The organism is Caulobacter sp. FV2ye17ST, from assembly GCF_058680955.1.
The window spans coordinates 2,575,263-2,797,573 of the sequence record NZ_CM178727.1 but is presented as its reverse complement, the minus strand read 5'-3'; the positions used below and the strand labels follow the sequence as shown (position 1 = coordinate 2,797,573).

211 protein-coding genes, 7 tRNA genes and 1 pseudogene (2 of these 219 cut by a window edge) are annotated in these 222,311 nt (G+C 67.2%); 148 read left to right on the top strand and 71 right to left on the bottom strand.

Annotated elements, in window-relative coordinates:
* Positions 1 to 24 carry the start of a flavin monoamine oxidase family protein gene (locus ACW17V_RS13410; RefSeq protein WP_492105588.1) on the bottom strand. 1,581 nt of this gene lie to the left of the window's left edge, so the window shows 24 of its 1,605 coding nt (coding positions 1-24); it begins with the start codon at positions 22 to 24; its stop codon lies off the left edge, out of view.
* Between the two features lie 372 nt (positions 25 to 396).
* On the opposite strand from ACW17V_RS13410, the gene ACW17V_RS13405 reads away from it, so the two are divergent.
* Positions 397 to 897 carry a GNAT family N-acetyltransferase gene (locus ACW17V_RS13405; RefSeq protein WP_492108799.1) on the top strand — a complete coding sequence of 167 codons (501 nt, stop codon included), beginning with the start codon at positions 397 to 399 and terminating at the stop codon, positions 895 to 897.
* 70 nt (positions 898 to 967) lie between these two features.
* On the opposite strand, the gene ACW17V_RS13400 is transcribed toward ACW17V_RS13405, so the two are convergent.
* Together ACW17V_RS13400 and ACW17V_RS13395 are read right to left on the bottom strand one after the other, a co-directional pair.
* Positions 968 to 3,628, bottom strand: a complete 2,661-nt coding sequence (locus ACW17V_RS13400; protein WP_492105587.1) for a TonB-dependent receptor plug domain-containing protein — start codon at positions 3,626 to 3,628, stop codon at positions 968 to 970.
* 271 nt (positions 3,629 to 3,899) lie between these two features.
* Positions 3,900 to 4,244 carry a hypothetical protein gene (locus ACW17V_RS13395; protein ID WP_492105586.1) on the bottom strand — a complete coding sequence of 115 codons (345 nt, stop codon included), beginning with the start codon at positions 4,242 to 4,244 and terminating at the stop codon, positions 3,900 to 3,902.
* Between the two features lie 71 nt (positions 4,245 to 4,315).
* Here ACW17V_RS13395 and ACW17V_RS13390 point away from each other — a divergent pair, with 71 nt between their 5' ends.
* Complete coding sequence (locus ACW17V_RS13390) at positions 4,316 to 5,293, top strand: helix-turn-helix transcriptional regulator (protein WP_492105585.1); 978 nt, start codon at positions 4,316 to 4,318, stop codon at positions 5,291 to 5,293.
* Here ACW17V_RS13390 and ACW17V_RS13385 read toward each other — a convergent pair.
* A complete protein-coding gene (locus tag ACW17V_RS13385; protein WP_492105584.1) occupies positions 5,290 to 6,300 on the bottom strand; it encodes a DNA topoisomerase IB in 1,011 nt (336 codons plus the stop codon). The two genes, ACW17V_RS13390 and ACW17V_RS13385, sit on opposite strands and share 4 nt — an antisense overlap.
* A gap of 67 nt (positions 6,301 to 6,367) precedes the next feature.
* Between ACW17V_RS13385 and rlmJ the strand changes: the two genes are divergently transcribed.
* From rlmJ to phaH, 3 genes are all read left to right on the top strand, one after another.
* Positions 6,368 to 7,195, top strand: coding sequence for a 23S rRNA (adenine(2030)-N(6))-methyltransferase RlmJ (gene rlmJ / locus ACW17V_RS13380; protein ID WP_492105583.1), 828 nt, complete (start codon positions 6,368 to 6,370; stop codon positions 7,193 to 7,195).
* Positions 7,192 to 8,475 carry a chromate efflux transporter gene (chrA, locus tag ACW17V_RS13375; protein ID WP_492105582.1) on the top strand — a complete coding sequence of 428 codons (1,284 nt, stop codon included), beginning with the start codon at positions 7,192 to 7,194 and terminating at the stop codon, positions 8,473 to 8,475. The genes rlmJ and chrA overlap by 4 nt, the downstream gene beginning before the upstream one ends.
* 85 nt (positions 8,476 to 8,560) lie before the next feature.
* Positions 8,561 to 9,262 (top strand): phasin PhaH, encoded by a 702-nt coding sequence (gene phaH, locus ACW17V_RS13370; RefSeq protein ID WP_492105581.1) that lies wholly within the window; start codon positions 8,561 to 8,563, stop codon positions 9,260 to 9,262.
* A gap of 36 nt (positions 9,263 to 9,298) precedes the next feature.
* On the opposite strand, the gene ACW17V_RS13365 is transcribed toward phaH, so the two are convergent.
* Complete coding sequence (locus ACW17V_RS13365; protein ID WP_492105580.1) at positions 9,299 to 11,338, bottom strand: alpha/beta hydrolase family protein; 2,040 nt, start codon at positions 11,336 to 11,338, stop codon at positions 9,299 to 9,301.
* Positions 11,339 to 11,635: 297 nt separating this feature from the next.
* On the opposite strand from ACW17V_RS13365, the gene ACW17V_RS13360 reads away from it, so the two are divergent.
* Positions 11,636 to 14,596: a TonB-dependent receptor plug domain-containing protein gene (locus tag ACW17V_RS13360; protein ID WP_492105579.1), complete on the top strand. Its 2,961-nt coding sequence runs from the start codon at positions 11,636 to 11,638 to the stop codon at positions 14,594 to 14,596.
* A gap of 84 nt (positions 14,597 to 14,680) precedes the next feature.
* Complete coding sequence (locus tag ACW17V_RS13355) at positions 14,681 to 15,469, top strand: hypothetical protein (RefSeq protein ID WP_492105578.1); 789 nt, start codon at positions 14,681 to 14,683, stop codon at positions 15,467 to 15,469.
* Here ACW17V_RS13355 and ACW17V_RS13350 read toward each other — a convergent pair.
* Entirely contained in the window at positions 15,466 to 15,783 is a 318-nt protein-coding gene (locus tag ACW17V_RS13350) for a heavy metal-binding domain-containing protein (RefSeq protein ID WP_492105577.1), read from the bottom strand. The genes ACW17V_RS13355 and ACW17V_RS13350 overlap by 4 nt on opposite strands.
* 192 nt (positions 15,784 to 15,975) lie before the next feature.
* Here ACW17V_RS13350 and ACW17V_RS13345 point away from each other — a divergent pair, with 192 nt between their 5' ends.
* Positions 15,976 to 16,440: a DUF4112 domain-containing protein gene (locus ACW17V_RS13345; RefSeq protein WP_492108798.1), complete on the top strand. Its 465-nt coding sequence runs from the start codon at positions 15,976 to 15,978 to the stop codon at positions 16,438 to 16,440.
* A 43-nt stretch (positions 16,441 to 16,483) separates the two neighbouring features.
* Positions 16,484 to 16,921, top strand: coding sequence for a DUF4112 domain-containing protein (locus tag ACW17V_RS13340; protein WP_492105576.1), 438 nt, complete (start codon positions 16,484 to 16,486; stop codon positions 16,919 to 16,921).
* A 9-nt stretch (positions 16,922 to 16,930) separates the two neighbouring features.
* Here ACW17V_RS13340 and scpA read toward each other — a convergent pair whose 3' ends face one another.
* Both scpA and ACW17V_RS13330 read right to left on the bottom strand, forming a co-directional pair.
* Entirely contained in the window at positions 16,931 to 19,084 is a 2,154-nt protein-coding gene (gene scpA / locus ACW17V_RS13335; protein ID WP_492105575.1) for a methylmalonyl-CoA mutase, read from the bottom strand.
* Positions 19,085 to 19,087: 3 nt separating this feature from the next.
* Positions 19,088 to 20,479, bottom strand: a complete 1,392-nt coding sequence (locus ACW17V_RS13330; protein ID WP_492108797.1) for a methylmalonyl-CoA mutase subunit beta — start codon at positions 20,477 to 20,479, stop codon at positions 19,088 to 19,090.
* 232 nt (positions 20,480 to 20,711) lie between these two features.
* Here ACW17V_RS13330 and ACW17V_RS13325 point away from each other — a divergent pair, with 232 nt between their 5' ends.
* The 5 genes from ACW17V_RS13325 to ACW17V_RS13305 all read left to right on the top strand — a co-directional run bounded on the left by ACW17V_RS13325 (position 20,712) and on the right by ACW17V_RS13305 (position 27,599).
* On the top strand, positions 20,712 to 21,719 hold the full coding sequence (locus ACW17V_RS13325; RefSeq protein ID WP_492105574.1) for an NAD(P)H-dependent flavin oxidoreductase: 1,008 nt from the start codon (positions 20,712 to 20,714) through the stop codon (positions 21,717 to 21,719).
* A 106-nt stretch (positions 21,720 to 21,825) separates the two neighbouring features.
* Entirely contained in the window at positions 21,826 to 22,563 is a 738-nt protein-coding gene (locus ACW17V_RS13320; RefSeq protein ID WP_492105573.1) for a DUF2793 domain-containing protein, read from the top strand.
* Between the two features lie 340 nt (positions 22,564 to 22,903).
* Positions 22,904 to 23,479, top strand: a complete 576-nt coding sequence (locus ACW17V_RS13315; RefSeq protein ID WP_492105572.1) for a TMEM165/GDT1 family protein — start codon at positions 22,904 to 22,906, stop codon at positions 23,477 to 23,479.
* Between the two features lie 50 nt (positions 23,480 to 23,529).
* Positions 23,530 to 27,129: a hydantoinase B/oxoprolinase family protein gene (locus tag ACW17V_RS13310; protein WP_492105571.1), complete on the top strand. Its 3,600-nt coding sequence runs from the start codon at positions 23,530 to 23,532 to the stop codon at positions 27,127 to 27,129.
* Entirely contained in the window at positions 27,129 to 27,599 is a 471-nt protein-coding gene (locus ACW17V_RS13305) for a low molecular weight protein-tyrosine-phosphatase (RefSeq protein WP_492105570.1), read from the top strand. The genes ACW17V_RS13310 and ACW17V_RS13305 overlap by 1 nt, the downstream gene beginning before the upstream one ends.
* Before the next feature lie 9 nt (positions 27,600 to 27,608).
* Here ACW17V_RS13305 and modB read toward each other — a convergent pair whose 3' ends face one another.
* Together modB and modA are read right to left on the bottom strand one after the other, a co-directional pair.
* Complete coding sequence (gene modB, locus ACW17V_RS13300) at positions 27,609 to 28,271, bottom strand: molybdate ABC transporter permease subunit (RefSeq protein WP_492105569.1); 663 nt, start codon at positions 28,269 to 28,271, stop codon at positions 27,609 to 27,611.
* Positions 28,272 to 28,274: 3 nt separating this feature from the next.
* Positions 28,275 to 29,030 (bottom strand): molybdate ABC transporter substrate-binding protein, encoded by a 756-nt coding sequence (modA, locus tag ACW17V_RS13295; RefSeq protein WP_492105568.1) that lies wholly within the window; start codon positions 29,028 to 29,030, stop codon positions 28,275 to 28,277.
* Between the two features lie 101 nt (positions 29,031 to 29,131).
* Here modA and ACW17V_RS13290 point away from each other — a divergent pair, with 101 nt between their 5' ends.
* Complete coding sequence (locus ACW17V_RS13290) at positions 29,132 to 29,932, top strand: TOBE domain-containing protein (RefSeq protein ID WP_492105567.1); 801 nt, start codon at positions 29,132 to 29,134, stop codon at positions 29,930 to 29,932.
* A gap of 13 nt (positions 29,933 to 29,945) precedes the next feature.
* Here the strand turns inward: ACW17V_RS13290 and ACW17V_RS13285 are convergent, their stop codons facing one another.
* The 4 genes from ACW17V_RS13285 to ACW17V_RS13270 are packed head-to-tail and all read right to left on the bottom strand — an operon-like array spanning position 29,946 to position 35,931.
* Entirely contained in the window at positions 29,946 to 31,097 is a 1,152-nt protein-coding gene (locus ACW17V_RS13285) for a hybrid sensor histidine kinase/response regulator (RefSeq protein ID WP_492105566.1), read from the bottom strand.
* The gene (locus ACW17V_RS13280; protein WP_492105565.1) at positions 31,094 to 31,672 is read right to left on the bottom strand and encodes a chemotaxis protein CheB; all 579 of its coding nucleotides are present in this window, start codon (positions 31,670 to 31,672) and stop codon (positions 31,094 to 31,096) included. The genes ACW17V_RS13285 and ACW17V_RS13280 overlap by 4 nt, the downstream gene beginning before the upstream one ends.
* Positions 31,669 to 32,493 (bottom strand): CheR family methyltransferase, encoded by an 825-nt coding sequence (locus ACW17V_RS13275; RefSeq protein ID WP_492105564.1) that lies wholly within the window; start codon positions 32,491 to 32,493, stop codon positions 31,669 to 31,671. The genes ACW17V_RS13280 and ACW17V_RS13275 overlap by 4 nt, the downstream gene beginning before the upstream one ends.
* 9 nt (positions 32,494 to 32,502) lie before the next feature.
* Positions 32,503 to 35,931, bottom strand: coding sequence for a response regulator (locus ACW17V_RS13270; RefSeq protein ID WP_492105563.1), 3,429 nt, complete (start codon positions 35,929 to 35,931; stop codon positions 32,503 to 32,505).
* A 451-nt stretch (positions 35,932 to 36,382) separates the two neighbouring features.
* Here ACW17V_RS13270 and ACW17V_RS13265 point away from each other — a divergent pair, with 451 nt between their 5' ends.
* The 4 genes from ACW17V_RS13265 to ACW17V_RS13250 are packed head-to-tail and all read left to right on the top strand — an operon-like array spanning position 36,383 to position 42,504.
* Entirely contained in the window at positions 36,383 to 36,778 is a 396-nt protein-coding gene (locus ACW17V_RS13265; RefSeq protein ID WP_492105562.1) for a hypothetical protein, read from the top strand.
* Between the two features lie 45 nt (positions 36,779 to 36,823).
* A complete protein-coding gene (locus tag ACW17V_RS13260) occupies positions 36,824 to 38,092 on the top strand; it encodes a TolC family protein (RefSeq protein WP_492105561.1) in 1,269 nt (422 codons plus the stop codon).
* Entirely contained in the window at positions 38,089 to 39,351 is a 1,263-nt protein-coding gene (locus tag ACW17V_RS13255; protein ID WP_492105560.1) for an efflux RND transporter periplasmic adaptor subunit, read from the top strand. Before ACW17V_RS13260 ends, ACW17V_RS13255 begins: the two co-directional genes overlap by 4 nt.
* A 12-nt stretch (positions 39,352 to 39,363) precedes the next feature.
* Entirely contained in the window at positions 39,364 to 42,504 is a 3,141-nt protein-coding gene (locus ACW17V_RS13250; protein ID WP_492105559.1) for an efflux RND transporter permease subunit, read from the top strand.
* Positions 42,505 to 42,534: 30 nt separating this feature from the next.
* Here ACW17V_RS13250 and arsH read toward each other — a convergent pair whose 3' ends face one another.
* On the bottom strand, positions 42,535 to 43,281 hold the full coding sequence (gene arsH, locus ACW17V_RS13245) for an arsenical resistance protein ArsH (RefSeq protein WP_492105558.1): 747 nt from the start codon (positions 43,279 to 43,281) through the stop codon (positions 42,535 to 42,537).
* A 59-nt stretch (positions 43,282 to 43,340) separates the two neighbouring features.
* Here arsH and ACW17V_RS13240 point away from each other — a divergent pair, with 59 nt between their 5' ends.
* From ACW17V_RS13240 to ACW17V_RS13205, 8 genes are all read left to right on the top strand, one after another.
* Positions 43,341 to 43,712 (top strand): ArsR/SmtB family transcription factor, encoded by a 372-nt coding sequence (locus tag ACW17V_RS13240; protein ID WP_419251854.1) that lies wholly within the window; start codon positions 43,341 to 43,343, stop codon positions 43,710 to 43,712.
* Complete coding sequence (locus ACW17V_RS13235; RefSeq protein WP_492105557.1) at positions 43,709 to 44,245, top strand: arsenate reductase ArsC; 537 nt, start codon at positions 43,709 to 43,711, stop codon at positions 44,243 to 44,245. Before ACW17V_RS13240 ends, ACW17V_RS13235 begins: the two co-directional genes overlap by 4 nt.
* Positions 44,246 to 44,285: 40 nt before the next feature.
* On the top strand, positions 44,286 to 44,699 hold the full coding sequence (gene arsC / locus ACW17V_RS13230; RefSeq protein ID WP_492105556.1) for an arsenate reductase (glutaredoxin): 414 nt from the start codon (positions 44,286 to 44,288) through the stop codon (positions 44,697 to 44,699).
* Positions 44,696 to 45,985 (top strand): arsenic transporter, encoded by a 1,290-nt coding sequence (locus ACW17V_RS13225; RefSeq protein WP_492105555.1) that lies wholly within the window; start codon positions 44,696 to 44,698, stop codon positions 45,983 to 45,985. The genes arsC and ACW17V_RS13225 overlap by 4 nt, the downstream gene beginning before the upstream one ends.
* A gap of 85 nt (positions 45,986 to 46,070) precedes the next feature.
* A complete protein-coding gene (locus tag ACW17V_RS13220; RefSeq protein ID WP_492105554.1) occupies positions 46,071 to 46,652 on the top strand; it encodes an RNA polymerase sigma factor in 582 nt (193 codons plus the stop codon).
* The gene (locus ACW17V_RS13215; protein ID WP_492105553.1) at positions 46,616 to 47,566 is read left to right on the top strand and encodes a FecR family protein; all 951 of its coding nucleotides are present in this window, start codon (positions 46,616 to 46,618) and stop codon (positions 47,564 to 47,566) included. Before ACW17V_RS13220 ends, ACW17V_RS13215 begins: the two co-directional genes overlap by 37 nt.
* Positions 47,567 to 47,640: 74 nt before the next feature.
* Complete coding sequence (locus ACW17V_RS13210) at positions 47,641 to 50,442, top strand: TonB-dependent receptor (RefSeq protein ID WP_492105552.1); 2,802 nt, start codon at positions 47,641 to 47,643, stop codon at positions 50,440 to 50,442.
* Between the two features lie 72 nt (positions 50,443 to 50,514).
* Positions 50,515 to 51,981, top strand: coding sequence for a CehA/McbA family metallohydrolase (locus ACW17V_RS13205; RefSeq protein ID WP_492105551.1), 1,467 nt, complete (start codon positions 50,515 to 50,517; stop codon positions 51,979 to 51,981).
* Between the two features lie 146 nt (positions 51,982 to 52,127).
* On the opposite strand, the gene ACW17V_RS13200 is transcribed toward ACW17V_RS13205, so the two are convergent.
* Positions 52,128 to 52,202: transfer RNA gene (locus ACW17V_RS13200), tRNA-Thr, on the bottom strand.
* 245 nt (positions 52,203 to 52,447) lie between these two features.
* Between ACW17V_RS13200 and ACW17V_RS13195 the strand changes: the two genes are divergently transcribed.
* The 18 genes from ACW17V_RS13195 to ACW17V_RS13110 all read left to right on the top strand — a co-directional run bounded on the left by ACW17V_RS13195 (position 52,448) and on the right by ACW17V_RS13110 (position 65,372).
* Positions 52,448 to 52,741: a hypothetical protein gene (locus ACW17V_RS13195; protein WP_492105550.1), complete on the top strand. Its 294-nt coding sequence runs from the start codon at positions 52,448 to 52,450 to the stop codon at positions 52,739 to 52,741.
* Positions 52,742 to 52,841: 100 nt separating this feature from the next.
* The gene (murA, locus tag ACW17V_RS13190) at positions 52,842 to 54,131 is read left to right on the top strand and encodes a UDP-N-acetylglucosamine 1-carboxyvinyltransferase (RefSeq protein ID WP_492105549.1); all 1,290 of its coding nucleotides are present in this window, start codon (positions 52,842 to 52,844) and stop codon (positions 54,129 to 54,131) included.
* Positions 54,132 to 54,569: a DUF2948 family protein gene (locus ACW17V_RS13185; protein WP_492105548.1), complete on the top strand. Its 438-nt coding sequence runs from the start codon at positions 54,132 to 54,134 to the stop codon at positions 54,567 to 54,569.
* Positions 54,570 to 54,742: 173 nt separating this feature from the next.
* On the top strand, positions 54,743 to 54,934 hold the full coding sequence (locus ACW17V_RS13180; protein WP_419320930.1) for a hypothetical protein: 192 nt from the start codon (positions 54,743 to 54,745) through the stop codon (positions 54,932 to 54,934).
* A 317-nt stretch (positions 54,935 to 55,251) separates the two neighbouring features.
* Entirely contained in the window at positions 55,252 to 56,712 is a 1,461-nt protein-coding gene (locus tag ACW17V_RS13175; RefSeq protein ID WP_492105547.1) for an NCS1 family nucleobase:cation symporter-1, read from the top strand.
* 74 nt (positions 56,713 to 56,786) lie between these two features.
* Positions 56,787 to 56,930, top strand: coding sequence for a hypothetical protein (locus ACW17V_RS13170; RefSeq protein ID WP_492108796.1), 144 nt, complete (start codon positions 56,787 to 56,789; stop codon positions 56,928 to 56,930).
* Positions 56,931 to 57,934: 1,004 nt separating this feature from the next.
* Entirely contained in the window at positions 57,935 to 59,233 is a 1,299-nt protein-coding gene (hisD, locus tag ACW17V_RS13165) for a histidinol dehydrogenase (RefSeq protein WP_492108795.1), read from the top strand.
* 21 nt (positions 59,234 to 59,254) lie between these two features.
* Positions 59,255 to 59,731 (top strand): UPF0262 family protein, encoded by a 477-nt coding sequence (locus ACW17V_RS13160; protein ID WP_492105546.1) that lies wholly within the window; start codon positions 59,255 to 59,257, stop codon positions 59,729 to 59,731.
* A gap of 66 nt (positions 59,732 to 59,797) precedes the next feature.
* Positions 59,798 to 60,193 carry an arsenate reductase/protein-tyrosine-phosphatase family protein gene (locus tag ACW17V_RS13155; protein ID WP_492108794.1) on the top strand — a complete coding sequence of 132 codons (396 nt, stop codon included), beginning with the start codon at positions 59,798 to 59,800 and terminating at the stop codon, positions 60,191 to 60,193.
* 96 nt (positions 60,194 to 60,289) lie between these two features.
* A complete protein-coding gene (gene infA / locus ACW17V_RS13150) occupies positions 60,290 to 60,508 on the top strand; it encodes a translation initiation factor IF-1 (protein WP_035044427.1) in 219 nt (72 codons plus the stop codon).
* Between the two features lie 5 nt (positions 60,509 to 60,513).
* Positions 60,514 to 61,110 carry a Maf family protein gene (locus ACW17V_RS13145; protein ID WP_492105545.1) on the top strand — a complete coding sequence of 199 codons (597 nt, stop codon included), beginning with the start codon at positions 60,514 to 60,516 and terminating at the stop codon, positions 61,108 to 61,110.
* A 10-nt stretch (positions 61,111 to 61,120) separates the two neighbouring features.
* A complete protein-coding gene (locus ACW17V_RS13140) occupies positions 61,121 to 62,164 on the top strand; it encodes a ribonuclease E/G (protein ID WP_492105544.1) in 1,044 nt (347 codons plus the stop codon).
* A complete protein-coding gene (locus ACW17V_RS13135) occupies positions 62,161 to 62,340 on the top strand; it encodes a DNA gyrase inhibitor YacG (protein ID WP_492105543.1) in 180 nt (59 codons plus the stop codon). Before ACW17V_RS13140 ends, ACW17V_RS13135 begins: the two co-directional genes overlap by 4 nt.
* Positions 62,341 to 62,432: 92 nt before the next feature.
* Positions 62,433 to 62,508: transfer RNA gene (locus ACW17V_RS13130), tRNA-Phe, on the top strand.
* Between the two features lie 589 nt (positions 62,509 to 63,097).
* On the top strand, positions 63,098 to 63,991 hold the full coding sequence (locus tag ACW17V_RS13125; protein ID WP_492105542.1) for a MotA/TolQ/ExbB proton channel family protein: 894 nt from the start codon (positions 63,098 to 63,100) through the stop codon (positions 63,989 to 63,991).
* A gap of 5 nt (positions 63,992 to 63,996) precedes the next feature.
* The gene (locus tag ACW17V_RS13120) at positions 63,997 to 64,428 is read left to right on the top strand and encodes a biopolymer transporter ExbD (protein ID WP_492105541.1); all 432 of its coding nucleotides are present in this window, start codon (positions 63,997 to 63,999) and stop codon (positions 64,426 to 64,428) included.
* Positions 64,429 to 64,438: 10 nt separating this feature from the next.
* Positions 64,439 to 65,167 (top strand): energy transducer TonB, encoded by a 729-nt coding sequence (locus tag ACW17V_RS13115; RefSeq protein WP_492105540.1) that lies wholly within the window; start codon positions 64,439 to 64,441, stop codon positions 65,165 to 65,167.
* A 128-nt stretch (positions 65,168 to 65,295) separates the two neighbouring features.
* Positions 65,296 to 65,372: transfer RNA gene (locus ACW17V_RS13110), tRNA-His, on the top strand.
* Positions 65,373 to 65,445: 73 nt separating this feature from the next.
* Here the strand turns inward: ACW17V_RS13110 and ACW17V_RS13105 are convergent.
* Complete coding sequence (locus ACW17V_RS13105; protein WP_492105539.1) at positions 65,446 to 66,684, bottom strand: acetyl-CoA C-acetyltransferase; 1,239 nt, start codon at positions 66,682 to 66,684, stop codon at positions 65,446 to 65,448.
* 200 nt (positions 66,685 to 66,884) lie between these two features.
* Here ACW17V_RS13105 and ACW17V_RS13100 point away from each other — a divergent pair, with 200 nt between their 5' ends.
* Entirely contained in the window at positions 66,885 to 67,412 is a 528-nt protein-coding gene (locus ACW17V_RS13100; protein WP_492105538.1) for a hemerythrin domain-containing protein, read from the top strand.
* A 44-nt stretch (positions 67,413 to 67,456) separates the two neighbouring features.
* Here ACW17V_RS13100 and ACW17V_RS13095 read toward each other — a convergent pair whose 3' ends face one another.
* Positions 67,457 to 69,622 (bottom strand): amylo-alpha-1,6-glucosidase, encoded by a 2,166-nt coding sequence (locus tag ACW17V_RS13095; protein ID WP_492105537.1) that lies wholly within the window; start codon positions 69,620 to 69,622, stop codon positions 67,457 to 67,459.
* A 17-nt stretch (positions 69,623 to 69,639) separates the two neighbouring features.
* Complete coding sequence (locus ACW17V_RS13090; RefSeq protein ID WP_492105536.1) at positions 69,640 to 70,701, bottom strand: glycosyltransferase family 4 protein; 1,062 nt, start codon at positions 70,699 to 70,701, stop codon at positions 69,640 to 69,642.
* Positions 70,702 to 70,969: 268 nt separating this feature from the next.
* Between ACW17V_RS13090 and ACW17V_RS13085 the strand changes: the two genes are divergently transcribed.
* On the top strand, positions 70,970 to 72,976 hold the full coding sequence (locus ACW17V_RS13085; protein WP_492105535.1) for a TonB-dependent receptor: 2,007 nt from the start codon (positions 70,970 to 70,972) through the stop codon (positions 72,974 to 72,976).
* Positions 72,977 to 72,979: 3 nt separating this feature from the next.
* Here ACW17V_RS13085 and ACW17V_RS13080 read toward each other — a convergent pair whose 3' ends face one another.
* Both ACW17V_RS13080 and ACW17V_RS13075 read right to left on the bottom strand, forming a co-directional pair.
* Positions 72,980 to 74,314 carry an FAD/NAD(P)-binding protein gene (locus ACW17V_RS13080; protein WP_492105534.1) on the bottom strand — a complete coding sequence of 445 codons (1,335 nt, stop codon included), beginning with the start codon at positions 74,312 to 74,314 and terminating at the stop codon, positions 72,980 to 72,982.
* 151 nt (positions 74,315 to 74,465) lie between these two features.
* The gene (locus tag ACW17V_RS13075; protein WP_419320946.1) at positions 74,466 to 74,873 is read right to left on the bottom strand and encodes a helix-turn-helix domain-containing protein; all 408 of its coding nucleotides are present in this window, start codon (positions 74,871 to 74,873) and stop codon (positions 74,466 to 74,468) included.
* A 215-nt stretch (positions 74,874 to 75,088) separates the two neighbouring features.
* On the opposite strand from ACW17V_RS13075, the gene ACW17V_RS13070 reads away from it, so the two are divergent.
* Together ACW17V_RS13070 and ACW17V_RS13065 are read left to right on the top strand one after the other, a co-directional pair.
* Positions 75,089 to 76,123 (top strand): FAD-dependent oxidoreductase, encoded by a 1,035-nt coding sequence (locus tag ACW17V_RS13070; RefSeq protein WP_492105533.1) that lies wholly within the window; start codon positions 75,089 to 75,091, stop codon positions 76,121 to 76,123.
* Positions 76,124 to 76,140: 17 nt separating this feature from the next.
* Positions 76,141 to 77,304: an acyl-CoA dehydrogenase family protein gene (locus ACW17V_RS13065; protein ID WP_492105532.1), complete on the top strand. Its 1,164-nt coding sequence runs from the start codon at positions 76,141 to 76,143 to the stop codon at positions 77,302 to 77,304.
* Positions 77,305 to 77,378: 74 nt separating this feature from the next.
* Here ACW17V_RS13065 and ACW17V_RS13060 read toward each other — a convergent pair whose 3' ends face one another.
* On the bottom strand, positions 77,379 to 78,083 hold the full coding sequence (locus ACW17V_RS13060; RefSeq protein WP_492105531.1) for an energy transducer TonB family protein: 705 nt from the start codon (positions 78,081 to 78,083) through the stop codon (positions 77,379 to 77,381).
* Between the two features lie 205 nt (positions 78,084 to 78,288).
* Between ACW17V_RS13060 and ACW17V_RS13055 the strand changes: the two genes are divergently transcribed.
* Positions 78,289 to 79,146, top strand: a complete 858-nt coding sequence (locus tag ACW17V_RS13055) for a lytic transglycosylase domain-containing protein (protein WP_492105530.1) — start codon at positions 78,289 to 78,291, stop codon at positions 79,144 to 79,146.
* Here the strand turns inward: ACW17V_RS13055 and ACW17V_RS13050 are convergent.
* Complete coding sequence (locus tag ACW17V_RS13050) at positions 79,136 to 80,323, bottom strand: CaiB/BaiF CoA transferase family protein (RefSeq protein WP_492105529.1); 1,188 nt, start codon at positions 80,321 to 80,323, stop codon at positions 79,136 to 79,138. The two genes, ACW17V_RS13055 and ACW17V_RS13050, sit on opposite strands and share 11 nt — an antisense overlap.
* 93 nt (positions 80,324 to 80,416) lie before the next feature.
* Positions 80,417 to 82,216: an ATP-binding protein gene (locus ACW17V_RS13045; protein WP_492108793.1), complete on the bottom strand. Its 1,800-nt coding sequence runs from the start codon at positions 82,214 to 82,216 to the stop codon at positions 80,417 to 80,419.
* Between the two features lie 159 nt (positions 82,217 to 82,375).
* Between ACW17V_RS13045 and spbR the strand changes: the two genes are divergently transcribed.
* Both spbR and ACW17V_RS13035 read left to right on the top strand, forming a co-directional pair.
* Positions 82,376 to 83,509, top strand: coding sequence for a pole-localized protein SpbR (gene spbR / locus ACW17V_RS13040; RefSeq protein WP_492105528.1), 1,134 nt, complete (start codon positions 82,376 to 82,378; stop codon positions 83,507 to 83,509).
* A 77-nt stretch (positions 83,510 to 83,586) separates the two neighbouring features.
* Complete coding sequence (locus ACW17V_RS13035; RefSeq protein WP_492105527.1) at positions 83,587 to 84,351, top strand: NUDIX hydrolase; 765 nt, start codon at positions 83,587 to 83,589, stop codon at positions 84,349 to 84,351.
* A gap of 34 nt (positions 84,352 to 84,385) precedes the next feature.
* Here the strand turns inward: ACW17V_RS13035 and ACW17V_RS13030 are convergent, their stop codons facing one another.
* Genes ACW17V_RS13030 through ACW17V_RS13015 form a run of 4 tightly spaced genes read right to left on the bottom strand, consistent with a single transcriptional unit; the run spans position 84,386 to position 87,910 of the window.
* A complete protein-coding gene (locus tag ACW17V_RS13030) occupies positions 84,386 to 85,018 on the bottom strand; it encodes an ABC-type transport auxiliary lipoprotein family protein (protein ID WP_492105526.1) in 633 nt (210 codons plus the stop codon).
* Entirely contained in the window at positions 85,015 to 85,953 is a 939-nt protein-coding gene (locus tag ACW17V_RS13025) for an MlaD family protein (RefSeq protein WP_492105525.1), read from the bottom strand. The genes ACW17V_RS13030 and ACW17V_RS13025 overlap by 4 nt, the downstream gene beginning before the upstream one ends.
* The gene (locus ACW17V_RS13020) at positions 85,953 to 86,798 is read right to left on the bottom strand and encodes an ABC transporter ATP-binding protein (protein ID WP_492105524.1); all 846 of its coding nucleotides are present in this window, start codon (positions 86,796 to 86,798) and stop codon (positions 85,953 to 85,955) included. The genes ACW17V_RS13025 and ACW17V_RS13020 overlap by 1 nt, the downstream gene beginning before the upstream one ends.
* A complete protein-coding gene (locus ACW17V_RS13015; RefSeq protein ID WP_492105523.1) occupies positions 86,795 to 87,910 on the bottom strand; it encodes an ABC transporter permease in 1,116 nt (371 codons plus the stop codon). Before ACW17V_RS13015 ends, ACW17V_RS13020 begins: the two co-directional genes overlap by 4 nt.
* A gap of 223 nt (positions 87,911 to 88,133) precedes the next feature.
* Here ACW17V_RS13015 and ACW17V_RS13010 point away from each other — a divergent pair, with 223 nt between their 5' ends.
* Positions 88,134 to 89,672: a methyl-accepting chemotaxis protein gene (locus ACW17V_RS13010; RefSeq protein WP_492105522.1), complete on the top strand. Its 1,539-nt coding sequence runs from the start codon at positions 88,134 to 88,136 to the stop codon at positions 89,670 to 89,672.
* A gap of 34 nt (positions 89,673 to 89,706) precedes the next feature.
* Here ACW17V_RS13010 and ACW17V_RS13005 read toward each other — a convergent pair whose 3' ends face one another.
* Positions 89,707 to 90,765, bottom strand: a complete 1,059-nt coding sequence (locus ACW17V_RS13005) for a LacI family DNA-binding transcriptional regulator (RefSeq protein ID WP_492105521.1) — start codon at positions 90,763 to 90,765, stop codon at positions 89,707 to 89,709.
* Positions 90,766 to 90,968: 203 nt separating this feature from the next.
* Here ACW17V_RS13005 and ACW17V_RS13000 point away from each other — a divergent pair, with 203 nt between their 5' ends.
* The 3 genes from ACW17V_RS13000 (at position 90,969) to ACW17V_RS12990 (ending at position 94,101) form a co-directional block, all read left to right on the top strand.
* Positions 90,969 to 92,225 (top strand): MFS transporter, encoded by a 1,257-nt coding sequence (locus tag ACW17V_RS13000; RefSeq protein ID WP_492105520.1) that lies wholly within the window; start codon positions 90,969 to 90,971, stop codon positions 92,223 to 92,225.
* Positions 92,226 to 92,243: 18 nt separating this feature from the next.
* Entirely contained in the window at positions 92,244 to 93,050 is an 807-nt protein-coding gene (locus ACW17V_RS12995; RefSeq protein WP_492105519.1) for a TrmH family RNA methyltransferase, read from the top strand.
* 79 nt (positions 93,051 to 93,129) lie between these two features.
* Positions 93,130 to 94,101 (top strand): alpha/beta hydrolase, encoded by a 972-nt coding sequence (locus tag ACW17V_RS12990; RefSeq protein WP_492105518.1) that lies wholly within the window; start codon positions 93,130 to 93,132, stop codon positions 94,099 to 94,101.
* Here ACW17V_RS12990 and ACW17V_RS12985 read toward each other — a convergent pair.
* Positions 94,098 to 94,811: a helix-turn-helix transcriptional regulator gene (locus ACW17V_RS12985; RefSeq protein WP_492105517.1), complete on the bottom strand. Its 714-nt coding sequence runs from the start codon at positions 94,809 to 94,811 to the stop codon at positions 94,098 to 94,100. The genes ACW17V_RS12990 and ACW17V_RS12985 overlap by 4 nt on opposite strands.
* 92 nt (positions 94,812 to 94,903) lie before the next feature.
* Between ACW17V_RS12985 and ACW17V_RS12980 the strand changes: the two genes are divergently transcribed.
* The gene (locus ACW17V_RS12980) at positions 94,904 to 95,629 is read left to right on the top strand and encodes a glutathione S-transferase family protein (protein ID WP_492105516.1); all 726 of its coding nucleotides are present in this window, start codon (positions 94,904 to 94,906) and stop codon (positions 95,627 to 95,629) included.
* On the opposite strand, the gene ACW17V_RS12975 is transcribed toward ACW17V_RS12980, so the two are convergent.
* Genes ACW17V_RS12975 through ACW17V_RS12955 form a run of 5 tightly spaced genes read right to left on the bottom strand, consistent with a single transcriptional unit; the run spans position 95,626 to position 101,696 of the window.
* The gene (locus ACW17V_RS12975) at positions 95,626 to 96,567 is read right to left on the bottom strand and encodes a formylglycine-generating enzyme family protein (RefSeq protein ID WP_492105515.1); all 942 of its coding nucleotides are present in this window, start codon (positions 96,565 to 96,567) and stop codon (positions 95,626 to 95,628) included. The genes ACW17V_RS12980 and ACW17V_RS12975 overlap by 4 nt on opposite strands.
* 58 nt (positions 96,568 to 96,625) lie before the next feature.
* Positions 96,626 to 97,531: a polysaccharide deacetylase family protein gene (locus ACW17V_RS12970; RefSeq protein ID WP_492105514.1), complete on the bottom strand. Its 906-nt coding sequence runs from the start codon at positions 97,529 to 97,531 to the stop codon at positions 96,626 to 96,628.
* Positions 97,528 to 98,772, bottom strand: coding sequence for an SGNH/GDSL hydrolase family protein (locus ACW17V_RS12965; protein WP_492105513.1), 1,245 nt, complete (start codon positions 98,770 to 98,772; stop codon positions 97,528 to 97,530). Before ACW17V_RS12965 ends, ACW17V_RS12970 begins: the two co-directional genes overlap by 4 nt.
* Entirely contained in the window at positions 98,769 to 100,409 is a 1,641-nt protein-coding gene (locus ACW17V_RS12960) for a glycoside hydrolase family 43 protein (protein WP_492105512.1), read from the bottom strand. Before ACW17V_RS12960 ends, ACW17V_RS12965 begins: the two co-directional genes overlap by 4 nt.
* Before the next feature lie 3 nt (positions 100,410 to 100,412).
* Positions 100,413 to 101,696, bottom strand: coding sequence for an MFS transporter (locus ACW17V_RS12955; RefSeq protein ID WP_492105511.1), 1,284 nt, complete (start codon positions 101,694 to 101,696; stop codon positions 100,413 to 100,415).
* A gap of 220 nt (positions 101,697 to 101,916) precedes the next feature.
* Here ACW17V_RS12955 and ACW17V_RS12950 point away from each other — a divergent pair, with 220 nt between their 5' ends.
* The gene (locus ACW17V_RS12950) at positions 101,917 to 102,408 is read left to right on the top strand and encodes a pyridoxamine 5'-phosphate oxidase family protein (RefSeq protein ID WP_492105510.1); all 492 of its coding nucleotides are present in this window, start codon (positions 101,917 to 101,919) and stop codon (positions 102,406 to 102,408) included.
* Positions 102,409 to 102,445: 37 nt separating this feature from the next.
* On the opposite strand, the gene ACW17V_RS12945 is transcribed toward ACW17V_RS12950, so the two are convergent.
* From ACW17V_RS12945 to ACW17V_RS12935, 3 genes are all read right to left on the bottom strand, one after another.
* Entirely contained in the window at positions 102,446 to 103,309 is an 864-nt protein-coding gene (locus tag ACW17V_RS12945) for a dienelactone hydrolase family protein (RefSeq protein WP_492105509.1), read from the bottom strand.
* A gap of 430 nt (positions 103,310 to 103,739) precedes the next feature.
* Positions 103,740 to 103,814: transfer RNA gene (locus ACW17V_RS12940), tRNA-Val, on the bottom strand.
* A 70-nt stretch (positions 103,815 to 103,884) separates the two neighbouring features.
* On the bottom strand, positions 103,885 to 104,598 hold the full coding sequence (locus tag ACW17V_RS12935) for an HAD-IA family hydrolase (RefSeq protein ID WP_492105508.1): 714 nt from the start codon (positions 104,596 to 104,598) through the stop codon (positions 103,885 to 103,887).
* Positions 104,599 to 104,667: 69 nt separating this feature from the next.
* Here ACW17V_RS12935 and glmU point away from each other — a divergent pair, with 69 nt between their 5' ends.
* The 10 genes from glmU (at position 104,668) to ACW17V_RS12885 (ending at position 115,653) form a co-directional block, all read left to right on the top strand.
* Positions 104,668 to 106,035, top strand: a complete 1,368-nt coding sequence (gene glmU, locus ACW17V_RS12930) for a bifunctional UDP-N-acetylglucosamine diphosphorylase/glucosamine-1-phosphate N-acetyltransferase GlmU (RefSeq protein ID WP_492105507.1) — start codon at positions 104,668 to 104,670, stop codon at positions 106,033 to 106,035.
* Complete coding sequence (gene rpiA, locus ACW17V_RS12925) at positions 106,032 to 106,712, top strand: ribose-5-phosphate isomerase RpiA (RefSeq protein ID WP_492105506.1); 681 nt, start codon at positions 106,032 to 106,034, stop codon at positions 106,710 to 106,712. Before glmU ends, rpiA begins: the two co-directional genes overlap by 4 nt.
* A 47-nt stretch (positions 106,713 to 106,759) precedes the next feature.
* On the top strand, positions 106,760 to 108,148 hold the full coding sequence (gor, locus tag ACW17V_RS12920) for a glutathione-disulfide reductase (RefSeq protein ID WP_492105505.1): 1,389 nt from the start codon (positions 106,760 to 106,762) through the stop codon (positions 108,146 to 108,148).
* Positions 108,145 to 109,344 (top strand): O-antigen ligase family protein, encoded by a 1,200-nt coding sequence (locus ACW17V_RS12915; RefSeq protein WP_492105504.1) that lies wholly within the window; start codon positions 108,145 to 108,147, stop codon positions 109,342 to 109,344. The genes gor and ACW17V_RS12915 overlap by 4 nt, the downstream gene beginning before the upstream one ends.
* Before the next feature lie 128 nt (positions 109,345 to 109,472).
* Positions 109,473 to 110,852, top strand: a complete 1,380-nt coding sequence (locus ACW17V_RS12910; RefSeq protein ID WP_492105503.1) for a class II 3-deoxy-7-phosphoheptulonate synthase — start codon at positions 109,473 to 109,475, stop codon at positions 110,850 to 110,852.
* A 75-nt stretch (positions 110,853 to 110,927) separates the two neighbouring features.
* Positions 110,928 to 111,842, top strand: a complete 915-nt coding sequence (locus ACW17V_RS12905; protein ID WP_492105502.1) for an aspartyl protease family protein — start codon at positions 110,928 to 110,930, stop codon at positions 111,840 to 111,842.
* 92 nt (positions 111,843 to 111,934) lie between these two features.
* Complete coding sequence (locus ACW17V_RS12900) at positions 111,935 to 113,725, top strand: long-chain-acyl-CoA synthetase (RefSeq protein WP_492105501.1); 1,791 nt, start codon at positions 111,935 to 111,937, stop codon at positions 113,723 to 113,725.
* A gap of 64 nt (positions 113,726 to 113,789) precedes the next feature.
* Positions 113,790 to 114,413, top strand: a complete 624-nt coding sequence (locus ACW17V_RS12895; protein WP_492105500.1) for a hypothetical protein — start codon at positions 113,790 to 113,792, stop codon at positions 114,411 to 114,413.
* A 6-nt stretch (positions 114,414 to 114,419) separates the two neighbouring features.
* Positions 114,420 to 114,719, top strand: a complete 300-nt coding sequence (locus ACW17V_RS12890) for a winged helix-turn-helix domain-containing protein (RefSeq protein WP_492105499.1) — start codon at positions 114,420 to 114,422, stop codon at positions 114,717 to 114,719.
* 79 nt (positions 114,720 to 114,798) lie between these two features.
* A complete protein-coding gene (locus tag ACW17V_RS12885) occupies positions 114,799 to 115,653 on the top strand; it encodes an alpha/beta hydrolase (protein ID WP_492105498.1) in 855 nt (284 codons plus the stop codon).
* On the opposite strand, the gene ACW17V_RS12880 is transcribed toward ACW17V_RS12885, so the two are convergent.
* Together ACW17V_RS12880 and ACW17V_RS12875 are read right to left on the bottom strand one after the other, a co-directional pair.
* Positions 115,650 to 116,543: a M23 family metallopeptidase gene (locus tag ACW17V_RS12880; RefSeq protein ID WP_492105497.1), complete on the bottom strand. Its 894-nt coding sequence runs from the start codon at positions 116,541 to 116,543 to the stop codon at positions 115,650 to 115,652. The genes ACW17V_RS12885 and ACW17V_RS12880 overlap by 4 nt on opposite strands.
* A gap of 4 nt (positions 116,544 to 116,547) precedes the next feature.
* Positions 116,548 to 117,222 (bottom strand): hypothetical protein, encoded by a 675-nt coding sequence (locus ACW17V_RS12875; RefSeq protein WP_492105496.1) that lies wholly within the window; start codon positions 117,220 to 117,222, stop codon positions 116,548 to 116,550.
* Between the two features lie 185 nt (positions 117,223 to 117,407).
* Here ACW17V_RS12875 and panD point away from each other — a divergent pair, with 185 nt between their 5' ends.
* Entirely contained in the window at positions 117,408 to 117,764 is a 357-nt protein-coding gene (gene panD, locus ACW17V_RS12870; protein WP_419251790.1) for an aspartate 1-decarboxylase, read from the top strand.
* A 1-nt stretch (position 117,765) separates the two neighbouring features.
* On the top strand, positions 117,766 to 118,230 hold the full coding sequence (locus ACW17V_RS12865) for a hypothetical protein (RefSeq protein ID WP_492105495.1): 465 nt from the start codon (positions 117,766 to 117,768) through the stop codon (positions 118,228 to 118,230).
* Here ACW17V_RS12865 and ACW17V_RS12860 read toward each other — a convergent pair.
* Entirely contained in the window at positions 118,227 to 118,976 is a 750-nt protein-coding gene (locus ACW17V_RS12860; protein WP_492105494.1) for an SIMPL domain-containing protein, read from the bottom strand. The two genes, ACW17V_RS12865 and ACW17V_RS12860, sit on opposite strands and share 4 nt — an antisense overlap.
* Positions 118,977 to 119,120: 144 nt before the next feature.
* Between ACW17V_RS12860 and ACW17V_RS12855 the strand changes: the two genes are divergently transcribed.
* Both ACW17V_RS12855 and ACW17V_RS12850 read left to right on the top strand, forming a co-directional pair.
* Positions 119,121 to 119,196, top strand: a tRNA-Ile gene (locus ACW17V_RS12855).
* Positions 119,197 to 119,301: 105 nt separating this feature from the next.
* Positions 119,302 to 119,472, top strand: a complete 171-nt coding sequence (locus ACW17V_RS12850; RefSeq protein WP_492105493.1) for a hypothetical protein — start codon at positions 119,302 to 119,304, stop codon at positions 119,470 to 119,472.
* Between the two features lie 14 nt (positions 119,473 to 119,486).
* On the opposite strand, the gene ACW17V_RS12845 is transcribed toward ACW17V_RS12850, so the two are convergent.
* The 4 genes from ACW17V_RS12845 to ACW17V_RS12830 all read right to left on the bottom strand — a co-directional run bounded on the left by ACW17V_RS12845 (position 119,487) and on the right by ACW17V_RS12830 (position 122,650).
* Positions 119,487 to 119,846, bottom strand: coding sequence for a MazG-like family protein (locus tag ACW17V_RS12845; RefSeq protein ID WP_492105492.1), 360 nt, complete (start codon positions 119,844 to 119,846; stop codon positions 119,487 to 119,489).
* 2 nt (positions 119,847 to 119,848) lie between these two features.
* A complete protein-coding gene (locus ACW17V_RS12840; RefSeq protein ID WP_492105491.1) occupies positions 119,849 to 120,433 on the bottom strand; it encodes a TetR/AcrR family transcriptional regulator in 585 nt (194 codons plus the stop codon).
* An 88-nt stretch (positions 120,434 to 120,521) separates the two neighbouring features.
* Positions 120,522 to 121,544, bottom strand: coding sequence for a glutathione S-transferase N-terminal domain-containing protein (locus ACW17V_RS12835; RefSeq protein WP_492105490.1), 1,023 nt, complete (start codon positions 121,542 to 121,544; stop codon positions 120,522 to 120,524).
* An 11-nt stretch (positions 121,545 to 121,555) separates the two neighbouring features.
* Positions 121,556 to 122,650: an MBL fold metallo-hydrolase gene (locus ACW17V_RS12830; RefSeq protein ID WP_492105489.1), complete on the bottom strand. Its 1,095-nt coding sequence runs from the start codon at positions 122,648 to 122,650 to the stop codon at positions 121,556 to 121,558.
* Between the two features lie 107 nt (positions 122,651 to 122,757).
* Here ACW17V_RS12830 and ACW17V_RS12825 point away from each other — a divergent pair, with 107 nt between their 5' ends.
* Positions 122,758 to 123,663 (top strand): haloalkane dehalogenase, encoded by a 906-nt coding sequence (locus ACW17V_RS12825; RefSeq protein WP_492105488.1) that lies wholly within the window; start codon positions 122,758 to 122,760, stop codon positions 123,661 to 123,663.
* 12 nt (positions 123,664 to 123,675) lie between these two features.
* Positions 123,676 to 124,092: a DUF1330 domain-containing protein gene (locus ACW17V_RS12820; protein ID WP_492105487.1), complete on the top strand. Its 417-nt coding sequence runs from the start codon at positions 123,676 to 123,678 to the stop codon at positions 124,090 to 124,092.
* Positions 124,093 to 124,176: 84 nt separating this feature from the next.
* On the opposite strand, the gene ACW17V_RS12815 is transcribed toward ACW17V_RS12820, so the two are convergent.
* Together ACW17V_RS12815 and ACW17V_RS12810 are read right to left on the bottom strand one after the other, a co-directional pair.
* Positions 124,177 to 125,844 carry a sulfatase-like hydrolase/transferase gene (locus ACW17V_RS12815; RefSeq protein WP_492105486.1) on the bottom strand — a complete coding sequence of 556 codons (1,668 nt, stop codon included), beginning with the start codon at positions 125,842 to 125,844 and terminating at the stop codon, positions 124,177 to 124,179.
* 83 nt (positions 125,845 to 125,927) lie between these two features.
* Positions 125,928 to 126,584 carry a 2-hydroxychromene-2-carboxylate isomerase gene (locus ACW17V_RS12810; RefSeq protein ID WP_492105485.1) on the bottom strand — a complete coding sequence of 219 codons (657 nt, stop codon included), beginning with the start codon at positions 126,582 to 126,584 and terminating at the stop codon, positions 125,928 to 125,930.
* 138 nt (positions 126,585 to 126,722) lie between these two features.
* Here ACW17V_RS12810 and ACW17V_RS12805 point away from each other — a divergent pair, with 138 nt between their 5' ends.
* Together ACW17V_RS12805 and ACW17V_RS12800 are read left to right on the top strand one after the other, a co-directional pair.
* On the top strand, positions 126,723 to 127,106 hold the full coding sequence (locus ACW17V_RS12805) for a hypothetical protein (RefSeq protein WP_492105484.1): 384 nt from the start codon (positions 126,723 to 126,725) through the stop codon (positions 127,104 to 127,106).
* 12 nt (positions 127,107 to 127,118) lie between these two features.
* Positions 127,119 to 129,503, top strand: coding sequence for an arylsulfatase (locus ACW17V_RS12800; RefSeq protein WP_492105483.1), 2,385 nt, complete (start codon positions 127,119 to 127,121; stop codon positions 129,501 to 129,503).
* On the opposite strand, the gene ACW17V_RS12795 is transcribed toward ACW17V_RS12800, so the two are convergent.
* From ACW17V_RS12795 to ACW17V_RS12785, 3 genes are all read right to left on the bottom strand, one after another.
* Positions 129,500 to 130,615 carry a hypothetical protein gene (locus ACW17V_RS12795; RefSeq protein WP_492105482.1) on the bottom strand — a complete coding sequence of 372 codons (1,116 nt, stop codon included), beginning with the start codon at positions 130,613 to 130,615 and terminating at the stop codon, positions 129,500 to 129,502. The genes ACW17V_RS12800 and ACW17V_RS12795 overlap by 4 nt on opposite strands.
* Before the next feature lie 141 nt (positions 130,616 to 130,756).
* Complete coding sequence (locus ACW17V_RS12790) at positions 130,757 to 132,262, bottom strand: tryptophan halogenase family protein (RefSeq protein ID WP_492105481.1); 1,506 nt, start codon at positions 132,260 to 132,262, stop codon at positions 130,757 to 130,759.
* A gap of 203 nt (positions 132,263 to 132,465) precedes the next feature.
* Entirely contained in the window at positions 132,466 to 135,231 is a 2,766-nt protein-coding gene (locus ACW17V_RS12785) for a TonB-dependent receptor (protein WP_492105480.1), read from the bottom strand.
* Between the two features lie 311 nt (positions 135,232 to 135,542).
* Here ACW17V_RS12785 and ACW17V_RS12780 point away from each other — a divergent pair, with 311 nt between their 5' ends.
* Together ACW17V_RS12780 and ACW17V_RS12775 are read left to right on the top strand one after the other, a co-directional pair.
* Entirely contained in the window at positions 135,543 to 137,357 is a 1,815-nt protein-coding gene (locus ACW17V_RS12780; RefSeq protein ID WP_492105479.1) for an alpha-amylase family glycosyl hydrolase, read from the top strand.
* Complete coding sequence (locus ACW17V_RS12775; RefSeq protein ID WP_492105478.1) at positions 137,333 to 138,976, top strand: alpha-amylase family glycosyl hydrolase; 1,644 nt, start codon at positions 137,333 to 137,335, stop codon at positions 138,974 to 138,976. The genes ACW17V_RS12780 and ACW17V_RS12775 overlap by 25 nt, the downstream gene beginning before the upstream one ends.
* A 169-nt stretch (positions 138,977 to 139,145) precedes the next feature.
* On the opposite strand, the gene ACW17V_RS12770 is transcribed toward ACW17V_RS12775, so the two are convergent.
* Positions 139,146 to 140,159 (bottom strand): LacI family DNA-binding transcriptional regulator, encoded by a 1,014-nt coding sequence (locus tag ACW17V_RS12770; RefSeq protein ID WP_492105477.1) that lies wholly within the window; start codon positions 140,157 to 140,159, stop codon positions 139,146 to 139,148.
* 344 nt (positions 140,160 to 140,503) lie between these two features.
* Here ACW17V_RS12770 and ACW17V_RS12765 point away from each other — a divergent pair, with 344 nt between their 5' ends.
* From ACW17V_RS12765 to ACW17V_RS12750, 4 genes are all read left to right on the top strand, one after another.
* Complete coding sequence (locus ACW17V_RS12765; RefSeq protein WP_492105476.1) at positions 140,504 to 142,027, top strand: MFS transporter; 1,524 nt, start codon at positions 140,504 to 140,506, stop codon at positions 142,025 to 142,027.
* Positions 142,028 to 142,055: 28 nt separating this feature from the next.
* Entirely contained in the window at positions 142,056 to 144,407 is a 2,352-nt protein-coding gene (locus tag ACW17V_RS12760; protein ID WP_492105475.1) for a glucan 1,4-alpha-glucosidase, read from the top strand.
* A gap of 267 nt (positions 144,408 to 144,674) precedes the next feature.
* Positions 144,675 to 147,014, top strand: coding sequence for a methyl-accepting chemotaxis protein (locus tag ACW17V_RS12755; protein ID WP_492105474.1), 2,340 nt, complete (start codon positions 144,675 to 144,677; stop codon positions 147,012 to 147,014).
* Between the two features lie 72 nt (positions 147,015 to 147,086).
* Positions 147,087 to 147,233 (top strand): putative 2OG-Fe(II) oxygenase, encoded by a 147-nt coding sequence (locus ACW17V_RS12750; RefSeq protein ID WP_492105473.1) that lies wholly within the window; start codon positions 147,087 to 147,089, stop codon positions 147,231 to 147,233.
* Here the strand turns inward: ACW17V_RS12750 and ACW17V_RS12745 are convergent.
* The 3 genes from ACW17V_RS12745 to ACW17V_RS12735 all read right to left on the bottom strand — a co-directional run bounded on the left by ACW17V_RS12745 (position 147,224) and on the right by ACW17V_RS12735 (position 150,750).
* Positions 147,224 to 147,718 carry a MarR family winged helix-turn-helix transcriptional regulator gene (locus ACW17V_RS12745; protein ID WP_492105472.1) on the bottom strand — a complete coding sequence of 165 codons (495 nt, stop codon included), beginning with the start codon at positions 147,716 to 147,718 and terminating at the stop codon, positions 147,224 to 147,226. The genes ACW17V_RS12750 and ACW17V_RS12745 overlap by 10 nt on opposite strands.
* On the bottom strand, positions 147,715 to 149,034 hold the full coding sequence (locus tag ACW17V_RS12740) for a serine hydrolase domain-containing protein (RefSeq protein ID WP_492105471.1): 1,320 nt from the start codon (positions 149,032 to 149,034) through the stop codon (positions 147,715 to 147,717). The genes ACW17V_RS12745 and ACW17V_RS12740 overlap by 4 nt, the downstream gene beginning before the upstream one ends.
* Positions 149,035 to 149,364: 330 nt before the next feature.
* A complete protein-coding gene (locus ACW17V_RS12735; protein WP_492105470.1) occupies positions 149,365 to 150,750 on the bottom strand; it encodes an SPFH domain-containing protein in 1,386 nt (461 codons plus the stop codon).
* An 889-nt stretch (positions 150,751 to 151,639) separates the two neighbouring features.
* Between ACW17V_RS12735 and ACW17V_RS12730 the strand changes: the two genes are divergently transcribed.
* The 7 genes from ACW17V_RS12730 (at position 151,640) to ACW17V_RS12700 (ending at position 158,353) form a co-directional block, all read left to right on the top strand.
* Entirely contained in the window at positions 151,640 to 152,149 is a 510-nt protein-coding gene (locus tag ACW17V_RS12730) for a GAF domain-containing protein (RefSeq protein ID WP_492105469.1), read from the top strand.
* Between the two features lie 67 nt (positions 152,150 to 152,216).
* Positions 152,217 to 153,371, top strand: coding sequence for a GNAT family N-acetyltransferase (locus ACW17V_RS12725; protein ID WP_492105468.1), 1,155 nt, complete (start codon positions 152,217 to 152,219; stop codon positions 153,369 to 153,371).
* Positions 153,371 to 154,291, top strand: a complete 921-nt coding sequence (locus ACW17V_RS12720) for a glycosyltransferase family 2 protein (RefSeq protein ID WP_492105467.1) — start codon at positions 153,371 to 153,373, stop codon at positions 154,289 to 154,291. Before ACW17V_RS12725 ends, ACW17V_RS12720 begins: the two co-directional genes overlap by 1 nt.
* Positions 154,177 to 155,211: a hypothetical protein gene (locus ACW17V_RS12715; RefSeq protein ID WP_492105466.1), complete on the top strand. Its 1,035-nt coding sequence runs from the start codon at positions 154,177 to 154,179 to the stop codon at positions 155,209 to 155,211. The genes ACW17V_RS12720 and ACW17V_RS12715 overlap by 115 nt, the downstream gene beginning before the upstream one ends.
* Positions 155,212 to 155,249: 38 nt before the next feature.
* Positions 155,250 to 155,774 (top strand): flavin reductase family protein, encoded by a 525-nt coding sequence (locus ACW17V_RS12710; protein ID WP_492105465.1) that lies wholly within the window; start codon positions 155,250 to 155,252, stop codon positions 155,772 to 155,774.
* A gap of 76 nt (positions 155,775 to 155,850) precedes the next feature.
* A complete protein-coding gene (locus tag ACW17V_RS12705) occupies positions 155,851 to 157,347 on the top strand; it encodes a CoA-acylating methylmalonate-semialdehyde dehydrogenase (protein ID WP_492105464.1) in 1,497 nt (498 codons plus the stop codon).
* A gap of 16 nt (positions 157,348 to 157,363) precedes the next feature.
* Positions 157,364 to 158,353 carry a M15 family metallopeptidase gene (locus ACW17V_RS12700; RefSeq protein ID WP_492105463.1) on the top strand — a complete coding sequence of 330 codons (990 nt, stop codon included), beginning with the start codon at positions 157,364 to 157,366 and terminating at the stop codon, positions 158,351 to 158,353.
* On the opposite strand, the gene ACW17V_RS12695 is transcribed toward ACW17V_RS12700, so the two are convergent.
* From ACW17V_RS12695 to ACW17V_RS12685, 3 genes are all read right to left on the bottom strand, one after another.
* Complete coding sequence (locus ACW17V_RS12695; RefSeq protein ID WP_492105462.1) at positions 158,310 to 158,759, bottom strand: hypothetical protein; 450 nt, start codon at positions 158,757 to 158,759, stop codon at positions 158,310 to 158,312. The genes ACW17V_RS12700 and ACW17V_RS12695 overlap by 44 nt on opposite strands.
* A gap of 55 nt (positions 158,760 to 158,814) precedes the next feature.
* Positions 158,815 to 159,546 (bottom strand): endonuclease III domain-containing protein, encoded by a 732-nt coding sequence (locus ACW17V_RS12690; protein WP_492105461.1) that lies wholly within the window; start codon positions 159,544 to 159,546, stop codon positions 158,815 to 158,817.
* A gap of 66 nt (positions 159,547 to 159,612) precedes the next feature.
* Entirely contained in the window at positions 159,613 to 160,161 is a 549-nt protein-coding gene (locus ACW17V_RS12685) for an NUDIX hydrolase (RefSeq protein WP_492105460.1), read from the bottom strand.
* Between the two features lie 369 nt (positions 160,162 to 160,530).
* On the opposite strand from ACW17V_RS12685, the gene ACW17V_RS12680 reads away from it, so the two are divergent.
* Genes ACW17V_RS12680 through upp form a run of 3 tightly spaced genes read left to right on the top strand, consistent with a single transcriptional unit; the run spans position 160,531 to position 163,852 of the window.
* Positions 160,531 to 160,992, top strand: coding sequence for a (2Fe-2S)-binding protein (locus tag ACW17V_RS12680; RefSeq protein ID WP_492105459.1), 462 nt, complete (start codon positions 160,531 to 160,533; stop codon positions 160,990 to 160,992).
* 2 nt (positions 160,993 to 160,994) lie between these two features.
* Positions 160,995 to 163,172: a xanthine dehydrogenase family protein molybdopterin-binding subunit gene (locus ACW17V_RS12675; protein WP_492105458.1), complete on the top strand. Its 2,178-nt coding sequence runs from the start codon at positions 160,995 to 160,997 to the stop codon at positions 163,170 to 163,172.
* Positions 163,173 to 163,222: 50 nt separating this feature from the next.
* Positions 163,223 to 163,852, top strand: a complete 630-nt coding sequence (gene upp, locus ACW17V_RS12670; protein ID WP_492105457.1) for a uracil phosphoribosyltransferase — start codon at positions 163,223 to 163,225, stop codon at positions 163,850 to 163,852.
* 94 nt (positions 163,853 to 163,946) lie between these two features.
* On the opposite strand, the gene ACW17V_RS12665 is transcribed toward upp, so the two are convergent.
* The gene (locus ACW17V_RS12665) at positions 163,947 to 164,849 is read right to left on the bottom strand and encodes a 5'-methylthioadenosine/S-adenosylhomocysteine nucleosidase (RefSeq protein WP_492105456.1); all 903 of its coding nucleotides are present in this window, start codon (positions 164,847 to 164,849) and stop codon (positions 163,947 to 163,949) included.
* A gap of 240 nt (positions 164,850 to 165,089) precedes the next feature.
* On the opposite strand from ACW17V_RS12665, the gene ACW17V_RS12660 reads away from it, so the two are divergent.
* Positions 165,090 to 167,888: a PAS domain S-box protein gene (locus ACW17V_RS12660; RefSeq protein ID WP_492105455.1), complete on the top strand. Its 2,799-nt coding sequence runs from the start codon at positions 165,090 to 165,092 to the stop codon at positions 167,886 to 167,888.
* Between the two features lie 86 nt (positions 167,889 to 167,974).
* A complete protein-coding gene (locus tag ACW17V_RS12655) occupies positions 167,975 to 168,349 on the top strand; it encodes a response regulator (RefSeq protein WP_492105454.1) in 375 nt (124 codons plus the stop codon).
* Here the strand turns inward: ACW17V_RS12655 and ACW17V_RS12650 are convergent.
* Entirely contained in the window at positions 168,342 to 168,716 is a 375-nt protein-coding gene (locus ACW17V_RS12650) for a DUF423 domain-containing protein (RefSeq protein ID WP_492105453.1), read from the bottom strand. The two genes, ACW17V_RS12655 and ACW17V_RS12650, sit on opposite strands and share 8 nt — an antisense overlap.
* A gap of 110 nt (positions 168,717 to 168,826) precedes the next feature.
* Between ACW17V_RS12650 and ACW17V_RS12645 the strand changes: the two genes are divergently transcribed.
* From ACW17V_RS12645 to ACW17V_RS12635, 3 genes are read left to right on the top strand one after another with little or no spacing between them, the layout of a single operon-like run.
* Positions 168,827 to 169,933, top strand: a complete 1,107-nt coding sequence (locus ACW17V_RS12645; protein WP_492105452.1) for an Rv3169 family protein — start codon at positions 168,827 to 168,829, stop codon at positions 169,931 to 169,933.
* Positions 169,930 to 170,940, top strand: a complete 1,011-nt coding sequence (locus ACW17V_RS12640; RefSeq protein ID WP_492105451.1) for a phosphotransferase family protein — start codon at positions 169,930 to 169,932, stop codon at positions 170,938 to 170,940. The genes ACW17V_RS12645 and ACW17V_RS12640 overlap by 4 nt, the downstream gene beginning before the upstream one ends.
* Positions 170,937 to 171,368, top strand: coding sequence for a hypothetical protein (locus tag ACW17V_RS12635; protein WP_492105450.1), 432 nt, complete (start codon positions 170,937 to 170,939; stop codon positions 171,366 to 171,368). Before ACW17V_RS12640 ends, ACW17V_RS12635 begins: the two co-directional genes overlap by 4 nt.
* A 2-nt stretch (positions 171,369 to 171,370) precedes the next feature.
* Here the strand turns inward: ACW17V_RS12635 and ACW17V_RS12630 are convergent, their stop codons facing one another.
* The 3 genes from ACW17V_RS12630 to rlmB form a co-directional block, all read right to left on the bottom strand.
* Entirely contained in the window at positions 171,371 to 172,114 is a 744-nt protein-coding gene (locus ACW17V_RS12630) for a TerC family protein (RefSeq protein ID WP_492105449.1), read from the bottom strand.
* A 41-nt stretch (positions 172,115 to 172,155) separates the two neighbouring features.
* Complete coding sequence (gene stpX / locus ACW17V_RS12625) at positions 172,156 to 173,967, bottom strand: stalk-specific protein StpX (RefSeq protein ID WP_492105448.1); 1,812 nt, start codon at positions 173,965 to 173,967, stop codon at positions 172,156 to 172,158.
* Positions 173,968 to 174,145: 178 nt separating this feature from the next.
* Positions 174,146 to 174,970 carry a 23S rRNA (guanosine(2251)-2'-O)-methyltransferase RlmB gene (rlmB, locus tag ACW17V_RS12620; protein ID WP_492105447.1) on the bottom strand — a complete coding sequence of 275 codons (825 nt, stop codon included), beginning with the start codon at positions 174,968 to 174,970 and terminating at the stop codon, positions 174,146 to 174,148.
* Between the two features lie 169 nt (positions 174,971 to 175,139).
* Between rlmB and ACW17V_RS12615 the strand changes: the two genes are divergently transcribed.
* The 3 genes from ACW17V_RS12615 (at position 175,140) to tuf (ending at position 176,624) form a co-directional block, all read left to right on the top strand.
* A tRNA-Tyr gene (locus ACW17V_RS12615) sits at positions 175,140 to 175,225 on the top strand.
* 80 nt (positions 175,226 to 175,305) lie between these two features.
* Positions 175,306 to 175,379, top strand: a tRNA-Gly gene (locus ACW17V_RS12610).
* Between the two features lie 54 nt (positions 175,380 to 175,433).
* The gene (gene tuf, locus ACW17V_RS12605) at positions 175,434 to 176,624 is read left to right on the top strand and encodes an elongation factor Tu (protein ID WP_492052331.1); all 1,191 of its coding nucleotides are present in this window, start codon (positions 175,434 to 175,436) and stop codon (positions 176,622 to 176,624) included.
* A 185-nt stretch (positions 176,625 to 176,809) separates the two neighbouring features.
* On the opposite strand, the gene ACW17V_RS12600 is transcribed toward tuf, so the two are convergent.
* Positions 176,810 to 179,689, bottom strand: coding sequence for a TonB-dependent receptor domain-containing protein (locus ACW17V_RS12600; RefSeq protein ID WP_492105446.1), 2,880 nt, complete (start codon positions 179,687 to 179,689; stop codon positions 176,810 to 176,812).
* Between the two features lie 353 nt (positions 179,690 to 180,042).
* Here ACW17V_RS12600 and fdhD point away from each other — a divergent pair, with 353 nt between their 5' ends.
* From fdhD to ACW17V_RS12575, 5 genes are all read left to right on the top strand, one after another.
* On the top strand, positions 180,043 to 180,858 hold the full coding sequence (fdhD, locus tag ACW17V_RS12595; protein WP_492105445.1) for a formate dehydrogenase accessory sulfurtransferase FdhD: 816 nt from the start codon (positions 180,043 to 180,045) through the stop codon (positions 180,856 to 180,858).
* Positions 180,858 to 183,134, top strand: coding sequence for an FdhF/YdeP family oxidoreductase (locus ACW17V_RS12590; RefSeq protein ID WP_492105444.1), 2,277 nt, complete (start codon positions 180,858 to 180,860; stop codon positions 183,132 to 183,134). Before fdhD ends, ACW17V_RS12590 begins: the two co-directional genes overlap by 1 nt.
* Before the next feature lie 52 nt (positions 183,135 to 183,186).
* Positions 183,187 to 184,329, top strand: a complete 1,143-nt coding sequence (locus ACW17V_RS12585; protein ID WP_492105443.1) for a GNAT family N-acetyltransferase — start codon at positions 183,187 to 183,189, stop codon at positions 184,327 to 184,329.
* A gap of 10 nt (positions 184,330 to 184,339) precedes the next feature.
* Positions 184,340 to 185,254 (top strand): transcriptional regulator, encoded by a 915-nt coding sequence (locus ACW17V_RS12580; protein WP_492105442.1) that lies wholly within the window; start codon positions 184,340 to 184,342, stop codon positions 185,252 to 185,254.
* Positions 185,255 to 185,358: 104 nt separating this feature from the next.
* Positions 185,359 to 186,198, top strand: a complete 840-nt coding sequence (locus ACW17V_RS12575; RefSeq protein ID WP_492105441.1) for a GIN domain-containing protein — start codon at positions 185,359 to 185,361, stop codon at positions 186,196 to 186,198.
* Positions 186,199 to 186,291: 93 nt separating this feature from the next.
* Here the strand turns inward: ACW17V_RS12575 and ACW17V_RS12570 are convergent, their stop codons facing one another.
* Complete coding sequence (locus ACW17V_RS12570) at positions 186,292 to 187,050, bottom strand: hypothetical protein (RefSeq protein WP_492105440.1); 759 nt, start codon at positions 187,048 to 187,050, stop codon at positions 186,292 to 186,294.
* A gap of 383 nt (positions 187,051 to 187,433) precedes the next feature.
* Between ACW17V_RS12570 and ACW17V_RS12565 the strand changes: the two are divergent.
* The 28 genes and pseudogenes from ACW17V_RS12565 to rplQ all read left to right on the top strand — a co-directional run bounded on the left by ACW17V_RS12565 (position 187,434) and on the right by rplQ (position 202,098).
* Positions 187,434 to 187,635 (top strand): annotated as a pseudogene (locus ACW17V_RS12565) (hypothetical protein).
* 13 nt (positions 187,636 to 187,648) lie between these two features.
* Complete coding sequence (gene rpsJ, locus ACW17V_RS12560) at positions 187,649 to 187,957, top strand: 30S ribosomal protein S10 (RefSeq protein WP_004616952.1); 309 nt, start codon at positions 187,649 to 187,651, stop codon at positions 187,955 to 187,957.
* Positions 187,958 to 187,972: 15 nt separating this feature from the next.
* On the top strand, positions 187,973 to 188,743 hold the full coding sequence (gene rplC / locus ACW17V_RS12555) for a 50S ribosomal protein L3 (protein WP_492105439.1): 771 nt from the start codon (positions 187,973 to 187,975) through the stop codon (positions 188,741 to 188,743).
* On the top strand, positions 188,743 to 189,381 hold the full coding sequence (gene rplD / locus ACW17V_RS12550) for a 50S ribosomal protein L4 (protein WP_492105438.1): 639 nt from the start codon (positions 188,743 to 188,745) through the stop codon (positions 189,379 to 189,381). Before rplC ends, rplD begins: the two co-directional genes overlap by 1 nt.
* Positions 189,381 to 189,677 (top strand): 50S ribosomal protein L23, encoded by a 297-nt coding sequence (locus ACW17V_RS12545; RefSeq protein WP_419251732.1) that lies wholly within the window; start codon positions 189,381 to 189,383, stop codon positions 189,675 to 189,677. The genes rplD and ACW17V_RS12545 overlap by 1 nt, the downstream gene beginning before the upstream one ends.
* Before the next feature lie 4 nt (positions 189,678 to 189,681).
* Positions 189,682 to 190,521 (top strand): 50S ribosomal protein L2, encoded by an 840-nt coding sequence (rplB, locus tag ACW17V_RS12540; RefSeq protein WP_492057046.1) that lies wholly within the window; start codon positions 189,682 to 189,684, stop codon positions 190,519 to 190,521.
* A gap of 3 nt (positions 190,522 to 190,524) precedes the next feature.
* The gene (rpsS, locus tag ACW17V_RS12535; protein ID WP_419251730.1) at positions 190,525 to 190,803 is read left to right on the top strand and encodes a 30S ribosomal protein S19; all 279 of its coding nucleotides are present in this window, start codon (positions 190,525 to 190,527) and stop codon (positions 190,801 to 190,803) included.
* 3 nt (positions 190,804 to 190,806) lie between these two features.
* Entirely contained in the window at positions 190,807 to 191,187 is a 381-nt protein-coding gene (gene rplV, locus ACW17V_RS12530; protein WP_035049356.1) for a 50S ribosomal protein L22, read from the top strand.
* Complete coding sequence (gene rpsC, locus ACW17V_RS12525; protein ID WP_419251729.1) at positions 191,187 to 191,936, top strand: 30S ribosomal protein S3; 750 nt, start codon at positions 191,187 to 191,189, stop codon at positions 191,934 to 191,936. The genes rplV and rpsC overlap by 1 nt, the downstream gene beginning before the upstream one ends.
* A 12-nt stretch (positions 191,937 to 191,948) precedes the next feature.
* Complete coding sequence (gene rplP / locus ACW17V_RS12520; protein WP_035049360.1) at positions 191,949 to 192,389, top strand: 50S ribosomal protein L16; 441 nt, start codon at positions 191,949 to 191,951, stop codon at positions 192,387 to 192,389.
* On the top strand, positions 192,386 to 192,580 hold the full coding sequence (rpmC, locus tag ACW17V_RS12515) for a 50S ribosomal protein L29 (protein ID WP_035049361.1): 195 nt from the start codon (positions 192,386 to 192,388) through the stop codon (positions 192,578 to 192,580). Before rplP ends, rpmC begins: the two co-directional genes overlap by 4 nt.
* A 10-nt stretch (positions 192,581 to 192,590) precedes the next feature.
* A complete protein-coding gene (rpsQ, locus tag ACW17V_RS12510) occupies positions 192,591 to 192,830 on the top strand; it encodes a 30S ribosomal protein S17 (RefSeq protein WP_062145542.1) in 240 nt (79 codons plus the stop codon).
* 18 nt (positions 192,831 to 192,848) lie between these two features.
* Complete coding sequence (gene rplN, locus ACW17V_RS12505; RefSeq protein ID WP_035049365.1) at positions 192,849 to 193,217, top strand: 50S ribosomal protein L14; 369 nt, start codon at positions 192,849 to 192,851, stop codon at positions 193,215 to 193,217.
* Positions 193,217 to 193,531, top strand: coding sequence for a 50S ribosomal protein L24 (rplX, locus tag ACW17V_RS12500; RefSeq protein WP_492105437.1), 315 nt, complete (start codon positions 193,217 to 193,219; stop codon positions 193,529 to 193,531). Before rplN ends, rplX begins: the two co-directional genes overlap by 1 nt.
* Positions 193,524 to 194,081, top strand: coding sequence for a 50S ribosomal protein L5 (gene rplE, locus ACW17V_RS12495; protein WP_035049369.1), 558 nt, complete (start codon positions 193,524 to 193,526; stop codon positions 194,079 to 194,081). The genes rplX and rplE overlap by 8 nt, the downstream gene beginning before the upstream one ends.
* A gap of 21 nt (positions 194,082 to 194,102) precedes the next feature.
* Entirely contained in the window at positions 194,103 to 194,408 is a 306-nt protein-coding gene (rpsN, locus tag ACW17V_RS12490; RefSeq protein ID WP_419321089.1) for a 30S ribosomal protein S14, read from the top strand.
* Between the two features lie 10 nt (positions 194,409 to 194,418).
* Positions 194,419 to 194,817: a 30S ribosomal protein S8 gene (gene rpsH, locus ACW17V_RS12485; RefSeq protein ID WP_062145548.1), complete on the top strand. Its 399-nt coding sequence runs from the start codon at positions 194,419 to 194,421 to the stop codon at positions 194,815 to 194,817.
* 18 nt (positions 194,818 to 194,835) lie between these two features.
* Positions 194,836 to 195,369, top strand: coding sequence for a 50S ribosomal protein L6 (gene rplF, locus ACW17V_RS12480; RefSeq protein ID WP_492105436.1), 534 nt, complete (start codon positions 194,836 to 194,838; stop codon positions 195,367 to 195,369).
* A gap of 3 nt (positions 195,370 to 195,372) precedes the next feature.
* Positions 195,373 to 195,729: a 50S ribosomal protein L18 gene (gene rplR / locus ACW17V_RS12475; protein ID WP_035049377.1), complete on the top strand. Its 357-nt coding sequence runs from the start codon at positions 195,373 to 195,375 to the stop codon at positions 195,727 to 195,729.
* A gap of 10 nt (positions 195,730 to 195,739) precedes the next feature.
* Positions 195,740 to 196,345 carry a 30S ribosomal protein S5 gene (gene rpsE, locus ACW17V_RS12470; protein ID WP_492105435.1) on the top strand — a complete coding sequence of 202 codons (606 nt, stop codon included), beginning with the start codon at positions 195,740 to 195,742 and terminating at the stop codon, positions 196,343 to 196,345.
* Between the two features lie 3 nt (positions 196,346 to 196,348).
* Complete coding sequence (rpmD, locus tag ACW17V_RS12465; protein ID WP_419321093.1) at positions 196,349 to 196,534, top strand: 50S ribosomal protein L30; 186 nt, start codon at positions 196,349 to 196,351, stop codon at positions 196,532 to 196,534.
* Positions 196,535 to 196,705: 171 nt separating this feature from the next.
* Positions 196,706 to 197,200 carry a 50S ribosomal protein L15 gene (rplO, locus tag ACW17V_RS12460; protein WP_419321095.1) on the top strand — a complete coding sequence of 165 codons (495 nt, stop codon included), beginning with the start codon at positions 196,706 to 196,708 and terminating at the stop codon, positions 197,198 to 197,200.
* A 142-nt stretch (positions 197,201 to 197,342) separates the two neighbouring features.
* Entirely contained in the window at positions 197,343 to 198,698 is a 1,356-nt protein-coding gene (gene secY, locus ACW17V_RS12455; RefSeq protein WP_492105434.1) for a preprotein translocase subunit SecY, read from the top strand.
* Positions 198,699 to 198,818: 120 nt separating this feature from the next.
* A complete protein-coding gene (locus ACW17V_RS12450; RefSeq protein WP_492105433.1) occupies positions 198,819 to 199,388 on the top strand; it encodes an adenylate kinase in 570 nt (189 codons plus the stop codon).
* A gap of 173 nt (positions 199,389 to 199,561) precedes the next feature.
* Positions 199,562 to 199,930, top strand: a complete 369-nt coding sequence (rpsM, locus tag ACW17V_RS12445) for a 30S ribosomal protein S13 (RefSeq protein WP_035034191.1) — start codon at positions 199,562 to 199,564, stop codon at positions 199,928 to 199,930.
* 12 nt (positions 199,931 to 199,942) lie between these two features.
* The gene (gene rpsK / locus ACW17V_RS12440; RefSeq protein WP_035049391.1) at positions 199,943 to 200,332 is read left to right on the top strand and encodes a 30S ribosomal protein S11; all 390 of its coding nucleotides are present in this window, start codon (positions 199,943 to 199,945) and stop codon (positions 200,330 to 200,332) included.
* A gap of 76 nt (positions 200,333 to 200,408) precedes the next feature.
* Positions 200,409 to 201,425 carry a DNA-directed RNA polymerase subunit alpha gene (locus ACW17V_RS12435; RefSeq protein WP_062145568.1) on the top strand — a complete coding sequence of 339 codons (1,017 nt, stop codon included), beginning with the start codon at positions 200,409 to 200,411 and terminating at the stop codon, positions 201,423 to 201,425.
* Between the two features lie 259 nt (positions 201,426 to 201,684).
* Positions 201,685 to 202,098, top strand: coding sequence for a 50S ribosomal protein L17 (gene rplQ / locus ACW17V_RS12430; RefSeq protein WP_492105432.1), 414 nt, complete (start codon positions 201,685 to 201,687; stop codon positions 202,096 to 202,098).
* Positions 202,099 to 202,296: 198 nt separating this feature from the next.
* On the opposite strand, the gene ACW17V_RS12425 is transcribed toward rplQ, so the two are convergent.
* The 3 genes from ACW17V_RS12425 to ACW17V_RS12415 all read right to left on the bottom strand — a co-directional run bounded on the left by ACW17V_RS12425 (position 202,297) and on the right by ACW17V_RS12415 (position 205,204).
* The gene (locus ACW17V_RS12425; RefSeq protein WP_492105431.1) at positions 202,297 to 203,379 is read right to left on the bottom strand and encodes a mechanosensitive ion channel family protein; all 1,083 of its coding nucleotides are present in this window, start codon (positions 203,377 to 203,379) and stop codon (positions 202,297 to 202,299) included.
* A gap of 89 nt (positions 203,380 to 203,468) precedes the next feature.
* Positions 203,469 to 204,287 (bottom strand): DUF2705 family protein, encoded by an 819-nt coding sequence (locus ACW17V_RS12420; protein ID WP_492105430.1) that lies wholly within the window; start codon positions 204,285 to 204,287, stop codon positions 203,469 to 203,471.
* Positions 204,287 to 205,204, bottom strand: coding sequence for an ABC transporter ATP-binding protein (locus ACW17V_RS12415; protein ID WP_492105429.1), 918 nt, complete (start codon positions 205,202 to 205,204; stop codon positions 204,287 to 204,289). Before ACW17V_RS12415 ends, ACW17V_RS12420 begins: the two co-directional genes overlap by 1 nt.
* Positions 205,205 to 205,375: 171 nt before the next feature.
* Between ACW17V_RS12415 and ACW17V_RS12410 the strand changes: the two genes are divergently transcribed.
* The 7 genes from ACW17V_RS12410 to ACW17V_RS12380 all read left to right on the top strand — a co-directional run bounded on the left by ACW17V_RS12410 (position 205,376) and on the right by ACW17V_RS12380 (position 211,142).
* Positions 205,376 to 206,644 carry an alkaline phosphatase family protein gene (locus tag ACW17V_RS12410; protein WP_492105428.1) on the top strand — a complete coding sequence of 423 codons (1,269 nt, stop codon included), beginning with the start codon at positions 205,376 to 205,378 and terminating at the stop codon, positions 206,642 to 206,644.
* Positions 206,645 to 206,752: 108 nt separating this feature from the next.
* On the top strand, positions 206,753 to 207,211 hold the full coding sequence (locus ACW17V_RS12405) for a VOC family protein (RefSeq protein ID WP_492105427.1): 459 nt from the start codon (positions 206,753 to 206,755) through the stop codon (positions 207,209 to 207,211).
* Complete coding sequence (locus ACW17V_RS12400) at positions 207,208 to 207,558, top strand: MmcQ/YjbR family DNA-binding protein (protein ID WP_492105426.1); 351 nt, start codon at positions 207,208 to 207,210, stop codon at positions 207,556 to 207,558. The genes ACW17V_RS12405 and ACW17V_RS12400 overlap by 4 nt, the downstream gene beginning before the upstream one ends.
* Positions 207,555 to 207,878: an ArsR/SmtB family transcription factor gene (locus ACW17V_RS12395; protein WP_492105425.1), complete on the top strand. Its 324-nt coding sequence runs from the start codon at positions 207,555 to 207,557 to the stop codon at positions 207,876 to 207,878. Before ACW17V_RS12400 ends, ACW17V_RS12395 begins: the two co-directional genes overlap by 4 nt.
* A complete protein-coding gene (locus tag ACW17V_RS12390; RefSeq protein ID WP_492105424.1) occupies positions 207,875 to 208,381 on the top strand; it encodes an SRPBCC domain-containing protein in 507 nt (168 codons plus the stop codon). Before ACW17V_RS12395 ends, ACW17V_RS12390 begins: the two co-directional genes overlap by 4 nt.
* A complete protein-coding gene (locus tag ACW17V_RS12385) occupies positions 208,378 to 209,625 on the top strand; it encodes a TCR/Tet family MFS transporter (protein WP_492105423.1) in 1,248 nt (415 codons plus the stop codon). Before ACW17V_RS12390 ends, ACW17V_RS12385 begins: the two co-directional genes overlap by 4 nt.
* Before the next feature lie 47 nt (positions 209,626 to 209,672).
* Positions 209,673 to 211,142 carry a Do family serine endopeptidase gene (locus ACW17V_RS12380; protein ID WP_492105422.1) on the top strand — a complete coding sequence of 490 codons (1,470 nt, stop codon included), beginning with the start codon at positions 209,673 to 209,675 and terminating at the stop codon, positions 211,140 to 211,142.
* 23 nt (positions 211,143 to 211,165) lie between these two features.
* Here the strand turns inward: ACW17V_RS12380 and ACW17V_RS12375 are convergent, their stop codons facing one another.
* The gene (locus ACW17V_RS12375; RefSeq protein WP_492105421.1) at positions 211,166 to 211,585 is read right to left on the bottom strand and encodes a VOC family protein; all 420 of its coding nucleotides are present in this window, start codon (positions 211,583 to 211,585) and stop codon (positions 211,166 to 211,168) included.
* Between the two features lie 35 nt (positions 211,586 to 211,620).
* Between ACW17V_RS12375 and ACW17V_RS12370 the strand changes: the two genes are divergently transcribed.
* The 3 genes from ACW17V_RS12370 to ACW17V_RS12360 are packed head-to-tail and all read left to right on the top strand — an operon-like array spanning position 211,621 to position 214,240.
* On the top strand, positions 211,621 to 212,922 hold the full coding sequence (locus tag ACW17V_RS12370) for a replication-associated recombination protein A (protein ID WP_492105420.1): 1,302 nt from the start codon (positions 211,621 to 211,623) through the stop codon (positions 212,920 to 212,922).
* Complete coding sequence (locus ACW17V_RS12365; RefSeq protein ID WP_492105419.1) at positions 212,919 to 213,713, top strand: RluA family pseudouridine synthase; 795 nt, start codon at positions 212,919 to 212,921, stop codon at positions 213,711 to 213,713. Before ACW17V_RS12370 ends, ACW17V_RS12365 begins: the two co-directional genes overlap by 4 nt.
* A 29-nt stretch (positions 213,714 to 213,742) precedes the next feature.
* The gene (locus ACW17V_RS12360) at positions 213,743 to 214,240 is read left to right on the top strand and encodes a CC0125/CC1285 family lipoprotein (protein WP_492105418.1); all 498 of its coding nucleotides are present in this window, start codon (positions 213,743 to 213,745) and stop codon (positions 214,238 to 214,240) included.
* Here the strand turns inward: ACW17V_RS12360 and ACW17V_RS12355 are convergent, their stop codons facing one another.
* Positions 214,241 to 215,482, bottom strand: a complete 1,242-nt coding sequence (locus ACW17V_RS12355; RefSeq protein WP_492105417.1) for a hypothetical protein — start codon at positions 215,480 to 215,482, stop codon at positions 214,241 to 214,243.
* Positions 215,483 to 215,625: 143 nt separating this feature from the next.
* Here ACW17V_RS12355 and crcB point away from each other — a divergent pair, with 143 nt between their 5' ends.
* From crcB to ACW17V_RS12340, 3 genes are read left to right on the top strand one after another with little or no spacing between them, the layout of a single operon-like run.
* Positions 215,626 to 216,012, top strand: a complete 387-nt coding sequence (gene crcB, locus ACW17V_RS12350) for a fluoride efflux transporter CrcB (protein ID WP_492105416.1) — start codon at positions 215,626 to 215,628, stop codon at positions 216,010 to 216,012.
* A complete protein-coding gene (locus ACW17V_RS12345; protein ID WP_419321121.1) occupies positions 216,009 to 216,998 on the top strand; it encodes an RluA family pseudouridine synthase in 990 nt (329 codons plus the stop codon). Before crcB ends, ACW17V_RS12345 begins: the two co-directional genes overlap by 4 nt.
* Positions 216,995 to 218,488, top strand: coding sequence for a 2OG-Fe(II) oxygenase family protein (locus ACW17V_RS12340; RefSeq protein WP_492105415.1), 1,494 nt, complete (start codon positions 216,995 to 216,997; stop codon positions 218,486 to 218,488). The genes ACW17V_RS12345 and ACW17V_RS12340 overlap by 4 nt, the downstream gene beginning before the upstream one ends.
* Here ACW17V_RS12340 and ACW17V_RS12335 read toward each other — a convergent pair.
* Together ACW17V_RS12335 and ACW17V_RS12330 are read right to left on the bottom strand one after the other, a co-directional pair.
* The gene (locus ACW17V_RS12335; RefSeq protein ID WP_492105414.1) at positions 218,485 to 219,735 is read right to left on the bottom strand and encodes a DUF1501 domain-containing protein; all 1,251 of its coding nucleotides are present in this window, start codon (positions 219,733 to 219,735) and stop codon (positions 218,485 to 218,487) included. The genes ACW17V_RS12340 and ACW17V_RS12335 overlap by 4 nt on opposite strands.
* A complete protein-coding gene (locus ACW17V_RS12330) occupies positions 219,732 to 221,102 on the bottom strand; it encodes a DUF1800 domain-containing protein (RefSeq protein ID WP_492105413.1) in 1,371 nt (456 codons plus the stop codon). The genes ACW17V_RS12335 and ACW17V_RS12330 overlap by 4 nt, the downstream gene beginning before the upstream one ends.
* Positions 221,103 to 221,222: 120 nt before the next feature.
* On the opposite strand from ACW17V_RS12330, the gene ACW17V_RS12325 reads away from it, so the two are divergent.
* Positions 221,223 to 221,948: an ATP12 family chaperone protein gene (locus ACW17V_RS12325; protein ID WP_492105412.1), complete on the top strand. Its 726-nt coding sequence runs from the start codon at positions 221,223 to 221,225 to the stop codon at positions 221,946 to 221,948.
* Positions 221,949 to 222,074: 126 nt separating this feature from the next.
* Positions 222,075 to 222,311, top strand: partial view of an acyl-CoA carboxylase subunit beta gene (locus ACW17V_RS12320; protein ID WP_492105411.1) — the 5' portion only. It continues 1,296 nt past the right edge of the window; only the first 237 of its 1,533 coding nucleotides appear in the window; it begins with the start codon at positions 222,075 to 222,077; the stop codon falls past the right edge of the window.

The window sequence follows — 222,311 nt, the reverse complement described above, 5'->3', positions numbered from 1 at the left end:
CGCCGGGCCTGCAGTCGTATTCATGCCAATCCGCCACTAAAAACAGCCGACGCCGAAAACGCGTGCATCGCCGTGACGATACACATTTCGTTCCTTCGGTCGAACGCGCCCCCGCCGAAGTCCGGGGCATCTCGAAATTTCGAGGGAACCGGCGCAACCCGATTTAGGGCGCCGGCCGATCTGACATGTTAGATGCGTCCTGGATGCTCCGCCCTTGGGCACCTTGGGCGCCCCCTGTGCGAACCGTGGGCGGGTGGCGATGATCAAACGGAGGGCGCCGGAATCACTCTTCCTTCGCCCGAGGCGCGACGCATCAACGGACCAGGGTGGTGCGAGGAGAACGCCGTGAACACAACAGGATCCCAACTTCGCCTTCGACTGGCGCGCCCCGAGGACATGCCGGTTCTGTCGGCCCTGATGAACGCGGCGATCAGCGAGCTTCTGACGCCGTTCCTGCCGCCCGAAGGCGTGAAAGCCTCGTTCGAGATCATGGGGCTGGACAGCCAGCTGATCGCCGACGGCACCTATTTCGTGGTCGAGCACGGTGACCAGATCGCCGGCTGCGGCGGCTGGAGCCGGCGCGCCACGCTGTTTGGCGGCGATCATTCGGTCGGGCGGGACGCCGCGCTGCTGGATCCTGCGGTCGACGCCGCGCGGGTGCGGGCGATGTACACGCACCCCGACCATACCCGCAAAGGCGTGGGCCGCCGGGTGCTGGACGCCTGCGAGGCGGCTGCGGCGGCTGAGGGATTCGCCCGCGCCGAGATGGCGGCGACCATGGGCGGCGTGCCGCTCTATCGCGCCTGCGGCTATCAGGACATCGAGCCGTTCACGGCGATGACGTCGAGCGGTTACGCGGTGCCTCTGATCCGTATGGGCAAGGCGCTGGCGCGCTAGCGGGGAAGTCGGCCAAAACGAAAAGGGCCAGGCTTTCGCCTGGCCCTTCCGTCTTGTCTGGATCGCGATCCTAGAAGGTCGCGGTGGCCTTCATGTACCAGAAGCCGCCCTGCCAATCGACGACCGAGTCCGAGCGATAGATACGGCCGTTGGTGGCCGACTCGCCGGTCTTGTCGGGATCTGGATAGTTGGAGAACAGGTTCCGGGCGCCGATGGAGATCGAATAGGTCTCGGTCGCCTGGTAGCTGAGTTCGGTGTCGAAGAAGACTTCCGGATCCCACTTCTGGACGACCGGGTTGGCGACGCTGAACATGTTCTTGTAGGGGCCCCAGATCGTGGCGCGCCCCACGGCCTTGAACTTGCCGATCTCGTGCGAGGCCGACAGCACCGAACGCCAGCGGGGCTGGGCGTTCTCGAAGTCATGCACGCCTTCGGCGTCGAAGAAGGTGTATTTCACGGCCGCCGTGGCGGCGGGCGTGTTGACCTTGTCGATCTTGAACTTGTTGAGGTTGCCGCTGGCCGTGAAGCTGGTGGTCTGGCCGTTGTCCCAGTTGAGCTTGTAGGTCGCCACGATGTCGACGCCCGTGGTGGTGGAGTCGAAGGCGTTCTGGAAGAACTGCACCTGGCCGATGGTGTCGGCTCCAGGCACCTTGGCCGCGATCAGACCGGCGCGGATCGTGTCGTTCACCGCGATGGCCGAGGTCGCGTAGAATTGGTCCTCGATCTTGATGCTGTAGGCGTCGACCGTCAGGCTCAGGCCGTCGAACAGCGAGGCGGTGAAGCCGGCCGCGATATTGAACGACTTCTCGGGCTTCAGCTCCTTGGCGCCCATGAACTGGGCCACCGGGTTGGTGGCCGGGAACAGGCCCGAGGCGATGATCGCGCCATTTTCGACACGGGTCGAAACGTTGGTCGTGAACAACTGGCCGGGGGTCGGAGCGCGGAAGCCGGAGCCGACCGAGCCGCGAACGCCGAAGCTGTCGGTGATCTGATACTGGCTGGCGACCTTGCCGTTCCAGGTGCTGCCGAAGTCCGAGAACTTTTCGCCGCGCACGGCGACGTCGAAGAACCAGGCTTCGGTGATGTTGGCCGAACCTTCCAGGTAGCCGGCGTAGGAGTCGCGGGTCAGCTTGCCCGAATAGTCAGGGGGCGAGCCCGGCGCGCCGTTCGAGCCGACAGCCAGGGCGGCGTAAACCGGATCCTGACCAGCAAAGCCGTCAGCCGTTGTCGTCAGGTAGTTGGCGCAGTTCAGACCCGCTGTGGCGGGGAGGGCGGCGCCCTTGGCCGTCGCGGTGTGGGTCGTGGCGTTACAGAAGCCGAACGGGTCGGGCGTGGCCCAGGTGCCGGCCACATAGGAGGGCACGTCGCCCGCCTCGATCTCGTAGCCTTCCTTGCGGTACTCGGCGCCGAAGTTCAGGGTGACGGGCGTGTGCAGGCCGCCCACGGCCCAGTCATAGGCGAAGTCGGCGTTGGCGGCGCTTTCGGTCGAGATCAGCGAGCCGACATAGAACGACTTGGGCGATGCGGGACCCATCGACGGGTTCACGGTGTCCCACAGGGTATAGGACAGCTTGTCGTCGCCGTAGCGGCCGCTCAGGTCATACTGCAGGCCGTTGGCGAACTTGCCCTTGAGGCCGCCGGTCAGGCTGTAGTCGGTGATGTCGCCGCCGAACATCGGGGTGAAGCCGGCCGGGAAGATCGAGCTGAACTGGAAGGTCGAGCCGTCGGCGAGGCGGATCGGCGTGGCGTTGACGGCGTTGCTGACCGGCGGACGATAGTTGAAATACTCGACCGCGCTGCTCTTGGAGTAGTTGGCGAACGCATAGACCGTCATGCTGTCGCTGATGTCGTAGCCGGCGTTGATCACCCCGCGCAGGGCTTCGGCGTCAGGCTGACCCCACTTCTGCACATAGTCGTTGATCAGGGCGCCATAGGCCGGGTTGGTCGCCGCGTAGTTGGCGACGCAGAAGCCGGCCGACTGGTTGGGGATGCCGACGTTGCAGTATTGCTTGCCGCGGTGAACCTGGTTCTGGCTGGTATATTCGAAGGTGCCGTTGACGAAGCCGCTGTCGCCCAGGGGCAGGCCCAGGTTGCCGGTGACCAGCACGTCTTCGCCGTCGCCTAGGAAGAACTGGCCGTACTGGGCGGTCAGCGAACCGCCGCTGGGGCTGTCCTTCAGCTGGAAGTCGATGACGCCGGCGATGGCGTCCGAGCCGTACTGCGCGCCGGCGCCGTCACGGGTGACGACCACGTTCTTCAGGGCCGAGGCGGGGATGGTGGCCGCGTCAGGCGCCTGCGAGCCGGTGCCGCCGATGCTGACCAGCGCCGAACGGTGGCGGCGCTTGGAGTTGACCATGAACAGGGTCTTGTCGGTGGGCAGACCGCGCAGCGAGGCGGGGCGGATGAAGGTGGCGCCGTCCGAGATCGGCTCGCGAGCCAGGGTGTAGGACGGGACCAGCGTCTTCAGAATGTCGTTGGTGTCGGTGAAGGCCGCGGACTTCAGGTCGCTTTCGCTGAAGGAGTCGACGGGGACCGCGCTGTCCAGAACGGTGCGGGGCTTGCCGCGCGCCGTGACGATCAGGGTTTCAAGTTCGGAAGTGCTTTCCGGCGCCGGGTCGGCGGCTGGGTCGGCGGCATGCGCCGCGACAGAGTATCCAAAAGTAACTGACATCGCAGAAATACCTGCGAGTAGAGTCGTTTTAAAGTGACGATTCATAGAGAGCCCCCTCATTCAATTTATCAACGCAAGATTGATTCCTTCTCCATGGCGTTCATCTCCCGACCTTTTATTGTTTTTGGTACTGACGCGATTTTTCACTCGGACGTTGCCGACCTATTCAGCGTGGAGTGAAGGTGACGGCTTCTGCAATGGGGGCGGTGACAAGAAGTCGTCACAAGTCCGCACGGCGGTCTCGGCGCCCCTTTGCAGGGCGTCGAGACCGCATTTTTAGGCAGAACATTGCTCTTGGAATGCCCAGATCGGGGGCGGCGCCCTCAAAGGGTCAGGCGACGAGACGCTGATCGGCCGGTTCGCGGACCTCGGACTCGAACAGGTCATAGGCGTCTTCCCAGGCCGCCAGACGCGAGTCGCGGCGTTCTGCGTCGTCGATGATCCGGATGATCTGATCCTCGCGATCGTTCCAGACGAGGCCCAGATCAACGACCCGCTCGACGTCGCGGCCCAGCAGAAGGATGAGGTCGGCGCGGGCGGCGCGCTCATGGCTGATCCGCATCAGGGTGCGGCCGGCGCCCAGGTCGCGATGAATGTCCGCGAAGGCCAGAACGGCCGAGATCATCGGTGCGTTTACAGGGGCGATGGCCCAGGCAGGGCAGGCAAAGCGGGACATGGCGGTCTCCTTCGTTCGGACCGCTCCTGTTTGCGCGTGCGGTGCGCCAGATTCGGTCGTATGGAGAACGTATGAGGCACGAAAAAGCTGCACGGCTCCTGGACCTGGCTCGCATGCTGGCGGGATCCAGCGAGGGCATGACCCTGGATGAGATCGCGCGCGCGCTGGATGTTGGCCGGCGCACGGCTGAACGCATGCGCGATGCGGTCTGGGCGGCGTTCCCGCAGATGGAGATCGTCGACGATCCACCGACCCGGCGTTTCCGCATTCCCGCCGGCCTGGACGGCCTGTTCCAGACGCCGACCGCCGAAGAGCTTGCCGCGCTGCGGACGGCGGCTGATTCCTACAAGGCGTCGGGCGCCGAGGGACGGGCCGCCTCGCTGTTCGCCCTGGAGCGCAAGCTGCTATCGGCCCTGCGCGGCGCGGCGCGTCGCAAGGTGGCCCCCGATGTCGAGGCCCTGGTCCAGGCCGAGACCATCGCCATCCATGCCGGCCCCCGGCCCTATGAGGACGAGACCGCCCTGGCGGCCATCCGCACGGCGATCAAGGGGCTGAGCGCGCTGTCCTTCCGCTATGACGGCGGCAGCACGCCCGGCCGCATGCGCGAGGTCACGCCTCTGGGCATCCTGTTCGCCCGCAGCAACTATCTGGTGGCGCTGGAAGGCGACGACCCGCGCCCGCGCTCCTGGCGGCTGGACAAGATGAAGGAGCTGAAGGTGCTCGACCGGCCGGCTCCGCCGCCGGAAGACTTCTCGCTGCAGGCCTTCGCCGACGAGAGCTTCGGCATCTATCACGGGGCGGTCGAGGACGTGGTGCTGCGCATCAAAGCCGACCGCGCCGAGGACGCCCTGCGCTGGCGCTTTCATTCCACCCAGACCGTGAGGCCCGAACCGGACGGTTCGGTGACCGTGGCGTTCCGCGCCGCCGGCATGCTGGAACTGGCTTGGCACCTGTTCACCTGGGGCGACGGTGTCGAGATCCTCTCGCCGCCCGGCCTGCGCCAGCTGATGGTGACCGAACTGCGAAAGGCGCTCGCGGCCCACGCTTAGGGCCCGACCAGCCTCAGCAGGGCCAGCTCGCTGGCGCGGGGCGAAGCGCTTTTGCGGGACGGCAGCTGTCCCGCGTCGTAGGCCTCAAACACGCGGGGGTGGATATAGGCCGCGCGACAGACCGCCGGGGTGTTGCCCAGCAGACCCGCCACGGCCTTGACGCAGAGGTTCGCCGACCGTTTGGCCTGGGTCTGGCTCGTCGCGGGCGGGAGGGTGCGAAGGCCTTCCATGGCCGCCAGCGATCCAGCCCAGGTGCGGAAATCCTTGGCCGAGAAATCAGACCCGCAGGCGGCCCGGATATAGTCGTTCACGTCACTGGACTCGACGGCGCGACGCTCGCCGTTTTCATCGACATATTTGAACAGGCGCTGACCGGGCAGATCCTGACAGGCCCGAATGATCCGCGTCAGGCGACGATCCTGAAAGCCCGTCCTGTGGCTCTTGCCGCTCTTGCCGCGAAACTCGAACACTGCGCCGCCGCTGGCCAGACGCAGATGGCGCTTTTGCATCGTCGTCAGGCCAAAGCTCTTGTTGGTGCGGGCATATTCTTCATTGCCCACGCGGATCAGGGTCAGCTCCAGCAGCCGGACCACGGCGGCCAGCACCTTCTCACGCGGCAGGCCACGACGGGCCAGGTCGGTCTCGACGCGCTTGCGCAGGCGGGGCAGGGCGCGACCGAAGGCGGCCATGCGCTCGAACTTGCGCAAATCCCGGTCGGCGCGCCATTCGGGGTGATAGCGATACTGCTTGCGCCCCTTCTGGTCGCGCCCCACCGCCTGGATGTGGCCGCGCGGGCTGGGGCAGATCCAGACCTCGGTCCAGGCGGGCGGAATGACCAGGTCCCGGATACGCTCGAGGGTCGCATCGTCTTTCAGGGGCTTGCCGTCGACATCGACATAGCGAAAGCCCGACACCGTCGCGCGCCGGCCCAGGCCGTTATGGTGGTCGTCGCAATAGACGAGTCCGGAACTGGCGATCGGGGCCATCTGGTGGGTGTCGCGGGCCATGGTTTGCCTCCCTATCGCCGTGCAACGTGATAGAGGAAGCGCCGGTTCCGGGAGCGCCTCGCCAGACATGAACTATCGCCACGCCTATCACGCCGGAAACTTCGCCGACCTGCAGAAGCACGCGATCCTGCTGGCTGTGCTGGAGGCGCTGAAGACGCGGTCGCCCAGCCTGTCGGTGATCGACACCCATGCGGGCGCCGGCGGCTATGACCTGAGCGGCGAAATGGCGCGGCGGTCGGGCGAGGCCGACGCGGGGATCTTCCGTCTTCTACAGGAGACCGACGCGCCGGCGGTTTTCGCCCCACTGGTCGCGGCCGTGCGGGCCATGAACGGCGGCGGGGACGGGCCGCTCTATCCGGGCTCGCCGCTGCTGATCGCCGGGGCGCTGCGTCGCGAGGATCGCTACACCGCCTGCGAACTGCGCGACGACGATTTCGACCTGCTGCGCCGCTCGCTGGCGCCCTACGCCTTTGCCCAAGCGTCCAAGGCTGATGGTTACGAGACCGCCGCCGCCAAGGCCGGTCGGGGAGGGCGGGCCTTCATCCTGATCGATCCGCCGTTCGAGCGCCCGGACGACTATGCCCGCATTGTCGAGGTGACGCGCCAGGCGCTGCAGCGCGATCCTGCCGCCGTGCTGGCGATCTGGACGCCGCTGAAGGACCTGGAAACCTTCGACGCCTTTGTCCGCGGGCTGGAAACCGTCACGAACGACGCGCTGGTGGCCGAGGTCAGACTTCGCCCTTTGCTGGATCCGATGAAGATGAATGGCAGCGCCATGGTGCTGGTCGGCGCCCCGTCGGAGGTCGAGCCCGCCGTACGCGTGGCCACCGACTGGATCGTCCGCCATCTGGGTCAGGCCGGCGGCGCGGCCAGGGTCTGGCGGACGGCCGGGTGACCCAGGGCGCGCCCAGCTTTGGCGAGGCGCTGGGCGTCTGGCTGAAGATCGGCTGTCTGGGCTTTGGCGGCCCCGCCGGCCAGATCGCCCTGCTGCACAAGACCGTCGTCGAGGAAAAGGGCTGGGTCGATGAGGCGCGTTTCGCCCACGCCCTGAGCTTCTGCATGCTGCTGCCAGGACCCGAGGCCCAGCAACTGGTCGTCTGGCTGGGCTGGCGGCTGCATGGCGTGCGGGGCGGGGTGGCGGCGGGACTGCTGTTCGTCTTGCCCGGACTGGCCATCATGCTGGGTCTGTCGGGCCTGTATGTCGTGTACGGACGATCGGAGTGGGCCGGCCCTGTGTTGCTGGGCCTGAAGGCGGCCGTCGTGGCGCTGGTGGCCCAGGCCCTGCTGCGCATCGGTGGGCGAACGATCCGTGACCGCGCCGGGGCGGCGATCGCCATTTCCGCCTTCGCCCTGCTCAGCTTTACCGTTCTGCCGTTCCCGCTGCTGATCCTGGCGGCGGGCGCTATCGGGTGGGCGATGGGCGGCGGGGCGAGCGTCGAGGTCGCGTCGGAAGAGGGGGGCGAGCGCGGCGGAACGCTGCGGACCGTGATGATCTGGCTGGCCGTGTGGCTGACGCCGGTCGCGGCGGCCCTGGCCATTGCTCCAGACTCCGTGGTGGCGCGGATGGGGGGCATCTTCAGCGGCTTGGCGGTGGTCAGTTTCGGCGGCGCCTATGCGGCCCTGGCCTATCTGGGGCAGGCGGCCGCCGCCTTCGGCTGGCTGACCCCGGTGCAGATGCTGGACGGCCTGGGCCTGGCCGAGACGACCCCGGGGCCGCTGGTGCTGGTCTTCGTCTTTGTCGGCTTCGTCGGCGCCTATCAGGCGGCCGCGCCGGAATGGGCCTGGATCGCCGGTCTGGCGGGCGGCTTGATGGCGGCGTGGGCGACCTTCGCGCCGTCGTTCCTCTGGATCTTCGCCGGCGGGCCCTTCGTCGAACGCCTGCGCGGCCGCCCGCGTCCGGCGCGCGCCCTGGCGATGGTTTCGGCGGCGGCCGTCGGCGTGATTGGTCAACTGGCGGTCTGGTTTGCGACGCACCTGCTGTTTCGCACGGGCGGTGCGCTGGCCTGGGGGCCGCTGAAGGTCACGATCCCCGATCCCGCCAGCCTGGACATCGTCGCCCTGGGCATGACGATCCTGGCCCTGGGTCTGACCTTCGCCCTGCGCCTGCCGGTGCTGACGCTGGTGGCGGTGATGATGGCGACGGGGCTTGCATTGAAGGCGATCGGGCTGGGTTGACCTAGCGGCAACATTTTCGCACTTGCGAACGTGAGATCTGTGTTATGCTGCGTTGCACAAAATCGCGGTTGCCGGAGCGCGCGCCATGGTTTCCACACTGTCCTTCTTTCCCGAGTTCAAGACCCAGCGGGGCGACGCCGAAACGGCGCCTCACGTGATGATTGGCGCCGCATCGCCCCTGTGGCTGATGTTCGGCGGCGCGGCCGCTGCGGGCGCCACCTGGTGGTGGTGGGCGTCGCGCTGGCGCGAGGCCGTCAATATCGAGGCGCTCAGCGCCCTGGCGCCGGAACCGCTGGCGCCGCCCGCCGCCGAGTGGGTGGAGCCGATCGCCGAACCCGTCGCGGAACCCGCGCTGGACCTGGCCGCCGAGGCCGTGATCGCGCCGATCGAGCTGGCCGCGGAAGCGACTGTCGAGACGCTGGATATCGTCGAGTCTGCGGGTGAGGTGATGGCCGAAGCCCTCATCGAGGTCGCCGAGACCATCGTCCCCGAACCCGAGACCCTGGCCGCCGCGGCTGAGCCGGTTGCTGTCGTCGAGGCCGCGGTCGAGGCGCAGGTCGAAACCGCCAAGGCGCTCGCCGACGACCTGACCCGCGTGGTCGGGATCGGTCCCAAGCTGGCGGCGTCGCTGGGTGAGCTGGGCGTGACCCGCTTCAGCCAGATCGCCGCCTGGACCGCCGAAGACATCCAGTCGATCGACCAACTGCTCAATCTGAAGGGCCGGGCCGATCGAGACGCCTGGGTCGCCCAGGCCAAGCGGTTCGCCGGCGCCGCGACCGAGGCCTGAGGCCCCGGCCGCATCCCCTAGGGGCGCAACCGGGGGTCAGCGGCTGAGGCCGATGCCCCCGGGACCGCACTCGGTGTTGAGGTATTTTTCGATCTCGACCAGCTGGGTCTCGATCATGGCCGGTTCCATGGTGACGAAGCCGTGGCCCATGTCCTTGATCTCAAGATAGCGGTGCGGCTTGCCCGCCGCCTTCAGCGCATCAACGAACTTGCGGGACTGCTTGACGTCGACATTGGTGTCGCGGTCGCCGTGGTAGATGAACAGCGGGATCTGGGCGCTCTTGGCCTGTTCAAGAGCGTCCAGGCCCCGGACCGTCGGGTTCTGGAACTCCCGCAAAAAGCGGCTGTCGAACGTCGCCTGCTTGATGCTGCCCAGGTCTCCGGCCCCTGCGCCTGAAATGGCGCACTGATACAGGCCGTTGGGCCGGATGGCGGCGACCAGGGCCGAGTAGCCGCCATAGGAATAGCCGAACATGGCGATCCGGTCTGGCGCGGCGATCTTCTGGTCGATCAGCCATTTGGCGCCATCGTCCTTGTCGTCCTGCATCTTCTGGCCCCACTCGCCGTCACCGGCGCGCCAGAGCTTCTGACCCCAGCCCTCCGAGCCACGGAACTGCGGCTGCAGCACGGCATAGCCGCGGCTGGCGAAGTACTGCACCCAGCCGGCGGGGTCCCAGCTGAGGTCGTCACGCGCCCACGGGCCGCCATGCGGCTCGATCAGGGTGGGGTAGGGCCCCGGACCGAACTGGTCGGTCGGCGGCGTGGTCAGGAAGGCCGGGATCATCAGGCCGTCGCGGGCCGCATATTGCACCAGCCGCGTCGCGCCCAGCGAGGCGGTGTCCAGGTCGGGCCGAACCTTGCCGAGCAGTTGCAGCGATCCAGACGCGTCGAGCAGGTAGTACTCGCCTGGATTGCCGGGACCGGACTTCTCGACGATGAAATGCTTCAGGTCTTCCGACCAGTCGGTGATCATCGCGTCGGCGCCGTCGGTCACGGGCAGGCGCGTTGACGCGCCGGTGGCGGGGTCTATCCAGTTCATGGCGACGGTCTTCACGCCCAGCGCCGCTCTCAGGCTCTTGTTGAGCGCCGAGAAGGTCTCGTCCGTCCAGTAGACGCTGCGCGAGGGGCCCGCATAGCTGAAACCCAGCACGCGGCCATAATCGGCCGCCGCGGTGGAGGTGATCACGCCGTTCGCGTCGAACAGTTTATGCTCCAGCAGCGGTTCGACAATCTGGCGAGCCTTGATGTCGTAGACATACAGGCCCGCCTTGTCCCGACCCTTGCTGGACGCGATGTAGACGATGTTGGGATCTTCGGTGAAGCCGACGATCGAGACCGGTTCACGGTCCTTGGCGTACCAGCGGAAATGCTCGGACCATTCGCCACTGGACGGATCGCGGATCCACTGGGCGATATAGACGGCGCCGTTGTCGTAACCCAATTCCTGGCGCGTCCGGATCTCGCCCTTCAGGTCCAGCTCAAAGCCGCTGAACCGGTCGGAATTGCGCATCAGGCGCTCGGTCAGGCCGGAATAGATATCGACCTTGAGAATGTCGCCCCGGGTGTCGATCCGTCCATCCTCGACCACCACATGGCGCGGGTCGGCGGGCAGAAGGTCAATCACGCTGGCGTCGCCGAACTTGGCCCAATAGGCCTCGTATTCCGACTTGGCCCGCGTTTCGGGCAGCAGAGTCGTCCAGGACTTGCCTTCCAGGTCAGAGACGTATTGCCGGAACAGGTGACCCTTGTTGGCTCCCGCGGTGAAGGTCTGGACGGTCTGGACCAGCAGGCGGTCGTTCTTCAGAAAGCTGACGCTCAGGATGCGGACCTTGTTGGCCGAGATCACCGCCCGGGGCTTGTCCAGCGCGTCGGTGGCCCACACCGAGATCGTCGGGCTTTGGCCGGTCGGCGAGGTCAGGGCGATGATGTGCTTGCCGTCGCGCGAGATCTGCACGTCGCTGATGGCCGGCGGGGCGGCGAAGACCGTGGCCGGCAACGGCGCGGCGCGAAGCGCCGGCGACGTCAGTCCCAGCAATGCAACGGCGGTTGCGACGAGCGGGCGCAGATCAAGTCTCACGGGGGGGCTCCAGGGCGAAGGGCGAGTCGCGATCTGGGCGCTACTCGCGCCCAAGTTTGCATAATAGCGGTCATTGAAGACCGGCCAAGCCGTCAGATGGCGTTGCGGCGCGCCTGTCGAACAGGCAACTGCGTGCCGAATGTCACACCGTGTCGAAATTGCGTCGGCAATGCGACGTAGAAGTTGCAGTGGGCGCCCTGAAAAGTTCATTTTTATCCGTGGTGAAGTATTGCTCGCTTAAGGTGAGCTGTTGTCAGGACTCGCCACATTCTGCGAAATCACGGAGGCGTTTCTGTCATGTCCAATCATCGTAAGCATCTTCTAGCCTCCACGGTCATCGCCGGGCTGGCCGCCAGCGTCATGTCGCCGGCGATCGCTATGGCTCAAGCCGCCGCGCCGCTGACCACCACCGACGAAAAGCCCCCCGAGGCGACCGAGGTCGAAGCCCTGATCGTCACCGGTTCGCGCATCAAGCGCAGCGAGTTCAACAGCCCCGATCCGATCCAGGTGATCAGCGCCGAGCAGGGCAAGCTGAAGGGCATCTCGACCGCCGCCGGTCTGCTGCAGACCTCGACGATCGCCTCGGGCTCGCCGCAGGTCACCTCGGCCATTTCCAGCGCCTTCATCACCGACGGCGGCCCCGGCGCCGAGACCATCTCGCTGCGTGGCCTGGGCGCCAACCGCACTCTGGTGCTGATCAACGGTCGCCGCACCGGCCCAGCCGGCGTGCGCGGCGGCGTGTCCGCCGTCGACCTGAACGTCATTCCGGTGTCCGCCATTGACCGCGTCGACATCCTGAAGGACGGCGCCTCGTCGGTTTACGGCTCGGACGCCGTGGCCGGTGTGGTCAACATCATCACCAAGCGCGACACTGACGGCTTCGAAATCGACGCCTTCGTCAGCCAGCCCCAGGACAAGGGCGGCGAGCAGTCGCGCGGCAGCATCAGCTGGGGCAAGACCTTTGATCGCGGCTTCTTCAATATGTCGTACGACTATTCGAAGACGTCCGAGCAGAAGATTGGTGATCGCAGCTACACCAACTGCGGCCGTCAATACATCAAGGACGCCAGCGGCAAGCGCAAGGACACGATCGATCCGCGCACCGGCGCCGCCCAGTGCCGCGACCTGCTTTACGATCAAATCTGGCTGTACGATTTCAACTTCGGCGGCATCGACGGCAAGCTGCAGTATGACTACGACGGCACGCTGGGTGGGCTGATCCCGCAGGTTCCGGCAGGCCAGGCAGCCAACTATCCGGGCATGCCGGCTGGCTTCTACACCGTCGGCTACAGCGACGAACCGCAAGCCGCCGACAACGGCGTTCTGGACTATAACAGCCCGTTCAACCTGGCTTCGTCGCTGGTGCCGCGCACCGAGCGCTCGACCGTCTACGCTCACGGCGCTTTCGACATCAACGACAGCGTCGAAGCCTATGGCGAAGTGCTGTTGAACCGCCGCGCCACCAAGACCAACGGCTACCGCCAGTTCTGGAGCTATTTCTACACCGGCGACTATGACCCCTTCAGCGCCGGCTTCACCGGCGATTTCATCCTGTCGCCGACCCCGGTCACGAACTTCAACCGCGCTGGCCAGCGCGTCGACTATCAACGCTATGTCGGCGGCCTGCGCGGCGACTTCGGCAAGATCGACTTCCTGAAGGGCTGGGACTGGGATGTCTTCACCCAGTACAGCCACTCCAAGGGGACCTACTCCCAGGACGTGATCCTGAAGGACGCCGTCGACATCGGCGCGTTCCGCACCGGCTCATGCGCCGGCCAGGTCACGCCGATCAGCAAGAAGGCCTGCGTGGATGTCAGCTGGGTCACGCCTGACTTCCTGGCCGGCAATTACACCGCCGCCGAGCAGGCCTTCCTGTTCGATACCGAAGCCGGTCAGACCACCTACAAGCAGCTGGTCATCGAAGGTTCGACCTCGGGTACGCTGTTCAAGCTGCCGGCCGGTGACGTGGGCGCCGCGTTTGGCTTCCACTACCGCAAGGACTCGATCAACGACGTTCCGGGCCCGATCACCCTGGCCGGCAACGTGTGGGGCCTGTCCACCGCCGGCATCACCAAGGGCGACGACCTGGCGCGCGAATTCTTCGGCGAACTGAGCGTTCCGCTGCTGAAGGGCCTGCCCTTCGCCGAGAATGTCGAGCTGTCGCTGTCGGGCCGTCACACCAAGGTCAACAGCTATGGCGAGGACGACACCTACAAGGTCGGCCTGAACTGGCAGATCGTACCGTCCCTGCGCGTTCGCGCCACCAAGGGCACCTCGTTCCGCGCCCCGGCGCTGTTCGAGCTCTACAAGAACGCCGAGACCAGCTTCGCCAACCAGCGGACCATCGACCCCTGCATTCGCTGGGGCCAGAACCTGGCGCAGGGCAATATCCAGCAGAGCGTCGCCGACAATTGCGCGGCTGACGGTGTTCCCTCCACCCACACAGGCGCAGGGTCCACCGCCACAGTCACCGCCGCCGGCGGCAAGGGCACGCTCAAAGCCGAAACGTCCAAGGCGGTCACCTACGGCGTGATCTGGACCCCGTCGTTCGCCGACCTGAACGTGGCTGTCGACTACTTCGAAATTGAAGTGAACGACGAGATCAGGCAGTTGGGCGCCGCCCGGATCGTTGATGGCTGCTACAGCTCGCTGACCTTCGCGACCGAGCCGCTGTGCAACCTGTTCACCCGCACGCCGGGCTCGAACCTGATCAGCACCGTCACCAACAACTACCTGAACATCGCGGAGCAATCGAACCGCGGTATCGACCTGACGGCGCGCTTTGGCCAGGAACTGCCTTGGGACTCCAAGCTGACGATCGATCTGCAGTCGACCTGGCAGCTGGAGGACACCACGGCTCTGTTCGCCGGTACGACGATCGACGAAAACGGCTTCGTGGGTGATCCCGACTGGAGCGGCCAGCTGAACTTCCGCCTCACCAAGGGCGACTGGACGGGCTTCTGGGGCATCGACATGGTCGGCAAGGCGTCTGACGCCGAAGACTATGACGACCGGAACACGGCGGGGACGACGTTCTACAAGATCCACACCGAGTTCACCGCCTATCACAGCGTCTCGCTGCAGAAGAAGTTCGACGACTGGTCGATCCTGGGCGGTGTCGCCAACGTGTTCAACGAGACGCCCCCGGCCGTCTCGCTGGGCCAGGGCAACTATGACACTGTCGGCGCCTCGGTGCTGGCGTCGCAATATGACTACTATGGCCGCCGCCTGTTCATGAACATCACGGCGCGCTTCTAGTCCTAGCGGATTGGACTAACATGACGGCGGCGGGGCGACCCGCCGCCGTTTTTGTATTGATATCCGCGTTGGGAGCCTGCTCGCGTGAACGCCATCATCCGGGGCAAGCCCGATAATCTGGACGAGATCGGCCTGCGTTTCGACCGGGCCGCGCTGACCAGGCCGGTCTATCTGAACAGCGTGCCCAAGGCCGGCACCCACCTGATCCGCAACCTCCTGCGGATGTTCGTGGCCCCCGAGCAGCACTGGCGGCGCGAATACATCCAGCACGCCATCCTGCGGCAGTTCGGGCCAGAAGCCTTCTCGAGCGCCAAGCCGATGATCAGCTGGGGGCACATGCTGTTCTCCGACGAGTCGGCCATCGCCCTGCGCGACGTGCGCCACATCGTGCTGGTGCGCGATCCCTATGACTGGGTGCTGGCGCGGGCGCGCTTCTATCTGTCCGACGAATTCCAGGGGAACCTGAACCATATCAAGGGCGGCGCGGCCTCGCCCGAGGACGTGATCATGATGATGATCATGGGCGCCCACGGAAAGGTCCCGGACCTGAAGGACATCTTCGCCCTCAACGCCGTGGCGTGGATGGGGTCGAACGCCGTTCTGGTGCGCTATGAGGACATCGTCGAAAGCCTGAACGACCTCGGCTCAAAGCGTGCGGAGGCGTTCTTCGCGAAGTTGCTGGCCAATTGCGGCCTGGACCTGCCGGCCGACTGGCGCGACCGGGTCGAAGCCGGGGCCGACCGCCGCGAGAGCCGCACGGCCAGCGAGAACCTCAACGTGACGGCGGATTTGCCCAAGGTGCTGTCGGAGACCCACAAGCGGGTTGTCGATTTTCATGCGCCGGGTCTGAGGACGCTGCTCGGCTACGCCTAGAGAACGACCGCGGTCCCCGATACCGAGACCATCATCATCGAACCGTTCGGCCCCACGGTGTTGTAGTCGAGGTCGACGGCCAGGATGGCGTTGGCGCCCAGCTTCTCGGCTTCCTTGACCAGGTTCTTCAGGGCGTCCTCGCGGGCGCGAGCCAGCACCCGTTCGTAGGACTTGGAATGGCCGCCGATGAAGTCGCGGATAGCCGCCATCAGATCCAGCACGACGTTCGCGCCAAGGATCGACTGGGCGTAGATCGCGCCCTTGTAGTCCTGAACCGGCCGGCCTTCGATGAAGGGCGTGGTCGAGATCAGCATGGATAAACCCCTGTGCGACGCACGCGCCAACGTCCTTAACTTAGGCGTAAACGTCGCCGTTCGCGAGGGGCTCCCCCGGAAAGCGTCACTTTCTGCCGCCATTCTCCCGTGAGGCGGGAATCTGGCGTTCCGCCACTTCCTGCGCGCCGATGGTTAAGGCAGATTGACCCTGGTTTTCGCTTTCGGAGTTTTCTGGTGATCTTCGCCAAGTCGCATCTCGACCTGCACAACATCCGAAGCAACGTCGAGCGGGTGAAGAAGCTGTCTGACAATGTCGTCGGCATCGGCCCGCTGGGCGTGGGCCTGGACGGCCTGCTGACCTGGATCCCCGGCGCGGGCGAGCTCTACAGCCTGGGCGCCGGCGGCCTGATCATCATGGACGCCGTGCGGGCTCGGGCCGCGCCGATGATCGTCATCCAGATCGTCGCCATCATCCTGATCGACACCGTGGCCGGCTCGCTTCCAGTGGCGGGCAAGGTCGCCGACGTGCTGTTCACCGGCCACAAGTGGTCGGCCGACATGCTGACCAAGCATATGGACGACACCATCTATTTCGAAGGCACGCGCAAGGAGGTCCAGGGCACGGCGGAATATCGCGACCTGCTGTCCCGTATCCAGGCCGGCAAGGAAAAGCGCCGCGTCGTCTTCCTGGGCTGACGAACCTCGACAACCATAATGCGGGCAGGGCGTTGACCAGAACATGACCGTTGAAGCCGCTCCCTATTCCGACACCCGTCGCGCGCGCGCTCACCGCGCCTGGAAATCGGCCGAGACGATCAAGGGCCTGTCCGATCGCCTGATCGGCATCGGGCCGTTCGGTCTGGGCCTGGACGGCGTGCTGTCCTGGGTGCCCGTGGTGGGGCCGCTCTACAGCATGGGGGCAGGCGGCCTACTCCTGATCCATGGCATGTCGGGCGGGGCCTCGTTTCTGACCCTGGCGCGGATGGCGGCCTATATCGCCATGGACACCGCCACCGACGCGGTGCCGATCGCCGGCTCGGTGGTGGACATGATGTTCCCCGGCCACCTGATGGCCGCCAAGGCCCTGCAGAAGGACATCGAGGCGCGGCATGGCTTGCCGGACGATGTGGCGCTGAAGCGCGCTCCCAAGAAGCGCGCCAAGGCGGGCAAGCGCTGACCTGATCGTCTAGGCCGCCGCGCCCTGGGTGTAGCCCAACTGAACGTTGAGCTTCTCCAGCACCTCGATGGCCGCCTCGGCGATCACCGTGCCGGGCGGGAAGATGCTGGCGGCGCCGGCGTCGAGCAGGGCCTGGAAGTCTTGGGGCGGGATCACGCCGCCCACCACCACGACCATCTCCGAATGACCCAACCTGGCCAGTTCAGCCTTCAGTTCCGGCACCAGGGTCAGGTGACCCGCCGCCAGGGACGAGGCGCCCACCACATGCACGCCCGCCGCGATGGCGGCCTCAGCCGCTTCACCCGGGGTCTGGAACAGCGGGCCGATCTCGACCTTGAAGCCCAGGTCGGAGAAGGCGCTGGCGATCACCTTCTGGCCGCGGTCGTGGCCGTCCTGGCCCATCTTGGCGACCATGATGCGCGGCGGACCGCCGTCGGCCTCCCTGAACGCCGCGACCATGGCGCGGGCGCGGGCGGCCTTGGGATCGGCGCCGGCTTCCTTGCCATAGACGCCCTCGATGGTCTGGATCACGGCGCGGTGGCGGCCAAAGACGTTTTCCATCGCCAGGCTGATCTCCCCGACCGTGGCCTTGGCGCGGGCGGCGTCGACGGCCAGGGCCAGCAGGTTGCCAGTCCCGCGCGCGCCGTCTTCCAGCGCCTTCAGCGCCGCCGCCGTGGCGGCCGGATCGCGTTCGGCCTTCAGGCGGGCTAGTTTCTCCAGCTGCTGGGCGCGGACCGAGCTGTTGTCCACCTTCAGCATCGGGATCACGTCCTCAACCTCGGGCTTGTAGCGATTGACGCCCACCACGCTCTGGCGATTGGCGTCGATGCGGGCCTGGGTCTTGGCGGCGGCCTCCTCGATGCGCAGCTTGGGCAGGCCGCGCTCGATGGCCTTGGCCATGCCGCCGGCCGCCTCGACCTCTTCGATGTGGGCCAGAGCCTTCTGGGCCAGGTCATAGGTCAGGCGTTCGACATAGTAGCTGCCGCCCCACGGGTCGGCGACGCGGGTCGTGCCGCTTTCCATCTGCAGGAACAGCTGGGTGTTGCGGGCAATGCGGGCCGAGAAGTCGGTCGGCAGGGCCAGGGCCTCGTCGAGGGCGTTGGTGTGCAGGCTCTGGGTCTGGCCGTTCACGGCCGCCATGGCCTCGACGCAGGTGCGCGAGACGTTGTTGAACACGTCCTGCGCCGCCAGCGACCAGCCCGAGGTCTGGCTGTGGGTGCGCAGGGAGAGGCTGCGGTCGTCCTTCGGATCGAACTCGCGCTTCATCAGGCGGGCCCACAGCAGGCGGGCCGCGCGCATCTTCGCCACTTCCATGAAGTAGTTCATGCCGATGGCCCAGAAGAAGCTCAGGCGCGGGGCGAACACGTCGATGCTCATGCCGGCCGCGACGCCGGCCCGGGCATATTCGATGCCGTCAGCCAGGGTATAGGCCAGCTCCAGGTCGGCCGTCGCTCCGGCCTCCTGCATGTGGTAGCCGCTGATCGAGATCGAGTTGAACTTCGGCATGTTGGTCGAAGTGTATGAAAAGATGTCGGAAATGATCCGCATCGAAGGCGCGGGCGGATAGATGTAGGTGTTCCGCACCATGAACTCTTTGAGGATGTCGTTCTGGATCGTGCCCGACAGCTTGTCGGGGGAAACGCCCTGTTCCTCGGCGGCGACGATGTAGAGCGCCAGGATCGGCAGCACCGCGCCGTTCATGGTCATCGACACGCTCATCTTGTCCAGCGGGATGCCCGAGAAGAGGGTGCGCATGTCCAGGATCGAGTCGATGGCGACGCCCGCCATGCCGACATCGCCCTTCACCCGCTCGTGGTCGCTGTCATAGCCGCGGTGGGTGGCCAGGTCGAAGGCCACCGACAGGCCCATCTGACCAGCCGCCAGGTTGCGCCGGTAAAAGGCGTTGGAGTCCTCGGCCGTCGAGAAGCCGGCGTACTGCCGCACCGTCCACGGGTTGGTGACGTACATGGTCGGGTAGGGACCGCGCACGAATGGCGCGACGCCGGGATAGCCGCCCGTGAAGTCCAGGCCTTCGACATCGGCGGCGGTGAAGGCGGGGGCGACATCGACGCCCTCGGGCGTGTTCCAGACGGCGCCTTCCGGCGCGGCGCCGGTGGCGACCTCGGCGAAGTCGATCGTCGTGAAGTCAGGGAACTTGGTCATGGTTCAGGCTCCCTCGAAGGCGGCGGCGAAGCGGATGGGCGTCAGGGCGGGGCACGTCGAGTCCGGCCCTGGCAGCCTGGGATCTGGCCCCTCCACGGCGAAGACGGAGGGATCGACGGTCTCGACCTCGGCCGGCTTGTCCTCAGCGTTGGGGAACACGGTGACGCCCAGGATCTTGCGGCTCTTGTCGGCGAAGGCGGCCTGCTGACCGGCGCGGGTGGCGGCGACGGTGTCAGCGATAAGACCGGTCTCCAGCGCCTTGACGATCCCGCCGGCGCCCTCGATGGCCTGGAAGCTGGTCCAGGCGGCGCGGGCGATCTGGTCGGTCAGGCTGTCGAGATACCAGGACCCGCCTGCCGGATCGGCGACGCGGCCCAGATTGCTCTCCTCCATCAACACCAGCTGGGTGTTGCGAGCCTGACGGCGGGCGAAGGTGGTGGGCAGGCCGATGGCGTCGGTGAAGGCGCCCAGAACCACCACGTCGGCCCCGCCGACCGCGCCGGCGAACCCGGCCGAGGTCAGGCGGAGCAGGTTGGTCCAAGCGTCTTTCGTGGTCAGCATGCGGCCCGAGGACCGCGCCTCGATGGCGGCCGGAACGCTGACGCCGCAGGCCTGGGTCAGGCGCGCCCACAGGGCCCGGGCGGCGCGAACCTTGGCGACGCCGGTGAAATACTCGCCGTCCAGGCTGACGCCCAGCACGATGCGGCCGAAGGCGTCTTCCATCGACAGGCCCGAGCGCACCAGGGCCTTGGCGTAGGCCAGGGCGCTGGCGGTCATGAAGGCCAGCTCCTCGGTGTTGGAGCCGCCGGCCTCGTGCGCGGCGCGTCCCGTGGCCAGGAACAGGCTGGCCCTCGCATAGGTCGTCGCCAGACGCGCGCCGACCGTGGCGGCGTTGAAGATGTGACTCTCGATCGGGCCGGGGCTGGTTCCCGCTTCCGCGAAGGCGGTCAGCGGGTCCATGTGGAAGGCCATCGGCGCATTGGGCGCGGCCTTGGCCACGGCGCCCAGCCAGTCGGCGGCCTTTGGGCCCAGCCAGCCGGCGTCCAGCGCCACTGGAGCCAGGTCGATCAATACTTTGTCTAGCGCTTTGGCCATGTCGTCGGCGGAGCCGAGGGCAACGCCCTTCACGCCCGCAGGATCGACGGCCAGCAACACCGAGGCCGCGCCGTTTTGCAGGTCCACGAGGATATCCTGAGCCGCCCGCTCGGGATCAGCATGGGCCATCCGCATCCGCAGGTCCCAGGGCCGGTCGGCGTCGCGGGCGCGCAGGTCGCGGGCGACGAGCACGCCATCCTTTGCGGTGTAGAGCGGCTGGATGGTCAGGCCGTCGGGCGTGCGGACGGTCAGGGCTTCGTCAAAGCTCTGACCTTTCAGGGTCTTTTCGACCAGCGCCATCCAGCGGGCGCGAACCGTCGCGTCGTCCGGGGCGGCGAAATCATCGGCCAGAGGCGTCGTGGCCTGGGTCAAAGCGTCTCTCTCCTGCAGTGCAGCATTTTTATCTTTTCGACGGTGATGCGCCCCTGCCGCTAGGGCCGTCAAGTCTTGCGCCCGCCCCAAACAAGCGTTTAAGCTGAACGCTGTTTACATGCGCGGCGCCCAACGCCGCCTCCTAGGGGAGCCGATTTTCATGGCCTTGCCGCCCATCCTTCGCGATCGTCTTCGCCTGCCGGTCATTGCCTCGCCGCTGTTCATCATCAGCAATCCTGATCTCGTGATCGCTCAGTGCAAGGCCGGGATCGTCGGTTCTTTCCCCTCGCTGAACGCTCGCCCGATCTCGCAGCTGGACGAGTGGCTGCACCGCATCACCGAGGAGCTGGCCGCCTATGACCGCGCCCACCCCGAAGCGCCGTCGGCCCCGTTCGCGGTCAACCAGATCGTCCACCGCACCAACAACCGGCTCGAGGAGGACATCGAGCTGTGCGTGAAATACAAGGCGCCCGTGGTGATCACCTCGCTGGGGGCCCGCGAGGACCTCAACGCCGCGATCCATTCGTACGGCGGCATCACGATGCACGACGTCATCAACGACAAGCATGCCCACAAGGCCATCGAGAAGGGCGCTGACGGCCTGATCCCGGTCGCGGCCGGCGCGGGCGGCCACGCCGGCACCCTGTCGCCCTTCGCCCTGATCCAGGAAATCCGCCAGTGGTTCGACGGGCCGGTGGCGCTGTCGGGTTCGATCGCCTGCGGCCGCTCGATCCTGGCCGCCCAGGCCATGGGCGCGGACCTGGCCTATATCGGCTCGGCCTTCATCGCGACCCAGGAAGCCAATGCGGCCCAGGGCTACAAGGACATGATCGTCGAGAGCCACGCCGACGACATCCTCTATTCCAACCTCTTCACCGGCGTGCACGGCAACTATCTACGCCCCTCGGTGATCAAGGCGGGCATGGATCCCGACAACCTGCCGGTCAGCGATCCGTCGGCCATGAACTTCGGTTCGGGCGGCAACCAGGAAGCCAAGGCCTGGCGCGACATCTGGGGCTGCGGCCAGGGCATCGGCGCCATCGACGCGGTGCTGACCGCCGGCGAACTCATCGCCAAGTTCTCGGAAGAGTATGAGCAGGCCAAGGCCGAACTGGCCGCCAAGACCGCCCTCACATCGGGCAACCATCTGGCCTTCGCGGCCGAGTAGCGACACGCTGGAGCGGGGACGGGGACGGGGATCGACCAAGGTCGGTCCCCGGCTCTGCCAGCGGGGCGATCCTTGAGGCGAGTTCAACGCCTTTCAAGGATTCCCGATGTTCGACGAAACCACCCCGCGCCTGGGCCTGCCCTATGTGGTCGCCGCCCAGGCCCAGAAGCATATCCCCATCAATGAAAGCCTCGCCCGGCTGGACGGTCTGGTCCAACTGGCGGTCGAGAGCCGCGTCGTGGCGGCGCAGCCGGTCAGCCCGGTCGGCGGCGGCGTCTGGATCCTGCCGGCCGGCGCCACGGGCGCGGCCTGGGCGGGGCAGCCCGCCGGGACGCTGATGCGCTTCGAAGCCGGCGTCTGGGAGGCCGTCTCCCTGGGCGAAGGGGTGCTGGCCTGGGTCAAGGATGAGAACCAGGTGGTCGCCTTCGATGGCGCGGTCTGGGCGCCCCTGTCGGCCAGCTTCAAGAGCCTGACCGCCGCCGCTTCGCCGGGTCTGGCCAATACCCGGCTGGAAATCCGCGAGGAGGAGACGACGCTGTCGGGCGCGACGACCTCGACGGCGATCGTGATCCCGGCGCGAGCCATCGTGTTGGCGGTCTCGACCCGGACCACGGTCGCGGTGACGGGGGCGACGTCCTACAGCTGCGGGGTGGCCGGAGAGGCGGGCAAGTTCGGCGGTTCGCTGGGCGCGGCCAGGAACGCCAGCAATGTCGGGGTGATCGGTCCGACGGCCTACTATTCCGATACCCCGGTGCTGCTGACCTCGGCTGGTGGCAATTTCACCGGCGGCAAGGTGCGGGTGGCGGTGCATCTGCTGCGGTTCGACGCGCCGGCCAGCGTATAGCCCTCCCGTCGGCGGATGGGGGAGGGTTGGGTGGGGGTGACTAGGGCGGTGACGGCTGAACCGCCCTAGTCACCCCCATCCCCGACCCTTCCCCCATCAAGGGGGAAGGGAGATTGACCACGGGCAATCCTCCCGCTAAACGCCGCTCACCTTTGGGGAGTAGCCGCCTGCGCGTATCAGCAGGCCCCGCCGTCAACACACTTGGATCTCCGGATCCATGGCGCGGGGAGGGAAGCGATCATCCGCTTCCATGGCGAGACCAATGGCGCCGATATCCTCCCGGGCTGGGTGGGACGTCGACGCTATTGGCATGCGCCCGGCCCGGAAGGTTTCTGATCCCATGGAATCCCTGTTCGTCTCGACCCTGGTCGTGGCCATCGCCGAGATCGGCGACAAGACCCAGCTTCTGGCCATGATCCTGGCCACGCGCTTCAAGAAGCCCGTGCCGATCATCCTGGGCATTCTGGTCGCCACCCTGGCCAACCATGCCCTGGCCGCCACGGCGGGCTACTGGGTCTCCGACCTGCTGAGCGGCCAGTGGTTCAAATGGGCCATCGCCGTGTCGTTCATCGCCATGGCCGCCTGGGCGCTGATCCCTGACAAGGCCGATGACGAGGATGGCTCCAGCGCCGGGCGCTATGGCGTGTTCGTCACCACCACCATCGCCTTCTTCCTGGTCGAGATGGGCGACAAGACCCAGATCGCCACGGTGGCCCTGGGCGCCAAGTTCCACTCGATCTTCTGGGTCGCGGCCGGCACCACCCTGGGCATGATGATCGCCAACATTCCGGCGGTGTATCTGGGCGAGGCGGCGACCAAGATCGTGCCGCTCAAGTACGTACGGATCGGCGCCGCGCTGATCTTCCTGGCGCTGGGCGTCTGGGCGGCGGTCGAGGCGGCGGGGCTCTTCCGCTAGGCCCCCAACGCCGGTTAAGGGAAGGGCGTAGCAGGAGCCGCGTCCTTCCCATGACCTCTGACGATCAGAACCTGCGCGGCTGGGAGTTCTGGATCGATCGCGGCGGCACCTTCACCGACATCGTGGCGCGGCGACCGGACGGGTCGCTGGTCACCCACAAGCTGCTCTCCGAAAATCCCGAGCAATATGCCGACGCCGCAGTGGCGGGCGTGCGGGCCCTGCTGCCGGCCGGCGCGCGCATCGACGCGGTGAAGATGGGCACCACGGTGGCCACCAACGCCCTGCTGGAACGCAAGGGCGAGCCGACCGTGCTGGCGATCACCGCCGGCCACGCTGACGCGCTGCGGATCGGCTACCAGGCGCGGCCGAAGCTGTTCGAGCGCCACATCATCAAGCCCGAAGCCCTGTACGACCACGTCGTCGAGATCGATGAGCGGATCAGCGTCGAGGGCGCGGTTCTGCGCCCGCTGGACGAGGCCGCCGCGCGAGGGGGTCTGCAGGCCGCCTTCGACGCCGGCTTCTGCGCCGTGGCCATCGTGCTGCTGCATGGCTTCCGTTTCACCGATCATGAGGCGCGCGTCGCGGCCATCGCCCGCGAGATCGGCTTCACTCAGGTGTCGGTCAGCCACGAGGTCAGCCCGCTCATGAAGCTGGTCGGACGGGGCGACACCACGGTGGTCGACGCCTATCTGTCACCGATCCTGCGCCGCTATGTCGACCGGGTGGCAAGCGAGCTGGGCGAGGACACGCGGCTGCTGTTCATGCAGTCGAACGGCGGCCTCACCGACGCCCGGGCCTTCCGGGGCAAGGACGCCATCCTGTCAGGTCCCGCCGGCGGCGTGGTCGGCATGGCGCGCACGGCGGCGCAGGCGGGCTTCGACCGCGTCATCGGCTTCGACATGGGCGGCACCTCGACCGACGTCTGCCACTATGCCGGCGAGTATGAGCGGGCCTTCGAGACCGTGGTGGCCGGCGTGCGGATGCGCGCGCCGATGATGAACATCCACACGGTGGCGGCCGGCGGCGGGTCGATCTGCGGCTTTGACGGCGCGCGCCTGAGGGTGGGGCCGGCTTCGGCCGGAGCGGTTCCGGGACCGGCGGCCTATCGCCGGGGCGGGCCGCTGACGGTCACCGACTGCAACGTCATGCTGGGCAAGCTGCGGCCGGAATTCTTCCCGGCCGTGTTTGGCCCCAATGCCGACCAGCCGCTGGACGCGCAGGCCGTGGCCGCCGGCTTCGCCAGGCTGGCCGCCGAGATTCTGGCCGCCACCGGCGAGGCCATGAGCCCGGAGGCCATCGCCGAGGGCTTCCTGACCATCGCCGTCGAAAACATGGCCAAGGCCGTGCGCCAGATCTCGATCCAGCGCGGCTACGACGTCACCCGCTATGTGCTGGCCTGTTTCGGCGGGGCGGGGGGGCAGCACGCCTGTCTGGTCGCCGACGCGCTGGGCATGACCCGGGTGATGATCCACCCGTTCGCCGGGGTGCTGTCCGCCTACGGCATGGGTCTGGCCGATCTGCGGCTGATCCGCGAAGTGACGGTGGAGCGGCCGCTGGCCGAGGCCGCCGCTGATCTGGGCGAGCAGGCGAAGGCGCTGTCCATCGAGGCCGAGACCGCCCTGCGCGCCCAGGCCGTGCCGGTGGCTTCCGTCGAGACCCTGGCCACCCTGCGCGTGAAATATGCCGGGACCGACACGCCGCTGGTCGTGTCGCTGGCCGACGAGGACGGCGTCCGCGCCGCGTTCGAAGAGATGCACCAGCGCCGCTTCGGCTTCACCTCGCCGACCACGGCCCTGGTGGTCGAGACGCTGTCGGTGGAGGCCATCGGTCATTCGGACGCCGGAGCGGCGCCGGATCTGGGAGGTGGCGCCTCAGGCGTTCCTGAGCCCCTCACGACGGTCGAGGTGCGAATGGCCGGACACTCCAGGGCGACCCCGGTGTTCGACCGCGAAACCCTGGCTGTCGGCTCCGAGATCAAGGGCCCGGCCATCATCCGCGAGGCCACCGGCACCACCGTCGTCGAGCCCGGCTGGCGCGCGACCGTGGACGCCCGGCTGAACCTGATCCTCGACCGCGTTGAGGCCCTGCCGACCCGCCGCGCCATCGGAACCCGGGCCGATCCGGTGATGCTGGAGGTGTTCAACAACCTCTTCATGGCCGTGGCCGAGGAGATGGGGTTCGCCCTGCAAAACACCGCCTATTCGGTCAATATCAAGGAGCGGCTGGACTTCTCCTGCGCCCTGTTCGATCGCGACGGCAACCTGATCGCCAACGCGCCGCACATGCCGGTGCATCTGGGCTCGATGGGTGACAGCGTGCGGGCCATCCGCGATGCGCGCGACGGCTATGGCCGGGGCATGAAGCCGGGCGACGTCTACATGCTCAACGCGCCCTACAAGGGCGGCACCCACCTGCCGGACGTCACCGTGGTGATGCCGGTGTTCGATGCGGCGGGGGCGCTCCTGTTCTATGTCGCCGCGCGCGGGCACCAGGGCGACATCGGCGGCATCACGCCGGGCTCGATGCCGCCCAACAGCCGCACGGTCGAGGAGGAGGGGGTTCTGATCGAGAACTTCCTGCTGGTCGAGGGCGGGCGGTTCCTGGAGGCCGAGACCCGCGCCCTGCTGGCCTCGGGCCGGTGGCCGGCCCGCAATCCCGACCAGAACATCGGCGACCTCAAGGCCCAGATCGCCGCCTGCGCGCGCGGGGCTGAAAGCCTGACGGGCCTCGTCGCCGAGTTCGGCCAGGACGTGGTCGAGGCCTATATGGCCCACGTGCAGGACAATGCCGAGGAGGCGGTGCGCCGGGTGCTGGCGACGCTGAGCGACGGATCGTTCGCCTATGAACTGGACGACGGCTCGGTGGTGAAGGTGGCGATCACCGTCGACCAGAAGGCCCGCATCGCGCGGGTCGATTTCGCCGGCACCAGCGACCAGGTCCCGACCAATTTCAACGCTCCGGCCTCGATCTGCCGGGCGGCGGCGCTGTACGTCTTCCGCACGCTGGTCGATGACGAGATCCCGATGAACGACGGCTGCCTGCGACCGGTGCAGTTGGTCATTCCCGAGGGCTCGATGCTGCGACCGCGCTATCCGGCGGCGGTGGTGGCCGGCAATGTCGAGACCAGTCAGGTGGTGGTCGATGCGCTGTACGGCGCGCTCGGCGTCATGGCCGGCGCACAGGGCACGATGAACAACTTCACCTTCGGCGACGACCGTCGCCAGTACTACGAGACCATCTGCGGCGGCTCTGGCGCGGGGCCGGATTTCGATGGGACCGACGCCGTCCAGACCCACATGACCAACAGCCGTCTGACCGATCCGGAGGTGCTGGAGACCCGCTATCCGGTGCTGGTCGAGGCCTTTTCGATCCGGCGCGGTTCGGGCGGCGCGGGCGCGCATCGAGGCGGAGACGGGGTGGTGCGCAGGATCGGCTTCCGCGAGCCGATGACCGCCACCCTGCTGTCCAACCGCCGTCGCGTGCCGCCGTTCGGACTGGCGGGCGGTGGCCCTGGCGCGCTGGGAACCGCGCGGGTCGAGCGGGCGGACGGCACGGCTCAGGTCTTGGCGGCCACTGACCTGGTCGAGGTCGCGGCGGGCGACGCCATCATCATCGAGACGCCCGGCGGCGGCGGCTGGGGCGCGCCCTGATGCGGCCTGCGGTTCTGTTTGTGTGTCTTGGCAATATCTGTCGATCACCGCTCGCCGAAGGCGCCTTTCGGGCCGAGGCCCAGGCCATCGGGCTGGATGTTCTGGTCGATTCGGCGGGCACGGGGGGGTGGCATGCGGGTTCCGCGCCGGATGGGCGCGCCATTGCCGCCGCGCAGCGCCACGGTGTTGATATCAGCCGCCAGATCGCCCGCAAGGTCACGGCCGACGACTTCCGGCGCTTCACCCACATTCTGGCGTTAGACCACGACAACCTGAGGAAGCTGCGCGCCCTGCGCCCGGTCGACGGCGCGGCGGAGCTGGGCCTGCTGCTGGACTATGCCGAGGGGCTGGAGGGACGCGCCGTGGCCGATCCCTACTATGGCAAGGCGGCGGGGTTTGACGTGACCTGGCGCGAAGTGGCCCTTGCGGCGCGGGGCCTTGCGCTGTCGCTGGCGTCGCGGGGCGACTGACAGGTTCGCTCAGTCCGCCCGCGTCGCCCGCTGTTCCATCAGCAACAGCGTCAAGGTCACCAGGAAGCCGAAGATCAGTAGCAGCGCCGCCAGCTGGTGCGCCTCGCTCCAGCGCAGTTGCTCGACCAGCTGGAAGATCTCGACCGACAGCACCTGGGTCTGGCCCGGAATGCCGCCGCCCAGCATCATCACCACGCCGAACTCGCCTACCGTATGGGCGAAGGACAGGATGGCGGCGACGGCGTAGCCGGGCAGGGCCAGGGGCAGGGCCACGCGGGCGAAGCTCTGCCAGCGCGAGGCGCCCAGGGTGGCCGCGGCCTCCATTGGTTCCTCGCCCAGGGCGATGAAGGCGTTGCGCAGGGGCTGCACGGCGAAGGGCAGGGAGTAGATCAGCGAGCCGATCACCAGCCCCTCGAAGGTGAAGGCCAGGGTGCGGATTCCGAAGGCCTGCAACGGGGCCATCAGCACGCTGTGCGGCCCAAGCGCGATCAGCAGATAGAAGCCGAGCACGGTGGGCGGCAGGACGATCGGCAGGGCGACCACGGCGCCGACCACGGGCTTCCACCGCGACGTTCCCCGCGCCAGCCACCAGGCCAGGGGCGTGGCCAGAACCAGCAGCAGGATCGTGGTGATCCCCGCCAGCTTGACCGTCAGCCACAGCACCGAAAGCATGGCTCAGCGAACCTCGTAGCCGTAGCGGCGGATGATGGCCTTGGCCTCGGCGCTCTTCAGGAACGACAGGAAGGCCCTGGCGGCGTCGTTGCCGGCGCCGGTCTTCAGCAGCACCGCCTGCTGGTCGATGGGCGAGTGGTTGGCGTTCGGCACGATCCAGCGCGAGCCGCCGGGCTCGTTGATCACCTGCGACAGGGCCACAAAGCCCAGCTGCGCCGCGCCAGTCTGCACATACTGGTAGGTCTGGGTGATCGAGGAGCCCGTGACGATCCTTGGCTTCAGGGCGTCCTGCAGCTTCAGCCGGGTGAGGGTTTCGATGGCGGCCTGGCCATAGGGTGCGGATTTGGGATCGGCGATAGCCAGTTTCTCAAAGCCGCCCTTTGCCAGCACCGCGCCCTTGCCGTCGACCAGACCCGGCGTCCTGCTCCAGAGGACCAGACGTCCGGTGGCATAGGTGAAGCGTGTGCCGGCCACGGCCAGACCCTCGGCTTCGGCCCGGGTCGGCCGTTCGGCGTCCGCCGACAGGAAAACCTCGAACGGCGCGCCGTTGGCGATCTGGGTGTAGAACTGGCCGGAGGATCCAAAGCTCAGGGTCGCCTTGTGGCCGGTTCGGGCCTCGAACTTCGCCGCGATCGCCTTGGCGGGTTCGGTGAAGTTGGCGGCGACCGCTACCCTGGTTTCAGTCGCCAGGGCCGAGCCGCCGATCAGCATCGCCAGGCCGGCGGCGAGGACAGCCATCAGGGGGCGGCGAGCGAGCATGCAGGACCTTGGCGGGCTTGGAGTCGGCGACCAGACAGCGTTATGTAGCAAGACTGCATAACGCTGTCCCATTTTCCGTTCGGGCCCGATCAGGAACAACCATGGCCATTGATGGCGAACTCAGCGCCTCGCTCGTCCTGCGCCGGGGCGCCCTGGCGCGGGTGGGGCTGGAGCGCGTAGCCCTGCTGGAGGCCGTCGGCGAGGCGGGGTCGATCACCGCCGCCGCCCAGCGGCTGGGCCTGAGTTACAAGGGCGCGTGGGACGCGATCCAGGCGCTAAACAATCTGTTCGACGCCCCTCTGATCGCCGCCAGCGCCGGCGGTAAGGCGGGCGGGGCGACGACCCTCACCCCGCGCGGCCATGCGGTGATCAAGGCCTTTCGCGAGGTTGAGCGCGAGATCGGCGCGGCCCTGGCGCGGCTGGAGGCCGGGCTGGCGTCGGCGCCCGAGCAGGGTCTGGGCGAGCTCTTCTGGAGCCTGGGTCTGCGCACCAGCGCCCGCAACGCCCTGCGCGGAACCGTGGCGCGCATCGGGGCGGGGACGGTGACCGTCGAGGTCACGCTCTCGCTGGGCGACGGCGTCGAGATCGTTTCGGTGATCACCCGGCGCAGCGCTGATGAGCTGGGTCTGACGGTCGGCAAGCCGGCCATCGCCCTGATCAAGTCCAGCTTTGTCAGGATCGTGCGAAGCGCTGACGCTGGGGGTGGGGCCAATCGCCTGACCGGCGCGATCCTCGACCGCGAGGATGGCGAGCTGACCAGCGAGGTCAGCCTGACCCTGTCCGCCGGCAAGTCCCTGGTCGCGACCCTGTCGCGCGCCGACGCGGACGCCATGGCGTTGAGGCCCGGTGATGCGGTCGTCGCCATCGTCGAGCCCTCGGACGTGATCCTGGCCGTCGAATAGCGCGGGCGTTCTATCAAGCCTCCAGAGCCGTGGCCGACATGGGAATCTTGACCCTGAAGGTGCTGCCCAGATTCTGGCCGGCGCTCTCCACCTCGATCGATCCGCCGTGAAGCGCGACTAGTTGCTTGACCAGCGCCAGCCCGATCCCGAGACCGCCCTGGGCCTTTGCCAGATGGTCCTCCACCTGGGCGAAGATCTCGAAGATGCGCGGCTGCATCTCGGGCGCGATGCCCACGCCGGTGTCGGTCACCGTGATCTCGGCCATACCGTCGCGGGCGAGCGCTGACAGGGACACCGTTCCGCCGGCCGGCGTATATTTGGCGGCGTTGTTGAGCAGGTTCGCCACCACCTGGGCCAGCCGCGTGTGATCGGCTTCCAGCCAGATCGCGTCGCTGGGGATGTCCGTCGTGAAGCGATGGCAGCCGGCGTCCAGACTGTGCTGGCTGGCCTCGATCGCCGACTGGAGGACCTCGTTGAGCGCGATCCGCTCCTTCTTCAGCGAGATCTTGCCCTGGCTGACCCGCGAAACGTCCAGCAGGTCGTCCACGAGGTGAGAGAGGTGGGTCAGCATCCGGTCCATGCGCGTTCGGATGTCTTGCGACCGTTCGGGTGAAAGGTCCTTGGCCAGCAGATGCAGGCCGCCGCTCAGGGCGGCGACGGGATTGCGCAGTTCATGGGCCAGCACGGCCAGGAAGCTATCCTTGTGGCGATCGGCCCGCCTGAGGGCTTGAGCGGCCGTTTCCAGTTCGTCGCGCTGGCGTTCGATCTCCTGGCGCTGCCGGTAGAGGTCGAAGAACACGGCGGCCTTGCTGCGCAGGATATCCGCCTCGATCGGCTTCTGGATGAAGTCGACCGCGCCGGCCTCATAGCCGCGAAACCGGCGTTGCTTGTCGGCGGCGCCGGCAGTCACGAAGATGATCGGGATGTGTCGTGCGCGTTCGTTGCCGCGCATGAACTCGGCCAGTTCAAAGCCATCCATGCCCGGCATCTGGACGTCGAGCAGCGCGAGCGCCACGTCGTGCGTCAACAGCAGCTCAAGCGCCTGCTCGCCCGAGCGGGCCTTGAGGCAGGTCAGGCCCTCGCGCTGCAGCAAGGCCTCCAGCGCGAGCAGATTTTCTTCGAGGTCGTCGACAAGGAGGAAGTTGATCGGCTTTTCCGCGCTCATCGGGCGGCTCCCAGGTTCGACAGATAGGATGCGATCGCATCCAGGTTCATGATCATCGCCGAGGGGCACGCTTCCAGCGCCGCCAGCGGCATGGCGGTGGCATAGGCGCCGGCGGGATCTTCGACGACGGCAAGGCCGCCCGCAGCCACGATCGCCTTGAGCCCTGCGGCCCCGTCATGGTTGGCGCCCGTCAGCACGACGCCCACCAGCCCGGGCCCGTAGGTGTCTGCGGCGCTTTCGAACAGGACGTCTATGGAGGGCCGCGAATAGTTCACGGCTTCATCGATCGACAGGGCCAGGCTTTCTTCGGTCTCGACGAGCAGGTGATAGTCGGAGGGCGCGAAATAGACCGCGCCGGGGACGATGGCCTCCTTGTCTTCGGCCTCCTTGACCACGATTTCGCATCGGGCCTGAAGAAGCGGCACCAGCATGTTGGCGCGGTCCGGTGGGACGTGCACGACGACCAGCACGGCGAGGCCATAGTCAGCCGCCAGCGCGGGCAGGATGGTCTGCAGCGCCTGGACCGCGCCCGCCGACGCGCCGATCACTACCGCCTTGCTCGCGCCGCCGCTCATGGCTCACGCCTCTGATAGATCTTTTCCTCGGGCGCGAAGTCGGAAAAGGCGGCGGCGTGGGCGGAAAATCGCAGACTTTCCTTGGAGCCCAGGCCCAGGAACGCCTTGCGGGCCAGGGAGTCGCGGAAAAGGCCGATGGCCCGATCCTGTAGCGCCCGGTCGAAATAGATCATCACGTTGCGGCACGAGATCAGGTGCATCTCGCCAAAGACGGCGTCGGTCACCAGGCTGTGGTCGGAAAACACCACGCGTTCGCGCAGCGTCTTGTCGAAGACCGCCCGTCCATAGGCGGCGGTGTAGTAGTCCGAGAGCGATGACTTGCCGCCCGCCTTCTGGTGGTTCTCGGTGAACTTGCGGATCCGGTCGAGAGCGTAGACGCCGGCTTCGGCGGCGGTGAGGGCGTCGGGATTGATGTCGGTGGCGTAGAACAGGGTCCGATCATACAGGCCCTCTTCGCGGAACAGGATGGCCAGCGAATAGAGTTCCTCGCCCGCGCTGCAGCCGGCGATCCACACCTTCAGGGACGGATAGGTTCGCAGGTGGGGCAGCACCTTCTCGCGCAGCGCCCGGAAATAGGATGGGTCACGGAACATCTCGCTGACCTGCACCGTCAGATAGCCCAGCAGGCGGGGCAGGATCGCCGGATCGTGCAGGACCCGTTCCTGCATCGCCGAGATGCTGCCAAAGCCCATCTGGTCGCGCGCCTGCACCAGCCGCCGCTTGATCGACGCGCGGGCATAGTGACGAAAGTCATAGTGGTAGCGCTGGTGCAGCGCTTCCAGCAGCAGCTGGATTTCGAGGTCTACGATCACTTCAGACACGGATCACGCTCATCGCGGCATCCAGACCCGGACCAGGGACAGAAGTTTGTCCACGTCGATGGGCTTGGCCATGTAGTCGTTGGCGCCGGCGGCGATGCAGCGTTCCTGATCGTCGGGCATGGCCTTGGCGGTCAGCATCAGGATCGGCAGCTTGGTCCACTGGGGATTGTCGCGGATCTGCCGGGTGGCCGTCAGGCCGTCCATCACCGGCATCATCACATCCATCAGAACCAGATCGATGGCGGCGGCGGAATCCTCGGCCGAGCGGGCCAAGAGATCGATCGCCTCCTGGCCGTTGCGGGCGATTTCGACGATGGCCCCGCGCGGCTCGAGCACATTGGTCAGGGAATAGATGTTGCGGATGTCGTCTTCGACGATGAGCACGCGGCGGCCTTCCAGAACGGCGTCGCGGTTGCGCGCCTTCTGGATCATCTTCTGCTGCTCGGGCGGCAGGCTGGAGACCACCTGGTGCAGGAACAGGGAAACCTCGTCCAGCAGGCGCTCGGGCGACTTCGCCCCCTTGATGATGATCGAGCTGGAATAGCGGCGCAGGCGCTGCTCGTCGTCCGCCGACAGGTCATGGCCGGTGTAGACGATGACAGGCGGGAACCCGTGATCGCCGTCCCGGCTGAGGGTTTCCAGAAGCGAGAACCCTGAGGCGTCCGGCAGGGACAGGTCCAGCACCATGCAATCGAAGGTCTGCAGCTTGAGCTGTTCCAGGCACTCGGCCGCCGTGCCGACACCGACGGTCTCGACTTCGCCCGACGACAACAGCCTGCTGACGGCGTCGCGCTGCACCGGGTCGTCCTCGACGATCAGCACGCGCCGCACCGTGTTGGTCAGCTTGGCCTGCAGCGTCTCCAGCACCTCGGCCAGCGCCTCGCGCTTGACGGGCTTGAGCATGTGGCCGATCGCGCCGAGCGACAGGGCCGTCTGGCTGTGATCGCTGGCGGAGATTACGTGGATCGGAATGTGCCGGGTCGCATCGTCGCGCTTGAGACGATCCAGCACCATCAGGCCTGATTCATCGGGCAGGCCCACATCAAGCACCACGGCGCTGGGCTTGAAGCGCCTGGCCAGCTTCAGGGCTTCTTCGGCCGTGCCGGCCACCAGGCACTGAAAGCCCAGTTCGCGGGAGAGGTCGCGCACGATGCTGGCGAACTTGTCGTCGTCCTCGACCACCAGCAGCAGGCGACGGGCGACGGCAAGCTGGTCGCGGTCGTCCTCGACCGTCTGGGCCAGGGGCCTCCACCGTTTCGGTCGCGCAGGCGCGGGGGAGGGGGCTGTCTCGGCGCTGACCGGCTGTTCGCGAGCGCCCACCCGCGCCGGGTCGTAGGCGCGCGGTACGGTGATGGTGAAGGTGCTGCCTTCGCCGGCCTGGCTCTGAAGGGTGATGGCGCCGCCGAGCAGCCGCGCCAGTTCTCGCGAGATCGACAGGCCCAGACCCGTTCCGCCGTACTTGCGGCTGATTGTGCCGTCGGCCTGGCGGAAGGCTTCGAAAATGCTCTGCTGCTGCTCGCGCGACACGCCGATACCGGTGTCGCTCACCGCGAAGGCCAGGCTGTCGTCGCCCGCCGGCGCGATGGCCAGCCGCACGTGACCCGCCTCGGTGAACTTGAAGGCGTTCGACAGCAGGTTCTTGAGGATCTGTTCAAGGCGCTGCCGATCGGTTTCGACGATGGGGGGGCAGCCGTCGGCGATCTCGATCTGGAACTCCAGCCCGCGATCGTCCGCCACCGGCTGAAACAGCTGGCGCAGATCGCCCGTCAGCCTGGACAGGGCGACATTTTCAGGCCGCACCTCGATGTGGCCCGCCTCGATCTTGGACAGGTCCAGGATGTCGTTGATGAGCACCAGAAGATCGTTGCCCGACGAGGCGATGGTCTGGGCGAACTTCACCTGCTGGCTCGAAAGATTGCCCTCGGGATTGTCGCTGAGCAGCTTGGAGAGGATCAGCAGCGAGTTCAGCGGGGTGCGCAGCTCGTGCGACATGTTGGCCAGGAAGTCGGACTTGTACTGGCTGGCCTGCGCCAGCTCCCGCGCCTTGAGGGCCACGGCGGCGCTGCTGCGCTCCAGATCGTCGCGCTGGGTCTCCAGGATCTGGGCCTGCTCTTCCAGCTGGCTGTTGGTCTGTTCCAGCTCGGCCTGCTGCTGCTCCAGCCGGACCTGCGACTCCTTGAGCGCGCTGCCCTGCTCCTCGAGCTCCTCGTTGGAAACCCGCAGTTCCTCGCTCTGCACCTGCAGCTCTTCGGCCTGGCGCTGGGTTTCCTCCAGCACGGCCTGCAGTTCGGCGCGATAGCGCGCCGATCGCAGGGCGACGCCGATGGACGTGGCGGCCTGATCCAGAAGCTCGATGGCCAGGTCGTCGACGGGGTGCAGGAAGCCCAGTTCGATGACAGCGTTGACGCGCTCATCGGCATGGGCGGGCACCAGGATCAAGTGCCGGGGATTGTCGCGACCTAGGGCCGAACCGATCGTCAGGTATCCGTCGGGAACGTCGCGGACCATCATCGTCCGCCCCTCGGCCGCGACCTTGCCCAGGAGGCCTTCCCGGACATTGAAGCGGAGGGGCACGTCGGCGTCGGCCGGAATTCCCAGGGCCGCGGCGCGGTAGAAATGGCCGCCTTCGCCCTTGAACAGCGCGCCTGCCTGGGCTCCCAGATACTGTGACAGAAAGCTGAGGATGCTGTCGCCCAGCTCCGGCACCGACTGGTCTCCCATCATCGCGTCCGAAAGCCCGACTTGGCCCGATTGCAGCCACTGTTGGCGGGCGCGGGCGCGCAGGCTCCGGCGGATCAGGATGAAGACGGCGGCTGTGAGCGCCGCGCCCAGCAGGGCTGACAGCACGCCGCTGGCCAGGGCTGTGCCATAGGCCGCCTCCATCTCGACCATGCGGCTCTGACGCAGTCGACTTTCTTCCCGGCTCATTACCTCCAGCTGACTGCGGATCGCGTCCATCTCGACCTTGCCGCGGTTGGTTGCGACCAGCGAGAGCGCCGCTTGGAGACCCTTCTCACGCCGGACCGAGATTGTTTCCTCAAGCTCGGCCATCTTGGCTTGTATGTGCCGCTTCAGGGGGCGCAGGTTGGCCTGCTGGGTGGCGTTGTCCTGGATGAGAGTTTCTACGGTGTCGATGCGCGAGGAGATGGCAGATACAGCGCTTTGATAGGGCTCGAGATATTGACGGTCGCCGGTCAGCAGATAGCCGCGTTGACGGGTTTCCGCGTCCTTGGTCGTCGACAGAAGGTCATCGAGCGCGATCAGCACCGAGTGCGTGTGGCGGATCTGCGCGTTATTCGTCCGCAGCACTTCGACGTTGCGATAGGCGATGACGCCGCTGATCAGGAAGAAGGCGAGCACAAGGGCCAGCCCCAGCGTCGTCCATGTTTCCACCTTCGTCCGGGAGGAGGACGCGCCAAGCGGTTCTTTCAGCGACATGCGATTCTCGAAGTGGAGGTTGTTCTATCTCGCGCCCGGGGTTGAAGGCGACGAGCAGAGGGGTTTTCAGGTCCTAGTGACCGCACGGCGCGCGGGCGTCACGAGGGTCTGGCGCCGAAGCGGCAAGGGCCACGAACCGGCGCGTCGGCGCGCGTCGCCCAGCCAGGCGCGGCTGCGCTCTGAGACAAGAAATACCCGCACCTCACCCGACGCTCCCCGACCGCGCGCCCCATCGCGCGGAGCCTCTAACGGCCGGCGGGTCAGGAGGTTCCATGAAATCGTTCGGGCGGCGCCTGGCGCGCCGTCAACCGCTCGCGGCCAGGCCGAGCGCGATCCGCGGCAGTGTGACTCATTGATCTTGGCGAAGCTTGCGACGACTATGCCGCCGCGTCTGCGGCCCAACTCCGAGAGATCCTTGATTCAGCTCCTGACCTCTCGGCTTGGCAAAGGTGTGACGGCTCTGGCCGTGATGCTGATCGCCCTGCTGGTGGTCCAGGCGCCGGTGGCCATGGTGGACCGGGCGCTGCACGCCAGCGGCCAGACGCATGCCGCCAACGCCTTTGCCGGCCCGCTCGCCGCCGACCTCGCAGACCATGATCACGACCATGATCACGATGCGGCGGCCAGCGCCGAGGTCGCGGGCGACGATCGCGATCCCTCACCCTCGCAGGGCGCGCACCACCACCATGACGGCGCTCCGCTTCTGGGCCTGACAGCCTCCATCACGGTCGCCAGCCCCTGGGGCTCGACGGTCGAATCCTGGTCTGGCCGGGACACCTCGCTCGACAGCGCCGAGCCTGCTCCCCAGAAACGCCCTCCAAAGGCCCGCCTCGAACACGTCGCCTGACCGACGCGGCCCCCGGCCGCGCCCGCTTCCGTTCGAGAGACTCCCATGCCCCATTTCGTCCATGGCCGCGCCACGCGGTCCTGGCTGCTCGCGTCGGTGTTCGCCGTCGCGCTGCCCCTTGCCGCCCTGGCTGAACCCCTGGGATTGCCCCAGGCCCTGGCCCGCGCCGCCCAGTCCGATCCCACCCGTCCCGCTGTCGAGGCGCGGCTCAAGGCCGCCGACGCGGGCGCCCGGCAGGCCGCCGTTCGCCAGAACCCCGTCGTCGGCGTCGAGCTGGAAGACCTGACGGGCACCGGCCCCTATTCGATGATCGATCGCGCCCAGGCCACGGTCTACTACCAGCAGAGCCTGGATCGCGGCGGCAAGCGCCAGGCCCGCACGGCCCTGGCCCGGACCGAGATCGATCTGGTTCGGCTTCGCCATCAGGTTCAGGTTCTGGACCTGTTCCAGGCGGTGGAGCTGGCCTGGGTCGAGGCCCTGGCCGCCGAGGCGCAGGTCCGCCTGGCGCGCACGCGGCTGGACATCGCCCAGCGCGCCCAGGGCGAAGTCGACCGGCGCGTGAAGGTCGCCCGCGACCCGCTGTTCGCCGGCGCCCGTGCCGACACCCAGGTCGCCGAGGCCAGGATCGCCCTGTCGCAGGCCCAGATGGCCGCCGACACCGCGCGTCGAAACCTCGCCAGCCATTGGGACGGCGCTGGCGATTTCGACCTCGACCCGGCGGTGCTGGACGACACCTCCGCCGCCGATCAGGTCGCGGGCGAGGCGTCGGGTGTCGACCTGGCGGTGCTCGACGCCGAGCGGCAGGCCGCGACCGCGCGGGTTCGCCTGGAGGAGAGCAAGGCTGTCCAGGATCCAACCTGGCGCGCGGGCCTGCGCTATCTGAACGAGGGGCGCGACATGGCCGTGCTGGTCGGCGGGTCGATCCCGCTGGCCCGCCATGACACCAATCGCGGCGCCATCGAGCGCGCCCAGGCCGAGCGCACGGCGGCCGATGTCGACCTCCTCAGCGGCAAGGTTCTGCGCGAGCGGCGGATCGCCAGACTGCAGGCCGGGCTGGCCGCGCGGGCCAGCGAAGCCCGTCGCATCGAGGCCGAGGTGCTGCCCGCCGCCGAGCGGACCGTCGCCCTGGTCCGCGAGGGCTTCAATCGCGGCGGCTTCAGCTATCTCGACGTCATCGAGGCCCAGAAGGTCCTGATCGACGCCCGGAGCCGGCGGCTTGACGCCCTGAAGGTCTTCCACACCGACCGCGCCCTGCTGGCCCGCCTGACCGGCCGCCACGCCGCCTTCATTCCCGCTTCGGAGACTGTCCGATGAACCGCCAATACACCCGGCGCGCCAGCGTGCGCCTTGCCCTGCTGATCGCCTCCACCCTGGTGCTGACGGCCTGCGGCGACGGCGCCAAGCCCGCCGCCGAGACCGAAGGCCATGCCGCCAAGGCCGGCGACTATGAGCGCGGTCCCCATCGCGGCCGCCTGTTGCGCAACGGCGATCTGGCCGTCGAGATCACCATCTTCGAAGACGGCGTCGAGCCGGAGTTCCGCGTCTATGCCTATCGCAAGGACAAGCCCGTCGATCCGCGTCAGGTCCAGTTGTCGGTGGAGCTGACCCGCCTGGGCGGCAAGGTCGACCGGTTCAGTTTCGCGCCGCAGGAAGACTATCTGCGCGGCGCCGGCGTGGTGCGCGAACCCCACTCGTTCGACGTCAAGGTAAGCGCCAGCCAGGGCGGCGACAGCCATCAATGGACCTATCCGTCCTACGAAGGTCGCACGACGATCAGCGCTGACGCCGCCAGGGCCGGCGGCGTGAAGACCGAAATGGCCGGCGGCGCCGACATCGCCGAGCTGGTCGACATGGCCGGTCGCGTCGAGATCACGCCCGAGGGCAAGGGCGAGGTTCGCGCCTGGTATCCGGGACGGGTGATGACCCTGCGGGGAGAGCTTGGAAGTCAGGTTCGCAAGGGCCAGCTGCTGGCGCGCGTGGAGTCCAGCGAGAGCCTTCAGACCTATTCGATCTTCGCGCCGATCAGCGGGATCATCGTCGAGAAGAACCTCAATGTCGGCGACGTGGCCGGCGAGCGCGCCATCTTCGTGATCGCCGATCCGACCAAGCTGCACGCCGAGTTCTTCGTCTATCCCCGCGACGCCGAGCGGGTGCGCGTCGGCCAGCCTGTCGAGGTGCGCAGCCTGTCGGGCGACACCCGGCTGATGGCGCGGGTCGAGGCGGTTTTGCCGACCGCCGACCTGGCCAGCCAGACCCTGATGGCCCACGTCCATCTGCCTGAGGGCTCCGCCGCGTTCCGGCCGGGCATGGGCGTTGAAGGCGCGTTCCAGGTCGCGTCCAGCCGCGTCCCACTGGCCGTGCGCACCAGGGCCCTGCAGAAATTCCGCGACTTCACCGTCGTCTTCGCCAGGGTGGGCGACACCTATGAGGTGCGGATGCTGGAGCTGGGTCGCCAGACGCCCGAATGGACCGAGGTGCTGGGCGGGCTTGAACCCGGAACCGAATATGTCGCCGACGGCGCCTTCCTGATCCGCGCGGACATCGAAAAGTCCGGCGCGAGCCACGACCACTAGGAGCGCGCAACCATGCTTGACCGCATCATCGCGCTGTCGATCCGCTATCGCTGGATCGTCCTGGCGCTCGTCCTCGCCTCGGCGATCCTCGGCGTCTGGAGTTTCCAGCGCCTGCCGATCGACGCCACCCCCGACATCACCAACGTCCAGGTGCAGATCAATACCGAGGCGCCGGGCTTCTCGCCGCTGGAGGCCGAACAGCGGATCACCTTCCCGGTCGAGACCGCCATCGCCGGCCTGCCGGGCCTGGACTACACCCGCTCGGTCTCCCGCTACGGCCTCAGCCAGGTCACTGTCGTCTTCAAGGACGGGACCGACATCTATTTCGCCCGCCAGCTGGTCAATGAACGGCTGCAGGCCGCCAGCGCCCAACTGCCCCCCAGCCTGACGCCCGAGCTTGGCCCTATCTCCACGGGCCTGGGCGAGATCTTCATGTACACGGTCGAGGCCAAACCCGGCGCGCGCCGTCCTGACGGCAAGGCCTATACGCCCGAGGACCTGCGCACCCTTCAGGACTGGGTGATCCGGCCCCAGCTGCGCAACACGCCCGGCGTCACCGAGGTCAACACCATCGGCGGCTTCGAGCGGCAGTATCACGTCACCCCTCTGCCGGAGCGGCTGTCGGCCTACGGCCTGACCATGGCCGACGTCACCGACGCCCTGGCCAAGAACAACAGCAATGTCGGGGCCGGCTATATCGAGCGCTACGGCGAGCAGTATCTGGTTCGCGTTCCCGGCCAGGCCAGCGGCGTCGAGGACCTACGCGGTACGATCATCGTCAATCGCGGCGGCGCGCCGATCCGCATCGGCGACGTGGCCGACGTGGGGCTGGGCGAAGAACTTCGGACCGGCGCGGCGACCGAGAATGGCAGGGAGGTGGTGCTGGGCACCGTCTTCATGCTGGTCGGCGAGAACAGCCGCACCGTCGCCCGCGCCGCGGCGCTGCGTCTGGAACAGGCCGCCAGGTCACTGCCGACCGGCGTCACGGCCACGCCGGTCTACGACCGCACCGAACTGGTCGATCGCGCCATCCGTACGGTCGAGACGAACCTGGTGGAAGGCGCGCTGCTGGTGATCGTCGTGCTGTTCCTGCTGCTGGGCAATATCCGGGCGGCGCTGATCACGGCGGCGATCATCCCGTTCTCGATGCTGCTGACCATCACCGGCATGGTCCAGAGCCGGGTGTCGGGCAATCTGATGAGCCTGGGCGCGCTGGACTTTGGTCTGATCGTCGACGGGGCAGTGATCATCGTCGAAAACTGCCTGCGCCGGTTTGGCGAGGCGCAGCATCGTCTGGGTCGACTGCTGACCAAGGACGAACGCTTCGCCCTGACGGCCAGCGCGGCCGGAGAGGTGATCAAGCCGTCGCTGTTTGGCGTGCTGATCATCACCCTGGTCTATGTGCCGATCTTCGCCCTGACCGGGGTCGAGGGGAAGATGTTCCACCCGATGGCCATCACCGTGGCCATCGCCCTGACCGCCGCCCTGGTGCTATCCCTGACCTTCGTGCCAGCCGCCGTGGCGTTGTTCGTCACCGGCAAGGTCGAGGAGAAGGAAAGCCGCATCATGCGTGGGGCTCGCCAGCTCTATGAACCGGCTCTGGCCGTGGCCCTGCGGCTGCGGGTGGCGTTCGTGGCCGGCGCCGTGGCGCTGGTGGTCATCGCGGGTCTGGCGGCCAGCCGCATGGGCTCGGAGTTCGCCCCTAGTCTCGACGAGGGCGACATCGCCATGCACGCCCTGCGCATACCGGGGACCAGCCTCACCCAGGCTGTCCGGATGCAGGCGGCCCTGGAGGCGCGGATCAAGTCGTTGCCGGAGGTCGAGCGGGTGGTGAGCAAGATCGGCACCGCCGAGGTCGCCACCGACCCGATGCCGCCCTCGGTCGCCGACACCTTCATCATGCTGAAGGACCGCAAGGACTGGCCCGATCCGCGCAAGCCCAAGGCCGAGCTGGTCGCCGAACTGGAGGCCGCCGTCGCCACCATTCCCGGCAACAACTACGAGTTCACCCAGCCGATCCAGATGCGGTTCAACGAACTGCTGTCCGGGGTTCGCGCCGACGTCGCCGTCAAGGTGTTCGGGGACGACCTCGACGCGTTGCGGACTATCGGTGAAAGCGTCGGGGCGGTGGTCGAAGGCATCGAGGGCGCCCAGGATGTGGGCGTCGAACAGGTGACCGGGCTGCCGGTCCTGCAGATCACGCCGGACCGCGCCGCCCTGGCTCTGCTGGGGCTGAACGTGCAGGACCTGCAGGAGGTGGTCGCCACCTCGATCGGCGGCGCGGTCGTCGGCCAGGTGTTCGAGGGCGACCGGCGCTTCGACGTCGTGGTCCGCCTGCCCGAGGCGATCCGGGGCGACCTGGAGGGTGTCCGTCGCCTGCGCGTGCCGTTGCCCGCGACGGGGGAGGGGCCCCGAGGGTTCGTGCCGCTGCAGGACGTGGCCAGGGTCGAGACGGTGATCGGCCCCAACCAGATCAGCCGCGAGGACGGCAAGCGCCGCGTCGTCGTCACCGCCAATGTGCGGGGCCGGGACCTGGGCTCCTTCATCGCCGAGGTGCAACAGAAGGTCGGCGCCGAGGTCGAGATCCCGACAGGCTACTGGATCAGCTATGGCGGCACGTTCGAGCAGCTGATCTCGGCGGCGAAACGGCTTCAGCTGGTCGTGCCCGCCGCCCTGCTGCTGATCTTCGGTCTGCTGTTTGCGCTGTTCCGATCGGTCAAGGACGCCGCCATCGTCTTTTCCGGCGTGCCCCTGGCCCTGACCGGGGGCGTCGCGGCCCTGCTGCTGCGGGGCCTGCCGCTGTCGATCTCGGCGGGCGTCGGCTTCATCGCCCTGTCTGGCGTGGCTGTACTCAATGGCGTGGTCATGGTCAGCTTCATCCGGAGCCTGATGGCCGAGGGGCGGCCGCTGGACGAGGCGATCAGCGAAGGCGCCCTGACGCGCCTCAGGCCCGTGCTGATGACCGCCCTGGTCGCCAGCCTGGGCTTCGTGCCGATGGCCTTCAATGTCGGGGCCGGCGCCGAGGTTCAGCGCCCGCTTGCGACGGTGGTGATCGGCGGGATCATCTCCTCGACCCTGCTGACCCTGCTGGTCCTGCCGGCGCTGTATCGCCTCGTCGGCGGCTCGCCGCTTGGCCGGACGCGGGCCGACTGAGGGCTGGTCGGTGGGGAAGGCGCAGCGGGCCTAGTCGCTTGCGCCTTCCAACGCCGGCTCATGGCTCATGGCCGCGGCGGCGAGTTCAACGTGCTCGGCAATTCGGCCGCTGGCTTTGCGCTCGCTGTAGCGATTGACCAGGTAGTCGGCGCGGTCGCGGGTGAGCAGGGTGAACTTCACCAGCTCCTCCATCACATCGACGACGCGGTCGTAATAGGCCGACGGCTTCATGCGGTCGTTGTCGTCGAATTCCTGAAAGGCCATCGCCACCGACGACTGGTTGGGAATGGTGATCATCCGCATCCAGCGTCCCAGCAGGCGCAGGGTGTTGACGGCGTTGAACGACTGCGAGCCGCCGCTGACCTGCATCACCGCCAGGGTCCGGCCCTGGGTCGGGCGGACGCTGCCGATCTCCAATGGGATCCAGTCGATCTGGGCCTTCATGATCCCGGTGATCGCGCCATGCCGCTCGGGACTGCACCACACCTGTCCCTCGGACCATAGGGACAGGGCCCGCAGCTCCTGGACCTTCGGGTGGTCGGGCCCCGTGGCGTCGGGTAGCGGCAGGTCGCGCGGGTCGAAGATTTTCGTCTCGCAACCCAGAACCTGCAAAATGCGAGCCGCCTCCTCGACCAGCAGCCGGCTGAACGAGCGCTCGCGCAGCGACCCGTAGAGCAGCAGGATGCGGGGCGGATGGGTCGCCGGTGACTTGCACTCGAGTTGGCCCTGGGTCGGCGCCGTCAGAAATTGCGGCTGGAGCGCGGGCAGGTCGGTCATGATTTCCAAATTCCTCGAAGCGTCTTGGCGTCGTCACATATTTCTACTAACTTGGAAATATGGAATCGAAAGCCGCTGTCGCAAGTCTCTCCGCGCTGGGTCACGAAGGTCGGCTGGCCATCTTCCGCCTGCTCGTCAAGGCCGGCGGTCAGGGCGTGCCGGCCGGCGAGATCGCTCGCCGCCTGGAGATGCTTCCCAATTCTCTGTCGGCCAATCTCAACGTGCTCAGTCATGCTGGACTGATCGTTTCGCGCCGCGAGGGCCGCTCGATCATCTATTCGGCCGCCTACGGGGCGATGAGCGGCCTGCTGGGCTTCCTGATGGAAGACTGCTGCGGCGGCAATCCCGAGATCTGCGCGCCCTTGAACGAGATCCTCGCCCGGGCCGCCGACTGCGATGGAACCTGCCTTGTCGAATTGGAGACAGCATGACCGATCCCCAGTCTAACCTGAAGCACGTCCTGTTTCTCTGCACCCACAACTCGGCGCGCTCGGTGCTGGCGGAGTCGATCATGAACCGCGTCGGGGCGGGCCGGTTCAAGGCCTATTCGGCCGGCTCGATGCCCAGCGGCCGGATCAACCCGCACGCCATCAATCTGCTGCAGCACCTAAACTACCCGACCGATCACCTGCGCTCCAAGGCCTGGGACGAGTTCTCCAAGGCCGGCAATCCTGACGCGCCGGATCTCGATTTCGTGTTCACCGTCTGCGACAACGCCGCCGGCGAGGTCTGCCCGATCTGGCCGGGCCAGCCGATGAGCGCCCACTGGGGCATCCCCGATCCGTCGGCGGTCGAGGGAACCGAGGCCGAGGTCGCCCTGGCCTTCGCCGAGGCCTATCGTCAGCTCAACAGCCGCATCACGCTCTTCTGCGCCCTGCCCATGGCGTCGATCGACAAGCTGTCGCTGCAGCGCCGGCTCGACGAAATCGGCAGGTCCTTCGCCCCCGACGAACCCGCCGCCTGAGGGGCGCCGCCCCGCTTTCTGTTTTCCTGACGAGTGACCCATGTCCGATACCGACTTCCCGATCGTGATCTTTCACAACCCCGCCTGCGGCACCTCGCGCAATGTCGTGGCGATGGTGCAGGCGGCGGGCTACGCGCCCACGGTCGTTGAGTATCTGAAGGCCGGCTGGTCCCATGACCAGCTGCGCGAACTGGCCGGGGAGGCGGGTCTGACGTTCCGCCAGCTGATGCGCGAAAAGGGCACGCCGGCCGCCGATCTGGGCCTTCTGGCTGACGACGCCACCGAGGATCAGATCCTCGACGCGATGGTCGCTCACCCCATTCTGGTCAATCGGCCGCTGGTGGTCACGCCCCGGGGCGTCAAGCTGTGCCGACCGTCCGAGGTCGTGCTCGACCTGCTGGACCGCAAGCCGACCAGCTTCACCAAGGAAGACGGCGAGATCGTCGTCCTGTGATCCTCGCCCTGCTGATCTTTCTGCTCACCATCATCCTGGTCATCTGGCAGCCCAAGGGCCTGGGCATCGGCTGGAGCGCGACCCTGGGCGCGGCCCTGGCGCTGCTGACGGGTGTGGTCCATCCGGCCGACATCATCACGGTCTGGCACATCGTCTGGAACGCCACCGGCGCCTTCGTCGCGGTGATCCTGATCAGCCTGCTGCTCGACGAGGCCGGCTTCTTCGAGTGGGCGGCCCTGCATGTGGCCCGTTGGGGCGGCGGCAAGGGGCGACTGCTGTTCGCCGCGATCGTGCTGCTGGGCGCGGCGGTCTCGTCGCTGTTCGCCAATGACGGCGCGGCGCTGATCCTGACCCCCATCGTCATCGCCATGCTGCTGGCGCTGGGCTTCAAGGACAAGGCGACCCTGGCCTTCGTGATGGCGGCGGGCTTCATCGCCGACATGGCCAGCCTGCCGCTGGTGGTGTCGAACCTGGTCAACATCGTCTCGGCCGACTTCTTCAAGATCGGCTTCAGCCGCTACGCCTCGGTGATGATCCCGGTCGACATCGCCGCCATCGCCGCCACCCTGACGGCGCTGATGCTCTATTTCCGGCGCGACATCCCCAAGACCTATGACGTCGGCCAGCTGAAGGCGCCGCGCGAGGCGATCAGGGACGCCGCGACCTTCAAGGCCGGCTGGGTGGTTCTGGCCCTGCTACTCATCGGGTTCTTCGCTCTGGAGCCGCTCGGCGTTCCCGTCAGCGCCACCGCCGCCGTCGGCGCGCTGGTCCTGCTGGTCATCGCGGGACGGGGCCACGTGATCAGCACGCGCAAGGTGCTGAAGGGCGCGCCCTGGCAGATCGTGATCTTCTCGCTGGGCATGTATCTGGTGGTCTATGGCCTGCGCAATGCGGGCCTGACCGACCAGATCGCGGGGTTGCTCAACCGCTTCGCCCAGGGCGGCGTATGGGGGGCGGCCTTCGGAACCGGCGTCCTGACCGCGCTGCTGTCGTCGGTGATGAACAACCTGCCCACGGTTCTGGTCGGGGCCCTGTCGATCGACGCCAGCGGCGCGACGGGGGCGGTCAAGGAGGCGATGATCTACGCCAATGTCATCGGCAGCGACCTGGGTCCCAAGATCACGCCGATCGGCTCTCTGGCCACCCTGCTTTGGCTGCACGTGCTGGGCGCCAAGGGGATCAGGATCTCGTGGGGCTACTATTTCAAGGTCGGGATCGTGCTGACCACACCCATCCTGCTCATCACCCTGGCGGCGCTGGCGTTGCGTCTGACGCTGGCCCCATAGCGGGACCCGTCAGCAAACTGACACGCGATCAGGTTAGTGCAGCGCTCAATCGATCCGACGGTATGTCGGGCGACGGGACGCCTACATGGCCTGGCTGCGTGACATCGATCGTTGGTTCGCGACCCGCGTGTTGCCCTATGCCGGCAACTACCGCGCCTATGCCCGCAAGCTGATCGGCGACGAGGCCGAGGCGGAGGACCTCGTTCAGGAGGCCTACGCCAAGGTGCTCAGCGTGCCCGACTGGCGCAGGCTGGAGGCGCCCGAGCGCTTCGTGATGACCATCATCCGCAACCTGGCGTTTGAACGCTTTCGCCGCGCCAAGGTGGTCGGGATCCGTCAGATCGGGGTGCTGGAAATGGACCTGCTGGCCGATCCCGCGCCCGACGCCTATGCCATAACCAGCGCCCGGCAGGAGCTGGATCTGGTGCTGGCGGCGCTGAATCGCCTGCCCGAGCAATGCCGCAAGGTGCTGACCTTGCGAAAAATGTACGGCCTTTCCCCGGCGCAGATAGCGGTTAGGTTGAACCTGTCCATCTCTACAGTCGAGAAACACCTGGCCAAGGGGCTTCGGCTCTTGACCAAGGCCCTGGCCGCGGGTGATGGCCGCAGTATCGAGAAACGACCGAGTTCATGGCCAAGACGGGCGATCAAGACAGAGACGCACTGATCGCCCAGGCTTCGCAATGGCTGGCGCGTCTGGACGCTGGCCGCACCACCGAGCAGGAACTGGACGCCTGGCGCGACGCCGACCCGCGCCGCGCCGCCGCCTTCGCGGAGGTGGCCAGCGCCTGGAGCCGGCTGGACGCGTTGCGCAGCGACGAGGCGAGACCCGCGCCGGGAATCAATCGCCGCGCCTGGCTGACGGGCGGCGGCGCGGCCCTGGCCGCCAGCCTGGCGGCCGGCGCCTATCTTGGCCGCGACGTCCTGCTGCGCGATCGCGTCACGACGGGCATTGGCGAACGCCGCACCCTGGCCCTGCCGGATGGCAGTTCGGTCGAGCTGAACACCGACACCGAGGTTTCCTGGCGCTTTGACCGGCAGCGGCGCCGGCTGTGGCTGGCGCGGGGCGAGGCGGCCCTGACCATCGCCCGCGACACCCTGCGGCCCTTCGAGCTGGTCACGGCCCAGGGGCTCGCGCGGCTGGCGGCGGGACAATTCAATGCGCGCCTGCGCCCGGCGGGGCTGGATATTGTCGTTCTGGCGGGACGGGCGGTGATCGAAACGGCGTCGGCCACGGCTGAGGCCGGCGTGGCGGGCGCCGACGACGCTCGCCGGGTGCTGGAAGTCAGCGACAGTCGGATCGCCGTCGTCGATGCGCCGGAAGACCAGGTTCAGAACGTGCAGGCCTGGCGACGCGGCGAGATCGTGTTCGAGGGGCAGGCGCTGTCGGTCGCGGTCGAGGAATATAACCGCTACCTGACCCGCAAGCTGGTCGTCGATGACGCGCGGGCGGCCAACCTGCGGCTGGGCGGCCGGTTCCTGACCGGTGATCCCGACAGTTTCCTGCAGGCCCTGCGCACGACCTTCGGCCTGCGGATCGTCGAGGACGGACCGTCGCGAATTCTTCTTAAATCTCGATAGGGGTTTTTTCCCCGCGCCCCGTCTTGCCCTGCGAGACGCCGATCACGGCGATCGACGAAGCAGGGGCAAATCCGATGATCAAGACCTGGGCGCCGCGCATGGGCGCGTGCTTGTTGCTGGCCACGACGGCCATTGTTTCGGCGGCGCCGGTTGTCGCCCAGGCCCAGGCGGCGGCGCGTGTCGCGTTCGACATTCCGGCCGGCGACACGGCGGCTGCGCTGAACGCGTTCTCGCGCCAGGCCGGCGTGCAGCTGATGTTCCCCTACGATCTGGCCGCCCGCCACCGCACCGACGGTCTGAAGGGCGTCTTTGGTCGCGAGGAAGCCCTGCGCAAATTGATCGAGGGCGCCGATCTGGAGATCGCCTCGGCCAATGCCCAGGTCATCACGCTGCGCGCCCGGACGACGGGCCCTTTGGCCAGCGCGGCGGTCGCTGACGTGGTGGAAGAGGTGATCGTCACCTCGCGCGCGGGTTCGGACGCCCGCACGCGCCTGGCCACCAGCTACGCCGTCACCAGCATGAGCGAAGAGGCGCTGCGCATGCGTGCGCCGATGGGCGTGGCCGATGCGCTCAAATCGGTGCCCGGCTTCTGGGTCGAGGCTTCGGGCGGCGAGGCCAGCGCCAATATCCGCGCGCGCGGCATCCCGCAGGAAGGCTTCTCGGCCATCGCTCTGCAGGAAGACGGCGCGCCGGTGCAGCATGACGGCGGCCTGGGCTATCTGAACGCCGACCAGTCCTTCCGCCTGGACGAGACCATCGAGCGCATCGAAGTGGTGCGCGGCGGCCCCTCGTCGATCTTCGCCTCCTACGCGCCCGGCGGCACGGTCAACTTCATCACCCGCAAGGGCGGCGATACGCCGGAGGGCATCGCCAAGCTTCAACTCAGCGACTACGGCCTCAAGCGTGTCGACCTCTGGTACGGCGGCCCGATCGGCGAATGGCGCGTCGGCGCCGGCGGTTTCTGGCGCGAGGATGACGGCATCCGCGATCCGGGCTTCACCGCCAACAAGGGCTATCAGTGGCGCGTCTCGGCCGGTCGCGATTTCGAGCGCGGCAGCATCGAGTTCAACGTCAAGCACCTGGACGACAACGTCATCCTGTTCGCCGGCGTGCCGCTCAAGTTCAACGCCTCGGGCGAGCCCGGCGACACCCCCGGCTTCGACGCCCTGAAGGGCACCCTGGCCGGTCCGGAAACCAGCCAGCTGACCCTGCGCGGGCCGACGGGGCCGTTCAACTGGGACCTGACGCGCGGCACCGAGGTCAAGCTGACCCAGGCCACCGCCATCCTGAACTATGAGCTGTTCGACGGCTGGAAACTCCAGAACACGCTGCGTTACCGGACCTCGGAGTCCAAGCGCATCGGCCTGTTCCCCAACACGCCGGTGACCGGCGCGGCCCGCATCGCCCAGTACCGCGCCGCCCTGCTGGCGGCCACGCCGGGCGCCACCGATGTGCAGCTGCGCTACGCCACCGCGCCGACCGAGATCTTCCAGACCACGGGCGCCGGCCAGAACGGCAACGGTCTCGTCCTCGACGGCTCGCTGCGCTACGTCTCGGTCCCGCTGGACGAACTGATCAACGACGCCCGCCTGCTGCACAAGTTCGAGATCGGCGGCCAAACCCACGACGTCGCCTTCGGCGTCTACACCGCCCATGTCGAGGAAGCCTTCAACCGCTACTCGGCCAACGTCCTGCTCGACGTGCGCAGCAACGCCCGGCGACTGGATCTGGTGGCCGTCAACGGGGCAGGGCAGGTGATGTCCAGCCTCACCGAGAACGGCGTCTCGCGCTACGGCGCCGAGTTCGCCAATGGCGATGGCAAGTCCAACACCACGGCCCTCTACCTGACCGACGAGTGGAGCCTGACGCCGTCCCTGCGGATCGACGCGGGCGTGCGCTGGGAGCAGATCGAATTCGAAGGCCGCAGCGAGCGCAGCAAGACCATCAATCTGGGTCTCTCGCCGACTCCGGCCGACGACACCGTGCTGGCCGGCTCGGGGATCTATGATCGCCTGGACTGCAAGTTCGATCACGCCGGCTGGACCGTGGGCGCCGACTATCGGATCACCCCGCGGATGGGCGTCTTTGCGCGCTACACCTCGGCCTTCCGCCTGCCGTCGCTGGGCGACTACATCACCAACGCCCTCAACACCGCCCCGACCGTCCAGACCATGGACCTGATGGAGGCCGGCTATAAGTGGTCGACGCCCAAGGCCGATCTCTACGCCACGGTGTTCCAGACCACGTATGACAACCTCGGTTTCGGCAGCCTGGTGTTCAATCCGGCCACCGGCGCCTATGTCCAGCAGACCAGCATCACCGACACCAAGACGCTGGGGCTGGAACTGGAAGGGACCGTGCGTCCGACCCGCTGGTTCGACCTGGGCTTCAGCGCCACGGTCCAGAACCCGGAATTTGGCGACTACAAGTTCGAGGAGGCCTGCTCGGTCTCGGCGGCCGACGTCACCTGCCAGGTCAAGCCGCCGGCCGCCACCGCCAGCCGCACGCGCGACTTCACCGGCAACCGCCTGATCCGGGTGCCCAAGACCTCGTTCCGCCTGACCCCCGGCGTCAACCTGCTGGACGGTCGCCTGCGGGTGGAGAGCAGCATCGAGCGCTACGGCGATCGTTACTCCGACGCCGCCAACACCCTGAAGCTGCCGGCCTATACCCTGGTGGGCGCCACGGTGCGGTTCAACGTCACCGACCAGCTGGCCATCTATGCCTACGGTAATAACCTCACCGACGAGATCGGCCTGACCGAGGGCAATCCCCGCGCCGGCCAGATCATCAGCTCCGAGGCGGGCGCCGTTTACGGCATCGGCCGGCCGGAATTCGGTCGCTCCTTCCGCGCGGCTGTCATGTACCGCTTCTAAAGACCTTCCGTTCCCCTCGACTTGGGCGGCCGGTCCCCTCCGGCCGCCCATCTTTTTGTTTGGAAGAACATCATGATCCGCTGGCTGCTCGCTCTGATCGTTCTGGCCCTGCCGCCCGCCGCCTGGGCGGGGGAGAAGGCTCCGGATCTGGTGCTGACTGGCCAGATCGTCGGGACGGATCACCAGACCTACAAGCCCGTGACCTTCGATGTCCCGCCGGGGGTGACCCGGTTGACCGTGGCCTTCGACTACACCGGCCGGGACCAGAAGACGGTCGTCGATATCGGGCTGATGGACCCGCAACGCTTCCGGGGCTGGAGCGGCGGCAACAAGCGCAACTTCACCCTGGCGGTCGAGGACGCCACCATGAGCTACCTGCCCGGGCCGTTGCCGGCCGGGCGCTGGACCCTGCTGCTGGGCGTGCCCAACACGCGCGCCGCGACGGTGGCGTCCTATGAGGCCAGGATTTCCTTCGAGCGAACGCCGGGCGCGCCCGGTCTTGCCGCCGCGCCGCTCAAGACCGGCTCAGGCTGGTATCGTGGCGACCTGCATACGCATACGGGCCACAGCGACGGCTCGTGCCAGACCCAGAGCGGCGTCCGCGCGCCATGCCCCGTCTATCGCACCGCCGAGGCGGCCGTGGCCCGAGGCCTGGATTTCATCGCCATCACCGACCACAACACCACCAGCCATTTCGAGGCGATGGCCGAGCTGCAGCCGGCCTTCGACAGGCTGCTGCTGATCCCGGGCCGCGAGATCACCACCTTCCAGGGCCACGCCAATGTCTTTGGCCCCACAGCCTTCATCGACTTCCGCCTGGGTGACGCCGCCGTGCTGGACGTCAGGACGCTGCAGGGCCTGGTGGAGGCCGCCGGCGGGCTCCTGTCGATCAACCACCCCACCGCCCCCTCTGGCGAGGCCTGCATGGGCTGTGGCTGGACAGCGGCCAACACCGACTATGCCAGGGTCGGGGCCATCGAGGTCGCCAATGGCGGCTCCGAGCGCGCCCAGGGCGGCGCCGAGGGGCCTTTGCTGGGCGTGGCCTTCTGGGAGGCGCAACTGAACGCGGGCCACCGGATCACGGCCGTCGGCGGAAGCGACAATCACGATGCGGGTCTCTCGCCGGATATCGCCTCGTCGATCGGCCGCCCGACCACCGTCGTGCACGCCGAAGCGCTGTCGACGCCGGGACTGCTCGCGGGCCTGCGGGCGGGGCGGGTGTTCATCGACCTGGACGGAACCCGTGACCGGATGCTGGATCTGTCGGCCCGCAGCGCCACGGGAGTCGCGGTCATGGGCGGGGCCCTGCCGGCTCGGCGCGGCGAGGTGGTCACCTTCACGGCCGCGATCGTCGGCGCGGATCCGGCCGGCCTGGAGGTCATTCAGGACGGCGTGAAGCGAGCGCCCGAGTTTGCCCGCCCCGGCGTGTTCTCGATCAGGATGGGCGACCGATCCAGCTGGGTGCGCGTCAATCTGCGCGACGCGGCCGGACGGCTGCTGATGATCGGCAATCCGATCTATCTGACGCTCCCGCGCTGACGCTTTCGCAGCGCTCTGCCAAGTCATCCCTGATCGCGCCGCCGCTGGGACACGGGTTCCCGGCGCGCGGACGCGTGCGATTCAGCCTGGAAATGTGCGGGGAGGGAAGTAGGTCGGTCCCAAACCCTTTGGGGGTTTGGGACCGATGGTGCCACGACAGGGACTCGAACCCTGGACCTCAGCCTTACCAAGGATGCGCTCTACCACTGAGCTACCGCGGCGAAGAGGAGGGGCGTATAGCGAGCCAAATCGCGAATGCAAAGCCTAAATGCGACTTGACCCACAGACTTCGTCGCCGCACCCCTCGCCCATGCCGATCCCAGACGACAAATCCCTGCGCGAAGCCAGGCTCGCCGAAGCGCTCAGGACCAACCTGCGCAGGCGTAAAGCCGCGGCCCGGCCCGCGCGGAGCGGTGAGGAGAGGGCGGTTGCCGCCGCGCAAGCGGCGCCGCAGCCCTACAGCGTCATGCGTCGCCTCGAGGGCGTCGCGCACGCAGACGGGACGCGAGTCGCCCTGGTCCTGGAAATTTCCGCGCCCTATGCCGCGCCGGATTCGGATGAGGTCTGCTGCGCGGTGCGCCTGGTCGGCGACGGCGGCCAGTTCGACAGCGAGCACGGCAAGGCGGCGTTCGGCCTGGACGGACTGCAGGCGACCCGGCGGGCCCTCGACCTGGCCCAGGTGGCCCTGGACCTGGCCAGCACGACCCATGATCTGCGCTGGCCCGACGGCCGATCCTACGACCTTTCCGCCCCCATTTGAGCCACGCCCCTTGCATGCCCTCTTGCAACGGATAGAACCCGCCCCTCACATGTGACCCGCGCGACGATCCGTCCCCGTCGCGCGCTCGAGGGACGTCATTTTGGATCGCATCGCCATCATCGGCGGCGCGCGGCTGAACGGGGAAATCCCGGTCAGCGGCGCCAAGAACTCGGCCATCAAGCTGATGGCGGCCAGTCTGCTGACTGACGAGCCGCTGCGCCTGACCAATATGCCGCGCCTGGCCGACACCCGGTTCCTGGGCAAGCTGCTGATGCGGCTGGGCGTCAGCGTCACCGAGAGCGACGGCCCCGACGGCCAGCAGACGGTCCTGCACGCGCCCGAGATCACCAGCGGCTTCGCGCCCTATGACCTGGTCCGCCAGATGCGCGCCTCGTTCAACGTGCTGGGCCCGCTGATCGCCCGCACCGGCCAGGCCAAGGTCTCGCTGCCCGGCGGCTGCACCATCGGCGCGCGCCCGGTCGACCTGCACCTGCAGGCCCTGGAAGCCCTGGGCGCCAAGATCGATCTGCATGAAGGCTATGTCTACGCCCAGGCCCCGCGCGGCCTGAAGGGCGCCGAGATCACCTTCCCGTTCGTGTCGGTCGGCGCCACCGAGCACGCCATGCTGGCCGCCGTGATCGCCGACGGCGTCACCGTGCTGCATAACGCCGCCTGCGAGCCCGAACTGCTGGACCTGCAGGAATGCCTCAACGCCATGGGCGCCAAGGTCGAGGGCGCCGGCACGCCGACCGTCACCATCACCGGCGTCGCCCGTCTGCACGGCGCGACCCATTCGGTGATCCCTGACCGGATCGAGATGGGCACCTATGCCGTCGCCGCCGCCATGGCCGGCGGCGAGGTGCGCCTGACCAACGCCCGTCCTCACCTGATCGACAGCCTGCTGGACAAGCTGGAAGAGGCCGGTTGCGGCGTCGAACGCACCAGCGACGGCGTCATCATCCGTCGCAACGGCCAGCGCCTGAAGGCGGTCGACATCGAGACCGCGCCCTATCCGGGCTTCGCCACCGACCTCCAGGCCCAGTTCATGGCCCTGATGACCCTGGCCGACGGCGAGAGCCACATCCGCGAGACCATCTTCGAGAACCGCTTCATGCACGCCCCGGAGCTGATGCGCCTGGGCGCCGACATCTCGGTGTCGGGCGGCGAGGCCCGCGTGCGCGGCGTCGCCCAGCTGGAGGGCGCCGAGGTGATGGCCACCGATCTGCGGGCCTCGGTCAGTCTGGTGATCGCCGGCCTGGCGGCGCGCGGCGAGACGATCGTGTCGCGCATCTACCACCTGGATCGCGGTTTCGAGCGTTTGGAAGAAAAGCTCACGGCCTGTGGGGCGCAGGTGCGCCGCATCAAGGACGACGGAGAGGCCGAACTCTAGATGGCAAAGACCGCCCCCGCCCTGCGACTACTGGCCCAGGACGCCGACGACCTGGCGGTGATCTCCGCCGCCCTGCAGGACGCCATCGCCAAGATCGGTGACATCCACTGGGACGCGCACGGCCGGACCCTGACGATCGCCTGCAACCGCTTCCGCTGGGAGGCCGGCGGCAAGAAAGATGGCCAGCGCGTGCGCTCGGCCCTGCAGCTGGGTGACGTCACCGGCGTCCAGGCCCGCAACCTCAAGCGCGACGCCAAGGGCGCCGTGGTGGAACTGCTGGCCATCGCCTTCGAGCCCGGCGAGGCGCCCGGCGGCACGGTCATGCTGACCTTCGCCGGCGGCGGCGACCTGCGGGTCGGCGTCGATTGCCTGGACGTGGTGCTGGCCGACGTTTCCGAGCCCTGGGCCACGTCCCGCCGGCCCGGGCACGCCGACTAGGCGCCCTGCCTGATTTGCGGGCATGCCTTGAATCTGACTTCCAAACAGGCAGTGGCGGCGCCGAGGATTCGTCCCACGCGCTAGTGATCGCCGGCGAACTCACCTGAGACGGGAACGGTGCTAGGTTAACGCCACGCGCCCGTCAGAGGCGTGAGCATCGTTAGGAGGCCGTCATGGCCAGGAAGTCCTATGCGACCGGGGAAACCCAGTCGGTGTTTTTGCGTGCGTGCGACATCACCAAACCCGCTCCGCCCGTGCTTCGGCATGGCGGCCCCTGTTTCGACTGGGGGCGCCTGGCCCTGGTCAGCCTGTTCGGGGTCATGGTCGTCGGAATGGCGACCCTGGCCTATGCGGGGCTGAGCTAGGCTTTTTCGCTAATCCTCTGGCCTATACGGCAGGGCGGCCCGCGCCGGACGCCCCCTCCGTCACGTCGCGTATCCGCGCCGCGCCACCTCCCCCGTTTCACGGGGCAGGAGGGTTCAGCCGCTCTTCTCCTCCCCCGTAGCGAAGCGTGCGGGGGAGGTGGCGCGGCGCGAAGCGACGTGACGGAGGGGGCGTTGCTGAGCTGGACCCATCTGCCCCCCCCATTTGCCACGCAAGGCAAACCCCTCCTAAGCTCGTCCCTCGCGTCCGAGGCGGGGGCCGGCGCGACCTGACGTCCTGCGCCCGCGGAAGCCGACGCATGAGCGCCCCCGACCGCGATCTCTGGAACCAAGACCTGGCCCCCACGGGCGAGGCGCAACGCACCTGGCGCTGGTGGCACTTTGCGGCCCTGTGGCTGGGCATGGTCATCTGCGTGCCCGCCTACATGCTGGCCTCGGGCCTGATCGAGCAGGGGATGTCGGCCGGGCAGGCGGTGGCGACCGTGCTGCTGGGCAATCTGATCGTGCTGGTTCCGATGCTGCTGATCGGCCATGCGGGGGCCCGACACGGCGTGCCCTATGCCGTGCTGGCGCGGGCCGCGTTCGGCTGGAAGGGCGCGCGCATCCCCGCCGTCGCCCGGGCGGTCGTCGCCTGCGGCTGGTACGGCATCCAGACCTGGATCGGCGGCGGCGCGCTGCTGACCCTGCTGGGCGTGATCATGGGGCGCAGCCTTACGGGCGCGCCGATCCCGCTGCTGGGCATCGGCGTGGGCCAACTGCTGGCCTTCCTGGCCTTCTGGGGCATCCAGCTGCTGTTCGTCACCAAGGGCCTGACCGCCGTGCGCAGGCTCGAGACCTGGACCGCGCCGATCAAGCTGCTCATCTGCGCCTTGATGGTGTGGTGGGCGATGGACAAGGCCGGCGGCCTGGGTCCGATCTTCCATCAGCCCTCGGCCTTCGTCGACGGCGGTCCCAAGGCCGGCCAGTTCTGGAGCGTCTTCGTGCCCGCCCTGACGGCCATGGTCGGATTCTGGGCGACCCTGGCCCTGAACATTCCCGACTTCACCCGCTTTGCGAAAAAGCAGGCCGACCAGATCCTGGGCCAGGCCATCGGCCTGCCGATCCCCATGGGCCTGCTGGCCCTGGTCAGCGTCATCACCACCTCGGCGACGGTGATCGTGTTCGGCAAGGCGGTGTGGGACCCGGTGCAGCTGGCCGGCGACATCGGCGGCATCGCGGTGGTGATCGGCCTGCTGATCATCAGCCTCGACACCGTGTGCTGCAACATCGCCGCCAATCTGGTCGGCCCGGCCTATGACTTCTCGGCCCTGTGGCCCAGCAAGATCACCTATCGCATCGGCGGCTGGATCACGGCCGGCATCGGCGTGCTGATCATGCCGTGGAAGCTGCTGGAGACCACTGAAGGCTATATCTTCGTCTGGCTGGTCGGTTATGGCGCGCTGCTGGGCCCGATCGCGGGGATCCTGATCGTCGACTACTGGCTGCTGCGCAAGACCGTGCTGGCGGTGGATGACCTGTACGCCAAGGACGGCACCTACGCCTATCGCGGCGGCTGGAACCCGGCGGCGCTCGTGGCCCTGACGGTGGGGGTCGCGCCGAACCTGCCGGGCTTCCTGGCCTCGGCGGCGCCGCATCTGTTCGGCGGGGTAGGGGCGTTCTGGACCGGGCTTTATACGTATGCGTGGTTTGTGGGGCTGGGACTGGCGGGGGCGGTTTATTGGGGGATGATGCGAGGGAAGGTGGGCAGGCGCGGCGAGTGAGGCCGGGTTTGGGCGGGGATCTGCCGTTTCTGGGTGCCGGCGCCGAGAGGGGGCGTTTCGATCGTCTGCTTTGGGTGGGAAGCGGACGTTGCTCCCTCTCCCATAGGGAGAGGGTTGGGGTGAGGGGTTACGGCGTTCGACGGAGTGCCGGCACGCCGTCAAGCCTCGTAACCCCTCACCCTCCCACCGCTTCGCGGCGGGCCCCTCCCTCTCCCTAAAGGAGAGGGATTTAGGTCCGACTAGGGTCGAAAGCAGACATCCCCGCCCATCCAACAAGCGGACGCCCTGCGTCCCGCTCATCCTTAAATCTCTTGGAGGCTGTAGCGTGCCGGTCTGTCCAGGTCAGTCAAGGCCGGCCCTCCGGGCCGCCGCGGAGCGGCCGGTCGCAGACCGGGCCTTGAGTGACCTGGACAGACCGGCGATCGTCTCGCCGTGAGATTTAAGGATGGCTCCCTTCGGCGCGAAGGCGGGCGGGGCGCGCTCCCAAGTCCTCTCCCTGAAGGGGGAGGCGATCACGAAGTGATCGGAGGGGGTAGTGCTGCTGAGTCGGAGGGGTCTTCCCCCCACCGGCCTCCGGCCGCCTCCCCCTTCAGGGGGAGGACTTTGCGGCCAGCACGGGGATAGAGGGCGCCCAATCCCCGTAGTTTCCAAAGCCGAGTTCAGCGAAATCAATGGCTTATAAAATAGTTGATCGCGCCAATCCTCGGAGCGCAAACCCGCTGCATAATCGTAGCTGTCCCCGTCGCAGGGGGAGGGCGCGTGGTACCGGCCCAAAGCGGCGATGGGGATGGAGCTGAGCGGGGCCGCGACGCCCTGGAAGGCGGGTCGAGGTGTGCGGGCTGTCTCAGAAGGACGGACCAAACGCTGAGTGGCTTGTCGGCCGGGTGAACGCGGGTCGAAGAGGGCGAGGGATCGTAAACCCGCCTATCGCGCATCGTCGGCGTCGAGACGGTTAGCCGATCGACGGGATGCGCGCCCGTACGGGGGCTCTTGGGTATCAGAGCTGAAAGACGCTCGCTTGGCCCGATCCTCACGCAAGAACAGCTTCTGCGAAGCGGACAGGTCGAGCCGAAACGCACAAAACACATCACGGTCATCCGGGGTCGCCCCGGCCGCTTCGCGCCTCCCCACCTAACTCAGCGAGCCGTCGCGTGAGGTTGAGAAGCCGTGTCCGTCAGACTTGCCCCTTGTCTCCCACGCAAAAACCCGCATCTACACGCCCATGCGCCGCTTCGACTTTTCCGCTCCTGATTTCGCCGCCGCCTTCAAGGCCTTCCTCGCCGAGGATCGGGGATCGCCCGCGGATGTCGACGCCTCGGTCGTCCAGGTGCTGGACGCCGTCCGCTCCGGCGGCATCCAGGCCGTGCTGGATCTGACCCGAAAGTTCGACCGCGTCGACCTGACCGAGCAGACCGTCCGCGTCACCGCCGAGGAAATCGAGGCCGGCGCCGCGCAGACCCCCGCCGACGTGCGCGAGGCCATCGCCTTCGCCGCCGCCCGCATCCGCGCCTATCACGCCCGCCAGCGTCCGGCCGACCAGGCCTGGACCGATGAGGCCGGCGTGCAGCTGGGCTGGCGCTGGACGCCGATCGAGGCCGTGGGCGTCTATGTGCCCGGCGGCCGCGCGGCCTATCCCTCGACCGTGCTGATGAACGCCGTGCCCGCCCAGGTGGCCGGCGTCGACCGCATCGCCATGGTCACCCCGCCCGGCAAGCTGCAGCCCGCCGTGCTGGCCGCCGCCAAGGAGGCCGGCGTCACCGAGATCTGGCGCATCGGCGGGGCCCAGGCCGTCGCGGCCCTGGCCTATGGCGCCGGACCCATCCAGTCGGTCGACAAGATCGTCGGCCCCGGCAACGCCTATGTCACCGCCGCCAAGCGCCGCCTGTACGGCGTGGTCGGTATCGACGCCCTGGCCGGTCCCTCCGAGATCGTGGTGGTGGCCGACAACAAGAACAATCCCGACTGGATCGCCGCCGACCTGCTGAGCCAGGCCGAGCACGACCCCGCCGCCCAGTCGATCCTGATCACCGACGATCCGGCCTTCGCCGACGCCGTCGAGGCCGCCGTTCTTGAGCGCCTCAAGACGCTGGCCACCGGCGAAGACGCCGCCGCCTCGTGGCGCAACCACGGGGCGGTGATCATCGCTCCGCTGGACGAGAGCCCGGCCCTGGTCGACGCCATCGCCCCCGAGCACGTCGAGTTCGCCCTCGACAATCCCGAGCGCCTGTCGGACCGCGTGCGTCACGCCGGCGCGATCTTCCTGGGCCGCCTGACGCCGGAAGCCATCGGCGACTATGTGGCCGGCTCCAACCACGTGCTGCCCACCAGCCGCGCGGCGCGCTTCCAGTCGGGCCTGTCGATCTATGATTTCCTCAAGCGCACCTCGATCGTGAAATGCGATCCGGCCTCGTTCGCGATCCTGGGACCGCACACGGCCGCCCTGGCCACGGCCGAAGGTTTGCCGGCTCACGCCCTGTCGGCGTCCATTCGCCTGCCTGGGCGGTTGCCTTCCGAGGGCTGACGCGCAAATCTCGCGCCACACATGACCGACGCCAAAGCCAACCAGCACCTGAAATCCATCGTCATCGACGAAGACAGCCTCGCGGCCGCCTCGCGCGACCAGGAGCAGGAGCGTCAGGTCGCGATCTTCGATCTGCTTGATTCGAACTATTTCGAGCCGGCCGAGGCCAGCGGCGGTCCCTATGACCTGAAGCTGTCGCTGATCGAGAACCGCCTGGCCTTCGACATCGGCGGTCCTGACTACGAGCGCCGGCACCTGCTGTCCCTGTCGCCCTTCAAGGGGGTGATCAAGGACTACTTCATGATCTGCGACAGCTATTATTCGGCGATCCGCAATTCGACGCCCCAGCAGATCGAGGCCCTGGACATGGGCCGGCGCGGTCTGCACAACGAAGGCTCCTCGCTGCTGCGCGAGCGGCTGGAGGGCAAGGTCAAGACCGACCTGGACACCGCGCGGCGCCTCTTCACCCTGATCTGCGCGCTGCACTGGCGAGGCTAGGGCGCTTTGCCTGCTCTGCCGGACGCCGTCCTCTTCACCTGCAACTATAACCGGGTGCGGTCGCCCATGGCCGAGGGGCTGTTCAGGCGATTCTACGGCACCCGGGCCTTCGTTGATTCGTGCGGGCTGCGCGGGGACCCGACCGGCGAGGGGATCGACCCCTTCGTGATCGCCGTGATGGACGAGCTGGGCCTGGACGTTTCCGACCACAAGCCCAAGACCTTCGCCCAGCTGGAGGACGACAGTTTCGACGTCGTCGTCTCGCTGACGCCCGAGGCCCAGCACCGCGCCGTCGAGCTGGCGCGGGACCGGGCGGTGGATATCGAGTACTGGCCGACCCACGACCCCACCCTCGTCGACGGCTCCCGCGAGGCCCGGCTGGAGGCCTATCGCGAGGTCCGTGACGGCCTGGCCGACGCCATCAAGAGACGTTTCGGCGCGCCATCGACGTTCGGGGGGTGAATGCGCTATAGAGGCGCCTCGCCGCGACGGCCCACGTCTCGACCACCCGGTCGGGGCGTCCTCGCGGCTATCTGTTTGCTCCAATTGAGAGGCCTGATGGCTAAGGAAGAACTTCTCGAGTTTCCCGGTACGGTCAGCGAACTGCTGCCCAACGCGACCTTTCGCGTGACGCTGGAAAATGCTCACGAGATCATCGCCCATACCGCCGGCAAGATGCGCAAGAACCGCATCCGCGTGCTGGCCGGCGACAAGGTGCTGGTTGAAATGACGCCCTACGACCTGACCAAGGGCCGTATCACCTACCGCTTCAAGTAGGGGCGATGGCTTCCGCTACGGCCGTCCAGCCGGCGCTGGTTCTGGCCAGCGCGAGTCCCCGGCGCCTGGACCTGCTCGCGCAGGTCGGCGTCACGCCCGACCGGGTCGATCCCGCCGACATCGATGAAACGCCCCTGCGTGACGAGACCCCGCGTCTCCACGCCCTGCGCCTGGCGCGGGAAAAGGCGCGCGCCGTCGCGGGCCGTGCTCCGGGCGACTTCGTCCTGGCCGCCGACACCGTCGTCGCGGTGGGGCGTCGCATCCTTCCCAAGGCCGAGACCGAGGAGCAGGCGATCAAGTGCCTGGCCCTGCTGTCGGGCCGCAATCACAAGGTCCTGACCGCCGTCGCCGTCATCGCGCCGGATGGCCGCGAGGCCTCGCGACTGGTCGAGACCCGCGTTCAGGTCAAGCCGCTCTCCGATCTCGAGAAGGCCGACTATCTGGCCGGCGGCGAATGGCGCGGCAAGGCGGGGGGCTACGCCGTGCAAGGCGTGGCCGGCGGTTTCATCATCGACCTGCATGGCTCCTATACGGGCGTCGTCGGCCTGCCGCTTTACGAGACGCTGAACCTGCTGCGCGGGCTGGGCTGGAAGAACAAATGAGCGCCACATCATGAGTGAACGTCGCGCCTATCTTTATAAAGGCGTCGGCGAGACCGTCGGCGTCGTTACCCTGGACGGTCGGCCCGAGCGGCTGATCGCGACCTGGGACGGCGATGATCCGCTGGACGTCGAAGGCGTTCGCGGCGTGGCCCGCATCCGCAAGATCGAGAAAGCCTTCGCCTCGGCCTTCGTCCAGCTGCCGGGCGGCCAGGACGTGCTGCTGCCCTTGCGCCCCGACATGCCCAAGCTGGTCGAGGGCGGTCTGGTCGAGATCGAGATCCGCACGCCTTCGCGCCGCGACAAGTCGGCCGTGGCCCGCTTCATCGGGGAAGGGGAGGGCGAGCCCCGCGTGCTGGAGCCGGCCTTTACCGTCGAACAACAGCTGCGCCTGCTGGTGAAATCCGGATCGCCCACCGGCGGCGAGGCGGCCCTGCAGGCTGTCGAGGCCGCGGAGGCTGAGGCGCTGGAAACCGTCTTCGCTCTGCCGGGCGGGGGCGACATCAGCATCGAGCCGACTCGCGCCCTGGTGGCCATTGACGTCGACCTGGGCGGTCGTGAGGGGCAGGACGCCAAGCGCGCGGCCCGCCAGGCCAACATGGCGGCCCTGGGCCTCGCCGCCCGTATTCTCCGTCTCAAGGGGCTGGGCGGTATCGTGGTGTTTGACCTGGTCGGGCGGGGCCATGACGGCCAGGCTTTGGTGACCGCGACCCGCAACGCCTTCTCCGCCGACAATCCCGCTGTGGCCATCGGGGCGATCAGTCGCTTCGGAACGCTGGAGATGACCATTCCCCGCCGGGGGCGGTCGATTCTCGACCGTCTCCTGGACGCCAACGGGCAGGCTCATCCCGCCGCTGTCGCGCGCCGCCTGGCTCGGGCGCTGGAGCGGGAAGGGCGCGCCGACCCAGGCGGGCGCCTTCGGGCCCGCTGCGCGCCCGTGGTGCTCGACGCCTTCGCCACGCTCGACGCGGGCGTCGCCGATCGGCTGGGTCGCAGATTCGTCGTTGAAGCGGCCGAAGGCTGGCCGGTCGACCGCATAGAAGTGTCCGCATCATGAGCAGCAAGTGCCCCATCTGCGGCAAGCCGGTCGATCCGGTGGCGCGACCCTTCTGTTCAAAGCGCTGCGCGGACGTGGATCTGCAGCGTTGGCTGTCGGGTCGATACGTCGTGCCCGGAGCCGAGGAAGACGACGAGAATCCGCTCTCCGAAGAGATCAACAGGAATGACGATTAGGGCGCTGGACAACCAAATCGGCCTCGCCTATAGACGCGGCTCCCCGCTGTAGGGCGGGCGCTGAAGCGGTTTTCGGACCGTTTGGCCCAAGGGCCTGGATAGCTCAGTTGGTAGAGCAGCGGATTGAAAATCCGCGTGTCGCTGGTTCGAATCCGGCTCCAGGCACCACCTTTTCTTCTTTTTCGGCTTCACGCGCCTGTTCTGGCGGTCTTGGTGGCGTCGATCGCCTCGCGCGCTTGCGGCGATGCCGGGCCTGGGTGTTCAGCCTCGCCAACAAGGCATGATTGCAATCACGCAGGTCAGCTGGGCGCCTGCCTTTCACCAACCGCCGTTTTGTTTGCATGCTGCACTGCAGCGCGAACATTCCCGTTGATAGGGAAAAACCGCCCCTAAATCCTGATTTAGCTTTTGTGCGGCGCAGCAAGGTGGGGGCGGGGCGAATTGCGACGATAATTTTATGCCTAGAAGAACCCCTTGACGGTACGAAAAGGGGTTGCCAAAGGACCCCTGCCGCAATTCTAACATTGCGGTAAGATCAAAGCCTCCTCGGGGGCTCTGGTCATTCGCGCTTCGAAACGATCCTTCTGGAGGGCCTGGTCCTCGCGAGGGGCGTAACGGGTCGAGCGCAGCGAAGCGGGTCCGCCGGGTTGGAAGAGAAATCGACCGCCTTGGGGGACTATTCAGAGTTAGGGTAGAAACGCTCTCGCGCGACGACCCTCGGTCCAAACGTGCTAGACCAATCAGGAACTGGCGACAGATGCTCGACATTAAACGGAAGACCCCCCTCATCGCTCTCGTTGGCGCCATGGCGCTGATGGTAAGCGCTCCCGCTTTCGCTCAGGACGCCGCGGCTCCCGCCCCGGCCGCCGCCGAAAGCACCGCCGCACCGGCCGCTGACGCCGCCGTTGCTCCGGCTCCGGCCCCGGCTGAAGAGCCCGCCGCTGAAGAACCCAAGAAGGAAAGCCACTCGCTGACCCCGGTCGGCATGTTCATGGCCGCTGGTGCCGTCGTTAAGGTCGTCATGATCGGCCTGCTGCTCGCCTCGGTCTTCTCCTGGGTTCTGCTGCTCACCAAGATTTTTGAATTCGGCGCCCTCAACAAGCAGTCGGACAAGTTCCTGGAAGCCTTCCGCGGCGCCCGTTCGATCGCTGACATCGCCCGCATCGGTTCGTCGGAAGAATTCGAAGGCAACCCGATGGCCGACATGGCCGCCGCGGCTGCTCAAGAAGTCGAACTTTCGCGCCAGGCTGGCCTGGCTGTCGGCGGCGAACACCGCGACTCGACCATCTCGCGCGCCACCTACGCCATCAACGCGGTGCAAGCCTCGCTGGTTAAGCGTCTGTCGGGCGGCATGGTGTTCCTGGCCTCGGTCGGTTCGGCCGGTCCGTTCATCGGCCTGTTCGGCACCGTTTACGGGATCATGACCTCGTTCATCGGCATCGCGAACACCAACACGACCAACCTGGCCGTCGTCGCCCCCGGCATCGCCGAAGCGCTTCTCGCCACCGGTATCGGTCTGTTCGCCGCTATTCCCGCGGTTATCTTCTACAACTACTTCCAGACCCGCATCTCCGGCTACGGCACGCGCTCGGAAGGCTTCGTTGCTGAACTGATGAACGCCATTTCGCGTCAGCTCGACAAAGGGGCGTAAGACCGATGGCCGCCAAACTCTCAGGCGGTGGGGGCGACAGGTTTAACGTCGAACAGAACAGTGAGATCAACGTTACGCCCTTCGTGGACGTTATGCTGGTTCTCCTGATCATCTTCATGGTGGCGGCTCCGCTAGCCTCCGTGTCGGTCGAAGTGAACCTGCCGCCGGCGGTCGCGAAAGCATCGCAAAACCCGCCAAAACCGGTCTACATCTCCATCAAGGCCAACGGTAACGTCTATATCGGCGACTTTCAGACGACCGTGGACGAGATGGGGCAGGACCTCGCGAAGAACATCGGCAAACGCGATCCGACCAAGGAGCGTATTTTCATCCGGGCTGACGAAAAGACGCGCTACGGAGCTTTCATGGAGGTGATGAACACCCTCCAGGATAACGGCTTCTACAGCGTGGCGCTCATCGGCCGGGATGATAGCTAGGGGTGAATGCATGGCTGAACAACAGACGCCCGAGCATCGCCACTACGATCCGCTCACCTCGGACGGTCCCCGTCGCAAAAAAGGTCTAGGCGCTTTCGGCTTCGCGCTGATCGTGGTCGTTGGTCTGCACGCACTCCTGTTTGCCTACCTGGCGAAGCAGAAGTTCGAGTCGGTGTTCAAGGAGTACACGGACGACGCCGTGGACGTGGAGCTTCCGCCCCCGCCGCCGCCGCCGCCGCCGCCTCCTCCGCCGCCGCCGCCGACCAATGAGCCTCCGCCGCCTCCGGCGGTGGTCCAGCCTCGGCCTCCGATCGCGCCGCCGCCGGACATCACGCCGCCGCCGCCGCTGCCGATCCCTCCCGTTGAGAAGCGGGTGGAACAATCGGCTCCGCCGGTGATCTCGGCCGCTCCGCCGGTGGCTACGCCGCCGCCGCGCGCTTCGGTGATCACCCGTCCTGACTGGGCTCGCAAGCCCAGCGGGGACGACATGGCCCGGTACTACCCGGACCGTGCGCAACGGATGGAAGTCAACGGCCGCGCGACGATCTCGTGCACCGTGACGGCCAAGGGTACTCTGGAAGGCTGCTCCGTGGTCTCCGAGAATCCCGCCGACTACGGCTTCGGTGAAGCGGCGCTGCGACTGTCGCGCCTCTTCCGGATGAAGCCGAAGACCCTCGACGGCTCGCCCGTCGATGGCGGCGCCATCACGGTTCCGATCGTCTTCCAGGTCCCGCAATAGGGCCTGGGCAGACCGGAAAAGACAGGAACGCCCCGGAGTTTCGGCTCCGGGGCGTTTTCCTTTTGCGGGGGCTGTTTCGGTGCTTGATCCCGCTCGCGCCTCCGACTAAAGACACTCCCTCGCGATGCGCCGCCTTAGCTCAGTTGGTTAGAGCGCCGGTTTGTGGAACCGGAGGTCCTCAGTTCAAGCCTGAGAGGCGGTACCATCGTCTGATACTGAAAAAGGCCCCGGCGAAAGCCGGGGCCTTTTCGTTTCTCGTCGCGGCGGTCTGAAGGGCGTCAGACGCGCTCGATGATGATCGCCGGCGCCATGCCGCCCGCCGCGCACATGGTGACCAGGCCCCGCTTCAGATCGCGACGTTCCAGTTCGTCGAGGATCGTGCCGATCAGGATCGATCCCGTCGCGCCGATAGGATGCCCCAGGGCCATGGCCCCGCCGTTGACGTTGACCTTGTCGCGGTCGAGCTTGAGGTCGCGGATGAACTTCTCGGCGACCACGGCGAAGGCCTCGTTGATTTCCCACAGGTCGATGTCGTCGACCGTGAGCCCGGCCTTGGCCAGGACCTTGCGAGCGGCCGGGACGGGGGCGTTCAGCATCAGGGCCGGGCTGTCGCCCATATTGGCCATGGCCACGACCCGCGCGCGAGGCTTCAGGCCATGGGCCGCCGCATAGGCCGGAGAGGCCAGCAGCACCGCCGCAGCGCCGTCCACGACGCCCGAGGAGTTGCCCGCGTGATGGACGTGGGTGATCTTCAGGTCCGGATAGACCTGGTTGATCAGGCCGCCCAGGGTCATGCCCGCCTCGTCGATCGGCACGCCGGCCATCATCTCGAACGAGGCCTTCAGCTGCGACAGGCTCTCCAGCGTGGTCTGGGGGCGGGGGAATTCTTCGCGATCCAGCGCCACCGAGCCATCATCGCGCAGAACGGGCACGAGGGCGCTGTCGAACCGGCCCTCGCGGATGGCCTGATCGGCGCGCTGCTGGCTGACCACGGCCAGTTCGTCCAAAGCCTGGCGGGATATGCCTTCCAGCGTGGCGATGGCGTCGGCGCAGACGCCCTGGTGTGTTTGCGGATGACGCGCCCGCAGGCGCAGGTTGCCGGAGTCCAGCAGGCCCACTGACGAGCGGTCCGCAGTCGCGGCGGTGTAGGACATCATCTCGGTCCCGCCGGCGATCACCAGATCTTCCATGCCGGACATGATCGACGCTGCGGCCAGGTTCACCGTGGTGATGCCCGAGCCGCAGAAGCGGTCCAGCGTCATACCGCTGGCCCGCACGTCATAGCCGGCGTCGAGCGCGGCCATGCGGCCCAGATCGCCGCCCTGCTTGCCGCGCTGGGTGCTGGTGCCCCAGATGATGTCGTCAACCTCACCCGTGTTCAGGCCGTTGCGGTCGGCCAGCGCGCGCAGCACCGTGGCGGCCAGGTGCTGGGGGTGAAAGTCGGCGAGGGCGCCCTTGCCGACCTTGCCGATGCCGCGCGGCGTGCGGCAGGCGTCGATGATGAGAGCTTCGGGCATACGGCGTCCTCCTGGTCATTGAGCCGATCTCGCGTCGAGGCGGAGCGGTGAGAAGGATCAAACGGGCGGCGCCCTTGGGTCAGTCCAGCGCCATTTTTGCGGCATGGCGCGAACGTCTCTCATCTAGCTCTGCTTCAGGAACCCGGGGGGCTCCTGCGTCGCTTGGGAAAAAGATTGTTCAATCTGGAGAGACGAACACCATGGCCACCACCACCAAGACGTCAAACAAGCCCGCCAAGGCCCGTCGCACGCGCCGCACCAGCCGCCGCGATCCTCTGGCCATTCAGTTGCTCAAGAAGGACCATCGTGAAGTCGAAGCCTGGTTCGATGAATACGAGCAGCTGGAAGCCGACGCTGATAAGCTGTCCCTTTTCAACAAGATCGCCGTGGCGCTGAAGGTCCACACCCAGATCGAGGAGGAAATCTTCTATCCGGAGGAGCGCGGCGAGGTCGAAGACGACATGCTCGACGAAGCCTATGTCGAGCACGACGGCGCCAAGAAGCTGATCGCCGAGATCGAGGCTATGAAGCCGAGCGAAGAGTACTATGACGCCAAGGTCAAGGTGCTGGGCGAGTACATCAAGCACCACGTCAAGGAGGAGGAGCAACCGGGCGGCATCTTTGCTCAAGCCAAGAAGGGCGACGAGGACCTTGAGGCCATGGGCAAGCGCATGACGGCCCGCAAGGCCGAGCTGATGGCCGAACTTGGCGGCGAACCGACCCACTAGAACGACAGACGCCTCAGGCCGCCGTCGGACGGCCTGAGGCGGATCTAGTAGGCCAGTCGGCCGGGCCAGACGCCGGCGGTCGAGCCGTGCCGATTGATCCGCGCGCGGGTCTTGTCGCCGGATCGGCTGAGGCGGATATCGACGACCTTGTCGCCAAGGACGATGCTATCGATGTCGAGCCGGTCAACGCCGATCGGCAGTCGTGGGTCGCTGAGTGTAACCTTGCCCTTCCAGCCATCGACGGTGACGCCCAGGCAGGCCTGCAGCATCATGAATACCGATCCAGCCGCCCAGGCCTGCGGCAGGCAGGCCACTGGATAGGCCACGGGTGGCTCGCCTGCGGCGCGGGAGAAGCCGCAGAACAGCTCGGGCAGGCGCATCTCGAAATGGGTGGCGGTCTCGAACAGGCCGGCCAGCATCCGCACCACGCCATGGCGCTCCCCGTAGCGGGCCATGCCCAGCACGCACAGAGCGGTGTCGTGGGGCCAGATCGAACCATTGTGATAGGACATCGGATTGAAGCGCGGCTCGCCTGAGGCCAGGGTTCGCAGGCCCCAGCCGGCTTGAAACGCCGAGCCCAGTAGGGTCTCGGTGACCCGCTTGGCCCGTTCCGGACTGGGCAGGCCCGAAAACAGCAGGTGACCCGGATTGGAGCCCTTCACGCGACAGGGCTTCCCCTCGCCATCGATGGCCATGGCGTAAAAGCCCTGGTCCTCCATCCAGAAGCGGTCCTCGACGGTCTGGCGCAGGCTTTCGGCGCGCTCTGCCCAGCGGCGGGCGCTGGCGACGTCGCCGCGCCGTCTGGCCAGATCGGCCATGCCCCTGAACGCGGCGAAGGCGTAGCCCTGGACCTCGACGACCGCGATCGGCCCGATGGGAAACTTGCCGTCGGCGTGAAAGACACTGTCTTCGCTGTCCTTCCAGTTCTGGTTGGACAGGCCGCTGGCCGCGCCGCGCGCATAGTCGATCAGGCCATCGCCGTCGCTGTCGCCGAACTGTTCGATCCAGCCGACGGCCTTGAGCAGGACGGGCCACAGGCTGTCGATGAAGGTCATGTCGCCGGTGCGTTCGGCATAGGCGCAGGCCAAGCCGACGAACAGCGGCGTGGTGTCGACCCCGCCGTAGTAGCGGCCGAATGGAAGCTCTCCCAGGGCGGTCATCTCGCCACGCCGGGTCTCGTGCATGATCTTGCCGGGCGCGCTGTCCTGGAAGGCCGAGATCTCGACCGCCTGGTGCTTGCCCAGATAGGACAGCACGCCTCGGGCCAGCTCGGGCTGGATCCACAGCACCTGCCAGGCGGTGATGATCGCGTCGCGGCCAAACGGCGTCGAGAACCAGGGGATGCCAGCATAGGGATAGGGGCCGGTGTCGAGCTCCGTGGTCAGCAGGGCCAGGTCGGCGCGTGACTTGTCCAGCCACTCGTTAAACAGGCGGCCGGAGCTGTGAAGGCGGGCCCCGCGTCGGGTGCGCTGACGCATGCTCAGCCGAGCGCGGGCGGCCGCCTCGCGCCAGCGCTGGCGGGTGGGGGGATGCGACAGGGTAGGCCCGATCTCGACATAGAGCTCGAAGCGGTCGTCGGCCGACAGCATGAAGAGGAAGTCGGCCCGCGATGGCGACAGGCGGCCGGGCGGTTCGGAGAAGCTGATCACGCTGCCGCGCTCAACCTCGTCCAGACCCGTATAGGCGAAGCGGACCGTGCGACCTTCCGCGACGGGCGTCGTCCGCTGGCCACGCGCATTGCGCTTGGAGCCACGCACCTCGAACATGTCGTTGAAGTCGGCCTCGAACTCCAGGCTGACAGGCAGCATGACCAGATCGCGGCTGTAGTTGGTGAAGGTCAGGCGCTCGTAGCAGCGCTGGTCCCACAGGAAGCGTTTGCGCTCCAGGTGGATCGTTCCGTGCGGCGCAGCGCCCGCGCCCAGCAGCGGCAAGTTCTGGTTCGTGGCGTGGCAGTTGAAGAAGACATTGTCCTGCGACATCGACGAACTGAGATGCGACGGCGCCTCGCCGCCGAGTGTCAGGCGGAATTTCGACAGCACGCGGGTGTCGTTGTGAAACAGCCCATCCCCAACCCCGCCTATATCGCCGAAGGAATCGGCGACCAGGAAGGTGTCATGGTCTTTCAGGGCATAGAGCGGGAAGGGCGGGCGCGGCTCGCCCGTCCTTTCCTGCTCGACGGCCAGGGGCTGGGCGTAAGCAGCATCATCCATCGGGTCGCCCTGCAGTATCAGGCGCTTCGCGCCAAGCTTAGACCTACATCCCCCGTCTCGATCATCTGATCGTAGAGGGTCTGGTAGCGTCGGGCCATCGCGGTGGCCGAGAACCGTAGGTCGAAGCGATCCCGGATGGCGCGGCGGCTCAGTTCGCCCAGACGGCCGACCGCGGATACCGCCTCGGCCTGACTGTTGACGATAAAGCCGGTCAGGCCGTCCTCGATCACCTCGCGCACCGAGCCGCGCTGATAGGCGATCACGGGCGTGCCGGCGGCCATGGACTCGATCATCACCAGGCCGAAGGGCTCTGGCCAGTCGATCGGAAACAGCAGGGCGTCGGCGCCGCCCAGGAACGCGCCCTTGTCCTGATCGCCGATCTCGCCGACGAACTCGACGAGAGGGTCCGCCAGAAGCGGTTCGACCACCTCATGGAAATAGGCGACGTCGGCCTGGTCGACCTTCGCTGCGATCTTCAGCTTGCGTCCGACGCTTCGGGCGATGGCGATGGCGCGCTCGGGACCCTTTTCGGGCGAAATGCGGCCCAGGAAGGCCAGATAGCCCTCGCTCCTGTCGCGATAGGTGTCGACGTCGGAATGAAGGCCGTGCAGCACCGTTCCCACCCAATTGGCTTCTGGCAGTGGCGCGCGCTGGGAGTCCGAGATCGAGACGAGGCCAAATTCGGGATAGCGCCGGTAGAGGTTAGGCAGGTCCTTCAGGTCCAGTCGACCGTGCAGGGTGGTCAGGGTCTTTTCGGCCATGTCCGCGAACAGGCCAAACTGCAGCATGTCGGTGTGGAAGTGGAGGATATCGAAGTCGTCCGCGCGATCGCGAACCTCCAGCAGCATGGCCAGGTGGGCCGCCAGATCGGATTTGAGAGGGGCGGGGTCCAGGCGGATGGCCTGGTCGCGCACGACGACCAGCTTGGCCTTGGTCTGGGCCTCCGCGCTGGCGAACAGGGTGACGTCATGCCCAAGCTCGACAAGGGCGTCAGTCAGATGCGCCACGACGCGTTCTGTTCCGCCATACAGGCGAGGAGGAACCGCCTCATACAGCGGCGGGACCTGGGCGATACGCATGGCGAGCAGTTCCCCTATCCGGCCACGATCTGGCCGCATCCTGAAACCGCGCTGACCCCGCCAAGGTTCCGCTCCACGCCTTGGGTTGTTTGCAAACGCTTCGGCCATGCCGTGACCAGGGCGGTGAGCCCCTGAACGCCGAAAGTCCGCAAAGGGTCTTCCTGCGCGCCATTCGGCCATGCAGTTTGAACGTCCAGAAGACCCAAGTGGATTCGCCCGTGGCCCTTGGCTCCGGACGCCAGAGACTTCCAGATGAAACAAGACCTGCATGCCGGTTGATTTGCCGCCTCCAGACGTGGCTGCGGTCGTGGTGACCGCCGCCCGTCTGCCGCCCCTGCGCGGCGAAGCCGCCTTCTCGGTCGTGCGGATCGATCAGACGGATCTGGCCTCCGCGGTGCGTGTCGATGAAGCGCTTGGCCGGACGCCCGGCGTGTCGCTGTTTCGGCGAACCTCGAGCCTCTCGGCCAATCCGACGACCCAGGGGATCAGCCTGCGGGCCATCGCGCCCTCCGGCGCCGGGCGGACGCTGGTTCTGCTGGACGGTGCTCCGCTGAACGACCCCTTCGGCGGCTGGGTGATCTGGTCGCAGTTGGCGCCCGAGGCCCTGGACGGGGCCGATATCGTGCGCGGCGCCGGGGCGGGACCCTATGGTGCGGGGGCCCTGACGGGCGTCATCTCCCTGCGCGAACGCGACGCCGGTACGGTCGCTGACTTCTCGACCGGAGCGCTTGGCGTCGCACGCGCCTCGGCGGCGGCGGCGACCCGGATCGGCGGCGCCCAGCTGTTCGCCAGCGCCGCCTATGACCATGGTGACGGCTATACGCCGGTGCGCGGCCCGGCGCGGGGCGCGGCTGATACGCCTGTCGACCTAGACGCCCGCAGCGCCGCCCTGCGCCTCGACGCCCCGCTGGGGGGCGCCGAACTTTCCGTCCGTCTTGGCGGCTACCGCGAGGCGCGCGGAGCGGGTCTGGCCGGAGCCCGGGCCAAGGCCACGGGCTCATCGATCAGCGCCACCCTGGCCAGGGCTCCAGCGGAATCCGGCTGGGGCTGGCGACTTCAGGCCTGGCGTCGTGAGAGTGACCTGGCCAACAGTTCCGTCGCCGTCGCCGCCAGTCGCGCCACGACAACCCCGGCCAATGATCAGCACGCCACGCCGGCCACCGGTCAGGGCGCCAACGCCGCCCTGCGCTGGAGCTCGCTGCGGTTCGAGGGTGAGGTCGGCCTCGATGCGCGCTTCGCGGAGGGCGAGGTGCGAGAGCGGTTCCGCTATCTGGCCGGCGCCTTCACCCGGGACCGTCGTGCTGGCGGCGAGACGTCCGTGGCCGGCGCCTATGCCGAAGGGGCCTGGACGCTGGATCGTTGGCTGTTGGCTGGCGGCCTTCGCCTGGATCGCTGGACCTCCAGCCAGGGCCTGCGGGTCGAGCGCGACGCCGCCACCGGCGCGGTGCTGCTCGACGACAGACCCGTGGACCGCGATGGTCAGGTCGCCACCGCCCGCCTCGGCGCGCGTCGGGATTTCGGCCAGGGGCGAGCCCTGAGGCTGGCGGCCTATAGCGGTTTCCGCCCGCCGACCCTGAATGAACTTCACCGCCCCTTCCGCGTCGGCAACGACATCACCGAGGCCAACGCCGCCCTGCTGCCCGAGCGACTGTTTGGGGTCGAGGCTGGCCTGTCCAGCCAGGGTGAGCGCCACCTGATCGAGGCGACGGCGTTCTGGAACCGGATCGAGGATCCGATCGCCAATGTCACTCTTGGCGCGGGCCCGGCCACCTTCCCGCGCGCGGGCTTCGTGCCGGCCGGCGGGGTGCTGCGCGAAAGACGCAACACCGGCGAGATCTCGGCCATCGGGCTTGAGACGCGCGCCACCCGCAAGCTGGGCGCGGCGGTCGATCTCAGGGCTGCCGCCTCCATTACCGATGCTCGTGTGGACGGCGGCGCGGCGGCGCCTCAGTTGACGGGCAAGCGTCCCGCCCAGGCGCCGATCTGGAGCGCGACCACGGGCCTGTCGTGGCGGGTTTCCGACCGCCTCAACCTCGACGCTGACTTCACCTGGGAGGGCAAGCGGTTCGACGACGACCTGAACAGCCGCATTCTAGCGGCGGGACTGCGGCTCGACGCTCGCGCCGACTGGCGGCTGGCCAACGGAGTTACGGCCTATCTGGCCGCCGACAACCTGCTGGACGAAGCGGTCGAGGTCTCGCGCACAGCGGATGGCGTGGCGGGTTTCGCCAGTCCCCGCATGGCGCGGATCGGTCTGCGCGTGGCGTTGGACTGAGGATCAGGCCCGCAGGGCTTCGATGACCGCCTGGGCCGTCCGCTGCGCCTGAACGCGGATGTCGGGCACGGCGGTGATCTCCCAGAACGCCCCGCGCGTCACGGGACCGACCGCGAACAGACGGTGTTGCGCGGCACCGTTGCCACCGATCAGCCGTCCGTCGCTATCGACCTCCAGGCCAAGATCCTGCGGGTCGGGGCGCGTCTGACCCTGTGAGCATAGGGCGTCGAGCAGGCGATCCTGGTGGGCGCTGACGGTGGCGGCTGGGCCGGTGCAATTGATGGCGCTGCCGACGTCCAGGGTCTGGATCCGACCCGTCCCTCGTGGGCGCCATTGCAGCCGCAGGCCCTGGGGGCCCTTCGTCAGGCTTTCGATGCGCCCGGTGAGCAGGACGAGGGCCCCGCTGTCGATCAGGGCCTGGACGCGCGCCGCCACCTCCGGCGCCAGGCGATGGCGGTGGACATCCCAATAGGGTCGGGCATGGCGCAGGAAGCGGGCGCGCTGGGCCGCGTTCCAGCCCCGCCAGATAGCCTGGGTATAGGGGCGCAAGGCGTCGATGGCCTCGCGCCAGCCCTGACGTTGCGCTTCGGACCTGAGCCAGACCAGCAGGGCGGTCGGCGAAGCGTTGGCGGGCGGCGTCCGGGCTTCGGGCGGCGATGTCGACGCGTGGGCCAGGGGGGCGAGGCCTCGGCGGGACAGGGCGATCATCGGTCGGTCGGGCGTGGATTGGGCCAGGCCCAGGGCCACATCGACCATGGTCAGACCCGAGCCGAGCAATAGGGTCGGCGCGTCCGTGGCGTCGTTTTTCAAGGCCTGAAGACGCCAGGGATCGGCGTGATAGAGCGGACCGTCGACGACCTCGGGCGCTACGCCCGGGGGCGTGGCCGGCGATGGATTGCCCAGGGCCAGCACGACCGCATCGACCTGCTCGGCCTGGCCCTTGGCATAGTCGATCTGCCATCCGGCCCCATTCGGGCGCAGTCCGACCGCCTCATCCGCGACGAGGGACAGGCGTCCGTCGGCTCCGGCGGCGGTCGTCAGCAGGCCTTGCAGATAAAGGCCGTACTCGCCCCGGCTGGCGAAGGCCCCTGCCTCGGGGCGACGCTGGGCCAGCCAGCGTGCGAAATGGTCCGGCTGGTCTGGCCAGGCGCTCATATTGCCGGCCCGGACATTCAGCAGATGGTCGGGGTTGGCCGTGCAATAGGCCGTGCCCTGGGCGAAGTTTGCGGACCTCTCGATCAGCCGAACCCGCACCGTTCCGGCTTGCGCCAGATGCAGCGCCGTCATCAGGCCGCTGAAGCCGCCGCCGACAACGGCGACGAGGGGAAGAGGGGGCATGAATAAATTCTATCAAAAAGGTAGGATATAGATTCCTTGTCCCGGATTCTGGGCCGCGACGCAAGCAGGCGAAAGCCGCCCCTCGTCTTTCAACGCACGGCAGGTTCGCCAGATCGTTTTGGGTAAGCGGACCGCGACGGTCCGCGTAGCGTCAGCCGGGTTCGTCTTCGACCATGGCCCGGACCAGATCGACCACACGGCGGCGCAGCCGTCGATCGTCGAGCCGGGGGAAGAGGGCGGCCAGTTCCAGGCCTTCTGGCGTCGAGACGAATTCGGTCATGCGCTGGGCGAAGCCGTCGTCATTGCCGCCATCGGTCTCGCCGAGGCCCTCGAAGAAATAGGACACCGGAGCTTCCAGAAGGCGAGCGGCGTCATACAGCTTGGAAGCGCTGATCCGGTTGGAGCCGCGTTCATACTTCTGGATCTGCTGGAAGGTGATGCCCAGAGCGTCTGCGACTTGCGTCTGGCTCAGGCCCATGACCTTGCGCCGTATTCTGAGGCGGGCGCCGACATACAGATCGACGGGGTGAGCCAGGTCGGCGGCGGGCTTGTCGTTCATGCCAATCTATTCCCTCCAACGGCGCGAAACAAAGCCTCACTAGAGAGAGCGACGCAATTGGACGCTATAAGATAACCTGACCTGACCGCCATAGTCACGCCTGCGCGCTCACACTGCGTCAATGCGCGTCAGGGTGGAGCCTTTTGATTCAGGCGAGCGAAACTTCTAGGCAGCAAGGGCTTGACCTTTGGCGCCCCGGGAGGTGTTTGCGCCGCATGGGAACTGTGTCAGGCGCGCGTATCGCGGTGGCCGGCGCCGGGGCCTTCGGCTCGGCGGCGGCGCTGGCCCTGGCGCGCGCTGGAGTGGCCGTAACGGTCTTTGATCCGGCCGCGCCGGGCGACAACGCCTCGGGCGTCGCGGCCGGCATGCTCGCCCCCGCCAGCGAAGCCCTGTTCGATGAGGCCTCGGCCCCCCACCTGGCCCTTCTGCGGCGGGCGCGGGATCTCTGGCCGGCCTTTGCCGATGGCCTGGGTATCGAGATCCTGAAGGACGGCGTCCGCATCGAAGGCGACGCCAGCTGGCTGGCCGGGATCGAGGCTCGGCGGCGTGTCCTGCGTTTGCCTGACGATCATCAGACGGATGGCGCGCCGCTGCTGGTCGAGGACTGGCGGCTGGATGCGCGCGACGCGCTGGCGGCGCTCAGAGCTGGGGCGAGCGGACTGGGCGCTTGTTTCGAGAGCGTCGCTGTCACCGGCTACCAGAACGGCGTCCTGAGCCTGTCGGACGGCCGGGCAGAGCGCTTTGACGCTTTGGTGCTGGCGACGGGCGCCGCAGTTCGCGACGGCGCCCTGGCGCCGGAAACGGCGGCCCTGGCGCCCATCAAGGGACAGATTCTCCGTCTGGATCATGACCTGGGCGCCGGCTCGGTCGTGCGCGGGGCGGGTGTCTATCTTTGTCCGGGCGCGCCTATGGTGGTTGGGGCGACGATGGAGTTTGGGCGAGATGATCTGACGGCGGACCCGCTCAAGACGGCTCCGTTGCTACAGGCGGCCACCGTGCTGCGCCCCGATCTGGCGGGAGCGGCTGCGAAGACGGAGGTTGGCGTCCGCGCGTCGACGGTTGATGGCCTTCCGCTGGTGGGCTGGAGCGCCACGCCCGGTGTGTTGCTGGCGGTCGGCGCGCGCCGGAACGGCTGGTTGCTGGCGCCGCTTGTGGCGGGTCTGGTCGCGGCGTATCTGACGAACAAGGACCCGGGACCGGACGCGGCGCAGTTCGATGCGCGCCGTTTCGATCGAGAGCCCGAGGCATAGGCAAGCAGGGGAAAGAGATGTCCGGATTTTGGCTGACCGAAGAGCAGGAAGCGATCCGCGAGGGCGTGGCCAAGCTGTGCGCCGGGTTCGACGACGACTACTGGCGTCGCACGGACGAGACCGGAAATTTCCCTGAGGACTTCGTCGCCGCCATCGCCGAGGGCGGATGGCTGGGCGTGGCCATGCCCGAGAGTGTCGGCGGCGCGGGCCTGGGTCTGACCGAGGCGGCGGTGATGATGCAGGCCGTGGCCGAGTCGGGGGCCGGTTTCTCGGGCGCCTCGGCCATTCACCTGAATATCTTTGGCCCGATGCCGATCGTGAAATTCGGCACCGACGAGCAGCGCGCCCGGCACCTGCCGCGGCTGATCTCTGGCCAGGACAAGATGTGCTTTGCGGTGACCGAGCCCAATTCGGGCCTGGATACCTCCAGCCTGGAGACCCGCGCGGAGAAGGTTGACGGCGGCTATCGCCTCAATGGCCGGAAGATCTGGACCACCGGCGCCCAGCGCGCCAACAAGATCCTGATCATCGCCCGCACCACGCCCAAGGACCAGTGCGCCAAGCCGACCCAGGGCCTGAGCCTGTTCTATACCGACCGCGAGAAGATCGAAGCCAAGCCGATCCCGAAGATGGGCCGCAAGGCCGTCGAATGTAACATGCTCTTCATCGAGGACCTGTTCGTGCCGGCCGAGGATCTGGTCGGCGAGGAGGGCAAGGGCTTTGCCTACCTGCTGCACGGCCTCAATCCAGAGCGGGTGCTGTTTGCGGTCGAAGCGGTTGGCCTGGGGCGGGCTGCTCTGGCGAAGGCCACCACCTACGCCAAGGAGCGCGTGGTGTTTGGCCGGCCGATCGGCCAGAATCAGGGCGTCGCTCATCCCCTGGCCAGGTCGTGGGCCGAGTTGGAGGCCGCCAACCTCATGGCTTACAAGGCCGCCGCTCTGTACGACATGGGCAAGGATTGCGGCGCCGAGGCCAACGCCTCCAAGTATCTGGGCGCCGAGGCCGGCTTCACGGCCTGCGAGAATGCCGTCCTGGCGCATGGCGGCATGGGCTACGCCAAGGAATACGACGTTGAGCGCTATTTCCGCGAGGCGATGATCGCCCGCATCGCGCCGATCAGCCGCGAGATGATCCTCAACTTCATCGCCGAGCGCGTGCTGGGCCTGCCCAAGAGCTACTGACGGGAAAAGGCCGGACCTCGAGGGGGAGGTCCGGCCGCCGCCTCAGTCTGGAAGGAGGCCGGAACGGAATCGGCCTACAGACTGAAGCGGATGGGGATGCGCACCGTCGCGCCGTCTACAGCCTGGCCGTCCTCGGTTTGCGGGCTCATGCGGAAGAAGCGCGACAGCTTCAGGGCCGCATCGCCGAAGCCTTCGCCAACTGGCGTCTCCGACACGATCATGCAGTTGCGCACCGTGCCATTGGCCGCCACGGCGCAGTTCAGGATGGCGCTGCCCGAGATGTCGCGGCGCGCCGCGCCGTCGGGATAGTAGCGCGCCAGATCGCCGGCCGAGGGTTTGCGCAGCCAGTTGGCGCGGGTGATCACCTTGGCGGCCGGTGCGACCGGAGGGCTGACGACCGGCGGATCGGAGGTCAGGGTTGGCGGGCCTGTGAGGCTAGGCGGCGCGACAATCTCCGGTGGCGCGATGGGCAGGGTGACCGGCGGCGTGAAGGGCGTCACCAGAGGCGGATGCAAGGGAATCGGGTTCGAGGGCGGCCGCTCTGTTGACTGCGGCGGCGGAGGCGGCGGCTCGATCCAGGGGGGCTGGATCGTGATGACACGCTCTTCGCCACCATCCGGCAGCGGCGTCACGTACCGGGTGTAGGCGAGATAGGCGATCAGCCCGATATGGACCGCCGCGGACGCGCCGAGCGCCACGACCAGCACGCGCGAGCGCTTGCGCGGACCTCGGTCCAGTCCTGGAATACCAGAGCCTTGGGGATTGAGCGCGATGGCCATGATGATCTCCCTTTCGAGCATTACGCTTGTAAGTTCAGATCATCACGGCGCGCCGGCGCTGTAAATTGACAATCGTAATCTATCGCCGATAATTTGTACGTCTGTAATTTCTTGTGCTTGTGAGGGTGCGGCATGTTGCGCCTCGCGCCGGCCAAACCGACGTGGTTAAGAGCTGATTAACCATGATCGTTCAGGCATGGAGGTCATGGCCGTCCAATCCATCCGCAGTGTCGTAGAATCAGCGATCCAGCGCGCGTCCAGCGCGACGGGTGTCGATTTCACGTTCCTGATGGGCACCGCCAAGCGCGAGAGCGGCTACAACCCCGCCGCCAAGGCGCGGACGTCGTCAGCCTCGGGCCTCTTCCAGTTCGTCGACCAGACCTGGTTGGGCACGCTGAAGAAGCATGGCGCGAAATATGGCTATGCCCGCTACGCCGACCTGATTTCGCAGGGCTCGGATGGTCGCTTCAAGGTGGCCGGGGACGAGGCGCGCAAGGCGGTTCTGGCGCTGAAGATGGATCCGCACGCCGCGTCCCTGATGGCCGGTGAGCTGGCCTCGGATCATGCTTCCTATCTGCGCGGCCGGGTGGGGCGCACCCCGACGGCGGGTGAGCTCTACGCCGCCCACTTTCTGGGTCCGCAGGGCTCGGCGCGCCTGATCGAGGCCGCCAACAAGACTCCCGGCGCCAGCGCCGCGTCGATGTTCCCCGAAGCCGCCCAGGCCAATCGCTCGATCTTCTACCGTGACGGTCGGCCAGCCACGGTGGGGGAGGTCTACGCCAACCTGACCAAGACCGGCGGCGCCAGCCGTGCGGTCGATCCCTCCAGGGACACCGGCGTCGATCAGGGCTTCATTCAGTACGCCAGCGGTCGTCGTCTGGAGCGCCTGCATCAGCAGGAAGCAGTGGTTGAACTGATCCTGCGCGGCTCCCAGGACGCCGACACGACCTTTGGCAGCCTGGGTTCTGGCGCAGGCGCCGGCCAGCGTCTGGCCAGCTCGATGTTCTCCAGCGAAATGCTGCGTGTCCTGGCCGAGGCCAAGGACGGCAATATCAACCGCTAGATCCCGTCAGGGCCGCGATGCGGTCCTCGGACCATCCCAGTTCCCTGAAGACCGTCGCCGTATCCGCGCCCAGCTTCGGCGCGGGGCCTCGCGGGCCATCCTTGGCGCCCGGAAAACGGGCCGGGGAGGCCGGCGCCCTGAACGTCCCGCCAGCGCCGTCGGGCGTGTCCACAAAGCAGCCCGCCGCCTCGGCCTGGGGATCACTCACTAGCTCGCGGGGTGTCTGATAGGGCGCCCAGGTCAGGTCGCCTTCGTCGAGCGCGGCGGCGACGTCCTCGTAGTCCATGGCGCCGAAGGCCGCGTCCAGCAGGTCGACGAGGGCGGCGGTGTTTTCGCGGCGCGACTTGGCCGAGGCGAAGCGCGGATCGTCGACCAGTTCGGGTCTGCCGGCCGCCTGGGCGATGCGGGCCCAGTCGGTGGCGCCCTGGCGAGGCAGCAGGCAGACCCAACGCCCGTCGCGGGTCTTGAAGAAATTGGCCAGGGGCTGGATCGCCTCGCGCCGGCCACGGGTCGAGGCCAGCTTCCCGAACCTTAGCTGGATCGCCATGTCGGAGCCGATCGCATAGACGCCGCTCCTGAGCAGAGACGTCTCGACCAGGCGGCCAACGCCCGTGGTGTGGCGTTCGAACACCGCCGCCAGGATCGCCGAGACGGTGGCCAGCGAGGTGACATGGTCACCCATGCCGGTGCGGATCGGAAAGGGCTCGGCGCCCTTCGGAGCGGTGATGGATCCTACGCCCGCACGCGACCAGAAGGCGGCGACGTCCATCCCGGCCTTGTCGGCATCCGGGCCTTCGAGGCCGTAGCCCGTCAGACTGCAATAGACCAGACGGGGGTTGAGCGCCCTAAGTGTTGCGTGGTCCAGCCCTGCTCTCGCCAGGGCGCCGGGGCGGACATTGGTCAGGAAGACGTCGGCTGTGGCGACAAGGGCCTTCATCGCCTCGCGCCCGGCGTCGGAGCGGATATCCAGCACGACGGCCCGTTTGCCCCGATTGTCGAGTTCGAAGACCGGATTGGCGTCCTGTTGCGAGGCGATGGTGTCGAAGAAGCGCCGCATGGGGTCGCCCTCGGGCGACTCCACCTTGATCACGTCGGCGCCCCAGTCGGCCATGATCCCCGCGGCGCCAGGCGCGGCGATATAGGTGGCCAGCTCGACGACCCGGAGTCCTTCCAGCATCGCATCCTCCCGCTTTTCTTCTCGTTGCGGTGAGTGTGGGCGAGGGAAGGGGTTGGTGGAAGGCTTACCCAGCGGCAGGCAGGATAAATGGCGCTAGGCGGCGGCCCGACCGGCGACCGTCAGACGTTCCAGCGCCGAGGCGTCCGCCACCGCCCGGGCGACCCCCGCCACGGTGACCGGCTTGCGCAGGATGATATCGGCGCCTGCGTCCATGCACTCCCTGGCCTCGTCGGCGTCGCCGTCGATCACCGCGATGATCGGCATGTTGCGGTTCTTGCCGTCCAGGGCGCGAACGGCGGCGGCTGCGCCGGGGCCATCCAGCACGGGCATGCGGCCGTCCAGCATCAAGAGGTCGAACTCGGCGATCCGGGCCAGGTCGGCGGCGCGCTGACCGTTCTGGGCGTGGACCACCTGATGGCCCAGCTGCTCGAGGATGGCGCGCAGCATGGCGGCGTTGAGGGCGTCGTCCTCGGCGATCAACACGCGCAGGCTGCGGGGCGAGCCCGGCGCCTCGGCCGCCTGGGCGGCTTCCTCGTCCGTTTCGCTTTCGCAGACCAAGGTGTCGTCGAAGGGCAGGGTCAGGGTGAAGCAACTGCCGACGCCCACGGCGCTGCGCGCCTCGAGAGCGCCACCCATCAGGCGCGCCAGCTGACGCGAGAGGGACAGACCAAGGCCCGCGCCATTGACGCCGGCGCCGGTGCGCTCGACCCGTCGGAAGGGCTCGAAGGCGTGTTCCAGTTCTTCGGCCGAAAGGCCAGGCCCGGTGTCAGCCACCTCGATGGCCACCACGTCGCCGCGCCGCTCGATACGAACCTCGATACGGCCACGCACGGTGTACTTCACCGCATTGCCCAGCAGATTGGCCATGATCTGGCGGGTGCGCATGGCGTCGGCCAGTACAGCGCCCTGGGCGCGACGCTCCAGCAGCGGATCGACATGGACCGCCAGCTCCAGGCCCTTGACCAGAGCGTGGGGCCGCTCCAGCAGGGCCAGGTCGCGCAGCAGGCGGACGGGCTCGAAGGGCAGGGCGTCGACGGCCAGGCGGCCGGCTTCGGCGGTCTCGGAATCCAGTGTGGCGTTCAGAACCGCGATCAGATCGTGGGCGGCGTCGAGCGCGGCGTTCAGCTGCTCGCGGGACGGCGCGGCGCGGCCGCCCTTGCCGGCGGCGGCGGCAAGGACGTGGGTGACGCCGGTCAGGCCGTTGCGGATTTCGTGGCTGAGGGTGGCGACGATATCGGATTTGGAGCGCGCCGTGCGCTCGGCGGCGTCGAGCACGGCTAGGCGCTCTTCGATCAGGCTCTCATGAGCCTCGGCCAGGGCGTGCTGGCGGCGGATCATGCGGTTGAGCACCAGAGCCAGAGCCAGGGCCAGGGCGATCGCGCCCCAGGCCATGACGCCGACATGCCGGGTGTCCGGGGTCGAGAACAGCGCGATCAGGGGACCGCCGGCGGCGATGGGGGCCGTCAGCAGCAGGGCCGGCAATGAAGTGGCCGAAAAGAAGATGCACATTACGCCGGCGGCGGTGGCCAGCAGCAATAGGGTCTCGCGTGCGGGACCCGCGGCGTTGGCGAAGGCCGATAGCTGCACGACGGTGACAGCCCAGAGCAGGCCCCCCAGCAGTTGGACCCGGGCGCGACGTTTAAGATCTTGCGACGCTTCGCCGCGCAGCCAGCTGACGGCGGCGTAGAAGGCCCCCCAGTTGATGGCGAAGGCCACGAAACTGGCGACCATCCAGAGCACGTCGTCGGCGAACGATCCGACCCAGACGAAGATGGGCAGGCTGATCGCGAAAACCCCAAGCGCGTAAGGCAGCAGCGCGGTCTGGGCGTCGAGAGCCATGGCGAGGTTCGCGCCGCGCGTCGGAGACTCAGAAGGGCGGCGCTCGGCGAACAAGGATGGCATTCCTCGGCTGTTGAGCGCGGACCCTAGGTGATCACGGTTTGCGTCTGGTTACGGGGTATCGTTAATCCACAGGTTTCAGTTCAAACAATCATTAAGCCTAACGGGCCATGGTAGAGGTCACTTGCATTCCTCTGGTTCGGCGAACCTTCCATGGCCACCACCCGCGCGGCATTGACCGACAACGATATCCGGATGCTCGTGAAGGGCGCGACGGCCGACGAGCGCGCGCTGGCTGCACACAAGCTTTGCCGGACGATCGACCGCGCCGAACTGGCCGACGACGAGCGCCAGATCGCCCATGACATCCTGCGGGTGATGGCCACCGACGCCGCCGAGCTGGTCCGTCGCGCCATGGCCGTGACGCTGAAGAACTCGCCCAGCCTGCCGCCGGACGTCGCAAACCGTCTGGCGCGCGACGTCGAGAGCATCTCGCTGCCGATCATCACCTTCTCGCCAGTCTTCAGCGACAACGATCTGGCCGAGATCGTCCGCATGGGCGGCGCGGCGCGGCAGATGGCCGTGGCCCGCAGACCCAAGCTCTCAACCCGTGTCACCGCCGTTCTGGTCGAGTCGGGCACGGAAGAGGCCGTGGCGGTTATTTGCGCCAACGACAACGCCCGCTTCTCCGATGTAGCCCTCCAGAAGGCGCTGGACCGGTTCTCCAAGTCCGAGCAGGTCCTGCAGGCTGTCGCCTACCGCTCGGCCCTGCCGCTGGCGGTCAGCGAGCGGCTGATCGACATGGTCGGCGACCAGCTGCGCGATCACATTCTCAGCCACCACGCCCTGTCGCCCGAGCGGGTGCTGGAGCTGGTGGTCGGCGCCAAGGAACGCGCGACGATCGACCTGGTCGATCAGGCCGGCCGCGCCACTGATCCCAAGGCCTTCGTCCAGCACCTGAACCGTGTTGAACGCCTGACGCCGTCACTGCTGCTGCGCGCCCTGGCGCACGGTCACATGACCTTCTTCGAGTGGGCGGTCGCCGAGCTGGCCGGGGTGCCCCATCACCGCACCTGGCTGATGATCCACGACGCAGGCCAGCTGGGCCTCAAAGCGATCTGTGAGCGGGCCGGCCTGCCGTCGCGTCTCTATGCGGCCTTCCGCGCTGGGGTCGACGCCTTCCACGCCATGGAATTTGACGGCCGCACCCAGGATCGCGAGCGCTTCCAGGAGCACATGATCCAGCGCTTCCTGACCTCGCCACAGTCGATCTCTCGCGAGGACTCTGACTACCTGCTGGAGCGCATGGACCGTTTCGCGCGCCAGAAGCACGCCGCGGCAGGGTGAGCCGATAGCGGTCGTCAGCCGAACGCTTGTTCCAATCTTGACTGTGCAAGCCGTAAGAACCGCGTCAATCTCACGCGATGTCAGACCCTTCGCATGATTTGATCCGCCCGGCCGCCACCGTACTGCTGCTTCGAGACGCGCCCGCCTTCGAGGTGCTGATGGTCAAGCGCCACCATCAGATCGACTTTGCCGCCGGCGCCTTGGTGTTTCCGGGCGGCAAGAGTCATGCGGGCGACGATGATCCGCGCTGGCGAGACCTGGCCACCGGATGGGACGCTGTCGGCGAAGATGGCTCGGCCCTGCGCATCGCCGCCATTCGCGAAGCCTATGAGGAGGCCGGCGTCCTGTTGGCCCGCGATCCTGGCGGAGCCTTTTATGAGGGGGAGGCGGCCGTCGAGGTCCGCGCGGCGGTGGCCGAGGACCGCATGCCGTTCATCGACGTCGTGGGTGAGCTGGGCCTGAAGCTGGACCTGGCCGCCCTGACGATATTCGCCCGCTGGATCACGCCAAAGCTGATGCCTAAGCGGTTCGACACTTGGTTCTATGCGGTCCATGCGCCGGGGGCCCAGCAGGCGATCTGCGATGGCCATGAGGCCGTGGACGCAGAATGGATCGCCCCGGCGCAAGCGCTGGAAATGGCCGCAGCGGGAACCCGCAAGGTGATCTTTCCCACCCGCATGAACCTGCAGCTCCTGGCCGAGAGCGCCAGCCCGACCGAAGCGATCGCGCGGTCGCTGGATCGTCCCCTGATTGCCGTCGAGCCGTGGGTCGAGGGGCAGGGCCTTCGAATTCCGTCCAACGCCGGCTATGGCGACGTGATCGAGCCCCTGTCGGCGCTCTAGCGCGTCTGCGGGCGCAAGACGGGTTGGGCGTGGCCTATTTGATGCCGGCGCCCGACGCGCTGACCCAGCCGGTCAGGTCGGTCAGCACCTTGGCCGTGGCGCTGTCATAGGCCTCGACGATGGAGCTCACCCGGTTATTCGAGGCCTTCACCCGAGCTTCGAACACCTGATCGCCGACCAGGGCGCGGTCGTTGTTGCGATTGATCACGCCGCGCACCTGCACCAGCACTTCCGGCGGCGCCTTGGGCCCGTTGAGATAGGCGGTCTCGAACGAACGCACCTCCAGGCGCAGCACCAGATCGGCCTTCGCCACTTCGCCGCGTCCGATCAGGCGCGCGCGGCCCGGATCGGCCTCGAAGGCGCGGGCGACCGCTTCATCGAACAGTATGCTGGCGGGAGACACCCACCGCGCGCCCGCGATATAGGCCGCTTCCCCGTTGGTGATGGTCAGCAGGCGATCGCCCGCCGATGCGCGCGTGAAGACCGTTGGTGTCTTAGAGACGCCGAACAGCGCGCCGGGAGGCCCCTTGGCGGCCGCGACGGGCTCGACCCCAAAGCGATAGAGGCCAACAGGCTCGGTCTTGGGGAGCAGGGTGATGCAGCCGGTCAGGGCCAAGGCGGCCGCCGCGACGGCGAGCGCCCGCGGGATGAAGCGGATCGGGTTCACGGCTTGACCTCCAGTTCCTTGGCGGGCGCCTTGCTGACCAGGCCACGCGGGTTTTGTTCGATGTCGCCGACCAGTCGGTCGAGCGACTCGGCCGCCGACTGCAAGGTGACGATAGCGGACGAAAGCTGCGGCAGGCCTGTGCTGGCGAAGTCGGTGGTGGGGCCTTCCAGCTTCGAGATCATGCTACGGGCGTCCTTGGCGGCGCCCTTCAACTCGGTCGCGGCGTCGGCCAACTCGGCCAGCGAGCGCTTGGCGTCGCCGTTGACGATGTTCTCGGTGGACTTGGACAGGTCCGTAATCGACTGCGCCGTGGCGTCGATGCTCTGCAACGCCTTCTGGGCGTCGGCGATGATCGCCTTGCGCTCGCGGACTTCCGCGGTGACGGCCTGGACGTCGTTCAGAGCGGCGCTGAAGGTCTTGATGTTGTCGTCCGACAGGACACGGTTCATCCGGTCCAGCGCCTCGATGGTGCGGGTCAGGACGGTGCCGCCGCCTTCCAGAAGGTCGGACAGGGCGCTGCGCTGGCTGCGGATCACCGGTACCTTGCCGTTTTCCACCGTGTCCTTAAGCAGCTTCTTGTCAGGCGTGCCTGCGGTGATCTGGACATAGTTGACGCCCGTGATGCCCTGCGGCTCCAGGGTGGCGTAGCTGTCGGTCTTGATGGGCACGTCCGAGGTGACGCGCGCGCGGGCGATGACGCGGTTGGGGTCGCTCTTGTCGAGGGCGATCTTGGAAACCTCGCCGACCTTGATGCCGTTGAAATGCACCTCGCCGCCCTCGGAAAGGCCGCGCACCGGCCCCACGAACAGGATGTCGTACTGATCATATTCCTGATTGAAGCTGAGCTTGGCCAGCCAGACCACGAAGACCACCAGTCCCATGAACAGGAACAGGGTCACTGCGCCGACCAGGGCGTAGTTGGCGTTTCTTTCCATCAGCTGGTCCTCGTCGCAGTGGTCTGAGCCGAAGCCCTCTTGCCGCCCGCCGCGCGTCCGCGCGGTCCCAGGAAGTATTCTTTGATCCAGGGGTGTTCGGAGTGTTCGAGCTCCTCCACCGGCGCCAGCGCAACCACCTTCTTGTCGGCGATGACGGCGACGCGGTCAGTGATCGCGTAGAGGCTGTCCAGATCATGGGTGATCATGAAGACCGTCAGATCCAGACTGTCTGACAGGTCCTTGATCAGTTCGTCGAAAGCCGCCGCGCCGATCGGATCCAGGCCCGCGGTCGGTTCGTCGAGGAACAGCAATTCAGGGTCCATCGCCAGCGCCCGCGCCAGGCCGGCGCGCTTGCGCATGCCGCCTGACAGCTCCGCCGGCTTGAGGTCCGCCGCGCGGGCGGGCAGGCCTGAGAGAGCAATCTTCAGATCGGCCAGTTCCTCGATCTCGCGTTTGGGCAACCGGGTGTGCTCGAACAGCGGCGCGGCGACGTTCTCGCGCACCGTCAGGTTCGAGAACAGCGCGCCTTGCTGGAACAGCACGCCCCAGCGCCGCTCCAGCGAGCTCCAGCGGCGGCGATTGGCGGTGCGCATGTCATGGCCGAATAGCTTGACGACGCCGCCATCGGGGACCTTCAGGCCGATGATGCTGTTGAGCAGGACCGACTTGCCCGACCCGGAACCGCCCACCACGCCCAGCACTTCGCCACGTTCCACCGTCAGGTTCAGGCCATCGTGAACGACCGTCTCACCGAACCGCGAGACGAGGTCCGTGATCTGGATAGGGTGTGCGTCGTCGTCAACGTCCGCTTCGGGCTCGGCCCGCTGATTGCCAACGGCTGTCATATGTCGAGCTTCATATAGATCAGGGCGAAGATCGCATCGATGAGGATGATCGCGAAGATGGCGTGAACGACAGCAGCCGTCACCCGCCGGCCCAGGGACTCGACGTCGTTACCGACCTCCATGCCCTGGCGACAGCCGATGGCGGCGATGACCGTGGCCATCACGGGCGCCTTGGACATGCCGATCCAGAAGTGGGTCGCCCCCACATAGTCGACGATCCGCTGCATGAAGAAGCTGGGTGAGAGGTCCAGCACCACCCACACCACCATCATGCCGCCGGCCAGACCCGCCAGGGTGGCGATGAAGGTTAGCAGAGGAATGGTCAGCAGCAGGGCCGCGAAGCGCGGCAGGACCAGGGCCTCATAGGGATCGACGCCCATCACCTGCATGGCGTCGATTTCCTGGTTCATCTTCATCGAGCCGATCTCGGCCGCGAAGCTGGAGGCCGAGCGTCCGGCCAGGAGGATCGCGGTGATCAGGATGTTGAACTCGCGCAGCACCGAGATGCCGATCAGCTCGACCGAATAGACCTGGGCCCCGAAGTCGATGAGCATGTTGGCGCCCAGGAGGGCCACGACCGCGCCGATGAAAAAGGTCGTAGTGGCCACGATCGGCATGGCGTCGAGGCCGGCGCGTTCCGACAGGGAGACGATCGGCGCCCAGCGTATGCGACGCGGGTCGGCGATGCAGCGGCCGATAGCCGTCAGCAGGTGGCCCAGAAAGACGAGCGTCCCGTAGCCATCATGGACTAGGCCGAACATGCCCCGTCCGATTCGCTCGAGCAGGGCCTGGACGCCAGGCGGGCGCGGCGTGACCTCGGTCTCGACCTGAATCGCGTTGCCGACCAGTTCGAGCAGACGAAGGATTTCCTTGCGCGCCTTGATCACGCCGGCTGACTTGCGGCCATCGGCGGCGCGGATGATGGCGTAGGCGCCGGCCGTGTCGCAGCGGTTTATCTGGCTGAGGTCGAGGCAGACGCCTTCCGAGCTCATCAGGGCTTCGGCCAGACGTCCGGCGGTGTCGAACAGGCCGCGCGCGGTCCAGTCCCCCGACAACACGACGGTTCTCCGGCCGTCCGTCTCGTCAAAGGTGAATTCCGCTGGAACGGCCATGGAGTCGAACAGATCCTTGTCGATGAGCTCAAGTCTAGCAAATGACCTGAATAGCCCCAAACGCGCCAAAGCGCAGCTTGTTGCGATAGCAAGCAGGTTTCCGAAAATGCCCGCGTCACGGCCTTGAGGCTGCGACATGTGCGCCATTCGCGTCAGGCTTCAATCATGGTTAACAAATTCAGTTCAGGTCTGATGCCGTAACTTTCGAGTCGGAGCCAACGACATGAGCGCCAACCCCAGGCTAGATGAGCGTATGTCGTTTATGCGCTTCGACGAACGCGATCGCGCCGCGCTGCGCGCCCTCCAGCCCCTGATTGATTCCGAGATCTCCGGCGCTCTCGGCAAGTTCTACGGCCAGGTTCGCGCCTTCCCGGAAACGCGTGGCAAGTTCCGCGACGAGAGCCACATCGCTGCGGCCGAGCGCGCTCAGGCCAGTCACTGGCGTCGTCTGGCCACGGCCGACTACGGCCCTGACTATGTTCGCGACGTCGAACGCATCGGCCGGGCTCACGTGGACTCCGGCATCGAACCCCGCTGGTACATGGGCGGCTACGCGGTCGTCTCCGAGGAACTGGTGCGGGCCATTGTTGCCAAGCGCGCCAAGGGTCTGTTCGCCAGCACCAAGTCCGACGCCGAGCTGGCCGACAATCTTGTGGCGCTGAACAAGGCCGTGTTCCTGGACATGGAACTGGCCATCTCCAGCTATATGACTGTGATCGAGGCAAAGCGCGCCGCGCTGGAGGCCGAACAGGAGGCCGCCGGCCGGGCCCAGGCGCAGGCGGTCAAGGCCATCGGCGAGGCGCTGTCACGTCTGGCGGCCGGCGATCTCTCGGCGCGGGTTGATAGCGGCCTGTCGCCCGAGTTCCAGTCGCTGAAGACCGACTTCGACCATGCCGCCGCCGCGTTGGGCGAGGCGATGAAGGCCGTCGAGCGCGCGTCATCGGGCATCCGTTCGGGCGTCGACGATATCGCTCGCAGCGCCGACGATCTGGCCCAACGCACCGAGCAGCAGGCTGCGACCCTGGAGCAGACGGCGGCCGCCGTGGATCTTCTGACCTCCACCGTCGGCAAGACCGCGCAGAGCGCCCGTGAAGTCTCCGTTCGGGTTGGCGAGGCCAGCGCCGAGGCCGAGCGCTCCGGCGCCGTGGTCACCCGCGCCGCCGAGGCCATGACCAAGATCGAAGGCTCATCCAACCAGGTCTCGCAGATCCTGGGCGTCATCGACGAGATCGCTTTCCAGACCAATCTTCTGGCCCTCAACGCGGGCGTTGAAGCCGCTCGAGCCGGCGACGCCGGCCGGGGCTTTGCGGTCGTCGCGCAAGAGGTGCGTGCCCTGGCCCAGCGTTCGGCCGACGCCGCCAAGGAGATCAAGTCACTGATCGCAGAATCCAGCCGGCAGGTCGGCGAGGGCGTCGATCTGGTCGGCCAGACGGGCGCGGCCCTGCGGGGCATCGTCGAGAAGGTCGGCGGCATCGACAGCCTGATCAACCAGATCGCGGCCTCGGCCAACGAACAGGCCTCGGCCCTCAGTCAGGTCAATACGGCGGTCAATCAGCTGGATCAGGTCACCCAGCGCAACGCGGCCATGGTGCACCAGTCCAGTCAGTCGACCCAGACGCTGCGCGTGGAGGCGGCCGATCTTGCCAACCGCGTCGGCGCCTTCCGCACGGGTGGATCTGTCCAGCCAGCGGCAGCGCCGGATCAGAACCCTGTTCATGCGGCGCGCGCCCGTGTCGCGGCCTTTGCTCGCCCCGGCGGTTGACCCGGCCCAACCCGCGCCTGATCGGGTTTCGACCCTAGGGCGCGGGCGGCGGCGCGGTTGACGCGCGGTGGATCAGTTCGAACGGCAACAGTTCGTCCAGGGGCTCTCCCTTTGACGTCGAGCCCTTGATGGCGCCGGAAATCAGCAGCTGTGTAGCCCGGGACGCCATTTCGACGACCGGCTGACGCACCGTGGTCAGCTGCGGGCGGTTAAACCGGGCGCTGGGGCTGTCATCGAAGCCGGCCACCGAAACCTCGCCAGGAACCATCAGGCCCGCCTCTGCCGCCGCGGCCAGACAACCCAGCGCCATATCATCGTTGCTGGCGAAGATCGCGGTGGGGCGGTCGGGTAAACTCAGAAGCGCCTTGGCCTGATCAAGGCCTGACTGGAACGTGAAATCGCCCTGGCGGACCCAGCTTTCGGCGACCGGCAGGTTCAGCTGTTTCATGGCGTCCAGATAGCCGCCGCGCCGCGCCTGGCTGGCGCCGTAGCGCGGCTCGCCGACGATGAAGCCGATACGGCGGTGGCCCAGGCTGGCCAGATGCTGGGTCATCTCGCGCGCGGCGGCGAAGTCGTCCATGTGCACGCGGGGGCCGACGCCATCGGGCCGTTCGGGACCCAGGCGCACATAGGGCGTACCGGCCTTGTCGAGCAGTTCCAGGACGGTTTCGTTGTCGCAACTGGGCGGCGTCAGGATGACGCCGTCTGGCTTGAGAGCCGCCAGCAGGGCGGCGACTTCCTGCCGGACGCGGGGCGCATCGTGGTCGATCAGTTCGATCAGCAGGTGGTAGCCGGCGTCGCGGCACTGAAGTGTCGCGCCCAACTGGATGCGGCTGAGATAGTCGGCGCCGCGCTCGCTGCGCCAGTGGTCGATGGTCAGGGCGGCGTCCACGAACACTGCGATCACGAACGATCGTGACCCGGCCAGGCTGCGCGCCGAGAGGTTCGGGCTGTAGTCCAGGGCCGTGGCCGCTTCGAGGACGCGATCGCGCATCGCCGGCCGGACATTCGGCTCGTTGTTCATGACCCGGGAAACGGTCTTGATGGAGACGCCAGCCCGCGCGGCGACGTCGTAGATCGTCACCGAGGCCATTGAACCGCCGAGTGCTGTCGCGTGAGACTCAAACCCATGGCCGCAGCCTAGAGCATTTATCGTAGCCCTAGCGACGCTTGCGGTGAGAAAAATTCACGCGGGTTCAAGGGTATCGGCGAATGCCGCGCGGGCGGCCTTGTATCGGCCGACCCGGAAGGCCAGTCTGACCCGGACGCGGCGCAGACCGCGCGAGGGGAGCGCCCATGTCGCCAAGCGACGAAGCCCGGCCGGCCACGCCGGTCAGGACCAGTTTCATCGCCGCCTATACCCTGGCGCAGATCGGCGCCTTCGTCAGCTTCATGCCGCTGCTGCAGGTGCTGCTGCCTCTGAAGGCCGAGGCGATCGATCCCGCCAACAAGGCGCTGTTGCTCAGTCAGGTGGCGTTCTACGGGGCCCTGGTGGCTAGTGTCGCAAACCTGTTGGCCGGCGCGATCAGCGACCGCACCACCTCGCGCTTTGGCCGTCGGCGGCCCTGGATGGTGGTCGGCGCGCTGGGCGCTGCGGGGGCCTATATGCTGATCATGGCGGCCAGGACACCTATGGCGCTGATCGGCGGCATCATTCTGTTTCAGCTGACATTCAACCTGATGTTTTCGGCCCTGGTCGCGGTTTTGCCCGACCGGGTGCCAGATGCCCAAAAAGGCCGCGTGGCCGCGTTTCTCAGCCTGGGTAATCCGATCGGCACCATGGCCGGAGCGGTGCTGATCGGCGGCCTGCTGGTCACCGAGTTTACGCGCTACGTGGCCATTGCCCTGGTGCTGTTGATCACGCTCGCGCCGTTTGTTCTCAAACTCGACGACAAGCCGCTGGCGCGGGATGCGCGTCCGCCCTTTCGGCTCGGGGATTTCCTGGCGGGGCTCTGGATCAATCCCCGCAAGCATCCGGATTTCGCCTTCGCCTGGCTGGGCCGGTTCATGGTGCTCGTCGCCCTGAGCCTGGTTCAGTCCTACATGCTGTATTTCCTGCAGGATGTGCTGGGCTATTCTCGCCTGTTCCCCGGCCACAAGGCCGAGGAGGGCCTGGCGATCCTCACCACGGTCTCGACGGTGTCCAACATCGCCCTGGCCCTGATCGGCGGCATGCTCTCCGACAGGCTTCGGCGTCGCAAGCTGTTCGCCACCGGCGCGGCCATGACCATCGCGCTGGCCATGCTGATCTTCTCGCTGACGCCGAGTTGGCCGATCATGATCGCGACCTATGTCCTGCTGGGTTGCGGCGCGGGCTGCTTCTACGCTGTCGACATCGCCCTGGTGACCCAGGTGCTGCCCTCGCAGCGCGACGCCGGCAAGGATCTTGGGGTGCTGAACCTCGCCAACACCTTGCCCCAGGCCCTGGCGCCGGCCCTGGCCTTCTGGTCGCTGGGACCCTCCCATCTGAACTTCCAGGCCTTCTTCATGGTCGCCGCCGCGCTCGCCATGGCTGGCGGTCTGGCCATCCTGCCGATACGAGGCGTGCGGTAAGCTTCCCGGAAGACCGCCGTGCCGCAGTTCATCACCGTCACCGATCCCGACGACCCGCGTGTCGCGGCCTATCGCGACATCCGCGAGCGTGATCTGGTCGGCCGCCAGGGCCTGTTCATCGCCGAGGGCGAGACGGTGCTGCGGGCCTTCGTCCGCGACGCGCCCGAGCGCGTGATGTCGCTGCTGATCGATCCCAAGCGCCGCGACAAGCTGGGCGAGGTGTTCGCCGGGCTGCCCGACGACACGCCGGTCTATCTGGTCGAGCAGGCCGTGCTCGACGCCGTCGCGGGTTTTCATCTGCATCGCGGCGTGCTGGCCGTCGGCCGTAAGCCCGAGCCGATGCCGGCCGACGGCCTGCTGGCGTCGCTGAAGGGCAGGGCGGTGGTGCTGGTGCTGTGCGGCATCGCCAATCACGACAATATCGGCGGCATCTTCCGCAACGCCGCGGCCTTTGGCGTCGATGGCGTGATCCTGGACAGTGACTGCTGCGATCCCCTGTACCGCAAGGCCATCCGGGTTTCGGTCGGGGCGACGCTTGGCGTGCCCACCGCCTGGCTGGCGCGGGACGAGGACGCCGCCGGCCTGCTGGAGCGCCACGGCTTCGAGGCCCTGGCCCTGTCGCCGTCGGCCACCGAGATCCTGGCGAGACTGAAGCCGCCGGAGCGCTCGGCCGTGCTGCTGGGCGCCGAAGGGCCGGGCCTCTCGGCCGCCCAGATGGCCCGGGCCAGGCCCATCGGCATCCCGATGGCGGGCGGCTTCGACTCCCTGAACGTAGCCACAACCAGCGGCGTCGTGCTGCATCACCTGCGGTTCGCTGAACGCTAGGAAACCGGTTTCCTGAATCGAGGGCCCGGCTCTAAGGTTCGCGGCGAAACGTCAGTCAGTTCGCCGGAAGGTTTCGTCCATGCTCAATCGTCGCGGCGCGCTGGCTAGTTTCGTCACGGGTTTGCTGGCTTCGGGCCTGGCGCGCGGTGCGAAAGCGGAGACCCTGCCCATGGCCGACCCGACCGAGATCATCGAACTGTGGCCCGCAGGTGCGCCCGGGGCCGACAAGGTCGCGGCCGTCGAGACCATCATCGAGCGTGGCGATCCCAAGGGCCTGCGCGACCGCGCCCTGACCCACACGCGCAAACCGATCCTCGTCGTGTTCCGCCCCAAGACCCCCAACGGCGCGGCGGTCATGCTGGCCCCCGGCGGCGGCTACGAGCGGGTGGTGCTGGACAAGGAAGGCTATGAGACCGCCCGCTGGCTGGCCGACCGGGGCTACACCTGTTTCGTCCTGTTCTATCGCCTGCCGGGCGACGGCTGGAGCGCGGGTCCCGATACGCCGCTGCAGGACGCCCAGCGCGGCTTGCGTCTGGTGCGGTCCCGCGCCGCCGCCATGGGCTTCAGTCCCGATCGGGTCGCCATCATGGGGTTCTCGGCCGGGGGGCATGTCGCCGCCAGCCTGACCACCCGTTTTCCAGCCAGTGTCTATGACCGGGTCGACACAGCCGATGATCTCTCCGCGCGACCCAACCTTTCGGCCCTGATCTATCCGGTGATCACCATGGACCCGGCGTCGGTGCATTCAGGCTCGCGCAGGCAACTGCTGGGATCAGACCCCACGCCAGAGCAGATCGCGCTCTATTCGCCCGAGCGGCAGGTCGGCGCGGACCTGCCGCCGGTGTTCCTGCTGCATGCGGCCGACGACAAGTCGGTGCCGGTTGAGAACAGCCTGATGATGTTCTCGGCGCTTAAGGCCAGGGCCATTCCGACCGAGATGCACGTCTTCGAGGAGGGCGGCCATGGCTTTGGCCTGCGCTTCGTCGCCGGCAAGCCGGTCGCCGCCTGGCCGGGCCTTTTCGAGACCTTCGCCAAGCGGCACGGGCTTTAGTCGCAGGTCCTGCGCGTCCAGGCCGCCCGTTCCGCCTCAATATGCCTTTGCCACCGCACCTTGAGCTGTCCCGGCCGCTGGCCGTGGCGGTCCTCCAGGAATTCGGCGTCGACCACCCGGTCGGTGCGGAAGGTGCGGAAGTTCTGGCGCAGCTCGCACCAGCCGATCAGCATCCGCACGGTCTCGCGATAGCCCACGGTGACCGGCCAGATGACGCGCTGGCTGACCGCGCCCTGCTCGTCGCGATAGTCCAGGCGGATCTTGCGGCCAGCGTGGATCCAGGCCCGGGCCTGGGCGATGTCCAGACCGTCGGGCGCCGCGTTCCAGGCCGGTGATGCGCCGGTGGCAGGCTCCAGCACATAGGGCCGCAAGCGCTCGGGCACGGCGGCGGCGATCTTGCTGACCAGGTCGCGGGCGGCCTTGGCCAGCACGGGATCGCCCCGTCCGATAACCCATTGTGCGCCCAGCACGGCGGCTTCGATCTCGTCGGGCGTCAGCATCAGCGGCGGCATGTCGAAGCCCGCTTCCAGCACGTAGCCGACACCTGCCTCGCCTCTGATCGGGGCCCGCTGCCCGACCAGGGCGGCGATATCGCGATAGACGCTGCGCTTGGAGGTTTCGAGTTCGACAGCGATCGCGTCGGCGGTGACCGGCGAATGGCTGCGGCGCAGGATCTGGATGATCTGGAATAGGCGTTCGGCGCGTCTCATGAGGACACCATGGCAGAGCTATGCTGACAGCATGCTGGCAGTAGGGTGGCGGTAGCAAGCCTGCATCGAACGCTGCTGGACGGAGATGCGAGATGATCACCCTGTACGCCACGGGCGCGGGCTTTGGCCTGCCGGAACTGAGCCCCTACGTCACCAAGACCGAGATCCAGCTGATGATGGCGGGCCTGGACTATCGCAAGGCGCCCGGCAGCCGCGAAACCGCCCCCAAGGGCCAGCTGCCGTGGATCGACGATGATGGCGAGCGGATCGGCGACTCCACCTTCATCCGCGCCCATATCGAGCGGAAGTACGATATCGACCTGGACGCCGGCCTGTCGTCCCGCGACCGCGCCGAGGCCTGGGCCATCGAGCGAATGATCGAGAACCACCTCGGCTGGACGTCGGGCTATTTCCGCTTCCTCGACCCGGCCAACTTCGCCAAGGGCCCCGCCCACTGGTTTGACGGCGCGCCCGAGGAGATGCGCGAGACCCTGCGCAAGGGTCTTCTGGACGCCGTGTCGGCCAATATCCGCGCGGTGGGCGTGGGCCGGCACAGCCCGGACGAGATCCTCTGGCTGGGCACGCTGTCGCTGCGGGCCTTGGACGAGATTCTGGGCGAGAAGGCCTTCCTGATGGCTGACCACCCGACCGGTGTCGACGCCATCACGTTCGGGGTGCTGGCGGGGATCCTGACCTCGTTCTTCGACTCGCCCCTGCGCCGCGAGGCCGAGCGTCACGAAAACCTCGTGGCCTATGTCGACCGGATGATGGACCGCTTCTATCCGGCCCACCCCTGGCGTCTGCGCGAGGCGGCCTAGACTGTCCGCGCCACGCAGCGAAAGCCGATATGGCCGGTGGTGGTGTCGATCGGTTGCGGGTGACGCGCCGCCGGTCGATAGCGCCGGCAGTAGTTCTCCGCGCACAGGTGCGAGCCGCCTTTCAGCACCCGGCGCGGGATGACCGGACCAGGCTGGGTCCGGTCATGGCTGCCGTCGCGGGCCGCACCGCGCGGATTGCGGGGCGCGCAGCAGGGCTTGGTGGGGTTGCCCTCATGGCGGTCGGCCCACCAGTCGGATGTCCATTCCCAGACATTGCCGATCATGTCGTAGAGGCCGTAGCCATTGGCGGGGAAGGATCGCACCGGCGAGGTGCGCTCATAGCCGTCGGTCAGCAGGTTCTCGCCTGGAAAGGCGCCCTGCCAGTAGTTGGCCAGCATGAAGCCGCCCGGCGCCAGCTCCTGGCCCCAGGCATAGGCCGCGCCCTCCAGACCACCCCGCGCGGCGAATTCCCACTCGGCCTCGGTCGGCAGGGCCTTGCCGGCCCAGGCGGCATAGGCCGCGGCGTCGGCGTGGCTGACATGGATGACCGGATGGTCCTCGATCCCGGCGATGGAGCTGCCTTCGCCGAAGGGCTGATTCCAGCGCGCGTCGAGGATCAGTCGCCACCATTCCCCCCCGCCGGCGCGCGGATCGACCCGGCGGTCGGGCCGCACGAACACCGCCGAGGCCGGGTGGGCGAAGGCCGGGTCCATGCCGGGATAGAGTTTCGGGTCGGGAGGGATCTCGGCCAGGGTCACATGGCCCGTCGCCGCCACGAATCGCGCGAACTGGGCGTTGGTGACCGGCGTCTCATCGATCCAGAACGGATCGACGGCCACGGGATGGGCCGGGGCCTCTTCCGGATAGTGTTCGTCCGAACCCATCTGGAAGACGCCGCCGGGCAGGGCGATCATGCCGTCGAAGGAAGCCTGGCTCATTGCCGCTGTTGTAGGTCGAGGCGAGGGATCTTGTCACGTCCCGTGCCAATTGTGCGGGCTACCGGCAGACGCTGTCCAGCGCCGCGAGGTTCAGCGACAGGGGCGGAACGGGCAGGCCCTTGGCCGCCAGAGCGCTTTCCAGCGTGACCGGCGCCGCGGCGGGCGCGGCGGTCAGGTCCGCGGCGTAGAACGGATCGGCCTGCGCCTCTTCCAGCGAGACGAAGCTGACGCCCAGCGATCGATAGAGCGCCAGCAGGCGGGAACCCATGCGGGCGTCGAAGGCGCCCAGATGCATCAGCAGCACATAGGGGATATCCCGGCCGTGCAGCGTCGCCGACAGCGCGCGCGAATGGGCAAGGCTAAGCTCGGCGGCCTTCAGGTAGCTGGTCTCGAGGTCGGCTATGGCCTTCTGGTCACCCTTGGCCACGCAGCGGGCGTAGGGCTCGTTCCAGGCATAGTCGCCAAAGCTCATGGTCACGCTGGCGATGTGATAACCGCGCGCTTTCAGCAGTTCCCGAACGGCGGCGCGCTTCTCGGGCGTGTCGCCCTCGCTCAGGAAAGGGAAGCGGAACCAGCGCCACTCCGAACCGGCGGCCAGGCTCTTCAGCAGGGGCTCGTTGCGGGTCAGTTCGGCTTCGAAGGTGGCGACGTCGATCTGGGCGAGGTTCAGGTGCGCCCAGCCGTGGTTGCCCAGCGGGTGGCCGGCGTCGCGCCAGATCTTCAGGACGTCGGCCGAGTCCGGCTCGCGCTCGGTCTGGACGCCGTTGATGAAGCCATAGACCGGGGCGGCCTTGGCGTCCTTCAGGGCGGCGAGGAAGTCCTTGGCGATGCCCACGCGGGTCTCGCCGTTTGGCAGGGCGCTGTGAGCCGGCAGGTCATCGACCGTGATCGCCATCCTGATCTCGGCCGCGCCCGCGGCGGCGGGCAGGGCGATCAGGGCGGCGGCGAGAAGGGCGCGGATCATCGGGCGAACAGGTCCAGCGGGATTGACTGGGCCATGAAGCGATAGCCGTCCATCGAGGGATGCAGACCGTCGCCGGAATCGTAAGCCGGCGCCAGACGGTTGGGATTGGCCGGGTCGCGCATGATCGCGTCCATGTCGACGACGGCGTCGAAGTTTCCGGGCGCGCGGATCCAGGCGTTGATGGCGGCGCGGTCCTGCTCGTTCAGGGCGTCGGGATGATAATAGGCCGACGTTCCATAGGGCATGATCGTCGCGCCGATGGCCTTGATGCCCCGGGCCCGAGCCTTGTGGACCATCTGGGCGTAGGCGGTGGTGACTTCGGCGACCAGCGCCGCGTGCCTTTCTGCCCCGACCGGCTGGTCGCGGGTCAGCACGCCCAGGTCGTTGACGCCTTCCAGCACCAGCACGTGGGTCACGCCGCTCTGCATCAGCACATCGCGGTCGAAGCGGGCGGCGGCGTTGGGACCCAGACCGTCCAGCAGGACGCGGTTGCCGCCGATGCCCAGGTTCAGGACGCCCAGCTTGCGGGTCTTGGGATTGGCCTGCAGCCTTGCCGCGAAGGCGTCGGGCCAGCGCATGTTGGTGTTGGGTTTGACGCCATAGCCATCGGTGATCGAGTCGCCGATCAGGGCGACGGCGCCGGCGCCCTTGCCGGCCTCGACCTCGACGCCCGACAGCTGGAACCAGTGGTCGGTCTTCAGGGCGCCGGGCAGATCAGCGGCCGAGACCTTCTCGCCTTTGACGACATAGGAGGTCGCCCGCGAGCCGGGGTGGCTGGTCTGGACGGCTGGGGCCTTGTCGATGTGGATCGAGACCGCCAGGTCCGACAGCGGCGCGGCCTCAAGGGCGATGGGGTCGGACAGATACTCCGCGCCCGGCGGCACGGTCACGTCGGCTCGTCCGGAAAAGGTGACCGCGCGATCCGTAGCCGGGTCGATGGCGGGCGCGTCGTTCGCCAGCGGACGGGCCACCCGGGCGGCGGTGACACGCAGGGGGGTGGTGCCGAAGACGTTGGAGATCCGCACGCGCAGGCGATCTCCACCCGCAGTCAGGCGCACGATCTGGCGCAGCGTGGCGTCGTTCAGGGCGTCGGCGGGGAGGGCGTTGCGCTCTTCCGGAACCTGCTGGGCGCTGGCCCAGGTTCCGATCCAGCGACCTTCAGCATGGGCGCTGATGGAGACGCTCAGCGTCAGGGCCAGGGCGGTTGCCAGGCCGAGAGCGCGGCGGGTGATCCGGGTCATGATGGCTCCGTCACGGTCGGGTCGGGCTGATAGTCGCGCTCGCGATAGTCGAACCAGTCAAAGTCGGCCGGCTTGATCGCGCCCGACATGTCCTGACAGGCCATCCCGACGAAGGCGCCGGTGAAGTTGGGCGCGCCGGGGCTGGTGGCCTCGTCCGACAGGATGCTGGCGTCGAAGGTCTGCGGCAGCCAGGTCCAGTCGCGACCATCCAGGCTCCAGGCGAAGCGCAGGCGCTCATAGTCGACTTCGACTCGCAGATGCACCGGCCCCGCCGGCAGCGGAACGGGATCGGTGAAGGCGTCGGCCTGGGCCGCGTCCGGCAGGGCCGACATCACCCGCAGGTGGCGGCCGCGCTCCTCGTCATGGGTGACGTGCAGGTAGTGGAACTTCGAGCCGCCATAGTAGCAGACGAGCCCCGCCGCCTGCTGGAAGTGCGCGGGCTCGAAATCCATCAGGGTCGAGGCGCTGTAGCAGAAGGCCTGCTGCCGACGGGCGACCAGGGCCTGACGGAATTGTCCGCCAATACTCTCGCGCCCATGCAGCCTTAGCCAGCCGGGGCGTGCGGTCAGGCTGAACAACTCCTCGGGATAAGGCGAGCGCAGCCACTGAAAGTCGATGGGCAGGTCCGGACCGTCGAAGTCGGCCCGCGCGGGCGTCGCGGGAAACGGATGCGGCGGCAGGTCGGGCGCTTGGACACTCAGACTCGGCATGCCCTGGCCGTCGAGCGTGCGCAGCCAGCCGTCTTCGCCCCAGACCATCGGCTGGATCGCCGTCTCGCGGCCCATCACGCAGCGACCGCGATTGGGTAGGGGGCGGCCGCTCAGATAGACCGCCCAGGTCTGACCATCGGGCGTCTCGACCAGATCGGCGTGACCGGCCCGTTGCAGCGGGGCGTCTGGCCGGGTGCGTGAGCTGAGGATGTAGGTGTCGGGGTGCAGTTCGTACGGGCCTGCCAGATGGCGCGAGCGGGCCATGGTCACCGCGTGGTTCCAGCCCGTGCCGCCCTCGGCGGTGATCAGATAGTACCAGCCGTCCCGCTTATAGATGTGCGGCGCCTCGGTCAGGCCCAGGGGCGTGCCTTCGAAGATCACCTGACGCTCGCCGGTCAGGGCGCGCGCATTGTGGGAATATTCCTGCAGCACGATGCCGGCGAAGCGGTTGCGGCCGGGGCGGTGGTCCCACAGCATGTTGACCAGCCACTTGCGGCCATCGTCGTCGTGGAACAGTGACGGATCAAAGCCGCTGCTGTTGAGGAACACCGGGTCGGACCAGTCGCCGTCGATGGTCTCGCAGGTGACCAGATAGTTGTGGAAATCCCGCAGGCTGGCGCCCGACGCCCCGCCGACCGTGGTGCGGCCATAGCGCTTCACGTCGGTGTAGATCAGGTGGAAGAGGCCATCGGCATAGGTCAGGCACGGCGCCCAGACCCCGCAGGAGTCCGGCGCGCCCAGCATGTTCAGCTGGCTGGGCCGTTTCAGGGGGCGGGTGATCAGCCGCCAGTTCACCAGGTCGCGCGAATGGTGGATCTGCACGCCCGGGAACCACTCGAAGGTCGAGGTGGCGATGTAATAGTCCTCGCCCACCCGCACGATGGACGGATCGGGGTTGAATCCCGGCAGGATCGGATTGTGGATCATCGTCTAGACCGAAATGGGCGGAGCGGCGGCGGGCGTCGGGGCGGGGCGGTCGCGGACCAGGGTCCACAGCAGCACCGCGCCCAGCAGGTCGAGCACGCCCAGCGCGATGAAGAACGGGTCATAGCCGACCGTGGCGACCAGTCCGCCGATCATCAGCGAAAAGATCAGCACGCCCAGATTGCCCATGGTTCCGGCCATGCCGGCCACGGTGGCGACCTCGTTGCGCTTGAAGAGGTCCGACGACAGGGTGATCACGGTCACCGACAGGGTCTGGTGGGCGAAACCGCCCAGGCACAGCAGGGCGATGGCGGCATAGGGGCTCTCGACCCTGCCGACGAAGGCCATGCCGGTCATCATCAGCGCGCCGACCGTGAAGGCCCAGCGACGGGCGTTGATCAGGCTGACGCCGCGTTTCTGAAGGAAGGTCGCGACGGTCGGGCCGAACAGGCATCCCAGGTCGGCGGCCACGAACGGCAGCCAGGCGAACATCGCGATCTGCTTGAGGTCGAAGCCCCGAACGCTGGTCAGATACAGCGGCACCCAGAACGCCAGAGTGCCCCAGGTGGGGTCGGCGAGGAAGCGGGGCAGGGCGATGCCCCAGAAGTTGCGCTGCTTCATAACCTTGAAGATCGAGGGCTTGGCGCCGTCGCTGCTTAGGTGGGTTTCCTGGCCGGCGGCGATGTAATCCCGTTCGGCGTCCGACAGGGCTGGATGCTTGTCGGGCGACTGGTAGAACTTCAGCCACAGCACCACCCAGACCAGTCCCAGCGCCCCGGCGATGACGAACGCCGCGCGCCAGTTCCACGAGATGATCGCCCAGGCCACCAGCGGCGGCGCCAGCATCGAGCCGAACGACGCGCCGATATTGTAGACGCCGCCGGCATGGCCGCGCTCCTTCGCCGGAAACCACTCAGAGACCGCTTTCATGCCCGCCGGATTGGCCGAGCCCTCCGCCAGGCCCAGAAGGCCCCGCAGACCTGCCAGCATCGGCCAGTTCGAGGCCAGGCCGTGGGCCATGGTGATCAGGGACCAGGCCGTGGCGAAGATCGCGAAGCCGGTCTTCAGCCCGATGACATCCAGCACATAGCCGCAGACCGGCTGCATCATCACGCCCAACTGGAAGGCGCCGGTGATCCAGCCGTACTGCTTTTCGGTGATGTCCAGGTCGGCCAGCACCGTGGGCGCGGCGACGCCCAGGGTGGAGCGGGTCAGGTAGTTGATCACCGCGCCCAGCATGATCAGGCCGATCATCCACCAGCGCAGGGCCTTGATCGTGCGTGCGGTCATTAGACGGCGGTCTCCCCGGATCGGATGGTTTTCTTTGAGGTTACCGGTCCCATCTCGACGCGCGCAAGGTGGCGCGTGGTCGTAGTGCTGTCTAGGTCAGACCAAAAAAAACAGAGGTCAGATCACTTTGGCTGGGTCAGCCGCCAGGTCATCCGGTCAGTCGAGCGGGGAACGAACGCCTCATCCTCGTCGTTGCCAGACCTAGCGAATGGAGAACACGATGACCGACACCACCGAAATCGAAGCCAAGTTCTGGAAAGCCCTGCGATCCGACATGACCGTGATGCTGGGCCTCGCCGGCGTTGACGAAGGCCACGGCCAGCCGATGACCGCCCAGTTCGTGGACAAGGACGATCGCGGCCCGATCTGGTTCTTCAGCGCGCGCGACACCGATCTGGTGAAATCGCTGCATCAGAGCCATCGCGGCGTCTTCAACTTCGCTTCGAAGGGCCACGATATTTTCGCGGCGGTCCATGGGGAACTGACGCCGGACAACGACCGCGCGATGATCGACAAGCTGTGGAACCCCTTCGTGGCGGCCTGGTACGAGGGCGGCAAGGATGATCCCAATCTGCAGCTTCTGCGCTTTGACACCGAGCGCGCCCAGATTTGGCTGAACGGCTCCAGCCTGCTGGCCGGCGTCAAGATGCTGCTGGGGGGCGATCCCAAGAAGGACTACAGCGACAAGGTCGCCGAGGTGGCCTTGAAGTAGAACCGGCTGGCCGCGCCGTCACCGGCGCGGCCAGACCTCAGCCCAGGGTGCGCTTATAGAGCGCCAACAGCTCGGCCCAGGCCTTTTCGGCGGCGGGCTCGTCATAGACCTGGCTGCCCTTGACGGTCCAGCCGTGGGCCGCGCCGGCATAGACCTCGATCTTGTTTGGCCGCTTGGCGGCGTCGAGGGCGACCTTCAGCTTTTCCTTGTCGGCCGGATCCTTCTTGTCGTCGTTGTCGGCGACGCAGATCAGGTATTCGGCCTTGCTGACCGGCAGGGTCAGGTGCGGGCTGGTGGGGGCGTCGGTGACCAGACCGCCGCCATGGAAGCTGGCCACGGCGGCCACGCGTGACGGCGAGACGCCCGCCGTGCGGAAGGCCAGCGGACCGCCCATGCAATAGCCCTGTACGCCGACCTTCTTCTTCTTGTCGGTCTGGGGCAGGGCGTCGAGGAAGGCGATATAGGCCGTCGCGTCCCTATCGGTGCCTTCCGGGGTCACGGTGGCCCGCATCGGCATGATCTTGGCGCGGTCCTCGGGGCTGGCGAAGTTGAAGCCGCTCTCGACCACCGGCGCCTTCTTGACCCGGTAGTAGAGGTTGGGAACCAGCACCACATAGCCCGACGACGCCAGCCGCCGACCCATTTCGCGGAACGCGGGCCGCAGGCTGACCACGTCCGGCCACACGACGACGGCGGGCCAGGAGCCCTTGCCCTCGGGGTAGTACAGGGCGGCGTCCGCCACGCCGTCCGGCGTCTTGATCTCGACGTCCTTCTCCACGACCGGCGCGCCCGCATGGGCCGCGCCGCCCAGTCCCGCAGCCAGCACGGTCATCAGACCGAAGGCGCGGCGGGACACGGTGGGATCGTGGATCAGGCCGGGGTGGATGTCGTCGTCACACATGGCCGATCCTCGCATTGCGATTTGAAACAGGCCGGGACTTTCGCTGCGAATGCGCGGCGAGGGAAGCCTATTGCGACGCGCCGTTGATCTTCGCGTCCAGGCGTTGCGCCCTGAGGTTATCCACAGACCTTGTGGATAACTTATGTCCGGGTGGCGGCGCTGCGCAGCGCGGTCGTCGGGCCGGCGCCTAAAGCTGCGCCATAATGTCCCGATTGATAGAATTACCGCATCTCGCCCTTGATTGTTTGGCTGGTAGCGCTACCTGACAGGGTGTGAGGCGCGAGCGCCTCTGCCCTTCCTGGGCGTTTCCTCCCTAATGACTGGCCCGGCCTGCGAAGGTCGGGCCTTCTTTTTGGCCGGAACGCTGGAGGCGCGCCGCATGCGAGCCTCGCGGCATCCGCGAGCTATCAAAATCCAGAAGAGATGGGAGTGGTGGTCGCGACAGGGATTGAACCTGTGACATCCTGCGTGTGAAGCAGGCGCTCTCCCGCTGAGCTACGCGACCTAACCGTTTCGGGCGGTTCGGGTGAACCGTTCTCGCCAGCCCGGAAGACCGATCCGCGAGAGGGACGGGCCTATAGCCCGGTGTTTGGCCGGGGGCAAGAGGCCAGAAGGCCGATACAGGCCTGGGGCACATCTAAAAAGCTGTGGATGACCAGATCGCCGCCCAGGGTCTCCACCGGCTCTTCGGTATAGCCGAAGCTGACCAGCAGGGCTGGGACATTGGCGCGTACAGCCGCCAGGGCGTCGTTGATGCTGTCGCCGACCATCACCGCCCGGCGCGGATCGCCGCCCACGGCCTGGATCGCGGTCAACACGTGGATCGGGTCGGGCTTGGCGGCGGGCGACAGATCCGCGCCGATCACGGCGTTGAAGGCTGAGGACAGGTCCAGCGCGTCCAGCAGGGCGACCGACAGATTGGTCAGCTTGTTGGTGCAGACCACCAGCCTTGCCCCCGCGCCGCGCAGATCGGCCAGAACCTCGACCACGCCGGGGAAGGGCGCGCTCTCGTGAGCGATGCGATCCAGATAGACGGCCATGAAGCGCTCGACGAGCCTGGGCGCCGTCAGGGCGTCCAGCGGATGACCGGCGGCGGCGAAGCCACGCTCCAGCAGCGCTCGCGCCCCGCGTCCGACCATCAGCCGCACATCGTCGAAAGGCAGGGGCGGCAGGCCCTCTTCAACGAGGATCATGTTCAGCGCGCCGACCAGGTCGGGCGCGGTGTCGACGAGGGTTCCGTCGAGATCGAAGGCGATCGTGGCGCCTTTGAGGGCTTGAAGGTCATGCATTGATCTGGCCTTTCGGCTAAACGGCCGACTAATGCAACTTTGGTTCGTCCCTAGAGAGTCGCCAGGACCATGACCAGCTCCGCCTCGAGTCGCCCCCGGGCCGCCGTGATCCTCGCCGCCGGCCAGGGTACGCGGATGAAGTCGCCGACCCCCAAGGTGCTGCACAGGATCGCCGGCCGCGCCCTGCTGGACCACGCCATCGACGCCGCCGAGGCTCTGGGCTGCGCGCGGATCATCGTGGTGGTCGGCACCCACAGCCCCGCCGTCGGCGTCCATGCCCGCAAGCGTCTCGGCGAGGCGGCCGTAGTGATCCAGGATCCGCCGATGGGCACCGGCCATGCCGTGCTGGCCGCCAGGGAGGCCCTCGCCGATTTCGACGGCGATGTGGTGGTGACCTTCGCCGACTGCCCGCTGCTGACCGCGCCGGTCATCGCGCCGCTGTTCGACCTGCGCGCCTCGGGCGCCGACGTGGCCGTGCTGGGCTTCGAGGCCGCCGATCCTGGCGCCTATGGCCGCCTGATCCTGGCCCCCGGCCATGTGTTGCTGCGCATCGTCGAAGCCAAGGACGCCGATGACAGCGTCAAGCAGGTCAAGCACTGCAATTCCGGCGTTCTGGCCGCCGATCGGGCGCTGCTGTTCGACCTCCTCAGCCAGGTCGGCAACGACAACGCCAACAAGGAATACTACCTCACCGACGTGGTGGGCATCGCCCATGGCCGCGAGCTCTCGACGCGCGCGACCTTCGCCGGCGAAGCCTCGGTGCAGGGCGTCAATTCCCAGGCCGAACTGGCCGCCGCCGAAGCCGTCTGGCAGAAGCGCCGCCGCCACGCCCTGATGGTCGAGGGCGTCACCATGCCGGCGCCGGACACCGTGCATCTGGCCTGGGATACGAAGATCGCCGCCGGCGTCACGGTGGAACAGTTCGTGGTCTTCGGACCCGGCGTCAGCGTCGCGACCGGCGCGGTGATCAAGGCCTTCAGCCATCTGGAAGGCGCGACCGTGGGCGAGGGGGCCCTGATCGGGCCCTATGCCCGCCTGCGGCCTGGGGCCGAGATCGGAGCCGAGGCTCACATCGGCAACTTCGTCGAGGTCAAGAAGGTCAAGGTCGGGGCCGGCGCCAAGGCCAATCACCTGAGCTATCTGGGCGACGGCTCGGTGGGCGAGAAGGCCAACATCGGGGCCGGCACGATCTTCTGTAACTATGACGGCTTCGAGAAGTTCGAGACCCATGTCGGCAAGGGCGCCTTCATCGGCTCCAACAGCGCCCTGGTCGCGCCGGTGCGGATCGGCGACGGGGCCATGACGGGCTCGGGCTCGGTGATCACCAAGGACGTGGAGGACGGCGCCCTGGCGCTGTCGCGCGCACCGCAACAGGACAAGCCAGGCTGGGCGACGAAGTTCCGCGCCCTCAAGCAGGCCAAAAAGGACAAGAAATGAGCGCCGACGATCAAAAGCGCCTCTCGGGCGAAGCCGCCGCCGAGCTCGTCGAAAACGGCATGGTCGTGGGCCTGGGCACCGGTTCTACCGCCGCCTGGTTCGTGAAGGCTCTGGCGGCGCGCAAGCTGGATGTCCGGGGTGTGCCGACCTCCGATGCGACAGCCAACCTCGCCCGCGAGCTGGGCATCCCCCTGGCGGCGCTGGACGACGTCAAGGCGGTTGATCTGACCGTCGACGGCGCCGACGAGATCGGTCCGGGCCTCAGCCTGATCAAGGGCGGCGGCGCGGCTCTGCTGCGCGAGAAGCTGGTCTGGGAAGCCTCCAAACGCTGCGTGGTCATCGCCGACGCCGCCAAGCATGTGAAGGTGCTGGGCAAGTTCCCGCTGCCGATCGAGGTGGTGCGGTTTGGTCACGTCCATACCGGCCAGCGCCTGGCCGACATCGCCGCCGAGTTCGAACTGCCGCCGCCGCGCTTGCGCATGGCCGATCGCGGCGTGGTGGTCACCGACGGTGGCAACCTGATCTACGACATGGCTTCGGGCAAGATCGACGAGCCTGCCGCCCTGGCTTCAGCGCTGAAGGCCGTGACAGGCGTCGTGGATCATGGCCTGTTCCTGGATCTGGCGGACGAGGCGCTGCTGGGAACCGACAATGGCGTGGTGCGCCTGGTCCCCTGAGTTCCTAGATACAGCGCCGACGTTCCCTAGCTTCACTGGAGCCTTCGATGGCTGACTATGACTTCGACCTCTTCGTCATCGGCGCCGGCTCCGGCGGCGTGCGGGCCGCGCGCCTGGCCTCGCTCTCGGGCGCCAAGGTCGCCGTGGCCGAGGAGTACCGCGTCGGCGGCACCTGCGTGATCCGCGGCTGCGTGCCCAAGAAGTTCATGGTCTATGCCAGCGAGGTCTCGAGCCAGCTGAAGACCGCCGAGGGCTATGGTTGGACCATCGGCGAGCGGTCGTTCGACTGGAAGCGCTTCCTGCACGACAAGGACGTCGAGATCGCCCGGCTGTCGGGGATCTATGTCACCAACCTGCAGAAGGCCGGCGCGCACCTGTTGCACGGCAAGGCCCGGGTGATCGACGCCCACACCGTCGAGGTCCTGCCCAAGGAGGGCAGCCAGGACGCCGGTCGCTATACCGCCCGCAAGATCCTGATCGCCACTGGCGGCCGCCCGGTGCGGCCGGACTTCCCGGGCGCCGAGCTGGGCGTGACCTCGGACGAGGCCTTCCACATGCCCACCCTGCCCAAGCGGGTGCTGGTGGTGGGCGGCGGCTATATCGCCGTGGAGTTCGCCGGCATCTTCAACGGCCTGGGTGTGGAGACCACACTGCTCTATCGCGGGGCCAACATCCTGCGCGGCTTTGACGACGACGTGCGCTCGCACCTCGCCGACGAACTGGAAAAGCGCGGCATCAAGGTGGTGCTGGGCTGCTCGCACAAGAGCATCGAGCAGACCGACGCCGGGCTGCTCAGCACGCTCAGCAACGACCTGACCTTCGAGACCGATGCGGTGATGTTCGCCACGGGGCGCGAGCCCTATGTCGATGGCCTGGGCCTGGACAAGGTCGGCGTGAAGCTGAACGAGCGCGGCGCGATCGCCGTGGACAAGCACTCCAAAACCAATGTCGACAGCATCTGGGCGGTCGGCGACGTCACTGACCGGATCAACCTGACGCCGGTGGCGATCCGCGAGGGCGCGGCCTTCGCCCAGACCGAATTCTACAACAATCCGACCAGCTTCGATCATGACATGGTCGCCTCGGCGGTGTTCTCGCAGCCGCCGGTCGCGGTGGTGGGCATGAGCGAGGCCGAAGCGCGGCATGCGTTCGGCAAGGTCGACATCTATCGTTCGGTCTTCCGCCCCATGAAGCTGACCTTCTATGGCGGCCAGGAGCGCTGCCTGATCAAGTTGGTCGTCAAGCAGGACGACGAGAAGATCGTCGGCGTCCACATGGTGGGCCCTGACTCGCCCGAGATCATCCAGATGGCCGCCATCGCCGTGAAGATGGGCGTCACCAAGACCCAGTGGGATTCGACCTGCGCGGTTCACCCGACCTTGGCCGAGGAACTGGTGACGATGAAGGAAAAGTACGTTCCCATGGGCGCCGGATGAGGTCTGTCGCCGGCGCGGAGCGTTCCACGAAATGGCTAGGGGCTGTCGCGGTGTTCACCATCGCGCTGGTTCCGTTCGTGGGCTATCTCGCGCCACTGGGTTTCGCGCCGCTTCTGGCCCTGTGCGGCTTGCTGGCGACGCCGGGACTGGCGCGGTCCCGGCCGGCGTCACCTCCGGCCATGGCGCTGTTCGTTCTGGTGGTCTGGGCCTTGATCAGTCTGGCCTGGAGCCCTGGCGCGCCGAATGTGGCCGACCTGAAGGACAGTGGGGACATGGAGTCCTTCACCGGGCTCAAGCTGCTGTTCCAGCTGGCGCTGTACGGTTCGGCGATCGCCGCCCTTGGTGGCCTGTCTGATCGGTCCGCCCGCAGCGCCGCTACGGTGCTGGCCGTCAGCGTCCTGTTCCTGGCCTTGCTGGTCGCCCTCGACGGGGTGAGCGGGGCGGCCTTCTACCAATGGCTGAGAACCTCGATCGACGATCCGATCCGGCCCGATCTTGCGGTGGTGAAGGTGTCCATCGCCACCTATGCCCTGGCGCTGCTGTTCTGGCCCACGGCGCGGATCATGAGCGGCCGCGGCTGGACGCCGGCGGCCTTCGTTTTGCTGGGGGCGGTGATCGTCGGGGCCGTGGCGTTGAGCGCTGACGCCAGCTGGGCCGCCCTGGCGTTTGGCTTCATCGCCTTTGGCGCAGTGCGGCTGTTTGGCAAGGTGGCGGCGCGCCTGCTGGTCGCCGCCGTCGCCGCGCCGTTCGTGCTCGGTCCCATCATGTTGCTGTGGGGCGTGCACTCGGGGCTGGTCGCCTGGCTGCATCAGCATGTGCCAAGGTCCTGGGACGCGCGCCTGGATATCTGGGCCTTCACCGCCGACCATGTGCAGGCCCACGCCATTCGGGGCTGGGGCCTGGACGCCAGCCGCACCTTCGGACCGGCCATCCCGCTGCATACCCACAACGCCGCGATGCAGATGTGGCTGGAGCTGGGCGCGGTGGGCGCGGCCCTGGGCGGCATCTTCTTCAGCTGGGTCGCCTATCGGATCGTGGCCCTGACCGGCGAGTCCCAGGAGGAGGGCGCCATAGCGGCCGGCGCCCTGGTCACCTATCTGACCATCGGCGGTCTGAGCTTTGGGGTCTGGCAGGAATGGTGGCTGGCCCTGGGCGCGCTGACGGTCATCGCCTGCGATATCTCGCGCAAGGATTGAAGTGGCGACGCCACAGGCTAGGATGAACTTTCCTCGGCTTCGTCAAAAAGCGGTGATCGGCCGCATGATTTTGCCTTTTCCCTGCGGCTACGGTAAAAGCCGCTCCCTTTGAAGTTATAGAGCCTGTCATGACCTCGCGTTGGACCCCCGCCACCTGGAGAGCAAAACCCGCCAAGCACATCCCGTCCGACTATCCGGATGCGGGCGCTGTGGAACGGGTCGAGCAGACGCTTCGCCAGATGCCGCCGCTGGTCTTTGCGGGCGAGGCGCGCCGTCTCAAGAGCCTGCTGGGCGACGTGGCCGAGGGCCGTGCGTTCCTGCTGCAGGGCGGTGACTGCGCCGAGAGCTTCAAAGAGTTCCATGCGGACAACATCCGCGACACCTTCCGCCTGATCCTGCAGATGGCGGTGGTGTTGACCTTCGCCGGCGGCAAGCCTGTGGTGAAGGTGGGCCGCATCGCCGGCCAGTTCGCCAAGCCGCGCTCGGAGCCGATCGAGACGATCGATGGCGTGACCCTGCCGTCCTACCGGGGCGACAACATCAACGGCATGGACTTCACGGCCGAAGAACGCGCGCCCGATCCGGATCGCCTGCTGAAGGCCTATGGCCAGTCGGCCTCGACCCTGAACCTGCTGCGGGCCTTCGCTAACGGCGGCTATGCCGACCTGCACAATATCCACCGCTGGACCCTGGGTTTCGTGGGCGACAGCCCGCAGGGCGCGCGATACCGCGAGCTGTCCGACAAGATCAGCGAAAGCCTGGCCTTCATGGCCGCCATCGGCGTGACCCCGCAAAGCCATCCGGGGATGCATCAGGTGGAGTTCTTCACCAGCCACGAAGCCCTGCTGCTGGGCTTCGAGGAAGCCATGACCCGCGTCGATAGCACTTCGGGCGACTGGTACGACACCAGCGCCCACCTGCTGTGGATCGGCGAGCGCACCCGTCAGCTGGACGGCGCGCACATCGAGTTCATGCGCGGCGTCAAGAATCCGATCGGCCTCAAGTGCGGTCCGACCATGGAAGGCGACGACCTGCTGCGCCTGATCGACGTGCTCAACCCGCACAACGAGCCGGGCCGCCTGACCCTGTACGGCCGTTTCGGCTCGGACAAGATCGCCGACCGCCTGCCGCGCCTGATGAAGGCGACCAAGGCCGCCGGCCGTTCGGTGGTCTGGGCCACCGACCCGATGCACGGCAATACGCTGAAGGCCTCGACGGGCTACAAGACCCGGCCGTTCGACCGCATCCTGTCGGAGGTGAAATCCTTCGTCGAGATCGCCAACGCCGAGGGCGTGCATCCCGGCGGCGTGCACCTGGAAATGACCGGCCAGAACGTGACCGAGTGCCTGGGCGGCGCGCGGGCGGTGGGCGAAGGCGATCTCGCCGACCGCTATCACACCCACTGCGATCCCCGGCTGAACGGCGAGCAGGCCCTGGAACTGGCGTTCCTGGTCGCCGAGAAGCTGAAGTCGGCGCGGGAAGATCAGCGCAAGCTCGCCACCGCCTGACGCGCCGGTTGTCCTGACTGGCGCCTCTTCGGGCGCGGGTATAGCCTCCTCCTTCAATGGAGGAGGCGACGCGACATGGTGGGTTCAACCATCTCTCGCAGAGGTCTGGCGGGGTTGGCCGCGACGCTCGTCGCCGCGCCGGCTTTTGCCCGCGATCCCAACGCGCCGCAGGTTTCCAGCGCCGAGCCGCTGAAATATCTGGACGTTGCCCGTCGCCTGACGGTGCAGGTCATGCTGAACGGCCAGGGGCCGTTTCACATGATGGTCGACACCGGAGCCAACAGCTCGATGATCTCCATCGAGACGGCCGACAGGCTGGGGTTGGCGCGGGGCGAGCCGGTGAACGTGCACGGCATAGCCGGCGTGCAGACCGTCGACACCGTGGTGATCGACACCCTGCAGATGGGCCATCGCGTCCGGCGCCAGATGAAGGTGTCCATCGTCGCCGAACGCTATCTGGGCGCGGCCGGCCTGCTGGGTCTCGACTGGCTGGGCGCCAACAACCTGACCCTGAACTATGGCCAGCGCCGCATGGCCGTGGGCGAGCGTCTGCCCTGGGCCGACGACCAGACGGTGGTCGTCAAGACCCGCATACGCAGCGGGCTGAGCCTGATCGATGCGTCCATGCCGGGCCAGACCCTGGTCGCCCTGCTGGACAGCGGGTCGATGGCGACGATCGGGAACCTGGCGCTGTTCCGGGCGGCCCAGAAGCGCAAGGCGATCATGGGGGAAACCTTCGACATCCAGCTGCGCGGGGCCACTGGCCAGACCTTGCCGGGGCGCCTGGCGGTGCTCAACCGGCTGACTCTTGGCAAGATGACCCTGGTGAACGTGCCCGTGGTCATGGCCGCCGTGCATACCTTCGACTACTGGGGCTTGGCCCAGGAACCGGCGATTCTGATCGGCTCTGATATCCTTCAGAAGTTCGAAACCGTGGCCCTGGATTTCAAGCGCCGCGAGGTGCGCTTCAAGATCGCCGGTCGCGGCTGAGGCCTGTCTGACGGAAACGCGCACGGCGCGCGACGGCGCGGCTTGACCCGCCGCGCGGCGCTCTCCAATGGTTGTTTGAATGGAGGGTGCTTATGCGTTTGCAGGCCAGGTTGAAGCGTGAGTGGGTCTTCCTCAAAGGACTGATGCGCACGCTCAAGCGCGTGAAATCCATCGCTCCCGACAGCGCCAACCTGATCTGCGACGATCTCGAAGCGGCGGTCGATCGCTGGTCGGCCAGCCCCGCGATCACCTTCGAAGGCAAGACGATCACCTATGCCGAGCTGGACGCGATCGCCAACCGCTACGCCCACTGGGCCAAGGGGCAGAGCATCACGCGCGGCCAGACGGTGGCGCTGTTCATGCCCAACCGCCTGGAATATCTGGCGATCTGGTACGGTCTCTCAAAGGTCGGCGTCGCCACCGCCCTGATCAACAACCAGCTGACCGGCCCGGCCCTGGCCCACTGCCTGAACATTTCCCAGGCTCTGCACTGCATCGTCGATCCCGAGACCTCGCCCTGTTTCGAGCAGGTCAAGGACGGCCTGGGTCGGCATGTTCAGCAATGGGTGCTGGGAACCGCCCATGGCGACCAGCGCGATCTGGTCAACGCCCTGAAGAGCTGTAGCCAGCTGCGCCCTGATCGCGAGGCCGCGCGTGGAGGCATTACGGCCAAGGACACCGCGCTCTACATCTTCACCAGCGGCACGACGGGCCTGCCCAAGGCCGCGCGCATCAATCACATGCGCGCCCAGCTCTATATGCGCGGCTTCGCCGGTTCGACCGACGCGCGCCACACCGACCGCATCTATGTGACCCTGCCGCTCTATCACGCCACGGGCGGTCTCTGCGCCATGGGCGCGGGCCTGCTGACGGGCGGGTCGATCGTGTTGAAGAAGAAGTTCTCGGCCACGCACTTCTGGAGCGATATCCGCGCCGAGAACTGCACCATGTTCGTCTATATCGGCGAACTCTGCCGCTACCTGGCCAATCAGCCCGTCAGCGAAAACGAGACCAACCACAAGATCCGCCTGATCTTCGGCAACGGCCTGCGCCCCGATGTCTGGGACGACATGTTGGACCGTTTCAAGGTTGGCGGCGTGCTGGAGTTCTATGGCGCGACCGAGGGCAATGTCTCGTTCTTCAACTTCGACGGACGGCGCGGGGCCATTGGGCGCATCCCCGGCTATCTGAGGAAGAAGTTCAACATCCGCATCGTGCAGTTCGATGTGGAGACCGAGATGCCGATCCGCGGCGCCGACGGCTGCTGTATCGAGGTGCCTCCGGGGGAAGTTGGCGAATGTATTGGCCACATCGCCAATGACGCCCGCTCCAACTTCACCGGCTATGCCGACAAGGCCGCGACCGAGAAGAAGGTTCTGCACGACGTCTTCGCCAAGGGCGATTCCTGGTTCCGCACCGGCGACCTGATGCGCACCGACGGTGACGGCTACATCTATTTCGTCGACCGGATCGGCGACACCTTCCGCTGGAAGGGCGAGAACGTCGCCACCAGCGAAGTCTCCGAGCGTCTGGCCGGGGTGCCCGGCGTGATGGAAGTCAATGTCTATGGCGTCAAGATCGGCGACCTGGACGGAAAGGCCGGCATGGCGTCCCTGGTGGTCGGGCCCGAGTTCGATATCACCACCCTGGCAGACCATGTGGATCGCGAACTTCCGGCCTATGCGCGGCCGATCTTCGTGCGCCTGCAGCGCGAGATCGAAACCACAGGCACCTTCAAGTACCGCAAGATCGATCTGGTCAACGACGGTTTCGATCCGACCCGGACCAAGGATCCGCTCTATTTCCGGGATCCGGCCAAGGGCTACGTGAAGATCACAAAGGCGGTTTACGCCAAGGTCGTGGCGGGCGGTTTCAAGCTCTAAGAAGAACTTTACATTTCAAAGTAGGTTCGCTATTCCTCGTTCCATCGAACGATGAGGACCTGCCGTGACTGAAGAGATGAAGGCCATTCGCGACGACATCGCGTTCATGCGCGCCCTGGCCGAAGAGGGGCGTCAGGCTCCCTTGCTGGGCGGCTCGATGCTGGTTTCGGCTGGCGCGATCTTCGGCACGGCCAGCCTGATCCAGTGGGCAATCCTGTCGAAGGTGTTGCTGGCCCATTCGTGGGTGTTGGCGGTGGTCTGGATCGGCGCCGTCGTCCTTCACCTGGTGATGGTGGCCGTGCTCAAGCGCGGGATCGGCGCCAAGCCCGGCGCCGGCTCATCTGGCAATCGCGCCATGCGCAATGCCTGGATGGGCGTGGGCTGGGGCTGTTTCGTGATCTTCACCGCCCTGGCCGTGGCCAGCTGGAAAACCCACGACCTCAACCTGATCAACTTCTCGCCGTCGATCGTTCTGGCGCTATATGGCGGCGCATGGTCGGTGGCCGCGGCGATGTCTCGGTCGACCTGGCTGAGGGTCGTAGCGGTGGCCTCGTTCGCGAGCGCCATTGGGATGGCGTTGCTGATGGGCAATACCTGGGCCTGGCTTGGCTACGCCGCCGCCCTGTATCTGCTGGCGATGGTCCCGGGCCTGATCCTGATGCGGCAAGAACCCTCGGACATCGTCTAGGTCGCCATGGACGATTTCGAGATCGATCACATCGACGAGGTCATCCACGGGCGCGTGCGTCTGGGGATCATGGCCTATCTGTCGGGCGCCGAGGTCGCGGACTTCAACGCGCTGAAGGTCAAGCTGTCCGTGACTGACGGCAATCTGTCGGTCCACCTGCGCAAGCTAGAGGACGCCGGCTACGTGGCCATCGACAAGAGCTTCGTCGGCCGCAAACCGCTGACGCGCGTCAGCCTGACCGAGATCGGCCGCACGGCCTTCGGCGTCTATCTCGACGCCATCGGCAAGCTGGTCGAAGGCCGCTGAAATCGCCTCGTCCAAACCCGCGGTTCTCGCGTATCTTTGAGCGGACACACGGGCGGAGCGAGACGTGGTGAGTGGTTCTATGACGCGACGCGTCGGCTTGACGGCCCTTGCGGGATCCTTGGCGAGCGCGTGTTCGCCGCTTTCGATGTTCGCGACCCTGACGCCCAAGGACGCCGCGCGGACACCGTTGCGGGGCGCAGCCTACGGGACCGGCCCGCGTCAGGCGCTGGACGTCTATGCGCCGCCCACCGCGACGGGGGCCGAGCCGGTGGCGGTGTTCTTCTATGGCGGTTCGTGGGATTCCGGTCGGCGCGCCGACTATGCCTGGGCGGGCAGGGCCGTTGCGGCGCGGGGCTTCCTGACCCTGGTGCCGGACTACCGTCTCTATCCCGAGGTCGTCTTTCCAGACTTCCTAGACGACTGCGCGGCGGCGGTGCGCTGGGCGGTGGACAACGCCCGGGCCCTGGGCGGGGACCCTGACCGGATCGTTCTGATCGGTCACTCGGCCGGCGCCTACAATGCCGCCATGCTGGCCCTGGACCCTCGCTATCTGAAGGCGGCTGGCGTCGAGCCCAGGGTGGTGCGGGCCTTTGCCGGACTGTCAGGACCCTATGACTTCCTGCCACTGGATGGACCGATCACGCGGCGCACCTTCGGTCAGGCCCCGGATCTGCCGGCCACCCAGCCGGGACAGTTCGCCAGCGCAGGCTCCCCGGCCGCCTTCCTGGCTTCCGGCGACGCCGACACCACGGTTTATCCGCGCAACACCCGGAAGCTGGCGGCTGCTCTGCGCCAGGCGGGCGGCAAGGTCGAGGAGCGACACTATCCGGGGCTGGACCACGCCGACACGGTGCTGGCCCTGTCGCGCCCGTTCCGCGGCAAGACCGACCTGCTGGGCCAGATGACGGCGTTCCTGAAGGCCGCCGCCGTCTAGCTGCAGGCCCCGCCGTTCAGCTTGCGCTGATAGGCCTCGGCCAGGCTCAGATAGGGCGGGATGAAGGTCTGCACCGCCACCGGCTTGCCATCCGTCGTCACCCCCGCCAGGCCCGCCCGCATCTCGAAGTGCAGGTGGATGGTGGTCGGCGTGCCGCCAAAGTCGTTGGACACCTTGCCCAGCTTCTGGCCGGCCGTGACCTTGGTTCCTTCCGCCACCGCCAGGGTCGACATCTGCATGTGCAGGTAGCGGTAGGTGTAGTGCGGCGAGGCCTTGCCCACGAGGGTGACGGTATAGGTCCCGATGTCGGTGATCGTGCCGGCCTCGGTGGCGACCGCCCAGTGCTCGTTCTTCTTGCAGGTGGCCGGGCGGATGTCCTGGCCCTGGTGACCGGTTCCCGACGCGCACAGCGGGCTGGTCCGCGAGCGCGCCTCGCAGAAATTGTCACGCCAGGGCAGTGAGTAGTTCAGGCTGTCGCACTGGCTGGGCTTGCCGGGCGGACCCATGCCGCCGCCGGGGCCATAGACCTGCGAATTGGCGAAGCCCGCCTCCTGCAGGGGCCAGCACATGGCCGGCGCCCAGACGGTGCGGTCCAGATAGCCCGAGCCCTGTCCGCTGGGCAGCTGGCCGGCGGGGCCGTGGTCGAAGGTGGCGGGCGAGGGCGCGGGCGGCTCGGCCGGCTGCACCGGATCGCCGGGGCTGGGCGGCAGGGGCTCGGAGGCGTCCTGCTCGGCGCCCCCATCGACGGGCTCGTCATCGGCCTGGGGCGGGCCGGGCTCGGCCGACGGCGGCTTGGGCGGCGCGTCGGGGGCGGGCGTCTTGGGATCGCAGGCGGTCAGGGCCAGGGCGGCCAGAACAGCTAGGGCCAGGGGCGCGGTCAGCTTGCTCATCGGCTCAGCCCCCCAGGCCGGCTTCGGCGCGGGCGGCGGCGCCCAGCACCACGGTCGTGGTCTTGCCGACCAGACCCAGTACGTAATTGTCGTCGGTGCAGCGCAGGTCGCCCGCCTTCTCGCAGCGGATCTCGACGGTGTAGAGCACGCCATAGCGGATGAAGCTGGCCAGCTGGCCGTCGACCGTGCGCTGCACCGTCAGGCTTTCGGAACCGACGGGATCGATCTTGAGGGGCCTTGAGGCGGGCAGGGGAACGATGGCGGTCGTGCCGCTCAGCGAGATGCCGGCCCCCGGCGCGTCGGCGGTGATCGTATAGTAGTCGCCGAAGCTGTAGATGCGCGCCCCGGCCGTCAGCTTGGCGTCATTGGGCAGCAGGATCGGCACGCGGGTGGCGTCCACCTCGCCCTTGTCCAGATTGGCGCCCAGGGTTTCAGAGGCGCCGCCGCTTTGGCGCAGGCCGCCCACGGCGCCTTGCCAGTCGACCCGGCCGCCTCTGCGGGGTGGCACGGTCGTTGCGGGAGGGACCCGGGTCACAACGGGCGGGCGGGTGGCGCCGATCGGCGCGCCCGTCGCTGGATCCACCCGTGTCTGCGCCGTGACGCGGGAGGCGATGGTCGCGCCAACGCCCACTGTCGCGACGACTATGGCCGCCGCGACGATCAGTTGTCCGTTACGCATGGTCCCCACCGCATAACCCCGTTCTCCAAACCCTAGCGCGGATCTAGGGTGTTGTTAACCCTTTCGACTCAGGCCCGGCGATTGAACCGGCGCGGCTTCGTGGCTATATGGCCGCACTGCCTTGGGCCCATGTGTGTGGCGGCCCCAACAAAGCCCAGCTTACTCAAGGGGATACAGGTTCCGCCATGCTGCTCACCATGCTCAAGGCCAAGCTTCACCGCGCCACCGTCACCCAGGCTGACCTGGACTATGAGGGCTCGATCGCCATCGACCGCGACCTGCTGGACGCCTCGGGCATCCTGCCCAACGAGCAGGTCGACGTGCTGAACATCACCAACGGCGCGCGCTTCACCACCTACGCCATCGAGGCCCCGCGCGGCTCCAAGGTGATCGGCGTCAATGGCGCGGCCGCGCGTCTGGTGCAGAAGAACGACACCGTCATCATCGTTACCTACTGCCAGCTGCCGGCCGAGGAAGCGCGCAACTATGCGCCGACCGTGGTGCTGCTGGACGACGGCAACCTGATCAAGAAGGCCGCCTAGAATGCGCGCCCTGGCCGGACTGATCCTTGTCGCCGGCCTGCTGGCCGGCTGCGCGCCGAAGCTGCCCGAGGGGATCGACGAGGCCCGGCTGACCGAAAGCGTGGGTCGCGCCATCGGCTCTCCCTCGACCTGTGTGATGGTGGCCGACGCCTCTGGCGCGGTCGTCTGGCGCGCCGGCGGCTACATCACCTGCGCCCGCAACCTGCCCACCTGCGCGGGCGGCCAGCCGGTGATCGCCGAGGTCGTGCTCAAGAGCGCCATCGGCAAGCCGGCCCGCTTCGCCAGCTGTCCGACGGGCACGGGCGGGGTCAACACCGTCGGCTGGGCCATGGGCCCGGTGCCGACCAGCGAGGGCAAGCCCGCCCGCAACCTGACCTATGTGGCGGTCATGGAAGGCGAGCGGGCCCTGCCGGGGCGCGAGGTTCAGGAGCGCGTCGAGCGCGCCTTCGAAAAGGCCGGCTTTTAAGGCCGCAGCGCCACTTCATAGGTCGCGTTGACGTCGATCCGCACCTTCAGCTCGCCGCCGGCGACCGAGGTGGAATCGGCCATCTCGCGCTTGGCCATGGCGAACACCGGCATCGGCGGGGCGGGCGTATAGCCGCCGCCTTCGCCCAGATTGACCAGGCGAACCACCTTGTAGCCCGTGGCCTTGGAATAGAGGTCGGCCTTGGCCTGCAGCGCCTTGACCGCCGCCACCCGGGCCGCGTCCTCGGCGACCTGCGGGTTCTGCAGGCCAAAGCTGATGCCGCCCACCGTATTGGCGCCGGCCGAGACCGTGGCGTCGACCGCCTGGCCCAGCTTGCTCAGATCGCGGACCGTCACCGTCACCTGGTTGGTGACCTGATAGCCGTTGAACTTGGGCGGCTGGTTCTGCTCGTAAACATACTGCGGGTTCACGTTCAGGTTCGAGGTCTGGATATCGCGATCGGCGATCCCGGCCTTGCGCAGGGCGGCCATCACCTGGTTCATCCGGGCGCCATTGGCCTTCAGAGCGCCGGCGGCGGTCATGTCGTCGGTCTGCACGCCCAGGGTGATGGTGGCCATGTCGGGGGCGACATTGGTCTCGCCCGAGGCGGACAGGCTGAAGGTGCTGGCGCGGAAGGCCGCATCGGCGCTCTGGGCCATGGCGGGTGCGGAGGCGAGGGCGAAGGCGCCGCCCAATGCGGCGGGGATCAGGGCGGCGGAGGCGATGCGAGCGGCAAACGAAGTCATGACTTAATCTCCTGTCGGGTGGTCATGGAAGCTTGGCCGACCCGGTATGGTTCCCTGATGGAAGATTGAACCTGAACGGGAGCTTTAAGCCGCGTTCGGCCCATGCTAATGCGCCCTTCCTCCGAACGCGACGCGCGGTCCTGGGGGCCTGTAGCTCAATGGTTAGAGCCGACCGCTCATAACGGTCTGGTTGGGGGTTCGAGTCCCTCCGGGCCTACCAAACCTTCCCCGGAGGAGGGATCTCCCGCCGCGCGACTCATGAGATCGTCACAGCCCAGCCGCAGGGTCTTCGCTGGCTCCCGCCTGAACCGATCTGGGGAAACCTATGAAACCGCCCATCAAACGCCTGTCCGATCTCAAGCCCGCGTCCGCCCAGACTGAGGTCTATGCCCGCGCCACGCCCAAGGCCTCGCGCCGCAAGACCGCCAAGGTCCTGACCCCCGCGGAGAAGGCGGCGTTCCTGGCGTCGCGGCCGGATTTGGCGGGGAAGTCCTGATCGGGCCTGACGTTCTAGGTTGATGAGGGTTCGCTGGCGGCCTCCGCCAACCGCGTCCGCAGCCCCACCTTCTCCGACGTCTTGTTGAACTTCTCCGCCACCGCCCGGTCCAGGTCGATGCCCAGCTGCATGGCGATCAGGTCGGCGCAGATGATGACGTCGGCCAGTTCTTCGGCCAGGTCGGCGACGCTGGCGCGGGAGCCCTTGATGCCCATCCGCTCGCGTTCCAGCTTCTTGATCAGGTTGCAGGCCTCGCCCACCTCGCCGGCCAGTTCGTTGCCGCGATAGGACAGGGTGATCTGGCCGTCCGTATCCCACTCGGCCTGCCGGGCCAGGTTGGCGGCGCGCAGCGTCGGGTAGGGGGCGTCGGTCATCGTCAGGCCTCGTCGAGGATGCGGCGGACGGCGGCGCGCAGCACTTCTGAAGCCTTCTCGATGCTCAGGCCCTGTTCGCGGCGCAGCCGGGACCAGGCCTCGAAGCTGAGCAGCAGGTCCAGGGTCTCGACCTTCAGCGGGTCGTCGGTCAGCGGCGGGCGCAGTTCGCGCACCAGGATCTTGCGCAGGGCCATGACCAGCTTGCCGCTGTCTTCGTTCAGGAAGCGCGAGCGGTGGCGATAGGCTTCGGACGCGTGCTTGAACGGCGCGATCTTCTCGAAGGCGAAGGCGCGGCGGTCGACCAGTTCGAGGACTCGGTCCTTCCAGTCGGTGGAGCGGAACGGCGTGCCGACGATGGCGCGCAGCTCGTCCTCGATGGCGACGGACATCTCGCTGTAGAGGCTGTCCATGTCCTTGAAGTGCCGGAACACGGTGCGCAAACCCACATCGGCGCGGGCGGCCACCTGGTCGGCGCTGGGCGACATGTCGCCGGTGCGGATGATTTCCAGCATGGCCGTGACGATCCGGGCGCGGTTGTTCTGGCCGCGCCGCCGACGGCCGTCTGCCTCGTGCGTCGGTTCGTCCATCGCCTTGCTTGCTTCCCGCGTCACGCAACCCCGCCCGACAAATCAGTTCCGGGTTTCCTTACGGCGAGGCGCCGCCCGGCGCCAGTGGTCACGCAAACAGCGGCGCGCAGCCGGTGGCCTCCATCAGGTCGTCGATCAGGGCCTGGTCCGGCGCGTCCAGCGCCTCACGGGCCTCGCGCAGCCAGACCAGGCACTTGGCCTGGTAGGGGAAGGGCGGCTGGGTCCAGGGCAGGCCGTCGACCGTGGCCTCTACGCGATCGGCGCCGTTCATCACCGCGCGGGCGTTGGCCAGCATGACCGGCGGATAGACCCGCCCGATCTGGGCGATCACCGCCAGCAGGGTCGGGGGCGGCGCGTCCAGGCTGATCCAGTCATCGCCGCCGGGCTCCAGGCCCGACAGGTCTTCCATCTGGCTGACCCAGGCAAAGACCCGGGGCGCGATCTCCAGCGTCAGGGCCATGGGCGTGGGATCGAACTGCGCCAGCTGGGTCAGCTGTCCGTATACGGCGAAGTCGCAGGCGGCGGGGCGCGCGCCCAGCAGGAACGGCTGGACGGTCAGATGCGCCTCGAAGGCCTGCAGGAAGCGGCGATAGCTGGCCTCGATCACCGGCGCCGTGATGGGGTTGGAGCCCACCACGTACAGGCGGTCGATCTGCCGTCGGCTGAACTGCGCGCCGCGCTCGGCCAGCTCGGCGTCGGGGATGGCGGCCCCGCGCCAGCACGGCAGGATGGCGGCCGCGCGGGCGATGTCGGCCGGATAGCTCCAGCGATAGTGGAACATCGCCTTGGTCAGCCACTCGTCGGCATAGTCCTCGATCAGGGCGTCGATGAAGGCCAGGGCCGGGTCGGGCGGGATCACCGAGCGGCCGGCGTGCTCGGCCTCCAGCCGGCGGATGATCGGCGAGGAGTCGACCACCGCCTCCAGCGCGCCGTCGGGGCCCGGCAGGTAGAAGGTCGGCAGCAGCTGCACCTTGGGCCGGGGCAGGCCGTCCAGCGCCTGTCCCGAGCTGGGCAGGAAGCGATAGGCCAGGCGGCGATAGCGCAGCACCGCCAGCATCTTGCGGGTGTAGGGCGAGCCGGGCGCGCCGCTGAGAGCGATGGGATCGGTCATGGGGGCCTCGGCTATCGGAACATCTTGAGGCGATCGCTGACCACGATCTCTTTCGAGCCCGCAGGCAGGCTGACGAAGTCGCCGTCGCGGCCGACCTTGATCCTGCCCGGGAAGATCTTGCGCGAGTCGCCCAGGAACGGACCCTCCAGCGCGCCGATCGGCAGGGCCGGGGTGATGTGGGTGAACAGCAGCATGCCCACCTTGTCGCGCTGGGCGAGGCCTGCGACCTCTTCCGGCGTGGCGTGATAGCCGGGGATGTCGCCGAAGATCCTGGCCAGCCGCGGGCGGTCCGCCGCCCTGGCCGCCCGCTGCTGCGCGGCCACCAGATTGGGCGCCAGGGCCTCATGCACCAGCAGGTCGGCGCCCTTGGCGGCGGCTTCCACGCGGGGCGACAGGGCGGTGTCGCCGCTGATCACCACGGTGCGGTCCTTGTAGGTGAAGGCATAGCCGACGGCCGGACTGACCGGGTCGTGCTTTACCGGGAAGGCGGTGACCTTGAGGTCGGGATCGTCGATCAGGACGAGGTCGGGCTGGTCGGCGCCGGCGTTGAAGGTCAGGGCCTGGCCGCCGAAGCCCGAGGGCGGCACCACGGCCGCGCCATGGTGGCCGGTGCGATAGCCTTGATCGAGGCTGTAGGCCGACATGAAGCCGCCGACCACCTGATCTACGCCCTGCGGGCCATGCACGGGCACGGGGCTGGCCGAGCCGCTGCCGGCCCAGCGCTGCAGCATCAGCTCGCCCAGGCCGTCGATGTGGTCGGAGTGGAAGTGGGTCAGGAACACCGCCTCGATGCGGGCGGGCGGCAGGTTCATCAGGGACAGGTTGCGGCTGGCGCCCGAGCCGGCGTCGATGACGAACAGGCGCTTGCCGGCCAGAACCGCCGTGCAGGGCCCGGTGCGCTTGGGGTCGGGCAGGGGCCCGCCGGCGCCGCACAGGCCCACATGCAGGCCGTCGGCCAGGCCGTCATCGGGCGCGCGGGCCATGGCCTTCACATAGAGCTTTTCGACCACGGTCTGCGCGATCCTGCCGCGCGCCATCCAGCCGCCCAGTCCGGCCGCGACCACCAGTCCCAACACCGCAACTCCGACGACTGTCCTGGTTCGCATGGTCGATCCTCCCGTTCGGACGGGCTTGACCCCGTCTCAATGTAGTGACACGCATATTGTCAATATATGTCGCGCGATGGGGCGGCGAGTCAACGGGAGGAGTGGGAATGCAGGTTCTGAGGACGCCGGACGACCGGTTCGAGGCGCTGGCCGACTGGCCGTTCGCGCCGCACTACGCGACGATCACCGACGCTGACGGGACCTCGCTGCGCCTGCACTATGTGGACGAAGGCCCCCGCGATGCGCCGGTCGTGCTGCTGATGCATGGCGAGCCGTCCTGGGCCTATCTGTACCGCAAGATGATCGCCGGCCTGACGGCGCGCGGCTATCGCGTGGTGGCCCCCGACCTGATCGGCTTTGGCCGCTCCGACAAGCCGGCCGCCCGGACCGACTACACCTTCGAGCGCCATGTCGCCTGGATGAGCGCCTGGCTCACGCAGATCGACCTGAAGGACGCCACGCTGTTCTGCCAGGACTGGGGCGGGTTGATTGGCCTGCGTCTGGTCGCCGCCTTTCCCGAGCGGTTCGCCGCCGTGTGCGCGGGCAATACCGGCCTGCCGACCGGCTCGGGCATGACCGAGGGCTTCAAGGCCTGGCTGGAGTTCAGCCAGAACACGCCGGTGATGCCGATCGGCCTGATCGTCAACATGGGCACGGGCCGCGACCTGACCGAGGCCGAGATCGCCGCCTATGACGCGCCGTTCCCGGACGAGACCTTTAAGGAAGGAGCGCGGCAGTTCCCGGTGCTGGTGCCGGTGACGCCCGAGCACGGCTCGGTGGCCGAGAACAAGGCCGCGTGGACGGTGCTTGAGGCGTTCGACAAGCCCTTCCTGACCACGTTCAGCGACGGCGACGCGGTCACCAAGGGCGGGGAGGCGATCTTCCAGGCCCGGGTGCCCGGCGCGGCCGGCCAGCCCCATGTCATCGTGTCCGGTGGTCATTTCCTGCAGGAAGACTGCCCCGACGCGCTGGTTGATCTCATCGACGGCCTGGTCCGTCGCGCCCACGCCTGAAGGAGACAAGCCATGCAGGTGAAAAACGCCGTCTATCCGCCCGGTCATCAGGCCATGGCCTTCTTCGGCGCGCCGGAGGATGGGCCCTTCGTGATGGTCAATCTGCTCAAGTTCAAGGACAAGGCCGAGTATCCGGACGGCTCGCCCTCGGACCTCACGGGCCAGCAGGCCTATGCGCTCTATGGTGTCGAGGTCACCAAGCTGGTCGAGGGCCTGGGCGGTCGCATCCGCTTCAGCGGCCATGTCACCAGCATCCTGCTGGGCGAGGTCGACGAGCTGTGGGACGCGGTGGCCCTGGCCGAATATCCCTCGCTGGCGGCCTTTCAGGCCATGGCGACCTCGCCGGAGATGCACGCCATCGAGCATCACCGGATCGCTGGTCTGGCCGGCCAGTTGAACATCCGGACCAAGGAGGGCTTCGCGCCCTGAAGGGCCCCGCCCAAAGCCTTTGAACCAAAGAAAAGCCCCGTCCTTCATCGAAGGGCGGGGCCTTTTGTTGCTCTCCAGCGTCTTCTAGTTGTTCCAGTAGATGAACTCGTCGCTCGGCTTGTCCTTGACGCTCAGCGGATGGTCGATGCTGATGGCGCCGCGCAGCAGCGACGGCCAGGTCGGCTTGAGGTTGGTCTTGTCGCGGTTGGCCAGCAGGGCTTTCAGCTCCGCCACCTTGGCCGGATTGGCCGAGGCGAGGTTCTTCCGCTCGGTCGGATCGGCCGCCAGGTCGAACAGCCACAGCTTTTCGGGCTGATTGTCGGGCATGGTCAGCACCTGCAGCTTCCAGTCGCCGGCCCGCACCATGCGATAGTCGCCCGAGCGCCAGAACAGCGCCTCATGCGGCCGGGCCGGATTCTTGCCGGTCAGGTGCGGGATCAGATTGACCCCGTCGATGGGGCGATCGGTCGGCACGGCCGCGCCGGCGGCGCCGGCGGCGGTGGCGAACATGTCGATATGGCCCACGGGGCTGGAGAACTTGGCGCCCGCCGGCAGGCCCTTGGGCCAGCGCATGTAGTAGGGCACCCGCACGCCGCCCTCGAAGAAGGTGGCCTTCCAGCCGCGATAGGGGCTGTTGATCTGCGGCAGGCCCACATAGTGCGCGCCGCCGTTGTCGCTGGTGAAGACGACCAGGGTGTTGTCGTCCAGGCCCTCGTCCTTCAGCGTCTGCAGCACCCGGCCGACATTGCGATCCAGGTTGCGGATCATGGCGCCATAGACCCGCAGGCGGTGGTCCTTGATCTGGGAGAGGGCGTCGTAATCGGCCTTGGGCGCCTGCAGCGGCGTGTGCGGCGCGTTGTAGGCCAGGTACATGAAGAACGGCTGGTTCTTGTTGGCCTTGATGCTCTTGATGGCCTCGTCCGACAGATAGTCGGTCATGAAGCCCTTGGCCTTCATCATCGGCTGGCCGTTGTACTGCACGGTATAGGGCAGGTTGGCCCACAGGAACTTGTCGATCGGGTCGAAGCTCTGCTTGGAGTTGACGACCCCCGGATCGTTTTCCGGCAGGAACATCGAGCCGCCGGCGATGAAGCCCAGGCTCTCGTCGAAGCCCTGCTGCTCGGGGCGCGAGCCCTTGGAGCCGCCCAGGTGCCACTTGCCCAGATGCACCGTGTGATAGCCTCGGGTCTTCAGCACCTCGGCGATGGTGGTCTCCGAGGCGGGGACGGCCAGCTCGTCGATCGGCGGCATGTCCTTGGCTTCTTCGCGGTTGAAGTGCGGCGGGTGCAGGGCGCCGGGCGTGCGGAAGGTGCCGACCAGGCGCGAGAAGCCCACCGGGGTCGGGGTGAATTCAAAGCCGAAGCGCGTGGGATAGCGGCCGGTCATCAGCGCCGCGCGCGAGGGCGCGCAGGTGGCGTTGCCGGAATAGCCGTTGGTCAGGTCGACGCCCTGCTGGGCGATGGAGTCGATATTGGGCGTCTTGACCACGCCGTCGACACCGCCGCCATTCAGGCTGACGTCATTATAGCCCAGGTCGTCGGCCAGGATGAAGATGACGTTGGGCGGGCGCTGGTCGGCCGGGACGGCGGGCTGGGCGGGACCCTCCCGCCAGGCGACCGGCCTGTTGTCCGTGCCCTTGGGCGCCATCAGCCGTCCAATTTGATAGATCAGGAAATCGCGCCCGAACCACGCGCCGGCCAGGGCCGCCGCCACGACGCCCAGGGCGATTCCCGCCCATTTCAGGATCCGCATCCCAGCCTCCCCAAGATATCGCCGGACGGTTCCGTCCATGCATTTCGGCGATGGTTACATAATGGCACTGCGCGTGTCGATAGTTAGTCGATCAGCCTTTTCAGCCCCTGCTGGTCCAGCCGCCACCGGAACTGGTCGAAGCGGTCCTGGCCGAAGAAGGCCTCGCCGTTGAAGGCGATCATCGGCACGCCATAATGGCCCGCCGTGCGCTGGTCGACCTGACTTTTCTCGACGATCGCCGCCAGGCGCTCGGCTTCGTTGTCGGCTGTTGCGGCCAGGGCGGTCCAGTCCAGGCCGGCGCGTTCAGTGGCCCGGGCGATATGGTCGCCCTCATGCCAGTCGTCGACTTCGCCGCTCCAGATCACCCGGCTGACCTCGGTCAGGAAGGGCAGGCCCTTGCCCAGCTCGGCCGCCGCGACGCCCAGGTGAGTCAGGCGATGAATGTGCGGCTGCTCCTTCGGATAGGTGCGGGTGGCGAAGTCCATCTTCACCGGGTCCGGGATCGGCCAGCGGAAGGGCAGGCCCAGAAAGGCCGCCTCGCGGTAAATGTCCTGCATGAAATAGCTGAACCACAGGGGATCGCGGGTCTCGAAGAACTCTGGCGTCCGCACGGCCAGCGGATAGACCGGGCGGATGTTTCCGATCACGTCGAACTCGGCCTCCAGCGCGGTCAGCCGATGGGTGATCATGTACGAATAGGGCGACCGGAAGGACCAGTAGAGATCGTATTTCAGGGTCATCGTGCGCTCCCGGGGCATTGGTGTTCGATATATTGACACTCTTAATGCGACTATATCCGCTAAATCGCAGCGGTCCACGCTTGCCTTCCGATAAAAATGGCAGTTAGCATGCCACAATAATAATCGGGGAGCGGAGCGATGCGGAATCTGGTGCGAGGTCTGGTTGGCGCGGTGGGTCTGGTGGGCCTGTTGCTGGCGGCGATGTTCCTGCTGCGAACGGAGCCCGCGGCGGCGAAGTTCGGCCTTCAGGCGCTGGGGCCGCTGGGGCTGGCGTCCCTGAGGGCCGACATGGTCGGCCTGTTCGGCGCGGTTGGAATCCTGGCCCTGATGGGCGCGGTGCACAATCGTGGCGACCTGCTGCTGGCGCCGCTGATCCTGATCGGCCTGGCCCTGTCGGGGCGCACGATCTCGCTTCTGATGACCGGTTTCTCGCCGGACCTGATCCCACCGATGGTGGTCGAGGTGGTCCTGCTCGCGATCCTGGCCCTGGGACATCGCGTCCTGGGCCGGCTCCAGGCCTGATCGGGGACCGTCATGGACGAAGACAACAAACCCAAGATCGACCGTCGCTCGCTGTTGCTGGGCGCCGGGCTGGGCGTGGTCGGGACTGGCGCCGTCGTGGCTGGCGGCGCGGCCCTCAAGTCGGCGACCAGCGGCATCGTCACGCCCAAGGCCGTCGGCAAGGGCAAGGCGGCGAAGATCGGCCTGTCGTTCAAGGACTCGCGGCCGGCCCATGCCGAGGAGACCAAGGCCCCGGCTGGCGCGCCCAATGTGGTGGTGATCATCCTGGACGACGTCGGGTTCGCCGATCTGGGCTGCTATGGCGGCGAGCTGAAGACGCCGGCTCTGGACGCCCTGGCCGGCAAGGGGCTGCGCTATACCAACTTCCGCACCACGGCCATGTGCTCGTGCACGCGGGCGGCGCTGCTGACGGGACTGAACCACCACTCGGCCGGCATGGGCTGGCTGGCCGATATCGACAGCGGCTATCCCGGCTATCGCGGCGACCTGACCCGCCAGAACGCCACCCTGGCCGAGGTGCTGGTCGAAGCCGGCTGGTCGACCTTCCTGCTGGGCAAGTGGCACGTCAACAACGCCGACCATTCCGGTCCGACGGGCCCGTTCCACAACTGGCCGACCCAGCGGGGCTTTGAGCGAGCGTACTGGTATCAGGGCCATTCCAGCGACCACTTCCATCCCGGCGCGCTCTATGAGGGCATGGCGCAGGTCGAGGCGGGCGGGGAGGGCTACTACCTGTCCGACGATCTGGCGCAGCGGGCCGTGACCTATCTGCGCACTCAGCAACTGATGGCGCCGGACAAGCCGTTCTTCATGCAGCTGGCCTTCGGCGCGGCTCACTCGCCGCTGCAAGCCAAGGCGGCCGACCGCGATCTCTACAAGGGCAAGTTCGAGGCTGGCTGGGACGAGATCCGCAAGCAGCGCCTGGAGCGACAGAAGGCCCTGGCCCTGATGCCCGCCGACACGCAACTCCCGCCGCTCTCGCCCGGCGCCAAGCCGTGGGCCGAGCTGACCGCTGACCAGAAGCGGCTTTATGCCCGCTACATGGAAGTCTATGGCGGCATGGTCACCGGCGTCGACCGGGCCATCGGAACGGTCATGACCGAGCTGGACGCCATGGGCGTGCGCGACAACACCCTGGTGGTGGTGTTCTCCGATAACGGCGCCTCGGCCGAGGGCACGGAGACCGGCACGCCCAACGTCTTTGGCCCCGCCTTTGGCCGGCCGGCGTCAGAGGCCGAGGCCCTGGCCCTGTACGACACCATGGGCGAGGACGGCACGTTCCCGCACTATCCCATCGGCTGGACCAATGCGTCGAACACGCCTTACCGCCTCTACAAGCAGAACACCGCCCTGGGCGGGGTCGCCGATCCGCTGATCGTGTCGTGGCCCAAGGGCGTGGCCGAAAAGGGCGGCCTGCGAAAGCAGTTCGTCCACGTGGTCGATCTGTATCCCACCCTGCTGGACGCCTGCGGCGTCAAGCAGCCCGAGCTCTATCGCGGCGAACCGCAAAAGCCCCTGGAGGGCGCCAGCGTCGCCCCGACCTTTGCTTCGCCCCAGGCGACGACCCGGACGGAGCAGTATTACGAACTGGGCGGCTATCGGGCCTTCCAGGAAGGCGACTGGCGGCTGGTCGCCCAGCATCAGCGCGGCAAGCCCTTCGAGGACGACCACTGGGGGCTCTACGACACCGCCAAGGATCCCAACGAACTGCGCGACGTCTCGGCCGACCACGCTGACGTGGTCGCGCGCCTGAAGGACAAGTGGGCCAAGGCCGCCGCCGCCCATGACGTGCTGCCGCTGGACGACCGTCCGCTGCTGCTGAAGCTGGTCCAGACGCGCGGCGCCAAGCTGCGCAAGCAGTGGGATATCCGGCCGCCGATCGACCCGATCCCGACGGATGTCTCGCCCATCGTCTGCGGTCTGAGCCATTCCATCGAGCTGGAGCTGTCACGCCCCAATGGCGACGAAGACGGCGTGCTTGTGGCTCACGGCTCGATGCCGGCCGGCTATGTGCTGTATGTCGACAAGGGCCGGCTGATCTATGAGACCAGCCTCACGCCCTGGAGCGAGATCATCGCCTCGCCCACGCGTCTGCCGCGCGGCAACGTCAAGGTGAAGTACCAGCAGACCATGACTTCACGCCCGTTCGACGGGCGCGGCGCGCTCTACGTGAATGGCCGCAAGGTGGCTGAACGCAAGTTTGACCGGGTGCTGTTCGCGCCGGGCTATGACGGGTTCTGCGTCGGGGCTGACCACGGCAACCGGGTCTCGCGCGCCTATGAGGGGCCAAACCCCTTCAAGGGGAAAATCCAGCGCGTGTTGATCGATGTCGACACCGCCGCCATGAACCCGCTGGAGATCATGCGGTTCATGAAGGCGATGAGCATCCGGGTCTAAAAGCGGGAAGGATAGACCTGCTGGGTCTTGCTTTCGTTATAGGTCGAGCCCGGGCAGTCGACCGCGTAGCTGCTGGCGTTCTCGCGCAGATAGGGGCCCCGGCCGCTGCTTCCGTTCAGGGCGGCGCAGGACACGGCGGTCTTGTAGTTGACCGAGCCGTCCTCGCTGAGTTCGGCCATGAACTGGTCGAAGGCCAGGTCCATCAGGCCGCGCGTGGCGGCCAGGCGACGGGCGCGGCCGGCGAAGGCGGTGGTGATCTCGCCATCGGCTGAAACGGCGCGGGCGACCGGGGTCGGGCCTGCGGCCGCGCCGGCGGCGGTGATCACGCCACCCGCCAGCATGGCCTCAAGATCGGTGAAGCGGCCGCTGGCGCTGCCGACCGCGGCGGCCGTGGCGAAGGCCGCGGCGAAGCCCGCCGGAGCGCGGCCGGGGCCGCCGATCCGCGAGGCTTCCACCGCGCCGACCAGGCCGGCATAGGGCGCGTCGGCGATCGAGACGACCAGGTTCTGGTTCACATAGTAGCCAAGGGCCACGCCCTTCAGCGCGCCGCCGATGGGGGCCAGCACGGCGTCTTTCGAGGCCAGCAGCGGGCCACCGAGGGCCGCGCGGGTCATTTCGGGCGTAAAGCCGGTCCAGGCGGCGCGATAGCTGGTCTCGACGGTGGATTCCTTGACCAGTTCGCCCGTGCGCCAGCGCACCAGACGGAAGGTCACGCGGGCCGAGGCCAGCTTGTCGGTTCCCAGCCAGATGCTGGGTCCATGCAGTTCGTCGAACCGCACATAGAGCATGTATTCGCTGTCCAGCCGGCTGCGGGCCAGCATGTCGGCGCGATCCAGATGGCGCGACAGGTTGTCGACCACCTGCACGCGGGTGGGGCGGGTAGTGATGATCGCGCCACCGTCGAACCAGCGAAACTCCGGCGCGCCCTCGACCGCTTGCAGCGAGACATTGCGGAAGAACGGCTTGTGCTGGGCGGCCTTGGCGATGGCCACCGGCGGCATGGCCGGCTGGCGCAGGGCGGCGACGTCGTCGGCGCTGGCGCAGGCGCTCAGCGCCACGGCCGCGCCCGTCATGGTCAGCAGCGCCTTCAGGGACTTGGCCATCGTAACCATCGGAGCTCTCCAAAATCGCGATGGAGAATGCCCCGACAACCTTAATGGGCCATTTCGTCGCGGCGACGCTTCGCGGCAAAAAGAACGCCTCCGCCAGGCAGGTCCGGCGGAGGCGTCAGGGGAACGGGATGTCGGCGCGGTTCAGGTCTTCGTCGCGCAATGGCGGGCGATGAAATCGGCGTGGCTGGGCAGGCCCTCCACCGTGCGACCCATGATCTGGCGCAGATTGGCCATGTACGCGTCCAACTGAGCGTCGGTGACGACCCGGGTCAGCGGATGGGTTGCGCCGGGCAGCACGCCCTGTCCGATCAGCACCTGGATCCAGCTGGCCTCCTTGAAGAGGTCGTCTTCCTTGCTGAACAGCCGGCCGGACTGGGCGAACAGCTCCATGCGGGCCTTCAGCGTGTCGGGGATGTCCATCGCCTTGCAGGCCCGCCAGAACGGCGTGTCCTCGCGGGTGGTGGCCTTGTAGTGCAGGATCAGGAAGTCGCGGATGTACTCGTATTCCAGCGCGGTCTGGCGATTGTATTCGTCGATCTCGACGGTGTTGAAATCGCCGTTCGGGAACAGGGCGATGAGACGGCTCAGCGCTGACTGCACCAGATGGATGCTGGTCGACTCCAGGGGCTCCATGAAGCCGCTGGCCAGACCCATGGCGACCACGTTCCGGTTCCAGAACCGCTTGCGCCGGCCGGTGGTGAATTTCAGCTGGCGCGGCTCGGCCAGGGGCGCGCCGTCGAGATTACGCATCAGCACGGCCGTCGCCTCGGCGGCGCTGATGTGGTCGCTGCAGAACACGTGGCCGTTGCCGGTGCGATGCTGCAGGGGAATGCGCCACTGCCAGCCGGCATCGCGCGCGGTGGCCCTCGTGAAGGGCGTCAGCGGCGCGACCGAAGCGCAGGGCACGGCGATGGCGCTGTCCATCGGCAGCCAGCCGCGCCAGTCGTCATAGCCGGTCTTCAGGGTTTCCTCGATCAGCAGGCCGCGAAAGCCCGAGCAGTCGATGAAGAAATCGCCGCCCACCGTGCGGCCGTCCTGCAGGGTCAGGCCGGTGACAAAGCCGGTCTCAGGGTTCTGCCCCACGCTGACGATGCGGCCCTCGACTCGGCGCACGCCCTGCGCTTCGGCGTAGCGGCGCAGATATTGGGCATAGAGCGCGGCGTCGAAATGGAAGGCGTGGACCAGCCCCTCCAGATAGCCGCCGCCCGCCGTCTGCAGCCGGTCGAACTTCCCGGCCCGCGCGGCCCGGGCGTTCAGCGAATAATCCCACAGGCTCTCGTCATGGCCCTGCAGGCGGCGACGGTTCCAGTAGTGGTGGAAGGCCGCCAGGCCCAGCGGGCGACCGATGGGCCCGAAGGCGTGCAGATAGGACTGGCCCACGGTGTGCCAGTCGACGAACTCGATGCCCAGCTTGATCGTGCCGTTGGTGGCCGCCAGGAAGTCGTTCTCGTCCAGGCCCAGGAAGGTGTTCAGCAGCTTGATCGCCGGGATGGTGGCCTCGCCGACGCCGACCGTGCCGATCTCGTCGGACTCGACCACCGTGATCGCCACGGTCGAGCCCAGGGCGCGGGAGAGCATGGCGGCGCTCATCCAACCGGCCGTTCCGCCGCCCACAATGGTCAGGGACTTCAGTCCGCCGTCCGCCATGACTGTTCCGCCCGGTTCGCCCCTGACGGGGTCTCTCATAAAAAAGCCCCCGCCAGATTGCTCTGGCGGGGGCTGTCGCAGGTTAGGGGAGAGGTTCGACAGCTAGAGCATTTTCGAGCGAAGTGGATTCCGGTTCGCGTGAAGAAAATGCGTTAAAACAAAGATCTAGAGCTCCGGACTGACGCAGTCAGGAGGGAAATGCTCTAGAAGCGGTAGGACAGGCCCACCATGTAGGTCGTGCCGTATTTCTGGTAGTCGACGGTCCGACGCTCATCGCCGTTCTCGTAGGTCTTGAACGGCTCGTCGGTGATGTTGTTGGCCTGCAGCAGCAGGGACAGGCCGGTCAGCGGGCCGTCGCGGAACTCGTAGCCGATCTGGGCGTCGAGCACCGATTCCGCATCCACGGTCCGGTAGATCCGCGCGGCGCTGAGGCCGGCGACTTCACCCAGGAACTTGCTGCGGTCGCGGTTGCTGATCCGGGCGTTGAAGCCGTTGTTCTCGTAATAGAAGGTGGTGTTGATCACCCGCTTGGAGAGGCCCGGCATGCTGATCGGATTGGCGCCCTCGTCCAGCTTGACCTCGCTGTCGGTGAACGAGCCGCTGATGATCAGGCCGAAGTTGCGCAGCGGCTCGAAGAAGAGATCGCCCGACACCGAGGCCGAGACTTCCAGGCCGCGGATATAGCCGCCCTTGCCGTTCTCGGGTCCCTTGGCCAGACCCAGGGTCGTGCCCAGCGCCGCCTGCTGCGCGGGGCTCAGCAGCGGCTTGAAGGCCGCGAAGTCCTCGACGTGCGACGAGCTGGAGTTCACGTAGTTCGACAGCTTCTTGTAATAGACCGCGCTGGAAATATAGGCCGAGCGGCCGAAGTACTTTTCCAGAGCCAGGTCGGCGCCGTCGGCGATGTAGGGCCGCAGCTCGGGGTTGCCGCCCTCGGTGCTGAAGTAGGACGTGGCCGGATCGTTCGAGGTCAGGTTGCCGGAGTTCATGTTGAACGACTGGCTGGCGCGCAGTTCGTCCATCCGGGCCCGGGCCAGGGTGCGAGCCGCGCCGAAGCGCAGGAAGAACTCGTTCCCCAGGTCGAAGGTCAGGTTCAGGCTGGGCAGCACATAGGTGTACTTGTCGCCGCCGTCATTGTTGCTGGGATTGGCCACGTCGGCGGGATTGACGCGCGTGCCCTTCGAGGACTGGTCGGTATAGACCACCTGAACGCCGGCATTGCCGGTGACGGGGATCGCGCCCAGGGCGCTGTCGACGCCGAACTTGGCGTAGGCGATCTGCACGTCTTCCTGCACCGACCAGTTGCGGGTCTGCACGGCCGGGTTCTGGTCGGCGATCAGGGTGTAGACGCCGGCTTTCAGCAGGGCGGCGGGGTCATAGGCCAGCATGCCCTTGATGCCGATCAGGTCCAGCTTGACCGTGCCGATCAGGGCCGACTGCGGGATGGCGACGCTGGTCGGCGCGCCGTCGGCGATACGGCCGCCGAAGGTCAGGAAGCTTTCGTGCACTTCCTTGGACTTTTCGCGGCGGCTGATGGCGTAGCCGAACTCGACCTTGTTGATCGGGCCCCAGGCCAGCTCGTGTTCGGCCGTGAAGCGCGCGGCGTTCAGTTCGTCCTTGATCGAGGGGGTGTTGTAGAAGCCCGCCTGGGTCAGGGCGCCGCCCGCCGCGCCGCCGCCCCAGCCCTGCGGGTCGGTCAGACGGAAGAGGGTGGTGTTGGTATAGTCCAGCGTCGAGCCGAAGGTCGTGCCCGCGCCCGGCGTGGTGTTGAAGCTCAGGGTGTCGGTCGCGCCGACGCCGTTGGGACCCGTACCCGAATAGGACTCGAAGATCACGTCGGTGCGCTTGGCGTCCGAGTGGCTGAGATCGGCTTCCAGGGTCCAGCCGTTGTCGGTCTCGTAGGCGGTGTTCCAGCCGATCGACTTGAGCTTGGTGTCGCGGGTGTTGAGGTCGTTGCGCATCACGCCCTTGACCCCGGTGTAGGTCCCGGCGGTGACCAGACCGCCCGTGGCGGTGTAGCCGGGCTGCAGCTGGGCCGAGCTCCAGAACAGGGGCAGCTCGATGCCGCGCAGGATCTGCTTTTCCTTGAACTCGGAATAGTAGAGGTCGAGCGACGAGGTGAACTTGTCCGTGGGCTTGTATTCCAGCACGCCGATGACGCCGGTGCGCTTGAGGTTGTTGGACTGGACGTAGGGCTTGGCGCCGCCGATCACCAGGTCGCCGCTGGCCGTGGTGGGATAGCCCCAGGCGTTGAAGCGCCGGCTCTGGGTCGGGGCCGAGATGTTCGAGACGGCGACGGCGACGCCCAGCGTGTCGTCCATGAACTGGTCGACATAGGTGGCGCTGAAGCGGTGGCCGGTGTCTTCGGCGTCCGGATTCAGCTTCTTCTCGCTGTTCATCTCGTAGCGGGCATTGGCCGACAGGACGCGCTTGCCGTATTTCAGCGGGCGGATGGTCTGCAGGTCGGCGGTGCCGGCCAGGCCCTGGCCGATCAGGGCGGCGTCGGGGGTCTTGTAGACCAGCACGCCGCTGAGGATTTCCGAAGGATACTGGTCGAACTCGACGCCGCGGTTGTCGCCGGTCGAGACCTGCTCGCGGCCGTTCAGCAGCACGGTGTTGTAGTCGGGGCCCAGGCCGCGGATCGAGATCGACTGGGCGCGGCCGTCAAGGCGCTGCGCGGTCAGGCCGGGCAGGCGGGCCAGGGATTCGGCGATGGAGTTGTCGGGCAGCTTGCCGATGTCTTCGGCCGAGATCGCCTCGACGATCGAGCTGGAGGTCTTCTTCAGCGCGATGGCGTTTTCAATACTGGCGCGGATGCCGGTGACCACGATCTCTTCGACGGCCGAATCCTGCTCGGCGGTCGTGGTGGTGGTTTGGGCCTGCGCGAAGGCGGCCGAGGCGAATGCCAGCACCAGACTGGTCGCTGCGCCGCCCATCAGACGCGCACGGCTGCGCTGAGTTCTTGAGTTCATGGTCTCACCCTCCCTGTTCGGCTCTGCGCGTTTCTGACGCTGCGGTCGGAGCCGTTGTCGCAAATTACTGCAAATTAACGCACTGTAATCAACCCAAAAAAACGCAAACTGTGCGGATGAGCAAGCCTCCCATGGGCATTTGCCGTCGCAAGTGATGCAAATTTGCTGCTGACACCGGTTGTACGGGCCATTCACCTGCAAAGGAATGACATTGCCGCGATTGACAGGCGGGTAAGTCGCCTGCAAATTTATGCAAATTATTGCAGTGGGCCGAGCCGGTATCGGTTCGCCCGCGCGGCGAGGGGGAAACGATGTCGGCCTGGGGTTCCTGGCGACGACGGCTGACGGCCATGGCGGCCGGCGCGGCCCTGACGGTGGTCGGCGGCGTCGCCGAAGCCGCGCCCGAGTCCGCCGCCTACCTGCAGCGCAAGGCCTCCGATGAGGTGATCTACTTTGTCCTGCCTGACCGGTTCGCCAACGGCGACACGGCCAATGATCGCGGGGGGCTGGCTGGCGGTCCGCTGGTCACGGGCTTTGATCTGACGCGCGCCGGCTTCTATCACGGCGGCGACCTGAAGGGCCTGACCTGGGGCCTCGACTACATCCAGGGCCTGGGCGCGACGGCCGTGTGGCTCGCGCCGATCTTCCGCAACAAGCCGGTGCAGGGCGCGCCTGGCCACGAGTCGGCGGCGCATCACGGCTACTGGATCACCGACTTCACCGACGTGGATCCGCACTTCGGCACGCGGGCCGAGTTCAAGGCCTTTGTCGACGCCGCCCATGCGCGCGGGATGAAGGTCTATATGGACATCATCGCCAACCATACCGCCGACGTGATCCGCTATCGCGAGTGCCCGGCCAATGACTGCGGCTATCGCGGCAGGGCCGACTATCCCTATGCGACGCGCGGCGGGGTGACGGGCGCGGCGATCAATGAGGGCTTCGACGGTCGCGATTTCGGAAGGCTGAACCGCCCGGACTACGCCTATACGCCCTACGTTCCGGCCGGCGAGGAGGGCATCAAGAAGCCCGCCTGGCTCAACGATCCGGCTTACTATCACAATCGCGGCGACAGCACCTTCGCCGGCGAAAGTTCGCTGGACGGCGACTTCGCGGGGCTGGACGACCTGTTCACCGAGAACCCGCGCGTGGTGCAGGGTTTTATCGACATCTATGGCCAGTGGATCGACGATTTCGGCGTAGACGGCTACCGCATCGACACCGCCCGCCACGTGAACCCCGAGTTCTGGCAGGTCTTCATTCCGGCCATGCGGGCCCGGGCAAAGGCCCGCGGCATCGAGAACTTCCACATCTTCGGCGAGGTGTTCGACAGCGACGTCGCGATCCTGGCCCGCCACACCCGGGTCGACGGCTTTCCGGCGGTTCTGGATTTCGCCTTCCAGTCGACCGTCACCGAGATCGTGGCGCGCAAGGCCGGCACGGACCGGCTGGCCCGGGTCTTCGCCGGCGACGCGGTCTATGCGGGCGGTGAGGCGACCGCAACGCAGCTGCCCACCTTCCTGGGCAATCACGACATGGGCCGGTTTGGCTATTTCGTGCTGGAGGCCAATCCCGGGATTTCCGACGCCGAGCTGCTGGATCGCGTGACCCTGGGCCACGCCCTGATGATGTTCTCGCGCGGCGTGCCGACGATCTATTACGGCGACGAGCAGGGCTTCACCGGCGACGGCGGCTATGCCGACAGTCGCGAGGACATGTTCGCCAGCCAGGTGGCCAGCTACAACGACAACCGCCTGGTCGGGACCTCGGCCACGACCGCGACGGACAGTTACCGCACCGATGGGCCGCTCTATCGCCGCATCGCCGCCATGGCCGGGATTCGCGCCGCGCATCCGGCCTTGCGGTCGGGCCGCCAGGTGGCGCGCGCCGAGAGCGACAAGGCCGGCCTTCTGGCCTTTTCACGGCTGGCCGACGGGGTCGAATATCTGGTTGTCTACAATACAGGCTCCACGCCGATCACCAGCCAGGTCGAGGTCGAAACGACCTCGCGCGCCTGGCGGTCGGTGCGCGGCGCCTGCGTCGGCGCCGTCAGCGCGCCTGGCAGTTATCGGGTCGAGGTCGGCCCGCTGGATTACATGATTTGCGTTTCCGAGGGGCTACAGTGACGGTCAAGGTTCTTTCACGTCCGGCTGTGGAGCCCGCGATGGACGCGCAGTGGTGGCGCGGCGCGGTGATCTATCAGGTCTATCCGCGCAGCTTCGCCGACTCCAACGGCGACGGCGTCGGCGACCTGCCGGGCATCACCGCGCGGCTGGAGCACATCGCCTCGCTGGGCGTCGACGCCATCTGGCTGTCGCCGTTCTTCAAGTCGCCGATGAAGGACTTCGGCTATGACGTGTCCGACTATCTGGACGTCGATCCGATCTTCGGGACGCTTTCCGATTTCGACCGGCTGATCGACAAGGCCCACGGCCTGGGCCTGAAGGTGATCATCGACCAGGTGTTTTCGCACACCTCCGACGAGCATCCCTGGTTCGAGGCCAGCCGCCAGGACCGCACCAATCCGCATGCGGACTGGTATGTCTGGGCCGACGCCAAGCCCGACGGCTCGCCGCCCAGCAACTGGCAGTCGGTGTTCGGCGGCCCGGCCTGGACGTGGGACGCGCGGCGCGGCCAGTACTACATGCACAACTTCCTGGCCTCGCAGCCGCAGCTGAACGTGCATGCGCCGGCGGTGCAAGACGCCCTGCTGGCCTCGGCGAAGTTCTGGATGGATCGCGGTGTCGACGGCTTCCGCTTCGACGCCATCAATTTCTCGATGCACGACCCGGAGCTGAAGGACAATCCGCCGCTGCCGCCGGGCGGCAAGCGCACCCGGCCGTTCGACTTTCAGGACAAGATCCACAATCAGAGCCACGCCGACATTCCGGCCTTCCTCAGCCGCCTGCGGGGCCTGACCGACGCCCATGGCGGCCGGTTCTCGGTGGCGGAGGTGGGCGGCGACCATGCCGACCGCGAGATGAAGCTGTTCACCGCCGGAGAGGACCGCCTCAACAGCGCCTATGGCTTCCTCTATCTCTATGCCGACCACCTGACCGCCGAGATGGTGCGCGAAGGCGCGGCGATGTGGATGGGCGGGGACGGCGAGGGCTGGCCTTCCTGGACCTTCTCCAACCACGACGCCCCGCGCGCGGTGTCGCGCTGGGCCGAGGGTCGCGACCGCAAGGCCTTCGCCGAAATGGCGCTGCTGCTGCTGGTGGCCCTGCGCGGCAATGTCTTCGTCTATCAGGGCGAGGAGCTGGGCCTGCCGCAGGCCAATGTGCCGTTCGAGCGCCTGGTCGATCCCGAGGCCATCGCCAACTGGCCACAGACGCTGGGTCGCGACGGCGCCCGCACGCCGATGCCGTGGGTCTCGACCGCGCCGCATGCGGGTTTCTCGGCTGTCGAACCCTGGCTGCCGGTCGATCCGGCCCATCTGCCGCTGGCCGTCGACGCCCAGGAGGCCGATTCGGCCTCGACCCTGCACGTGGCCCGTCGGCTGATCGCCCTGCGCCGCGCCTGTCCGGCGTTGCGGACGGGCAGGGTGAGCTTTGTCGAGACCAATACGCCCCTGCTGATCTTCGAGCGCGGGGAGGGGCGTGACGCGCTGCTCTGCGTGTTCAACCTGGGTCACGATCCGGTCGCCTGGTCGCTGCCTGACGGCTGGGCCGTGATCGACAGCGTCAACCTGTCGGAGGCCGGCGTCGTGCCGCCTTGTGGCGGGCTGATGGCGCGGAAAACCTAGGTGTCGGTTGAATGTCCCTCAAAATCCGCTCTCCCCGGCGAAAGCCGGGGCCCAGATTCAGCCTGAGCGTTTGGGGATGATGCGCCTTCTGCCTCGGTTCAAATCGACCACATCTCCGGGTTCGATCTGGGCCCCGGCCTTCGCCGGGGAGAGCGGAGAATTTTGCTGCCTACCCCCCGCAGCTTTCCCGGATGATCAGGTCCGTGGGCACCCGCTCGGACCGGCTGGCCCTGTCACCGCTGGCGTCCAGCAGCTTGGAGACCATCAGCCGGCCGGCCTTGGCCGTGTCCTGGGCGATGGTGCTGAGGGCAGGGCTGCTGTAGCGGGCGAAGGGCACGTTGTCGAAGCCGACCACCGAGACGTCGCCCGGCACCGAGAGTCCGGCGTGCTTGAGGGCGCGAATGGCCCCCAGGGCGATCAGGTCGGAGGCCGCCACCACGCCGTCGAACGACACGCCGCGATGGATCAGCGAGTCGATGGCCGCTTCGGCGGACTCCACCTCGAAGTGGGCCGGCACGATCAGGTCGGGATCGATACTGAGCTTCTGATGCTCCAGCGCGTCCAGATAGCCGCGATGGCGCTGCATGGCCTCGGGGGCTTCGGTGTCGCCCAGGAACACGATGCGCTTGCGGCCCAGCCGCGCCAGGTGAAGCGTCGCCCGGCGACCGCCCATCGGGTTGTCGGAGCCGACCGAGCAATAGTTCTGGTCGGGCAGTTGCGCGCCCCAGACGACGAACCGGCCCTCGGTCTCGGCCAGGCGGTTGAAGGCCGCGTGCAGCGAGCTCTGACCCAGGAAGATCACGCCCTCGGCCCGGCTGGTCGTCATGGCCACCGACAGGTCCTCGAAATTGGCCGGCGCGATGTGGCTGAGCAGCACGTCGCAACCGCGCTCGCTGGCCGCTTCGCCGACCCCGGCAAGCAGCTCCAGGAAGAACGGGTCGGACATGCCGCTGTCGCGGCCCTGCGGACGCGGCACCACGATGGCGATCGTCGCCTCGGCGCCGATCGGGCCGGCGGGCATGTAGCGGCGGAACGGATAGTCCATCTCGCGCGCCAGCTTCCAGATCGCCTGCTTGGTGCGCTTGTTGACGGCCGGGCTGTCGTTCAGCGCCCGCGAGGCGGTCGAGATCGAGACCCCGGCCATCTTGGCCAGGTCTTCCAGACGGGTGACGCCCTTGCTCATGCGGGGTTCTCGCCGACTGCAAAATTTGCCGCAAAAGTTTTCATAGGCCTTTTAAGGCATTGCGGGCGTAACTTGGCAAGTCTGCGAGCGGCGCCGCTCGCTTGGCCTGCAGCGGCTGCAAATTTATGGAAATTCTTGCAATAGGTGCTTGGCTTTGACCGAGCGCCTCGACGCCTGATCCGGGCCAAGTTCCGCATTGGCTTGGAAAAAGGCCATAACAATGAACGGATATTGACGAACCGGGATTGCGCGAGAGCGCCGGCCATGTGCAAATGCCGACAACGAAAAGCTATGAAAAAACTTGCGCATCATCGGCACGAACCGATGGGCGGGCGGGGAAGCGGATGACCAAGGCCAAGCTGAGTATCTTCCAGATCTGGAACATGTGCTTTGGGTTCTTCGGGATCCAGATCGGCTTTGGCCTGCAGAACGCCAATACCAGCCGCATCTTCCAGACCCTGGGCGTCGACGTGAATGACCTGGCGATCCTGTGGATCGCCGCACCGGCCACCGGCCTGCTGGTCCAGCCCATCATCGGCCATTTCAGCGACAAGACCTGGGGCCGGCTGGGGCGGCGGCGCCCCTATTTCTTCTGGGGCGCGATCCTGACGACGGCCGCGCTCTTCGTCATGCCCAACTCGCCGACCCTGTGGATCGCGGCCTCGGCGCTTTGGATTATGGACGCCTCGATCAACATCACCATGGAGCCGTTCCGGGCCTTCGTCGGCGATAACCTGGCGCAGGAGCAGCGCTCGACCGGCTACGCCATGCAGAGCTTCTTCATCGGCCTGGGCGCGGTGCTGGCCTCGGCCCTGCCGTGGATGCTGACCAACTGGTTCAACGTCGCCAACACCGCGCCGGCCGGCCAGATCCCCGACGCGGTGCGGATCGCCTTCTACGCCGGCGGCGCGGGTCTGTTGCTGGCGGTGATGTGGACGGTGTTCACGACCAAGGAATACAGCCCCGAGCAACTGGCCGCCTTCGAGCGGGCCGAGCGCGCGGACCGCATGCAGGACACCGCCGATGATCTCCGGCGTGCGGACCCATCCATCAACGCCTATGGGCTCCTGGGACTGGTAGGTCTGCTGGGCGGATTTGGCCTGGCCCTGCTGGTCTGGACACTGCGGCTTGAGAAGGAACTCTATGTCCTGGCCGGCATGCTCGCGGCGTTCGGCGTCGCGGGCGTCGTCGGGGCGCGCCTCAAGCGGAGCGGCAACACCGCAAACGGCTTTTCCGAAGTGCTGGAGGACGCCTTCCTGATGCCGACCACCATGCGCCAGCTGGCGGTGGTGCAGTTCTTCTCGTGGTTTGGCCTGTTCGCCATGTGGATCTACACCACGCCCGCCGTGTCGGCCTGGCACTTCCACGCCGTCGACGCGACCTCGAAGGCCTATAATACGGGCGCCGACTGGGTGGGCGTGCTGTTCGCCGTCTATAACGGTGTGGCGGCCCTGGCGGCCCTGCTGATCCCGAGCATGGTGCGGCTCACCAATCGCCGGATTAGCCACGCGGCCTGCCTGGCCCTGGGCGCGGCCGGCCTGTTGTCGATCCCGCTGATCAAGGACCCGGGCCTGTTGTGGATCTCGATGATCGGCGTCGGCTTTGCCTGGAGCTCGATCCTCTCGGCCCCGTATTCGATCCTGGCCGGAGCCCTGCCGGCCCGGAAGATGGGGGTCTATATGGGCATCTTCAATTTCTTCATCGTCATTCCGCAGCTGCTGGCCGCCACCGTGCTGGGCCTGCTGCTGAAGACCTTCTTCGGCGGCCAGGCGATCTTCGCCTTGGTGCTGGGCGCGGCGTCTTTCGCCATCGCCGCCATCACCGTGTTCGCCGTCACCGATCCTGATGAGGCGCCCGCGCGCGCCTAACCGTTCCTCCCTTCACGAGGCTGTCCCCATGCGTATGCTCAAAATCCTCGCCCTGACTACGACCGCCGCCTGTGCGCTCGCCGGCGTCGCCTCCGCTCAGATCGCCCCCGGCGCGCCGGGCGCGCCCTCGACCTGGGCCTATGCCGCCAAGACCGGCGTGGGCGCCTCCTACGAGGCCTATGTCGACGGCGCCTACAAGGATGGCGGCCGCACGGGCGTGGTGTCCAAGGTCTGGTTCTCGATCGCCGATGGCGTGCTGACCGAGACCATGTACGGCCTGATCCACGAGGCCCAGATCAAGCAGCTGCGCTTCGCCGTCCAGACCTCGACCGGCCTTGCCGTCGAGGGCGCCGACACCGTCGCCAAGACCGAATATCTGCATGTCGACGCCGAAGGCCGCCCGCTGTCGCCGGCCTACAAGATCACCACCACCGACAAACTGGGCCGCTTCGTTATCGAGAAGCGGATCTTCACCGATCCCGACCGCCAGAGCCTGTTCGTGCGCGTCACGGTCAAGGCGCTGAAGGGCTCGGTGACGCCCTACCTGCTGCTCGAACCCCACATGGCCAACACCGGCTCTGGCGACGCCGGCGCGGCCAGCAAGACCGCCCTGACCGCCAATGAGGGCGACACCTTCCTGACCCTGAAGGGCTCCACGTCCTTCGCCGCCGCTAGCGCCGGTTTTGTCGGCGCGTCGGACGGCCTGACCGACCTGAAGGACGGCAAGCTCGACACGCTCTACGCCAGCACCGGCGCCGATCGCGGGACGATCATGCTGACGGGCCAGCTGCCCGCCACCAGCGGCGAAGTCAGCGTGGACTACGCCATCGGCTTTGGCTCCACCGCCGCCGCCAGCGCCGCCGCCGCCGACGGCTCCCTCCAGACCGGCTACGCCCAGGTTCTGGCCGGCTACAACAGCGGCTGGGAAAGCTGGCTGGCCTCGCTGCACGAGCTGCCCCGCCTGCGCGAAGCGGCCATGGACGGCGGCAAGCTGGTCCAGGCCAGCGCCCTGATGCTGAAGGTGCAGGAAGACCGCACCCATGCCGGCGCCCTGATCGCCTCGCTGTCCAATCCGTGGGGCGACACCGTCGACGCCTCCAAGCCCTCGACCGGCTACAAGGCTGTCTGGCCGCGCGACTTCTACCAGTGCGCCATGGCCCTGGCGGCCCTGGGCGACATCCAGACCCCGCTGGCCGCCTTCCACTATCTGCCGACCGTGCAGGTGGGCCCCAACACCCCGGGCAATACCGGCGTCGGCGGCTGGTTCCTGCAGAAGTCGGAAGTCGACGGCACGCCCGAATGGGTCGGCGTCCAGCTGGATCAGACGGCCATGCCGATCATGCTGGGCTGGAAGCTGTGGAAGCAGGGCTGGCTGTCCGACGACGAGCTGAAGACCTTCTATGGCAGGATGATCAAGCCGGCCGCCGACTTCCTGGTCGATGGCGGCAAGGTGGGTCTGGGCTGGAACAGCGCCACCATCGTGCCGCCGTTCACCCAGCAGGAGCGCTGGGAAGAGCAGGGCGGCCACTCGCCCTCGACCACGGCCGCGGTGATCGCCGGTCTGATCACCGCCGGCGAGATCGCGGATCTGGCGGGCGACGCCGCCTCCGCCGCCCGCTACCGCGCCACGGCCGACGACTATTCGGCCAAGGTGGAAAGCCGCATGGTCACCACCAAGGGCGCGCTGGGCGACGGCAAATACTTCCTGCGCCTCAACAGCGACCAGGATCCCGACAACAAGAGCCCCGTCGAGGTGCGCAACGGCCAGCAGCCGGTGGCCGAAGACCGGATGCTGGACGCGGGCTTCCTGGAGTTCGTCCGTTACGGCGTGCGCCGGGCCGACGACCCGGCCATCGTCGCCAGCCTGCCGGAGATCGACGACCAGTCGCTCGAGGACCTGTACCGCGTGCGCTACAGCTTCACCTTCCCGGGCGTGGAGGGGAGCTTCCCGGGCTGGCGCCGCTACGGCGTCGACGGCTATGGCGAAGACACCAAGACCGGCGCCAACTATGGCGCGGGCGACCAGATGCGGCCGGGCCAGCGCGGCCGCGTGTGGCCGATCTTCACCGGCGAGCGCGGCCACTACGAGATCGCCCGCCTCACCTTGCGCGGCAAGCCGGCGCCCGGCGCGCTGGAGCCTGTGCGCCAGACCTATGTCCGGGCGATGGAGCTGTTCGCCAATGACGGCCTGCTGATCCCTGAACAGGTCTGGGACGGGGTCGGCGCCGACACTGCCCACGGCTATGTGCGCGGCGAGGGCACCGACTCGGCCACGCCCCTGGCCTGGTCGCACGCCGAATACATCAAGCTGCTGCGCTCGGTGGCCGACGGCGTGGTCTGGGACAGCTATCAGCCGGTGAAGGCGCGGTACGGGCGGTGAGCTTTCGGTGTCATCCCGGACAAGCCCGGCGAAAGCCGGGCGCAGATCCGGGACCGCCGGAAGCGCTGAGTTCAGGCGTCGGTCCCGGATCTGCGCGCTACGCGCTTGTCCGGGATGACAATCGCACTTGCTCCGCGACAGCGCCCCGGACGGCGTAGCTTCCCATTCCGAGCCCGCCAAAACGTCGCACCTGAACGTGGTTAATGCCGGATTTACGAATCGGGAGCGATGACTTGGGAGCCTGACCGTTTCCCGGAGTCCCACCTCATGTCCGCGTTCCGTCGTTTGACGATCGCCTGGAAGCTGATCCTGGTCGCGGGCCTCGCCATCGGCCTGCTGCTGATCGCCGCCGCCTGGGCGGTCTCGTCGCACACCAGCACCATCGTTTCGGGCCTGACCAACCAGTATGCGGGCGCGGTGGCCGACGAGGCCATCGAGCAGGTGCGCAACGACATCAACGCCGCCGCCGCCGCCGCGGGCGCCATGCGCGGCTCCATCGCCTCGGCCCATGAGGCGGGCCTGATCGAGCGCGACAAGTTCGTGGCCATCGTCAAGCCGAACGCCCTGGCCACCAGCAGCGTCATGGGCGCCTGGTTCATGGCCGAGCCCAACGCCCTGGACGGCAAGGACGCCGAGTTCCTCGCCAACCCCGCCATGGCCTCCAACAAGGACGGCCGCTTCTCGACCTACTGGGTCAACCAGAACGGCGCGCCGTCGCAGCAGTCCGAGGCCAATGGCACGGACTTCGCCGAGAGCTATTACACCGACACCGCCGCCTCGCGGAAACCGACCCTGACCGAGCCCTATTTCGACACCGTGGGCACGGAGCAGGTGGCGATGTCGTCGGTCGCCCTGCCGGTGATGTCGAACGGGACGCTGATCGGCGTCGCCGGCCTGGACATGTCGCTGAGCAATCTTTCCAAGGCGCTGGGCCAGCTGCATCCGCTGGATGGCGGCCGGGTCATGCTGGTGTCGGCGGGCGGCCAGTGGGTGGCCCATCCCGACGCCGCCCTGCACATGAAGGCCTATGCCGACCCGGGCGCCGAGGCGGTCAAGGCCGTGCTGGCCGGCGGCCCGGCGGTCGAGATCAAGGGCGTGAACGCCGGCGACGTCCCGATGCTGCGCATCGTCCGCCCCATCGCCATGCCGGCCCTCAACACCACCTGGGCCCTGGTCATGGACGTGCCGGTGGCGGCCATCACGGGTCCCGCCGACCGGCTGGCCAGGATCCTTTTCGCCGGCGGCGTGCTGATCACCCTGGCCGTGCTGGGCGCCCTGTTCTTCGCCAGCGCGACCCTGGTGCGCGCGCCGCTGGCCGGCCTGACCCGCTCGGTCGACAGCCTGAGCGCCGGCCGCTACGACCAGCCCGTCTCCGGCGTGAACGGCGGCGACGAGATCGGGGCCATCGCCCGGGCTCTCGACGGCTTCCGCCATGACCTCGCCGACGGCGAGCGCCGCAGGACCGAGCAGGAGGCCGAACGCGCGGTCGCCGAGGCCGAGCGCCAGCGCCACGAGGCCGAGGCGCAAGCCCATGCCGAAGCCCAGGAAGTGGCCGTGTCGGCCCTGGGCGAGGGCATGGAAAAGCTCGCCGACGGCGACCTGATCTGGCGCATGCGCGAGGACAGCTTCGCCGCCGACGCCCGCAAGATGCCGCGCGACTTCAACGCCGCCGTGGAAAGCCTGCAGGCGACCATGGCCGGCATCCTGACCGCCGCCCGCAGCATCCGCGCCGGCTGCGCCGAGATCAGCAAGGCCTCCGACGACCTGGCGCAGCGCACCGAGCGCGGAGCCGCCGGCCTGGAACAGACCGCCGCCGCCCTCGACCAGATCACCTCGACCGTCAAGCGCAGCTCCGAAGGCGCCGACCGCGCCCGCCAGGTGACCCAGAGCGCCAAGACCAATGCCGAGCGCAGCGGCGCGGTGGTCCGGGAAGCCGTCGAGGCCATGGGCGGCATCGAAAAGTCGTCGCACGAGATCACCAACATCATCGGCGTGATCGACGAGATCGCCTTCCAGACCAATTTACTGGCCCTCAACGCCGGCGTTGAAGCCGCGCGGGCCGGCGAAGCCGGTCGCGGCTTCGCGGTCGTGGCGCAGGAAGTGCGGGCCCTGGCCCAGCGCTCGGCCGACGCCGCCAAGCAGATCAAGACCCTGATCCGCACCTCGACCGAACAGGTCGGGCGCGGCGTGCGTCTGGTCGGCGAGACCGGCGAGACCCTCGACCAGATCCTGGTCCAGGTGGCAGAGATCAACGACCTGGTCGGCGAGATCGCATCGTCGTCCCGCGAGCAGGCCGTCGGCCTGGCCGAGGTCAATCAGGCCGTCAATCAGATGGATCAGGTCACCCAGCAGAACGCCGCCATGGTCGAGCAATCCACCGCCGCCAGCCATGCCCTGGCCAGCGAAGCCGCCGAGCTGGAGCGTCTGGTCGGCCGCTTCCAGGTGGGGGCCGAGGTGCATGAACTGCGGCCCCAGGCCCCGGTGCGTCCCGCGCCGCGACCCGTGGCGGCGCCGAGCCGGGAAAGCTTCCGGCAGCGGTACGTGCAGGGGGCCAATGCGCTGAAGGTGGCGCCGAGCTCTCGGCCGGGGGCGTGGGAGGAGTTCTAGGGCGGGTTGAGGCGCCGGGCTGCTTTTGGCGCCGGAAGCAGATGCGCTGATGGTCCGCTGAGGGGGGCGGACATGCCGAGGCGTCCGAGGCGCAACAGCCGTTCGTCTATCCGACGCCGCGCCCGGACGGTCCTGATGTTGGAAGGCTGGTTGCGCCACGAAGCGCCGGTGAACGCGGCGAAATCCGAACGTATCTCGATCAGCTTCAACTACGCCTGAGGCTCGTCCATGGCCTCGACCTCGGCGATCAGCCGGTCGTAGAAGGAGCTGCGGTCCAGGGCCTGATCTAGCCGGTCCAGCCGGGCGGCGACGTCGTCCGCCTCGCGGTTGATGGCCTCGGCCTCGCGGTTCATGGCGAGCCAAAGAGGGGTCAGGCGGGCGACCAGCGCCTCGCCTTCGGCGGTCAGGGATTGCCTACGGCGACGCGCATCCCGGAGGTCGGGCAGCGCCCGCACATAGCCGGCCGCTTCCAGCGAGCGCAGCGACTGGCTGACCGAGACGTGGGTGATGCGCAGCGCGGCGGCGATGTCGCCGACCGTCATCGGCCCGTTCCGGACGATCTGGTTCAGGACCCCGAACCACCGCTGTTCGAACGGGATGCCCAGCCGGGCGTAGACGCGGCCGACGTCGCGGTCGATACGCTCCGACAGGCGGCGCAGCTGGCCGCCTAGGGTCGCGCCGTGGCCGCCCTTCAGATCGGTCATGCAGGGGGCTCGACGATGGCGGCTATCGCCATGATCCGGTCGGCGGCGGCCGGATGTCCACGATGCCGGGCCTTCATGGCCTCGACCTCGAAGACCGGGCGCGGTTGCAGGCCCTGCGGCCTCGCGTCGAACAGGGCGCGGGCGGCCGCCACGCTGTCGTCCCTCGCCGCCGCCGTCATCGCCATGCCCAGATGATAGGCGTCGGTCGCCGGGCTGGGTCCGCACAGGATGTCCTTCACCGCCACGTTCAGGCCCCAGTACCCATCGACCTCGCCATTGGTCAGCATGGCGAAGGTGTAGCCCAGATCCTCGTAGCGCCAGACCTCGCCGGCGATGCCGAAATGGCCGCCGGTGTTGCCCACCATGCGATGGCTGTTGATGGTCTCCTCCATAAACCCCAGGCCGTAACGCGCGCGGCCCAGATCGAACAGACCGGTGGTCGCTGTGGTGTGCATCTGTGGCGACAGGAGCCGGCCGTCGCCCAGGGCGGCGATGAAGGTCGACAGGTCCTCGACGGTCGAATAGCCGCCGCCCGCCGGACTGCCTCGGAACTGGTTGACGAAGAGGTTGCTGCGCCAGGCGCCGGGAACGGCCTCATCGCGGGTGTAGCCGTCGGCCCGGTTCGGCACGACGAGATCCAGCGGCCAGTCGCCGCTGCCGCTCATGCCCAGGGGCTCAAAGATCGTCCGCCTGATGTGGTCGGCGAAGGTCTCGCCGGTCAGGGCCTCGACGATCAGGCCCAGGATCACATAGCCGCCGTTGGAATAGCCGAGCCGCTCGCCGGGCGTGAACTCCAGCGGCTGGTCGGCGAACAGGGGCAGGAAGTCGCGGGTCTCGACGAAGGCCTGGGACGGCTTCTTCGCGATCGCCTCCCAGTAGTTGCCGATCCCGGAGCTGTGCGACAGCAGCTGACGGGCGGTGATCTGTTCGGCGACGGCGCGGGCAGGATAGGCGGGCAGGTAGCGGATGATTGGGGTGTCGAGGTCGATCCGCCCCTGTTCCGTCAGGCGCAGCACCGCCGTGGCGGTGAACATCTTGCCGATGGAGGCGATGTTGAAGCGGGTGTCGATACGGTTCGCCGCGCCGAAAACCCGCTCGGCATGGCCCACCGCGCGCTGATAGACGACCTGGTCCGCGCGCTTCAGCATCAAGGCGCCCGAGAAGTCCGCATCGGCGATCGCCTGTTCCACGGCGGCGTCCAGACGGGCGGCGATGGAGCCGCCGTCGTCCGCTGCTCGACCAAGGGCGCCCCAGCTCAAGACGCCCAGCCCTACGGTCGCGCCCATCACCCCTCGCCGTGTCATCCGAATGCGCATCGAAATCGCTCCGCCATTTACGTAGGCGCCTACTTATATGGATCGGAGGAAAACGCCAGCCCTGAAAATGCCTAGGACGAATCGACAGTCATCGCATCCAGAGCATGGAGGGGGACGAAGGCGAGGGCGTGGCGAGCCAGCCTGTCGAACCCGCTCGACAATGACCGCTGAATGTCCACAATGGGTGGTGGGTTCAACTGATCGCCGCACACCCGCAGAGACCTTCGCTGAGTGTATTGCGGCGATCAGTTGAACCCACCGTCGAAGCCCACGTTGGGAGCGGAGCCGCTTGCTGACTTCCCGCCGGCGGCCGAACGGACCTGTACGACGCTACTCCTTGGGCTTTGCAGCGCCCTTCGTTGCCCGCTCCACCACGGCCTTGCCTGTGTCGGTCTGAGCTAGCCCCTCCAGCATCGCTCCAAGGGCTTGGCCGCCCCTCGCGCTGAACACGTCGGTGATGCTGTTCATACCCCCGGGCACGTCACCGCCGGTCACGATCACCTTGATGTCGGCGGCGCTCAGGGCTTCAGCCTGGGCGACACCCACGGCCTGCCCGGCTTTGATTTGCTCCACGCGCACCAAGTAAGTCTGGTAGCCGTCGTTGCCGCCGATCTCCTTGGCCAGTTCGATCTGTGTCGAGACCGGCGCCAGAAGTAGGAGCCGCTCGGCTTCGGCGCGGCTCTGGCCCTGCGCCAGGAGTCCTTCGGCGTCGAGCTTCTGCTGCGCCAACGTTCCTTGCGCGACCAGCTCCAGTCGTTGACGTTCAGCCTCTGCGGCGATGACCTGCTGTCGGCGCTGCCCCTCCGCCCGGATGATCATGACCTCGCGCTCCTGGGCGGCCTGAACTTCCGCGACCCCCTTGGCGATGTCAGCGGAGCGCGTATCGGCGACCCGCTTCACATCCATCTCACGTTCGGTGGTGTCCTTCTGGGCGACCAGAACTTCCTGCTCGGCGACCTGCTTGGCGATACCGACCTGCTTTTCCTGCTCGGCCGTCCGCATGCCGACCTGCTGCAGAGCGTCCTGCTTGTTCACCTCGACGATGCGTTGGGCCTCGATCTCCTTGGTCTGGGCAAATTGGCTGTTCATCGCCACGGCCTCACGGCTCTCGCGGTCGATGCGGGATTTTTCCTTCGCCATGATGTTGGCGATGACCTCTGAGTTGGCGCTGTCACGGATGTCCATGAACTCGATGTTCTTGACCGTCTCGACGCCCCAAGCCTGAAGCTGCTTGTCCACTTGGCCGGTAAAGGCCTCAGCCAGGGTTGATCGGGCTTCGAGGATGTCTTCGAGCTTGTGGGTGGCCAGCACGTTCCGGACAGCGCCCTGCAGGATGCCCGACAACTGATGTTGCAGCTCGTCGAAATTGGCGACCTTTTCCGCCGCCGTGTCTGACTTCGCGATCCGCATGAACGCCTGCACGTCTACCCGGAACGGGAGACGCCCGGTGTCGTAGGCTTCGTAGTCTTTCAGGTTCACGTCAAATATGGAGACCGGGAACTTGGTCACCAGCACACCGATCCTGGGCAGGAAGGCCGGCCACTCGTAGTAGACGTTTCCGGCCGCCTGACTGGCGCCATAGCTGACGCGAGACCGCCCGCGCTGGACGATGTGAACTTCGTTGGTCGGGACCACCCGGCGCAGAACAAGCGCGATCAGGAATCCAATGGCGAAGACGCCGAGCGCTACGCCGCCGGCGACGAAATACATGTTCATGTGATCCCCCGATACTGGCCGGACTATGTCCATAAAGGCCGGGCGGCGCAACTATTGCGAGAGGTTGCGCACTCGGCGGCTGGCGGTGGCGGCGGCATGTGCCCAAGGCGGGCATCGCGAATGGTCCGGTGGGGTCGAAGGCGGGCGGGACGCGCGCCACCAAGTCCTCCCCCTGAAGGGGGAGGCGGCCGAAGGCCGGTTGGGGAAGACCGCAAGGCGTCAGTCGTCACTACCCCCTCCGTCGGCCCGAATGGGCCGACACTTCCCCCGCTAGGGGGAGGACTTATGGGGATTGGCCGCGCTCTATCCCCGTAGTTTCCGAAATCGAGCTCAACAAAACCAACGGCTTGTAAAATAGTTGATCGCGCCAATCCTCGGAGCTCAAACCCGCTGCATAATCATAGCTGTCCCCGTCGCAGGGGGAGGGCGCCTGGTACCGGCCCAAGGCGGCGACGAGGATGGAGCTGAGCGGGGCCGCGACGCCCTGGAAGGCGGGTCGAGGTGTGCGGGCTGTCTCAGAAGGACGGCGCAAACGCTGAGTGGCTCGTCGGTCGGGTGAACGCGGGTCGAAGAGGGCGAGGGATCGTAAACCCGCCTATCGCGCATCGTCGGCGTCGAGACGGTTAGCCGATCGACGGGATGCGCGCCCGTACGGGGGCTCTTGGGTATCAGAGCTGAAAGACGCTCGCTTGGCCCAATCCTCACGCAAGAACAGCTCCTGCGAAGCGGACAGGTCGAGCCGAAACGCACAAAACACATCACGGTCATCCGGGTTCGTCCCGGCCGCTTCGCGCCTCCCCAACCCCTTCAGTGGCTCATGCCGCGTGAGGCTGAGAAGCCGTGTCCGTCACCCCCTCGCAATCACCCCCGAACGCGCTATATCCCCGCCATGGCTGAAGCTTTCAACGACAAGACCCTGACCCCCGGCTTCCTGAAGAAGGACAAGGCGTCCCGCTACGCCGAGGTGGCCGACGAGATCGCCTCGGTGCTCGACGGCGAGCCCAATGTCACGGCGCGCATGGCGACCGTAGCCTCGATGCTGGCGAGCAGCTTCGACCACTACTTCTGGACCGGCTTCTATGTCGTTGATCCCCAAAAGGAACGCGAGCTGGTGGTCGGACCCTATCAGGGCACGCTGGGCTGTCTGCGCATCGCCTTTGGCCGTGGCGTCTGCGGGGCGGCGGCGCAGACCGGTCAGACCCAGCTGGTGGCCGATGTCCACGCCTTCCCCGGCCACATCGCCTGCGATAGCCGCTCGGAAAGCGAGATCGTGGTCCCGGTGTTCGACGCGGAGGGCCGGCTGATCGCGGTGTTCGATGTCGACTCCGACAAACCCGCCGCTTTCGACGCGATCGACCAGCAGGGGCTGGAGCGGATTCTCAAAACCACCTTCGGGTAGGTGGCGTAGGGGTTGCAGCCCCGCTCTCCATCATTCCCTAACCGCTTCGGTTTAGGACAGGTGGACCATGCCGAACGTTGAAACCCTGCATCCCAGCCGTCTGGCGCCCGCCGACATCGCCCTGTGGCGCGACATGGCCGCGGCCGAACCGGCGTTCGCCAACCCCCTGCTGGGCCCCGATTTCACCCTGGCCGTGGGCCGGGTGCGCGACGATGCGCGGGTGGCGGTGATCCGCAAGAACGGCGAAACGGTAGGCTTCCTGCCGCACCATCGTCGTCCTGGCCGTCTGGCGCGGGCCATTGGCTCGCCGCTGTCGGACTATCACGGCATCGTCTCGCGTCCCGACCCGGGCTTCACGGCCGGGGAGGTGCTGCGCGCCGCCGACCTGGGGGTGTTTCGCTATACCGGCCTGATCGATCCGTTCGGCCTGTTTGGCCAGCCCGCCGAGGGCGTTGAGGCCCAGTCCGGTTTCGTGATCGCGCCGGAAGGCTCGGCCGAGGATCACCTGGAGGTCGTTCGCGCCGCCAGCCCCAAGAAGATCAAGAACTACCGCCGGCTGGACCACAAGCTGGACCGCGAAGTGGGCGCGGTGCGTCTGGTCGCGGCCGACACGTCGCGTCAGGCGTTTGACCAACTGCTGGCCTGGAAGCGCGAGCAGCTGCAGCGCACCGGCATGCACGACTTCCTGCGTCCGGCCTGGACCAGCGGGCTGCTGACCGACCTGTTCCAGCGCCAGACCGGCGATTTCCAGGGCCTGATGATCAACCTCTATGCCGGCGACGAACTGGTCGCGGGGCATTTCGGCGTACGGCTGGGCGGCGTCTATCATCCGTGGATCGCCTCGACCAACCCGGCCTTCGGCGCCTGGTCGCCGGGCCAGATCTTCTTCCTGCGCGCCATCGCGGCCATGCCAGAGCTGGGCCTGACCCGCTATGACCTGGGTCCCGGCCATGACCACTACAAGCGCGCCTACGCCTTCACCCAGACCCCGGTCCAGAGCGGCGCCGTGATGGCCGCCAGCGTGGCCGGCCTGATGGCCAGCTCCGTCGAAGGCGCCTGGAACCTGGCGGGCGCGGGCGGCAATGGCGTGGTGGCGCGGCTGCGTCGCCGGATGGACGTGATCAACAGCGTCGAGCTGACCATGAGCGGTCAGGTGCGCGGTCTGGTCGACGCGGTCGCCGGCCAGTCACGCCGTCGTGTCGGCGCTCACGAGGCCGGCTGATGGTCCATGTGACGGTGATGATCCCGACCCAGAGACGGCTCGGCGGTCTGGCCGTCGCGGTGCGCTCGGTGTTGGCCCAGCGCGAGGTGGATTTCGCCGCGCTGGAGATCATCGTCGTCGACAACGACCAGGTCCCCTCGGCCCACGCCACGATCGAGGCCTTGGCCGAAAGCGCGGCCTGCCGCCTGCACTATGTTCACGAGCCCCGCGCCGGCGTGGCCAACGCCCGCAACGCCGGTATGGCAAAAGCCTCCGGCGACCTGATCGCCTTCCTGGACGATGACGAGGAAGCGCCCGAGGGCTGGCTCGCCGCCCTGCTGGCCGCCCAGGTTCGCTACGACGCCGATGTCGTGTTCGGACCGGTCCGGGCCCGGGCCCCGGACAGCGTCGCCGAGCATCGCGACTATCTGGAGCGCTTCTTCTCGCGCCTGGGTCCCGCCCAGGCTGGCGTCATCGATCACTATTACGGCTGCGGCGACAGCCTGCTGCGCCGCGCCGCCTTGCCCGATCCCGTCTCGCCGTTCGCCGCCGAGCGCAACCAGATCGGCGGCGAAGACGACATGCTGTTTGGCCAGATGCAGGTCGCCGGCGCGACCTTCGCCTGGGAACCGGCGGCGTGGGTCTGGGAAGATCCCGTGCCCGACCGCCTGACCCTGGACTACACGCTGGCCCGCGCCTTCGCCTATGGCCAGGGGCCCTCGGCCCACTGCGCCGCGTCCAGTCCGCCGGACGCCGTGGGCGTGGCCCGCTGGATGGCGATCGGGGCAGGGCAGGCGGCCGTGTTCGGCGCGGTGGCCGGCGTCAAGTGGCTGACCCGTTCCCGCGACCGGGCAGACTGGCTGGACAAGGCCGCGCGCGGCCTGGGCAAGGCCCTGTGGTGGGGCCCCTTCAAGATCCAATTCTACGGGAGGACCGCGTGAGCATCATCCGCGACTGGACGCCCGAGAAGGCCAGGGCCTTCGGCGGCGAGAACCTGGCCTTCGAGCACGGCCTGCACGAACGTCCGATGTTCGACGACGAGGGCCTGGCGCGACTGCTGGACCTGTATCCCCGCGACCAGCTGGGCGTCTTCACCATGGGCGAGGACCCCAAGGCCTGGACCACCTGGCGCCGGGGCGCGGCCAGCGGTCTCTCGGGCGACCAGCTGCTGGAGGCGGCCAAGAGCGGCCGCATCTGGCTGAACCTGCGCCACACCAACGACCACGTGCCGGAATATGCCGCCCTGGGCGACGAGATCTTCGCCGAGAAGGAAGCGCAGGTTCCCGGCCTGCGCACCTTCAAGCGCGACCTGGGCATGCTGATCAGCTCGGCCAACGCCCAGGTGTTCTACCATCTGGACGTACCGCTGGTGTCGCTGTGGCAGCTGCGCGGCCAGAAGAAGGTCTGGGTCTATCCGGTCGCCGACCCCTATGTGGGCGAGCTGGACCTGGAAAAGATCGTGCTGAAGGAAACCGCCGAGCAGTTCGCCTTCGATCCCGACTGGGACAGGGGCGCGGCGGTCTATGACCTGACGCCGGGCAAGATGGTCACCTGGCGGCAGAACGCTCCGCACCGGATCGAGAACGGTCCGATGCTGAACGTCTCGCTGTCGATCGAATTCATGACCCCGCCGGCCCTGATGCGGGCCAATGTCATCTACGCCAACGGGGTGCTGCGCCGCCGGCTGGGGGCAAGGCCCCGCATCCAGAGCGGCTTTGGCCCGGCGGCCCTGGGCAAGCTGGCCGTGGCGCGGGGGGCCAAGGCCCTGAACCTGCAGACGCCGCATGTGCGCCACCTGCCTATCACTTTCGGCCTGGATGCGAGCCAGCCCGGCGTTCTGGTCGAGGGACAGCGCGCCTAGCGCTTGCCCCGGCCCGCGCTTCATCGCAGAACACGTTGATGAGTCAGGCAGTCACGATTGAACTGGGCGAGGGCGCCGAACACGACGCCCGGGCCCTGCGGAATGCGTTCGGGTGTTTCACCACCGGCGTGACGGTGGTCACCACCGTCGGCGCGGACGGCCGCAAGGTGGGGCTGACGGCCAATTCCTTCACCTCGGTGTCGCTGGATCCGCCCCTGGCGTTGATCTGCGTGGACCTGAAGTCCAGCAGTCTGCCCTGGCTGGACGCCGCGGGGGTCTTCGCCGTCAACGTGCTGCACGCCGAGCACCAGCAGTTGGCCCAGCAGTTCGTGAAAAAGAACGTCGACCGGTTCGAGGGGCTCGAGACCGAGACCTGGCGCACCGGCGTCCCGATCCTGCCGGGCTGCATGGCCAATTTCGAGTGCGAGACCCATCACGTCTTCGACGCCGGCGATCACCGGGTCTATGTCGGTCGGGTGGTGAAGTTGCGCTACGATCCAGACCATGAACCGCTGGTCTATCTGCAGGGCCGGTTCCGGCGGGTTCACGTCGACGCTGAATAATCCGGCAGGATTTCGCACGATACGGCGTGATCTCGGGGTGCTATCGACGCGCAAAACAAGATCCAGGGAGCGCATCATGCGAGACATCGCCCATTTCGTGAACGGTCAGACCTTCGTCGGGACCTCGGGTCGGTTCGGCGACGTCTTCAATCCCAACACCGGCGAGGTCCAGGCCCGCGTGCAGCTGGCGACCGCCGCCGAGCTGGACGCCGCCGTCCAGGCCGCCGCCAAGGCCCAGATCGGCTGGGCGACGACCAATCCCCAGCGCCGCGCCCGGGTGATGTTCGAGTTCAAGCGCCTGATCGAGCGCGACATGAACAGCCTGGCCGAGATCCTGTCGTCCGAGCACGGCAAGGTCATCGCCGACAGCAAGGGCGACATCCAGCGGGGCCTCGAGGTCATCGAGTTCGCTTGCGGCATCCCCCACATCCTGAAAGGCGAATACACCGAGGGCGCGGGCCCCGGCATTGACGTCTATTCGATGCGCCAGCCGCTGGGCGTCTGCGCGGGCATCACCCCGTTCAACTTCCCGGCCATGATCCCGATGTGGATGTTCGGCATCAGCATCGCCGTGGGCAATACGTTCATCCTCAAGCCGTCGGAGAAGGATCCGACCGTGCCGGTCAAGCTGGCCGAGCTGATGATGGAAGCCGGCGCGCCCGAGGGCGTGCTCAACGTCGTGCACGGCGACAAGACCGTCGTCGACGCCATCCTGACCCATCCGCTGATCCGCGCGGTCAGCTTCGTCGGGTCGTCCGACATCGCCCACTATGTCTACCAGACCGGTACGGCGCACGGGAAACGCGTCCAGGCCATGGGCGGCGCCAAGAACCACGGCATCGTGCTGCCCGACGCCGACCTCGATCAGGTGGTCAAGGACCTGTCGGGCGCGGCCTTCGGCTCGGCCGGTGAGCGCTGCATGGCGCTGCCGGTCGTCGTGCCCGTGGGCAAGGCGACGGCCGACGCGTTGCGCGAGCGCATGGTCGCCGAGATCGAGACCCTGCAGGTCGGCGTCTCCAGCGACCCCGCCGCCCACTATGGCCCCGTGGTCTCCAGCCAGCACCGCGCCAAGATCGCCGACTATATCCAGATCGGTGTCGACGAGGGCGCCGAGCTGGTCGTCGATGGTCGGGACTTCTCGCTGCAGGGCTTCGAGAAGGGCTTCTTCATCGGCCCGTCGCTGTTCGATGGCGTCAAGAAGGGCATGAAGACCTATCAGGAAGAGATCTTCGGCCCCGTCCTGCAGATCGTGCGGGCCGAGAGCTTCGAGGAGGCGCTCAGCCTGCCCAGCGAGCACCAGTACGGCAACGGCGTGGCCATCTTCACCCGCAACGGCCGCGCGGCGCGAGAGTTCGCTTCGCGGGTCAATGTCGGCATGGTCGGCATCAACGTGCCGATCCCGGTGCCGGTAGCCTATCACACCTTCGGCGGCTGGAAGCGCAGCGCCTTCGGCGACACCAACCAGCACGGCCTCGAGGGCGTGAAGTTCTACACCAAGGTCAAGACGATCACCGCTAGGTGGCCTGAAGGCGAGGTCGAGGACTCCGCTTTCGTCATCCCGACGATGAAATAGCGCCAAGGGGACGACGATGAACGGTCTGGTTCGACGATCCTTCCTGTCCATCGCCGCCGCCGGCCTCGCCGCTCCGGCCGCCTTCGCCCAGACCCAGGCCGAGTGGGCGGCGGTCGGGCAGTATGGCGACAAGGCCGCGCCGGTCACCGTGTTCGAGCGCGACGGCGCGCTGCACCTCTTCGGCAAGGACCTGCCCGTCGCGCGGCTGAGGGCGCTGGGCGGCGGTCGCTACGCGGTCGCGGGCGGCGGGGAGGTGGCTCTGGAGAAGGGCGCGATCCGTCTGGACGGAACCCGGCTGGCCTTCCACGACTTCGGCGCCGAGACCCAGGCGGCGATCCACGCGGCGGTCCGCGCCGATCCGGCGGCCCTGCGCCAGCGGGCCCTGGCCGCGACGCCGCCGGTCGAGACCGAGGCGCATCTTCCGGCCGACCTGGTTGACCTGACCACGATCGACCCGCGCATCCGGCTCGACATCCGCTACGCCGGCTCCGACAATTTCATGGGCATCCCACTCTATGAGCGCGCGGCCGCCTGGCTGCAGCGGCCCGCTGCCGAGGCCCTGGGCCGGGTCCAGCATGCCCTGGCGGGCAAGGGCTTTGGCCTGCTGATCCATGACGCCTATCGACCCTGGTTCGTCACCTGGATGTTCTGGGAGGCGACCCCGCCCGAGAGCCATGCCTTCGTCGCCGATCCGGCCAGGGGCTCGCGCCACAATCGCGGCTGCGCCGTCGACCTGACGCTGTACGACCTCAAGACCGGCAAGCCCGTCGAGATGCCCAGCCGCTATGACGAGTTCTCCGACCGCGCCTATGCCGACTTCATCGGCGGCACGACGCAACAGCGGGCCCTGCGGGCCATGCTGCGTGACGCCATGACCGCCGAGGACTTCGAGGTCTACACCGAGGAATGGTGGCACTTCGACTACAGGGACTGGCGCCGATACGGGATCGGCACGGAGACCTTCACGGCTCTGGCGGCCCAGGGTTCTGCGCCTCTTCGAAACTGATGACCGCCCAGCCGTAGGAGCGGATGCGCCAGCCGCCGTCTTCGCGCACCTGAACGAACGTCCAGCCGCCAAGCTCGGCAAAGGGTTTTCCATCCCGCACGCCTTTCCAGTGCGTGGGCAGGGTGAAGTGAACGACGCCGTCCGTCAGCGCGAAGTCTTGCGGCGGGCCGAACGTGTGACGCAGATCGCCGATGCTTCCCACATGGTGCGTCATCAGGGCGCGCCAGCGCGCTAGGCCGTCCTGGCCGTTGAACACGTGCGGCGGAAAGTTCTCGAGAATGGTCACGTCGCCCGCCGAGAACACGCCATCCAGGACGCGCGCGTCGCCGGTTTCAAGGAACCGGGCGAGCTTTTCAGGGCCGGCCATCATTGCGGCGTCGGGTGTGGAGGCGCGGCTCGCGGTCACGGGGAACTCCATCGGGGCGACAGATCCCAGCTTGTCACGCCGGAGGGGGCAGGCGCTATCCGGCGTCGCGCGGGCGCCAGGGCAGGACGTCGGCGCTGTGGCCGATCCCCAGCTTGGCGCAGTCATGCTTCAGCGGGCAGGCGCCGCACCTGGGGGCTTCGTGCGGGCACAGCATCTGGCCCAGGCCCCGCTTCATCAGCCAGTGCAGCTCGAAGAGGTCGTCCGCCGTCCAGGCGTTGGGCGCCAGCCGCATCAGGGCCTGATAGGCGTGGGTGGTGTCGCCGGGGCCGACCAGTCCGATCCGCTTGGCCACGCGATGCACATGGGTATCGACGACCAGGGCCCGCATCGCCAGGCTGCTGAAATTGAGCACGCTGGCGGCGACCTTGACCCCCACGCCGGGCAGGCTCTGAAGCTCCCACCGCGCTTCGTCGACAGGTCTGCCGGCCAGGTGGTTCAGCGACAGCCAGCCGACCTTCTGTTCGATCAGGCGCAGGGCATGCGTCAGATGCCTGGCCTTGTCTTCGGCATAGGTAACTTCGCCGATGATCTCCAGAACCTGCGCGTCAGACGCTCTGGCCAGGTCCTCCCAGCACCTGAACTCGGCCCGCAGGCGCAGGAACGCGCTCCAGGATACGGCGTCAGGCGTGCGACCGCTGATCGACGACTTCACCAACTGCGAGATGGGATCCATCCGCGCCACCGGTCGCTGAGGACCAAACTCGCACAGCAGCGCGTCGCGAACGCTTTCAAGCGGCGATCGGGAGAGGCCTAGGGAAAGCTGCATGGAACCTCGCGCAGGAACATAATAAGAACATTATGCGGCGCGGACCCGTTTGTCCACAGGCTGTGGCTATCTTCGCGAGCCGCCCAGGAAGGTCGTCACCCTTCGGCGCAGGCGTTCAAAGGCCACCTTGACCGGCGTCGGCGCGCGCACGGGCGCCGGGCGCTCCTCCTCCGGCAGTTCAACGCCGGCGAAGCGGGCGATCACGTCGCGCAGTTCCGGCTCCTGCACGCCCAGGGCGGCCTCGGCCGGAGTCATCCATTGCAGGGTGCGTTGGCCCTTTTCGGGCCAGGTGGCGTGCTCGCCGGTGACCTGGAAGGGATAGACATCGACCTTCACCAGCCGCGCCACGCCGCTCTTCAGGCGCTTGAGATACTCGTAGTCGCCGACGGCCTGCTGCGCGATCACGCCGTCGAGGCCGGCTTCCTCAAAGGCCTCCTGGGCGGCGGCGGCGGGATCTGTGCGCCCCTTCATCGGCCAGCCCTTGGGGATCACCCAGCGCTTGGTCTCGCGCGACGAGACCAGCAGGATCTGCAGGCCCGGGCCTTCGCCACGCCAAGGCAGCGCCGCGACCTGGCGACGCTTTCCAACACCTTGTTTGACCGGCTTTTCCGTCACTTCACCCAGAACCCAAGACTCGCATTCATGCTGACGGCGCGCGCCAGCGGACTATAGCGCCCGCGATTGCGTGAGTCGTCGAGTTCGGAGCCTGAAACTGCGTCACTAAGGCGCGTTAAGCAGGCTCCGTCCGCGTGAGGTTGAGACCCGCATCGCGGACCCGCTCTCCCGAAGGCCGGAGTCTGGCGCTCAGAAACCCGTCTTCGCCGTCACGAATCATAATCCGTATCCGGATTATTGGTCCGGACCGTGCGCCGCAACAGGCTTCTGGGGCGCATTTTTCTGGCGGTCGGCGGCGCGCGCAACCTCTCGTGCTCTCCGTGCGACTGGGGCATTATCTGCGGGCAACCGCCGCATCAGGAGTCGGGCATGGCGTTTACGCTGACCATAAATGGAGAAACCCGCTCGGTAGAGGTCGAGGGCGACACCCCGCTTTTGTGGGTCCTGCGCGACACCCTGGGCATGGTGGGGACCAAGTTCGGCTGCGGCGCGGCCCAGTGCGGGGCCTGCACGGTGCATATCGACGGGGCTCCGGTGCGCGCCTGCATCACGCCGGTGCGACGGGTGGGCGACAAGAAGGTCGTGACCATCGAGGGCGTTGGCCAGGATCCCGTCGGGGCCAGGGTGCAGGAAGCCTGGAAGGCCATCGATGTGCCCCAGTGCGGTTACTGCCAGGCGGGCCAGATCATGTCGGCAACGGCGCTGCTGACCGCCAACCCCAAGCCCGACGACGCGGCCATCGACGAGGCGATGAACGGCAATCTGTGCCGCTGCGCCACCTACATCCGCATCAAGGCGGCCATCAAGGCCGCTTCCGGCCAGGGAGTTTGAGCATGGACGGCGAGATGCTCCGCGACCCTAACCGTCGTCTGTTCCTGCAGACCGGCGCCGCCCTGGGTGGCGGCCTGATGATGTCGTTCAGCCTGTCCGGCCCCGGGCAGGCGGCGGGCGACGGGCAGTTGAACGCCTATGTCCGCATCGGGCCGGACGGCGGCGTCACCATCGTCTCCAAGGTTCCCGAGGTGGGGCAGGGGATCAAGACCTCGCTGCCGATGCTGATCGCCGAGGAGCTCGACGTCGAATGGTCGGTCGTCACCGTTGAGCAGGCCATCGCCGACACCAAGGTGTTTGGCCGTCAGGTAGCCGGCGGCAGCATGGCCACCACGCTGGAGTATGACGGTCTGCGCCGCGTGGGCGCCACGGGACGGGCCCTGCTGATCGCCGCCGCCGCCGCGCGCTGGGGCGTGGCCGCCGAGACCTGCGCCACCGAGCCGGGCTTCGTGGTGCATGGCGCCAGCAACCGCCGCCTGGCCTATGGCGACCTGGCCCAGGCCGCCGCGGCCCTGACGCCGCCTGATCCCAAGAGCCTGACGCTGAAGGACCCAAAGGCCTTCCGCATCGTCGGAAAGCCCCAGCCGACTCGTGACATCGACAGGATCGTCAGCGGCCAGCCTCTCTACGGTATCGACACCCGTCTGCCGGGCATGCTGTACGCCACCTTCGCCAAGGCCCCGACCTTCGGCGCCAAGGTCGCCAGCGTCGATCTGGCCCCGGCCAAGGCTGTGGCGGGCGTGAAGGGGGCCTTTGTGATCGAGGGCGGGACCAATCTGGCCAGCATCCTGCCCGGCGTCGCCGTGGTCGCCGACAGCTGGTGGCAGGCCCGCAAGGGGCGCAATGCGCTGGACATCCAGTGGGCCGAGCATCCGACCGGCGCGCAGAGCAGCGCCGGCTTCGCCGCCAGGGCTGCGGAACTGGCCAAGGCTCCACCCCACCGCACCCTGCGCGCCGACGGCGACGTAGATGCGGCGTTCAAGAGCGCGGCAAAGGTCGTCAGCGCCGCCTATCACTACCCTTTCATTGCCCACGCCAATCTTGAGCCGCAGAACTGCACGGCCAGTTTCAAGGACGGCAAGGTCGAGATCTGGGCCCCGACCCAGAACCCCGAGCCGGGGCGCAAGCTGGTCGCCGCCGCCCTGGGCGTCTCCGAGGCCGATATCACCATCCATCTGGTGCGGGTCGGCGGTGGCTTCGGCCGGCGGCTGATGAACGACTACATGGTCGAGGCGGCGGTGATCTCGAAACTGGCGGGAGCTCCGGTCAAGCTGGTCTGGACCCGCGAGGAAGACACCCAGCATGACTTCTATCGGCCCGGCGGCTGGCACAATTTCACCGCCGGCCTCGACGCCAAGGGCGACCTTGTGGGCTGGCGCGATCACTTCGTGACTTTTGGCGAGGGTGACCAGTTCGCCCTGGCGGCGGGCATGAACGCCACGCAGTTCCCTTGCAGGGCTGTGGATAACTACAGGCTCGACGTCTCGGTCATGCCGCTGGGGGCGCCCACCGGCTTCCTGCGCGCGCCGGGCAACAACGCCTTTGGCTTCGTGATCCAGAGCTTCACCGACGAACTGGCCGTGGCGTCCAAACAGGATCCCGTGGCCTTCCGTCGCAAGCTGCTGGGCGACCCGCGACTGCTGGGCGAGGCTGGGCAGGGCGACGCCTTCCATACCGGCCGCATGCGCGGTGTGCTCGACCTCGTCGCCGAGAAGTCCGGCTGGGGTCGCAAGACGGCCAAGGGGACCGGCCTGGGCGTCGCCTGCCACTACAGCCACCTGGGCTATGTGGCCGTCGTCATGGAGGTCTCCGTCGCCAAGGGCGGGGCGCTGAAGATCCACAAGGTCTGGGCGGCCGTCGATTGCGGCTCGCAGATCGTCAATCCCAGCGGCGCGGAACAGCAGGTGCAGGGCTCGATCCTGGACGCCATCGGCAGCACCCTGCACCAGGAAATCACCTTCGAGAACGGCGCGACGATGCAGGGCAATTTCGGCGACCACCCGCCGCTGCGAATGGCCGAGGCCCCGCCGGTCGAGGTGCATTTCAAGCTCAGCGACAACCGGCCCACGGGTCTGGGCGAGCCGGCCTATCCCCCGGCGCCTGCCGCGCTGTGCAACGCCATCTTCGCGGCGACGGGCAAGCGCATCCGGTCTCTGCCGATCGGCGATCAACTGGCCTGAGGGCGAGCCGCCTGCTAGGAGCGGAGGCTCGCTTCCAGCAGGGTCGTCCCATGTCCAACGTCACCGTCGTCAGCCACCCGCTCGTCCAGCACAAGCTGACCAAGATGCGGGACAGGACCACCTCGACCAAGACGTTCCGCGCCCTGATGCGCGAGACGGCGACCCTGATCTGCTACGAGGTCACCCGCGACCTGCCGATGGACGAGGTCCGGATCGAGACCCCGGTCGCCCCGACCACGGCCAGGGAGATCGCCGGCAAGAAGCTGGTGTTCGCCCCGATCCTGCGGGCCGGCCTGGGCATGGCCGACGGCATGCTGGACCTGGTGCCCTCGGCCCGCGTCGCCCATGTGGGCCTCTATCGCGATCCGGAGTCGCTGGAGGCGGTCGAGTATTACTTCAAAGCCCCGCAGGACATCGCCGGCCGGCTGGTCATCGTGGTCGACCCGATGCTGGCCACCGGGCATTCGGCCATCGCGGCCGTCTCGCGCCTGAAGGCGGCGGGGGTCACCGACCTGCGCTTTGTCTGCCTGCTGGCCGCCCAGGTCGGGATCGACAACCTGCGCGCCGCCCATCCCGACGTGCCGATCTGGACGGCCGCCATCGACGCCGAGCTCAACGATCACGGCTATATCGTGCCAGGCCTGGGCGACGCCGGCGACCGGACGTTCGGCACCCGCTAAAGCATTTTCGAGCGAAGTGGATTCCGGTTCGCGTGAAGAAAATGCGTTAAAGCAAAGATCTAGAGCTCCGGACTGACGCAGTCAGGACGGAGGTCTAGTTCGGTAGCGCCTTGACGAAGGCCTTCACCACGCTGGCCGAATTGTCCGAGGCCAGCTGCATGAAGGTGTGCATCTCGTTGGCCTCGTCGCCGCCGCCCGCCAGGTCCGACAGGCTGCGGAAGGCGATGAACGGCGCGCCATTGGCATAGGCCACGTGGGCCACGGCGGCGCTTTCCATGTCGACGACCCGGGCCTTGAACGTGGCGCGGGCATATTTGCGATAGGCGGCGTTGTCGAGGAAGACCGGCGCGGAGATGCCGTTGCCGCCGACCACCACCTTGGGGGCATGCACAAGGCACTGGCTGGCCACGCAGCGGGCCAGCGAGACCGTCGAGGCGATGGACCGCGCGGTCTCCAGCATGGCTGGATCGGACGGGAACCAGCGACGACGCTCAGGCGGGCCATCGGCGCGGGCGATCATGATCGAGCGGGGGATCATCATGCCAAAGCCTGGCAAGGTGTCGTTGCTGGCGGAGGGCGAAATCTCGAAGCCTTTTTCAGTCTCGCGGGCGAAGGCCGTCTCCAGGTTCTGACTCCACTGGTCAGCCACGATCACGTCGCCGATGTCGAGGTCCTCGTCCACGCCGCCGGCGATGCCCGAGAACACGATGCGGGTGACGTTGAAGCGGTCCAGGGCCAGCTGCGTGGTCATGGCCGCGTTGACCATGCTGACGCCGCTGAGAAACAGGACGATCGGCTTGCCCTCGAGTTCGCCCGTCGTGAAGGTCACGCCCGCCGCCGTATAGCGCTTTTGGTCACGGGTCGCCGAAGCCAGGGCCGTCAGCTCCGGCGGAAAGGCCGAGATCACCGCGATGCGCGGCGCTTCATCGAAACGCTCGGCCGCCGCGGCGGGAAGAACCGTGAAAAGGCAGATGGCCAGGGCGGCAAGCAGACGCATGGTGGAACTCTCTTGGGGAACAGGCGGACGAAGGCAGCACGGCGGTGAGCGCTTGGACATAGCCTGCCGGCGATCCCGGGCCAATCGCCGACCCTGTGATCAAGCTCAGATCATCGACGGGACCTTTTCCGTCGGGACGCCACGAGTTTGCGCCGCGCGCGCGGGAGATTCGCGCCTTGTTAACCGGAGGTGCAGACAGGGCTGCCAGGGTGCCGCGGCATGACTCGAGCCCAGACATTCTTGAATTGGAACGATCCGGCTCGCCGGATCGCCGCCGCGGTCGCGCTGGGTCTGACCGTGGCGCTGCTGGCCTATGTCTGTATCGAGCTGCCGCGTGACCTGAAGCAGGTCGCGCCGATCTGGCTGGCCAACGGGGTCGTTCTGACCGTTCTGCTGTGGACCGATCGGACGCGCTGGCCGCTGCTGATCGCCTTCGCCGTATTGGGAAACATCGCCGCCAGCCTGCATGTGGGCGGGCGGCTGTCGGTGGTCCTGGGACTCAGCTTCGCCAATGTCGTCGAATATCTGCTTTCGGCCATGGCCCTGCGCCACGTGCTGGGCCGGAACATCGATGTCAGTCGATCCCGGGACCTGGGCTGGATCGCCCTGATCTGCGGCTTCTGCGCGCCCCTGGCCTCGGGTCTCATCGCGATCACGGTCCTCTACGCCTCGCGACACGCCGACCCTGGTCGCACGTTGATCAGCTGGTGGCTGTCCAACGGCCTGGGTCTGATGCTGGTGACCCCCTCCCTGATCGCCTTCCGCCAGGCCCGCGCGCTGCTGGCCGAACGGCCGGTCACGCGGCGCGGCTGGATCGCCCTGGCCGCGCTGGTGGTCACCATCCTGGTGGTCTTCACCCGCCCCCGGTTCCCGATGCTGTTCATCATTCCGCCGGTCCTGGCCTTCGTGGCGCTGGAGCTGGAATTCCTGGGCGCGGCGGCCGGGATCCTGATCCTGGCGGGTCTGGCGATCACCTTTACGGCCATGGAGATCGGTCCCGTCGCCCTGCTGGCCCAGAACATGGCCGAGCGCGCGCTGTTTCTGCAGGTCTTTCTGGTCGTCTCGATCTTCGCCGCCCTGCCTCTGGCGACGATCAACGCCCAAAGGCGGCGCCTGCGGGACGTGGCCCAGGAGCAGACCCGCTGGGCCGACATGGCCGAGAACCTGGCCGGCGTCGGCTATTGGCGGCTCAATCAGGCCACCCGCGCCATGACATGGTCGGATCAGATGTACGTTATCCTCGGCTTTGAGCCCGGGACGGCAATCTCCGCCGAAGACTGGCTGGCGGCGATCCACCCCGAAGATCGCGAAGCGGTCCGCCTGCGCTTCCACGCCTTACTCGAGACCCAGGCGCCCGGTCCCTCCACGCCGACGCGCCTGCTGCGCGCCGATGGCCAGATCCGGCACGTCATGGGCAACATGGTGGTCGAGCGCGACGCCGAGGGACGTCCCGTCACCGTCTTTGGCGTGGTCCTGGATGTCACGGCCCAGAAGGCCGCGGAACTGGCCACGGTTGAAAGCGAGGCGCGCTTCCGGATGCTGGCCGAGAACGGCAGTGACATCCTCGCGCATTCGGGTGTGGACGGCCGGATCACCTATGTCTCGCCGTCGGTCGAGCCTCGCCTGGGCTTCAGGCCCGAGGAGCTGATCGGTCGGCCCTTCGGGGACTTCGTCCATGAAGACGATTTCGAGGCGATCCGCAGCGCCGTCCGCGATCAGTTCGAGAGCCGGGGACGGGCCGCGCCGACGCGAGTCGAGTACCGGTCGCGCCACAAGGACGGGCGGGAAATCTGGTTCGAGGCTCGCCCGACCCTGGCCCTCGACCCCCTGACCGGCCGGATCAACGGCGTGACCGACATCATCCGCGACATTTCGCGGCGCAAGATGCTGGAGATCCAGCTGCGCCAGGCGCGCGCCGACGCCGAGGCGGCGGCGACCGTGAAGGGCGAGTTCCTGGCCAATATGAGCCACGAGCTGCGCACGCCTCTGACCGCGGTCCTGGGCTTCACCAAGCTGGTCGAGGAGCAGCCGGAGCTTACCGCCGCGACGCGCGGCTATATCGAGCGGGTCTCCAACGCCGGCAAGGCGCTGCGAGCGACCGTCAACGACATTCTGGACTTCTCCAAGCTGGAGGCCGGGCAGGTCGATATCAGGCCAAGGCCGATGTCGCCCAGCGAGCTGACACGCGAGACGATCGAACTGTTCGACACCCAGGCGCGGGGCAAGGGCCTGTCCGTGACCATGTCAGGTCTTGAGACCGTGCCCGAAATGGTGTTGGCCGACCCTGACCGCTTGCGCCAGATCCTGCTCAACCTGATCGGCAACGCCGTGAAGTTCACCGAGCGGGGCGGCGTCGATGTCGAGACGGCCTTCGATCCGGCGACGCAGCGGCTATCGTTCTCGGTGGTTGACACCGGCCCCGGCATGCCGGCCGATCGGGTCGGACACCTGTTCCAGCGCTTCTCGCAGGTCGATGGCTCCTCCACGCGCAAGTATGGCGGCACGGGCCTGGGCCTGGCGATCTGCAAGGGCCTGGCCGAGGCCATGGATGGCGACATCGGGGTCGAGAGCCGGGAAGGCGAAGGCTCGCGGTTCTGGTTCTCTCTGCCCGCTCCGCCCGTCGAACCTGGCGAGGAGCAGGGAGTCGAGGTCGACCAGCCTCTCGCCCTTCCCGATAACTGCCGGGTGCTCATCGTCGACGACAACCGCGCCAACCGCGAACTGGTGCGGGCGATCCTGGGGCCGTTCGGCGCCAAGATGACCGAGGCGGCCGATGGCGACGAAGCGATCTCCAGCGCGGGGGAGACGCCTTTCGACGTCATCCTGATGGACCTGCGGATGCCCCGGGTCGATGGCCGCGCCGCCGCTGCCCGCATCCGCCAGGGCGGTCCCAACGCCCGAACGCCGATCCTGGCCTTCTCGGCCGACGCTTCGATTCTGGCGGTCGATGCGGTCTTCGACGGTCAGATCGCCAAGCCCCTGTCCACCCTGGGACTGATCGAGACCCTGGCGCGGACCCTGGCGACAACCAGGGTTTGACGAACCCGGCTCGAAGCGACCAACTGTCGAAAATCCCTGTCCCGCCGGTGGCGAGTCTGATTCCGTTTGAGCCTGATCGCGACCTGATGTCCAAAGCCGCGTCCCTGATCTATGTCGCCGACGACGATGCCAGCATCCTTGAGCTGGTCTCGATCATCCTGACGCGGGGCGGCTTCGAGGTGATCGGGTTCGACACCGCCGACGCCCTGATGGCCAGGCTCGCCGCGCGGGCTCCGGCGGCGGTGCTGCTGGATGTGCGCATCCCGGGACAGAGCGGTCTCGACGCGCTCAAGGCCATCAAGGACGATCCCGCGACCGCCGGCATTCCGGTGCTGATGCTGACCGGCGATGGCCGGCTCGACCGTATCGTTCAGGCCATGCAGCTGGGCGCGGCGGGCTATGTGATGAAGCCCTTCGACGGCGCTCAACTGGTCGAGCGGGTCGGGAGCCTGCTTACTTAGGCAGAGTGAAGGCCCGCCAGGCCAGCACGGCCCAGCCGGCCATGAACGCCAGGCCGCCCAGCGGCGCCACCGCGCCCAACACCCGTGGGCCGCCAAGGGCCATCGCGTAGAGCGATCCCGAGAACAGCACCGTACCGGCCAGAAACAGCCCGGCGACCAGGCCCATACCGCGCGCGCCGGCCCGACCCAGGACGAAGGCGCCAAACACCGCCAGCGCATGGGTCATCTGGTACAGCGATCCGGTGCGCAGCCATTCGGCCGGTTTGGGCGCCTCGACCCCATGCGCGGCGAACGCGCCAAGCGCCACGGCGATCAGGCCGCTCAGCGCCGCCAGGCCCGTCCAGATCCCGGGTGTCCAGGCTTTCATCGGCTTACGCTCCGTCACGGTTGCAATCGTCCGCGGTGACCTTAACGTTGTTCACCTGTCCGTAAAGCCGCCCCGTCAGAGGGCCTGGCGCGGGCTGACGGGAGGACGGCATGGCGCTTACCTGGGGCGACGACTATCCGATTCATCAGACGCCGGAACCGGTGGCCTATGCCGGCACCGATCGGAACTTCTACGATCGCTATTTCTTCAATGGCTACGCCCTCGACGGGGATGGCGGCGACCTGTTCTTCGCCGCCGCGTTCGGCGTCTATCCGCATCTGAACATCGCCGACGCCGCCTTCTGCGTGATGAAGGGAGGCCGCCAGGTCAATCTTCACGCCAGCCGCTGGCTGCAGATGGAGCGGATGGACCTGAGCGTCGGTCCGATCCGCATCGAGGTGCAGGCGCCGCTTCAGCGCCTGAAGCTGACGGTGGATTCGCCCGAGCACGCGATCTGCGCCGAGATCGTCTTCGAAGGCCGCGCCTTTCCGATCGAGGAGCCGCGCTTCATCCGGCGCAACGGCCCGCGCACCTTCATGGACTATACGCGCCTGACCCAGAACGGCCGCTACAGCGGCTGGATCGAGGTCGACGGCGTCCGCAGCAGTGTCGACGGCTTTGTCGGCACGCGCGACCGGTCGTGGGGCGTGCGCCCGGTCGGCATGCGTGATCCGCAGGAGGCCGCGCCAACGGCGCCGATGCAGTTCTTCTGGCTGTGGTCGCCGTGCAATTTCGAGGACGGGGGCCTCTTCTTCCACACCAATGATGACGAGCTGGGCCGGCCCTGGAACCGCAGGGCGCTGTGGCTGGCCGACGGCGGCCGCGAGGACGGGGAGGGCGAGTTCGAGCAGGCGGTCTGCGCCATCGACTGGCGCTCGGGGACGCGCCACGCCCGCGCGGCGACGCTGGATCTGGGCGCCGGCGGCAAGGTGGTGATCGAGCCGCAGACCGAATTCTTCATGCTGGGTCTGGGCTACGGCCATCCGGCCTGGGGGCACGGCCTCAATCACGGCGAACTGGCGGTGGAGCGCGAGGACTTCGTCACCGCCGCCCTCGACCGCCGGATGCCGCATCATCTGCATGTCCAGGCGCTGAGCCGCATCACCTTCACCGACGAGGACGGCCGCGCCCGGATCGGACGGGGCGTGTTCGAGCAACTGGCGCTGGGCCCGCACGCGCCTTCGGGCTTCGCCTCGATCCTGGATGTCGCCACATGACCCTGGCTGAACGGCTTGAAGCCTATCTGACCCGCCATTTCGGCGCCTCCACCACCGTGCGGGACCTGTCGCGCATTCCGGGCGGGGCCAGTCGCGAGACCTATCGTTTCGACGCGATCGTCGAGGGCGCGGTCCGTCCCCTGATCCTGCGCCGCGATCCGACCGCCAGCCTGATCGAGACCGACCGCAGCCTGGAATATCTGGCCTTCCAGTCGTTCCATGACCGCGCGCCCGTGCCCGAGCCGATCGTGCTGGAGACGCAAGGCGCGGAACTGGAGCGACCCTTCTTCATCATGACCCGGGTTGATGGCGGCGCGGCGGCCTCGCCCTTCACCGTCCAGCCCTATGGCCCGCACGCTCAGGTGATCGGCGAGGCGTTCTTCTCGGCTCTGGGGGCCATCGCGGCCACCGATCCGGCGGGGCTTCCGCTGGCCCAGGCCGCCGTCGCGCCCGAGGCGGCCGAGTGCTGGCGCGTGGCCCTGGATCACTGGGCCGCCGTGATCGAGGCTGACGAGCAGCACCCCCAGCCCATCGTGCGCGCCGCCATCCGTCGCCTGCGCCGCGCGCCGCCGCCGCCCGCGACCGCCGTGCGCGTGGTGCACGGCGACTATCGCACCGGCAATTTCCTGCATGACGGTGAGGGCAAGATCCTGGCGATCCTCGACTGGGAAATGGCGCATCTGGGCGATCCGCTGGAGGACCTGGCCTGGGCCATCGATCCGCTGTGGAGTCACTACGATGAGGGGCGCGTGGCGGGGATGATCCCGCGCGACGAGGCCCTGGCGATCTGGAGCCGGACCAGCGGCCTGCCCGTCGATCCGGCCGCCCTGGCCTGGTGGGAGCTGTTCAGCGCCGTAAAGGGCCAGGCGATCTGGACCTCGGCGGCGCGGGAATATCGCGACGGCGGCTTCAAGGACCCGGTGCTGGCCATTTCCGGCTGGTACACCGCGCGTCGACACGATCAGATCCTGGCCGATGGCCTCATGCGTCTGGAGGGCCTGTCATGACCCCGAGCCTGCCCGACATCCTGGTTGGCAATTTCCTCTGCGTCGCCGAGCCGCCGCCGCCCGAATCCGCCGGCGAGTTCATGGCCGGCAAGGTCGGGGTGGTGGCCCTGCTGTCGCTGCTGGCCGCCCAGGAGGCCGAGCGCGGCCTTTCGGCGCGGGTGTGGGAGAACGCCACCCTGCGCGCCGTCCTGCTGGACGCCGCGCCGGTCTATGGCGAGACCTTTGCCGAGGCGGCGGGCGCCGCCGACGGCGACTTCACCCTGGCGGTGCTGGACCGCGCCAACGCCACTCTGCGCCGCGCCCTGATCGCGCTGCATGAAGCCGTCGAGGCGGCTGGCGACACCGCGCGAGACCAGGCGATCTTGCGGCTCTATCGCGAGATGGCCCATGCCCGGCGGCTGGACATGCCGCCGCTGCCGGGGCGCTAGGGCTACTTCTTGTGCTTCATGTGGTCGGCCACTTCCTCGGGGCCGATGTCGATGAAGCCGGGGGCCGAGGCGTTGTAGGCGTCGGTCTTGCTCAGGTCGATGACCACGCTGCGGTGGCCTTCCCAGATCATGTGGACGGCCACGTAGAGCACGATGGCCAGACCGACGAAGCCGATCCAGCGATGCTTGTGCAGCAGGCTGGCGATGGCCGAGGCGGCGACGCCCATCAGGATGATCGACAGCAGCAGGCCGAAGACCAGGATGCCCGGGTGTTCGCGGGCCGCGCCGGCCACGGCCAGCACGTTGTCCAGCGACATCGAGACGTCGGCGATCAGCACCTGGATGAAGGCCTGCTTGAAGGTCTTCACCGGACGGGCGCGCGGTTCGGTCGAGGGGTCGTCGTCGATCGAGGCAACAGCGTCGGCCTGATCGTGGGTGGCCTGCTCGCGCAGTTCCCGCCACATCTTCCAGCAGACCCAGAGCAGCAGCACGCCGCCGGCCAGCAGCAGGCCGATCACGCCCAGCAGCCAGGTGGTGATCAGGGCGAACCCGATCCGCAGGACCACGGCCGCGCCCAGGCCGTACAGTATGACCTTGCGGCGATCCTTGACCGGCAAACCGCCGGCCGCGAGGCCGACGGCGACGGCGTTGTCGCCGGCCAGGACAAGGTCAATCATCAGGACTTGCAGGAAGGCCATGAACGGGCCTTCGAGCCCGCCCGCCTGGGCGATCAGAGTGTCAAACATGACCCCTCATGCGGCAGGGCGGGCGGTGTTGCAAGTCCCACCTAGTGGTGGGCGTGCTCGAGTTCCTTGCCATGATGGGGGTCATGGGCGTGATCGGTCTTGGCGTGACCGTCATGCGCATGGTCGTCATGGCCGTGATCGGCGGCGTGGTCGTCGTGCCCGTGAGCATCATGGCCATGATCATCATGGTGACCGTGATCGCCATGCGCCGAAACCGGCGCGGCGGCGGCCACGGGGCTCACATGGGCGACGTGCTCGGCCGGCGCATGCGGGTCGGGATGGGCTCCGGCGTGCAGGTCGCCGGCGTGGCCGTGATCGTCATGCCCGTGATCTCCATGGGCGTGATCGTCATGCGCATGAGCGTCATGGCCATGGTCGTCGTGGTGACCATGGTCGTCATGCGCCGAGACGGGCGAGGCGGCGACGTGGGCGACGTGATCGGCCGGAGCATGGCCGTCGTGCGCGTGGGCGTCATGGCCGTGATCGGCGGCGTGGCCGTCGTGTCCGTGAGCATCGTGGCCATGGTCGTCATGCCCGTGCGCGTCATGACCATGGTCGTCGTGACCATGAGCATCGTGGCCATGATCGTCATGACCGTGGCTCACCGCCGTGGCGGCCAGGGCGCCGCCGGCGGCCGCGACCATCGGATTGACATAGGAGACGTGCGCGGTGCTGGGCGCGGCGTCCAGTTCCATCTCGTTGCGACCGTAGTCGGTGAGGGTGCGGAACTTGCGGCGACGCTCGGCCTGGGCGCGACCGGCGGCGGCGTTGCGCGAGATGATCGCCAGGATAATTACGGCCAGCAGCACCAGGGCGCCGCCCAGAACCGACTTCATCGGCGTCGGGCCCAGGCCCGGGAGCGTGACGGAGCCGTCGAGGCCCGGCAGGTTCAGCTTCGACAGCAGACTTTCGGTCTTCTTCTTGGCTTCTTCCTTCAGCGGGGCCACGCGCTTGACGATCTCGCCCAGCGAGAAGGACTGCGCGGGCTTGACGCCATTCAGGTCGACGCCGAATTCCGACTTCAGTTGGCCCTTGGCCTCGGCGCCCGGCTTGACCTGCCAGGCGAAGGTGGTGGGCTCGCCCGGCTTGACCACGGCGGTCTGCTTGCCGTTGGGCGTGACCTCATAGCCCTCGCCTTCAAGCTTGGCGTAGGCGCTGGTCTTCTTGGCGGCCTTGGTCAGGCCCAGCTTGGCGGCCTCGGCCTTGATCATGTCGCCCAGGGTGGCGGGCAGCGACAGGGTGACCTGTCCGGCCTCGCCCTTGGCCAGGCTGTCTCCAGCGGCCAGAACGGCGCCCTTGGTGGCGGCCGGCGCGACGGCTGCCTGCAGTTGCTCAAGCTTGCTCGCCGGCTTGGTCGCGACCGGAGCGGGAAGGACGGGCGTCGGGGCCTTGGCCAGCGGCGCGGCCGGCTGGATCGGCGCGACCGGCTTCAGAACGGGCGTAGCGGCGACGGTCGCGGGCTTGGCCGCGGCGACCGCGACCGGCTTGGCCATGGGCTTGGCGACCGGCGCGGGCGCCGCTGCGGCGCGATGGGCCGGGGCGGAGGCGGCGCGCGGCGCATAACGAACGGCGCGACGCTCCTTGGGATTGGGGATGGGACGCATTGCCGTCACCAGGGTCCCGTCGGGCCGGCGCCAGGTCTTCAGCGTGGAACTCTTGCTCGGCGCGGTGTCGACCGACACGGGGGCGGGCGGGGTGGCCGCGGTCGGCGCGCCCAGAAGCCCATCCGGTGCGGAGCCGGCGTCCGGCGCTGGCGGCGCGCCCATGAGATCCGGCGAGGTCTCGGCGCCCGATCCGGCCATGGCCGAGGGCGGTGTGGTGTCCACATCGCCCGCGCCGCAACCGGCAAGCACCAAGACGCTCAGCGCCGAAGCGCCTAGAGCCGCCAAACGCGTATTACGTCCAAACATCGGGTCCCCCGATCCCATGCCAGCATTTCCCGTCGAGCAGCGCTCGCGGAACACTAGTCCGTGAGGAAAGCATGAGCGTGCGACGAAATCAAAACGGTTAAATAAGATTCACGAACCGTTTTCATCCCCTGCGCGAAACTCGCGACGCCTCGTAGAGCGCGATTGCCGCCGCGGCGGACACATTCAGGCTCTCGAAACCGCCGGGCATGGCAATTTTTCCCATGGCATCACAATGCTCTGCGACCAAACGGCGGACGCCTTCGCCCTCCGAACCCAGAACAAGTACGGTCGGCGTTCCGTCGAGCGCCACATCGAGGGTTTCTTCGGCCTCGCCGGCCAGGCCGACGGCGCGCCAGCCCATGTCGGCCAGTTCTTCCAGCGCGCGGGACAGATTGACCACCCGCGCGTGGGCCACCTTGTCGACCCCGCCGACGGCGGTCTTGGCCAAGACGCCCGACAGGGTGGGGGCGTGGCGATCCTGCAGAATGACGCCGCGCGCGCCGAAGGCGGCGGCCGAGCGGAAGATCGCGCCGACGTTTTGCGGGTCGGTGATCTGGTCCAGCATGACCAGGAAGCCGCCGGGGTTCTCGCCCAGTTCGGCGATGGACAGCGACTCCGGCTCGTCGATCTTCAGGGCCAAGCCCTGGTGGACGGCGCCCTGCGGCAGCTGTCGCGCGATCTCCTGGCCTTCCATGATCTGCAGGCAGGTCAGTTTGGCGACGTCCGGCGCGAGTCGTTTGGCGCGGTCGGCGGTGACCAGAAGGCGTTTCGGAGCGGGTCTGGCGGGGTTGGTCAGGGCCGCTTCAACAGCGTGAATCCCCCAAATCCAGTCCTTTGCGTCTTCTTTGCCCTTGGAAAAGTTCTGATTATTCCGAGGCTTGTGACTAAAATCACGTCCTGGCGCAGAAGGCTTCCGGCGGTCGTTGCGTTCGGAATGAGAGGACACTATAAGACGCGCTCCGATTTGGGGCCCTGAGGGTTTCCGCGAGCCAGGACGGCGCTGCTTTAGCACCGTCCGCCAGTGTTCAAGGAGGCCTTTGTTCCTTTTTCATGACGACCGGTTCGCCGGGCGTACTGGAAGGGGAGGGTCGCATTGAGGTCGCTCAACGCGCGCTGGGGGAATGTCCCGAGTGGCAAAGGGGGGGGACTGTAAATCCCCTGGCGTACGCCTTCGTAGGTTCGAGTCCTACTTCCCCCACCACGCGCGTTGAACCGCCTCGAAGCGATCCGGACAGGACGCCAAAGCCAGAGACCGGGAGCCGACCGCGACCCCGCAGCTAGGCGGGTATAGCACAGTGGTAGTGCAGCAGCCTTCCAAGCTGAGGATGCGGGTTCGATTCCCGCTACCCGCTCCAAGCTCCCTATATAACGACATCCATTCATAGCCGCCGGCGCGCAAGGTAGAGACCATGGCCAAGGAAAAGTTCGAACGCACTAAGCCGCACTGCAACATCGGCACCATCGGTCACGTTGACCATGGCAAGACGACGCTGACGGCCGCGATCACCATCACGCTGGCCAAGGTCGGCGGCGGCAAGGCGATGAACTACGCCGACATCGACGCCGCGCCGGAAGAAAAGGCCCGCGGCATCACGATCAACACCGCGCACGTGGAATATGAGACGGCCAACCGTCACTACGCCCACGTCGACTGCCCCGGCCACGCCGACTATGTGAAGAACATGATCACCGGCGCTGCGCAGATGGACGGCGCGATCCTGGTGGTTTCGGCCGCCGACGGCCCGATGCCCCAGACCCGCGAGCACATCCTGCTGGCCCGTCAGGTCGGCGTTCCGGCCCTGGTCGTCTACATGAACAAGGTCGACCTGGTCGACGACGAAGAGCTGCTCGAGCTGGTCGAGATGGAAGTGCGCGAGCTGCTTTCGTCGTATGACTTCCCGGGCGACGACATTCCGATCACCAAGGGCTCGGCCAAGGTCGCCATCGACGGTGGCAACCCCAAGATCGGCGAAGAGTCGATCCTGGCGCTGATGCAGACGGTTGACGACTACATCCCGCAGCCGGCGCGTCCGCTGGACCTGCCGTTCCTGATGCCGGTCGAAGACGTGTTCTCGATCTCGGGCCGCGGCACCGTGGTCACGGGCCGTATCGAAAAGGGTATCGTCAAGGTCGGCGAAGAAGTCGAAATCGTCGGCATCCGTCCGGTTCAGAAGACGACCTGCACGGGCGTCGAAATGTTCCGCAAGCTGCTGGACCAGGGCCAGGCTGGCGACAACGTCGGCGTTCTGCTGCGCGGCACCAAGCGCGAAGACGTCGAGCGCGGCCAAGTGCTGTGCAAGCCGGGTTCGATCACCCCGCACACCAAGTTCGTGGCTGAAGCCTACATCCTGAACAAGGAAGAAGGCGGCCGTCACACCCCGTTCTTCACCAACTATCGCCCGCAGTTCTACTTCCGCACGACGGACGTCACCGGGATCATCAAGCTGCGCGAAGGCGTGGAAATGATCATGCCGGGCGACAACGCCGAGCTGGACGTCGAGCTGATCACCCCGATCGCCATGGACCAGGGCCTGCGCTTCGCCATTCGCGAAGGCGGCCGTACGGTCGGCGCCGGCGTGGTTGCCAAGATCGTCGAGTAGTCTCGACCGTCTTCAGCGACTGTTGATCTAAAGCGAAGGCCCTGGCGGAAACGCCGGGGCCTTTTGCTTTGGGGGCAAGGTTGGTGTCTCAAGGCTTTTGAGAGCGCATCGGACAGCGACGCGCGCACAAAAAACGGCGGATCCCGGAGGATCCGCCGTTTCCGGTTCCGCCCGGCGAGCTGAACCTAGAACTTGGCCTTGATGGCCATGAAGAACCGACGCCCGAGCACGTCATAGGTGGACGGATCGGTGTTGGCCTGGACGTATGACGAGAAGTAGGGCGGCTGCTTGTTGGTCAGGTTGGTGACCCCGCCGCGGATCGAATAGATGTCGTTGACCTTCCACGACCCGTTGAGGTCGAAATAGTCCACCGCGCCGATCTTCTCGCTGGGGTCCGCCGCGTCGGTCATGTCGCCGATATGACGCCAGCGCGCGCCGACCTCGACTGGACCGATCAGATAGCTGACCGAGGTGGCGTATTTCCACTCGGGGTGTGACACCGCCGTCGAGCTGACCTGGGTGTTGCCGATCGTGCCCTTCAGCTCGGCGAACGCTTCGCCCGGCAGGCTCTGAACCCTGAAGCTGTCCAGATAGGAGCCGATCAGGTTGACCTTCATCGAGCCGTACCTGTCGTCCAGGCCGACAGCGCCCAGGCCAAAGCCCCAGTCCGCCTGGAAGTCGACGCCCGAGGTCTTGTATTCGGCCAGGTTCAGGTTGGTCAGGCTCAGCAGTTCGATCTCGCCGGTCGAGCTGCTGCGCTGGAACAGACTGCAATAGTAGTTCGCAGCGTCGCCGGTCGGGTTGCCCGAGCTGGAATAGCACTTGTCCAGGGCCGTGCTGGCGTCGATCGTGCCGATCGCGTCCTTGATGTCGATCGAATAGTAGTCGATCGACAGTGACAGCCGCTCCGCCAGCGGATGGGTGAAGTTCGGCGTCCAGACGAAGCCGACATTGTAGGTGTCTGCCGTTTCTTCCTTCAGATCCGGATTGCCGCCGCTCAGCGAGTTCACCTGACTGTTGGCGTAGGTGTAGCTGTCGATGATCGCCGACGGCACACCCTGAGCCAGGCAGAGCGTGCGCACGGTGGCCGCGTTCGAGCCGGCGCGGTAGGTGCTGTCATAGGCGCAGGGATCCTCGCTGATCGATGGATAGCCCTGGTTCTGCGGCGAGTAGAGTTCGCCGATCGACGGCGCGCGAACAGCGCGTTGATAGCCGCCGCGGAGGCGGAAGCCTTCGACCACTTCCCAGTCGCCATCCAGCTTGTAGGCGTTGACCTTGCCGATGGTGTTGTAGTCCGACAGGCGGTAGCCGGCATTGACGTTCAGCGCCTTGATGAACGGCAGGTCCTTCAGGATGGGGACGAGCAGTTCGCCGTACAGTTCCTTGACGTTGGTCGAGGCGTCGATGGCGTCCTGGGCGTTGAAGCCCACCACGTCGCCGGTGGCCAGCAGACTGTCGGGCTCGAACAGATAGGTGTCGCGCTTGTAGTTGACGCCAAAGGCGCCGCGCACTTCGCCCGCCGGCAGGTCAAAAAGACCGCCCTGGACGGTGGCTTCCACCACCTGCTGCTCCGCGACGGTGCGGTTCTTGGTCTGACGGCTGATGTAGGACAGGCAAGACGCCGAAATCGTCTGCAGCCCGAACGGATCATAGCCGCCGTCGCAGAGGCTCGCGCCCCCGTCGGCTGCGTTGAGCAAGGTCTGAACAGCCGAGTGGCTGACATTGCCCGACTGGGTCTCGTTCTGCTCGGAGCGGCCGTACGAGGCGTAGATGTCGTAGGTCCAGTCCTTGAAGCCGATGTCACCGCGCACGCCGCCGGCGATCTGGAACACGTTGAAGGTCGTCTCGGAAACGCGCGGGCCAACGTCGGTGAAGCGCTTGCGCAGCAGGAAATTGGCGTTGGGATTGGCGCGACCGGCCAACAGCGCGGCCAGATCATCAGAGATGAACGGGTTGGTCACGGGCACGCTGAAGCCCGTGGCGCTGGCCGCGGGCGACGGAGCCAGGATCGTGCGAGAGTCGTAGTGCGTGAAGTTGAACGAGCCGTAGAACTCGGCGTGCTCGTTGATCTCGTAGTCCGTGGCCGCGTAGGCGGTGTAGCGGGTCAGCGGCAGTTGCAGCAGGTTCAGGGCGCCGGTGTTGTACGTGCCGTTCACCGGGATCGTCGAATAGTCGATCGCGGTCGAGCCCTTGTAGTTGACGCCATTGTAGAAGAGCGTGCCGTCGTTGTTGAAGCCCAGGTTGGCGCTGGCCTTCACCGTGCCCGCGGCGTAGCCGTACTGCGAGAAGATGGCGTCCACGGCCGCCTGGCTGGGCAGGTTCGTGCCCGTGGCGTCATAGCGGCCATAGGGCGTGGTCGACGAGGCGCCTGAGATTTTCGAGAAGTCGCGCGAGGCGTTGTAGACCTCTCCGCGTTCGGAATAGCCCAGCGACAGAACAGCGTGACCGCGGCCGTCCGCATATTCGCCGCCAGCCGTCGCTGACAGGGCCTTTTCCCTGCCGTCGCCCTCTTCCGTCACGCCATACTGGGCGTCCACCTGCAGGCCGGTGAAATTGGTGTTGAGCTTGAAGTTGACGACGCCGGCCATGGCGTCCGAACCATAGGTCGCCGAGGCGCCGCCCGAGATCACCTCGATGTTCTGGATCAACGCGGCCGGAATGATGTTGACGTCGACCGTGCCGTCAGAGTTGGACGGCACCACGCGGTGGCCGTTGAGCAGGACCATGGTCCGCGCCGTACCCAGGCCGCGCAGGTCGATATTGGCCTGACCGCCGTTGGAGGGGTTGTTCGAGGTGCTGCTTACGGACGGCACGAATTGCGGCATCTGATTGAGCAGGGTGTCGACCGTCACCGAGCCGCTCTTTTCAATGTCGTCCCTGCCGACCGTGACGATCGGGCTGTTGGAGACATAGTCGCGGCGCGCAATGCGCGAGCCGGTGACGACGATTTCGTCGACGGCGTTCGGGCCGACGGCCGGGGTGGACTGGGCTTGGGCGGCGATCGGCCCGCTGGTCAGGAGAAGCACGAGCGCCGAGGCGCCCGTCAGGTATTGAGTTCTAGTCATGAAACTATCCCCAAAATTCGCCTCCGCGTCGTTGCGGCGGCGAAAGTTCAGCGAAAACGTGTTCGCGATGGGACAGGGCTATGGCCGGGCTGTTTCGCGTATGTGGCGTTTGGGTTGCCGGCGCCTGACAGTCTTTGACGGGACCGAAGCGGTCAGCCGCCCCTCTTGGACGGACTGACATGGAGGGGGCAGGTTTGGAATTTTCAGGAAAGGTGCTGAAAGAGACGGTCGTAAAAACTCACCGGGAAGGGGGTTTGTAACGGTTGCGACCCGGGCTTGGGCGTTGCGGCCTCGCCACACTACGTCACGCATTTGTCGTGACGAGGCGGGGGCGGGCGAGCTAGGCTTGTGGCATGCCAAGTCCCTCCGTCACCCGCCGTTCCGCCGAGCAGTGGCGCGCCGGCGCCGAGCCTCAACTGATCGAGCGGGCCGTGCCCGACGAGGTCGCCGTGGGCCTGTCGTTCGACGGCCGACCCCACACGGTGCTGATGGCCACGCCCGCCGATGTCGAGGATCTGGCGCGCGGCTTCACCCTGACCGAGGCCGTGGCCGTCGCGGCTGACATTATAGATATAGAGGTGGGCGAGACCGAGCTTGGCCTGCTGGCCGATGTGCGCCTGCGGGCCGGAGCGGCGAACCGCAAGGCCCGGCCGCGCACTCTGGAAGGGCGGTCCAGCTGCGGCCTGTGCGGTGTTCAGCGCCTGTCGGACGCCGTGCGGCCGCTGCCGAAAATGGGCGAGGGGCGGCCAATCGCGCATCGCGCCGTTCAGCGGGCCGTCGATGCCCTCGCCGAAACCCAGACCCTGGGTCGCCTGACCCGCGCCACCCATGCCGCCGCCTTCGCCGATGCTGACGGGCGCATCCTGCTGTCGCGAGAGGACGTGGGCCGCCACAACGCACTCGACAAGCTGGCCGGGGCCATGGCCGTGGCGGGGACCGACGCGGCGTCAGGCTTTATACTCGTCACCAGCCGCTGCTCGTTCGAGATGGTGGAAAAGGCTGTCCGCATCGGCTGCCCCGTTTTGGTGGCGGTTTCGGCGCCCACCGACCTGGCCATCCGCAAGGCGGAGGAGGCGGGTCTGACCCTGATCGCCCTGGCGCGATCCGATGGCCACACCGTCTTCACCCGCGCCGACCGGATGGTGGAAGCCGTGCTGGAGACCGTCTGATGGCCGATGCGAAGATCCCTGGTGTCCGACCCTACGATGCGCCCGCCGGCGGCTGGGGCGCGTTGAAGGGCGTCGCCGGCGCCCTGAGCGATCAGGCCACGGTGATCGAGGGTGGCCGCACCCTGCTGTCGGCCAACCAGCCCGAGGGTTTCGACTGCCCCGGCTGCGCCTGGCCTGACCCCAAGCACACCTCGTCGTTCGAGTTCTGCGAGAACGGCGCCAAGGCGGTGGCCTGGGAGGCGACCAGCAAGCGCGCTTCGCCCGAGGTGTTCGAGCGCCATACGGTGACCGAGCTGCTGACCTGGAGCGATCACGCCATCGAGGACCTGGGCCGGCTGACCGAGCCCATGGCCCATGACGCCGCCAGCGACCGCTACTTGCCGATCAGCTGGGACGAGGCCTTCGCGCGAACCGGCGCAGCGCTGCGGGCGCTGAAGCATCCGGATCAGGCCGAATTCTACGCCTCGGGCCGGGCCTCGAACGAGGCGGCGTTCCTTTACCAGTTGCTGGGCCGGCGGTTCGGGACCAACAATTTCCCCGACTGCTCCAACATGTGCCACGAGCCGACCAGCGTGGGCCTGCCGGACTCGATCGGCATGGGCAAGGGCTCGGTGACGCTGGAGGATTTCGACCACGCCGACCTGATCCTGTGCTTTGGCCACAATCCCGGCACCAACCATCCCAGGATGATGGGAACCCTGCGCGAGGCGTCCAAGCGCGGCGCGGCGATCCTGGCCTTCAATCCGCTTCGCGAGCGGGCGCTGGAGAAGTTCGCCTCGCCGCAGGACGCGGTCGAGATGGCCACCCTGTCGTCCACGCCGATCGCCTCGGCCTATTATCAACTGACCATCGGAGGCGACGCCCTGGCGGTGCAGGGCATGATGAAGGCGGTGCTGGCCCTGCAGGCCGTCGATCGCGACTTCATCTCCGAGCACACCGCCGGCTTCGAGGCGCTGGTCGAGGCGCTGGACGCTCTGAGCTGGGAAGAGATCGAGACGGGCTCAGGCCTGTCGCGCGCCCAGATTGAAGAGGCCGCCGCCGTCTATGCGCGGTCGAAGGCGACCATTCTCTGCTACGGCATGGGGCTGACCCAGCATCGGGACTCATCGGGCACGGTGCAGCAGCTGGTCAATCTGCTGCTGCTGAAGGGCAATATCGGCCGGCCGGGGGCGGGGATCTGTCCGCTCCGGGGCCACTCCAATGTCCAGGGCGCGCGAACGGTGGGCGTGGCGGAGAAGCCAACGGCGGCCCTGCTGGACTCCCTGCGCGACGTGTTCGGCTTCGAGCCGCCGCGCGATCACGGCCACACCGTGGTCGAGGCCATCGAGGCGATGGAGCGCGGCGAGGCCAAGGTCTTCCTGGGGCTGGGCGGCAATTTCGCGGTGGCGGCGCCCGATCCGATCCGCACCTTCGCCGCCATGCGCCGGCTGGACTTCGCGGTCCACATCGCCACCAAGCCCAACCGCACCCATTTGCTGGTCGGCAGGGAAAGCCTGCTGCTGCCGTGTCTGGGCCGCACCGAGATCGATATCCAGGCCAGCGGCCGCCAGGCGGTGACGGTCGAGGACTCGATGTCCATGGTCCACGCCTCGAAGGGGCTGAACCCGCCGGCTTCTGACCAACTGAAATCGGAACCCGCCATCGTGGCCGGCATCGCTCAAGCCGTGCTGGGCGAGGATGACGACGTCGATTGGTCGGGTCTGGTCGCCGACTATGACCGGATCCGCGACCTGATCGCCTGCGTGTTTCCGGGCGCCTTCGACAATTATAATGAGCGCGTCCGCGTGCCCGGTGGCTTCCGCTTGCCGGTGCCGCCGTCGGATCGCGTCTGGAAGACTGACTCGGGCAAGGCCAACTTCATGGCGCACGCCCCCAAGGCCGGCGATCCGCGCCAGGGCGACGCCAGCGTGATGATCCTGACCACCCTGCGCAGCCACGACCAGTACAACACCACCATCTATAGCCAGAACGACCGCTATCGCGGGGTGTTCGGCCGGCGCGACGTGGTGTTCGCCAATCCCGACGATATCGCCGCGCGCGGACTGTCTTCCGGTGATCGCATCGACCTGGCCGCCGCCTTCGACGCCGGCGGCGAGCGGGTGGTGCGTGGCTTTACCCTGGTGGCGCGCGACATCCCGCGCGGATGCCTCGCTGCCTACTATCCCGAGACCAATATCCTGGTCGATCTGGACGATCGCGACACCCGCAGCGGCACGCCGGCCTACAAGTCGGTCCCTGTCCGCCTGAGCGCCGCCAAGGATGCGCCGCTCAACTAAAGCGATTGTTAGGAAAGGTCGCTGTAACCTCCCGTAACTTTGGGGGGCGGCTTTGCACGACGGGGTTTCCGTAAAGGCGGTCAAGGTCCGCGACCTGGGCGCTGTCGAGCGCGCGCGGTGGAACGCCCTGCGTCAAGCCAATCGGCTGCTCGACAGTCCCTATTTCGATCTTCGCTTCATCGACGTCGCTGGCGAGATCGCGCCCAGCGCGGCGATCGCCGTCATTCGACAGGGCGACGAGATTCAGGGTTTTCTGCCGTTTCAGCGGCGCGGCGCTTTGATCCAGCCCCTGGCGGCGCCGATGAGCGACATTCATGGTCTTGTCGTGTCCGCCGACACCAGCCTGGACCTGACCGCTATCCTCAGAAAGCTCGGCGCCGATCGCGCGCGCTTTGGCGGCCTGATCGGTCCGGGAACGAACGAGGGGCGCGGCCTGTCGGTGCGTCACGCCATGGCCGCCGACGTCTCGGCCGGCTTTCCTGCCTATGAAGCCAGCCGCAGCGCGGGATTTCTCAAGGACAAGCGCCGTCGGCTGCGGGCGCTCGAGCGCGAACACGGGCCCGTGCGCTTCAGCTTCGAAGCGCCCACCGCCGCGATGCTGGATCGGATCATCGCCGGCAAGCGCCAGCAGCTTCGTCGGACCCACCAGTACGACATCTTCGCCTGCGGCTGGACCGGCGCCCTGCTGCATCGCCTGGCCGAAGTGACCGAAGCCGACTTTGGCCTGAAGCTGGCCGTCCTTCGGGCCGGCGACGCCATTGTCGCGGCCGAGCTGGGCCTGACCAGCGGCGATCGCCATCACCTGTGGTTTCCGATCTATGACACCGCCTATGCCCGCTATTCGCCTGGCAGCCTGATGACGCTGGAGACCCTGCGCGCCGTTGCCGAGCAGGGGATCACCCGCGTCGACTTCGGGCCCGGCGGCGAGGCTTACAAGCGCGACTTCGCCGAGCCGGCCGAACCGGTATTCGAAGGCATGATCCATACCCGTTCCCCGGTTGTTGGACGGACCGGCCTCGCGGGCTTGACCCGTCTGTCGCGCCGCTTTGACGGCATCACCGCCTGCGAGCCAGGCCTGGTGGGGCAGGTGCGGGGCGCTTCGTCCTTCGTCACGGCCATGACCCGTCGCCATCCGCGCATCGGAGCGGGCCTGGGCCTGGGCGTCGGAATTGGCCTCCTCACGCTTCTCGACTAGGGAATCTCCGATGTCCGATCTGATCACCGCCTGGTCGCCAGAACAGAAGAACGCCTTTGGCAGGACGCCGGTCACCTTTCAGCACCGGCTCGTGGAGTCTCGCCTGTTCGAGGACGAGGCCCTGGCGCGCGTGCTCGACGCCTATCCGGCCGAGCTCTACGACATCAACCTGTTCGACTTCGACGCCGACGGCCAGCACACCATGCGCACCGGAGCGCGCGGGCGGCGATCTGGCCAGGAGGTGCTGGAAGGCGTCAAGGAAGGTCGCATCTGGGTGCAACTGCGCCGGGCCGAGGCCTGGTATCCGCAGCTGGGCGATCTGATCAAGGAGGCCTTTGCGGGCATCTCGGGTCAGGCGCAGGGCTTCAGGCCGATCCAGCTGAATGGCCAGCTGATCCTGTCGGCCCCCGGCGCCAAGGTGCCGTTCCACGCCGATGCGCCGGGCGTGGTGCTTTTCCACCTGCGCGGCCGCAAGCGGATCTGGATCTATCCGGCCGACGAAGCCCACATGCCGCAGCAGGGCATGGAGAACATCCTGCTCAAGCAGCAGACCGAGGACCTGCCGTATCGCCGCGAGATGGACGCGGCCGCCCAGGTGTTCGACCTTGAGCCCGGCATGGCCGCCGCCTGGCCGCTGCACGCGCCGCACAGAATCGAAAATCTGGGAACGTTCAACGTCTCGCTGTCAGTGGACTACCAGACCTGGGCGTCGCGCCTGACCAACGGGGCGCACTACGCCAACGGCGTTTTCCGGCGCTGGGGGCTGCCCGTGGCGGCGATGGACAAGACCCCGGCCTTCGCGCGGGCCGGCCTGTGGGCCGCGTCTCTGGGCCTGAAACGCGCGCGTCTCGTCGAGGACCGGATCAAGGGTCTGGAACGCAGTTTCGAGCTGGGAATGGACACGCCGGCTGAAGCACGGCCGTAAGGCCGATTTGTGACATCGCGGTCATGACCGCGAATTAAGTCGTCTCCTCCGCCGGGCGCCGCTAGCTTTCCTCATCAACGCCATCTGACAGGGGAAACAATTCGATGCGCGCACTTCTCGTTCTGGCCGCCGGCGCGGCCGCCCTGGGTTTCGCTGGCGCCGCCTCGGCCGCGCCTTCGGTCCGGATCAAGGACGCGGTCGCCCGCGTCGTGGTGATCCCCGAAGCCCGCGACGACATCAAGGTGGAGTTCCTGACCACCAACAAGAGCCTGCCTCTGAGCATTCGTCAGGACGGCCCGACCACGATCGTCGATGGCGATCTGCGCATGAACAAGATCGGCAGCTGCAACACCAAGATGGGCGTGGCCACCATCAAGGTGCGCGGCGTCGGGGAAGTGAACTGGGACGACATTCCGCAGATCGTCATTCGCACGCCGATGAAGGTGGACGTGTCAGGGGCCGGCGCCGTGTTCGGCAGCATCGGCCGCAGCGACAGCCTTGAACTGGCCAATGCCGGTTGCGGCGACTGGACCGTGGCCAACGTGAAGGGCGATCTGGAAGTCAGTCAGGCGGGTTCGGGCGACACCAATGTCGGCTCGGCGGGTTCGGCCGAGATCAGCATCGCCGGGTCGGGCAGCGTCAAGACCCAGGAGATCGCGGGCGACTTCACCGTATCGATCGCCGGCTCGGGCGACGCCGGCGCGGCCAGCGTCGGCGGCAAGGTCGAGGTCAACATCGCCGGTTCGGGCGACGTGGCGATCGCCGGCGGTCGCGCCAGGTCGATCGAGGTCAGCATCATGGGCTCCGGCGACGTGACCCATGACGGCGAAGTCGGCGACGTCGAGGTCTCCGTGGCCGGCTCGGGCGATGTGCGCGTCGCCAAGGCGACCGGCCATGTCAGCAAGTCGGTGGCCGGTTCGGGCGACGTCTATATCGGCCACTGAGCCGCGTTCGACGATCGCACATATATATATAGAGTGAAGGCCCCGGGACGGATGTCCCGGGGCCTTCCGCTTTTCAGGCGCTGGCGGTCCGGTTTAGCGGACGCCGAAGCCGAACAGCGTACCGGCGTCGATCAGGTCGGCGCCGGCCGCGTCGCGGGCCTTCAGGCTGCCGCCGAAGGTGTAGCGCACGCCGATCTTGACCGCGTCCGACTTCAGGTCGGCCAGGTCTTCGCTTTCGGTGTGGGTGTACTTGCCGAAGGTCGACCAGCCGCTGTTGGCGAACTTGTATTCGCCGCCGACGGAGGCGTCCCACGCATCGGCTTCGATGGCGGTGTCGATCTTCGAATAGCCGAGGCCGCCGTCGATGCGGAAGTCGTCGGTCACGAAGTAGCGGGCTTCACCGCGCACGGCGTACAGGTCGGCGTCCAGGTCGTTGGACTGGCCATAGGCCGCCAGGCCCGACAGGGTGACATTGCCCAGATACTTGTGGGCTTCGGCGCCGACGGCCCACAGGGTGTCGTTGCTGGGACGCGACAGGGCGGTGAAGCCGCCGACGCGCCAGTTGTCGCCGACCTTGGTGGTCAGGTGAGCGGCGCCCGAGGCGACCGTCTCGTCGCTGATGTCATTGTCCGAGATCGAAACGTCGCCATTGACGGTCACGGTCCAGGCCGCGCCGACCGGAACGGCGACGGAGCCGTCGATCTGCACCGACGTGCCGTCAGCGCCGAACGTGCGGGTGTCGAGGTCGGTGTAGTTGACGGCCGCGCCGACCGAACCGACTTGCTGGGCGAAGGCGGGAGCCGAGAAGGCGAGGACCGCGACGGCGGCGGCGGCGAAAAGTTGGGTCTTCATAGTGGGTAATCCCCTTACTGGAACAACCCCGGCGCTGGCGGTCATTGGGGGGAGGGGCCACCAGTCCGCCGGGGAGGGGCGGCATCTATGGCGCGTCGCTTTGCGCCACAAGGGGCAATAGTCGCGCTTGGGGGTCAGTTGATGCTCAATTGTGACACTTGAAAGATCATGATGGGCGACTATCCGCATGCGCACGCACGTTCCTGCCCATGTGACGGCGTTATTCGACAATCCCATGACAGATGAGGGGTTGCGGAGGAGGGGCTGGGCGCCTATCCAGAAGCGGCTCGCCGAGTCGCCTCACTTTGTGGCGCGACAAGGCAAGCGGAGCGCTTGACGAAACCGGATTCGGAACGTACAAGCGCGCCTCTGTTGGACCGGCTGTGAGCTTTAGGGCTCAAACGCGGTTCGCGAGACGCCCGGACATAGCGCCGCCAACCTTCTTTCGGGAAGGGGCGCAATATCTGGACATAACCCCCACGGGCGACCGTGAGGGCCATTTGTTTTGCGGACGCTGCGTTCGAACTCTTCCGGGGGTTCGAGTTGGTCTTTGAAATGGTTCGAGACGCGGGCGCAGCCCACTAGGAAACCGAGCGATATGGATCGTCAGAACATCCGCATCCGGCTCAAGGCCTTCGATCACCGCGTGCTGGATCATTCCACGCGCGAGATCGTCAATACGGCCAAGCGCACTGGTGCGACGGTACGGGGCCCGATCCCCCTGCCCACGCTTATCGAGAAATTCACCGTCAACCGTTCGCCGCACGTCGACAAGAAGTCGCGCGAACAGTTCGAGATCCGTACGCACAAGCGCGTTCTCGACATCGTTGACCCGACTCCGCAGACCGTGGACGCGCTGATGAAGCTCGACCTGTCGGCCGGCGTTGATGTCGAAATCAAGCTGTAAGGAGGGCCGAATCTTATGACTCTCCCCGCTCAACGCACTGGCGTTATCGCCAAGAAGCTCGGCATGACCCGCTTCTTTGACGAAGCTGGACAGCACATCCCGGTCACCGTCCTTTCGCTCGACGGCTGCCAGGTCACCGCGCAACGCACCCAGGAAAAGGACGGTTACACCGCCCTTCAACTCGGCGCCGGCGCAAAGAAGCCGAAGAACACTCCCAACGGCATGCGTGGCCACTTCGCCAAGGCCTCGGTCGAACCCAAGCGGGTCGTCGCCGAGTTCCGGGTCGAAGAAGCCGCTCTGATCGAAGTGGGCGCGGAAATCACCGCCGACCACTTCCTCGCCGGCCAGAAGGTCGACATCCAGGGTGTCACCGTCGGTAAGGGTTTTGCCGGCGCCATGAAGCGCTGGAACTTCGGTGGTCTGCGCGCAACTCACGGCGTCTCGGTCTCGCACCGTTCGCACGGCTCGACTGGCCAACGCCAGGATCCGGGTCGTACGTTCAAGGGCAAGAAGATGGCCGGTCACCTGGGTCAGGAAACCGTCACCACGCTGAACGTCACCGTCTGGAAAGTCGATGTCGAGCGCGGCCTGATCCTGATCAAGGGCGCTGTCCCCGGTCACGAAGGCAGCTACGTGAAGGTTCGCGACGCGATCAAGAAGGCCGCTCCGGCCGACCTGCCGCGTCCGGGCGCCTTCCGCAAGGCTGGCCAGACTCCGGCGACCGCCGCTGCTGAAACCCCCGCTGAGGAAGCCCCCGCGGCATCGACCGAAGAGGGCGAAGGCTAATGAAACTCGACGTCATCAAACTGGACGGCGGCAAGGCCGGCTCCGTTGATCTCGACGACGCCATCTTTGGCATCGCCGACATCCGCGGCGACATCCTGCAGCGCGTCGTCACCTGGCAGCTGGCCAAGCGCCGCTCCGGCAACCACAAGATTCAGGTCCGTAACGAGGTCTCTCGCACGGGCAAGAAGATGTACAAGCAAAAGGGCACCGGCGGCGCTCGTCACGGTTCGCGCCGTGCGGCCCAGTTCGTCGGCGGCGCCAAGGCCCACGGCCCTGTCGTCCGCAGCCACGCGTTCGATCTTCCCAAGAAGATCCGTGCGATGGCTCTGCGTCACGCTCTGTCGTCGAAGGCCAAGTCCGGTTCGCTGGTCGTGCTGGACAGCGCCGTTCTGACCGATCCGAAGACGGCCGCCCTGCGCGCCAACTTCGAAAAGATGGGTCTGAAGAACGCGCTGGTCATCGCGGGTCCGGAAGTGGACGGCAACTTCAAGCTCGCCGCCCGCAACATTCCGAACATCGACGTGCTGCCGAACGCCGGCCTGAACGTCTATGACGTGCTGCGTCGCCACACCCTGGTCCTGACCAAGGACGCGGTGGATGCGATCTCGGCGCGTTTCGCTGAGAAGGAAGCCGCGTAATGGCCGCAACCGCCCGCCACTACGACACGATCCTGTCGCCGGTGATCACCGAAAAGGCCACCCTGCTTTCCGAGCAGAACAAGGTTGTCTTCCGGGTGTCCGCCGATGCGTCCAAGGACGAAATCGCCGCCGCAGTCGAAGAGCTGTTCAAGGTCAAGGTCACCAAGGTCAACACCATGGTCACCAAGGGCAAGACCAAGCGCTTCCGCGGCATCATCGGACGTCGTTCCGATGTCAAAAAAGCCATCGTGACCCTGGCCGAAGGCCAGTCGATCGACATCACGACGGGGCTCTAATCAGATGGCCTTGAAGCACTTTAACCCGACCAGCCCAGGCCAGCGCGGCCTGGTCCTGATCGACCGCAGCGAGCTCTACAAGGGTCGTCCCGAGAAGAAGCTCGTTGAAGGCCTGACCAAGTCGGGCGGTCGCGGCGGCAATGGCCGTATCGCTGTCCGCTTCCGCGGCGGCGGCGCCAAGCGCCTCTATCGCCTGGTCGACTTCAAGCGTCGCAAGCAAGGCGTGGCTTCGGTTGTTCGTATTGAATACGACCCCAACCGCACCGCGTTCATCGCCCTGATCAAGTATCAGACCGATGGCGAGCTCGCCTACATCCTGGCCCCGCAGCGCCTCAAGGTTGGTGACGAAGTCGTCACCGCCGACAAGGTCGACGTGAAGCCGGGCAACACCTCGCCGCTGCGGACCATGCCGATCGGCACGATCATCCACAACGTCGAGCTGAAGCCCGCCAAGGGTGGTCAGATCGCTCGTTCGGCTGGCGCCTACGCCCAGCTGGTCGGTCGTGACGCCGGCTACGCCCAGATCCGCCTGAATTCGGGCGAGCTGCGCATGGTCCTCGACACCTGCCTGGCCACGGTTGGCGCAGTCTCCAATCCCGACCACATGAACGAAAACCTCGGCAAGGCCGGTCGTGTTCGTCACATGGGTCGTCGCCCCCACGTTCGCGGCGTCGCCATGAACCCGGTCGACCACCCCCACGGTGGTGGTGAAGGCCGGACTTCGGGCGGTCGTCACCCGGTGACCCCGGCTGGCAAGCCGACCAAGGGCGCCAAGACCCGCGTCAACAAGGCCACGGATAAGTTCATCATCCGTTCGCGCCACAAAGCGAAAAAGGGCCGCTAAGCCATGACCCGCTCCGTCTGGAAAGGCCCGTTTGTTGACGGGTACCTCCTGAAGAAGGCCGACGCATCCCTGTCGTCGGGCCGCAAGGACGTTATCAAGACCTGGTCGCGTCGCTCGACGATCATGCCGCAGTTTGTCGGCCTGACCTTCGGCGTCCACAACGGCCTGAAGCACGTCCCCGTTATCGTGTCGGAAGACATGGTCGGTATGAAGTTCGGTGAGTTCGCTCCCACCCGCAACTTCCCCGGCCACGCCGCCGACAAGAAGGCGAAGAGGAAGTAGGCCATGAGCCAAGCTAAACAACCTCGCCGCCTGCCGGCCAACGAAGCGATGTGTAAGGTTCGCACCTTGCGCACCAGCGCTCGTAAGCTGAACCTGGTTGCTCAGTCCATCCGTGGCCTGAACGTCCAGCGCGCTCTGAACGAGCTCGAATTCAGCCACAAGCGTATCGCCCAGGACGTCCGCAAGGCGCTGTACTCGGCCATCTCCAATGCCGAGAACAACCACAACCTCGACATCGACTCGCTGGTCGTGTCCGAGGCCTATGTGGGCAAGAACCTGGTGATGAAGCGCTTCTCGCCCCGCGCCCGCGGCCGTGCGACGCGCGTTGAAAAGCCGTTCTCCGAGATCACCATCGTGGTCCGCGAACTGGGTGAGGCCGCCTAATGGGTCAGAAAGTCAATCCGGTCGGGCTTCGGCTCGGCATCAACCGCACCTGGGACAGCCGTTGGTTCGCCGACGGCGCCCAGTACGGCAAGCTTCTGCATCAGGACATCGCTGTCCGTAAGATGCTCAAGAAGCGGCTCTATCTGGCCGGCGTCTCGCGCATCATCATCGAGCGTCCGCACAAGAAGTGCCGCGTCACGATCTATGCCGCCCGCCCGGGCGTCATCATCGGCAAGAAGGGCGCTGACATCGACAAGCTCCGCAAGGACCTGTCGATCATGACGGAAGGCGAGGTTCACCTGAACATCGTCGAAATCCGTAAGCCTGAAACCGACGCCCAGCTGGTGGCCGAGTCCATCGCCCAGCAGCTCGAGCGCCGGATTGCCTTCCGTCGCGCCATGAAGCGGTCGATCCAATCGGCCGTCCGTCTTGGCGCCAAGGGCATCCGCATCAACGTGTCGGGCCGCCTCGGCGGCGCGGAAATCGCTCGTATGGAATGGTATCGCGAAGGTCGCGTGCCGCTTCACACCCTGCGCGCCGACATCGACTACGGTTTCGCGGAAGCCAAGACCACCTACGGCATCATCGGCGTGAAGACCTGGATCTTCAAAGGCGAAGTGCTGGAGCATGACCCGATGGCGCTCGACAAGCGTCTCGCCACCGAGTCCGGCCCTGCCGGCGAAGGTGGTGGGCGCGAGCGCGGCGATCGTCCCGACCGGGGTGATCGCGGCCGTCGCGATCGGGGCTAAGGATAGAGCGCTATGCTGTCACCGAAAAAAACCAAGTACCGCAAGCAGTTCAAGGGGCGCATTCATGGCGTCTCCAAGGGCGGCACCCTGCTGAACTTCGGCTCCTACGGCCTCAAGGCCGTTGAGCCGGAACGCATCACCGCTCGCCAGATCGAAGCGGCTCGTCGGGCGATCACTCGCCAGATGAAGCGCCAAGGTCGCGTGTGGATCCGCATCTTCCCCGATGTGCCGGTCACCGGCAAGCCGGCCGAAGTCCGGATGGGTAAGGGCAAGGGCGCCGTGGATCACTGGGCCGCGCGCGTCGCGCCGGGCCGGATCATGTTCGAAATCGACGGCGTGCCGGACGATATCGCTCGCGAAGCTCTGCGCCTCGGCGCGGCCAAGCTGCCGATCCGTACCCGTGTCGTCACCCGCATCGACGCTGGTGCGGCTCTGGAGGCCGAAGCGGCATGACCAAGATTGCTGACATCCGGGGTATGACGCCCGACCAACTCGCCGAGCAGCTGCTCAGCCTGAAGAAGGAGCAGTTCAACCTGCGCTTCCAGGCCGCGACCGGTCAGGTGGAAAAGACCCACCGCGTTGGCGAGATCCGCAAGGACATCGCCCGCATCAAGACCGTGCTGCGCGCCAAGGCCGCGGCTTAAGGAGAACGATATGCCCAAGCGTATCCTCGAAGGGGTTGTCGTCTCCGATAAGGGCGACAAGACCGTAGTGGTTAAGGTTGAACGGACCATCGTTCACCCGCTGCTCAAGAAGATCGTGCGCCGCTCCAAGCGGTACCACGCTCATGACGAGTCCAACGCGTACAAGACCGGCGAATCCATCAAGATCGTCGAGTGCGCTCCGAAGTCCAAGCTGAAGACCTGGGAAGTGCTTCCCAAGGTCTCGGCTTAAGTCTGGAAGGTTTAAACCATGATCCAGATGCAAACTAACCTGGAAGTCGCCGACAACTCCGGCGCTCGCCGGGTCATGTGCATCAAGGTGCTGGGTGGCGCAGGTCGTCGCTACGCCAGCGTCGGTGACGTGATCGTCGTGTCCGTGAAGGAAGCCATTCCTCGCGGCCGCGTGAAGAAGGGTGACGTGCTCCGCGCCGTCGTCGTTCGTGTCAACCAAGGCATGAAGCGCAAGGACGGTTCGCTGATCCGCTTCGACAAGAATGCCGCGGTCATCGTCAACAAAGCGAGCGAGCCGGTCGGCACGCGGATCTTCGGCCCGGTTCCTCGTGAACTGCGCGCCAAGAACCACATGAAGATCATCTCCCTCGCCCCCGAGGTGCTGTAATGGCTGCCAAGATCAAGAAGGGCGACCGCGTTGTCGTCCTGGCGGGCAAGGACAAGGGCAAGCAAGGCTCGGTGTCTGAAGTTCGCCCCAAGGAAAACCGCGTTGTCGTGGAAGGCGTGAACCTGGTTCAACGTCACACCAAGGCGACCCAGGCCGATCCGCAAGGCGGCATCAAGAGCAAGGAAGCCGCGCTGCACGTCTCGAACGTCGCCATCGTGGATTCCAACGGCAAGCCCACCCGCGTCGGCTTCAAGATCGAAGGCGACAAGAAGGTGCGCGTGGCCAAGACCACGGGCGAGGTGATCAATGGTTGATCAAGCTTACGAGCCGCGGCTGAAGTCCGAGTACCGCGCGCGCATCCGCGCCGCGCTCAAGGAACAGTTCGGCTACACGAACGAAATGCAGATCCCCAAGCTGGACAAGATCGTCCTGAACATGGGTATCGGCGAAGCTGTCGCGGACTCCAAGAAGGCCCAAACGGCCATCAAGGACCTCACCCTGATCGCTGGTCAAAAGCCGGTCGCCACCAAGGCCCGCAAGTCGATCGCCGGCTTCAAGCTGCGCGAAGGCATGATCGTGGGCGCCAAGGTGACCCTCCGCAAGGACCGGATGTACGAGTTCCTCGACCGCCTGGTCACGATCGCGCTGCCGCGCGTGAAGGACTTCCGCGGCCTGAACGGCAAGAGCTTCGACGGCCGTGGCAACTACGCCATGGGCCTGAAGGAGCACCTGGTGTTCCCGGAAATCAACTATGACCAGATCGAACAGATCTGGGGCATGGACATCATCGTCTGCACCACTGCGAAGTCCGATCAGGAAGCCAAGGCGCTCCTGAAGGAATTCCAGTTCCCGTTCACGAATTAAGAGCGGGCAGGGAAACACACCATGGCCAAGAAAAGCGCCGTCAATCGTAACGAGATGGTCAAGACCCTCGTCAAGCAATTCGCCGACAAGCGCGCCGCGCTCAAGGCGATCGCCAATGACGATAGCCTGCCGCTCGAGGATCGCTTCGAAGCTCGTCTGAAGCTCGCGAAGCTGCCGCGTAACTCCTCCGCCGTTCGCATCCGTAACCGGTGCGAAGTCACGGGCCGTCCGCGCGCCTATTATCGCAAGCTGAAGATGAGCCGTATCGCGCTCCGCGAGCTCGGCTCGTCGGGCCAGATCCCCGGCCTCGTCAAGTCGAGCTGGTGAGGACGATCATATGTCGATGAACGATCCCCTGAGCGACCTGATCGCTCGTATCAAGAACGCCGCCACGCGCAAGCGCGCCAAGGTTGCGACGCCGGCTTCCAAGCTGCGCGCCCGCGTCCTGGACGTGCTGGCCGACGAAGGCTACATCCGCGGCTACTCGCTGGTCGAGAAGCCCGGTGCGTTCCCCGAATTCGAGATCGAGCTCAAGTATTTTGACGGTGAGCCCGTGATCGCCGAAATCGCACGCGTGTCCAAGCCGGGCCGCCGCGTCTATTCGTCGATCAAGGACCTGAAGCCGATCAAGAACGGCCTGGGCATCTCGATCCTTTCGACGCCGAAGGGCGTCATGTCGGACTCCGCCGCACGCGACGCTAATGTCGGTGGCGAAGTCCTCTGCCGCGTCTACTAGGCGCGGGAGGGAAAGAGCATGTCACGTATCGGTAAGAAAGCCGTCGCAATCCCCAAGGGCGTCACTTTGACGGTCGAGGGTCAGACTGTGTCGGTCAAGGGTCCCAAGGGCCAACTCTCCTGGACCGTTCCGGAAGAAATCGAGATCAAGGTCGAAAGCGAAGAGCTGACCCTGACCCCGCGGAACGAATCCACCCGGGCCAAGTCGATGTGGGGTCTGTCCCGCACGCTGGTCGCCAACATGGTGCACGGCGTCACCACCGGCTTCGAGGAAACCCTCGAACTGGTGGGCGTTGGTTACCGCGCCGCGATGAAGGGCGATGCCCTCTCCATCCAGCTCGGTTTCAGCCACGATGTGAATGTCGAGCCTCCGGCCGGCGTCACCTTCGCGGTTCCGAAGCAAACCGAAATCAAGATCGCCGGCGCTGATAAGCAGGCGGTTGGCGAGATTGCCGCGAAGATCCGCCGCATTCGTCCGCCCGAGCCCTACAAGGGCAAAGGCGTTCGTTATGCCGGCGAAAAGGTTCGCCGCAAGGAAGGCAAGAAGAAGTAAGCCATGGCGCTCACACCTCGCGAATCCGCCGTGCGTCGTGCCCAACGCACCCGCACCCGCCTCAAGGCTCTGTCCAACGGTCGTCCGCGTCTTACGGTCTTCCGTTCGTCCAAGAACATCTACGCCCAGATCATCGATGATGAACGCGGCGTGACCCTGGCTGCCGCCTCCACCCTCGAGGGTGAAGGCAAGACCAAGGGCGCGGACAAGGACGCGGCTGCACTGGTCGGCAAGCTCGTCGCCGAGCGCGCCATCGAAAAAGGCGTCAAGGACGTCGTGTTCGATCGCGGCGGCTACATCTTCCACGGTCGGGTGAAAGCCCTGGCTGACGCCGCGCGCGAAGCCGGCCTCAACTTCTAAGGGAAACATCATGGCTCGTGGTGACCAACAGCGCGGTGAAGGCGGTCCTCGCCGGGACCGTCGCGACCGCAACGCCCCCGAAGAGCGGGCTGACAGCGACATCGTCGAAAAGCTCGTTCACATCAACCGCGTCGCCGCCACCGTTAAGGGCGGCCGTCGCTTCAGCTTCGCTGCTCTGATGGTCGTCGGCGACCAAAAGGGCCGCGTCGGCTTCGGTCATGGCAAGGCGCGTGAAGTGCCGGAAGCCATCCGCAAGGCGACCGAAGAAGCCAAGAAGACCATGGTCCGCGTCCCGCTCCGCGAGTCGCGTACCCTGCACCACGACGGCTACGGCCGTTGGGGCGCTGGCAAGGTCATGATGCGCGCTGCCCCTCCCGGCACGGGCGTCATCGCCGGTGGTCCGATGCGCGCGGTTCTCGAAACCCTGGGCGTCCAGGACGTCGTGGCCAAGTCGACGGGTTCTTCGAACCCGTACAACATGGTTCGCGCCACGTTCGAGGCCCTGAAGGTTCAATCGTCGCCCCGCCAGATCGCCGCCAAGCGCGGCAAGAAGGTTGGCGACATTCTCGGCCGCCGCGCCGACGGAGCTTCGGCTCCGGACGCCATCGAGGGCTAAGACATGGCTGAAGCTAAAACCGTCAAGGTTCGCCAAACTGGCAGCCCGATCCGCCGCAACGCCACCCAGCGCGCAACGCTGGCTGGCCTGGGCCTCAACAAGCTGGGACGCGAGTCCGAGCTGGAAGACACCCCTTCGGTTCGCGGCATGATCCGCAAGGTCCAGCATCTGCTGGAAATCGTCGAGTAGGTCTGCTACACGACGCCGGAATCGCCACCCCGGTGAAAGCCGGGGTGGTTTTCGTTTGAAGTTCCGCCATCCGATCCCATCGGGAAAAGAGGGCAGGGCGACAGGCGATCCTCAATTTTTCAAGCCGAGTCTGGCCCCTGGCCAGGCGCAGATCTCCAAGGAGAGGCACATATGACCAAGCTTAATGAACTGGCCCCGACTCCCGGTTCGACCAAGGGCCGCATGCGCGTTGGCCGTGGTCCCGGTTCGGGCAAGGGCAAGACCGCCGGTCGCGGTGTGAAGGGCCAGAAGGCGCGCTCGGGCGTCGCCATCGCCGGCTTCGAAGGCGGTCAAATGCCGCTGCACATGCGTATGCCTAAGCGCGGCTTCAACAACCCCTTCCGCCTGGACTTCGCTGAAGTGAACCTGTGGCGCCTGGAACAGGCCGTCGAAGCTGGCAAGCTGAAGGCCGGCGCCGACGTCTCGGTGGCCGACCTGGTCGCCGCCGGCGTGATCCGTCGCGAACTGGACGGCGTGAAGCTGCTGGGCAAGGGCGAGATCAAGTCCGCCCTGAAGCTGACCGTCTATTCGGCGACCGAAGCGGCCATCAAGGCCGTTGAAGCCGCCGGTGGTTCGGTGACCGTGACCAAGAAGGTCAAGGTTCAAGCCGAAGACGCCAAGGCCTAAGTCCATATTGTCATCCCGAGGGCGCGCTGGCCGCGCCCGCGGGACTTTGTTTCGACCGGGATGACAGAATTAGGGGGCTCGCCGTGACATCACGGCGGGCCTCACCTATTTGTGGCTCAGTATTAGAGTCGTGGGGAATTGAATGGCCTCGGCCGCCGAACAACTCGCAGCCAATATGAATTTCGCGTCGTTCCAAAAGGCGACCGAACTTCACAAGCGCATCTGGTTCACGATCATCGCCTTGGTCGTCTTCCGCCTTGGCACCTATGTGCCGATCCCTGGCATCAATCCGGAAGCTTTCGCCAACGCCTTCGCGGGCCAGTCGAAGGGCATCCTGGGCATGTTCAACATGTTCTCGGGGGGCGCTGTCGAACGGATGGCGATCTTCTCGCTGAACGTGATGCCCTACATCAGCGCCTCGATCATCGTGCAGCTGATGGGCTCGGTGTATCCGCCGTGGGAAAAGCTGAAGAAGGAAGGCGGCGAAGCCGGCCGCAAGACTCTCAACCAGTACACGCGCTATCTGGCCGTGATCCTGGCCATCGTGCAGTCGTTCTCGATCGCCGTGGGCCTGCACAGCCAGGCTGGCCTGGTGTTCGAAGGCATCAGCGCCCCGTTCTTCATCGCCTCCACCGTCGTGGCGCTGACCGGCGGCACCCTGTTCCTGATGTGGCTGGGCGAGCAGATCACCAGCCGGGGCGTCGGCAACGGCGTTTCGCTGATCATCTTCGCCGGCATCGTGGCGGGCCTGCCGCGCGGCATCGGCCAGTTGCTGGTGCAGTCGCAGACCTCGGGCAACTATCTGCCGCTGTTCGTGATCGTGGCTCTGGCCGTCGGCGCCGTCCTGGCGATCGTCTTCATCGAGCGCTCGCAGCGTCGCCTGCTGGTCCACTATCCCAAGCGTCAGCAGGGTAACCGCATGATCGGCGGCGACACCTCGTTCATGCCGCTGAAGATCAACACCGCCGGCGTTATCCCGCCGATCTTCGCCTCCAGCCTGCTGCTGCTGCCGACGACCGCCATGGGCTTCCTGTCGACCGCCGCCCTGCCGGCATGGGCCGCCTGGCTGCCCGCGGCCGTCGGGGCCCTCCAGCACGGCCAGCCGGCCTTCATGCTGCTGTACGCGGCCCTGATCATCTTCTTCTCGTTCTTCTACACCTCGGTGGTGTTCAATCCCGAGGAGACGGCCGAGAACCTGCGCAAGTACGGCGGCTTCCTGCCGGGCATCCGTCCGGGCAAGCGCACGGCCGAGTATCTGGACTATGTCCTGACCCGTCTGACGGTGATCGGCGCGGCCTACATCACGGCCGTCTGTATCATGCCGGAACTGATGATGGCCGGCCTGGGCGCCACCCAGTTCGCCCTGGGCGGCACCTCGGTGCTGATCGTCGTGACCGTGACCATGGACACCGTGGCGCAGATCCAGTCCCAACTGCTGGCGCACCAGTACGAAGGTCTGATCAAGAAATCGAAACTCCGCGGCGGCAAGGGCCGCTAAGGATAAAGCGTTCTGGAAGCCGGTTTTGTCACAAAACCGGCTTCCGTTTTTTCCACCCGCGCTCTAGGTCTGCGGGGAGGATGACCGGGCGAAGACTCGGCGACGCGCGAAGGGGCACTCATGAACTTGATCCTGTTCGGACCGCCGGCGGCGGGGAAGGGGACCCAGGCCAAACGGCTCGTCACCGAGCGTGGCATGGTCCAGCTTTCCACCGGCGACATGCTTCGCGCGGCGATCGCGTCAGGCTCCGAGCTGGGGGCCCGCGTCAAGGGCGTGCTGGACCGTGGCGACCTGGTGACCGACGAGATCGTCATTGCCCTGATCGAGGACCGTCTGCCCGAGGCCGAGGCCGCTGGCGGCGCCATCTTCGATGGTTTCCCCCGCACCGTGGCCCAAGCCGAGGCGCTGGATAAAATGCTGGCCGCTCGCGGTCAGAAGATCGACCTCGTCCTCCGACTCAAGGTAGACGAGCCCTCCCTGATCGAACGGATCTCGAAGAGATTCGCCGAGCAGGGCAGGCCTGACGACAATCCGGAAGTCTTCGTGACCCGTCTGGCCGCCTACAACGCCCAGACGGCGCCTTTGCTGCCCTACTATGTAGAGCAGGGTAAGCTGACGGAACTGGATGGCATGGCGCCTGTGGAAACAGTCGCGGCCTCTATCGACGCGGCGCTCTCGGGCGCGGCGTGAGACATTTTCAATTCGTTGATTTTCGGCGGATTCAACCATTGACGGCGGCGCAACGATCCCTATAACGGGGCGCTTCCGCGAAAGGGCGCGATCTGTGCGCGCCGGACTGGGTCGAGAGACCGGGCCGGGCGCGCCGTTCGCGTCTTTAGTGCGTGACTAGGAGAACATTAGACGTGGCCCGTATTGCAGGCGTCAACATACCGACGAACAAGCGCGTTTTGATCGCGCTTCAGTACATTCATGGCATCGGCCAGAAGTCCGCTCGTGACATCGTCACGAAGGTTGGCATCGATGACGCCCGCCGGGTCAATCAGCTGACCGACGCAGAAGTCCTGCAGATCCGTGAAACGATCGACAAGGACTTCACCGTCGAAGGCGACCTGCGCCGCGAAAATTCGATGAACATCAAGCGTCTGATGGACCTGGCCTGCTATCGCGGCCTGCGTCACCGTAAGGGCCTCCCGGTCCGCGGTCAGCGCACGCACACGAACGCTCGCACCCGCAAGGGTCCGGCCAAGCCGATCGCCGGCAAGAAGAAATAAGGTAGCCTGACGATGGCCAAGGAACCGGGTCGCGTTAAAAAGCGCGAACGCAAGAACATCACCTCGGGCGTGGCGCACGTGAACGCCTCGTTCAACAACACCATGATCACCATTACCGACGCTCAGGGAAACACGATTTCCTGGTCCAGCGCCGGCGCGATGGGCTTCAAGGGTTCGCGCAAGTCGACCCCGTACGCCGCTCAGATGGCTGCGGAAGACGCGGGCAAGAAGGCTGCCGAGCACGGCGTGAAGACCCTCGAGGTCAACGTGTCGGGTCCGGGTTCGGGTCGTGAGTCGGCTCTGCGCGCCCTTCAGGCCGCGGGCATGACCATCACGACGATCCGCGACGTCACGCCGATCCCGCACAACGGCTGCCGTCCGCCCAAGCGTCGTCGCGTCTAGTACTTTTTAGACTCAATTCTCCATTCGCCGGCTGCGCCAAACGCGGCCGGCGAGTCGCGTTCAAGGGATCGACCACGTGATCGAAAGAAACTGGAACGAGCTGATCCGTCCTGAGAAGCCGCAAATCGAGACTGGCGCCGACGCGACCCGCAAGGCGCGGATCGTGGCTGAGCCTCTCGAGCGCGGCTTTGGCGTGACGCTCGGCAACGCTCTCCGCCGCGTCCTGCTGTCTTCGCTTCAGGGCGCCGCCGTCACCGCCATCCAGATTGATGGCGTGGTGCACGAATTCTCCTCGCTCGAAGGCGTCCGCGAAGACGTCGTCGACATCGTTCTGAACATCAAGCAACTGGCCGTGCGCATGCACGCCGAGGGCCCGAAGCGCATGACGCTCCGCGCCACCGGCCCCGGCCCGGTGACCGCTGGTCAGATCGAAACGCCTTCGGATATCGAGATCCTGAACCCCGACCACGTGCTCTGCACGCTGGACGACGGCGCCACCGTGCGCATGGAGTTCACGGTCAACACCGGCAAGGGTTACGTCCCGGCCGACAAGAACCGTCCGGAAGACGCGCCGATCGGCCTGATCGCCGTCGACGCCCTGTACTCGCCGGTCAAGCGCGTCGCCTATCGCGTCGAGCCCACCCGTCAGGGCCAGTCGCTGGACTATGACAAGCTGATCCTGGAAGTCGAAACCAACGGCGCCGTCACTCCGGTGGACGCCGTGGCCTACGCCGCCCGGATCCTGCAAGACCAACTGCAGATCTTCATCACCTTCGAAGAGCCCAAGGCCAAGTCGGCCGACGAGGCCAAGCCTGAGCTGCCGTTCAACCCGGCGCTCCTGAAGAAGGTCGATGAGCTGGAACTGTCGGTTCGTTCGGCCAACTGCCTGAAGAACGACAACATCGTCTACATCGGCGATCTGATCCAGAAGACCGAAGCCGAGATGCTGCGCACGCCGAACTTCGGCCGCAAGTCCTTGAACGAAATCAAGGAAGTGCTGGCTGGCATGGCGCTGCACCTGGGCATGGACGTGCCGAACTGGCCGCCCGAAAACATCGAAGACCTGGCCAAGAAGTTCGAAGACCAGATCTAAGACGGACAAGAGCCTGCCTGCTCTGGAGCAGACAAGCAGGCTCGTTTGAGAAAGCCCAGAGCGCCAAAGCGCTCTGGGGCGCGCTCGATCCGGGCCGCTCGCCACCCTTCGGGGACGGCGGGCGGCCTGGGCCTTTTGAAGCCGCAACTGCGGTGGAGGGCCCCGGCGCTTCGTTCTGACCCGGCCGGGAACAGGCTGGGATGGGTGACAATCAGCGCTAGATCGCGCCACTGCGGGCCAAGGCCCAGGAGACACTACAATGCGTCACGGTAAAGCTCACCGTAAACTCGGCCGCACGTCCGCTCACCGCACCGCCATGTTCGCCAACATGTCGGCCTCGCTGATCAAGCACGAGCAGATCGTCACCACCCTGCCCAAGGCCAAGGAACTGCGTCCCTTCGTCGAAAAGCTGGTCACCCTGGCCAAGCGCGGCGACCTGCACGCCCGTCGTCAGGCCATCAGCATCGTTCGCGACGTTGAACAGGTCGGCAAGCTGTTCGCCGCCATCGGCCCGCGCTACCAGTCGCGTCAGGGCGGTTACATCCGCGTCCTGAAGGCCGGCTTCCGCTACGGCGACAACGCCCCGCTGGCCGTGATCGAGTTCGTCGACCGCGACGTCTCGGCCAAGGGCAAGGACTCGGGCCCGGACTACTCGGCCCAAGCCGAAGACTAATTCTCAGCCCAGGCTGAACGGAAAAGGCCCCGGAGCGATCCGGGGCCTTTTCTTTGATTTTGGCGGACACTGGGTTTGTCTGCCGCACCAGGCGGACGTTTCGACGGTTTGCCTGGGGACGGGCTTCGCCATCTGGACTGCGGTTGAAGGTTCGAGATCGATCAACAGCCCGAACGCCAGACCTTTCTACCGAAGGCCTCAGAGGGCGTCGGCTAAACCTATCCGCTGACGCGCCAGGGCTCCGGGAAGGTTTTCGGCGATGAACGCCATCATCTTCTCACGCACTTCGCAGCGAAGATCAAAGACCGTCGGGGCGTTGCGGCCGCTGACCAGGCAGCGCACCTCCAGCACCTGGGCCGTCACGTCGGTGACCGCCAGATTGACCACATTGCCATCCCATAGCCCGGAGGCCCTGGCGATCGCCTCAAGCTCGGCGCGCAGGGCGTCGATGGGCGCGGAATGATCGACATGGAGCATCACCGTGCCGATCAGGGTCGCTGACTCCCGCGTCCAGTTCTCGAACGGGGTCTGGATGAAATAGCTCAGCGGCAGCACCATCCGTCGCAAGTCCCACAGGCGCACCACCACATAGGTGGCGTTGATCTCCTCGATATTGCCCCACTCCTTCTCGACGACGACGGCGTCATCGATGCGGATGGGCTGGGTGATGGCGATCTGAATGCCGGCGATCAGGTTGGTGAGCAGGGGCTGCAGGGCCAGGCCGAGGATCAGGCTGGCGGCGCCGCCCGCCGCCAGCAGGCTCACGCCCCACTGGCGCACGCCCGGGATCGTCATCAAGGCCAGGGCGATCGTGAAAATGCCCACGATCACCGCGCTGGCCCGGCGAAGGATACGAACCTGTGTCAGATGCTTGCGGGCCAGGAGGTTGTCTTCGACATCGACCCGGAAGCGCCGCAGATAGAGGGCGGCGGCGATGTCGAGCGCCGTCATCACGATCCAGCCCAGCAGCAGGATGAACAGGATCAGCAGTATGTGCCGGCCGCCCGAGGCTTGGGACGTTGTAAGTGGCGCGATCGAGACGACCACGCTCAGGGCGGCGACGATGAACGCCCATCGCGTCGGCCTCCGCGCCCGAACGGCGAGCGCGGGCCAGAAGGCGTCGCTCCTCGCCAGGCCGCGGCGCACGACGAGGGAGAGCGCTTGGTGCGCTGCGGTCGCGACGATGATCGCAAGGACAATGAGCGCCAGGCTGATGGCCCAGGGCGGCGTCCAGGCGGGAACCCCCGGCAGGTCGGCAAGCCGAACGAGATGTGAAGACATCAAGGACTAACGCGCGGTGCGGAAGGGGGCTCCCCCTGTATCGCACGCTGCCGAAGGTGCGGGCGCTCGCTGGTCAAAGCCGGCCGCGGCTACTCCCGCGTCAGGTCCTGCCGCTGGAACAGCAGCACGGCCCCCGCCGTCAGCGCCACGATCCAGCCCAGCAGAACCAGCAGCGCCCAGCCCGCAGGTCCGCCGTCCATGCCCGCATGCGACGGCGCGGTCACGAAGGCGCGGAGCAGGTCGGCGTCATAGGCGGGGATGGCCAGAATCTTCCAAGTTGGTTCAGGGGCCATCGCTCCCAGCGTGGTCGCCAGGATCGACTGCACGAAGCGCACCACCAGACAGACCACGACCGCCGCCATCGGCGAGCGCGCCACGACCGCCACGCAGGCGGCGAGGGCGGCCAGGCTCATGGCTTCCAGCCAGGTGACCACGAAGACGCCGGCGATTTCGGAAAGGCCCAGGGTCGAGGCGACGATGGCCTTGCCGTTGATCCCCGCGCCGATCACGGCGGCCGCCAGGGTCAGCGCCACGGTCAGGACCAGGCTCCACATCAGCGCCTCGCCGATCACGATCAGCTTGGCCGCCAGCAGGTTGAAGCGGCTGTTGCGCGGCGTGCGCAGGCGCCAGGTCTCCCAGCGATAGTCGCCGGCCAGGATCGAGGCCGCGCCGATCATCAGGAACAGCGCCGCCATGGTCGAGGCGCCATTGCCGAGCGCCTTGATCACCTGGGCGGCCAGATCGATGGTCGCACCCGGCATGGGCCGCTTGATGATGTTGCGGACGAACAGGTCGCCGCCAATGGCCAGGAAGAAGCCCACCAGCGGCGCGAAGCCGAAGCCCCAGAACAGGGCCGAGCGGTCGCGCAGCAGGCGGAAGCGTTCAGCGGCGATGGCGTCGGCCAGCATCAGGCGGCTCCTTCCGGGGTGGCGGCCGTGGGCGCCTGGCCCAGCGATTTCAGATAGACGCCTTCAAGATCGACCTCGCGCCAGCGGGCCTCGACGATCTCGGCGCCGGCCTCGACCAGGGCGCGGATCACGGCGGGAGCCTCGGCGCGCGGAATGTCCGCCAGCACGGCGTCGGGTCCATCGGCCTCGCCGCGATCACCCAGCACCGCCAGGACCGGGGCGAGGGGGGAGGCCAGGGTCAGGCGCAGGCGCGCTTCCCCGGCGGTGAGCTCAGCCACGCCACCCTCCGCCACGACCTTGCCGCGCGACAGGATGGCGACGCGATCACAGACGCGCTTGACCTCGTCCAACTGGTGGCTGGCCAGGATGACCGTCACGCCCTCGTGTTTGGCCAGATCGACGATCAGGGCGCGGATCTCCTGAATGCCGGCCGGGTCCATCCCGCTGGTCGGTTCGTCCAGGATGACCAGCTCGGGCCTGGTCAGGAAGGCGGCGGCCAGGCCCAGGCGCTGCTTCATGCCGACCGAGAAGCCGCCGGTAGCGCGGTCGGCGGCATGGGTCAGGCTGACCCGCTCCAGCCAGGCGGCGATATCAGGGTTATGGAACCCGCTCTCCAGGGCCAGCATCCGCAGCGTGTCGCGGGCGGTCAGATAGGGCGGATAGCGCGGCGTCTCGATCATCGCGCCGACCCGGCGCAGGGCGGTCAGGTCGCCCGCCGGCGCCCCGAACAGCCGCGCGGTCCCGCTGGTGGGCCGCACCAGACCCAGGGCGATGCGGAACAGGGTGCTCTTACCCGCCCCGTTAGGACCCAGAACGCCGAACACGCCGCCGGCCGGAATGGCGATGGAAAAGTCGTCGAGCGCGCGAACGGTCCCGTAGGTCTTGGTGAGGCCGGTGGCCTCAAGGGCGATGCTCATGCGGATGCGACTTCCGTTACAGGAGAATCCTGCCGTTGGCGGTAACTATGGGGGTGTGGTTCTCGCGCGCCAAGTTAAGACGAGGTCATGCGCCGCCGTCATACGCCCCTGTCATACGGGCGAGACGTCCGGCTGGCATCGACGCCGCAAGACTGTCGAAAGGGTTGCGCCATGAAGAGCCTGTTCCGCCTTGTGTCCCTTGGGGCGACCCTGGCCGCCGCCCTGGTGCTGTCGGCCTGCGCCTCCATGCAAGCGGGCGGGGGCGAGGCCGCCGCGCCGCTCAAGAGCCGGCTCACCATCCTGGTCTCCAGCGACGGCTTCCGGGCTCACTATCTGGGCCAGGGCGATACACCGACCCTGGACGCCCTGGCCGCCGACGGTGCGCGCGGCGCGATGCGGCCGTCCTTCCCGACCCTGACCTTTCCCAACCACTACACCCTGATCACCGGCAAGCGGCCCGACCGCAACGGCATCGTCAACAACGTCATGGAAGACGAGACGATCCCCGGCGTGCGCTTCTCGATGTCCAACGCCGACGCCGTGCATGACCCGCGCTGGTGGAGCCAGGCCTGGCCGCTGTGGGTCTCAGCCGAGAAGCAGGGTCTGAAGGCGGCGGCGATGTTCTGGCCCGGCTCGGAGACCGAGATTAGCGGCGTGCGTCCATCGCGCTGGATGGCCTTCAACCAGGCCATGCCGTCGAATGACCGGGTCGATACGCTGCTGGCGTGGCTGGACGATCCCAAGGGGCCCGAGCTGCGGCTCTCCACCCTGTATTTCGATGTCGTCGACACCGAGGGCCATCACTATGGACCCGGCTCGCCGCAGGCCCGCGCCGCAGTGGCCGAGGTGGATCAAGCGATGGCGCGGCTGGTCGAGGGCCTGAAGGCGCGGGGGCGGTTCGAAACGACCGACATTGTCTTCGTCGCCGACCATGGCATGGCCCCGGTTCCGCCGTCCCAACGCTGGCCGCTGGACGACGTGCTCGACCTGTCCACGGTCAGGCTGGTCACCACCGGCGCGGTCGTCGGCCTGACGCCGCTGCCCGGCTTTGAGGCGCAGGTCGAGGCGGCGCTGCTCAAGCCGCTGCCGCACCTGACCTGCTGGAAGAAGGGCCAGATCCCCGAGCGCTATCACTACGGCCGCAATCCGCGCGTGCCGGCCATCGTCTGCCTTTCGGAGACCGGCTGGTATGTGACGACCCGCAAGATGATGGAAAAGCCCGGCAAGTGGGATGGGCTGGACGGCGGACAGCACGGCTTTGATCCCTATGACCCGGCCATGCGCGCGGCGTTCATCGCCCGTGGACCTTCGATCAAGGCGGGCGTGGTGTTGCCGGTGTTCGACAATGTCGACGTCTATCCGCTGCTGGCCAGGATCTCGGGCGTCAAGCCGGAGAAGGGCGACGGCAGCTTGGCCATCACCGGCGCGGCGCTGCGGTAGCCTCCCAAGCGGCGCTTCGAGTCGTCAGGGAGAGTGGAGCCTGACGGGACTTGCGGATATGGTTTCAATATGCGTTAAATATTGTCGATATCCGATAGGAGTGGCGAGATGGCTGACTGGCGTCCAAACCTGATTTCGGCGGTCTGCTACCGCGATCCCAAGGCGGCCCTGGCCTGGTTGGAAAAGGCGTTCGGCTTCGAGCTGGTCTTTCTGGTCGAGGATGCCGACGGCAATCTGGGCCATTCCGAAATGCGCTTTGGCAATGCCTGCGTGATGATCGGCAACGAGTGGAGCGACGACCACAAGAGCCCGGCCTCGATCCACGGCAAGAACACCCAGACGGTGCATATCCAGCTGAGCGAGGGCGACCTTGACGCCCACTGCGAGCGCGCGCGGGCGGCCGGCGCCGAGATCATCGTTGAGCCCGCGACGCAGTTCTACGGGGACCGCACCTATCGCTGCAAAGACCTTGAGGGGCACATCTGGACGGTGGCGCGCACTGTCGAGACCGTGTCGGTCGAGGAGATGGAACGCCGCACGGGCCTGAAGATCACGGGGGCAGGGTGACCCAGGACGACTTCCGCCGCATCGCCCTGTCGCTGCCGGGCGCGGTCGAAAGCTCGCACATGGGCACGGTCGATTTCCGGGCCGGGCGGATCTTCGCGACCCTGGGCTATCCCGACGCCGCCTTCGGCATGGTCAAGCTGACGCCCGAACGGCAGGAGATGCTGGTTTCGGCCGAGCCGGCGATCTTCGAGCCGGTCAAGGGCGGCTGGGGCGCCAAGGGCGCGACCCTGCTGCGTCTGGCGGCCTGTGACGCGGCGACGGCGACCGGGGCTCTCACCGCCGCCTGGCGCGGCGTCGCGTCCAAGGCCTTGCTAAAGGTGTTCGACGCCGCCGATGGGGCCTCGTGACCGCTTCCGTTGACCGCACCTTGGCCGCCCTGGCCGATCCGCATCGCCGACGTGTGGTGGATCTGCTGCGTCAGCGACCGCATCGGGCGGGCGAGTTGGCAGACGCCGTCGGCCTGACCCCGCCGGCCATGAGCCGCCATCTGCGCGCGTTGCGTCAGTCGGGGCTGGTCGAGGAAAGCCATCCCGATTTCGACGCTCGCGTGCGGGTCTATCAGCTGAGGGCGGGGCCCATGGACGAGCTCAAGGCCTGGCTGGAGATCGCCGAGACCCACTGGGTCGACCAGCTGTCGGCGCTGAAAGCCCACGTGGAGGGCTCATGAGTTCCCGCGTCGTCGTCGCCCTGCGCATCAAGGCCTCGCCCGAGCGGGTTTTCGCGGCCTTCACCACCGAGATCGCCGCGTGGTGGCGGCCCAACACGCTCTTCGCCTTCACGCCCCGGTCGCCGGGCGTCATGGCCTTTGAGGAAGGGGAGGGCGGCCTGCGCCTCGTCGAGCGCCTGGCCTCGGGCAAGGTGTTCGAGGTCGGCAGGGTGCGCGTCTGGGAGCCGGGACAGCGGCTGGTGGTGGGCTGGCGGCAGGCGACCTTCGCCCCCGACATGGACACCGAGGTCGAGGTTCGCTTCGAGCCCGTCGAGGATGGCACGCGCGTCACGGTCGAGCATCGCGGCTGGGACAGCGTCCCGCAGGCCCATGTTGCGCGCCACACCTTCCCCGACGGCCTGTTCCTGCGCCGGCACGGGGAATGGTGGCGCGATCTGCTGGGCGGCCTTGCGGTCGCGGCGGCGGACCGGCAACTAGGGCGTTCGGGGGAGATCGACGCATGACTCAGACCATCACGGGCGGACGCCGGCAGGCGGCCCTGGGCTTCATCTTCGTCACCGCCGTGATGGACGTGCTGTCGCTGGGCGTGATGATCCCGGTGCTGCCCGAGCTGGTGAAGCGGTTCAACGGCGGCGACACGGCCGACGCGGCCCTGTGGAACGTGCTGTTCGCCACCACCTGGGGGGTGATGCAGTTCTTCTGCGCGCCGGTTCTGGGCCTGCTGTCCGACCGCTTTGGCCGGCGTCCGGTGATCCTGACCTCGATCTTTGGCTTGGGTGTCGACTTCCTGTTCATGGCGTTCGCGCCCAGCCTGTGGTGGCTGTTTGTGGGCCGGGTGTTCAACGGCATGACGGCGGCCAGCTTCTCGACCGCCGGCGCCTATGTGGCCGACGTCACCACGCCGGAGAACCGCGCCAAGGGCTTTGGCCTGATGGGGGCGGCGTTCGGGGTCGGCTTCACCTTCGGCCCTATGCTGGGTGGGACCCTGTGGCAGTTCGATCACCGCCTGCCGTTCCTGGTCTGCGCGGCCCTGGCCCTGTGCAACTGGCTGTACGGCTTCTTCGTCCTGCCCGAATCCCTGCCGCCCGAGCGCCGGATCAAGACCTTCGACTGGAAGAAGGCCAACCCACTCGGCTCGCTGACCCTGCTGCGGAGCAAGCCTGACCTTCTGGGTCTGGCCGGCGTCGGCTTCCTGTTCCAGCTGGCCCACAACGTTCTGCCGTCGGTCTTCGTGCTGTACATGGGCTTTCGCTATCAGTGGTCGGTCCAGACCATCGGCCTGACCCTGATGGCCAGCGGTATCGCCGGCATCCTGTTGCAGGCCCTGCTGGTCGGCCGGATCGTCAAGGCGGTGGGCGAGCGCGGCGCGCTGCTGATCGGCCTGTTCTGCGGCTTTGTCGGCTTTTTGATCTACGCCCTGGCCCCGACGGGCTGGTTGTATCTGTGCGGCCTGCCGATCTTCGCCTTCTCGGGCCTGATCCAGCCAGGACTGCAGGGCCTGATGACCCGCCGGGTTTCGCCGCATCAGCAGGGGCAGCTGCAGGGCGCCAATTCGGCGATGATGGGGATATCCTCGATCATCGGTCCGACGCTCTATCTGGCTCCGTTCGCCTGGGCGGTGCGGCACGACGCGACCCTGCACATGCCGGGCCTGCCGGTGCTGATCGCCGCGGCCCTGATGCTGGCCGGAACGGCTCTGGCGTTCCGCTTCGCGCACCCTATCTCAGCGGAACCGCGCCCGGCCTGACCGGTTAGGTCACCGCGCGGCCATCAATGCGCCCGAAAGCTCGGCTGATGTCCGGGCTGCTGACAAGGAGATGCTCCACGCCCATGCGAGCCCATCGCGCTTTGCTTCCCGCCCTGATCCTGCTGGCGGCCTGTTCGCCGCAAGGCCAGTCCAACGCCCAGGCGATCCCGGATCTGGCCCAGCCCACCCGCCGCGCGCCCAGCGATCCCGCCTCGATGAAGGCCTCGTTCGCGCCGGTGGTGAAGAAGGCCGCCCCGGCCGTGGTCAACGTGGCCAGCCGCCGGGTGGTTCGCACCCAGGCCCGCGATCCATTCTGGGATTTCTTCATGGGCGGCGGCGGCGTGCCGCGCGATCAGGTACAGGGCTCGCTGGGCTCGGGCGCGATCGTCCGCGCCGACGGCGTGATCATCACCAACCACCACAATATCGAGGGCATCGTCGAAGGCCGGGGCGACATCACCGTCCAGCTGGCTGACCGCCGCGAGTTCATCGCCACCGTCCTGCTCGACGATCCGCGCGCCGACCTGGCCGTGCTGAAGATCGACACCAAAGGCGAGCGCCTGCCGGTCATGGCCATCGACGACCAGGAACAGCTCGAGGTCGGCGACCTGGTCCTGGCCCTGGGCAATCCGTTCGGCGTCGGCCAGACGGTCACCAACGGCATCATCTCGGCCATGGCCCGCACCGATGTCGGCGCGGCCGACTTCGGCAGCTACATCCAGACCGACGCCTCGATCAATCCGGGCAATTCGGGTGGCCCGCTGGTCGACATGGACGGCGACCTGATCGGCATCAACACCTTCATCATCTCGCGTTCGGGCTCGTCGAGCGGGGTGGGCTTCGCCATCCCCGCCGCCGTGGTCAAGCAGGTGGTCAACGCGGCCCTGGGCGGCGGCCACAGCGTGGTGCGGCCCTGGCTGGGCGTGAAGGGCCAGCCTGTCACCGCCGAGATCGCCCGCAGTCTGGGCATGCCCGCGCCGCGCGGCGTGCTGGTGGCCCAAGTCTATCCCGGCTCCTCGGCCGACAAGGCCGGCCTGCAGGAAAGCGACATCATCCTGTCGATCGACGGCAAGGTCGTGAACGACGAGGGCGGCGGCGCCTTCGCGATCGGCACCCACAAGGTGGGCGATCGCGTGCCGATGGTCATCCGCCGCGGCGAGCGCGAACAGACCCTGACCGTCCGCGCCGAGGCCGCTCCGGAAAGCCCGGCCCGCGACGAGAAGACTTTCAGCGGCCGCAACCCCTTTGAGGGCGCCACGGTGCTGAACCTGTCGCCCGCCGTGGCCCAGGACCTGGGCGCCGATCCGTTCGCGGGCAAGGGCGTGCTGGTCAGCAGGATCGGCCAGGGCTTCGCGCTGAGCGCCGGCCTGCGTCCTGGCGATTTCATCCGCGAGGTCAATGGCCGGCCGATCAACACCGTGGCTGACCTGACCACGTTGTCGAACAGCGGCAATCGCGCCTGGACCGTGACCATCGAACGCGGCGGCCAGCGGATCACGGCGCGGTTCAACACCTGATCCCAAGCCTCGAAGATCGGGGGCTATCCCTTGATCTTCGAGGCGATGGACCAGCAGTGGCCGAACGGGTCGACGATCATGCCGAAGCGGTCGCCCCAGAACTGGTCGGCCAGCGGAAAGCGGATGGTCGCGCCGGCGGCCACGGCCCGTTCCCACCAGACGTCGGCGTCGTCGACCTGAAGGTGAAGGGTTACCGAGGCGGGCGGGGTGAACGGCGCGCCGCCCATCATCTCGGAGAAGTGGTCGGAGACCATCACCCAGGCGCCGTTGATCAGCATTCGCGAGTGCATCAGCCGCTCGCCGTCGTCGGCGGTGTTGCGGAACGTCTCCTGGGCGCCGAAGGCTTGCGTGTAGAAGGCTACCGCGGCCTTGGCGCCGACGACTGACAGGTAAGGCGTGACGCCGTCTTCGGGGCCGCGTGTCGGATCGCCATCGTTGGTCATGGTGGTTCCTCCCTGGATTTCGTAAACCTGCGCCCATGTCCGATCTTTTCCAAGCCGCCGGCCTGACGCCGCATGCGCCCACGCCGCTCGCCGAGCGCCTGCGGCCCCAGACGCTTGAGCAGGTGGTGGGGCAGGAGCACCTGCTGGGTCCCGAGGGGCCGATTGGCCGGATGGCGGCGGCCAAGCGGCTGTCGTCGATGATCCTGTGGGGGCCGCCCGGCACCGGCAAGACCACCATCGCCCGGCTGCTGGCCAAGGCCGGCGGCTACGAGTTCCAGCAGATCTCGGCGGTGTTCTCGGGCGTCGCCGACCTGAAGAAGGCCTTCGAGCAGGCGCGCGGCCGCCGGATGGCGGGCCAGAGCACCCTGCTGTTCGTCGACGAGATCCACCGCTTCAACCGCGCCCAGCAGGACGGTTTCCTGCCGTTCGTGGAGGAGGGGGTCATCACCCTGGTCGGGGCGACAACCGAAAACCCGTCGTTCGAGCTGAACGGCGCTCTGCTGTCGCGCTGCCAGGTGTTCGTGCTCAAGCGCCTGGACGAGGAGGCGCTGGAAGCCCTGCTGGCCAAGGCCGAAGAGGTCGAAGGCCGCAAGCTGCCGCTGGACGCCGACGCCCGCTTCACCCTGATCGCCATGGCCGACGGTGACGGCCGCTACCTGCTGACCCTGACCGAGACCCTGCTGTCGGTGGGCACGGACAGCCCGCTCAACGCCACGCAGCTGGGTCAATTCCTGCAGAAGCGCCGGCCCGCCTACGACAAGAACCGCGAGGAGCACTACAACCTCGTCTCCGCGCTCCATAAGTCGGTGCGCGGCAGCGATCCGGACGCCGCGCTGTACTGGCTGGCGCGGATGCTGGAGGGCGGCGAGGACCCGCTGTTCATCGCCCGCCGACTGGTACGCATGGCGTCCGAGGACATCGGCGCGGCCGATCCGCTATCGTTGCTGCTGACCACGGCCGCCAAGGACGCTTTCGACTTCCTGGGCAGCCCCGAGGGCGAGCTGGCCCTGGCGCAGTGCGTGGTCCACATGGCCAGCGCCCCCAAGTCCAACGCCGTCTACACCGCCTTCAAGGCCGCCCGCCGCGCCGCCAAGGAGACCGGCTCACTGGCCCCGCCGGCCCACATCCTCAACGCCCCGACCAAGCTGATGAAGTCGCTCGGCTATGGCGACGGCTACGCCTACGACCATGACGTCGAGGGCGGCGTCTCGGGGCAGAACTACTTCCCGGACGGCATGGCGCGGCCCAGGTTCTATGAGCCAAAGCCCGTCGGCGCGGAGGCCAAGGTTCGGGAACGGCTGGACGCGTGGAACAAGCTGCGCAAAGACGGGCGATGACCACGCGTCCCCCCCGCCGTCCGCCCCTCACGCCGAAACCCAAGGCCTCTGACGCGCCCATCACACTGACCGAGGACGAGATCGCGCTTGCCCGGTCATGGGTGCTGCACGAGGACGACAGCATCATCGTGCTGAACAAGCCCTCGGGCCTGTCCAGCCAGGGCGGCCGCATCCAGGCCCACACGCTGGACGACCTGCTGTGGGCCTTCGCGCGGCCCGGCCGGCCGCGTCCGCGGCTGATCCACCGGCTGGACCGCGACACCTCGGGCGTCATCCTGACGGCCAAGACCAAGCCGGGCGCGGCGTTCCTGGGCAAGGCCCTGATGGGCAAGCGGTTTCGCAAGTCCTACATGGCCATCGTCGCACCGGGCGCGCCGGAGCCGAAGGGCGGCATGATCGACAGTCCGCTGCGACGCGAGTCGATCGGCCGCGAGGCCTATATGCGGGTCTGCGCGCCCGACCACCCCGACGCCGAGACGGCCCGCAGCCGCTATCGCACCCTGTCATCCAACGCCACGGCCGCCATGGTCGAGCTGTCGCCGGACACCGGTCGCATGCACCAGCTGCGCGTCCACATGGCCTCGATCGGCCGGCCGATCTCGGGCGACAGCCGCTATGGCGGGGCCCTGATGCTGGGCGGGACGGCGGTTCCGCGCCTGATGCTGCACGCCGCCCATCTGGTGTTTCCCCACCCCGAGGGCGGCGAGCGCCGGATCGCCGCGCCGATCCCCGCCGACATGACAGCGATGCTGGAAAAGCTTGGCCTGCCGCTTCCGGAACAGCGCGCCTAGCCAGACCGTTTAACCGTCAGGAGAACGCCATGAAACGCCTCGCCGGTCTTGCCCTGTCCCTGATGCTGCTGAGCGGCTGCGCCAGCGCGCCAACCCTCTATGCGGCCCGAACCGCGTCAGCGAGCGTCGGCTATTCGGAGTTCCGGCTGGAGCCGGGCCGCTACCGCGTCACCTTCCAGGGCGGCCCGGGTGCGTCGGTTGAGCAGGTTTCCGACTACGCCCTGCTGCGCGCGGCCGAGGTGGCGGTGCGCGATGGCTATGACTGGTTCCGGGTCTCGGACCGCCTGACCTCGAGCACGGGGGCGGGCAGCGGTCCGCGCCTGTCAGTCGGCGGCGGCTCCGGCAGCTATGGCGGCCGCAGTTCGGTGGGGCTGGGCATCGGGACCAGCTTCAACCTCGGCCCGGGTCCGACCGTCACCAGTTCGCTGGAAGTCGTCTTCGGCAAGGGCCCCGCGCCGCGCGACGCCGACGCCTATGTGGCGCAGGAGATCATCCGCTCGGTCGGTTACGGTCTCAACAGGATCTGATCAGGCGGCCGCAGCCTTGGCGGCTGCGGTCAGCGGATGTGTCGCGCGCAGGGCCGCGTGGGTGAGACCCGCCGTCTCGGCCGCGGCGAAATAGCCCTCGGCGGCCAGGCCCTGCAGGATGGTCATCGGCGCCACGCCCTTGGCGTCGCGGCCAAAGGTCATGATGTCGGTCGCGACCCGTTCGGCCGGACCGGTCAGGTCCGAGGCGTCCAAAGTCAGGCCGTTGAGCCGCGCTTCCTTGAGGCCGCGCAGGGCGTCCTTCTCTGGCGGCACGCGGGCGATGACGCCGCGCGTCAGGGCTTTCAGAAGGCCCACCACCTCGATCAGTCGGCCCGACGGCGTGCCGCGCGTGACGTCGACCAGTTCGATCATCACGCCGCCGCGCAGCAGGGCCAGGGACAGGCCCGGCGTGCCGGTCAGCATGTCGCGGCCGCGCTGGGTGCCCAGGGTGCGGAACGAGGCGGGCAGGATCAGGTCGGGGACGTTGTGGCCCTGTGCGCCGCGCGCGAACAGGGCGGCATATTTCAGGGTGGCCTCGTCGATGAAGGCGATGTCGCGGTCGGGCAGGCGGCTGACGGCGCGCGAGCTGGCCTGACGGCCGCTGCCCAGATGGGTGACCACGGGCTCAATGCGGATCGCCGTGGCGACGTTGCGGCGCAGGCTGACCACATGCTCCAGGGTGAAGTCGACCCGCAGGGCCGCGCCGGCGGCGGTGGTGAAGGCCACCGGGGTGCGGCGCGCCTCATCGCCGGCCTCGACAGCGCGACGCACCGGCGAGCGCTGGGAGTCGCGACGGGCCCGCGCCGCCAACACCGTGGCCGCGTCGATCCGGCGGCAGACCGCCTCGCCGTTGTCCAGGCCGATGACCGAGCTGATCCCCAGGTCGTTGGTGTCGACCGAACCCAGCAGGTGGGTCAGGACGTCTTCGAGGATGCGAACGCTGGTGGCCTGGGCGGCCAGGCCCTGGTCGCTGTTCATGGCGATCAGGAATTCGCTGTCGGAAATGCGGGCCCGCATGTCGTTCCGGTCGAGATGTTCGGTCAGCTTGCGCTCGACATAGGTCCAGACATCGCCACGCTTCTGCGACCACCAGTCGCCGGCCCAGGCGCGGATGGCCTTGACGCTGATGACGTTCACCGAGCCGCGTGCGATCAGCTCGGTCCCGGCCAGCCGGTGCAGGACCGGGGCCGGCAGAGCGAGACGCTGGGTCGTATCGTCCTGGTCGTGGCTGTCGAAGGGCATGGGGCTCGGTTCTTGAGAGGAGCGGCCAGAATGCCGCCAGCACGCTTAACCTCTCGTTCAGAAACAAGGTTTCCGACCCCGTTCACCTTGAAGAAATCCGTGCGCGACTTGGCGTTCGGCCCCGCTCGGCGCATAAGGAGCCAATGACCAAACTGCTTCTCGTAGCCGCCGGCGGCGCCGTCGGCTCGGTCGTCCGCTATCTGGTGGGCGCTCAGGCCCTCCGGCTGATGGGACCGGCTTGGCCTTACGGCACTTTCGCCGTGAATATTATCGGCGGTTTCCTGATGGGCGTGCTGGCCTCCTGGCTGGCGCATCGCGGCAACGCCAACCACGAACCTGTCCGCCTTTTGCTCGCCGTTGGCGTCATGGGCGGCTTTACGACCTTCTCGGCCTTTTCGCTGGAGACCGCGCTGATGATTCAGAAGCGCGCCTACGCCCAGGCCTTCACCTATTCCGCCGCCAGCGTGCTTTTGTCCGTGGCGGCCCTTTACGCGGGCCTTCTGATCGCCCGCAGGATGTTCGCGGCATGAAAGAAGTACGCACGCTCTATGTGGACGCGGGCGAGGATGGCACCCGGGTGGACCGCTGGTTCAAGCGCCGCTGGCCCCATCTCAACCACATCCAGCTCAACAAGCTGTTCCGCTCCGGTCAGGTGCGGGTCGACGGCTCGCGCGTCAAGGCCGACACCAAGCTGGCCGCCGGCTCGCAGGTGCGGGTCCCGCCGCTACCGGACGCGCCGGATCCCGACGAAAAGCTGGTGCTCTCCAAGCGCGACATAGCCTTCGCCAAGTCGCTGGTGCTCTACGAGGACGAGGAAGTCCTGGCGCTGAACAAGCCCGCCGGCCTGGCCGTGCAGGGCGGGACCAAGACCACGCACCATATCGACAAGCTGCTGTCGGCCTGGGGTGAGGGCGTCAACCGGCCCAAGCTGGTTCACCGTCTGGACCGCGACACCTCGGGCGTGCTGCTGCTGGGCAAGACGCCCGCCGCCGCCGCGCGCCTGTCGGGCTCGTTCGCCAAGCGCAAGGCGCAGAAGACCTATTGGGCCATCGTCCAGGGCAATCCGCACCCGGTCGAGGGCGTCATCGAGCTGCACCTGGCCAAGCGCGGCGTCGGCGACCGGGAACTCGTGGTCCCCGCCGAACCCAAGGACAAGGACGCCCAGCCGGCCGAGACCGAGTTTGTCTCGATCAGCCGCGCGGGGCCCCGCGTCACCTTCATGGCCCTGCGTCCGCACACCGGCCGCACGCACCAGCTGCGGGCCCACATGAAGGCCATCGGCCACCCGATCCTGGGCGATCCGAAATATAGCGACGAGAAGTCCACCCAGCTGTCGGAAGGCCTGAAGCTGCAGCTGCACGCCCGCTCGGTGATGCTGCCGCACCCGTCGGTGGGTATGCTGTTCATCGAGGCGCCGATCAGCCCCGAGCTGAAGGCGGGCTTCGCCAAGTTCGGATTCTCGGAAGACGAGGCCGATCAGGACCCGTTCGCGAAGAAGCAGATCAAGCGTCGATGACGGCTGACGTCGTTCGCGAAGCCTGGGCCCTGGTGGGGCAGGGCCGCGCGGCCGACGCGGTCGCCCTGACGCGCGCGCCTGCGGCCTTACCGCTGGCCGGCGCCGGAATGCTGATCGTCCATGCGGCGGCGCTGAAGGGCGTCGACCGTCATGACGAGGCGCTGGTCTTCAATCGCCGGGCTGTGGCCGCCACGCCCAATGACCGCATCGCCTGGTACAATCTGGCCGCCACCCTGGGCGATCTGGCCCAGGCGGAGGAGGGCGAAGCGGCCATCCGCAAGGCCATCGCCCTGGGTCTGGACGCGCCCGAGGCGTATCTGGTGCTGGGCCGCGCCCTGCAGGGCCAGAGCCGCCATGACGAGGCCGAGGCCGCGTTCGTCGCCGCGATCGCCCGCCGCGACGGGTTCGCCGAGGCCCACCGCAACCTGGCCCAGCTGCGCTGGATGCGCTCGGGCGATCTCAATCGCGCGCTGGAGACCCTGACCGCTTCGCTGACCCGCGCGCCGGGCGACAGCCAGCTGATCCTGCTCAAGAGCACGGTCGAGGAATTCGCCGGCGACAAGGCCGGCGCCTTCGCCACGCTCAACGACGCCCTGATCCGCCAGCCGAACGACGCCCTGATGTTGCTGGCCGCCTCGCACATGGCCGGCGAGGTCGGCCAGACGCAGGCCATGCTCGCCCACGCCCAGGCCGCTGAACGCCTGGCCCCGCAGGCGCCGCAGGTGCTGATCGCCCTGACCGAGGCCCATCTGGCGGTCGGCGATCCGGCCGCCGCGTCGCAGACCGTCGAGCGCCTGAGGGCCATCGCGCCGCTGGATCAGCACGGCCTGGCCCTGCAGGCGACCGCCTGGCGGCTGTCAGGCGATCCGCGCCGCGCGGTGCTGAACGACTATGAGGGCCTTGTCCGGGCCTACACCCTGCCCACCCCGGAGGGCTGGGACAGCCTGGACGCCTATCTCGACGCCCTGCGCGCGCGGCTGGCGGAGCGGCACGACTTCAAGACCCATCCGCTGCAGCAGTCCCTGCGCGGCGGCAGCCAGGTGCCCTCGCTGCACCAGTCGCCCGACCCGCTGTTCCAGGCCTTCTACGTTCAGGTCCGCAAGGTGGTGGCGCGTTATCTGGTCGACATCGGTCCTGGCGATGACCCGCTACGGGCCCGGGCCGGCGGCGATTTCCGGGTCAGCGGCGGCTGGTCGGTCAGGCTGTCGCCCAACGGCTTTCACGCCGATCATGTGCACCCGCAGGGCTGGATCTCGTCGGCCTTCTATCTGGACCTGCCCAGTGGCGTGGCCGACGAGGGCGCGCGCGAAGGCTGGATCAAGTTCGGCCAGCCCGGTTGCATCACTCGTCCGGTTCTGGAGCCGGAGCATGAGGTGCGCCCCCGGCCGGGAATGCTGGTGCTGTTCCCGTCCTACATGTGGCACGGCACCCGGGCCTTCACCTCGCCCGAGCACCGCCTGACCATGGCGTTCGACGTCGTGCCAGCCTAGACCAGCCCGGTCACCGCCTTCGCCTCGGCGCTGCCCGGGAACACCCGGCTGTCCAGCGCCGCGCGGTCGACGCCCATGTGGTCGCCCAGCAGCCCCTTGAACAGGCCGCGCATGTCCATCGTGGGCGCCAGGTCGCGGTTCTCGAACAGCTTGGACGGGGACAGGCCGGGCCAGTCGCCGATGATCCCGCCCGGTTTCAGCGCCCCGCCCAGCACCAGGGCCGTCGAGGCCGTGCCGTGGTCAGTGCCGTTGGTGCCATTGACGCGGGCGGTGCGGCCAAATTCGGTGACGGTGACCACCACCGTATTTTTCCACTCCTCGCCCAGGCCGGTGTTGAGGCCCGAGAGCACCGAGTCCAGATAGGCCAGCCGGGTGTTGATCTGGCCTGCCTGGCCGGCGTGGGTGTCCCAGCCGTCCAGCGAGATGGCGGCGATGCGCGGACCGCCGTCCTGGACCATGAAGCCGGCCAGGGTCGCGCCCAGCTTGCGGGCCGCCTCGCGTCCCTCGCGTCCGCCCCGGCCGGCCGGCGCCATCATGCCCGGCGCGGCGACGCCATCCTTCTCGACCGGCGGCGCCATGGCGGTCATGGCGGCCTGGGCCATGCTCTCGGTCTCCAGGCCCCTGGCGAAGGCCGGACCCATCAGGGGATCGCTCCTGTAGAGGTCCTGCAGCAGGGTCGGCAGGCGGGCGGTCTCGTCCACGCCCTTGCCCGGCGACCAGCTGGCCGCCTGCACCTTGCCGCGCAGGATCAGGGGCGTCGTCGCGCCCACATACAGACCCTCGGCCTTGCGCGAGGCGGGCAGGGTCTCCAGCGTCCGGTTCAGCCAGCCCGACGTGGTCGCATAGACCTGGGCCGAGCCGCTTTCCAGCACGTCCTGGGCCTCGAAATGCGAGCGGGCGCGGTCGGGCGTCGCCACCGCCGGCGCGATCCGGGCCTGACCCTTCAGGGCCAGGGCGTGAACCGAGGTCAGGGCAGGGTGCAGGCTGAACGTGCCGTCCAGCTTCAGACCGTCCTCGGGCTTGATGGCGATCCCGCGCCGCAGCCCCTCATAGTCCTTGTCGCCCACGGGAGGGCTGACCGACAGGCCGTCCATGCCGCCGCGGCAGATCACGACGACCAGCTTGCGCTTGTCCAGGGCGCTGTCGGCGTCGGCCAGGGCGGGGCGGCCCAGGAAGGTGACCGACAGGCCAAGGCCGGCGGCCGAGGCCAGGACGCGGCGACGGTTCATCATCGGGCAGTCGGTCATCGGCGTTGGAACTCCGGACTCATCAGCAGCAGGGCGACGGCCTCGCTGCGGGTTTCGGCCCGGGCCACGGCCTGGGCGGTCGGGGGCGTCAGCCGGGCGCCGAGGGCCGCGACGGCCGCCGTGTTGGGATCCAGCCGGTCGGCGATCACGGCGGCGAAGGCCTGGCTCCATTGCAGGCGCTTGATCAGGCCGTCGGGCGAGCACCATTCGCCGGCCATGTCCGACCAGCCCTTGGGCGAGGGGGGCGAGAAGCCTCTCTGCCCCAGGCCGATCAGGGGAACGGTGATGCGCTCATAGGCCGAGGGCTGGGCGCCGATCACGCGCCAGGACGAGATCAGGAACTCATAGGGCGTCTTGAACTTGGTCGCCGCCGGCTCCCAGGCCTCGGGCGCTTCGACCAGGGCGCGGGCCAGGCGGTCCAGCCGCCCGCCGCTCTTGAGGAAGCTCTGCTCCAGCCGCGTCACCAGGGCCGGCGGCGGATCGTCGGCGACGAAGTGCCGGGCGATCTTGAAGGCGACATGGCGGGCCGTGGCGGGGTGGGCGGCCAGGTCCTTCAGCACCGCCAGGCCCTGACCGATCTCGTCGTCCTTATAGGTCTTGCCCAGGATCGTGCGGGTCCCGGGTTCGTGGACGTTGGCCCGGAAAACGAACTGGCCGGCCCGCTCCTCGTCCTCGCGCCCGACGGTAAAGCCGGTCAGGGCGCGGGCGAACTCGGTGACGTCGGCCTGGCTGTAGCCGGCCTCGACGCCGACGGTGTGCAGCTCCAGGATTTCGCGGGCCAGGTTCTCGTTCAGGCCGCGCCGCCCGTTACGGGCGCCGGCCACGCTGCCGGGCCCTACCGACTGGGACTGATCCAGATAGGTCAGCATGGCCGGATGGGTGCTGGAGGCGACCAGCAGGTCCTCGAACCGACCGAAGGCGTAGGGGCGGATGACCTCCTGTTCGAAGGGCCCGACCATGGCGGCGGTGATCTCCTTGGTGCCGGAGACCGTGAAATGATTGGCCCAGAACAGCGCCCAACGCTCGCGAAAGCCGCCGGCCGTGCTCGCGCCCAGCTGGGCGCGGCTGAGAAAGTCAGCGGCGGCCTTCTCGCGAATGGCCTTGTTGGCCTGCTGGACGGCGACGTTCCGGGGCTCGCCGTCGTCCTTGGCCTCGCGGCGCAGCTCCTGATAGGCCCGCATGGCGACGTACCGCTGGGCCGAGGTATCGGCGCCCGGCTGCGGCTGGTCGGCGCCTTTGGGCGTGATCTGGCCGAGCAGGGAGCCGCGCGGGTCCGTCCTCGCGGCGGCGATGTCGCCCGGACGGGCGCCCAGGCCAAAGCGGGTCACGGCCAGGGCCGCCATCATATCCTTGGAGGGCAGGGACAAACGCGCTCGCTCCTTGTGACCCGGGGCCTTGTGCCCGGGGCCATTCTTGATCATTCAACGCCCTGAAGAAGGCGATCCGTCGACCGTCCCGCAATATCGTCGCTCAGGGAGCCATCATCCGTGGCCGAGAAGACCCCGCCAATCGAAAAGCCGCGCCGGTTCTACAAGGCGGCGACGGTTGGGCCTGTGGAGGGCGGTTTCGCCGTGCTGCTGGATGGCCGTACGCCCAAATCACCCGCCAAGGCGCCGCTGGTGCTGCCCAGCCTGGCCCTGGCCCAGCGCGTGGCGGACGAGTGGGAGGCGCAGGACAAGGTCATCGATTCGACGATCATGCCCGCCACCCGCCTGGCCTTCACCGCCATCGACCGCATTTCCGAGACCCGCGCCGAGGTGGCCGCCGAGGTCGCGGCCTATGCCGGCTCGGACCTGCTGTGCTACCGCGCCGACCATCCGACGCCCTTGGTCGAGCGCCAGACCCGTGAGTGGCAGCCGGTGCTGGACTGGGCCCACGGCGCCCTGGGCCTGAGCTTCACCCCGGTAACGGGGATCATCCACACGCCGCAGCCCGCCCGGACCCTGGCCGACGTCGAGGCCCTGGCCCTGTCTATGGATGATTTCAGCCTGGCCGGGGTGGCCTATGCCGCGGGCCTTCTGGGCTCGACGGTGCTGGCCCTGGCCATCCGCGCCGGGGAACTGGACGGCCAGCGGGCGCTGGACCTGTCGCGTCTGGAAGAGACCTTCCAGGCCGATATCTGGGGGCAGGATGCCGAGGCCAGGCTGCGCGCTGATAACCTGGCCATCGAGGCCCTGGCGCTGGAGCGGTGGTTCGCCGCGCTGCGGGCATAACCGTCCGAATGCTGCACTGCCGTAAGGGCTGGCTTGCCAGCCCGGCTTCGCGGCTTTACCCCTCGATGTCATAAAGGCGGCCCTATCGATCAGGAGGCCGCCGGCAGGAGTAGGGGAGCGCATCGCGTGCAGCATATTCTCGAGGAACTGGATCGTCGTCGCGAGCAGGCCAAGGGCGGCGGCGGCGACAAACGCGTCGCGGCCCAGCACGCCAAGGGCAAGCTGACGGCCCGCGAGCGCATCGACCTCCTCCTCGACGAAGGCAGCTTCGAGGAGTTCGACATGTTCGTCGAGCACCGCAGCGCCGACTTCGGCATGCAGGACCAGAAGATCCCCGGCGACGGCGTGGTCACCGGCTGGGGC

Coding starts and splice junctions, on each gene's coding strand:
- rplC (WP_492105439.1), top strand. CDS start 187,973: ATGACTCTCCCCGCTCAACGCACTGGCGTTATCGCCAAGAAGCTCGGC.
- ACW17V_RS13385 (WP_492105584.1), bottom strand. CDS start 6,300: ATGGCCCGCGACACCCACCAGATGGCCCCGATCGCCAGTTCCGGACTC.
- ACW17V_RS13115 (WP_492105540.1), top strand. CDS start 64,439: ATGGCTGAACAACAGACGCCCGAGCATCGCCACTACGATCCGCTCACC.
- ACW17V_RS12580 (WP_492105442.1), top strand. CDS start 184,340: ATGTCCGATCTGATCACCGCCTGGTCGCCAGAACAGAAGAACGCCTTT.
- ACW17V_RS13310 (WP_492105571.1), top strand. CDS start 23,530: ATGACCTCTGACGATCAGAACCTGCGCGGCTGGGAGTTCTGGATCGAT.
- phaH (WP_492105581.1), top strand. CDS start 8,561: ATGGTTTCCACACTGTCCTTCTTTCCCGAGTTCAAGACCCAGCGGGGC.
- rpiA (WP_492105506.1), top strand. CDS start 106,032: ATGAGCGCCGACGATCAAAAGCGCCTCTCGGGCGAAGCCGCCGCCGAG.
- rplF (WP_492105436.1), top strand. CDS start 194,836: ATGTCACGTATCGGTAAGAAAGCCGTCGCAATCCCCAAGGGCGTCACT.
- ACW17V_RS13270 (WP_492105563.1), bottom strand. CDS start 35,931: ATGTCGCTGAAAGAACCGCTTGGCGCGTCCTCCTCCCGGACGAAGGTG.
- rpsS (WP_419251730.1), top strand. CDS start 190,525: ATGACCCGCTCCGTCTGGAAAGGCCCGTTTGTTGACGGGTACCTCCTG.
- ACW17V_RS12650 (WP_492105453.1), bottom strand. CDS start 168,716: ATGAAAGCCTGGACACCCGGGATCTGGACGGGCCTGGCGGCGCTGAGC.
- ACW17V_RS13215 (WP_492105553.1), top strand. CDS start 46,616: ATGGCCAAGACGGGCGATCAAGACAGAGACGCACTGATCGCCCAGGCT.
- ACW17V_RS12770 (WP_492105477.1), bottom strand. CDS start 140,159: ATGAGCAAGGGCGTCACCCGTCTGGAAGACCTGGCCAAGATGGCCGGG.
- ACW17V_RS12905 (WP_492105502.1), top strand. CDS start 110,928: ATGGTGGGTTCAACCATCTCTCGCAGAGGTCTGGCGGGGTTGGCCGCG.
- ACW17V_RS12780 (WP_492105479.1), top strand. CDS start 135,543: ATGTCGGCCTGGGGTTCCTGGCGACGACGGCTGACGGCCATGGCGGCC.
- ACW17V_RS12600 (WP_492105446.1), bottom strand. CDS start 179,689: ATGACTAGAACTCAATACCTGACGGGCGCCTCGGCGCTCGTGCTTCTC.
- rpsH (WP_062145548.1), top strand. CDS start 194,419: ATGTCGATGAACGATCCCCTGAGCGACCTGATCGCTCGTATCAAGAAC.
- ACW17V_RS12655 (WP_492105454.1), top strand. CDS start 167,975: ATGTCCAAAGCCGCGTCCCTGATCTATGTCGCCGACGACGATGCCAGC.
- ACW17V_RS13155 (WP_492108794.1), top strand. CDS start 59,798: ATGGCCGAGGGGCTGTTCAGGCGATTCTACGGCACCCGGGCCTTCGTT.
- ACW17V_RS13145 (WP_492105545.1), top strand. CDS start 60,514: ATGGCTTCCGCTACGGCCGTCCAGCCGGCGCTGGTTCTGGCCAGCGCG.
- rplV (WP_035049356.1), top strand. CDS start 190,807: ATGAGCCAAGCTAAACAACCTCGCCGCCTGCCGGCCAACGAAGCGATG.
- ACW17V_RS12710 (WP_492105465.1), top strand. CDS start 155,250: ATGAGTCAGGCAGTCACGATTGAACTGGGCGAGGGCGCCGAACACGAC.
- rplE (WP_035049369.1), top strand. CDS start 193,524: ATGGTTGATCAAGCTTACGAGCCGCGGCTGAAGTCCGAGTACCGCGCG.
- ACW17V_RS12935 (WP_492105508.1), bottom strand. CDS start 104,598: ATGCATGACCTTCAAGCCCTCAAAGGCGCCACGATCGCCTTCGATCTC.
- ACW17V_RS12915 (WP_492105504.1), top strand. CDS start 108,145: ATGAGGTCTGTCGCCGGCGCGGAGCGTTCCACGAAATGGCTAGGGGCT.
- ACW17V_RS13255 (WP_492105560.1), top strand. CDS start 38,089: ATGAACCGCCAATACACCCGGCGCGCCAGCGTGCGCCTTGCCCTGCTG.
- rplD (WP_492105438.1), top strand. CDS start 188,743: ATGAAACTCGACGTCATCAAACTGGACGGCGGCAAGGCCGGCTCCGTT.
- panD (WP_419251790.1), top strand. CDS start 117,408: ATGCTGCTCACCATGCTCAAGGCCAAGCTTCACCGCGCCACCGTCACC.
- ACW17V_RS13390 (WP_492105585.1), top strand. CDS start 4,316: ATGAGGCACGAAAAAGCTGCACGGCTCCTGGACCTGGCTCGCATGCTG.
- ACW17V_RS12965 (WP_492105513.1), bottom strand. CDS start 98,772: ATGACCCGGATCACCCGCCGCGCTCTCGGCCTGGCAACCGCCCTGGCC.
- ACW17V_RS13260 (WP_492105561.1), top strand. CDS start 36,824: ATGCCCCATTTCGTCCATGGCCGCGCCACGCGGTCCTGGCTGCTCGCG.
- ACW17V_RS12985 (WP_492105517.1), bottom strand. CDS start 94,811: ATGAGACGCGCCGAACGCCTATTCCAGATCATCCAGATCCTGCGCCGC.
- ACW17V_RS12705 (WP_492105464.1), top strand. CDS start 155,851: ATGCGAGACATCGCCCATTTCGTGAACGGTCAGACCTTCGTCGGGACC.
- ACW17V_RS12950 (WP_492105510.1), top strand. CDS start 101,917: ATGACCGACACCACCGAAATCGAAGCCAAGTTCTGGAAAGCCCTGCGA.
- ACW17V_RS13015 (WP_492105523.1), bottom strand. CDS start 87,910: ATGGCCGTTCCAGCGGAATTCACCTTTGACGAGACGGACGGCCGGAGA.
- glmU (WP_492105507.1), top strand. CDS start 104,668: ATGACCAGCTCCGCCTCGAGTCGCCCCCGGGCCGCCGTGATCCTCGCC.
- ACW17V_RS12575 (WP_492105441.1), top strand. CDS start 185,359: ATGCGCGCACTTCTCGTTCTGGCCGCCGGCGCGGCCGCCCTGGGTTTC.
- ACW17V_RS12765 (WP_492105476.1), top strand. CDS start 140,504: ATGACCAAGGCCAAGCTGAGTATCTTCCAGATCTGGAACATGTGCTTT.
- gor (WP_492105505.1), top strand. CDS start 106,760: ATGGCTGACTATGACTTCGACCTCTTCGTCATCGGCGCCGGCTCCGGC.
- ACW17V_RS12910 (WP_492105503.1), top strand. CDS start 109,473: ATGACCTCGCGTTGGACCCCCGCCACCTGGAGAGCAAAACCCGCCAAG.
- ACW17V_RS13095 (WP_492105537.1), bottom strand. CDS start 69,622: ATGGATGATGCTGCTTACGCCCAGCCCCTGGCCGTCGAGCAGGAAAGG.
- ACW17V_RS12835 (WP_492105490.1), bottom strand. CDS start 121,544: ATGACCGATCCCATCGCTCTCAGCGGCGCGCCCGGCTCGCCCTACACC.
- ACW17V_RS12815 (WP_492105486.1), bottom strand. CDS start 125,844: ATGCGGATCCTGAAATGGGCGGGAATCGCCCTGGGCGTCGTGGCGGCG.
- ACW17V_RS13080 (WP_492105534.1), bottom strand. CDS start 74,314: ATGCCCCCTCTTCCCCTCGTCGCCGTTGTCGGCGGCGGCTTCAGCGGC.
- ACW17V_RS12450 (WP_492105433.1), top strand. CDS start 198,819: ATGAACTTGATCCTGTTCGGACCGCCGGCGGCGGGGAAGGGGACCCAG.
- ACW17V_RS12990 (WP_492105518.1), top strand. CDS start 93,130: ATGCTCAATCGTCGCGGCGCGCTGGCTAGTTTCGTCACGGGTTTGCTG.
- ACW17V_RS13050 (WP_492105529.1), bottom strand. CDS start 80,323: ATGCTGGAAGGACTCCGGGTCGTCGAGCTGGCCACCTATATCGCCGCG.
- ACW17V_RS13100 (WP_492105538.1), top strand. CDS start 66,885: ATGGCCACCACCACCAAGACGTCAAACAAGCCCGCCAAGGCCCGTCGC.
- ACW17V_RS12375 (WP_492105421.1), bottom strand. CDS start 211,585: ATGACCAACGATGGCGATCCGACACGCGGCCCCGAAGACGGCGTCACG.
- rpsC (WP_419251729.1), top strand. CDS start 191,187: ATGGGTCAGAAAGTCAATCCGGTCGGGCTTCGGCTCGGCATCAACCGC.
- rpmD (WP_419321093.1), top strand. CDS start 196,349: ATGGCTGAAGCTAAAACCGTCAAGGTTCGCCAAACTGGCAGCCCGATC.
- ACW17V_RS12665 (WP_492105456.1), bottom strand. CDS start 164,849: ATGCGTCTGCTTGCCGCCCTGGCCATCTGCCTTTTCACGGTTCTTCCC.
- ACW17V_RS13025 (WP_492105525.1), bottom strand. CDS start 85,953: ATGGAAAGAAACGCCAACTACGCCCTGGTCGGCGCAGTGACCCTGTTC.
- tuf (WP_492052331.1), top strand. CDS start 175,434: ATGGCCAAGGAAAAGTTCGAACGCACTAAGCCGCACTGCAACATCGGC.
- ACW17V_RS13210 (WP_492105552.1), top strand. CDS start 47,641: ATGATCAAGACCTGGGCGCCGCGCATGGGCGCGTGCTTGTTGCTGGCC.
- ACW17V_RS12830 (WP_492105489.1), bottom strand. CDS start 122,650: ATGCGAACCAGGACAGTCGTCGGAGTTGCGGTGTTGGGACTGGTGGTC.
- ACW17V_RS12630 (WP_492105449.1), bottom strand. CDS start 172,114: ATGTTTGACACTCTGATCGCCCAGGCGGGCGGGCTCGAAGGCCCGTTC.
- ACW17V_RS12360 (WP_492105418.1), top strand. CDS start 213,743: ATGAAACGCCTCGCCGGTCTTGCCCTGTCCCTGATGCTGCTGAGCGGC.
- ACW17V_RS12680 (WP_492105459.1), top strand. CDS start 160,531: ATGGCGTTTACGCTGACCATAAATGGAGAAACCCGCTCGGTAGAGGTC.
- ACW17V_RS12340 (WP_492105415.1), top strand. CDS start 216,995: ATGACGGCTGACGTCGTTCGCGAAGCCTGGGCCCTGGTGGGGCAGGGC.
- rpsQ (WP_062145542.1), top strand. CDS start 192,591: ATGCCCAAGCGTATCCTCGAAGGGGTTGTCGTCTCCGATAAGGGCGAC.
- rplO (WP_419321095.1), top strand. CDS start 196,706: ATGACCAAGCTTAATGAACTGGCCCCGACTCCCGGTTCGACCAAGGGC.
- ACW17V_RS13290 (WP_492105567.1), top strand. CDS start 29,132: ATGGCCATTGATGGCGAACTCAGCGCCTCGCTCGTCCTGCGCCGGGGC.
- ACW17V_RS12890 (WP_492105499.1), top strand. CDS start 114,420: ATGGACGATTTCGAGATCGATCACATCGACGAGGTCATCCACGGGCGC.
- ACW17V_RS13185 (WP_492105548.1), top strand. CDS start 54,132: ATGGCAAAGACCGCCCCCGCCCTGCGACTACTGGCCCAGGACGCCGAC.
- rpsJ (WP_004616952.1), top strand. CDS start 187,649: ATGGATCGTCAGAACATCCGCATCCGGCTCAAGGCCTTCGATCACCGC.
- ACW17V_RS13075 (WP_419320946.1), bottom strand. CDS start 74,873: ATGAACGACAAGCCCGCCGCCGACCTGGCTCACCCCGTCGATCTGTAT.
- ACW17V_RS13395 (WP_492105586.1), bottom strand. CDS start 4,244: ATGTCCCGCTTTGCCTGCCCTGCCTGGGCCATCGCCCCTGTAAACGCA.
- ACW17V_RS12795 (WP_492105482.1), bottom strand. CDS start 130,615: ATGGTTACGATGGCCAAGTCCCTGAAGGCGCTGCTGACCATGACGGGC.
- ACW17V_RS13125 (WP_492105542.1), top strand. CDS start 63,098: ATGCTCGACATTAAACGGAAGACCCCCCTCATCGCTCTCGTTGGCGCC.
- ACW17V_RS12390 (WP_492105424.1), top strand. CDS start 207,875: ATGAGTTCCCGCGTCGTCGTCGCCCTGCGCATCAAGGCCTCGCCCGAG.
- ACW17V_RS13405 (WP_492108799.1), top strand. CDS start 397: ATGCCGGTTCTGTCGGCCCTGATGAACGCGGCGATCAGCGAGCTTCTG.
- ACW17V_RS12730 (WP_492105469.1), top strand. CDS start 151,640: ATGGCTGAAGCTTTCAACGACAAGACCCTGACCCCCGGCTTCCTGAAG.
- ACW17V_RS12845 (WP_492105492.1), bottom strand. CDS start 119,846: ATGACCGACGCCCCCTACCCGACGCTGCGCGCCGCCAACCTGGCCCGG.
- ACW17V_RS13055 (WP_492105530.1), top strand. CDS start 78,289: ATGGCCGTCCAATCCATCCGCAGTGTCGTAGAATCAGCGATCCAGCGC.
- ACW17V_RS12570 (WP_492105440.1), bottom strand. CDS start 187,050: ATGAAGACCCAACTTTTCGCCGCCGCCGCCGTCGCGGTCCTCGCCTTC.
- ACW17V_RS12725 (WP_492105468.1), top strand. CDS start 152,217: ATGCCGAACGTTGAAACCCTGCATCCCAGCCGTCTGGCGCCCGCCGAC.
- rpsE (WP_492105435.1), top strand. CDS start 195,740: ATGGCTCGTGGTGACCAACAGCGCGGTGAAGGCGGTCCTCGCCGGGAC.
- ACW17V_RS12335 (WP_492105414.1), bottom strand. CDS start 219,735: ATGACCGACTGCCCGATGATGAACCGTCGCCGCGTCCTGGCCTCGGCC.
- ACW17V_RS13220 (WP_492105554.1), top strand. CDS start 46,071: ATGGCCTGGCTGCGTGACATCGATCGTTGGTTCGCGACCCGCGTGTTG.
- ACW17V_RS13065 (WP_492105532.1), top strand. CDS start 76,141: ATGTCCGGATTTTGGCTGACCGAAGAGCAGGAAGCGATCCGCGAGGGC.
- ACW17V_RS12755 (WP_492105474.1), top strand. CDS start 144,675: ATGTCCGCGTTCCGTCGTTTGACGATCGCCTGGAAGCTGATCCTGGTC.
- ACW17V_RS13240 (WP_419251854.1), top strand. CDS start 43,341: ATGGAATCGAAAGCCGCTGTCGCAAGTCTCTCCGCGCTGGGTCACGAA.
- hisD (WP_492108795.1), top strand. CDS start 57,935: ATGCGCCGCTTCGACTTTTCCGCTCCTGATTTCGCCGCCGCCTTCAAG.
- rplR (WP_035049377.1), top strand. CDS start 195,373: ATGGCGCTCACACCTCGCGAATCCGCCGTGCGTCGTGCCCAACGCACC.
- fdhD (WP_492105445.1), top strand. CDS start 180,043: ATGCCAAGTCCCTCCGTCACCCGCCGTTCCGCCGAGCAGTGGCGCGCC.
- rplB (WP_492057046.1), top strand. CDS start 189,682: ATGGCCTTGAAGCACTTTAACCCGACCAGCCCAGGCCAGCGCGGCCTG.
- modB (WP_492105569.1), bottom strand. CDS start 28,271: ATGCTTTCGGTGCTGTGGCTGACGGTCAAGCTGGCGGGGATCACCACG.
- ACW17V_RS12825 (WP_492105488.1), top strand. CDS start 122,758: ATGCAGGTTCTGAGGACGCCGGACGACCGGTTCGAGGCGCTGGCCGAC.
- ACW17V_RS13285 (WP_492105566.1), bottom strand. CDS start 31,097: ATGAGCGCGGAAAAGCCGATCAACTTCCTCCTTGTCGACGACCTCGAA.
- ACW17V_RS12790 (WP_492105481.1), bottom strand. CDS start 132,262: ATGGCGGACGGCGGACTGAAGTCCCTGACCATTGTGGGCGGCGGAACG.
- ACW17V_RS12635 (WP_492105450.1), top strand. CDS start 170,937: ATGACCCCGAGCCTGCCCGACATCCTGGTTGGCAATTTCCTCTGCGTC.
- upp (WP_492105457.1), top strand. CDS start 163,223: ATGTCCAACGTCACCGTCGTCAGCCACCCGCTCGTCCAGCACAAGCTG.
- ACW17V_RS12865 (WP_492105495.1), top strand. CDS start 117,766: ATGCGCGCCCTGGCCGGACTGATCCTTGTCGCCGGCCTGCTGGCCGGC.
- ACW17V_RS13315 (WP_492105572.1), top strand. CDS start 22,904: ATGGAATCCCTGTTCGTCTCGACCCTGGTCGTGGCCATCGCCGAGATC.
- ACW17V_RS12720 (WP_492105467.1), top strand. CDS start 153,371: ATGGTCCATGTGACGGTGATGATCCCGACCCAGAGACGGCTCGGCGGT.
- ACW17V_RS13360 (WP_492105579.1), top strand. CDS start 11,636: ATGTCCAATCATCGTAAGCATCTTCTAGCCTCCACGGTCATCGCCGGG.
- ACW17V_RS13135 (WP_492105543.1), top strand. CDS start 62,161: ATGAGCAGCAAGTGCCCCATCTGCGGCAAGCCGGTCGATCCGGTGGCG.
- scpA (WP_492105575.1), bottom strand. CDS start 19,084: ATGACCAAGTTCCCTGACTTCACGACGATCGACTTCGCCGAGGTCGCC.
- ACW17V_RS13280 (WP_492105565.1), bottom strand. CDS start 31,672: ATGAGCGGCGGCGCGAGCAAGGCGGTAGTGATCGGCGCGTCGGCGGGC.
- ACW17V_RS12645 (WP_492105452.1), top strand. CDS start 168,827: ATGGCGCTTACCTGGGGCGACGACTATCCGATTCATCAGACGCCGGAA.
- ACW17V_RS12960 (WP_492105512.1), bottom strand. CDS start 100,409: ATGATCCACAATCCGATCCTGCCGGGATTCAACCCCGATCCGTCCATC.
- ACW17V_RS12945 (WP_492105509.1), bottom strand. CDS start 103,309: ATGTGTGACGACGACATCCACCCCGGCCTGATCCACGATCCCACCGTG.
- ACW17V_RS13340 (WP_492105576.1), top strand. CDS start 16,484: ATGACCGTTGAAGCCGCTCCCTATTCCGACACCCGTCGCGCGCGCGCT.
- ACW17V_RS13250 (WP_492105559.1), top strand. CDS start 39,364: ATGCTTGACCGCATCATCGCGCTGTCGATCCGCTATCGCTGGATCGTC.
- ACW17V_RS12345 (WP_419321121.1), top strand. CDS start 216,009: ATGAAAGAAGTACGCACGCTCTATGTGGACGCGGGCGAGGATGGCACC.
- ACW17V_RS12840 (WP_492105491.1), bottom strand. CDS start 120,433: ATGGACGAACCGACGCACGAGGCAGACGGCCGTCGGCGGCGCGGCCAG.
- modA (WP_492105568.1), bottom strand. CDS start 29,030: ATGCTCGCTCGCCGCCCCCTGATGGCTGTCCTCGCCGCCGGCCTGGCG.
- ACW17V_RS12875 (WP_492105496.1), bottom strand. CDS start 117,222: ATGCGTAACGGACAACTGATCGTCGCGGCGGCCATAGTCGTCGCGACA.
- ACW17V_RS12800 (WP_492105483.1), top strand. CDS start 127,119: ATGGACGAAGACAACAAACCCAAGATCGACCGTCGCTCGCTGTTGCTG.
- infA (WP_035044427.1), top strand. CDS start 60,290: ATGGCTAAGGAAGAACTTCTCGAGTTTCCCGGTACGGTCAGCGAACTG.
- ACW17V_RS12640 (WP_492105451.1), top strand. CDS start 169,930: ATGACCCTGGCTGAACGGCTTGAAGCCTATCTGACCCGCCATTTCGGC.
- ACW17V_RS12810 (WP_492105485.1), bottom strand. CDS start 126,584: ATGACCCTGAAATACGATCTCTACTGGTCCTTCCGGTCGCCCTATTCG.
- ACW17V_RS12955 (WP_492105511.1), bottom strand. CDS start 101,696: ATGACCGCACGCACGATCAAGGCCCTGCGCTGGTGGATGATCGGCCTG.
- ACW17V_RS13010 (WP_492105522.1), top strand. CDS start 88,134: ATGAGCGCCAACCCCAGGCTAGATGAGCGTATGTCGTTTATGCGCTTC.
- ACW17V_RS12380 (WP_492105422.1), top strand. CDS start 209,673: ATGTCCGGGCTGCTGACAAGGAGATGCTCCACGCCCATGCGAGCCCAT.
- ACW17V_RS12415 (WP_492105429.1), bottom strand. CDS start 205,204: ATGAGCATCGCCCTTGAGGCCACCGGCCTCACCAAGACCTACGGGACC.
- secY (WP_492105434.1), top strand. CDS start 197,343: ATGGCCTCGGCCGCCGAACAACTCGCAGCCAATATGAATTTCGCGTCG.
- ACW17V_RS13120 (WP_492105541.1), top strand. CDS start 63,997: ATGGCCGCCAAACTCTCAGGCGGTGGGGGCGACAGGTTTAACGTCGAA.
- ACW17V_RS13090 (WP_492105536.1), bottom strand. CDS start 70,701: ATGCGTATCGCCCAGGTCCCGCCGCTGTATGAGGCGGTTCCTCCTCGC.
- ACW17V_RS12860 (WP_492105494.1), bottom strand. CDS start 118,976: ATGACTTCGTTTGCCGCTCGCATCGCCTCCGCCGCCCTGATCCCCGCC.
- ACW17V_RS12820 (WP_492105487.1), top strand. CDS start 123,676: ATGCAGGTGAAAAACGCCGTCTATCCGCCCGGTCATCAGGCCATGGCC.
- rlmJ (WP_492105583.1), top strand. CDS start 6,368: ATGAACTATCGCCACGCCTATCACGCCGGAAACTTCGCCGACCTGCAG.
- ACW17V_RS12740 (WP_492105471.1), bottom strand. CDS start 149,034: ATGCGCATTCGGATGACACGGCGAGGGGTGATGGGCGCGACCGTAGGG.
- crcB (WP_492105416.1), top strand. CDS start 215,626: ATGACCAAACTGCTTCTCGTAGCCGCCGGCGGCGCCGTCGGCTCGGTC.
- rpmC (WP_035049361.1), top strand. CDS start 192,386: ATGACCAAGATTGCTGACATCCGGGGTATGACGCCCGACCAACTCGCC.
- ACW17V_RS13005 (WP_492105521.1), bottom strand. CDS start 90,765: ATGGCCTCGGTGACGATCTACGACGTCGCCGCGCGGGCTGGCGTCTCC.
- ACW17V_RS13020 (WP_492105524.1), bottom strand. CDS start 86,798: ATGACAGCCGTTGGCAATCAGCGGGCCGAGCCCGAAGCGGACGTTGAC.
- ACW17V_RS13140 (WP_492105544.1), top strand. CDS start 61,121: ATGAGTGAACGTCGCGCCTATCTTTATAAAGGCGTCGGCGAGACCGTC.
- ACW17V_RS12385 (WP_492105423.1), top strand. CDS start 208,378: ATGACTCAGACCATCACGGGCGGACGCCGGCAGGCGGCCCTGGGCTTC.
- ACW17V_RS13195 (WP_492105550.1), top strand. CDS start 52,448: ATGCGTCGCCTCGAGGGCGTCGCGCACGCAGACGGGACGCGAGTCGCC.
- ACW17V_RS12900 (WP_492105501.1), top strand. CDS start 111,935: ATGCGTTTGCAGGCCAGGTTGAAGCGTGAGTGGGTCTTCCTCAAAGGA.
- ACW17V_RS12365 (WP_492105419.1), top strand. CDS start 212,919: ATGACCACGCGTCCCCCCCGCCGTCCGCCCCTCACGCCGAAACCCAAG.
- ACW17V_RS13160 (WP_492105546.1), top strand. CDS start 59,255: ATGACCGACGCCAAAGCCAACCAGCACCTGAAATCCATCGTCATCGAC.
- ACW17V_RS13060 (WP_492105531.1), bottom strand. CDS start 78,083: ATGGCCATCGCGCTCAATCCCCAAGGCTCTGGTATTCCAGGACTGGAC.
- ACW17V_RS13325 (WP_492105574.1), top strand. CDS start 20,712: ATGGCCTTGCCGCCCATCCTTCGCGATCGTCTTCGCCTGCCGGTCATT.
- ACW17V_RS13330 (WP_492108797.1), bottom strand. CDS start 20,479: ATGGCGCTGGTCGAAAAGACCCTGAAAGGTCAGAGCTTTGACGAAGCC.
- ACW17V_RS12760 (WP_492105475.1), top strand. CDS start 142,056: ATGCGTATGCTCAAAATCCTCGCCCTGACTACGACCGCCGCCTGTGCG.
- ACW17V_RS12745 (WP_492105472.1), bottom strand. CDS start 147,718: ATGACCGATCTGAAGGGCGGCCACGGCGCGACCCTAGGCGGCCAGCTG.
- ACW17V_RS13320 (WP_492105573.1), top strand. CDS start 21,826: ATGTTCGACGAAACCACCCCGCGCCTGGGCCTGCCCTATGTGGTCGCC.
- ACW17V_RS13205 (WP_492105551.1), top strand. CDS start 50,515: ATGATCCGCTGGCTGCTCGCTCTGATCGTTCTGGCCCTGCCGCCCGCC.
- ACW17V_RS12405 (WP_492105427.1), top strand. CDS start 206,753: ATGGCTGACTGGCGTCCAAACCTGATTTCGGCGGTCTGCTACCGCGAT.
- rplN (WP_035049365.1), top strand. CDS start 192,849: ATGATCCAGATGCAAACTAACCTGGAAGTCGCCGACAACTCCGGCGCT.
- ACW17V_RS12690 (WP_492105461.1), bottom strand. CDS start 159,546: ATGCAGCTTTCCCTAGGCCTCTCCCGATCGCCGCTTGAAAGCGTTCGC.
- ACW17V_RS12805 (WP_492105484.1), top strand. CDS start 126,723: ATGCGGAATCTGGTGCGAGGTCTGGTTGGCGCGGTGGGTCTGGTGGGC.
- rplX (WP_492105437.1), top strand. CDS start 193,217: ATGGCTGCCAAGATCAAGAAGGGCGACCGCGTTGTCGTCCTGGCGGGC.
- arsC (WP_492105556.1), top strand. CDS start 44,286: ATGTCCGATACCGACTTCCCGATCGTGATCTTTCACAACCCCGCCTGC.
- ACW17V_RS12880 (WP_492105497.1), bottom strand. CDS start 116,543: ATGAGCAAGCTGACCGCGCCCCTGGCCCTAGCTGTTCTGGCCGCCCTG.
- ACW17V_RS12420 (WP_492105430.1), bottom strand. CDS start 204,287: ATGCTGGCCGACGCCATCGCCGCTGAACGCTTCCGCCTGCTGCGCGAC.
- spbR (WP_492105528.1), top strand. CDS start 82,376: ATGGCCACCACCCGCGCGGCATTGACCGACAACGATATCCGGATGCTC.
- ACW17V_RS13400 (WP_492105587.1), bottom strand. CDS start 3,628: ATGAGGGGGCTCTCTATGAATCGTCACTTTAAAACGACTCTACTCGCA.
- ACW17V_RS12370 (WP_492105420.1), top strand. CDS start 211,621: ATGTCCGATCTTTTCCAAGCCGCCGGCCTGACGCCGCATGCGCCCACG.
- ACW17V_RS13035 (WP_492105527.1), top strand. CDS start 83,587: ATGTCAGACCCTTCGCATGATTTGATCCGCCCGGCCGCCACCGTACTG.
- ACW17V_RS13000 (WP_492105520.1), top strand. CDS start 90,969: ATGTCGCCAAGCGACGAAGCCCGGCCGGCCACGCCGGTCAGGACCAGT.
- rpsK (WP_035049391.1), top strand. CDS start 199,943: ATGGCCAAGGAACCGGGTCGCGTTAAAAAGCGCGAACGCAAGAACATC.
- ACW17V_RS12975 (WP_492105515.1), bottom strand. CDS start 96,567: ATGAGCCAGGCTTCCTTCGACGGCATGATCGCCCTGCCCGGCGGCGTC.
- ACW17V_RS12355 (WP_492105417.1), bottom strand. CDS start 215,482: ATGCCCTTCGACAGCCACGACCAGGACGATACGACCCAGCGTCTCGCT.
- rplP (WP_035049360.1), top strand. CDS start 191,949: ATGCTGTCACCGAAAAAAACCAAGTACCGCAAGCAGTTCAAGGGGCGC.
- arsH (WP_492105558.1), bottom strand. CDS start 43,281: ATGACCGACCTGCCCGCGCTCCAGCCGCAATTTCTGACGGCGCCGACC.
- ACW17V_RS12735 (WP_492105470.1), bottom strand. CDS start 150,750: ATGAACATGTATTTCGTCGCCGGCGGCGTAGCGCTCGGCGTCTTCGCC.
- ACW17V_RS12850 (WP_492105493.1), top strand. CDS start 119,302: ATGAAACCGCCCATCAAACGCCTGTCCGATCTCAAGCCCGCGTCCGCC.
- ACW17V_RS13235 (WP_492105557.1), top strand. CDS start 43,709: ATGACCGATCCCCAGTCTAACCTGAAGCACGTCCTGTTTCTCTGCACC.
- ACW17V_RS13085 (WP_492105535.1), top strand. CDS start 70,970: ATGCCGGTTGATTTGCCGCCTCCAGACGTGGCTGCGGTCGTGGTGACC.
- ACW17V_RS12545 (WP_419251732.1), top strand. CDS start 189,381: ATGGCCGCAACCGCCCGCCACTACGACACGATCCTGTCGCCGGTGATC.
- ACW17V_RS12885 (WP_492105498.1), top strand. CDS start 114,799: ATGACGCGACGCGTCGGCTTGACGGCCCTTGCGGGATCCTTGGCGAGC.
- ACW17V_RS13175 (WP_492105547.1), top strand. CDS start 55,252: ATGAGCGCCCCCGACCGCGATCTCTGGAACCAAGACCTGGCCCCCACG.
- ACW17V_RS12700 (WP_492105463.1), top strand. CDS start 157,364: ATGAACGGTCTGGTTCGACGATCCTTCCTGTCCATCGCCGCCGCCGGC.
- ACW17V_RS12750 (WP_492105473.1), top strand. CDS start 147,087: ATGCCGAGGCGTCCGAGGCGCAACAGCCGTTCGTCTATCCGACGCCGC.
- ACW17V_RS12785 (WP_492105480.1), bottom strand. CDS start 135,231: ATGAACTCAAGAACTCAGCGCAGCCGTGCGCGTCTGATGGGCGGCGCA.
- ACW17V_RS12590 (WP_492105444.1), top strand. CDS start 180,858: ATGGCCGATGCGAAGATCCCTGGTGTCCGACCCTACGATGCGCCCGCC.
- rplQ (WP_492105432.1), top strand. CDS start 201,685: ATGCGTCACGGTAAAGCTCACCGTAAACTCGGCCGCACGTCCGCTCAC.
- ACW17V_RS13070 (WP_492105533.1), top strand. CDS start 75,089: ATGGGAACTGTGTCAGGCGCGCGTATCGCGGTGGCCGGCGCCGGGGCC.
- ACW17V_RS12970 (WP_492105514.1), bottom strand. CDS start 97,531: ATGATCCGCGCCCTTCTCGCCGCCGCCCTGATCGCCCTGCCCGCCGCC.
- ACW17V_RS12425 (WP_492105431.1), bottom strand. CDS start 203,379: ATGTCTTCACATCTCGTTCGGCTTGCCGACCTGCCGGGGGTTCCCGCC.
- ACW17V_RS12980 (WP_492105516.1), top strand. CDS start 94,904: ATGATCACCCTGTACGCCACGGGCGCGGGCTTTGGCCTGCCGGAACTG.
- ACW17V_RS13350 (WP_492105577.1), bottom strand. CDS start 15,783: ATGCTGATCTCGACCACGCCCTTCATCGAAGGCCGGCCGGTTCAGGAC.
- ACW17V_RS12410 (WP_492105428.1), top strand. CDS start 205,376: ATGAAGAGCCTGTTCCGCCTTGTGTCCCTTGGGGCGACCCTGGCCGCC.
- rpsN (WP_419321089.1), top strand. CDS start 194,103: ATGGCCAAGAAAAGCGCCGTCAATCGTAACGAGATGGTCAAGACCCTC.
- ACW17V_RS13180 (WP_419320930.1), top strand. CDS start 54,743: ATGGCCAGGAAGTCCTATGCGACCGGGGAAACCCAGTCGGTGTTTTTG.
- ACW17V_RS13105 (WP_492105539.1), bottom strand. CDS start 66,684: ATGCCCGAAGCTCTCATCATCGACGCCTGCCGCACGCCGCGCGGCATC.
- ACW17V_RS13305 (WP_492105570.1), top strand. CDS start 27,129: ATGCGGCCTGCGGTTCTGTTTGTGTGTCTTGGCAATATCTGTCGATCA.
- ACW17V_RS12675 (WP_492105458.1), top strand. CDS start 160,995: ATGGACGGCGAGATGCTCCGCGACCCTAACCGTCGTCTGTTCCTGCAG.